This window comes from Alteromonas sp. S167 (genome assembly GCF_036864375.1).
In the GTDB taxonomy this organism is placed as follows: domain Bacteria; phylum Pseudomonadota; class Gammaproteobacteria; order Enterobacterales; family Alteromonadaceae; genus Alteromonas.
The window spans coordinates 173,015-403,700 of the sequence record NZ_JAZETR010000002.1 but is presented as its reverse complement, the minus strand read 5'-3'; the positions used below and the strand labels follow the sequence as shown (position 1 = coordinate 403,700).

Genomic DNA, 230,686 nt, shown 5'->3' with positions numbered 1-230,686 from the left:
GTAGAGCTGGCGGTAAGTGTTCCCGTTCGCGCTATCTATGCCGACCCCAAAATTATTCACGACAACGACGGTTTTAAAGAGGCTCGCCGTTGGGAAGCGCTGGCCGATGTACTGCGCCAAGACGTGAACGAACTAAAAGACAAAGTGGCAAACCCTAAGCGTCGCTTTGTTTATTTGCAGCGCCAAGTGTCGCCTGCCATGGCTGAATACGTAGACAAGTTAGACATTCCAGGCATTTATCTTCGCCGTGAAAGTCGTCGTTACTACCCAACGGGCGAAGTCTCTGCCCAGCTTATTGGCGTTACAGACGTTGACGACACTGGTGTTGAAGGACTAGAGCGCTTGTATGACGAGTGGCTTACCGGCACACCGGGGTCGCGAAAAATACGCCGCGATGCAAAAGGCCGTCAGGTAGAAATTCTAGAAATGAAATCGGGTGAAAAAGCCGGTGATCTTCAGTTAACTATCGATCAGCGCATTCAAGCGTTGGCCTACAAAGAAATTAAAGAAGCCATGCTGTACTACCAGTCTAGTTCAGCTTCGGCCATCGTTATTGATGTGAAAACCGGTGACGTTCTGGCCATGGTGAATGCGCCTTCGTTTAATCCAAACGATCGCAGCGATATTTCTCCGCATAGAATGCGTAACCGAGTTATTACCGATGCGTTCGAGCCAGGCTCGTCATTAAAGCCCCTTGCTGTATTGTCGGCCCTTGAGTTTGGCGACGTAGAGCCAGGAGATACCGTAAATACCTACCCAGGTTGGATGCGTCTAGGCGGAAGCTTGGTAAAAGACACCCGTAACTACGGTGAGCTTACTCTCGAGGAAATCATTCAACACTCGTCGAACATGGGTACCTCTAAATTGGCGCTATCTGTACCTAAGCAATTCTTGTTAGATACCTATTACAACATGGGGTTAATGAGCGACACAGGCTTAAATATGGCAGGTGAGAGTAGCGGTATTTTTCACGAGCGTAGCCGTTGGTCTGAATTTGAGTTAGCGACACTATCTTTCGGTTACGGTATTTCTGTCACTACAGCGCAGCTTGGTCGTTTGTACGCCACGCTGGCTAACGGTGGCGTTAAAACACCACTTAACATTATCAAATCTCCAGAGCAGCCGTCGTGGCAGGCACAAGCCGAAAGGGTTATTAGTGAAGAAAACGCGAACGCTATTGTTCACATGATGGAAAGCGTAACTCAGCGCGGCGGTACAGCAACAAAAGCTGCTGTACCGGGTTATCGCGTGGCAGGAAAAACAGGAACTAGTCGTAAGGCCGTCGCCGGCGGTTATGGCGAAGAGTACGTGAACATTTTTGCTGGCATAGCGCCGGTTTCAAACCCTCGGTTAGTCACTATTGTGTTAATCAACGAACCGGGCGGCGACTTGTATCACGCGGGCGACACGGCTGCACCTGTATTTTCATCTATCATGGGAGGCGCACTACACATGCTGAATGTTGCTCCTGATGATAAGCAGGTGACGTCTAGCCGCTTATTGAAAGGAGGTCAAAGTGGTAGTTAGTGCCTTTATTCAAAGTATTCGTGCTTTATTGGCTAAGTTTGGTGTAGATGCTCCAGATATTCGTATTGAAGGGCTTACACTGGATAGCCGAGAAGTAAACACGCGTTTGGCATTTATCGCCATTAAAGGGCATGAGCTTGATGGCCGAGATTTTATTCCGCAGGCCATAAGTTTAGGTGCACGTGTAATTTTGGCGCAAACTGACGACAGTGCTTCTCATGGGCAAATGGAGATGCGTGACCATAGTGTCATCATTTCACTTTACGATTTACCGCAAATGTTGTCTGGCTTAGCAGCAGCGTTTTATGACTACCCTGCACAGAAAATGACAACGGTAGCGGTAACCGGTACAAATGGAAAAACATCTACAGTTCAATTACTTACGCAGCTGAAAGATACGTTGGGTACGCGCAGCGCAAGCATAGGTACACTCGGAAGCAGTGTGTTTGAAGGCGATAATACACAGTGGAAAACCACGCCTGCGGCAAACACCACACCCGATGCTATTCGCATGCAGTACTTATTGGCAGAGTTTGTGCAAAGCGAAGTGCAGCACACCGCTTTTGAAGCGAGCTCTCATGCACTGGTTCAAGGGCGACTTGGCACTGTAAAAACTGACGTTGCCGTATTTACTAATTTAACGCGTGACCATTTAGACTACCACGGCACCATGGAAGAATATGGTCGAGCTAAGCGTTTGCTGTTAAATCAGCCAGGGCTTAAAGCTGTGGTACTGAATGCAAACGACGCGGAAAGTGAAAAATGGAATGGCTATGCCGCGGCACACATGCAAAGGGTGTGGACCGGTATCGATGATGGGAGTTTAAGCGACACGTATAAAACGTCTCAACATCGCCATTGTTTCGCCACAAATGCCACTTATCATGCGTCAGGTTGTAGCTTTGAGCTTACCTCATCGTGGGGTAGTGCAGCAGTTACTCTGCCATTATTTGGCAAGTTTAATATTAGCAATGTACTGAGTGCCGTTGGTACCTTGCTGGCCGAAGGTGAACGCTTTGACGAAGTGGTAAAAGCCGTTAATGCAATTACCCCTGTTCCAGGTCGTATGGAAGTCTTTCCTGTTAGCGGTAATGCTAGCATTGTAGTGGACTACGCGCATACTCCCGATGCCTTAGAGAAAGTATTGCTTAGTGCCAAGTTTCATACTGAAGGAAAAGTGTGGTGTGTGTTTGGCTGCGGTGGTGACCGAGATAAAGGTAAACGACCGCTTATGGGGCAAGCCGCTGAAGCAGGTGCAGACAATATTGTTATTACTACCGACAACAGTCGAAGTGAAGCACCTGAAGCCATCGCAAATGATATTAAAGCTGGCTTAAAACACCAAGAAAAAGCAGTGAGTATTGCCGATCGCGAAGCTGCTATTCGCTACTGTTTAGACAATGCGGATAACGGCGACATTATTGTGGTAGCGGGCAAAGGTCACGAAGACTACCAAATAATTGGCAACAAAAAGACAAATTATAATGAACGTGCAGTTGTGGCGCGACTGCAACAGGAGTACAGCAAATGATAACAACAACGCTGTCGTGGATAGCCGAGAAGGTTAACGGTAAGGTTGAACAAACGCATGCAGATATTACCGTATCTGCGGTAAGTACAGATACACGCACCATTGAAGACGGTGCAGTATATCTTGCGCTTAAAGGGCCGAATTTTAACGGTCACGATTTTGTCGCACAGGCACAGCAAGCGGGCGCAAGCGCGGTTATTGCAAGTGAAAGTGTTGAAACCTCGCTTCCTGTAATCATGGTAGAAGACACCAAAGAAGCGCTGGGCTTGTTAGGTGCCGCGGTTAAAGCGCATGTGGCACCGAAAACCATTGCGATTACCGGCAGTAGCGGTAAAACTACAGTAAAAGAAATGTGCGCGTCTATACTAGAGCGCCGTGGAAATGTGTTAGCCACCAAAGGCAATTTTAACAACGACATTGGTGTACCGCTTACTCTCCTTCGCCTTGAGCCTCAACACGAATATGCCGTAATGGAACTTGGTGCAAACCACTTAGGCGAAATTGCTTACACCACAAATCTAGTAAAGCCTGATGTTGCCACCATTGTAAATGCAGCGGCATCACACCTTGAAGGTTTCGGTAGTTTGCTAGGCGTGGCTCGTGCAAAAAGCGAAATTTTTAAAGGGTTAGGTGAAGATGGCGTAGCCATTGTCAACGTCGATAGCCAGTTTGCAGAGTTCTGGAAGGGCAAGCTTCGCTATACTAAAACGCTTACTTTTGCCCCAGATCAGAAAAACGATGCAGACTTTCGTGCCGAAGATATCACTATAGGCTTAGACGGTTGCGCTGCTTTCCACTTAGTATGTCCTCAGGGAGATATTGCTATTCAGCTTACTATTCCTGGTGTGCACAATGTGGGTAATGCCCTTGTTGCTGCCGCGCTTACTTTGCAAGTTGGCGCAACCCTTGAGAATGTGCGAGATGGTCTACTGGCTATGAAGCAGGTAAGCGGTCGTTTGAATGTGAAGCAGCTTACTGAGCAAATGCGCTTACTCGACGATACCTACAATGCGAACGTAGCGTCGGTAAATGCCGCTATCGACACGCTTAGCAGTTTTTCAGGTATTACTGTGCTGGTACTTGGTGATATGAAGGAGCTGGGAGAAAAAGCACGTTTTTATCACGAACAGGTGGGGGAGTACGCAAAAAGTAAAGGTATTAATTATCTTTATACCATGGGCGTGCTAAGCCAATCGGCAAGTGCAGTGTTTGATGAAAATGGCGGACACTTTAGTGATGTCGAAAGCTTGTTGGCGGCTATGGAGCATGATCTTCTTTCTCAGCAGCGCGATATTTCAATTCTAGTGAAAGGTTCACGCAGCTCTAAAATGGAGCGCGTGGTAGAGGCGGTTGAGGCCTCTACGCTGGGAAAGCTTGATAGCCGTCGGGAGCGTATAGCATGTTAATTTGGCTCGCCGAATGGCTAACCCAATTTGAAACTGGGTTTAATGTATTCTCATACCTGACACTTCGCGCAATTCTTAGCACGTTAACAGCGTTGCTTATTGCTATTGTTATTGGCCCTAAAATGATTCGCTATTTGCAAAGAATGCAAATTGGCCAAACTGTGCGTGATGATGGCCCGCAAAGTCATTTATCTAAATCAGGTACTCCTACTATGGGCGGGTTATTAATTTTAGCCGCCATTGTAATTAGCGGTCTGCTATGGGCCGACCTAACAAACCGCTATGTATTGGTAACACTTACCGTAGTAGTTGCCTACGGTATCATTGGGTTTGTAGACGACTATCGCAAAGTTATTCGCAAAGACTCAAAAGGCTTAATTGCGCGCTGGAAGTATTTTTGGCAATCGGTAGTCGCCCTTGGCGTTGCGTTTTATCTTTACAGTAGCGCAACTTTGCCAGCTGAAACATCGCTGCTAGTACCGTTTTTCAAGGAAGTATTTCCTCAGTTAGGTGCGTTTTTTATTATCGTCACATACTTCGCCATTGTAGGTACAAGTAATGCGGTGAATCTGACTGACGGCTTAGACGGACTTGCTATTGTTCCCACTATTTTAGTAGCAGGTGCCTTTGCCATTTTTGCTTATGTTACGGGTAACGCTAACTTTGCCGAGTACCTCAATATTCCTCATATTCCTTTAACCAGTGAGCTGGTTATTGTGTGTACCGCCATGGTCGGGGCAGGTTTGGGCTTCTTGTGGTTCAACACCTATCCAGCACAGGTTTTCATGGGCGACGTGGGCTCGCTAGCATTAGGCGGCACACTGGGCGTGCTGGCTGTATTAGTGCGCCAAGAGTTAGTGCTTATCATAATGGGTGGCGTGTTCGTCATCGAGACGCTGTCGGTTATTTTGCAAGTGGGCTCTTATAAGCTTCGCGGGCAACGCATCTTTAGAATGGCACCTATCCATCATCACTATGAACTGAAAGGCTGGCCAGAGCCGCGCGTTATTGTGCGCTTTTGGATCATCTCTATCATTCTTGTGTTGGTTGGTCTTGCGACCTTGAAACTGAGATAAACATTGATGTCGTATAACGTACGTGAGCACAGTTATGTTGTCGGTGGCCTAGGTGTTACAGGTCAGGCTTGCGTGCGCTTTTTGCTAAAACACAATGCGAATGTGAAGGCCTTTGATACACGCCAAGCCGTAAATTTGCCTGACGATATTGAAAAGGCGTTAGCGGGTAAAGTGACCACGGATACACTTGACGCCACGTACTTTGAAGGCATCGATACACTTGTGTTAAGCCCTGGCTTATCGCTGAACCTTGCACAAGTGAAGCTTGCCAAACAATGTGGTGTTGAAGTGATTGGTGATGTTGAACTGTTTGCGCGCTTAAACCAAACGTTATCTACGCCAAAACGTGTCGTGGGCATTACAGGGTCAAATGGCAAAACCACGGTTACGCTGCTCGTTACGCATTTACTTACTGCCTGCGGTATAAAAAGTATTGAAGCCGGCAATGTAGGCCGTCCGGTTTTAGAAGCATTAGAAAGTGATGCTGATGTTGTTGTTCTTGAGCTCTCTAGCTTTCAATTGGAAACCACGTCATCACTTGTGCTTAATGCCGCCAGCATCCTAAATATTTCTGACGATCATTTAGACAGACACATCACGCTTGAAAACTACATCGATGCAAAGCACCGCATTTTTGATAATGCACTATCAGCTGTTGTGTGGCGCGACGGGGAGTTTGTTGCACCAGAAAACGATATAAACGCTATCACTGAGTATGGCTTGGGTGAGTCAGATGATGGCTTTGCAGTTTCTGTCATAGATAAGCAGCCCTACATAGTGTTTAACATTACACCTGTTATTGCACTAGCAGACATACAGCTTGCAGGCACGCACAACGTACTCAATGTAATGGCAGCACTAGGGCTTTGCGACACATTAGGCATTGCGCCAAAGCAAGCCGCTGTTCATCTTAAAAGCTTTAAAAGTGCGCCACACCGCTGTGTGGAAATAGCAAACGTTAATCAGGTTCGTTTTATTGACGATTCAAAGGCTACCAATGTTGGTGCTACTATTGCGGCGCTGGAAGGTCTGTCACCTATGCTAAACGGTAACATTATTTTGCTTGCCGGCGGTGATGCAAAAGGCGCAGATTTACAAGCGTTAGCGCCATATTTAGCGCGTTGTGTGCTCCATGTATTTGCCTTTGGTAAAGACGCTAGCGCCTTTAAGGATGTTTTCGCAGCTACGACCCTAGTGGAGTCCTTGGACAGCGCTGTTGAAAAAGCGTGTGACATGGCGAAGCAGGGCGACATCGTATTACTCTCACCAGCGTGCGCCAGTATTGATATGTTTAAAAACTATATGCATCGCGGTGAAGTTTTTCAGCAGGCCGTTTATAGGCAGAGTGCTGTGGAGGCTTCAATATGACCACAGCTACCACTAAGTTAAGCGCACTGTTTGCCGCTCGCCACGACGGTGCGGCACCGTCTACACACCCCTATGATGTAACACTTGTGCTTATTTCGTTGGCGCTAATGAGCATTGGCTTAGTCATTGTTACCTCAGCCTCTATGCCTGTAGCAGCGCGTATCTTTGATAATCAGTTTCACTTTGCCATTCGCCACGGTATTTACATTGCCTGCGCACTTACAGCTGCAATGATTGTGCTTCAGTTACCCATGCGTTTTTGGCGTACTACTAACCCATATTTATTGCTGGCCGCAATTGGACTGCTTGTTGCTGTGCTGTTAGTGGGAAGGACCGTTAATGGTAGTACCCGATGGTTAGTCATTGGGCCAATTACGGTGCAGGCGGCCGAGCCAGCCAAGTTATATTTCTTTGCTTATTTGGCTGGCTATTTGGTACGCCGGTATGAAGAAGTAACAGAAAACTTAAAAGGGTTTATTAAGCCGCTAGTTGTTTTCTTTGTGCTTGCTATGTTGTTGCTGCTTCAGCCCGACTTGGGCACCGTGGTAGTTATGTTTGCTACTACCATAGGCTTGCTGTTTTTGGCGGGCGCAAGACTGTGGCAATTCTTTGCGTTGGTATTTGTTGGCGTTTTAGCGGTGGTAGCCCTAATTGTTTTTGAAGAATACCGACTTAAGCGGGTTACGTCATTCCTAGATCCATGGGCCGACCCGTTCGGTGCAGGCTATCAGCTTACTCAATCACTTATGGCTTATGGTCGTGGTAATTGGTTTGGTCAAGGCCTTGGAAATAGTTTACAAAAACTAGAATTTTTACCCGAAGCACACACCGACTTTATTATGGCCATTCTGGCAGAAGAGTTTGGCTTTGTGGGTGTTCTAGCAGTACTTGCACTTATTTTGTGGATGGTACTAAAAGCGCTAAGCATTGGTAATCGAGCGTTAGAGAAAGGCCGCGCCTTCGACGGATACCTAGCATACAGCATTGGTATTTGGTTTAGTTTCCAAACCGCAGTAAATATTGGTGCAAGCGCAGGCATTCTTCCTACTAAGGGTCTTACCTTGCCTCTGGTCAGCTACGGTGGCTCTTCACTTATTGTTATGTCGGTTGCAGTAGCTATTTTGCTACGTATCGATTTTGAGCTGCGTGTAGATGGCGTTCAGGCACTTGATCGCGGTGATGGCAAAGGCGAGCGTCGAAAGTCAGCATCAGCTAAAAGTAAAAGTGCAGCTAAAACCGCAGCGTCTGCAAGTGCAAGTACAACTGCAGGTGAACACAGTTTTGAAGGATCACAGGTTTCTCCAGAAAATGCTGACAGCCAAGCGCCCAAGAAACCAAAAACACCAGAAGATGAAGGTAAAGCCGGTATAAAAGCAATTTTGGCACGGGTTGCCGCGGAGGCTGACAATGGCTAAGCGGTGTTTAATAATGGCAGGCGGTACTGGCGGGCACGTTTTTCCTGGCCTTGCAGTAGCTAATGCGCTTCGTGAACAGAACTGGGATGTGCAATGGTTAGGTACCGCCGAGCGAATGGAAGCCGATGTAGTGCCAAAGCACGATATCCCCATTCATTTTATTCCAGTTAAAGGGCTTCGAGGAAAGGGGCTTGTAACCCGTTTACAAGGCGCTTTTTCATTGGTGAAAAGCTTGTTTTCAGCTAGGCGTATTATCAAGCGCATCAAACCTGATATTGTTGTTGGGTTTGGCGGATATGCAAGCGGACCAGGTGGTGTAGCCGCCAAGTCATTAGGTATTCCAGTGATAGTGCATGAACAAAATGCAGCCGCAGGAATGACAAACAAGTTGCTTAGTAAAATAGCAAGCCGTGTACTTTTAGGCTTCGATAGTGCTCGTAGCGAGTTCTCATCAGTAAGCGAAAAAGTACATACGGTTGGCAACCCTGTTCGCGATGCCATTTGGGCGGTAAGCACTAAGCCTACAGAAACGGCGCGTGCAGACAATACACCGCTAAATATGTTAGTAGTGGGCGGAAGCTTGGGTGCCAAAGTACTTAATGATACCGTGCCGCAAACATGCGGTATGCTGAAAGGTCTATCGATAAAGCATCAGTGCGGAAAAGGCAACAGCGCTGCTGTTTCACGTGCATATGAACAGGCTGGTGCCGATATCTCTACCGTGCAAGTGAGCGATTTTATTGAGGATATGGCCGCCGCGTACGAATGGGCCGACTTTATAGTATGTCGCGCCGGAGCATTAACAGTAAGTGAAGTGGCTGCCGCAGGTAGAGCTGCTATCTTTGTTCCTCTACCACATGCGGTGGACGATCATCAGACCAAAAACGCACAGTCGCTGGTCGACAAACAAGCTGCGCTAATGATTGCGCAGCCAGTACTAAAAGAAAATTTAGGGCAAGCAGTACGACAATGGATCTCACATCCAGAAGACTGTTTGAATATGGGAGCTTTGGCAAGACAATGTGCCAGCCCCAATGCCACAGAACACGTAGTAAGCCACGTTAAAAGCGTGGTAGGAGTAGGGGAATAATGGTTTTTAAAACCCCATTTGAAAGCCCGCAAATGCGTAGGGTAAAAAATATCTTCTTTATCGGCATCGGCGGTGCGGGTATGGGCGGTATCGCAGAAGTATTGTTAAACGAAGGTTATGCAATTTCAGGTTCTGATATTCAAGAAGGACCAATGACGCAGCGACTCACCGAGCTAGGTGCAGACGTAAAAATTGGCCACCGTGCCGAAAATGTGGAAGGCATGGACGTCATCGTTGTGTCGAGCGCCATTAACGAACAAAACCCTGAGATAGTGGTTGCACGTGAGCAGCGTATTCCAATTATTCGCCGTGCCGAAATGCTGGCGGAGTTAATGCGTTTTCGTCATGGTATAGCGGTTGCCGGTACGCACGGTAAAACCACCACTACCAGCCTTATTTCAACTATTTTTGCAGAAGCGCAATACGACCCTACGTTTGTTATTGGTGGTTTGCTCAATAGTGCTGGCACTAATGCGCGCTTGGGTAAAAGTCGCTATTTAATCGCAGAAGCGGATGAGAGCGATGCGTCGTTTCTTCATCTACAGCCTATGGTGTCGGTGGTGACCAACATTGAAGCCGACCATATGGATACCTATGGCGGCGACTTTTCAAAGGTAAAAGACACCTTTGTAGATTTCTTATCTAATTTGCCATTTTACGGTCAAGCTATTGTCTGTGGCGACGATGCTAATATTCAGGAAATTCGCCCTAGAATAGGACGTAGCATTCTAACTTATGGTTTTGAAGCCCATAACGACTACCGTGCCGAGAACATTAGTTTGTCGTTCGGAAAAGCCAACTTTACGGTTATTCGCCCAGATCACGACCCGCTAGATATTACGCTGAACCTTACTGGTAACCACAATGTGCTAAACGCACTTGCAGCAATTGCTGTTGCTACCGATGAGGGTATTGACGATGAAGCTATTATTCGTGCACTAGCCATCTTCGGAGGTATAGGTCGTCGTTTTGAACAGCTCGGTACGTTTAATACCAGTAAAGGCGAAGTATGCTTGGTAGATGACTATGGTCACCACCCAACAGAGGTTAAAGCCACCATAGCGGCTGCGCGTGCCAATTGGCCTGATAAACGTTTAGTCATGGTGTATCAGCCACACCGCTTTACTCGTACCCGTGACTTGTATGAAGACTTTGTGGAAGTGCTTTCAAGTGTTGATGCACTTCTGCTACTTGATGTGTATGCCGCCAGTGAACAACCGATTGAAGGTGCAGACAGCAAAGCACTATGCCGCTCTATTCGCCAGCGCGGACAGCTAGAGCCTGTATATGTAGGCGATAAAGACGCGCTCCCCGGGATACTTGCTAACATTATGCAAGACGGCGATATCGTGATGACACAAGGCGCGGGAAATATCGGTCAAATTGCTAAGCTGCTTGCTAAACACGAGCTTGAACCTCAGCGTTTAGTAGAAGAAGGACAATAAGATGTATAAACCTTCTGTAAATACTCACACGCCAGACCAATACGGCAAAGTAGCCGTTCTGTTAGGAGGCGATTCTGCCGAGCGCGAAGTGTCGCTAAATTCGGGTAATGCAGTATTGAACGCGTTGCTTAGGCAAGGTGTTGATGCGTTTGCCTTCGACCCAGCCGAGCGTCCGTTAACCGATTTAATTACGCTAAATGTAGATAGAGCGTTGATAATGCTGCACGGGCGAGGCGGCGAAGACGGTTCAATGCAGGGGGCATTACAGCTACTGAAAATACCCTATACAGGCAGTCGTGTACTGGGTTCGGCCCTAGCAATGGATAAAATTCATACTAAGCAAGTGTGGCAAAGTTTGGGCTTACCAACAGCAAAATATGAAATTGCTGACAAAAGGCACTTTGAAGCTGGTAAGTGCAGCGCTATAATGGATAAATTGGGGAATGAAGTCATGGTAAAACCGGCCAGAGAAGGGTCGAGTATTGGCATGGCGAGAGTGACAAGTGCTAAACAACTTGAAGCTGCTATTCAAGACGCTTTTAAATACGATAATCAAGTCTTGTTAGAGCAGTATATCGACGGACCAGAGTTTACTGTTTCTGTGCTACAGGGGCAGGCTTTGCCGTCTATTCGCATGTCTACTCCACACACATTCTACGATTATGCTGCGAAGTATCAGGATAATACTACGGAATATTATTGCCCAAGCGGTTTGTCTGAAGAGCAAGAGGCCCAATTGGCTAAGCTTGCAGCACGTGCATTTGACGCAGTATCTGGCAGTGGCTGGGGGCGTGTTGATGTTATGCAAGACAACCAAAGACAGTTTTATTTGCTTGAAGCAAATACGGTACCCGGCATGACAGAGAAAAGCTTGGTGCCAAAAGCGGCGAAAGTAGCAGGGTTGAGCTTTGATGAACTTGTTTTGAGTATTCTATCGACGAGTTTTGATGTGCAACCTGAATTGGCCGTTGACGCGCGTTAAACCGCAATGAATAAGTGAAGCGGTAATGACTGAGCAAACGGATAAGCAAAAAAGGCGCGAATTATCGACGTCGGTGAAAGTTAAGCACACAAAGCGTGAAATGTGGGCTGGCGTTGCGTTTCTTTTTGTCGTTATTGTTGGCTTGGTAATTGGTGGTATTAAGGCGAACCAGTATTTGTATGATGAACAACAAATGCCGGTTCAGGTTATCGATTTTTCTGGTGACTATAAGCATATCGATATTACCAAGCTAGAGCGTCTAATTCGTCAAGCGCAACCGGGCAGTTTTTTTGCGCTGGACGTTAATGAAGTATTCGAGCTTGTTGAGTCTCAGTCGTGGGTTTACCGCGCTTCGGTTCGAAAGAAGTGGCCGAATACGTTGAAGATATATTTGGTTGAGCAGCAACCCGTCGCTAAATGGAACGAGGATTTACTGCTTAACCCTTACGGCGACACTTTCAATGACGAAGGCGTTACGCTGTCACTACCAAGGCTGTATGGCCCAGGTGGTAGTGAAAAAACAGCCCTTGAGGGCTACAACGCCATGCATGCATTAATTGGCACAACCGATATGGCCATTGATGAACTGAGCTTAAGCGAGCGGTTTGCATGGCAGGTGCAGTTGAAAAACGGCATTAAATTAAATTTAGGGCGTCAGGAGTTTATCGATAGGTTACAACGCTTTATCGATGTATACCCACTTCTGACGCAGCAAGAGAAGGCGGTGAAATACGTCGACCTTCGCTATGACACGGGTGTTGCCGTTGGCTGGGCCGACGACAGTACCACTAATGAAGAGAGTTAAGGAAACCATGTCAAAACCTGCTGAACGCAATTTGATTGTAGGACTAGATATCGGCACCAGCCAAGTGAAGGCCGTGGTGGGCGAACTGCTAGATGATGATCAAATCAGTATTGTTGGCGTGGGCACCCATGCATCGAAAGGCATGGATAAAGGCGGCGTGAACGACTTGAATTTGGTTGTAAAGTCGGTGCAGCGTGCGGTAAACGAGATGGAGTTAATGGCAGATTGCCGCGTTTCTTCAGTTTTCATGTCTATCTCGGGTCGACACGTAAAATGCCAAAACGAAAACGGCATGGTGCCAATTAACAATCAGGAAGTAACGCAAGAAGACGTTGATAACGTTATTCATGCAGCGCGCAGTGTGCCTATTGCGGCCGAGCGTCGTTTACTTCATGTGCTTCCACAAGAATTTACCATTGATGTACAAGAAGGTATTAAAAACCCAATTGGTATGTCGGGTGTAAGAATGGAAGCCGATGCGCACATCATTACCTGTGCCGATGATATGGCAAAGAATATGGTGAAGTGTGTGGAGCGCTGCGAGCTTAATGCTGACCAACTTATTTTCTCAGCACTCGCGTCTAGCTATGCAGTGCTTACCGACGACGAGCGTGAGCTTGGCGTATGTGTAGTTGATATTGGCGGCGGCACCATGGATATGGTGATATACACCGACGGCGCTATCCGTCATACTGCTGTGATCCCTGTTGCTGGTAATCAAATTACCAGCGATATTGCGAAGATTTTTAGAACACCAATCAGCAATGCAGAGGAAATAAAGGTAAATTATGCCTGTGCATTAAAAGATATGGTGAGTATGGAAGACAGCATTGAAGTACCTAGCGTAGGCGGACGCCCGGCGAGAGTCATGTCTAGACATACGTTAGCAGAGGTTATTGAGCCTCGCTATCAAGAACTGTTCGAGCTGGTACACGATGAAATACGTGCCAGCGGCCTGGAAGAGCAAATTGCTGCAGGTCTTGTACTTACCGGCGGTACTGCCAAAATGGAAGGTGCCGTTGAGTTTGCTGAAGAGCTTTTCCAGATGCCCGTGCGCGTGGGCAAACCCATCAATGTAAAAGGCTTATCTGAATATGTTGATGACGCAGGTTTTGCAACAGTTGTAGGACTGCTGCAATACGGCAAAGTACAATCTGATAATAAGAAGTCCAGTACGCAGAAACCCGGTGAAAGCTTATTTCAACGTGTGCAAAGCTGGTTTAAAGGTGAATTTTAATTTTATTTGGGGGCGCTACTGCTAGAGCATTAAGACTTGCAGGAAGCAATAAGTCTATATCAATGAAATAGCGTAGTGTTTGAAGACGTACAACCGGAGAGTAAGTATGTTCGAATTAATGGATAGTCACGGCGAAGAAGCCGTAATCAAAGTCATCGGTGTCGGTGGCGGCGGCGGTAATGCTGTTGAGCACATGGTGTCTCAAAGCATTGAAGGCGTAGAATTTATTGCGGTTAACACCGATGCACAGGTACTGCGTAGTTCAAGTGCAGACGTTACACTTCAAATTGGCTCTAGCGTAACGAAAGGTCTGGGTGCAGGTGCCGATCCAAACATTGGTCGCGATGCAGCACAAGAAGACAGAGAAACCATTCGTCAAGCGCTTGACGGTGCTGACATGGTTTTCATCACTGCCGGTATGGGCGGTGGTACAGGTACAGGCGCAGCGCCAGAAGTGGCAAAAATTGCACGTGAAATGGGTATTCTTACCGTTGCGGTTGTTACCAAGCCATTCCCGTTTGAAGGTAAAAAGCGTACTTCATTCGCAGAACAAGGCATTGTAGAACTAGCTAACAACGTAGACTCGTTAATTACTATTCCTAACGAAAAGCTGCTTAAAGTGATGGGCCCAGGCACACCACTTCTTCAAGCATTCAGTGCAGCTAATGACGTTCTACGCGGTGCGGTTCAGGGTATTGCAGAGCTAATTACTCGCCCTGGTCTAATTAACGTTGACTTTGCAGACGTGCGTACCGTTATGTCTGAAATGGGTAAAGCAATGATGGGTAGCGGCGCAGCAAGTGGTCCAGACCGTGCTGAAGAAGCTGCTGAATCTGCTATTGCCAGCCCATTACTTGAAGATATCGACTTGTCAGGTGCTCGCGGTATTCTTGTGAATATTACTGCTGGTCCAGATTTCGCTATCGACGAATTTGAAACAGTGGGTAACGCTGTTAAGGCTTTTGCATCTGAAAACGCAACAGTGGTTGTGGGTACTGTTATTGATATGGAAATGACAGATGAGCTTCGCGTAACGGTTGTAGCAACCGGTATTGGCGCAGAGCGCAAGCCTGACATTTCCCTGGTTAGCTCTGAAGGTTCTCGTTTAACCACGCCAGCGAAAGAATATGGTAGCTCACAAACCGCTGAGCCACGTTCTGCAGTGGGTGGCACTGAAGGTAACCAAGCGCTTAAAGCGGAAGACAGTGCTCAGCCTGATAACGACTTGGAGTACTTAGATATTCCAGCGTTCTTGCGTAAGCAAGCAGACTAATACCGCTGAATAAGGGAATTATTTTGGTTTTTAAATGTCTTACGATATAAGTAAGCAGCGTTTTATAACAAAATAATTAGCGAAAATTTGTCATTTTGGTGTCAGTCTTGCTGCTATGATTGGTGGTTTATTGCACTTTTTTGACATGTGAGTAATAACTCACTATAATTCGCGACCGCTTTTTTAATAGGTAAAAGCTTAAGCATATGATTAGACAACGTACAATCAAGCAATCGGTTCAGGAAACCGGAATTGGGCTTCATAAAGGGGAAAAGGTCACAATGACTCTCCGACCTGCGCCTGCAAACACGGGTATCGTGTTTAGGCGTGTTGACCTTGAACCTCATGTTGACATACCTTCGCGTGCAAACGCGGTAGGTAATACCATGCTGTGTACGTGTCTAAATAATGAAGACGGTGTCACTATCCAAACGGTAGAACATTTAGCGTCTGCATTAGCGGGTCTTGGAATCGACAATATCATTATTGAAGTAGACAGTAACGAGCTGCCTATTATGGACGGCAGTGCAAGCCCGTTCGTATTTTTACTTCAGTCTGCCGGTATCGAAGAGCTGAATGCGCCAAAGCAATTTATTCGTATTACTAAACCTGTACGTGTAGAAGACGGTGATAAGTGGGCAGAGCTTGTGCCTTACGATGGTTTTAGAGTTGATTTCCAAATCGACTTCGATCACCCCGTTATCAGCCAAACTCGTCAACATATGGTGATGGATTTTGATTCATGCTCATACGTTAACGAAGTTAGCCGCGCTCGCACGTTCGGTTTTATGAGCGACCTAGAATATATGAATGCCAACAACCTAGCGTTAGGTGGCAGCATGGAAAACGCAGTAGCGCTTGATGAGTTCCGCGTATTAAATCCTGAAGGCCTTCGTTACGATGACGAGTTCTTGAAGCACAAGATTCTTGATGCAATCGGCGATTTATACCTTGGCGGACATAGCTTAATTGGTGAATTAAAGGCGTATAAAACAGGCCACGGTCTTAACAATAAACTGCTTAATGCAGTACTCGAACAAAAAGACTGTTGGGAATACGTAACGTACGATTCGCAAGAAACAGCGCCCATTCGCTACGCGCAACCTGCTCTTGCATAAGCAATTTTGAAAAAGCCGCCTTTGGGGCGGCTTTTTTTCGTATGGCAATTACTGCATTTAATGTTACAGTAGCCGAATAATTATATAAATTTCACCCAAGCGTAGTGGCCTAAAACACAAAATAACGCAATTGGCGCTGGCGTGAAACAGCAAAACTTCTTCGTGGTATGAAACTAACTATAACACTCGCTGGAAAAAATAGACGTTACAGGCACAGTATCAGTGTCCGTACGCTTGTGAGCGCGACAGTGCTTTCATCTATTTTCATGCTAGTGTCGAGCCGTTCTACAGAGTCTGTATCTGAAGATGTCGCTCGCGTTCGTTTAGCGCAAACTGAAGTCAACGAAACGCAAAAAGACGTTGAAGCGCTAAAGCAACAAACCACAATAAAACTTCAAGCATTGCTTTCTCACGTTGCTGAGCTATCTGCTCAAGCGTCGTTGTTAGATGAAAAAGGAAAGCAAATAGCAACAGAATTAGGTATGTCAGCGGCTGACCTGGACGCTTTCGTACCGGTATCGATACCGGATAACCTCCAAGACGACCCCATCCTTAATGAAATAGGCAAGCTTGAACAATCGCTAGATTTAAAATCTCAGCAGTTATCTATGCTTGAAAGTTTGGTGCGGGGTCACCATATCCACGAACAGAGCCAATTATCTGGTCGTCCGATTGAGTCAGGGTGGTTGTCTTCTTATTATGGTATGCGTGCTGATCCATTTACCGGAAAACCCACAATGCACAAAGGGTTGGACTTTGCAGGTAAAGAGGGCGATAACGTTGTAGCTACTGCTGCAGGGATAGTTACCTGGGCGGGCGATCGTTATGGCTATGGGCAGCTAGTAGAAATTGATCACGGTGACGGGTTTATTACCCGCTACGGGCATAATGATGGCCTTACCGTATCAATAGGCGATGTGGTCACCAAAGGCCAACCAATCGCTAAAATGGGCAACACTGGGCGTTCAACCGGCGTCCATGTCCACTACGAAGTAATAAGAAACGGAAGACAAGTCGATCCTCTACCGTACGTTTACAAAAAGTAAATCGGTAGCAGCCAGGTAAGTATGTAGTCTATGGGCTACTGCGCATCAAAAACAATGTAAAAATATCGCAAAGTACAGCAGGTAGAGTGTTGTGCTTTATTGGTTTAATTAGCTGTGCACCGTGTGCGGCGTCTCGACAAGTAGTGGAATATAAAAGCTAATGTTTTCAAGCATCCTTCGAAAAGTATTCGGTAGTAGGAACGACCGACTATTAAAAAAATTACGCAAGAACGTTGATGCCATCAATGCACTGGAAGCAGAGTATGAAAAGCTTTCTGATGAGGCGCTTAAAGCGAAAACCGATGAGTTTAAAGCGCGCATTGAAAAGGGTGAAACCTTAGACAGCATTCTAAACGAAGCGTTTGCTACTGTTCGTGAAGCCAGTAAACGTGTTTACGGTATGCGTCACTTTGATGTGCAGATGCTAGGTGGCCAAGTACTGCACGAAGGTAAAATTTCTGAGATGCGTACAGGTGAAGGTAAAACCCTTACTGCAACGCTACCGACTTACCTTAACGCGCTATCGGGTAAAGGCGTACACGTAGTTACCGTGAACGATTACCTAGCTCGTCGTGATGCTGAATGGAGTAACCAACTGTTTACCTTCTTAGGTATGCGCGTTGGCTGTAACGTGCCGGGTATGTCTCCTGAGCAAAAGCGTGATGCTTATCAAGCTGACGTAACCTACGGTACTAACAACGAATTTGGTTTTGATTATCTTCGCGACAACATGGCGTTTAGCCCGCAAGACCGTGTACAGCGTCCACTAAACTATGCCGTAGTGGATGAAGTTGACTCAATTCTTATTGATGAAGCGCGTACTCCGCTAATTATTTCAGGTCAAGCCGAAGATAGCTCAGAGCTTTACCGCCGCATTAACACCATTATTCCTAAGCTTGTTCAGCAAGACAAAGAAGATGAAGAAGGCCAAGAAGGCGACGGCGACTACACTATTGACCTTAAAGCAAAGCAAATTCACTTAACCGAGCGCGGCCAAATTCACGTTGAAGAAATTCTTCAGCAAGAGGGCATGCTGCCAGAAGGCGAGTCTTTATTTGCTGCAGGCAATATATCATTACTTCACCACATCAACGCAGCGCTTCGCGCACACAAGTTGTTTGCAAAAGACGTTGATTACATCGTTAAAGACGACCAGATTGTCATCGTTGATGAGCACACGGGCCGTACGATGGAAGGCCGTCGTTGGTCTGAAGGTTTGCACCAAGCGGTTGAAGCAAAAGAAGGCGTTCGTATTCAAAACGAAAACCAAACCCTTGCTTCAATTACGTTCCAGAACTACTTCCGTTTGTACAACAAACTAGCAGGTATGACGGGTACTGCTGATACCGAAGCATTCGAATTTAATCATATTTACGGTTTAGAAACGGTGGTCATTCCAACTAACCGCCCGATGCAACGTAAAGATCATGCCGACCTTATTTATCTTACTGCTGAAGAGAAATACGAAGCCATTGTTGAAGACATTAAAGACTGCGTAAAACGTGGTCAGCCTACGCTTGTGGGTACAGTGTCTATCGAAAACTCAGAGCTTATCTCGCGCATTCTTAAGAAAGAAAAAATTGCGCATAAAGTACTTAACGCTAAATTCCACGAACAAGAAGCAGATATTGTTGCACAGGCAGGTAAGCCTGGAGCAGTTACCATTGCAACAAACATGGCAGGTCGTGGTACCGATATTGTGTTAGGTGGTAACTGGCAAGCCGAACTTGAGAAAATTGAAAACCCAACTGAAGCTCAAATTGAAAAAGTAAAAGCGGCGTGGAAAGAAAGCCACGATGCAGTACTTGCGTCTGGTGGTCTTCATATTATCGGTACAGAGCGTCATGAATCACGCCGTATTGATAACCAGTTACGTGGTCGTTCTGGTCGTCAGGGTGACCCAGGTTCAAGCCGTTTCTACTTGTCGTTAGACGATGCACTAATGCGTATTTTTGCCTCTGAAAAAATGGGCAATATGATGAAGCGATTGGGTATGGAGCGTGGCGAAGCTATCGAGCATCCATGGGTAACACGCGCTATCGAAAACGCACAGCGTAAAGTTGAAGGGCGTAACTTCGATGTTCGTAAGCAGTTGCTTGAGTATGATGACGTAGCTAACGATCAGCGTAAGGTTATTTACGAGCAGCGTAACGAGCTTCTTGATGAAGGCGATATTAGCGAAACTATTGCAGCTATTCGTGAAGACGTTATTAGCGGTGTGGTTGACGAATATATTCCACCACAGTCGCTAGAAGAAATGTGGGATGTTAAAGGCCTTGAAGAGCGCTTGAAAGCAGATTTTGCAACAGATTTGCCACTGCAAACATGGCTAGAAAACGACGACAAACTTTACGAAGAGAAGCTTCGTGAACGTATTCTTGACGAAGTAGTTAAAGCCTATAAAGCGAAAGAAGACGTAGTAGGTGCACAAGTTCTACGTCAGTTTGAAAAAGCCGTTATGCTTCAAAACCTAGACAGCCACTGGAAAGAGCATTTGGCAGCTATGGATCATCTTCGTCAAGGTATTCACCTTCGTGGTTATGCACAGAAGAACCCTAAACAAGAATATAAGCGTGAGTCTTTTGCTTTATTCTCACAAATGCTTGAAGCGCTTAAGGTTGAAGTTATTACTATTTTAGCCCGCGTGAAAGTACAAGCAGAAGAAGACGTTCAAAAGGTAGAAGAGCAACGTCGTCAAGCAGACGATGTGCCTAAGAACTTTGAACATGAAGAAGCGTCGGCAACGCCAGAACAAGCGAGCGACAAAGTGCGTACTCAAGTTCGTGAAGGCGCCAAAGTAGGTCGTAACGACCCATGTCCTTGTGGTTCAGGTAAGAAGTACAAGCAGTGCCACGGTAAGTTGAAATAATGAAAGTAGTACATGTTGCCGTGGGTGTTATCGCCCGTGGCAACGACATTTTCATTACGCTACGTCCCGACGATGTCCATCAAGGCGGAAAATGGGAGTTCCCCGGCGGTAAGGTTGAGCAGGGCGAAACAGTCCAAGACGCGCTAAAACGCGAACTAGCCGAAGAAGTCGGCATTGATGTGAGACACACTACGCCGCTTATCGTTATCTCACATGACTATGGTGATAAACTGGTGAAGCTAGATGTTCATATTGTCAATGACTTCGTTGGGGAGCCTTTCGGTAAAGAAGGGCAACAAAGCAAGTGGCTTGCTGTCTCTCAACTAAAAAGTGCAGACTTTCCCTCAGCAAACGCTGATATTATTTGCTCTGTACAAAAATCACTTAGCACTTAGGTTGCAAACATTACTACTTTGGTCTAACTTTAAACGGTGTTGTAAATTCGTTGTCGGAAAAAGTTGTGCCATGAATATTTACGTTAGACCTTTAGCCTTTGACTTCCAGTTAAACTCTGCTTTCTCTCCCCATCTTATAAAATTCTTTTAATATTCAATACTCAAAATTAAAAGTGTGTCACTTACGACATTAGTGACATGGCATGTAAAAAACCATAATTTTTAAACTATGGTATAGTTTCTTATACTATAGTATTTGGATTTATACGTAACCAATGCGTTTTGTTGACGATAGTGTTTAGGTGACAACTATACGTACAACGAGGAAACGCCATGGCGCTCAAAAAATCATCGGACCCAGTCGCAGCACCCACAGTTCACGTGGATGCGAAAATGAGAAAAGAAGCTGAAGAGCAGCGCCGAAAAGCTCGGACGCTGGCAAGGCAGCAACAAGCTGCTGAACGTGTAGCGTCAGCCACAACCGAGCTCGTAAGTGGAGTAAACCAAGCGTCGAGCGCGACTGACCAACTATCTACTGCGGTAAATGAAATTGCGGCAGGCGCAGAAGAGTCAAGCAGTGCAAGCCAAGAGAGTTTGGCTGCAGTCACTCAAATATCCGGTGGTCTCGTCGCACAGCTCGAGCTTGCTGGCGCTACCATGGATAAAACCAACGAGCTCCAAACATACCTCGAACGCGTGGTCGGAGACTTGGGCACTATGATGACAAGTGTCAAAACTGCCTCAGAACACCAATCACGCTCGGTAGTTATGATGAGTGAGCTCGAGCAACAGGCTTCTAATATTGGTGAGGCCGTTAAACAAGTAACGCGTATCGCTGACCAAACTAACCTACTTGCCCTAAACGCTGCGATTGAAGCTGGCCGTGCCGGTAAACATGGCAAGGGGTTTGCTGTGGTAGCTGACACGGTGCGTGCATTAGCCGAAGTGTCGGATAAGAGCGCTGCAGACATCGCCAAGCAAATAGAAAAAATCCAGGAACAATCAAATCAAGTATCAGATGCTGTTAAATCCTCATCAGAAGCGGCACTTGAAGAAGTAACGAAGGGTGAAGCAGTAACCGAACAGCTCGTTACCATCAAAGATGATATGAAGTCGATAGCAGATGGTGCTGATGAATTACAGGCACAAGTCAAATCGATGGACGGTGCAGCTAGAGAAATCCAACAAGGTTCAGAAGCAATTTCTTGCGCAGCAGACGAGCAGTCTACTGCCGCTCAAGAGGTGTCTTCAAACGTGTCTGAGCAGAGCGTTGCATTATCGCAAGCTGAACAAGCCGCGCAGTCGTTAGAACTTATCACTGAAGAGCTTAAAAACAGCACCGACATCAACAAAAGTGCTGAAGAAGTTGCGTCTTCGGCCGAGGAATTATCAGCAACACTGGAAGAGATTAATCGCTCATCTGGCGAAATTATGACTGCTCTTACCCAGGTTAACAATGGTTCACAACAAGCGGCGAGTTCGGTAGACCAAGCAGTTGGTAATATTGACCTATTGCGAGAGGGTGTTGATAGGGCGTCATCTCAGTGTGATTTAGCCCTAGAGAAAGGCAGTGCAATAACAGAACTTTTGACAGAAAACCGTGCACTTATTGAAGGAATGGTAAGTGGTATCAATTTAGCACTTGAAACAAGTAAAGAGAATGTTAGTGCAATCAATGAGATGGAGGCTATGACACGTCAAATAGACAAGGTCATAGACACCATCACAACCGTTTCAGTTAAAACCAGTATGCTGGCAGTAAATGGCGCTGTCGAAGCTGCTAGAGCAGGTGAGTATGGTAAAGGCTTTGCGGTTGTTTCAGCTGATATTCAAAGCTTAGCCGATGAGGCCGCTGAAAATGTGGAACAAATAAAAGACCTAATAAAGGCCATACAAGACCAAACAGTCAGTGTTAAAACCGACCTTACCAACGTAGCTGAAAGCGCATCGCGAGAAGTTATGAAGGCAGTACAAACAACCAAAGACGTAGAAAGGATAGCAGCCGATATCTCTGAGGTAGTGGATTACAACCAATCCATGAAAGACCGTGGTGAGGAAATTGCTGCCGGTGTAACGCAAGCGCAGAAAGGCCTTGAACAAATAGCCGCTGCTAATGAACAGGCAAGCAGCAACTGTCAGCAAGCACTTAATGCAGCTGATCAACAGAGCAAAGGCATGGAGATTCTTGCAAAATCTATCGAAGAAATTGCCTCAGTAGCAGATGAAATGCAAAACGGCTAACGGTTCACCTTGTCAGAGGAGTCTTTCTTATGACTGATGTTTCAAATGTAGAAAGTACTGAAAATCTTCAGGACGACACGAGCGACGGTGAACAGCAATTCGTTTCCTTTCTTGTTAATGAAGAGCGTTTTACCTTTCCGATGCACTCTGTAGGCGAAATAATACGTGTCCCTACCGTAGTGTCGGTACCGCTCGGACCCGCTCAAATGATTGGCTTAGCAAACCTAAGAGGTAATGTTTTACCCGTATATGACCTAAGCATGATTTTGCTGGGTGTAAGCGCACAAGTTACCGATGTGACCCGTGTCGTAGTGGTGGAATCGGAGCTAGGTAGCGTTGGTTTTATGGTAGATAGAGTGCTGAAAGTATTTGGCGTTCCCAACGATACAGTTATCGATAAAAAGTCGATGACAGAGTCGATAGCCTACGAATACATGCAAGGTATCATCAAACAGGATAGCCATCCTGTTGAGCAGATCCTCGACGTTTCATCGCTTGCAAGGGCTCAAGCGGTAACCAAACAAGACGGTAATACCATGCAGCTGTCGGGTATGCATCATATTGACAGTGACGAAGAGCCTATTGAATCAGATGACCGTAGCCTGCAGCAATTGGTTTGCTTCTCGCTTGAAGATCAAGAGTTCGCATTTCATCTGCAGGACGTAGAAGAAATAGTACGTGTGCCTTCTGAAATATCTCAGCTTCCAGAAAGTGCGCCATCTGTACTAGGACTAGTGAATTTGCGAGGCCGCATTATTCCTATCGTCGACTTGGCAAACTGCATAGGCATGATGCATACCGATATTAACGAAGCGTCTCGTATCGTCATTGCACAAAACAGCGAATTCGGCAGCGTAGGATTTGTGGTCGCTAAAGTAAGTAACGTTGTTTCAATCTCTGAAAGTGAACTGGAAGCAGTGCCATCGGTTTGTAACGACGGTGCGGAAACCGGGTTGCTAGAAGCGGTTTATAGAAGCGACGGCGGAAAGCGCCTTGTCTCGATTATTAACCTTAACAATGTTTATAGCCGAGCGCTTAAGACTGCATTGAGCTCTCTGGATGAAGACATAAAGCAGGAGTCGCAGATGAGCGAGAACAATGATGTCGCAATCAACGAAGATGATTGTGAACAATACGTCATCTTCTGGATTAATGGTCAGGAGTACGGCGTGAGTATAGATGACACGCAAGAAATAACCCGTGTGCCTGAAAAACTAGAGAGCATTCCAAGCACGCCGGATTATTTAAAAGGGATTGTCAATTTACGAGGAACTGTATTGCCTGTAATCGACTTGAGAAGCCGTCTTGGTATTCCAAGCAGTGAGACGTCTGAGCGTCAACGTATTGTTGTGTTAACTAAAGATAAGCAGCGTACAGGATTTATTGTTGATGGTGTGGCAGAGGTAAAAACCGTGGTGAAACAGACCATCGAAACAGCGCCCTCATTGTCAGAAATGCAGTCTGAATTCTTAAGTCGATTAATTAAATTGAACGATGAAAAACGCATAATTCAAATTATTGAACCTACTGTTTTGTTAAATGACAACGCCGTGGCGCAAGCGCAAGAGCAATGTTAATTGAATAGGTAATACACTAAGGTATTTGATGGGAGATGCTATGTCGGTAAAGGTACTAGCAGTGGATGATTCAGCGCTGATGCGCAAACTCTTTACTCAATTATTTGAAAAAGAGGGGTTCACTGTTCAGGTCGCCCGCAACGGTGAAGAAGCATTATCTAAAGCCGTTGAGTTTAGACCTGACTGTATAACACTCGATATCAATATGCCAGTGATGGACGGTATGACGTGCTTAGCTTTACTAAGGAAGCTATATCCATGCCCCACCATTATGGTGTCATCACTTACACAGAAAGGTGCTGCGATTACCTTAGAAGCACTTGCACTCGGTGCTAGTGACTTTGTTCTAAAAACAGGGGGCACTGTTGCAAGAGATATCTCAGATATCGAAACGCCGTTGATTAATAAAATAAACGCGTTAGCCAAGACGGGAAGGGCGCAGCGACCAACTATAAAAGAGCCCCCTGTAGTAAAGCAAAAGGTGGTTCGAAGCAGTAAAACTGCACCTTTTGAAGTTGTTTTAATAGGCGTGTCTACAGGCGGTCCGAGAAAGCTTGAACACTTAGTGACCAATATTTCACCGTCGTTTCCGGCGCCCATAGTGATTTCTCAGCACATGCCTGCGTCATTTACGCAAGCGTTGGCAAAACGGTTAGATGGGCTTTGCCCGTTGAGCGTTGTTGAAGTGGAATCAAGAATGAAACTTGAAACAGGAAAAATTTACTTAGCGAAGGGGGATGCAGACTTAGCGTTTTCTAAAACCGGCTCTGATATTCATGTGCGGCCTGTACCAGCGAGTCCCAGTTTCTTGTGGCATCCGAGCGTAGACCGTATGGTCGATAGTGCCCTTAATTGTTATCAGCCCGTTTCTATGTTGTGCATTCAGCTTACAGGCATGGGATGTGATGGTGTAGCCGCAATGAGTAAAGCCTTTAAAGGCGGGGCAACTACTATTGCTGAAAGCGAAGCGACATCAGTGGTATTTGGCATGCCAAAGGAATTGATTGAAGCAGGTTGTGCAAGTCACGTTTTAGATAGTCCGAAAATAGTGTCAAAGTTAAATGCACTTTGTCGATAACAGGAGCTAGCGTTATGGGTTTAAAAAAGAAAGCAGAAAGCAGTGTCGACACAGAAGCGCAAAACGAAGAAAAACGAAGCGCAGAGCGGACTCAGGAACAGCTGATCGCTGATTTGGCGTCAGCAGACAGCAGCACAAGACGATGGGCAATAAGAGACTTAGCTAATACCGAAAATGCGCACAAAGTATTTTTGGAGCGACTCCCCACGGAAAGCGACCCAACTGTTATAGAGGCATTGTTTAGTGCACTTGAGCACAATATGACTGATGCTGATGCTTCTCAATTGATTACGATGCTGAAGAGTGAGCAGGTGCAAATACGCAACGGTGCGATTGAGCTTATGCAGCAAAACCCGGATTTGTTTGCACATAATGTGCATAAACTTATGCAGGACGAGGACCCTGATACACGTATTTTCTGTGTTGATATCATCGGTGCAGTTGCTCACCCCGAAGCATTAAATTGGCTCCATCATATTGCACTAAATGATGATAATGAAAACGTTGTTGGAACAGCTTTAGATAAGCTTGCCGAAGTCTCAAACGCTTCCACTTACGACATTCTTCAAACAGTAGAAAGCCGCTTTCCAAACCACGCTTACATTTCCTTTGTTATTAGCCTAATACGAAATCAGTTAGGGAGTGCGTGATGAGTACAGCTACGTTAGAAAAGATCGCAGTGGCTGACTTTGAGCGATTTCGGTCTATGTTTTACAGAAAAACCGGGATCCACTTCGAAGATTCGAAGCGGTATTTTGTAGATAAGCGTTTACATGAGCGGATGAAAGCGACGGGGCACTCTAGTTTTAAAAGTTATTTCACGTTTATGCGCTTTCAGGCATCAGGCGAGGAGTTTCAAAATCTCGTAAATGCTATGACGGTAAACGAGACATACTTTTTCCGCGAGGAATACCAGTTTGACGCGATGACTCGTTTCATCATGGACGAGTTAGATAGTTATCGCCCACCGGGCGAGGATTTACGTATATGGTCAGTACCTTCAAGCACAGGCGAAGAGCCCTACTCTATAGCGATTCACCTTATTGAGAATTGGAAAGGGTTGGAACATAGGGATGTTGAAATTGCTTCTTCGGACATTGACAGTAGCGTACTAGCATCAGCCAAAAAGGGGCTCTATTCGAAGCGTTCGGTACAAAATATTCCCACAGCAATGATTAAGAAATATTTCATCGAAACCAATGGGCAGTTTCAGCTTTGTGAGGACATAAGAGAGTCGGTTTCGTTCTCGTTAGCGAATCTTTTATCAGGAACGAATATGAAGCAATTTCGCAATTTTGACTTAGTCTTTTGCCGAAACCTGCTTATTTATTTTGACGATGAGTCGCGCAAAAAAGCTGCACATGTATTGTTTGATTCAATGAAACCAGGTGGATACATCTTTTTAGGACACAGCGAGTCAATGAGCCGTATATCGTCTATGTTCAAGGTGCGTAAATTCGGTGATGTTATTGCCTACCAAAAGCCACTTGCAGGAGGGGCGTAACATGAAGACAGTAATGATAGTTGACGATGCGTCCACGATCAGAATGTTTCATAAAATGTTGGTATCTTCTGATGACCGCGTTGTAGAAGAAGCTGAAAACGGTGTTGAAGCATTAGAAAAGGCGATCGGTACTCCCGTTGATTTATTTTTGGTAGATGTAAATATGCCAAAAATGGATGGCTACCGGCTTTGTAAAGAGATACGACAAAACGAATTACTGCGTGCAGTTCCCATTATCATGATTAGCACAGAGTCTGCGAGCCAAGACGCGCAGCGAGCCTATCAATGTGGCGCCAACTTTTACATGACTAAGCCCGTAAATGCAGACGCATTAAAGTCAATTGTGAGCGCTGTTTTGGGGGGGAATCAATGAGTGAATTACTTGACGTCTTTATTGGCGAATCTCGAGAGAATCTTGAGTCAGCAAGCCAAGAGCTGATTGAAATTCAAGCCTCAGGCCCATCATCAGACAAAGTGGATAAAATCTTTAGAGATTTGCACACTATCAAGGGGTCATCAGATTTATTTGACATAAAGCCGCTAACACGTTTGGCACACGCCGCTGAGGACTTGCTAGACAGCGTGCGGGCACAAGATGTCGAGTACAGTGACGACATTGGTGACCTACTTCTTGAAGCGCTTGACCAGATATCAATGTGGTTTGATGAGCTTGAAAGCGGAACGCAAAATCTTGCAGAGTGGCAGCCAATATCAGCCGATCTAGGCGCCCAGCTACGCGCTTTTATTGATCCGTCTCAAGCGGGAGCGCAGGGCGATGACAAGCCAACAAATGAAAGCGTCGAGTCAAGTGATTCAACATCAATAACAAGTGCGGTATCTGATGTTCTTAACGCATTTGACGATGATGCCGACATAGCTCTTTTAGCGAAAAGTGGCTCACAAGACTTGTATGTTATCGAGTACAGTCCAGATGAAGGCTGTTTTTTCCGCGGTGAAGATCCGGTTAATGTGACGTTAGCGCTACCAGGGTTACACGCATTTGAAGTTAATGCGCCTAAGATGGCGGATGACGCGGACGTTTATCAATGTGTATTAAAAATCACTGCAATGGGCGAGGCTAGCGCAGACGCCATTGTGTCTCATATGGCATATTACGAAGGGCAATACACATTACATACGCTAACGCAGAAAGCGCTTAAACACCGTTGTAAAGAAAAAATCTTCGATAGTGTCGCGCAGCTCGATGACGAGGCATTGAACGATGCACTGAACGAAGCTCGTGAGTCAGGAAATTGCCAGATGCTGCAATCGACGGCGGGTTTATTGCTCACATCCCAAACACATGAAATGCCATTGAAAGCGGTGTTGTCGTTTTTATCATCCCATGACGATATGCGCTTTTTGAATGATACCGATACCGATGGCGATGTCACCGAAGAAGACGCAGCATGCGAGACGAGTTCAAATGCGTCAGTGTCTGGTAAGCAAGGGCTTCTGCCTCATGAGAGAGAACTTTTAGAGCAACAGCTTGCACTGCTTTATTCTGAAAACTATAACGCCGAGTTTATGTTTCCTTCAATCTCTATGGTTGTGGGTAATGTACTTAAACAAACCTTTAGCAACGATGCAGCGTTAGTTAGTGCTATTAATACCGCACTTGAGGAAAAACAAGATGATGAACCTGAAGCGGACAACATTGCTTTAGAGGACAGCAAGGCTGAGGCGCCAGCAGCGGAAGAAGAACCTACTCAACCGGCAAAAGCCGAGCGCCAGGCAGTGAAAATGCTTAAGGTCGACCAAAGTAAAATTGATTACTTGATGGACATTGTGGGTGAACTAACCGTCGCTAAGAACTCACTCCCTTATTTGGCAAAACAGGCCGAAGAAGAGGGGGGAAGTAAGAAGCTAAGCAAACAGATAAAAGCGCATTTCTCAATCGTTAATAGATTGACCGAGTCACTGCAAAGTGCAGTATTGCAAATACGCATGGTGCCGGTTTCTCATGTTTTTCAGCGCTATCCAAGATTAGTGAGAGATCTATCAAGAAAGCTCGATAAAAAGATCGAACTGTGTATGCAAGGTGAAGACACTGAGTTCGATAAAAATCTCATCGAATCTCTCTCGGAACCACTTATTCATCTGCTGCGAAATAGTATTGACCACGGTATTGAATCACCCGAAGACAGAATAGAAGCCGGTAAGTCTGAGACTGGGCGAATAGATCTAATTGCTACTCCTCTTGATGACAGTGTCATTATTGAAATTCGTGATGACGGTAAAGGTATCGATCCTAATAAAATTAAGTTACTGGCCTTTCAGAAAGGAATTATTACAGAAGCTCAGCTTGAGAGTATCGACGACAATGAAGCACTCCAGTTAATTTTTGCCGCCGGCTTTTCTACCAGTGAACAAGTCTCAGATTTATCGGGTCGTGGCGTAGGAATGGATGCGGTCAGAACGATGGTAAGTCAAGCGGGTGGTACTATCGAAATGCAGAGTGAAGTGGGTGTAGGCTCTACTTTCAAGCTGCTGTTACCTCAAACCATGTCTGTAAATCGCGTTATGATGTTCGAAGTCGATGACCAGATGTTTGGCGTAAGCATGGATGCAGTGGTAGAAACTGTGAAAGTACCTACACAAGATATCCAGCGCATACGTAATGAAAGTGTACTTGTGATACGCGATAAATTGGTGCCGCTTTGCAGTTTACGAGACGCACTAGGGTTTGAACAAAACGATGAAAAAGATGAACACTCGATATTGGTTGTGTCGACGCCACAGGGGGAGTTTGGGCTTATCATAGACAAATTTCATGAAGGTATCGACGTCATTCAAAAACCTCTGGAAGGGGTGCTTGCGGGGTATTCACACTTCTCTGGTACAGCTTTACTAGGTGATGGTCGAGTACTACTTATCATCAATGTACAGGAGGTATTATCTACATGCCTGTAACGTATAAGAAGAAGGTGGCTGTGCTCACCGGACACTGTGAAATTGAAGAAGCGGAAACCTTATTTTCCTGGCTCACTGAAGATGCTTCCAGACAGTTGAATTTAAAGGCATTAGCGACAGCTCACACCGCAGTTTTCCAAGTGCTGCTTTGCTTAAGACCAAAGGTTAGTGTACAGCCTGAATCATCAGAACTATATTGGTTAGTAGAGATGCTCCAAACTGACAACAACAAAGTGTGGTGTGAATGAGAGTAATAACGGTTGCAAATCGCAAAGGCGGTACAGCAAAAACCACGACAGTGGTGAATCTGGCTTTTGGTTTAGCGCAGCATGGCAACCGTGTTTTAGTACTCGACCTAGACAATCAAGGTCATGTAATGCAAGGATTAAGTGCGCTTGGTAACGAGTCACAAACGAGTATTACATCTATGCCTCTGAAAGGTTTTTTTACCTCAATAGTTAAGTGTTGCGACAAAATATACGCGACTAATGTAGACACCACGCGTGCCAATACTAATGAGGATATTGCGTTAGACGCTATTCGTCGTTGGTGTGACAGTGATGAAGTGTCACAGCAGTTTGATATGGTGATTATTGACACGCCACCCACATTAAGTCCGCAACTTATGGCTGCTTTGTCTGCCGCCACAGACATCATTATTCCAGCTACACCCATGCCGCTAGCGAGCGATGGCGTGCAGAAGTTACTCAATGCCTGCCGCAATGCAATGGTAGAGCGAAAGTTCAGAGCGACAAGTTTAACAATACTACCTGTAATGGTAGAGCAAAGCTTGAAACTACACCGACAAGAGATGAGTAATTGGTTTGGTCGCTATGGACGTAACAAAGTACTAAGACCAATACACAAAAACATAAAACTAGCCGAGGCATTTGCAGAAAATAAACCGATATTGGCGTATGCGCCGAATAGTCGTGGTGCGCATGACTATACTGAACTGTGTAAACAGCTAATCGGAATTAATGAAGAGGTAATGCAATGAGCGCAATACACTTAGTCGACGATTCAGCCACAATGCTGATGAGTATGGAGATGTTGTTAAAACGGGCGGGTTACACAGTAACCAAGTCGGAGAGTGCAGAGGCAGCCATGACGGCCCTTGAGTCAATTAGCCCTAAGTTGATTATTACAGATTTGAACATGCCTGGTATGAACGGCATAGAGCTAATACAAACGTTGAAAAGGCAGTCTAAATTCAGGTTTACACCGATGTTGATGTTGACGACAGAGTCTCAGCAAAGCCGACGTGAAGAAGCCAAATCTGCGGGTGCAACAGGATGGTTAGTAAAGCCTGTTGAGCCAGAGCAATTATTAGGTGTAGTAAAGCAGTTGGTGCCAACTGCATAAGGTTAGATTATGAAAGTACTTGAAAAAGCAAGGCAGTATTATGAAGTGGTATTCGCTGACAAGTTTAAAGTGCTTACGGATAAGTTTAATAGCGTTACGGACTCACTTTTGCTTTGGAGCGGTTTGGTAGGCGTGTCTGCTTTGGGTATGGCAATATCACTAAATGCACCACCAGAGTTTTTGGGAGGGCAGGCAGGTACCCTATTTACAATTTTGGGTTTTTTGAGTTTTGTTTCTTGGTATTCGTTTAGGCAAACGAATACATTCAAGACAAACATCAACAAACAAGAAGACTATTTACGAGAGACATCTGAGCAGCTAAACGAAACACATTCTCAAGTCAGTGAGTATGTGGCAATCCTCAAGGGCCAAATGGACGGTATCAGTGCTATTACTGAAGATGCATCGATGGAGCTGATGAAAGCGTTATACGAAATTGAAAGCAGTATTCAAGATAGTATGGATAACGTTGAGTTAGGTCAGAAAGATGCGCTTAGTTGCAAAGAAAAGAGCGCAGATGAATTTGTTATGGCTGCTGAGCGCTTAGCGAGTATCAAAGAGATGATTATTACACAGCGAAAGCAGCAAATAGCAGACACAGAGGCAATTCAAGGTGTTATGCGTGAGGTTGAAAACCTAAGAGAGCTGACCGAGCTGGTTAAAAATATAGCTTCACAAACCAACTTGTTAGCGCTAAACGCGGCTATCGAGGCAGCTAGAGCAGGCGAATACGGAAGGGGCTTTGCAGTAGTGGCCGAACAGGTGCGCATATTGTCCTCCCAGTCTTCAGAAGCAGCTGAAAAAATCGAATCAGGTATTAAGTCAGCGCTCGACGCGGCGCACAGTCAAGGTGAGAAGATGCTCAATTCAACGCGAGCAAACGATACTTGCGACCTTTTAACGGGCTTCTCTGATTCGCTAGAAAATATCACAAACCACTATCGTATATTAGAGGAGCTTAACCCTAAAATGTTGGCTTGCTTCTCAAAGAGTGCAACCGAAGTTGCTACGAAGGTAAGCGGAGCGATAGCCAAAATTCAGTTTCAAGATATTATTCGTCAGCGCACTGAGCACGTGAAGTTAGAACAAGATGCTATTGTTAGTTTGTTCGGGCAATTTTCCCGATACATCAATAACCGCGAACACTTTGATGACTCGTTCAATCTAAGTACGAAGGAAATGTTTGAAAAATACGTGATGGAAGACCAGCGTAAAATTCACTTTGACATAAATGAGCCATGTCCTGAAAAAGAGAAAAATGAGTTTGAAGAGGCGCGTGAGCCTAAAATAGAGCTCTTTTAGAAGATGGACCATGAGGGCCATTTGCATTTAATCTTGGTGCTTTTTTTTAACCGGTTTATTATTACTACAAGTGCTAGAGCGAGTTTAGATATCACAATATTATTCTGTCTGCTGTCGCAAAAGCAACGTTCAGCTTGAAGTAGGCGGCCTCGTTAATAAAATGCGGGTAGGTTTCAGAGTCAGACTCCCACACGATGTCTTTACCATCGAAAGTACGAAATACAGGTTGTTCAGGTAGTAAGGGTTTAAAGTCGGCATCTTGTAGCGAGTGGTGGACCATCGCCGTCCGATATCCCTCTTCATCTAACGGAAACGAAACGTTTTCGCCCAAACGAAAAACGTCGCATGGAGGTAAAGCATCTGTTGTTATGCTGCCTTCATTGTATGCCATGCAAAAATCTAGAGTAACTTCAGCCATCGTTTGGGTAAGCAAGTACACATCTTCTCGTAATACCCCCTGAGGCTGAGCGCCTACTTCAATCATTACGCCTTTTTTACCCGTTGTACACAGGTAACCGTGCTCTAAGTAGGGCTTCTCATCCTCAAGCAGAATGTTGGCTTCTGGCATATGATGTTTTACATAGCGTGCAAGCTGAATATGAAACTCGTCAGTTTCTAGAATAATGAGGGTAGCGCCCATAGCACTGGTGGTATTGTGTATATCAATGACGAGATCGGTTTTCGAATTTCCTTTCGGGCCAAGCTGCTCATTGAGCGTTTTTGCAAGCATCGCTTCTTTAGCAATATTGTTCTCAGCTAAAGCGTCAAAAGTAAACTGTCTATTTAAATCCTGCTCCAAGAACCGTACATTTGCTGCCAATGCCTCTTTGTTCGCTATGTTAAGCGATACATTCAGGTCACTAAATCGCTGGGGTAAGCCGTGTTGTCGCCAATTGCGGACAAGTTGTATGCCGCTTGTTTCGTTGCCATGGGTACCGCCTACCAGCGCAATAGAGTTAAGCATAGACCGATGTAATCCTTGTAGTTAATACCTGTAAGTTGTGTACTTACGTTGTAAATGCTTTTACATGCTAAAAGCGAGCTTTTGAGTGTATTGCAGTTTGTTGTGATAGTACACATTAGCGACATTCGTCAGAATACGTTTATGGAATAATTGAAAACAAAAACGCATTGGCAGGAGCGCTCAGCTTAAAAGAGCCCTCAGCGCGAGAGAGCCCTCAGCGCAAAAAGCCCTTAGCGTAAAAGGGCCATCAGCATACAAGAGCATTTAGCGCACTTCGTTTGCATATTGCTTTCTATAGCGTTTGGTCAGTTTAGCCGCTCGCAGCTGGTCTAAAATCAACGACACCAGTGCAATGGCATTATGAGTGGGCTTTTTACCGTCACCTAGTCGGCGAAGCTGTCTTTTTACCTGTGCCATTGTCGCAAGGCCTGCCAACGTTTTATCTTTCCAACCTACAACAGGAATTACACCTTCGATGTCTGGCGCTTCAAGCCATCGGTTGGGTAAATCTGGCGTTAGTGCTAATGCTGATGCTATGCCCACCATATCGACATTGCTTTCAATTACCTGCTGGGCAACAGAGAGTCGGCGTATGCCACCCGTGGTCATAATTGGCGTGCGAGTTGTATCAGCAATTTGCTTCGCAAAGCTTAAAAAATAGGCCTCGCGAGAAAGTGTACGTTCATCGGCAGTGCGACCTTGCATGGCTGGAGCCTCGTAGCTTCCGCCTGACAGCTCAACAAGATCGACGTTCAACTGACTAAGCATTTCAACAACTTGCTGTGCATCGTTTACGTCAAATCCGCCTCGTTGAAAATCAGCTGAATTTAGTTTCACAGCAATATCAAAAGCGTTGCCACATTTCTCTCTCACTTTTTTTGCGATAGTAATAAGTAAACGAGCCCTGTTTTCTAAACTGCCACCCCAGTTGTCTTTGCGCTTATTAGTAAGTGGCGATAAGAATTGAGATAACAAATATCCGTGTGCTGCATGAATTTGAACGCCGTCATAACCCGCTTGTTGCGCAAGGCTTGCGGTAGTAACAAAGCGTTCAATAAGGTCGTTAATGTCTTCTTCGGTCATGGCTTTTGGCTTTTCAAAAAGGCCTGAGTGCTTACCCATATCTAAAGCAATATCTGAAGGTGAGAGGACCTTACCGCCCATTTTCTTAAACACTTGGCGGCCTGGGTGATTAATTTGCATCCACAGGCGCGTGTTGTTTTGCTTTGCTTCAGCAGCCAGTTTTTTAAAGGGCTCAAGCGGTGTGTTGGCTTCTAAAACTAAGCCTCCGGGGCCTGTCATTGCCAAATGATCAACCATGACATTTCCAGTAATAATTAGCCCAACGCCGCCCTCGGCCCATTTGCGATACAAGGTAAACAAAGCGCCTCCTGGCAGCTGATTAGCATCCGCCATGTTCTCTTCCATGGCCGCTTTTGCAATTCGGTTTTTAACAACATTCCCATTGGGTAGCGTAAAAGGAGTAAATACCACAGATGCCATATCGTCTTCTCCAAAAGGCATTAATCAAGTTGTGTTTACTATAAGCTTTAAGTTAACTTTAAGGTCAAGGTTAATTTTAAAAAGAAAAGCATATGCGTATTGGGCAATTAGCAGAAACAGTTGGACTACCAACAAGCACCATTCGATTTTACGAACAAAAAGGGTTAATGCCTGCAGCCGATAGAACCGCGAAGGGCTACCGCAAATATACCGCAGAAGCGGTGGAACGCTTAAAGATGATTAAGTTTGCAACCAGTCTTGGTTTTGCACTGGATGATCTGCCTGGCTTATTTGCTAGCGGTGAGGGGCTTGATCACGAACAAGTGATGGCTCATTTGCAAGATCGTACCGCTGAAATCAATCACCTTCTTAACACGCTAACTCGTCAGAAAACGCAAATGGAATATTTGACGCAACGCCTTGGCGAACTATGGAGGGCAGGGCACTGCATGAGTGCCTGTGAGTTAGATGGTTTACTTTCAGAACTTTCTACCACTAAATAATCGAAGGTAATCTGATGTTACATCACAAATTAATGATGCAACGTGGTTTTTAACGTGCTGAAGAAAAACTTAATGCTTAAAAAAGTCTTCTTGCTGCTGGGCTAGCATCGCTTCTATTTCTTCAACGTCAATATGCTTTGGCGTGGCGTCTTCAGCTGGTTTTCCAGCTATTTTCCTGTCTTCTGCTGCCCACTCACCTAAATCAATTAGCTGGCATTTTTTACTACAAAAAGGGCGGAATTCACTTTCAGGCGCCCATACAACCGACTTTGCACAAATGGGGCATTTTACTTCCATTGGAAACTCCACGAATAAAGACTTAAAAACACGATATAAGGGTGTAGTTTAGCAGGCGGTTAGATGAAACTGAACATGGTCTTCAACTGCCGAGCTTCCATTGTCGTTCGATGTAAACAACATAAAGCGCAGGGCATAGCGATACTTGTTACCGCTAAGCGTAGGGTAATACCCTTCATCAACGCGACAGCGAACACGGATTAATTCGTTTTTGTCTTCTGCGACACCTTGGTAAAAGCCATTTTCGGCAGTGACCGCAGTAAACTGCCCTCGCTCACGAATGAACGACAAGCTTACTGCTATGGCATCGTCTAGCAACGCTAATGTCTCAAGCCATTTGGTTATATCAGACTGGCGCTGCGTAAGAGGTTGTTGTAACCAAAAATGAAGGTTTGGTAGGTCGAAACTGCACGCTCCGCCTGGGATAGCAAAACGTTGCCTAATTGCGCTTAGCAGCTTTTCTTCTTTTAGGGCACTGCCAAAGCGTCTATCGCTTTTCAGCTTGTCGCGCAGTGTGATAACTGTTTTAAGCGCTTGTTCTAGCGCCGTACTGTCAATTTTGGGATGCTTCGACCAATACACTAAATTTCTTTCATGTGCTTCTAGGTCTTTTGTTAAATCGGAGCGAAGATCTAACCGCTCTATTAAATCAAGAAGTTCAAAAAGTTGTTGAAAGAAAACAAGCTGTAGATGGGTATGTTCTGTCTTCGCTGTAATTTTAATTTGCCCAAGCAGCTGCTCAACACGTAAATAATTACGTACTTTTTCCTTTAATGGAAATTCAAACACAGCGTCGCTCATGGATACCCTTAAAACACAGTTACTTAGGGCTAAAGCCTAATGCATCATTACGATTAAGCCAAGTATACTTGTTAACCCGATAGGTTTTTTGACGTCATTTGGTCAAAAAAGTTTCAAAATCAGGCGGTTTACACTGGTTTTACTAGGTTTAAACCTTACCTTTGCGTATTACGCGTTTGAGAGGGCACTAAGTTTGGAATGAAGAGCATCAACCTGTTTAGCAAGATGCTGAAGACTATCGCTGTTATTTAACACATCATCAGCTGCTTTTAGACGAACTTCTCTTGTTGCCTGAGAGGCCATGATGCTTTTAATTGTTTGTTCTGAACTGCCATCGCGCTGCAAAGCCCGCTGTAGTTGCATTTCCTCCGGGCAATCAACCACTACCACGTGGTTACACATTGTTGTGAGGTTGTTTTCTACCAATAGCGGCACACTCAAAATACAGTAAGGGCCTTGAGATTCATTGATAAGCGCTATCATTCGTTCACGAATAAGCGGGTGCAATAGGTTATTTAGCCATACTTTTTCATCACTATTGCTAAACACTTTCTCTCTCAATAGGGGTCTGTTTAAGCTTCCATCTGAAAGTAGAATATCATCGCCAAAGTGTTCGCTTATGGCCTGTAACCCTTCTGAACCAATGGCAACGACGTCCCGAGCAACTTCATCGGCATCTATAATGTCTATGTTGTGTTTGGTAAATAATGCGGTGGCCGCCGATTTTCCGCTGCCAATGCCACCGGTTAGGCCTACTACAAATTGATTGCGCATTGCTGCCTCCGTTTAATGCCTAAAACACATTGGCTTATAGCACCATATCTAAATAGGCGCTTATGATTTCGCTCTTATAAAGCAGTGTAAGCCAGCCCGCAACAGCAAGGTAAGGACCAAAAGGTATTGCCAACGACTTTCCCTTATTTTGAATAACCATAATGGCAATACCAGCAATAGCGCCAACAAATGACGACAAAAGAATAATAACAGGAAGTCCTTGCCAGCCAGTAAAAGCGCCCAGCGCGGCAAGCAATTTAAAGTCGCCGTAGCCCATGCCTTCTTTGCCCGTAGCAAGTTTGAACAGCCAATATACCGACCATAAACTAAGGTAGCCCGCTGCCGCGCCAATAATAGCGTCTGTAGGGCTTACAAAAACATTAAACACGCTAAGCAATAACCCGGTCCATAACAGTGGCAGTGTTAGCTGGTCTGGAAGTAACATCGTATCAATGTCGATAAATAGCAGTGAAATCAACACAAAGGTAAAACCAACTGCCCACAATGCTTGTACAGATGGGCCGAAATGAAAGACGGCGAAGGTACAGGCAAGCGCCGTGAATAACTCTACTAATGGGTAGCGTATTGAAATTTTGGTTTCACAATTAGCGCAGCGGCCTTTAAGAAACAAATAGCTAAGCACGGGAATGTTTTCCCATGCTCGTATTTTATGACCACAAGACGGGCATGTGCTGTCGGGCTTAACGAGGTTGAAAGGCGCGGGTTGTTGGGAATCTTCGTGCGTCTTTGCATCAGTCGCATGTTCTGCATTGGGCGATTCGGCTGTTGCTGATTGCTCGCTAAAGTACTCTTGATATTCACGCTTCCAGGTGCGCTCCATCATAATAGGCAAACGATAGATAACTACATTAAGAAAGCTTCCTACCATCAAGCTAACAATGAAAACTAAAGCGTAAAAAAAGACAGGGTAAACCTGACTAAGTGTTATGAGTGACTCAGGGAATGACGCGTTCATGAAACCTTTCTTGTTATAAATATTTGGTGTGAAAGTTATCGAGCGCTAGTTATACCACGTTACCCATTTGGAAAATAGGTAAGTACATGGCAACAATAAGGCCACCAATAACCACGCCTAATACTGCCATTATCATGGGTTCTAGAAGGCTGGTTAGGCCGTCTACCATGTCGTCTACTTCGGCTTCGTAAATGGTAGCAATTTTACTAAGCATCTCATCTACCGAGCCCGATTCTTCACCAATGGCAATCATTTGTGTCACCATATCGGGAAATACTTGGGTTGCGCGCATGGCAACGTGCATAGGCATACCGCCGGCAACTTCTTTACGCATATACAAAATGGCGTCACGATAAACGGCATTGCCCGATGCGCCTGCAGCTGACTCAAGGGCGCCTATAAGCGGTACACCAGCGGCGAAGGTAGTGGCGAGCGTGCGCGTGAAGCGGGCAATACTGGCTTTCTTTAAAATTTCGCCTACAACTGGAATTTTTAAAATGTTCTTGTCTACGTTGTCACGTAGTTTTTGGCTATTTCGGTGAGCTCTTACAAATAAATAGCCTGCCACACCAAGGCCAATGGCGATAAAAATACCGTAATCTTGTACAAACCTAGAAATACCTAGCACGAACAAAGTGAAAGCAGGAAGTTCGGCGCCAAAACTACTGAATATTTCTTCAAACTGCGGCACCACAAAAATAAGAAGAATAGTGGTAACAATAAATGCAACAACCAAAACAGCAATAGGGTAAAACATTGCTTTTTTGATCTTCGATTTTAAGGCTTCGGCTTTTTCTTTATACGTTGCAATTCTATCGTAAATGGTTTCAAGCGCACCCGACTGTTCGCCTGTGTAAACCAAGTCGCAATATAGATCGTCAAAGTAAAGAGGGTGCTTTCGCAAAGCAGATGATAGCGGGTTACCCGATTTTACTTCATCGGTAATTTCGCCAAGGAGTTTACGCATGCTGGCCTTTGCATGGCCTTGAGCAATCATTTCTAAGCTTTGGATAAGTGTTACACCAGCGGCAAGCATGGTAGCAATCTGACGGGAGATAACAGAAATATCAGAAGGCGTTATTTTTTGGCCGCCTGCGCCAAACAATGGTTTCGCGAGTTTCTTAACTTTGTTTGCAGAAATGCCCTGACGGCGTAATAAGTTCTTTGCTTCGGCAATTGAGGCAGCAGTAATTTCACCTTTTCTAGATTGGCCATGTCGGTCTTTTCCTTGCCAAGTAAATGTAGTGACTGCTTTTGCCATAGTCGGTTCTCTTCTTACTGCTCAGATTTACATGTCTGTGATTCTACAAAGCTTTACTTCCAAGAATTTTCTTCACAACGCTTTGTTTTCACAACACTGTTAATAAAAATATAGCCTTTTTCAAACAAAAAAGGCCCAGAGAATTCCGGGCCTTTCTTTAAAGCTTGCTAAATTAGCATACAGTTGTTGGGTCGCACGATTTAGTCCACTTAACGTTGCCGTCAGTTACGTCAGGCGTAAGTGTGAACGTTGCTGCACCAGAGCCAGCTGCGTTTTGTAGGCCAGAGTTACCTGAAGCTGTCGCTGAGATAACGCCGTCAGCTGTTGTAACACCTACTGTGTCAGCGTCAGCAGTGATTGTTGCTGGGATGCCGTTAGCCGCTTGGTCACATGCAGTGATGTCTGCAGTTGACGCGAAGCAAATTTCTACCGCAGTTTTAGCTGCTGCTGTTGCGTTAGTTACTTCAGTAAACTTAGCTTTCTGCGTGTAGTTTTGGTAAGCAGGAAGTGCGATTGCAGCAAGAATACCGATGATTGCAACAACAATCATTAATTCGATTAGGGTGAAACCTTTTTGGTTTTTAGCGTTCATGTTCATCATGGCTTTTCTCCGGGACGTGTATAACACGTTAAGTTTAAATTTAATTCAAATTGACGTTTATACCCGGTTCGCTTTTTGAACGCCCCTGGTACTTGATATTCAGTATAGAATTTTTATTGTCTGTGACAAGTATAGCGAAATATACCTATGTCTTACTTTTTCAGTATGACACGTTCTGCTACGCGTTTGCATACGTGAAGCGTTAAACTTTCGGATAATACACAAATACTTACGAACGTATAGCTAACAATACACTGAGTGTGTTCTGGTCTTGATTACGGGCGGCGCTGCTGCGAGGATATGAGTTATGCAACTCATATCCTCGAGCTCCTAGGACGTATACTTGCCTGCATAAAAAAGAAAGCAAATTGGCGCTTCCTTTTTCATTGATATTGCATTGCTAGTCTAAATTTATCCTTAGCGACAAATCGACAGCTTGAAGATGCTTGGTCAATGCGCCAGAAGAAATATAGTCTACGCCCAACGTTGCCAGCGATGCCAAACGCTCGTTAGTAATATTTCCAGATACCTCGAGTTTACATTGCCCGTTGTTTATTGATACTGCCTGTTGGATCTGTTCATTAGTAAAATTATCCAGCATAACAATATCAGCACCTGCTTGCATGGCCTGTTGAAGTTCATCAATGTTCTCAACTTCCACTTCTACCAGTTTACCTGGCATCATTTCTTTTGCTCGCTGTACAGCCTTATTAATGCCGCCGCACGAGAAAATATGGTTCTCTTTAATTAGGAAGGCATCGAATAAACCCACACGGTGGTTTTGGCCGCCACCGCAGCGCACAGCGTACTTCTGTGCATAACGAAGCCCAGGTAATGTTTTGCGTGTATCGAGAATTTTTGTAGCGCTGTTCGAAAGTAGCTTGGCATAGAACGATGTAACGGTTGCTGTAGCTGACAGAGTCTGTAAGAAGTTAAGCGCAGTACGCTCGGCAGTTAATATAGCGCGCGCAGAGCCCTCTAAACTCACTAACACAGTATCTGCACTTACGTTGTCGCCGTCAGCAACGTGCCAAGTGAGTTCTACCGACTCATCGATAAGTGCAAACGCTTGGTTCACCCACGCTACACCGCAAACAACACAGTCTTCGCGAGTAATAATGGTGGCTTTGGCGCTAACATCTTCATTAATTAGATTAGCAGTAATGTCATTTGCGGCGTTTAGTTCGCCACCTAAATCTTCAATTAACGCGTTAGCGACTTGTTCGCGTATTGCTTGCATATCTGGTGATGTCATCTTCATCGCTGTTATCTACTTCAAAGGGTACGCAATATTAACCAATCTCCGCGCTGAGTAAACTCTAATTGGCGAAGAACGCTCATTCCAAGCAAAATATGGTCATCTTTCATGCCTGGATTTAAGTTGGCGTCTACATTACGCAGCACAATATCGCCAACGCGCAGTGTATCAATGGTAGATTCTGATATACGCACCGTACCATTGGCTGTGCTCGCTAATCCTTCTCTACCTGCTTTTAACTGCAACTTATTGGCAAGGTGAGCCGGTACAGCAACATCGGTTGCCCCTGTATCAACCAAAAAGATAACTTCTTCGCCATTAATAAAGCCGGTTGTAACGTAGTGACCTTGCCTATTTTGTTTAAGTCTTACTTCGGTTTGTGAACCAATGCGCTGAGACTCGGGCTTGCTGTTAGGGTTAACCTGCTTATCAAGTAAACCGGAAAACACAATAGCCAAAAGGCCCAGCCCGCAAATCCACGCTAAAGCCACCATCCACTTGGCGGCACTATTATTGTCGTGTTTTTCAGTCATTCATTGTGGCCTTTAGTGAAATTTCCACGTTGCTGGTACTCATAGGGATCGTCCTTGCTTGATTTTATTTGTCTTACAGTGTCACACTTTAAATCATGTAGTCGAATACACAACAATTCAAATAAGTATGGTTTTTTACCCTAGTGCGCAACGCACATTAAGCCCGTTTTACGATGAAAGACCCAGTGAAGACGATATTAGTCTGCTGGTTATTCACAATATCTCATTGCCACCTTCTGAATTTGGCACATCGGGCATAAGAGATTTGTTTACAGGAAATCTCGATGTAAACGCGCATCCTTTTTATAAAGAGATAGCAGGGCTTCGGGTTTCTGCTCACTGCGTTATTTATCGTACGGGTGAAATTGAACAATTCGTACCATTTAATGCGCGTGCATGGCACGCCGGTGTGTCAACGTTTCAAGGCACAGGGCGATGCAACGACTTTGCTATTGGTATTGAACTAGAAGGTACCGATACGCTGCCCTATACCGACGAGCAATATGCGTCGCTTCAACAAGTTAGTGAATTCATTATTAATCACTATCCTCGGATCACTTTAGGGCGTATTGTGGGTCATAATGATATTGCGCCAGGTCGAAAAACCGATCCGGGCGAAGCATTTGATTGGGCAAGATTTAGAACAAGCTTACGAAACACGTTCTTACATGAATAAGGAATTTTTCAAACCATGATGCTAATGAGCCTATTGTTGGTACTGAGTTTAGAAAGAATTATAAGCAAAGACACCAACTGGCATATAGAGACATACGCTGCTTCTTACAGACAGTTTATGGTCGAAAAAGGGTGGTTTTCTGAAAGTAGCAGCAACACGAATTTCTACCTTGTAATGTTACTGCCTGCATTGTTGCTAGCAGCAATAGAATACTGGCTGCTAGGTGCGTTTTTTACGTTTATAGAACAAAGCATTGTTTTGTTTATCTGCATAGGCTGTCCTGCGCTTAGGACCACCTACAAATGTTTTTTAAACGCAGCAGAACGTGGCGACTTGCAGGCATGTAGCATGTACACCGACCAGCTTGGTCATTGCTCATCAGGCCATGAAAGCGACGGAACGGCTAGTACTGAAGGCAAAAGCTTTGGCCAACACCTTACGTGGCTTAATTACCAGCACTATGCTGCGGTAATGCTTTGGTTTATTGCGTTTGGTGCGCCAGGCGCCCTGTTTTATTGTTTAACTAGAAGTACTACAGACGCACTTTGTAGCAGTGAACACCCACTTCGCGAAGCGTCGGCCCGCTTAATGTTTGCATTAGACTATGTACCTGTTCGAATAACAGCATTTGGTATGTTAATCATGGGACACTTCTCTCGTGCACTTCCTGAATGGCTTAATTATGCACTTCAATTTGATGTGCCAGCTTACGATGTGCTTACCTCAATATCATCAAAAGCAGAAATGCTTACACCAGAAGAGCACAAGCAACAGGCTGAAAATGCAGCAGTAGAACCGAAAGTATTAGTAAAATTAGCTAAACGTAATGTTATTTTTTTACTAGTGATTACTTCAGCACTTACCCTTGTGGGCAGCTTGGCATAGTGAACATTTTTTACATTTAACATTACCTTTCATTTTAAAGTGCGCTTGGTCTAAAAATAATTTGTATGTAGATCAAGCGCTTTTCACCTCTTTAAAGTAATCGTTGCTCTCGTCAGACCAGTTCAAGGTTTTCGACTTTTCTTAGTAAATTCAACAATAAAGCTTTACAGCGAGCAAACTGCTCATGCTTTGCTATGCTCTAGAGTATTTACCTCAAAATAGATCTGCCTTAAACTGTATAGGTAAAATGGTATTACCAATTGTGTTAATGAATAAATTTTCTCCGATTATTTTTTACATTCACACGTGTTATGCCGATTTGTTACGGCGAATTGTTACGCCATTATGCATTTTAAGGAAAAGGACAGATAACGCGCATGCGCCAGCAGCGAAAAAAACTCTCTGATGTAATCACCGAGCAACTCGAGTCAATGATTCTCGACGGTACGTTATTGGCTGGTCAAAAGTTACCGCCAGAAAGAGAGCTTGCGCTTGAATTTGACGTGTCTCGTCCATCTTTAAGAGAAGCCATAGGTAATTTGCAGGCTCGCGGGTTAGTTGAGCGCAAACAAGGGGGCGGTACGTTTGTAAGCCGCAACCTAAATGCAGCAATGAAAGACCCGCTTATGGATTTAGTTAGCCAGCGTCCAGAAACACAGTTCGACTTGCTTGAATTTCGTCATGCGTTAGAAGGTATGTCTGCCTATTACGCGGCGCTTCGTGGACAGCCTGAAGATTATGAAGCGCTAAAACAAGCGTTAAACGAGCTACCCACGCCTGGCGCCAAAGACAGTAAACGCGCACAAGCTGAAGCGCTTGGCCAGTTTTACATCACCATGGCGCGAGCTTCTCATAACATGGTGCTTCTACATGTAATGAGCACTATGCAAAGTATGTTGGTTGACAATATAGAACGAAATTTAGACATGCTGGCTTCGCACACTGAAGCGGTTGAAGACATTGCTAAGCAGCGTCGAGAAATTGTAGATGCCATTGCCTCACGCGACCCTGAAGCAGCACGTCAGGCATGTAATACGCATCTAGCGTTTATTGAAAAAACGCTACTAACAATAAACCAACGTGACACGCGAGTTCAGCGCGCGTTGCGTAGATTAGAAATTTAGTTAATTAACCCGTTAGTTAACTATTCATTCGCAGAGGCCGGTCGGGTTTTTACCTGTGCCACTGCAAAAGCAGGTGAGCCAGATAGGGTCACTGTGAGTACAACGTAATTTAGTTTTCCTTCTTTTGGCGTTTCTTTTTAAGAAACAAAGCCTAAGGAGGATTTTCTATATAAGCAAAAAATAGGATGGCACCATGACTGATATGATGCACCAAGATGTTGATCCACAAGAAACTAAAGAGTGGATTGATGCGCTTGAGTCGGTTTTAGAAGAGGAAGGCGTAGAGCGCGCACATTACTTGCTCGAAAAGCTTATTGATAAAGCACGTCGCAGCGGCGCTCACTTGCCTTACGACGCAACAACCGCCTACATCAACACCATTCCTGCGGCACAAGAGCCTAAGATGCCTGGCGATTTAACGATTGAAGCGCGTATCCGTGCGGCAATTCGTTGGAACGCATTGATGATTGTATTGCGTGCATCGAAAAAAGAACTAGAGCTTGGTGGCCATATTGGTAGCTTCGCGTCATCTGCAATGCTTTACGATGTGGGCTTTAACCATTTCTTCAAAGCGCCAAACGAGAATCAAGGTGGTGACTTTATTTTTGCTCAAGGTCACATTGCACCGGGTATCTACGCGCGCTCGTACATGGAAGGTAACTTAACTGAAGAGCAGTTAAATAACTTCCGTCAAGAGTGTGCTGGTGATGGTCTGTCATCTTATCCACACCCACACTTAATGAAAGACTACTGGCAGTTCCCAACGGTATCGATGGGTCTTGGCCCACTTCAAGCTATCTACACTGCGCGCTTCCTTAAATACCTAACAAACCGTGGTATTAAAGACTGTTCTGACCAACGCGTATATTGCTACATGGGTGACGGTGAGTGTGATGAGCCAGAAAGCTTGGGTGCAATTGGCCTGGCGTCTCGCGAAGGTCTTGATAACCTTACATTTGTTATTAACTGTAACCTTCAGCGTCTAGACGGCCCGGTACGTGGTAACGGCAAAATTATCCAAGAACTTGAAGGTACGTTCCGCGGCGCTGGCTGGGAAGTAGTGAAAGTTATTTGGGGTAGCTACTGGGATGAGCTACTGGCTCGCGATAAATCTGGCAAGCTTATCCAGCTTATGGGTGAAACGGTAGATGGCGAATACCAGAACTGTAAAGCCAAAGGCGGCAAGTACACCCGTGAGAACTTCTTTAACAAGTATCCTGAAACAGCGGCACTTGTAGCGAACATGTCTGACGACGACATCTGGCGCTTGAACCGTGGTGGTCATGACCCAGTAAAAGTATTCGCGGCATACCAAAAAGCGATTGATACGAAAGGTCGTCCAACGGTAATCCTTGCTAAAACGGTTAAAGGCTTCGGTCTTGGTCGTTCAGGTGAAGCACAAAACGTTGCGCACAACGTGAAGAAAATGGATGTGGATTCAATCAAACAGTTCCGCGACCGTTTCAACATTCCAGTAGCTGACGACAAGATTGCTGACCTACCGTACTTCAAGTTTGACGAAGACAGTGAAGAAATGAAGTATCTTCGTGAGCGCCGCGAAGCGTTAGGTGGTTACCTGCCAGCACGTCGCGAGCAAGCAGAAGAGCAACTTGAAATTCCAGAACTAAGCGCATTCGACGCTATCCTTAAAGGTTCGGGCGACCGTCAAGTGTCTTCAACCATGACGTTCGTACGTGTACTTAACGCATTGTTAAAAGACAAGAAAATTGGTAAGCGTATTGTGCCAATTATTCCTGATGAAGCGCGTACATTCGGTATGGAAGGCTTGTTCCGTCAGGTAGGTATTTACGCTAACGAAGGCCAAAAATACGTACCGCAAGATGCCGACCAGGTAGCTTACTACCGCGAAGATAAGAAAGGTCAGGTACTGCAAGAAGGTATCAATGAACTAGGTGCAATGGCATCGTGGGTAGCGTCTGGTACGTCTTACTCAACGTGTAACGCAACTACTATTCCTTTCTACATCTACTATTCGATGTTCGGTTTCCAACGTGTTGGCGACTTGGCATGGGCAGCAGGCGATAGCCAAGCACGTGGTTTCCTATTAGGTGCAACAGCGGGTAGAACTACGCTTAACGGTGAAGGTCTGCAGCACCAAGACGGTCACTCTCACGTTCAAGCGAACCTAATTCCTAACTGTGTTACTTACGACCCAACGTACGGTTATGAAGTAGCCGTTATTATTCAAGACGGCTTGCGTCGTATGTACGGTAATAACGAGAACATCTTCTATTACCTAACGTTGATGAACGAAAACTATCACCACCCAGAAATGCCTGAAGGTGATGATATTGCTGAGCAAATCATTAAGGGTATTTATAAGCTAGAGCGTGTTGAAAACGATAAGTCTAAACTCAACGTTCAGCTAATGGGTTCAGGTACTATCTTGAACGAAGTACGCAAAGCGGCGCAGATTCTATGTGACGACTATAACGTATCTTCTGACGTTTATTCAGTGACCTCGTTCAACGAGTTAGCGCGTGAAGGTCAAGACGTAGCGCGCTGGAACATGCTAAACCCAGAAGCTGAGCAAAAAGTACCTTACATTGGTCAGGTAATTACGAAAGATGCAGGCCCTGCAATTTCTGCCACTGACTATGTGAAGAACTACTCAGACCAAGTACGCGCGTTCATTGATACAGAGTATCGCTGTCTAGGTACTGACGGTTTCGGTCGAAGCGACAGCCGTGAAAACCTTCGTACACACTTTGAAGTAAATGCGTCGTACATTGTGGTTGCATCACTTTATGAATTGGCTCAGCGCGGCGACGTTGAGAAGAAAGTGGTAGCAGAAGCCATTAAGCGTTTCGATATTAACGCTGAAAAACTTAACCCGCTTTACGCGTAAGCCAGATAAGGTATTTTACATATGTCAGATATTCAAAAGATTATCGTACCCGACGTAGGCGGTGACGAAGTTGAAGTTATCGAGCTATGTGTTGCCGTAGGCGACAACATTGAGGCAGATGAAGGCGTTGTTACTGTTGAAAGTGACAAGGCGTCAATGGACATCCCTGCACCATTTGAGGGTGAGATTGTAAGCTTATCAGTATCGGTGGGCGATAAAATTAAAGAGGGCGATGTAATTGGTGAAATGAAAGCTGCCGGTGGTTCTGAAGCATCTGAAGAGGCATCTTCAGACGATTCACAAGAAGAAGCGCCAAAGCAAGAAGAAGCACCAAAAGAAGAAAGCAAATCAGAGGCAGCGCCAGCTGCTTCTGGTGGCAGTGACGTAATTGAAGTAGCCGTGCCTGATATTGGCGAAGACGGTGAAGTAGACGTTATTGACGTGTTGGTTTCAGTAGGCGACACCATCGAAAAAGAAGATGGATTAATTACGCTTGAAACCGACAAAGCCACTATGGATGTGCCATCAACACACGCAGGTACGGTGAAAGAAGTATTCATCAGCACCGGCGATAAAGTGAAAGAAGGTACAGTAGTGATTAAGCTTGAGGTTGCGGGCTCTGGTTCAAGTGCCGACTCATCAAGCTCAAGCGAGTCTGCACCGGCGCAGCAAGAGTCAGCTCCTGCAGCTGCAAGCAGCGAAACTATTGAAGTTGCTGTACCTGATATTGGCGAAGATGGCGAAGTAGACGTTATCGATGTACTGGTATCTGCTGGCGACACCGTTGAAAAAGAAGACGGCCTTATCACGCTTGAAACTGATAAAGCCACCATGGATGTGCCATCAACGCATGCAGGTACTATCAAAGAAGTCTTTATTAAAACAGGCGATAAAGTTAAGCAAGGCACGGTAGTGGTTAAGCTTGAAACTAGCGGCGGTGCAGCTTCACAAGAACCTTCACAAGCACCAGCTCAAACATCTGAGCCAGTAGCGAAGAAAGAAGAGCCGAAGAAAGAAGCACCTAAACCGGAATCGGCTAACCGTTCTCCTGTGCCAGAAGCGCCTGCACCGAAAGGTAACGGTAAAGCACACGCATCGCCTTCGGTTCGTCGTGTTGCTCGTGAATTTGGTGTCGACCTAACACTGGTTACCGGTACTGGCCCTAAAAACCGTATCTTGAAAGAAGACGTTCAGGCGTATGTAAAAGCTGAGCTTGCAAAGCCTCGCACAGCAGCAGCTTCTGGCAGTGCGCCAGTAGGTGACAACGTACTTCAAATTGTACCGGTGAAACCTGTTGATCACAGCAAGTTCGGTGAAATTGAACAACAGCCATTATCACGTATTCAAAAGATTTCTGGTCCGTTCCTACACCGTAACTGGGCAACTATTCCGCACGTTACACAGTTCGACGAAGCAGATATCACTGAAGTTGAAGAATTCCGTAAAGAGCAAAACGCCTATCACGCGAAAATTAAGTCTGGTCTAAAGATCACGCCACTAGTATTCGTGATGAAAGCGGTAGCGAAAGCCCTTGAGAAATACGAAGTATTCAACTCATCACTGTCTGATGATGGCGAGAGCTTAATCATTAAGAAGTTTATCAACATTGGTATTGCGGTTGAAACACCGGGAGGCCTTGTTGTTCCTGTTATTCGTGACGTGAACAAAAAAGGCATCGAGCAGTTATCTCGCGAGCTTATCGAAACATCTGCGAAGGCCCGTGAAGGTAAACTTAAAGCGGCTGATATGCAGGGTGGTACATTTACCATCTCTAGCCTTGGCGGAATCGGCGGTACAGCGTTTACACCTATTGTAAATGCGCCAGAAGTCGCCATATTAGGTGTATCGAAGTCTGAGATGAAGCCTAAGTGGAATGGTAAAGAGTTCGAACCACGCTTGATGGTGCCGTTAAGCTTGTCTTACGACCACCGTGTAATTGATGGTGCAGTAGGTGCGCGATTCTCTACTGAGGTTGCGGCAAACCTAACTGACTTACGCAGAATCATACTTTAAATAAAAGGTCGAAAAAGTTTACAATATCAGTAACATTTTCGACGATTTTATACGCCCCTTGATGGCATTTAGGTTATGCTATTACACAAAAGTAATAGCATGACCCTACAAGAACAGGATTGAGGTTCACAATGAGCGAAATTAAAACGCAATTGGTGGTACTGGGCGGCGGCCCTGGCGGTTATTCAGCAGCTTTCCGTGCAGCTGATTTAGGTATTGAAACAGTTATCGTAGATTCACGCGACTCGCTTGGTGGTGTGTGTCTGAACGTTGGCTGTATTCCTTCAAAAGCCCTTCTTCACGTAGCAAAAGTGATGAAAGAAGCGAAGCACCTTGCAAGCCACGGTGTTACGTTTGGCGAGCCGACCATCGATTTAGATAAAATCCGTGCATACAAAGACGGCGTTGTTAAGCAATTAACAAACGGTCTTGGCGGTATGTCTAAAATGCGTAAAACCAAGCACGTACAAGGCTATGGTAAATTTACTGGCGCAAACACCCTTGAAGTAAAAAATGGTGACGACGTTACTACTATTACTTTTGAGAAAGCGATTATTGCAGCGGGTTCAGAGCCTGTTAGCCTACCGTTCATCCCTGAAGATGACCGTGTAATCGACTCAACTGGCGCACTGGAAATGAAAGACATTCCAGAAAAAATGCTAGTACTAGGCGGTGGTATCATCGGTCTAGAAATGGGTACTGTGTACGAAGCACTTGGCTCAAAAATTGACGTAGTTGAATTCTTAGACCAGCTTATTCCTGCGGCTGACAAAGACATCATGAAAGTATTCATGAAAGACTACAAAGAAAAATTCAACATCATGCTTGAAACCAAAGTTACTGCGGTTGAAGCGAAAGATGACGGCCTATACGTAACGTTTGAAGGCAAAAACGCACCTTCAGAACAAGTACGTTACGACAAGGTACTTGTTGCTGTAGGTCGTAAGCCTAACGGCAAACTAGTGGGCGCAGAAACTGCGGGTGTTAACGTTGACGAGCGTGGCTTCATTAACGTTGATAAGCAAATGCGTACTAACGTTGACCATATCTTTGCTATTGGTGACCTTGTTGGTCAGCCAATGCTTGCTCACAAAGCAGTTCACGAAGGTCACGTAGCGGCAGAAGTGATTGCTGGACAGAAGCACTACTTCGATCCACGCGGTATTCCTTCAGTTGCATACACTGAGCCAGAAGTTGCTTGGGTTGGTGTTACTGAGAAAGAAGCAAAAGAGCAGGGCTTAAGCTACGAAACAGCCGTGTTCCCATGGGCAGCTTCAGGCCGTGCAATTGCATCTGATGCAACAAACGGTATGACCAAGATGATCTTCGATAAAGAGTCTGGCCGTGTTATCGGTGGTGCTATGGTTGGTACCAACGCGGGTGAGATGCTAGGTGAAATTGGCTTGGCACTAGAAATGGGTGCTGACGCAGAAGACGTAGCACTAACTATTCACGCTCACCCAACGCTAAACGAGTCAATTGGTCTTGCGTCTGAAATCTTCGAAGGAAGCATTACTGACCTACCAAATCCGAAAGCGAAGAAAAAGAAGTAAATCTACTTCGTTGAATCTTGATGAAAGCCCGCTTATTTAAGCGGGCTTTTTTGTGGTTAAATTAAAGAGTGTTACCACCTTCTTATGGTGGAAGCGCTTGTCGTTGCTGCTATGCTGGCGTTTTCTCAGTGTCCACATTAGGCATATTCAAATGAGCAGGCGTAAATTCGTCACAGTTCATGTTTCTCTGCTCCATAAATCGCTTCACCGTTTTTTCGCAATAGGCTTTACGGCAACACTGAGATAGCAGCATTTCATGGCGTTGCACACGCTCGCGGATGAATTTCACTACAAGCTGTCTCAGCCATTGTAGCCCTGCGTCTTGGTCTTGACGTTTATGCCACATCACCGACAGCGGTGTGCTCACTATTTCTATAGGCGTTTCAAACACAGCTAGTTCACCAGAGAAGATTTCTCTTTCCATCACTAACGACGGCGCTACGCAAATAAGGTTGCTTTCTTTTAATAACGGTGATGCGTTGTAGAACTGATTTACCGACATTGCCACGCGGCGTTTCAGTCCAAGGTTAGCCAAAACCTGATCGGTAGGGCCGGTAACATCGCCTGTTACCGACACTAATAGGTGATCGGCTGCTACAAAGTCTTCTAACGTCATTTGCGTTTTTGCCAGCGGGTGGTCTGGGCGCATGAGTACTACCCAGCTAGGATCTAGCACATGTTCGGCGCGGATCACCGAGTCTGGCTCTTGTAGCTTTGAAAACGTAAGTTCAGCCTCGGCGTCTTTCAATATTTTATTGGTTTCCATATCGTAGTTTGGAATAGCATGAATATTGATACCTGGCGCTTCGTTTTCTATTACCTTACGAAGCGGCCCCCACACCATAGATACAATGCTGTCGGTAGCGGCGATACGAAACGTGCGTTTGGCCGTGGCAGGGTTAAAGTCCGTGGGGTTAACGGCTACTTCCAGCTCACCTAATGGCCCTTGAATTTGGCTCCACAAATTTTTGGCAAAAGAAGTAGGTTGAATACCGCGTCCATCTTTCACAAATAACTCGTCTTTCCATGCAGTACGCATACGCGAAAGCGCATTCGATACAGCAGGCTGCGTCATTGATAACCTGTCGGCAGCACGCGTAATTGCGCCTTCCGTCATAATGGCATCAAAAATCATCAGTAAGTTTAAATCATGTGGACGCATAATCGTCTCCGGTGTTTTGTGTATTTGCGAGTCTCATACATCGTCGAATAGCTAGAAGCGCTCCATAAACACGTCGTGAACCCATCCATGGGGACTCCGCTACCGCATCCTGCGGTAGAGGGTTTATTACACGCTTCTACCTATTCGACTATCGCAACAATCTGCTGTTCGTTTGGCCGCATAGCGCGTGCTGACAATACTACGTAAACACGCCGTAAACCCATCCATGGAGGCTCCGCTACCGCATCCCTGCGGTAGAGGGTTTACTTTGTATTACCAGCACGCGCCATTTCGTTTCTTTAAACAAGTATTTCCAATACTAGGTGAACATGTCGCAAACCCATCTATGGGGACTCCGCTACCGCATCCTGCGGTAGAGGGTTTATTACACGCTTCTACCTATTAGACTATCGCAATAATCTGCTGTTCGTTTGGCCGCAAGGCACGTGCTGCCAATACTACGTAAACACGCCGTAAACCCATCCATGGGGGCTCCGCTACCGCATCCCTGCGGTAGAGGGTTTACTCCGTATTACCAGCACGCGCCATTTCAATTCATGGCCGCATGGTTTCGCTCGGTTCGTTTGGCTAAACCATAGTCACGCGTTTGATTACTACATAGCTTCGAAAAGCAAATATGCGTGATGTGATTTTTCACAACGCAATTCCCTTTTTTGCTTTTTTTCGCTCGTGTCAACGTAATGACATACTTTTTTTATAGGTTAACTCCAAATATATTCACATACAAAATGAATGCGATGAATAACTGTACTTTGTTTCTGTAATGAAACGTGGCTGTAGCCCACGTTTTATCTAAGTTGTTGGGTTTGTTGAGTTATTTCATTACAAAAAGCACATCCGCCTCACAAAAAGAGCGTCGGCTTTTGTCACTCATCGTGTGTATTTTATCAATACATCAAAAAATATGATGCATTGCATATAAAAAGATAATTATTTTTATTGTTTTGTGTGGTCCATAATGCACCACATCAAACTTTAGTCGAACTTTTAGAGAGTATCTTGCAATGAAAACTTTTACCCGATTAATGGCAATCGTAAGCTTAGCAGTGCTAGTCGCCGCCTGTGGTAGTGACGAGCAGGATCCTGGTCAAATGGCCCAAGCAAACACAGGCGTGCCTGTTGATGTTGCTTCAGTGGTTTCTCAACGTATAACCGAGTGGGACAACTTCACAGGTCGTTTAGAATCGCCACAAATTGTTGCGCTTCGTCCACGCGTTTCTGGCTACATCGATTTTGTTGCTTTTAAAGAAGGCGAATATGTTGAGCAGGGGCAAACATTGTTCCTTATCGATAACCGCACTTTTAAAGCAGAAGTATCGCGCCTAACCGCGCAGCTTGATGAAGCAAAAAGTAGACTAGAGCTTGCAGAACAAAATTATAAGCGTGCATACAAACTTCGCAAAACCCAAGCGGTTTCTGAAGAAGTACTTGACGCGCGTTTAGCGGAAAAGAACCAAGCGCTTGCTAGCCTAAATCAAACGCAGGCTGCGCTTGAAGTTGCAAGACTAAATCGTGGCTTTGCCCGCGTAGAAGCCCCAATTTCTGGTCGAATTTCTCGCGCAAACATTACGGAAGGTAACTTTGTTACTGCGGGTCAAACAGAGTTAACGCGCATCGTTTCTACAGAACGCTTATATGCATACTTCGATATTGACGAGCAAACCTACCTTAATTATGTATCAAGCAGCAATGCAACGTCTGTTAACGAAAAGCCTGTTGCGCTGCGCTTAGCCAACGAGTCTGACTATCAGCACTGGGGCCAAATTGATTTTATCGACAATCAAGTAAACGGTAGCACAGGTACATTGCGTGTTCGTGCGGTGTTTAAAAATGAGGACGGTCGCTTAATTCCAGGTTTGTTCGCTCACCTTAAGCTAGCGGGTGGTACTAATGAACAAGGCATCCTTATTAAAGAAAAAGCAATTGGCACAGACCTTAACAACAAGTATGTGCTGGTTGTTAACGATGAAAACAAAGTGGAATACCGCGCCGTTACGCTTGGCGACAAAGTTGGCAGCATGCGAATCATTAAAAGTGGTCTCGCAGCGAACGACACAATTGTAGTAGATGGTTTACAACGCCTACGTCCTGGCGCACCAGTATTAGCAAACGAAGTGCCTATGGGTGACCAAGACGCACTAGCTAGCTTAGAAAACTGGCAGTCACAGGTAGACAGCGTAACTGAAATAACAAACATGGCGCATATTGAAGATGTTCTTTTTAGTGGAGACACATCTGGTGGTTCATTAACAAGTGGCGCTGTAACAGCAGGTCTTAAATAATGAACATTTCACAATTCTTTATTAGCCGCCCCATTTTTGCAGGCGTGCTATCACTCTTAATCTTTATCGGAGGCGCCATAGCAGTATGGCAGCTTCCAATTACTGAATATCCAGAAGTTGTGCCGCCAACAGTAGTGGTAACAGCTAACTACCCAGGCGCAAACCCAGAAGTTATTGCTGAAACAGTGGCAACACCGCTGGAGCAAGAGATTAACGGCGTAGAAAATATGCTGTATATGTCTTCTCAAGCAACCAGCGATGGCCGTATGACGCTTACCATTACGTTTGCCATTGGGACCGACCCAGACGAAGCGACAACCCTTGTACAAAACCGTGTTAATCGCGCAACGCCGCGTTTACCACAAGAAGTACAACGTTTAGGTGTAGTTACCGAGAAGTCGTCTCCAGACTTAACCATGGTGGTGCACCTAACGTCACCTGATAACCGTTACGACATGCTATATTTGTCTAACTATGCCGACCAGTTTGTGAAAGATGAACTTGCGCGTATTGATGGTGTTGGGCAAGTGCGTTTGTTCGGCGCAGGCGAATTTAGTATGCGCGTATGGCTAGACCCAAATAAGTTAGCCGTACTACAAATGAACCCGGGTGATGTGGTTGCAGCTATTGCCGATCAAAACCAGCAGGCCGCAGCAGGTAGCCTTGGTGCACAGCCTACGGGCACTAGCGAATTTCAGTTGCTTATTAATGTTCGTGGTCGTTTAAAAGACGAGTCTGAGTTTGAGAACATTATTGTAAAAACTGGCGAAAATGGTGAGATAACCCGTCTTAAAGATGTTGCGCGCATCGAGCTTGGTTCAGAGTTCTATGCACTTCGTTCGCTTATTAACAATAACCCAGCGGCTGCTTTACCTATTTTCCAAGCGCCAGGTTCAAACGCTATTCAAATATCTGACGATGTACGTTCACGTATGTCAGAGCTTTCTCAGCTATTTCCAGACGGCTTAGAGTATGAAATTGCCTACGACCCAACGGTTTTCGTTCGCGGGTCGATTGAAGCGGTAATTAGCACATTGCTTGAAGCAGTACTGTTAGTAGTATTGGTGGTCGTGCTTTTCCTTCAAACGTGGCGTGCTTCTATTATTCCATTAGTAGCAGTGCCAATCTCGTTGGTAGGTACCTTTGCATTTATGCAGTTAATGGGCTTCTCGTTAAATGCACTGTCTTTGTTCGGCCTGGTACTCGCCATAGGTATTGTTGTTGATGACGCCATTGTTGTTGTTGAAAACGTAGAGCGAAACATTTCTGAAGGTAAAACACCGTTCGATGCAACCGTGCAGGCGATGAAAGAAGTAACAGGGCCTATTATTGCTACAACGCTTGTGCTGGCAGCGGTATTCGTACCTACCGCCTTTATGAGTGGCTTAACCGGTCAATTCTATAAGCAGTTTGCACTTACTATCACTATCTCTACGGTTATCTCTGCAATTAACTCGTTAACGCTTAGCCCTGCGCTGTCGGCACTATTGCTTAAGCCACATGGAAAAGCGAACGACTGGTTAACCCGTTTAATGGATAAGGTTTTCGGGCGCTTTGTATTTGCACCGTTTAACCGTTTCTTCGACCGTGGCTCTAAAAAGTACACAGGTGCTGTAGGCGGTCTTATTCGTAAAAGCAGTATTATTATGGTGCTTTACGCGGGGCTACTAGGTTTAACGTACTTCCAATTTGCCAACACACCAACTGGCTACGTACCTCCACAAGATAAACAGTACTTGGTTGCGTTTGCTCAGCTTCCTAATGCGGCAAGCTTAGATAGAACCGAAGAAGTGGTTCGCGAAATGTCGCGCATTGCTATGGAACACCCAGGTGTTGAAGATGCTATCGCATTCCCTGGCCTTAACATAAACGGTTTTACCAATAGCCCTAGTTCAGGCGTTCTGTTTGCAACACTTACCGACTTCGAAAAGCGTAACAGCCCAGAGCTATCGGGCGGCGCAATTGCGGCGCAGTTAAACCAAAACTTTGGCTCTATTAAAGGTGCGTTTGTTGCCATTTTCCCACCACCACCGGTAATGGGGCTAGGCACTATAGGTGGTTTCCGTTTACAAATTGAAGACAGAGGCAACCTAGGTTTTGAAGAGCTAGAGCGTGTAACGCAAGAGGTGATAGGTAAAGCATGGGTACATCCAGCGCTTACCGATGCATTTACCAGCTTTACTGTTGCTGTACCGCAGTTAGACGTTGATGTAGATCGCGAAAAAGCAGTGAGCCAAGGTGTAAACATAGATACCTTGTTTACCACAATGCAGGCTTACTTAGGCTCGCTCTATGTGAATGACTTCAATCTATTCGGTCGAACTTATCAGGTAAATGTGCAGGCCGATGCGCAGTATCGTCAAGATATTGAAGACATCACGCAGTTTAAAATTCGTAATGCACAAGGCGAGATGATTCCACTAGGTTCTTTCCTAAATATCGAGCACAGTGCTGGCCCAGATCGCGTAATGCACTACAACGGCTATATCACCGCTGAAGTAAATGGTGCGCCTGCGCCGGGTTATTCATCTGACCAAGCTAAAGCCGCTATTGAAGAGATATTAGCGGAAACACTACCGCTAGGTATGACATATGAATGGACAGAGCTAACCTATCAGCAAATTCTTGCTGGGAATGCTTCAGCATTCGTATTCCCACTGGTTGTGTTGTTGGTGTTCTTAGTGCTTGCGGCGCAATACGAGAGCTTACGCTTGCCATTGGCCATCATTCTAATAGTGCCAATGACCCTGCTAAGTGCGCTTATTGGTGTGCAAATTTACGGTGGTGACAACAATATCTTCACCCAAATTGGTTTGATTGTACTAGTAGGCCTTGCGACGAAGAACGCCATTCTTATTGTTGAGTTTGCTAAAGACTTACAAGACAAAGGAATGGATGCGTTGTCTGCCATTAAAGAAGCCAGCCGTTTACGTCTTCGCCCAATACTGATGACGTCAATTGCCTTTATCATGGGTGTATTGCCAATGGTTATCTCAAGTGGTGCTGGTGCTGAAATGCGTCAAGCCATGGGGGTAGCAGTATTCTCAGGCATGATTGGCGTTACCTTTTTCGGGCTTATTCTTACGCCAGTATTTTACTATTTGCTAAAGCGCAACGGTTAACTCTCCCGTCTACCCAAGCGTTGCCCCCTTAAGGGGCTCCTTTTGGCCACTCACTTTGAGTGGCCTTTTTTATCTATCTCTGTCACATCTCTTTTTCTCGCTGCCTCATTTCGCCATATTTGGCCTCAACTCGTCTTAATTGAATACAAAAGTAAACGGTATTGTGCGCTACCTTTAACAATCTGGTTATTAAACTGTTTATCTTAAGGAGTGAATTGTGAAAACAGGCGCAGCAAGCATTATTGCAATTGGCATGGTGGTGGCACTTGGCGTATTAGGGCTTCAGGTTTCTGGTGCTATGAATGATATGCAAACGTGGGACAGGGTAGTGACCGTTAAGGGGCTATCTGAAAGGGAATATATTGCAGACCAAGTAATTTGGCCTATTCAGTTTGTTGATGCAGGTAACGACCTACCGGCGCTCTACGATCAAATTGAGAAAAACAGTGCCAAGGTTCAGCAGTTCTTGGAAGGCAAAGGTATAGCCTCTAAAAGTATTACCATTGGAAAGCCAGAGATAACAGACAAGCTAGCGCAACAATACGGCGGCTCAGACCGAGCGCCATTTCGTTATAGTGCTATTCAAACAGTTACCGTATTTTCAGAAGATGTGCAGAATGTAAGGCTACTAATGCAACAAATTGGTGAGCTTATTAAAACAGGTATTGTGCTGTCAGACCAAAGCTACAGAGCACAGCCTGACTATGTATTTACCCGGTTAAATGATGTAAAGCCTGAAATGATTGAAGAGGCGACGATAAATGCGAGGGAAGTGGCGGCTAAGTTTGCCAAAGACTCGAACAGTACGCTTGGAAAAATAAAGCGTGCCAACCAAGGCCGCTTTTCAATTAGCAGCCGCGACAGCCATCATCCTCACATCAAAAGAGTAAGGGTGGTTTCTACTATCGATTACACGTTGGTTGATTAATCGGTAGATACCTAGCTTCGCATTGCACAACGTGTTGTGTGCGTTGTTTGTGCGCTTAGTTTACATGCATTTTTTTAGTTCACAGTAGCGAACTGCAGTTGAGAAAGCAGAGAAATACTCAACATTAGATATACTTAAAGGTATACTTTACTGCTAATGTCTACTAGTCATTAAAGCAAGTAAACAACTATAGTAAAGCGTGTAGTACATAAGTACGTAGCGCTTTGTTATTGTATCGGGTCGAGCATTTAGCATGGCAGAACAAAACACGCAGTCGGAACAACTAGAGTTTTTCGAAATTCCCAGCCCATGTGTTGGTGTGTGTCAGTCTGGCCCTCGAGGATTTTGCAAAGGCTGCTATCGCAGCCGTGACGAACGCTTGTATTGGCTTAAAGTAGACGACGCAACAAAAAGAAAGATCATAAGTGCTTGCGTTCGACGCAAGAAAGCAGTGCTAGCGAAAGCACGTAGATCTCAAATGCAAGATGAAGCGCAAAGCAGTGAACAATTTTCTTTATTTGGTGATGTACCTGAATAGACATTGCCTTCTTAAAGAATGTGTTGACCCAAGCACATGAAAAAACAGTCACAAAAAGAAATGAGAGTGAGTAGATGTCGTTAGAGAAGTTCGTTTCATTTGCCGTAAAGTCGTTTACTTTACCTGATGTTTGCGTTCGTATACGTACAGTATTAGATGACCCTCGTTCAAGTGCCGAAGATATTGGTCAATTAATTAGTATTGACCCTTCATTAACTGCGAAGGTGTTACGCTTAGCTAACAGCTCTTTATTTCGCTTTCCCTCTCAAATTGATTCTGTCGCCAAAGCCGTTAACGTTATCGGTGGAGAAGCATTGTATAACTTAGTGATAGCTGAAACTGCAAGCACTGCGTTCAAATCGTTTGATAATGAGCTTATTGAATTAGACAAACACTGGCATGCATCTGTTTACTGCGGCATGGTGGCAAAGAGTGTTGCAAAGCGTTTGAACATCAGAGGGGCAGAGCGTTTTTTTGTTATGGGTATTTTGCAAAATTTAAGCGAACTGGTTGTAGCCAAACGAGCGCCTAACTGCTACGAGAAGTATGTTTCCTCAGACAAGACAGAACTGCCGCCTGCAAGGCAGTTAGAACATTTCGGTTTTACGTTTTCTCAATGCAGCGGTATGATATTGCAAGATTGGAAATTGCCGGTAGGGTTATTTTACCCCGTCATTTATATCAACGACGAATCAAAGCAAACGGTTGATGTTGATGTATGTGTGTTAGCACTCGCTAGCCGAATAACCCTTTCTCAACATGACAAGGAGAGCTACGGGGACATGGAACTTTTCACTCCCGACATGGCCAATACTTTACATTTTGATATGGAAATCATTGGTAATTCAATTGAATATGCCGAGCTGGAAACCGCAAAAATTGTGGCTCTTATAAAATAGCAACGCACAAGACGTTGCCAAAACACAATATAGTAAATGCGCTCCCACGGAATGGACGTAAGCAAACGTCACTTATAGACGTACTCTTATAACGATAACGCTGAACGTAATTCTTAATATGTGCTATACAAAACTTAGGGTATGTGCGCTTTCATGCCTTTCTATCTGCGCTACTTTTTGCGCCTCCGTACTTATACCTGCCAGTTTGTTTTTCGGCAGTATTTGTACCAGTGTTGAAGCAAGAGATCTCATCCAAACGCTTTACCACGCCGATTACACTCCAGATGCAGATGATGAAATTCCACGTTTCACACTCGATGGAGAGCTAGGTGTACTTCTGAATACAGGCAATACGTCTGCCAGTACAATAAAAGCGGCGGTGAATGCCGACCACGAAACCGAAAACTGGAGCAGCCTGTATTTTGCCGAGCTGCTATATAAAGAAAGCGGCACGCCAACTACTGAACGCGATGTTAGTGCACAACGTTTCTTCGCCAGTGCACAGTTTGATTATAAACTTCTTTCGCCTGGCCGCCGTTTATTCATGTATAGCGACATTGAAGACGATAGGTTTACTGGTTATGACCATCGAGCTTCACTGGCAGCGGGTTATTCACAACGTGTTTGGCGAAATGAGGACAGTGAGTTCAGGTACAGTATAGGACCTGGTTACACCTTCGTTGAAGCTGAAGAAGAAAATGATTTATTGATTAACGACGGCATTATTGTGCGAGCTTCGGCTGAATATAAATACTTTTGGCGCTCTGGTGCGCGTTTACGACAATTCCTAAGTACTGAAGCGGGTGATGAAAATACGCGATCTCGCTCTGAAACATCGCTGTCGGCTAATGTATTTGGCTCGTTAGCCATGAAGCTCTCTTTCATTTTAAACCATGAAACCGCTACAGCAGAGGATGTTGATGCGTTAAGTACTGAAACGTCTGTGGCCTTGGTATACCAATTCTTTTAATTGGCTACTGTTTGACATGATTTTGGCTATTTGTAGCTGAATCACGCTAAATATAAGGCTTTGCATTGACTGGACTAATGAAGTCGGTACACTGCGCAACATTCGATAGAACACTTTGTATACGCAGTTTTTGGTGTTGTACTCACGTTTCTTTTAATCGCGCTGTGCCCCTTACTTAGAGGTGCTTTGCACAGCTAATGGAAAGTTAATCAATAGGATTGTTCAATGAAAAAGCAAATGCTTGCATCACTTATTGCCTTATCACTGTCTAACGTTGCTTTTGCACAAGACGATGAAGTAAAACCGTTTACTATGGAAGGTGAGCTAGGCTTTATCTCGACAACGGGTAACACCGATACCACGTCTATTAACGCAGGTATTACAGCGCATCAAGAACTTGAAAACTGGAGTAATGACTATTTAGTTGAAGGCCTGTATCGTCAAGAGACCACAGAAGATGAAAACGGCGACGAAGAAGATGTTACATCTGCTCAAAAGTTCTTCGCGTCAGCGCAGGGTAACTATAAGCTAGATAACCCTGATTATCGTTTGTTTGGCTTTACCTCGTACGAAGATGACCGTTTCAGTAACTTTAACTACCAAGCAACAGTTGCGGCTGGTTGGAACCAAAAAGTACTTAAAAATAAGCGTCATACCCTAGAGTACTCAATTGGTCCGGGTTATGCGTTTGTTGAAACACAAGAAGGTGAAAGCCAAAACAGCATGATTATCCGTGCTTCAACAGTTTATTCTTGGAAAATTTCAGACACAGCTAAGTTTTCACAAACAGCTAGTACCGAGATAGGTGACGAGAACACTAAATCACGTGCTGAAAGTGCGCTAACAGCAACAATTAGCGGTAACCTGTCAATGCGTCTTTCATTTAAGCTAGACCACAACTCGCAGGTGGCTGAAGGCGTAGAAAAGCTTGATACTGAAACCGCAGTAAGCTTAGTTTATAACTTCTTCTAAAAGCTCACCGCGAGATATACACTTTAAACAAAAAACGCTGCAAATGCAGCGTTTTTTTATAAGTAGCAATTACCATTGGTATCGTAATCTTTAGAAGCGTAGTCTTTGTCAATATGCTTCCACTCACCAAGTAAAGTGCTTAGCCAAGTAAAGTGCTTAGTGAAGAATACGGGTTTTAATTGTGCCGTCTATCTGTTGTAACTCGGCTAGCGCTTCGTAACCGCGGTCTTCTTTTACATCTACCACTACATAACCAATTTCTGCGTTGGTTTGTAGGTACTGTGCTTCAATGTTGATGCCTTTCTCGGCAAACGCTTGGTTAATTTGAGTAAGAATACCAGGCTTATTCTTGTGAATATGAAGCAAGCGTGAGCGGTTAGTGTGCTCAGGAAGCGATACTTCTGGGAAGTTAACAGCAGATAGAGTTGAGCCATTATCACTGTATTTTGCAAGCTTACCCGCCACCTCAATACCAATGTTTTCTTGTGCTTCTTGTGTGCTACCGCCCACATGAGGTGTAAGAATAACGTTGTCGAACTTGCGTAGCGGCGACTGAAATTCTTCAGTGTTTGATTTTGGCTCTACCGGGAATACGTCAATTGCTGCACCGTTTAAGTGGCCACTTTCAAGTGCATCTGCCAATGCGTCAATTTCAACTACCGTACCACGCGACGCATTAATAAGAATGCTGCCAGGCTTCATTTGAGCAAGCTGTTCCGCGCCAATCATATTCTGTGTTTGTTGCGTTTCAGGCACGTGAAGCGATACAACGTCAGAGGTGTTTAATAGTTTCTCAAGCGACTTAACTTGGGCTGAGTTACCTAATACCAATTTATCTTCAATATCGAAAAACTGAACGCGCATGCCAAGGTGCTCGGCAAGAATGCTTAACTGTGTACCAATGTGACCGTAACCAATAATACCGAGCGTTTTGCCACGTGCTTCGTATGAACCTACAGCAGTTTTTTCCCATTCGCCTCGGTGCGCTTTAGCGTTTTTGCTAGGCACTTGGCGAAGCAGCAAAATAATTTGACCAAGCACTAGCTCAGCCACCGAGCGTGTGTTCGAGAATGGTGCGTTAAATACAGGGATACCACGGCGCTGCGTAGCGTTCAAATCAACCTGATTGGTACCAATACAAAAACAGCCAATAGCCACTAGCTTTTGTGCAGCATCAACCACTTTTTCAGTTATTTGTGTGCGCGAACGAATGCCAATAAAGTGGGCATCTTTAACTTTCTCGATCAACTCATCTTCTGGAAGCGAGGTTTTAAGAAACTCAATGTTGCTATAACCATTGTTCTTTAAGGTTTCCAATGCACTTTGATGGACACCCTCTAACAATACAATTCGGATTTTATCCTTCTCTAGTGAAACTTTGCTCATGAACTCGCTATCTCTCGCTGATGTATGGTGGATTGCTTATGCAGCGTTAACTCACTTTATAGTAAACGTCCAAATAAGACATCTAGACGTCTAAATGAAAGCTACCAGAAAACAGTAACACTTAAAAGTAGTATTTAGTAGAGGTGGCCATAAAGCACATGAATATATGTGCTTTATTTTTCAAGCCACATTTCAAGCCTTTGGCTTAGCCACTGGTAAAGCTACTTGAATGTGTCTACACCATTGTCTGTGGCCGACAACACTACGTCTGCGCCACGCAGCGCAAAAATGCCGTTGGTAACCACACCTGGAATGTTATTTATCTTTTGCTCAAGTTCTCTTGGGTTCACTATTTCTAAATTGTGCACATCAAGAATAACGTTACCGTTATCGGTAACAACGCTTTGTCGGTATTCTGGGTCTCCGCCAAGTTTTACTAACTCTCTAGCCACAAAAGACCTGGCCATAGGAATCACCTCAACCGGAAGAGGGAATTTGCCTAGCACAGGCACGCGTTTGCTCTCATCAACAATACACACGAACGTAGTTGCTGCACCGGCTACAATTTTTTCGCGAGTTAGCGCAGCACCGCCGCCCTTAATCATGTGCATGTGCTCGGTTACTTCGTCTGCACCATCGATATAGACAGATAAATTGCTTACATCGTTAAGTTCGAACACTTCAATACCTAGCGCTTTTAAGCGCTCAGTAGACGCTTCTGAACTAGAAACAGCACCTTCGATTTTGTGTTTTATTTTACCTAACTCTTCAATAAAAAAATTCACGGTTGAGCCTGTTCCAACACCAACAATGCTGTCGGCTTCAACGTAATCAATGGCAGCTTTCGCTACGGCTTGTTTTTTTGCGTTCTGATCCATGTTCACTCTCGAGGGCTAATTTTTGTGTGAAGTGTAACCGAATTAAAGCCACGAACCTACAGAAAGCTGACCATATTCTTTAGTGCGAAAAAGCATAAGGATACGCTGTCAATGATGAGATCAAAAAAACGCGGCCAAAGCCGCGTTTTGAAAGTGTGAATGCTAATTTATGCTTTGGCTTCTGGAAGCTTTAGCTGAATTTGTTGAGGTACTAGCTTCAGAACCCAGCGACGGCAGCCGTGCCAAAAAGCTGATAGCAGTAGTAGAGTAGAACCTATACATAGCCCGGTAACGGCGAAGCTTGAGGTTACCATTCCGAAGTTTTCCATGAGTGCCGAGAACGTGTAAATAACATAAACCAGCGCACTAACCATAATGGCTCTGCGATCTACTGCAATAGAGATGAGTGCCAACAGAACATAAAGTGCAAGTACAACAAGCGATACTAACAAACTGCCGCTTCCCTCTAGTACGCCTAAACCTTGGAAAATAGGATGCACAATCATAGGCGCTGAAATAAGGTGAAGCCAAAACGCCACGTCAGAAGCACGGGTTTGTCTGGCGGTATCTTTGCTGTCCCAGTACATTGCTAGGCCAAAAATAAGCAATCCACACACTAAAACAATGTTGTTCACGTAAAGGGTGGTAATAGGGAACAAATAAGCAATTGAGCCCACAATACCTGCGGTAAACGTAGCAGCGCCTGCGGCAACGGTAATGGGTACACGGAAACGAACCCAATGCACAATTGCGCCTAAAGAGGTAATAAGCCCAGATACTAGTAATGTCAGTTCCTTAGACTCTGGCTGGAATAAAATTGGGGTTGCAAATAAACCAACTAAAAATGACAGCAGCAGTGCAATAGCAGGTAGCGCCATTCTGCGCTTATTAACGAAATACTCAGCTAAGCCCCACGAGCCCGCTGCCACGGCAACGCCACCTAAAGGTGGTGCAATGTTATAGCCAATCCAAGCTAAAGACGCCAGAAGTAAAGCACTAGCGATAACCACAAAAATATCGTTAAAGCCGCTTAAAAGACGAAAGTTTTCCTCGTCTACTGTATAACTGTTTCTGGTTTCATTAATAAACTGGCGAAATTGCGTTACGTCGTTTTGCTTAAGCACGTTGTGCTTTACGGCAAGTGTTAAGTCTTCATCAGTGTACATAGGCTATTTTCCTTTATTGTTATGCCGCAGCTAAATACTAAACGTGTTTTAGTAATGCCTTTAATAGCAATGGCAATATCAGTGCCAAAATAAATTTAGCCATTAAAACAGGGGTTTAAGTTCTAAGCGGTAGGGGGTGTAACAATTTTAACCATGTGGTTTTAAGAAAAATGACGAAGATGTTGTTGTTTTAACCACTTGAACTGCAAAAGGCGTGTAGGGGTAATAATGGCATTAAGCGGTATATCCCAAGGTGCAATTGGCAAACGTTCCACCTCTTGAACGTCGTGGGCGACGCCGATTAAGAGTGGCTTGTGCGTAGTTCGCTTCGTAAACGCTAACGTGCGATCATAATAACCGCCGCCCATTCCTAAGCGATTTCCCTTCGTATCAAACCCTACTAAGGGCATTAAAATTACATCAAGCTGTGATGAAGGTATAACACTAGGGCAGGCCAGTACTGGCTCTTCAATGTTGTATTTGTTTTTTACCAACGCCGTGTTTTCGTCAAATTTAAGAAACAACAGGTACCCCTTACAAACGGGGTGCAGCACAGGCAAAGAAAAGCGAACGTTGGGTAACGTATTTCGGGCTTGTTGCATAAATGGCGATAAGTTTACTTCGCCATCGTTCACTAAATATGATGCTGTATTTATCGTTGTTTGTTGTGAACACTCATTGCTGTGATTCGAAAAAAACGAAGCAAAAAATTCATTCAACTGTGTTGTTATTGCGTTAGCTGCTTCTATTTGTGCGCTATCCGCTAGCGACTTGCGTGCAGTGCGCAAGCTTTTACGCAGTGTCCTTCTTGCGGATTCCGTGTGATGCGAAATACTGGCTGTGCTATTCGATGAGTAATCAGTTGAATTAGTCATAGCGGCTATTAGCGTGCGCTTAAAAATAGGTTAAGCACGTTGACGAGCTCCGTGCTGTCTATTGGCTTTGTTAGCACAGCATTAAGCCCTTTTTCTTTCAGCGCGGCTTCTTGAGTTATCACGTCAGCCGTAAGGGCTACTACTGGCAGGTCGGGCATTATCGCTTTAATCTGTGACGTAGCTTCATCGCCTTGTATACCGGGCAAATTCAAATCCATAAACACTAAATCGACAGGGTTAGACCTCACGTATTCCACACCTTCTTCCCCAGTGCCTACGATCGCAAGCGGTACGCCAAGCTTCTCGAATAAGGTTTGAATAACCACTTGGTTTATATGATGGTCTTCAACTACCAACACGTTCACAGAGGTGGATACATTTAATTGCGCCACATAGCTTTTTGGCTGCGCCTCAATAAATGTGTTGTCGCTCACTTCATCTGCAGGCAGCGAGACTAAAATGCGGGTGCCTTCGTTTAGCTTACTACTTACTTTTATGGTGCCATCCATTAGCTCAATAAGACGTTTCGAAATATTAAGCCCTAAGCCTGTTCCTCTTATTTGATGCGCATTTTGCATTCGCTCAAACGGCGTGAAAAGGCGCTTCTTATCCTCTTCACTCATGCCAATGCCTTCATCAACCACGCTAAATAGTAGTTTACCTGCTTTGTATTTAACCTGAACATTTACCGATTTGTTTACTGGTGTAAATTTAATGGCGTTCGACAATATATTAAGCGCTACTTGCCCCAACTTTGTATCGTCAAAAAACAGCGCGCTTGGTACCGAACCGTCTACGCGGGTGGAAAATTTAATGTTGCTGTCTTCTGCACGAATACTCGTTAATGAAAACAAATGGGTGAAAAAGTCTTTGGTGTTTACCGTTCGCGGCAAAACGCGCATTTTACCCGCTTCAATTTGCTTGATGTCTAACACAGAGTTTACGATTTCAAGCAAACGTTCACCGCTTTTGCTCACATGCGATAACGGCGTAGAAAAACTATCTGGTAGCGATAGCTTTTGCGCTTCTGCTTCAAGTAAATGGCTGAAGGTATTAATGGCATTTAACGGCGTTCTAATTTCATGACTAACATACGACAAAAAATCAGACTTAAACTGACTGGTGCGCTCTAATTCTCTGTTTTTTCTTTTTAATTCTAAATGCGCTACTACGGCCTTACTTAACGTTTTTAACGATGCTCGTTGTTCGTTAGTAATTTGCCGAGGCTTTTTATCAATGGCACATAGTGTGCCAATAGCGTGGCCACTTGGTGTAATTAATGGCGCGCCCGCGTAAAAACGGATATCCGGCGAACCTGTTACTAGCGGATTGTCATGAAATCTAGGGTCTTCTGCAGCGTCCGGTACTTCAAAAATTTCATCTTGTAAAATAGCGTGCGAACAAAAAGCGATGTCTCTTGAAGTTTCTTGTGCATCAAGGCCTACTCGTGACTTAAACCATTGGCGGTCTGGGTCTATAAGACTAATAAGTGCAATGGGCGTTTCACAGATTTGAGAAGCCAATGAAGTGAGATCGTCAAACAGCTGCTCGGCTTCAGTATCAAGCACATCGTAGCTGAGCAGTTCAGCTAAGCGTTCGTCTTCGTTCTCTGGAATAGGGGCTGATTTCATAAAAACTTCGTATCACTGCACAAATAAAAAAGGGCCGTATTTCTACAGCCCTTTTACATTAACACACTGCTTTTACAGTGCGTAGGTATCTATGAATAATTGTTCCAGTTTGGCGTGGTCTACCTTAGTAGCCACTTTTATGGTTTTCGCCTCGTTCCACAGTGGGCTAGGTGTTGTACCTTTTGGCGCAACTACCGTCTGACCTCTGTCTAACTCGCTGGTGCCAACGCGAGCGTGGCCTTCTGTGAGTTCAAATAACTCTGGGTGACGTAAATGCGCAAGCGGGAATGCATCATGGAAGAAGCATACGCGGTCTTCACGGTTCTGAGAGTAGAAGTCCATGTAGAACTGTGCGCTCTCTTTAACGAAGCCACCTAGTGTTTTGTTCTTCTCTTCAAGCTTCTCTACAAAAACAGGAGAGAAAGGCGTGAAGTTCGTAACGTCTAGACCAAACATGGTTAGGTCCCAGTCGGCTGCAAATACAATTTCTGCCGCGTGAGCGTCGTTCCAAATATTGGCTTCAGCAACAGGTGTAACATTGCCCGGTACAAAAGCTGCACCGCCCATAATGCTTACGCCTTTAACCAATTTTGGAAGGTCTGGTTCTAAACGTAGCGCAAGTGCTAAGTTACCCAGTGGACCAATAGCCACGATAGTAATTTCGCCTGGATATTTACGCGCCATATCAACAATGAATTGTGCAGAGCTACGCGGATCTAGTTCAGTCTTAGGAGCTTCAGGTTTAATGTCGCCGAAACCGTAGTCACCGTGTACAAAGTGCGCATAAGTCGACTCTGGACCAACCCAAGGCATACCAACGCCTTTAGTAACTGGTATATCTTTGCCTGCCATTTCACACAGCGTAAGCGCGTTTTGCGCTGCCATGGTAACCGGCACGTTACCAAACACTGTAGTAAGACCTAGAACTTCGATATCTGGTGATTGAAAGGCGAAGAAGATCGCCATCGCATCATCAATCCCCGGATCTGTGTCTAAAATAATTTTATGTGCCATTAATTTTTCTCAGTGCGTTCTGCTAGTTGGTATGTTTCGCTAGGAAACGATCCACTTCTTTTTCTGATGGAATGCTTTGTGCTGCACCTTCACGCGTTACCGCGATAGCCGATGCACCACAGCCACGACGCAATGCTTGTTTTGCGTCTGCGTGATTACTGTATGCTGACAGGAAGTAGCCAATAAACGTGTCGCCCGCTGCTGTTGTGTCAACCGCATCTACAGAAAACGCTTTAACTTCTACTACTTCATTTTTACGCAGCATCATTACACCCGCTTTACCAAGTGTAATTATGACTTCGCAATGCGACCAGTTTTCTTTAAAAACAGTCACGATATCTTCTAGCGATTCTTTTTCGGTTATGGCGGCCGCTTCGGTTTCGTTTACGATAAGTAAATCAACACACTCGAGCGGAAGCTGTTTAACCGACTCGCTCATAGGCGCAGGGTTAAACGCTACTTTAAGGTGCTTTTCTTTTGCTTGGCGAAGTACTTCTTCAATGCTGCTGGTTTCGTTTTGTGTTAATACCCAGTCAGAAGGCTTCGCACCGTCAAGCGCCTGCATCACTGTTTTTGCAGTAATGGTTTGGTTTGCACCACCAAACAGCACAATGGCATTTTCGCCACTAGGAGTAACTTGAATGATTGCATGACCTGAAGGAGTTTCTGAACATTTTACGCCGCGACAATCTACACCTTTTTTAATAAGTGCTTGTTTGAATGCTGCGTCATTTTCATGAATGCTGCCAACATGGAGAACGTCTGCGCCGGCTTGTGCTAGGGCAATGGATTGGTTTGCGCCTTTACCGCCTAACAGCGTTTGATAATGTGTAGAGGCCAGCGTTTCGCCAGGTTGTACAAAATGTTCTACCTGATAAACGTGGTCGATGTTTATAGAGCCAAAATTAATTATTGCCATTTCTTCTTCCGTCGAAAGAGGGCGCTTCCCAGAATGCCGCTGTCCATGTTTCGCCCGTGAACCGAAAAGTTCAGGGCGGAAGCATCACAGTTGCCGTAGGCTTCTCGATACTAGTCGAGCTTGCACAATAGCATCCGTTTCAACTTCCTAGGTTTAAAGCATCGGCCAGGGACATGAATGAACTAGCAAACATCCCAGGAAACATTGTAGTTGTATAAAACGCAACAGGGTATCTCAAACGCGCAGTTCAGTGAAGAGGATCACTTGTTGCGCTTAGTAACAAATTTGCGTACGTGATTATTACTGCTGAAAAGAATTTAACATTTTCTTGACCAGTTGGTCAGCAATTATACACGCATCTTCAAGAAGCTCAAATGTATAACAAACACCGTTGTAGCCGAAAGCGTTGTTACCCAGCTTACTACTGGTAGCGTTGCGAGTGGAATTCCATATCCAAGGTTTGTGATCTTAGATGAAAGATTGCGATGTTGCCAGTGAATCTACGGGAATTTCGTTAATTGTGCTTCTAACTGCACAGCGAGTAATCAACCGGTTTTTAATTTCAGCACATTTCATTGTTTTTACAATTTGCGCAAGGGGACTAACTAGCAAGAATAGGCTTTCTACGTTGAATTTTGCTAGTATAAACGCCATACCTAAATTGTTGTGAAGCGGCCTAGTAGGTAGATAACGCCGTATTATTGTCACAGCTTTTATTAGCTTAATGAATAAAGAGAACTCTTCGTGGAAAAACAGCTCGATTACGACAGCGTAAGTAACAAACTTTCTCAGCACGGTATTATTGTAGATGGCGCAGAAGTGCAGGGCATTCTATGCGGTATGTTGTGTGGCGGCATGTCACTTATCGACCAGAAATGGCTAGAGGCATTAAGTGAAACCATTAATAACGGTGAGAGTTTTAACGACCAAACCACGTTTTTACTGAACTCTCTGTTTAACCAAACCTGTCAGCAACTGCTTGAGCCAGAGTTTGCCCTAAATTTACTGCTGCCCGACGACCAAGCGCCTATTAACGATAGAGGGGCTGCACTTATCAATTGGGTTCAAGGCTTTATGCTTGGCTTTGGCTTGCATCAGCAAGATTTAATGCAGTGTTCTGATGATGTAAAAGAAGCACTTGAAGATTTCTCTGATATTTCGCGTATGGAAGAGCCGATGGACGCCGATGAGGAATCTGAAAAAGCCTTATTCGAAGTAATAGAATATGTGAAAATTTCAGCAATTCTGTGTTTCAGTGAATTAGGCCAGTCGCTTCTTGATGACCAACAAGAAACGCCCTCAGTACATTAAGGTGCATTAGGTAAAGGAGAAGGCTACCTAGAATGATAAGTGCGCAAGAGTTTATCGCCCGTCAAGACCGGCTGCTGGCACAATGCCAACCAAACAGCGTTTGTATAATTCCAGCTGCCTCTACGGTTACACGCAGCAGAGACACCGAATACACCTTTAGACAAAATAGCGACTTTTGGTATTTAACCGGTTTTGAAGAGCCTAATGCATGGCTTATTTTGTCGAATCACCCGCGCTATGGTGAAAGTTATCGTGCAATGGTGGTTCAGCCCAAAGATAAAAGTGCTGAAATTTGGCATGGTAAACGTTTGGGGGCAGAGGCCGCGTTATCACGTTTTAGTTTAGACGAAGCTTTCGAACTACAAGAGCTTGAAGAGGCATTGCTTGAATCGCTGCAGGGGCAGGATAATGTGTATTTTGCTCTGGGACAGGTAGACGCGCACGATAAATTATTTACGCAAGCTATCACCACATTGCGCGAGGCCCCCAAAGAGTCACTGGCTCCAAAGGCCATTCATGACGTAAGCCCGCTATTACATGAAATGCGTTTGTTTAAGTCGGCCTGTGAGATAGCCACCATGAAGGCTGCAGCTGAAATTAGTGCACGTGCCCACGCTCGCGCTATGCATTTTGCCAAACCTGGCTGCTATGAGTATCAGCTAGAAGCTGAAATTCACCATGAATTTGCCATGGCCGGCGCACGTTCTCCAGCTTATAGCAGCATTGTAGGTAGCGGTAATAACGCGTGTATTTTGCATTACACCGAAAATAACGCACAAGTGAGCGACGGTGACCTAGTGCTCATTGATGCTGGCGCAGAATACCAAGGCTATGCAGCAGACATTACTCGCACCTTTCCCGTAAACGGGAAATTTAGAAAAGCACAGCGCGATATATACAGCGTTGTGCTTAAAGCGCAGAAAGCGGTATTAGATGCATTAGCACCTGGCGTTACGTTAAGTGAAATGATGGTGCTAAGTACCGAGATTATCAATGAGGGGCTTGTAGAATTAGGTATTCTTGAAGGCAGCGTAGCTAATAACCTAGAGCAGGAAAACTGGCGTCATTTCTACATGCACGGGCTGGGGCATTTTATTGGCTTAGACGTTCACGATGTGGGTAATTACAAAATTGACGGTGAAGATCGCCCACTTAAACCAGGTATGGTGATTACCGTTGAACCCGGTATTTACATCAGTGACGACAGTGACGTGCCCGATATGTATAAAGGTATTGGCGTTCGTATAGAAGATGACGTGGTCATTACAGCCACCGGCGTTGATGTACTTACTGCTGATGTGCCAAAAGAGATAGATGAAATTGAAACGCTTATGCGTAAATGATCGCTTGAGTGAAAATGAAATGTCTTTAAATTGAAACGTTTGCGGCGCTTGCGCATAATCTGCGAAGGCGCGAATGCTCTAAGCGTGATTAACAATAAAAAAGAGAGAAACGATTGGTGAAGTCGGTAGACGTAGCAATAGTTGGGGGTGGTATTGTAGGTACTGTACTAGCCAAAGGGCTTTCTGAGCACGCGCATTTAAATGTGGCGCTTATCGATGCTGCAGACCCTACATTACAAACCAGCGAAAACCAAAACTTTAACCCCTTCACCGACACTCGCGTTATCGCATTGGCAAGACGTACTATTAATGAGCTTACTCACTTGGGCATTGAAGTTGACGAGCTTGCCAAGCATTTTCAGGGCGAAATGCCGCCTCTTATTAAACACATTGAAGTTAGCGACAAAGGCCACCTTGGGCTGGTAGAGCTAAACCATCAAGACTACAACATTTCAGCCTTCGGGCGAGTAGTGGCGTTAAGTGCATTAACACGACTGGTACTTGATGCCGGTAAAGGCTTTACGCATATTGCACCTGCCCGCGTATCGCGCGTTATGCAACATCAAGAATTCTGTGAAGTTGTGTTAGATAACGGTGAAAGCATATCGGCCAAGTTGTTGGTGTTAGCTGATGGCGGGCGTTCTGGTCTTGCTCAACAATTGGGTATTGATAAAACTACTACAGATTACAAGCAAACCGCGCTGGTATTTAATGTTCACACACAGCTTCCCCATGAAAACAAAGCCTACGAGCGTTTTACGGCATCAGGCCCTTTGGCCTTTTTACCATTTGATAGCGAAATAAACGGCGAAAAGGCATCGGGTAACGGCTTCTCTGTAGTGTGGACAGTAGACAGTGATGAAGCCGAAAGCATAAAAGCGCTAAGCACTGATGCATTTATGCTTAAACTGCAAGACGCGTTTGGTTATCGCCAAGGTAAAATAGTACGCGTAAGTAACGTTGCTAGTTACCCGCTAGCGCTTACTATGGCCAATAGAGTGGCATGCCATCGCACCGTATTGGTAGGTAATGCAGCACAATCGCTACATCCCATAGCAGGGCAGGGCTTTAATTTAGGTCTTCGTGATATTAGTGCACTTATTGATGTGGTAACAAAAACACGCTCAACGGATGCAAACAGCACCAACTTTGATGCCGGCAGTTTTTATGTAACGAATACATACGCTAAGCGCCGTAAAAGTGATAGAAGTAACACCGTAACGCTTACCGATACCTTGGTAAGAACGTTTTCGAATCACTATTTTCCAACAGTAGTGGGGCGCAATATTTCACTGTTAGCGTTCAGTGCAGTGCCAATGGCAAAACGCGCGTTTGTAAAGCAAACTACAGGCTATGCAGATAGCACGTTAGGGCAATAATAAGAAGGTTGAACAAAGAAAATCATGCAGCACGTTGATATAGCTATTGTTGGTGGTGGTATTGTGGGTTTAACCCTTGCCGCTGCATTAAAGAAAAGCGAGTTAAGCATCGCTGTTATCGATAAAAAAGCAAGCCAACAGCCTCTTGCAGAAAAACCTACCGCCCGCGTAAGCGCCATCAATCAGGCTAACATTGCAGCACTACAGCAGCTTGATGTTTGGGAACACGTTCAACAAGATAGAGCAAGTGCTTACACCCATATGCATGTATGGGACAAAGACAGCTTTGGCGATATCCATTTTGCCTGTGATGAAATGGGAAGTGAAGCACTTGGCGTTATTATGGAAAATCAGGCGTTGGTAAACGGGTTGTCTGATGCGGTGACGGCACAACCCAACGTGCAGATAGTTACAGCGGGAATAGAGCGCGTGCTAGCGGGTCCAAACCAAACCATGTTAATGCTAGAAAATAACGACGCAATAAGCTGTCGTTTGCTAGTAGGCGCAGACGGCGGCAACTCGTATGTTCGTAAGCAGGCTGGTTTTCCGATAACGTTTAAAGACTACGAACACACCGCGATTGTTGCCAATATTCGCACCAAAGAGCCGCATAATAAAGTTGCACGCCAGGCGTTTACGCCGACTGGGCCCCTTGCGCTACTTCCCATGGCAGACCCACACGTTTGTTCTATCGTGTGGTCGCAAAGCCCCGAAGCCGCTGGGGCATTGATGAACATGGATGATACCGATTTTTGCAACGCGCTAAGCGCCGCCAGTAACAGCGTATTGGGTACGGCATCGCTTGAAACACAGCGTGTCAACTTTCCTTTAACCATGCGCTATGCAAGAGAGTGGGCAAAAAATGGCGTAGTGCTAGTAGGCGATGCAGCGCACACCATTCACCCGTTGGCAGGGCAGGGCGCTAATTTGGGTATGCAAGATGCCCTTGCGCTGGCTGAATTGCTAATGCAATTAGAAGCACAAAACAAAGATATTGGGCTGCATAAGCATTTGCGCCCCTACGAGCGCAGCCGTAAAACTGAAGCAATGAAAATGATAGCGGCGATGGATGGGTTTAAATTCTTATTTGACGGCGACGACCCTATTAAAAAGCTTATTCGCGGTATAGGTTTAACTGCGACTAACAAACTTGATGTGGTAAAGAATGCGTTTGTAAGCCACGCTATGGGTTTGTGATATTAACTCTTTACCGCACTTACGTTTTATATGAAAAATCATCGCGAATAGCTTTGAAAGTCACACTACAAGAAGGGAATTAGGGTATGGATAAACGACACTTTTTAAAGTTTTTCGGTGCAGCTGCTGCAGCTGCTCCTATGGCATCGCTAGCCAAATTAAGCGATGTCGACACCTCAAGCAGCCCAGATCCCAGCACCCTTAATAACATTACAGGAAGTAGCACCCCTATTTCACTTGCCGAGCGTCGCTCACGTATTGAAAAAGCACAAGCGTTAATGAAGCAGCACGATATGGCGGCAATTCTTGTAGAGCCTGGTGCCGCAATGGATTATTTCTCTGGTGTACAGTGGTGGAGAAGCGAGCGTTTAACCGCACTTATTATCCCTCAGAAAGGCGAAGTAGCTGTGGTTACGCCTTTCTTTGAAAAGCCAAGCGTTATGGAGTCGCTAAAAGTAGGCGACGATGTTCGCGTGTGGCAAGAGCATGAAAGTCCGTTCGACGTAGTAGCAGATATATTAAAAGCACGTGGAATAACATCAGGTAACTTAGGCTTTGAAAGCAGCGTGCGCTATTTCGTTGTTTCGGGTATGTCGAAGGCTATGCCTGCAATGAATATTGTGCCCGCGGAGCCCGTGACCCTTGGCTGCAGAATGTATAAAAGCGCAGCAGAGCTTACGCTTATGCATAAAGCCAACGAAGTTACGTTGCGCGCTTACGCGTTTGTATTTAACAACTTGAAAATAGGCATGAGTCAGCAAGATGTGAAAGTGCTTATGAATAGTGCTCAGCAACAGTTAGGTGGCAGCAATACGTGGTGTTTGGCGCTGTTTAACGACGCCAGTGCGTATCCTCATGGCACCAATGCAAAGCAAGTTATTCGCGAAGGCTCTGTGGTACTGCTTGATAGTGGCTGTAGCGTTAATGGCTATCAAAGTGATATTAGCCGAACGTTAGTGTTTGGAAAGGCATCACAAAAAGTTGAAGACGTATGGAACACCGTACGAGAAGGGCAGAATGTTGCTTTCGCAGCGGCCAAAGTAGGCGAGCCTGCTGGCGCTGTTGATGATGCGGTTCGTGCTTATTACGCAAGCAAAGGTTACAGCAAAGATTACGCGTTACCGGGGCTTAGTCACAGAACCGGCCATGGCATCGGTATGGAAGGCCATGAGAGCGTGAATTTTGTTAGAGGTGAAAAAACTGTGCTTGAAAAAGGTATGTGCTTTTCAAACGAACCTGGCTTGTACGTTCCGGGAGAATTCGGCGTGAGGCTAGAAGACTGCCTGTATATGACAAACTCAGGCCCCACATACTTCACAGAACCACCAAGTTCATTAATACGCCCCTTGGGTAAGCTTGTACCTTTAAGCGTGTAGCGTAGATGGGTTGGCTTAGTCGTTCAGTTTGTCTGAGCGCTTTGCCACGTTTTCCTGCGTAAGTGAATCTATAAACACGGGCGTTTTACTAAGTTGCTCCAAGCGCTTTGTTTCTTCCTTGAAAAAGTACATTACCGCAAGAACAACAACGAAAGTGATCAATACTGCTGCGATCATCGATTGGCTCCAATACTCTTTCTGGTTAATAGGGTAGATCGCTTGATGCGACTAGAATTTGTACGGAAGATACCAGAAAACGATTAAAACAATAGTTACGTTCTTGTAATCTTAAACTTCAGTCTATGCGTGCTTAGATTTCTTTATGTTTTCCAATAATTTAAGTTTCATTTAAGCGCTAGATGTAAGAGCATGTCTCAAAATTTCAAAAAAACATTACACTTAGTTACTACAATACTGACATTGTTACGTTGAAACGGAGAAAACATGGCTGATAACAAATTCAGATTGGTCACGCGCAGTGACTTTGATGGCCTTGTGTGTGCTGTACTGCTGAAAGATTTAGATATGATTGATGACATCTTGTTTGTACATCCTAAAGACATGCAAGACGGCAAAATTGAAATTACGTCTAACGATATTACCACTAACCTGCCGTACGTTGCTGGTTGTCACATTGCTTTCGACCATCACTTAAGCGAAACCATGCGTAACGACAGCAACATCGATAATCATGTTATCGATCCAAAAGCGCCTTCGGCAGCTCGCGTTGTATACGATTACTATGGCGGCGCAGAGAAGTTTCCCAACATATCTGTGGAAATGATGGACGCGGTTGATAAAGGCGATTCCGCACAGTTTTCAGAAGAAGAAATTCTTGAGCCAGAAGGCTGGGTGCTAATGAACTTCCTAATGGATGCCAGAACGGGCCTTGGTCGCTTCCGCGAGTTCAGAATATCAAACTACCAATTAATGATGAAACTTATTGATGCATGTCGAGAGCACAGCATTGAAGAGATTCTTAAAATGGAAGATGTGGCAGAGCGCGTAGAGCTGTACAACGAGCATAACGAGCTAGCAAAAGCCCAGATTGCAAAATGTAGCACCGTTCACAAAAACTTGGTGATTCTAGATTTAACTGAAGAAGAAACGATATACGCTACCAACCGTTTCGTAATTTACGCTATGTACCCTGATTGCAATATCTCAATACACAAAATGTGGGGCCTAAAAAAGCAAAACGTGGTGTTCGCTATTGGGAAATCTATTACCAACCGCAGTTCAAATACTAACGTTGGCGAGCTTTGTTTGCAGTACGGTGGCGGTGGCCATTTGAATGCCGGTACATGTCAGGTAGAAACCAGTACTGCTGAAGATGTACTTAAAGAAATTATCGAGAAGATTAACGCCGACGGTTAATGGCCAAAGGTAGCACTTTTTCTATAGCGCTGCTGTTTAAATAAACCTGCTGCAAAAGGTCAGTGATAAAAGAGGAAACCCCTCTGGCACTGACCTTTTTTGCTGGCTCTTTTGTTGCTGGCTTTGCTAGTAATTAAGTGACTTAGTTAGTCAGCCTTACCTTAAAAAACTCGGCCAATGTTTTACTAATAACTGGGTGCTGGGTGTCTTGATTAAACAAACAAATATTCACCTTACCCAATTTAGGCAAATGCGGGTGACTAAGTGGTGTTAAATGCGCAGGCAAACTGGATTTTGCTAATGCCGTTACACCAAGCCCTTGTTGAATAGCAGCTACTAGCCCCCCTAAATCAGCGTTGGTGTAGGTAATTTTCCAAGCAAAGGTTTGTTGTTTAAGCTGTTCTATTACGCGGCTTCTGTACATGCAGCCATCGGGGGCTAATACCAAGGGTATGTTGTTACCCACAAGCGGGTGCGCGTTATCACCCACCCACACCACATCATCTTCTAGTACTACTTCACCTTCGGTTTGTTCGCCTGGGTTTACTAGCGCCAGAATTAAATCGAAATGATCACGTTGGCTTGGGTGTAGTAAGTCTCTGCTAAGTGCCGATGTTACTTCAAGCGATACATCTGGATAGCGTTTAGAAAACTCACCAATAAGCCCTGGCAATAGCGTTGAGGCAAACTCGTTGGGAATGCCCAAACGCAAGCGACCGCTAAGCGGTGCAGGGGTAAGGCTTCTAAAAATGTTGTCGTTAAGCTCTAGCAGTTCTTTGGCTTTAGGGTATAGCCAGTTGCCATCGGCGCTAGGTACGTGACGTTGCCCCACTTTGGTAAACAGCTTCCTGTCTAACTGGGTTTCTAGTTTCTTTATTTGCAAACTAATGGCTGGCTGGGAGCGACCAAGAAAATCGCCTGCTTTGGCATAACCACCAAGTTCAATAACGCTTACAAAGGTGCGTAACGTATCAAGGGAAAGCTGCTTCATATTGATAAGGCTTATTAATGAACGAGCGTGCCTACATTATATTTGCAAATGTGTTGGGGTGAAAGTGTGTCGAGCAACTTGGATTTTCTAGGGCTTCTGGAATAACCCTATCTAAGGGCTAAAACAAAGGCGCTAGCAACACTAGCGCCTTTTTTTACTTCTTTAACGCTTCACCCTATTAGTAAGGGTTTAGCGGAGAATAGAAGTTGTTATTGTTGCCATTAATAGAAATATCTATGGCACTTCCATTATGACTAAACGTACTTAAGTTAACGGTGTTTCCTGCATTTAGTCGAATGCGCTGTACGTTGTTGTATTGCACCGGCGAGCCACAGGCAAGCACTTGTCGTTGGGTAGAACTAGTTTCTCTAAATACATAAATGCTGCCAGAACCATCTACTACACCGCTGTTATTGCTAGTGACAAACAGTGATGTGTTTTCATCAGCCGCAATGGCAAAGTGAGTCGTTGAATGCTGTGCTAAAGACACAACCGTTCGGCCCATGCGATCACGCTCAGCAAAGTGCGTGTCGGTAAGCCCGTTGTTTAGCATTGGAATAGATAAAATGCCGTTACTAAAATTCAACGTTTCGTGGCAGTAGTCGGTAACCACTTCCTCTGAAATTGCGCCAAGAATGCCGTCTGGGTCGTACACGCTGTCAGCCATTAATGCCATACCAGCTGAAGTGCCGCCAATAACGCCACCTTTATCGAACACATGCTGCAGTGCGCTTGGCACTTTTGTGCCGCTCCACTGGTTCAAATAATCAGACTGATCGCCGCCAGCAACAAACACAAACTCAGCGCTGCGGATAACCCAATCAACGTAGTCTTCGTTGGCTTTGTTACGGGTATCAACAATTAGTGTTATTACCGAGTCGGCCGCCATTAGCCCTTGCAAATAACTGTTATAGCCGTCGCTGCCTGACGTTCTAAGCACTACCACATCTGCGTTACTGCCAACGTGACCAACAACGCGGTTACTGAATGCGCTATCCACGTCTGAGCCGCCACCCATTAACAGCACCGCGCCATCGCTTTGCGTTAAATTAGTGCAGCTGTCGCTTTCACTGCCGGTCACGTAGCTTGTTAGATTATTAGGCTTAGAGGGGCGAGTACCATAGTTGCAGTCGCCGCCGTTATCACCACCGCCAGTGCTGGTGGGGAACGATACATTTAAGTCGTACCAGCCACGCCCAGAATAACGAGTTAGTTTCAAGAAGTAGGTTTCTGCCGCGCTTGCTTGGTAGCTACCGGTTTCTGGCGTGTTGCCAGTTTCACCCGTGGCAACTGCGTCGCCAGAGGTTTTGTAAAGCGCCCAATCAAAGTCGTCTCGCGAATTGTGATTAAGACTTATATCAATACTGCCTGCCTGTGCGACATCGAATTCAAACCAATCGACGTCGCCTCGGCTAAGGTTTCCTTCTACGGTTGTACCGCTGCAAATGCCAGTATTCGCCTGCGATTCAGTATCGTTAGATTCTGATTCACTGGTAATACATGCGTGCGTGTTTGTTGTTAAAAAAAGGGTTGTTGCTAGTGTTGCCACCATGTTCATTATTATTTTTTTCATTAGATAGTTCCTGAATAACAAATACATACAGCCAGCGCTAAGCACTGGAAAACATTAAACGTAGGTTATTCAGGTGTGACTATTCGTCGAACCACTCACTTAAGTGATAGTCGGTAGAACATGAATGCAGGCCACTAGGAGTAAAAATACAAATGCGCTGTGTCATTGCTTTCTCCTGATTGTGTGGATCTTATTTTATGAAGGTTAGTGCTGCTAACGAAACATTAACAACAGTTCAAAAATACACCAGTGAGGCAAATAGTCAAATAGCAATATTCAGGTGTGTATTACCCACGTTTAAAAGAATGCATTTAAAACGCGGCGGTTCAAGGCAATGAGTAGGCAGATATGCTGCTCAATATTTGATTTTCTGATGTTACCGCGGTAATACATTTGCTTTTTAAATGTATTGATTAAAAATTCCAATTTGTTACCAAAACGTTGCCTCACTATACTCAACCACGTTTTCTACCTTTCAATTAAAAAGAGTAAGTGGAATGTCTAATACCACCGCCCTACACGCAAAGCACCTAGAAGCAGGTGCGAAAATGGTCGATTTCTTCGGCTGGGATATGCCAATTAACTACGGTTCGCAAATTGAAGAGCACCATGCTGTTCGTCAAGACGCGGGTATGTTTGATGTGTCTCACATGACAATTGTTGATGTAAAAGGCGCACAAGCGAAAGCGTATCTTCAGTACCTTCTTGCAAACGACGTTGCCAAGCTAAAAGACAAAGGCAAAGCGCTATACAGCGGCATGCTTAATGAAGAAGGCGGTGTAGTAGACGACCTTATTGTTTATCACTTCGACGAAACTAACTACCGTTTAGTGGTTAACTCGGCAACGCGCGAAAAAGACATGAACTGGCTAATGGGCAAAGCAGAAGGCTTTGACGTAACCATCACCGAGCGCCCTGAGTTCGCCATGATTGCCGTACAAGGCCCTAACGCAAAAGAAAAAGCTGCTACTTTGTTCAGCGCAGCGCAAAAAGAAGCGGTAGCTGGCATGAAGCCATTCTTCGGCGTTCAAGCAGAAGACTTATTCATTGCTACCACGGGTTATACCGGTGAAGCAGGTTATGAAATTATGGTGCCTGCAGAGCAAGCTGAAAGCTTCTGGCAAGCACTACTAGACGCGGGCGTTAAGCCATGTGGCCTAGGTGCACGTGACACACTACGCCTTGAAGCGGGTATGAACCTATACGGCCAAGATATGGACGAAACCGTATCACCACTAGCGGCTAACATGGGCTGGACAATTACATGGGAACCGGCAGAGCGTGACTTCGTAGGGCGTAAAGCGCTAGAAGCTCAGCGTGAAGCGGGTACCGACAAGCTTGTGGGCTTGGTTATGACCGAAAAAGGCGTGCTACGTCATGGTCTTAAAGTGAAAGCAGAAAGCGGCGAAGGTGTTATCACTTCAGGTACTTTCTCTCCAACGCTGGGCCACTCAATTGCAATGGCGCGTGTACCAAGTAACGTTGGTGAGACAGTTGAAGTGGAAATGCGCAAAAAGTGGGTTACAGTAAAAGTGGTTAAGCCCTCCTTTGTACGCAACGGAAAAAGTGTTTTATAAGTTAACAAAGAATAACAGGAACGATTATGAGCAACATCCCAACTGATTTACGCTATGCCGCTACTCACGAATGGGTTCGCCCTGAAGGTGACGGTGTTTTCACTGTAGGTATTTCTGAGCACGCTCAAGGTCTACTAGGTGACATGGTTTTCGTTGAACTACCAGATGTTGGTGACGCAGTTACCACTGGCGACGACATTTGTGTTGCTGAGTCTGTAAAAGCAGCGTCTGACGTATACGCACCAATTTCAGGTGAAATTGTTGCGGTTAACGAAGACCTAGAAGACTCGCCAGAGCTTGTAAACACCGACCCATACGGCGACGGCTGGATGTTCAAAATTAAAGCTGACGACGCGGCAGAAGTAGAAGGTCTACTTGACGCTGAAGGCTACGAAAACAGCATTGACGAAGAGTAATTCGCCACGCAGTTTTAAAGATACACAGTTTAAAAAAGGGGCCTAGTTTTAGCGCCCCTTTTTAACTTAAAGATTTAACGCGCCCTTGCGGCAACCATTACGAGTGCTTAACAACGTTATGTCGAATACTTCCCCTACATTGGCTCAACTAGAGCAAAAAGATACATTTATCCGCCGTCACATTGGCCCGGGTAAAGGTGAAATTGAAGAAATGCTGTCTGCCATTGGTGCAAGCTCATTAGACGATTTAATCGAGCAAACTGTACCGGCAGGTATTGCGCTACCAGAGCCATTGAAATGTGGTGAAGGTGCGACAGAAGTGGAAGCATTAAGTGAATTAAAAGCGGTTGCGCAAAAGAACAAAATTAACCGTTCTTTCATTGGTATGGGTTACTACGATACTCACGTACCAAATGTAATTCTGCGCAACGTGCTAGAAAACCCAGGTTGGTATACTGCGTACACGCCGTATCAGCCAGAGATTGCACAAGGTCGCCTAGAAGCTATTCTTAACTTCCAGCAAGTTACTATCGACCTTACTGGGCTTGAGCTAGCGTCTGCTTCACTACTAGACGAAGCCACTGCAGCGGCAGAGGCAATGGGCCTTGCAAAGCGCGTATCAAAAAACAAAAAGGCGAACGCGTTCTTCGTAGCTAACGACGTTCACCCACAAACATTAGACGTAGTACAAACACGTGCTGAAATGTTTGGCTTTGAAATTATCACAGGTGCAGCGGAAGAAGCGGCAGAGCACGACGTATTTGGTGCGTTACTTCAGTACCCAACGACTACCGGTGAAATTAAAGACATCAGCGACATTATTGCTGCGGTACAAGCGAAGAAAGGTATTGTTGCAGTAGCGGCAGACCTAATGAGCTTAGTAATGCTTAAGTCGCCGGGCGAACTAGGTGCAGACGTAGCACTTGGTAGTGCACAGCGCTTTGGTGTACCTATGGGGTACGGTGGCCCGCACGCGGCATTCTTTGCAACGCGCGACAGCTACAAGCGCTCACTACCAGGGCGTATTATTGGTGTAAGTAAAGACACTCGTGGTCGCCAAGCACTGCGTATGGCGCTACAAACACGTGAACAGCACATCCGCCGTGAAAAAGCGAACTCGAACATTTGTACGGCGCAGGTACTACTTGCCAACATGGCAAGCTTCTACGCGGTGTACCACGGCCCACAAGGCCTTAAAACCATTGCTGAGCGCATTCACCGCTTTGCTGACATTTTTGCCACTGGTTTGAACCAGAAAGGTGTAGCTCTAAAGCACAGCACGTACTTCGACACGCTAACCGTAATGGTAGACAACAAAGAAGACGTACTAGCAAAAGCCTATGCGAAAGGCATGAACCTACGTGCTGACTTAGAAGGCGCGGTAGGTGTAGCACTAGATGAAACCACAACGCGTGAAGACATTGTTGCACTATTCGACGTTATCTTAGGTGATGATCACGGTTTAACGGTTGAAGGCCTAGACGCTGAAGTAACCACGCAAGACGTAAAATCTATTCCTGATGCGCTAGTGCGTACAAGCGACATTCTTACACACGAAGTATTTAACAAGTATCACTCTGAAACAGAGATGCTGCGTTACATCAAGAGCCTTGAAAACAAAGACTTGGCGCTTAACCACTCAATGATTTCATTGGGTTCGTGCACCATGAAACTAAACGCGACTGCTGAAATGATCCCTGTAACATGGGCTGAGTTTGGTCAGCTTCACCCGTTTGCACCGCTAGACCAAGCAACAGGCTATCAAGAAATGATTGCCGAGCTTGCTGAGTGGCTAATTAACGTAACGGGTTACGACGCACTTTCAATGCAGCCTAACTCGGGTGCACAGGGTGAATACGCAGGCCTATTGGCTATTCAGCGTTACCACGAAAGCCGCGGCGAAGGTCACAGAAACGTGTGCCTAATTCCAAGCTCTGCACACGGTACTAACCCTGCGTCTGCACAAATGGTTAGTCTAAAAGTTGTGGTTGTTGCCTGTGATTCAAACGGTAACGTAGACCTTAACGACCTTCGCAAGAAAGCCGAAGAAGTGGGTGAGAACCTGTCTTGCGCCATGATCACATACCCGTCTACCCACGGTGTATACGAAGAAACCGTACGCGAGATTTGTGACATCGTTCACGAGCACGGCGGTCAGGTTTACATGGATGGCGCGAACATGAACGCGCAGGTGGGCATTACATCACCTGGTTTCATTGGTTCAGACGTGTCGCACCTTAACCTACACAAAACCTTCTGTATTCCACACGGTGGTGGCGGCCCAGGTATGGGGCCAATTGGTGTTAAGTCGCACCTTGCACCATTCCTTCCAAACCACACAGTGGTAGACGTAGCAACAGCAGGTAAAGACTGTGGTGCAGTTTCGGCAGCGCCATGGGGCAGTGCGTCTATTCTGCCTATTAGCTACATGTACATTAAAATGATGGGTAGCGAAGGCCTACGCCGTGCAACCGAAGTAGCTATTCTTAATGCTAACTACGTAGCGAAGAAGCTAGAAGGGCACTACAAGGTACTTTACAAAGGTAACAACGGCCGTGTTGCACACGAATGTATTGTTGACCTGCGCCCGCTTAAAGAAGCAAGCGGTGTTACCGAAGTAGACATTGCGAAGCGCCTAAACGACTACGGCTTCCACGCGCCAACTATGAGCTTCCCAGTAGCGGGTACGCTTATGATTGAGCCAACAGAGTCGGAAGCGAAGTACGAGCTAGACCGTTTCATTAATGCCATGATTAGCATTCGTGAAGAAGTAGCGAAAGTAGAAAGCGGCGAGTGGGATGCCACTGATAACCCACTACACAATGCACCGCACACGCTAGCAGATATCTGTGACAGCGACTGGAACCGCAGCTACGACCGCATGCTAGCGGCGTACCCAGCACCAGAAGTACACAGAAACAAATTCTGGCCAACGGTTAACCGTATTGATGACGTATTCGGCGACCGTAACCTAATTTGTTCTTGCCCTAGTATTGAGAGCTATTCTGAGGAATAGGGTGTTTTAGCAGCGATGCTGCTAGAGATTGATTTATTTGAAAGGCGAACCTTGTGGTTCGCCTTTTTTGTTGTTCAGGTAAAGTAGAATTAGTAGAGTAGAAAAAGATAATTTTATTACATGGAAAGTAGTTGAAGCACATGACAAAAAGATGCCATATATTTCTACTATTGATTCTTTTTTCACTGTTTTTCATTCAAGTTGGTGCTGAAGAACTTAATATTGAACCAATAGACATAACAAATAGTGCTGCAGGAGAAGATGTTTTTGAAAGAGCACAATTTTTTGAAGACGAAAAAGCTATTTTTCAGCACCCGAAACAAATTCCTATAAACACAGACTGGAAATTATTAACTCAGAAAAATTCAAAAGCAGGGCTTTCTAAGAAACCTTTTTGGATTAAGTTTACTTTAACAAATTCAGGCCCTCTTACAGAAAGTACATTTGTACAAACTGATATTGCGTTTCTGGATAAGTTCGAGGTTTTTGCATTTGAAGGCGCAAAGGAAACTCATAAAATAGTTGATGGAAGTCTACCTTTTAAGTCTAGAGAAATTCTTAGCCCTTTGCCCGCAATTGAAATCAGTGTTGAACCTAAGTCTTCAGTTGAAGTTTACATAAAGTTATCTAATTCACATGTTGAGTTTACGAGTCTTCACCTTAGCCTTTGGCGTGAAGATAACTTCGTCCAGCATAATACTACCTACATAGCTAAAATAGCCTTCTTCTCGGCTGTAGCCCTCACACTTGGTGGTATTTGGCTGATTTTTTCCATTGTTCTAAAGCAGCCAAGATTCTTCGTTTATTCTCTAATGATGTCTTTTGCTGGTGCTTATTATTTGTCTTACTCAGGCGTATCATTCCAATTCATTTATCCAGAGTACCCTGAGATACACAATAGACTCTTTGTATTTGCATTACAGTCATCACTTACTCTAAGTTTTTTGTTTTTCATTCTTCATTTATCACCTAGCAAAAATGGTTTTCCTTATATTAACAAGGTGATGTGGACATTATTTTTTACAGGTTCTTTTCTAGCTCTCAACGCTCTCTTTAGAGTTTCAGATACGCTTGCTGTGGTGGGTGTAATGGGGTTTTCAGGGTTGGCTTTTCTCAATTCAATCTTCGGCATTAGAGTTTGGTTGAAAACTAGAGAATCTTTTGCCTTTTGGTTCATGCTTGGATGGAGCATGTTTGGCATATCTATGTTTGCTTTTATGCTTTTCTTTTCGATGGGTATTGGTACTAAATATCTATCGAATGACATTGCTCACGAAGTTGCTCAACTCTTGATCTTAATTGAAGGAACGACTCTTTCAATTTCTCTTGCCAGGTGGTTTTTATTTCAGCAGTCGCAAAAGAAGCAAGCAGAAATAGCATCACTCACCGATCCGCTAACGGGTTTATTCAACAGGCGCGCATTGGACGAGGAGCTTGAAAGTCGCAAGCTGCTAATGGCGAACGAGGGCGCATACACTTTGGCAGTCGTTGATATCGATCATTTCAAAGCAATTAACGATAACTTCGGTCACGCTACAGGGGATGAAGTATTAAAGAATGTATCTTTCATAATAAAGTCATGCATAAGAGGAAACGATGCAGCTTTTCGGATCGGTGGAGAAGAGTTTCTTCTTTTACTGGATAACTGTAAAAGATCAGAAGCTTTCCTAATTATCGAAAGAATTAGACAAGCTTTCGAGAACAACCCGACACTAGTTGATGGCAGAACAATCAGTCACACACTTAGTGCTGGTTTAGCGCAAAGTAACGAGCAACCTTTTGAGCAAGTTTTAAAAGAGGCTGACGATGCACTTTACAGTGCTAAAAGAAGCGGGCGTAATAGAGTTTCTTTTGAAACGGATCAAAGTGAGTCTAGCGTCGCTATATGTTGAGTGTGGTGAAGTTTTGTGGCCTGTATTTGGTCTGATAGCTTTACTTTGGTGTTTAGACTTTAAACGCCCTGTTTGTGCCAGAAGCTGACGGTGGTAACGGTCCGCATAACGGGCGAAAATACGTAGGCTATAATAACCAAGCGAAGCGCAGGGAGCCTACGTGTTTTTGTCCCCAGCGAGCGCATCAGTGTTAATGCGTTTGTTAGGTGCGTGCCTCAAAGACATTCCACCCTATCAAATCCATTGAAGCAACCATGTTTATCTCTTCCGCCAAATGTATTGCCAATCATTTCAAAGGACTCAGGATCTGCACCTTCGACTATTTTCCAAGCGTAATATACGTTGATTTTATCTTTCGTATAGCCACCAGTTAGAATTTTAAATGAGCCTCTATCTTCCAATGGAATTCTATTTTTCTGAAAATAGGCACATTCATCATCGTACGACAGCCAGTTGCCGTACTCCCCATTAAAATCGTGTATTAAGAAGCTCTCGTAGTCACACACATTTAATGGCTTCTCATTAAAAAAGTAGTCTTTCCCATCTCTACTAAAGTTTCCATCTATCACTTCAAAAGAAGAGCCTATCGAGTTGAGTATGAGTTTTTCCCCGTAAAATGCATGACTCTTGTCAACACCATAAAACTCCCATACGCTTTTAAACGATTCTGCATCTGCGCCTTTAACTTCTGAACCTTGATAAAATACTCTGAACTCGTCTTTCGCGTATCTATTATGCTCTAGAATTTTGAATGTTTTGTGGTCTGCATTTAACTCTCGCTCTCCATTACCTGTTCCCTCGTTCCAATAGGTCCAATAAACCTGCTCGTCTCTGACTTCGTAGCCAGAGCAACCTGTCAGGAGAAGTAATAGCAAAAAATAGGTAGTAATTCGCATAAGCACCTAACACCTAAATATGGGGCACAAACAGGCAGGCTATAATGGCGAAGCCGCCCGCGGGCGACATGATGTTTTGTTAGGCACCAACGGCCTCCAATGTCACCATGCGCAAAGTTGAGTCTTGAAACTCATAGTGTATTGAGCAATTGAAATTATACAATTTTATCCACTCACGGAAAACTCCTAGAAATTTAGAAGTTCTTTTTTCAAAAATCAAAGCATTCTCGTGGCAATAGTTCTCGACTTCCCTGATACTTCTAAACCAATTAATTTTCTCGAAAGAATTTTCACTCGTTATAAATATCGTTTGTAAAACTTGTTCGGTGTTAAACGAAAACTCTAAGCCAAGTTCGCCAATCGAAGCTGAGTAGTTATCAGCTACATTTTCCTCTAGTCGATCATATTGGTAAGACACATCAACGTTATACATTTCAAAGAGGTCATTAATAGTGACTGATTTAAGCTTTTTACCTAAAAGGCTGATGATGTCCATTTGGTGCCTAACACCCAAATAAGGGGCGCGAACATGGCGGCTATAATCGGAGCGAAGCGACACAGCCGCCATGTTTGTGTCCCAGCGAGCCCGCGAGCGACTTTATTTTTGTTATGTGCCTAATGTTTGATTAGGGCTGCATCAATACGAGCTTTGACTTCACAGGCGCTCATTGATTTCTCAAGAGACTCTATTTCTTTTAGGGAAAGCCCATTTTTACTTTTATTTGCTGCGCTAGGAAACTGTTTAACCTGTTTAGCTGCTAATTCCAACCCTAGCTTATATGCATCATTCATTTTCTTGCATTTTGTTTCATCGTTTTCTGCGAATGATTGTGATGACACAGCCAGTAAAGCAATTAATATAATATTTTTAAAGCTCATAAAATTCCCTTTTAAGTAACCTATGACGATGTTGATATATTGACTATTAATGCAAAGTGTAAATTTACAGCTTCGCACATAACGTTCGCATAAACGGCACAAACACTGCGCTACAATCGCGAAGCGGCGCTGTGTTTGTGTCCGCAGCGCGCCCTGCGCGCGTTTAATGCGCTTGTTATGTGCCACTTTTAATAATACCTACAATTTGATTTGGGTAAACTCTTTACTGCTTGCATAGTTTGAACGAAGTTTACAAAACGGGATTGCTCGTTAGACAACAGAGAAAAGCAGGTAGTTGAAGCCTCTGATCCTTCGTTACTTACCATTACTTCGAATGGGTAACTACTGACGCAAATCGGTTCCAATTCATCTGAATCTACATCTAAACTTCCTTCTGATATATCCGCTTTGGCCAATTCCAACATCTTCACTTTATCAACTTGATCAAAATGAATTTTGACTTGAACAGCATCTTGTTCAGCGAGACAGAGTCTCCTCTCAAAAATACCATTTGAGGTGTCAAAGCTATCAGAGCCAGCTCGAAATGAGGCATGCTCATTCGTAATTGCGCACGCACTGATCAATAATAAAATAAAAAAGATAATGAACTTCATAAAGGTGACCGTGGCACATAACATCTTATTATGGAGACTTCACTGTAACACGCAGTAGGTTTTACGCAAAAACTCCACAAATGGTCTGGATATCATACTCTTACAAGACTGATAACGAGAAAATTAAACACCTTTTATGCATATTACTAAGAATTCTCTTTAATAACGGGCTCATTTTGTAAGCTAATAATTCGAAATCAATGATTTATAAGTTTTAAACGCTTGGATTTGCTGATTACTAAGACCTTTCATTAAATACAAATCTAAACTGTGCTCTATTATCGCTAGAACTGAGGCTTACAGCGTATTTTTGAGAGAATCTTTTGTGTGGTTACTGAGACTTCTCAGTAATTACACAACATCATTTACTGGAGGATTGTCATGGGTCAAAGCCTTTTTATAGAAAAAATTCGTGCTATCTTGCGAGCCACGCAAATCTATACGCATGTCATTGGTCAGCATTCCTCGAGCACAATAAGTCCATTAGATAGAAGGAACTAAAATGTCACTAAAGCGGTTGCTACAAGTAGCTTTGAGCAACCGCTTTCCATCTAAATAAATCTGCATTGCATTTGTTAGCGAATGTCCGCTTAACGCTCATAGCTGCCTGTCAGGTAGAGTCTAAACCTATTCATCGAAACTGTCAGATCAGATAAGAGCTATTACAACTAAAAACACAAAAAATGCCACCACACCTAATATGAATCGAATCTTGTCACACTTTTCTTTGAATTTTCTTAACGGCTCTACATCACCTTTTAAGAATGCATACTTGCTATTTAGTTCTTCATTTTCTGCAACGAGTGATGCCTGACTTTTAAGTAGATGTTTAATCATGTCTTCAACAGACATTTGTGCAATTTTGTCTTCGTTATACTTAGAAGGAATTTGATCAATCGGTAAAACCGCACGACCATCCTCTAGTGTCTCCCAATTACCCAGCTCAAGCTCAGTTGTTTGCTCATTAAAGACGTAAGGTATGCAACCAATTGTGCGATAAAATTGGTTCCTCAAGGTCATTTCTTCTTTGGTCTTTGCCTGCGCATCAGTTAATTTAAAGCTGATTTCATCCAAATCGTCAAAATCCACCAGCTCTTTAAGGGTATTGAATAGTGAAACCATGACCCATTTCCCAACACCTCTGTTTTTAGCAAAATAAATATTTAAAAAAAGCCCGCTCGTCGAGAGACGCCACTTTGATTCACTTATAAACCTTTCACATTTGAACTCAAATGATGTTCTTTGTTCTTCGCACCTATAACGAGAGTTTTGATAGGCTGTAACGTCTACCTTGTACTTAATCGACGTTAAGGTTTGTTCGAATGAAGTGCAGGTCAAGATGCCATTGGCTAGGACGTATAAGGTCTCTTCATTTTCCTTAGTCGGTTTTAAGACAAGTCCGTAAAACTTAGATGTTTGTATTTTTTCGACCGACATCTCGCATGTTCCGTTATGTGATTTTCGCCCAGTGTGTTACCTATGGTAAAGAAATGGAAGCGTTAGCTTCACGCTCATATTTCCGACTGGCTTCTAATAAATTAATGGCGCTAACTTGCACAAAACAAGCCTAGAGCCATGTACCGGTCCACGCCCAATCCACTATTCCTTCCTAACACCCCGAATACCACCATCCATCACCAGCGCTTCAACCAACCCACTTTCTTCATCCATCTCAAACCGAATACTACTGCCGTTCTTAGCAAAAAATAGCCCCTCACCTTCATAAAAATACTCTTCATTTTCAACATAAGGTAATGCGTTGAGCATAAAACCATTGGATGTTTTTTCTAAAACTACATCAACAACAACTGGTTTAGTTACCGCATAGGTGCCAATGTATTGGCCTAGTTCGTCTTGGCTAATAGGTACTAGTGTTTTTATTTCAGGCTCAGAGTAACCAACGTCCATTGCTTCTTTTAAGCGTATTTCTAGTTCAGTTATTAACTGCCTGCCGTTGTTGCTGTTTGTCATAATGGCGTAGCCGTTGCCTGTATCTAGTTCTATGTATAGCTGCGACATAAAACCAGCATCTGCGCCGCCGTGGCCAAAGCCTAGAATTTCACCGTTGTCATCCATGTTGATGAAAAAGCCTATTCCTACATTAGGTTGCTGAATACTTGGGGTATTGTTGGTTAACATTTCTTGTGCGGTTGCTTGCGATATCCAGTCTGTTCTTTGCCCCAAATACGCACTGCGTACACTGCTTGCAAACTTCAACATGTCAGATGGCGTACTCCACATGCCAGCAGCTGCTAGTGTGGCGTAGGTATGTGCACCACCTTTAATTGGTGAACCGTCACCGTCGTACGGGGTAGCCATATTGTTCGACAGGTTTGTTGTTATAGGTTGTTCGTATCCTGAACGAGTCATACCTAAAGGTTTGAATAAAAGCCGTTGCGACATAGTCGGTAAAGGTTCGTTAGCTACATCTTGCAAGGCAAGCTGCGCCAGCGTGGTGCCGCCACCTGAATAGCGCATTTGCGTGCCTGGCTTAATATCAACTATTACTGCGCTGGTGTTTGCAGGCTCGGTTCCCTCCAGCACTTGCTGTAATGTAGGCACTGGCTCACCCGCCGCGTAACCAGGGAAGCCGTGCACTGTAGTGCCTGCTGTGTGGCTTAACAGACGGCGTAACGACACCGCTTCTTGGCCAGTCCACTCATGTTCGGGTAATTGCCAGCTGGTAAGCAAGTTATTTACGTCGGTATCTAAATCAATGGGGTTATCTTGGCGGTATTTCATCAGTACTGCCGCAAATGCAGGTTTTGAAATACTGCCCGCTTGGAATACTGTGTTTTCATCAACAGCCAGCTTGGTAGTGATATCTTTAACGCCGCTTTGCATGGTCCAAGCCAGTTGCCCATTTCGCATAAACGCTACCGACACACCAGGCACTTTGTAGTGGGCCTGTCGTTGCTCTAAAGATTGGTAATCAACTTCTTGGCCTTCAATGCGAATGCGCTCACTTAATCTTGTTTTTAAGACGCGAGCATCTTGTGTTTTTAACAGGCTGGCTTCTTGTGTTTTTTCTTGAGCGAGCGAGGGTTGCGCGGTTTGCGTTTCGGGTTCTGTACAACCCAATAGTGAAACTAGGCAAATAGACAGTGTACTAGCAATAAGTGTTTTGGCTGGCTTCATGTTAGGTATTCCGTTACGCATTTTTTACCAAGTGATACCAGAGTACTTGGCTAAAATTACGCCGTCAATCAATCTATTACACAGCATTAAGTACTAAATACGTGCATTGTTTGCTAGCTGTATTGGAGCTAGCACAAATAAGTTTTTATTGCGCTAAATGAAAACAACGCAAACTTTTTTATGCGCTTACCGTAACCATTTATCAAACGATAAAAGCAATCAACAAGGGTTTACAATGATTAATTACATTACGCTAGGCACAAAAGACATTGAAGCATCTGCGCAGTTCTACGAGAAACTGTTAGAAGACTTTGGCGTTAAACGTTTGGTAAATATGGACAGAATTAAGTACATCGGCAAAAACATGAAAGAGCCGATGGTGGCAGTGTGTATTCCATACGACGAGCAAGACCCACACCCAGGTAACGGCAATATGTTTGCTATTGCGCCAGGCAGTAAAGAAAAAGTAGACGCTATGTATAAGAAAGCCATATCGCTAGGCGCCACGTGCGACGGCGAACCGGGCCAGCGTGTGCCTAAACTGTTTTACGGTGCCTACGTGCGCGATTTAGACGGCAATAAGATTTGTTTTAACTTCTTTGGCTAAGTGCTGGCTAAAGGCTAGTCGAAGTGAGGAGAGCAGTATTCACGTTTTGCTTACCGAACACGAATACTGCTTATACTTACTGAGAATTTAAAGACTAAATTCCAGTAAACACATTATTCATTAAGTAAACGCCAATTGATAAACACACTAGGCCTAGCGCTACCATTGGCACCATCATAGTGGCTACCACTTTAGCGGTTTCTTTACTTACTTGTTCTCTGTTTTTACTCATGTCTTATACCTCTTAAACTACTAGCGAAATTATACTGTTACTAAGACAACGATTTTTAGAGGTATGTGCCTAATTTTAAGACAATTTTATGTAACCTTTGTTGAGAATTTGTTAAACGCAAAAAACATGCGCAGAGGCTCAACCAACTCCTAGTTCAGTAGGTTAATTTACGCCTAAACTGAAATGGCAGCTCCAACTACAGGCAGTAGCTTCCGTCCCCATAAAAAAAGCCGCGTGCAGCAACGTGACGCGGCTTTCCGAGCTGGGCTGAATAGACAGCCTTCTAGAGCAATTGCGTTAAAGGGGTTAGCTAGAACGACCCTCACTCATAGCTGCCTGTCCAAATACCTTAACTCTCGACATATGATCACCTCCTTACTTACGTTGCTAAAACTAACTGAAAAGTATCACATAAGTATTTGGTGTAAAGACTATTCAGATTACAAACACGTTACTTTTGTAATAACGTTGTCTGTCACTCGTCGTCTATTCTTCATTTGCCTTTTATCTGCCCTTCACTTGCTCTTCATGCCCAGCAACAATACCCGCCACTTTTTGATGCATTATTACAAGCTTAGCATGCAGTAAAAATAGGGCTTCTATAAACGATTCTTGGTTTTGAAGAGAGCTGTAATCTTGATGTTTTATTGTTTTTTCTAAACGCGTTACGTAGTTAGCTAATGCAAACGCGCCAATGTAACGCAGCGACGTGGTGTATATGTGAAGTATGCGCAATATGGTTGCAATGTCGTTTGCATCAATAGCATTTTTCAGTTCATTGAGCTCATGTTCAAGCGCCACAAAGTCATGCAATAAAGAGCGATACAGTGCTTCATCGTCTAGCAATGGTTTCATCGCCTGTGCTTTATCAATAATGCCAAGCGCGTTCTCGTCTGCAGCTAGGAGGTTAGTTGAACCGTTATCAGCGTGCTGTGATGTGCTGTTAATTGTGACTGCAGCTTCATTGCTATCAGTATTGTTATCTAACATGCTTGAAAGCGTATTGAAAAAGTAAGCGGGGTCGATGGGCTTACTAATGTGCCCATTCATACCCGCAGCAAGGCTCTTTTTGATGTCTTGCTGCATTGCATGTGCGGTCATGGCAATAATGGGAATGTCTAATACAAGTTCGTTGCGAATGGCCTTAGTTGCAGCAAGGCCGTCCATAATAGGCATTTGAATATCCATTAATACTATGTCGAAGGCACTATTTTCACGTAGCACCTCAAGGGCCTCGCGCCCGTTGGAAACCACCTTTATAGTGGCATGAGTATCGTTTAGCAGCCCCAGTGCAACTTTCTGGTTAAGCGTATTATCTTCGGCTAATAAAATATTCTTGCGACTGAAATTGGGGATGTGCGTTGCGTTAGTAGACGATGAATTATACGGCGCGCTGTCACGCTTAACCTCTACCGTAAAGAAAAAGCTAGCGCCTTTTCCTAATTCACTCTCGGCCCACACACGGCCGCCCATCAAAGTAGCAAGCTGTTGGCATATCGCTAATCCTAACCCAGTGCCACCGTATTTACGGGATATAGATTCGTCACCCTGATTGAACGGCTGAAACAATTCAGCAATTTGGCTGCTACTTAAACCAATGCCGGTGTCTTTTACTTCAAACTGAAGTACAACGTTATCGTTATCTTCTTTACTCTTTATGCTTACCGAAATTAATCCATCTTCGGTGAATTTAATGGCGTTACTAATTAGGTTACTTAATACCTGTTGAATGCGCAGCGAATCACCTTTCACGTTAAGAGGTACGTTTTTGGAAATGTGCACTACGGTTTCAATGTGTTTTTCATTAGCTTTGGCCCCGAAAAGGTGAACGGTTTTGTTCACTAGTTCCTCAAGGTTAAAAGGGGCGCACTCAATAGTAAGTTTGTTGGCCTCAATTTTAGAGAAGTCTAGAATGTCATTAATGATGCTCAACAGGCTTTGCGACGCACTTTCTATTTGCTCAAGGTTGGTGCGTTGTTCTGTATTTTCAGCGTCGCGCTTCGACAGTTTTGTTAGCCCTATAACGGCATTTAACGGAGTGCGAATTTCATGGCTCATTCGAGCGAGAAAGTCAGATTTAGCTGCAGTGGCTTTTTGTAAATCTTGAGTTAGTGCGTTTAGCGCCTGATGCTGACGGTGTGTACGAATTAAAAGCCCTACTACTAAAAACAAAAACGCGATAACCACACTTATAAAGTACAGCTGCATGGTATTTTGCTTTTTCTGAATGCGGTTGCGCTGTTCTTTCAACTCATTGTCTTTTTCTAACAGCTTTATGGTTTCTTCTTTTTCTGAAACCGACAGCCTTACCCGATTTAACGCTAATAACCTAGACTGTTGCTCGTTGAAACTTTGTTCAAAAGCTTTTTGATATTGCTTTGAGTAGGTAAGGGCATCTTCATAGTTTTGCGTTTGTTCAGACAGCGCAACCAATTCACGTAGCAGCTGTAACAGCAGTAGCTTGTCTTGCTGAATTTCGTCTAGCAATAAGCCTGCTTTTAGTTCGCTAATGGCTAACGCGGTGTTGCCTCTCTGCTTGTAAATTTCGACAAGCTTTAACAGCTGTCCACCTTGGTTATATTTAAAGCCTACTTTACGGTCGGCCTCGGTAGCCATGTTCAGTCGCTTAAGTGCTTCGTTAAAATTACCTTGCGCCAAATGCAAGTCAGCGATTGCGTTATGAACAATACCGATAAAAGGGTAGTTAAGTGATTTCAGTATATTTTCCGATAAAAGAAGACTTACTGTTGCATCTTGATAAGTAGCGCGCTTGATCTGTGCGAACCCTTGGAAAAAGTAAGCAATACCTTCATCTTTTTTACTTCTTAAGCGCTGAGCAGAAGACAAGTACTGCTTTGAAAGTAACAACATTTGCTCATAGTCTTTTAGCGACATGTAAACGTTGCCCATTGCGCTATACACCAGTAGAACAAGGTCACTGTTTGATGACGTATATAAATTCAGTGCGTTATTTAATGCCTCTAGTGCGCTTGCATGCTCACCAGCAAAGTCGAGGATCATACCTTCTAAACGATAAGACTCGGCCAACGCCAACATGTTATTGCTGCTATTGGCTAATTCTCGCGCCTTTAGCAACACTTCATAACTTTTCAGGTTTTCTTGCTGAAGGATCAGCGCATACGCTTTTATATTAAGGTAACGACTGTGCTGTTCATGATTAGGGTTTGCGGCAAAAAAACGGTCTAGTTCTTCAAATTCTTGTGTTACCGAATCGCTATTGTTTTGAACACGTTTTTTCAAGCCATCGAGCTTAGGAGGGCTTACTGCTTCAACGTTTTCTGGTACCTGTAGCGCATGCACCGTTTGAGAGAGCAGTGGTACAGCGAAGACAATAACAGAAGTAAGCAGTACGCGCTTAAAAAAGGTTGGAAGCATAGCCTTATGCAATGCCACTTTCAGTGAATTTCAAAGTATATTGTCTTCCTTTGGCAGTGTTCATTATTCCATTTTCACGCGTCATGTTTTTCGTTAAAAATTATAAGGTAGGAACAACGCTTTTTCCATGTAATGTATTTGCTTACTACAACGCACTATGCTTTTTCTATAAGTTGTAGGAAAGCTTATCTATTAGCAATATAAATAACACTGATAGTGCGGGCATGTTAGTTTTGTATCACACAAAGAAACACTCCAATACGGCGAGACAAATTTTATGAACAAATCTAAACAACTCTTTACGCTTATTACTTCTGAAGGCGAGTTAGAAGTTTCATTAAAAGAGGTAGATGTACCCCAGCCAAAACCTCATGAGGTTGTTGTGCGTATGGAGGCATCGCCGATAAATCCGTCTGATATGTGGCCTATGTTTGGCCCTGCGAGTTTAGATAAGGCAACTTTTGATGCTGATAAAAACGCATTAGTAGCACCAGTACACAAGCCTTTACTTGGCAGAATTAAATCTCGATTAGATCAAACGCTGCCTATCGGTAATGAAGGTGCAGGCACCGTAGTTGCAGCGGGTGATAGCCCTGAAGCGCAAGCGTTAATGGGTAAAACAGTTTCAATTCTTACCGGTGCTGCTTATACCGAATTTGCGTGTGTGCCTGTACAAGCTTGTTTGCCGCATCTTGATGGCACCACGCCACAGCAAGCTGCGTCGTCTTTTGTTAACCCGCTTACTGCATTAGGTATGGTCGAAACCATGAAAATGGAAGGCCACAAAGCGCTAGTACACACTGCCGCAGCATCGAATTTAGGGCAAATGTTGAACAAAATTTGTTTAGAGCAAGGCATTGAGCTTGTAAACATTGTTCGCAGCCAAAAGCAGGTAGACTTATTAAAAGGTATAGGTGCCAAAATTGTACTTGATTCTTCAAGCGAGAATTTTAAGGCTGAACTGTATCAAGCTATTGATAGCACAGGCGCGACATTGGCCTTTGACGCAATTGGTGGTGGCGAATTGGTAAGCGACATTTTAACCATGATGGAAGCGTCGGGCAGCAAAGATGCGAAGGGCTTTAACACGTATGGTTCGGATACCAACAAGCAAGTATATATCTACGGTGGCCTAGACTTTTCACCATCAATCTTAAATCGCGCTTACGGCATGACATGGAGTATTGGCGGTTGGTTGCTTATGCGCTTCTTAGGCAAACTAGACAGAAAGCGTGTGGGTGAGTTGTATCAGAAAGTGGCTACTGAAATTAACACTACATTTGCATCATCGTACACCAAAGGGCTTACGCTTGAAGAAGCTCTGCAACCTGAAAACGTGGCGCAGTACAATGCTAAGCGTACGGGTGAAAAGTATTTGATTGTGCCTAACTCTTAAAAGGCACTTCAAATAAAGCCAACAGTAATTCGACCAACATTTCGAACTACCAAATTATCAAAACGCGCCTTTCGTTGAGAATAAAACGATAGGCGCGTTTTCTCTCACTAATGGACAATTTCATAACAGGGGAAGTTGTGTTTTACTGCTTTATGTACGATAAACCTAATGTCTATAATAAAAATAAAGATACGCCCAAGTACACGTTGCAACGTCAAGCATAGTTGATAAAAAGCCGATTCTTCTTCAAACAGTCGGTCCTGCTTTTAGAAAGACATCCTTGATACTGCATTGCAGCGTACGTCTACGTATCGGAGAACGTATGCTGAAAAGGCCTTTTAATCTTTTCTTTCTACTTGTTTTTTGCCTGGCTGCTCATGCTTTCGCCGAAGTGCCTTTATCTTCTGTTTCTATTTCTAAGCAAACCGAACAAGTTAATGTAGCGTCAGCTATGCTTTTCTACGAAGATACGACATCTAATCAAAGTATTGATGAAATACGCGCTTTAGCGGGCAACAAGTGGACTGCCATTCCCGACAGTAATCCCAACTTTGGATTTACTGACAGCACTATCTGGCTTTATTTTTCCGTAACAAACGAAGGCGACCAGCCGTTGCCGCTTGTTGCTCACATTGACTACGCGCTTTTAGACAATGTTGAGTTTTTCAGCGTTTCACCTACAGGTAACGGCACAAGCTCTAAGGGCGCTGACACCAGCACTGATGATGAAACTGCAATACATGACTATTACACGGTCGGTGATAAAAAGCCTTACAACAGCCGTCCTATAGATTTTCCCACCTTTGCTATTCCTTTTAGTCTTAATGCGTATGAACAAAAAGAGATTTTTATAAGCATTAAAACTCAAGGTGCGCTGCAAGTGCCAATTTCGCTTTGGCAACAAGCAGCGTTTCAACAAAAGGCACAAGATACCTCTTTTCTATACGGCTTTTTCCTAGGCGCACTATTGATAATGAGCGCATACTATTTGTGCTTATCAATAATAGTTCGGCAAAAGACCTACCTTCTTTACAGCGTTTATATTATTTGTATGGTGGGAGTACACTCTTCACTAGATGGTTATGCTTATAAGTGGCTATGGCCCTATGCAACGTCGTGGAATCAAATATCTGCAATCACTTTTATTTCCATTGGTATCGTTTCTGCAATTTACTTCACCCGAGCACTATTACCGCTACCTTCAAATGGGCCGCTTAATAATTTCACGCGCATTGTTGGCTTAATTGCCATTGCATCGGCAACGCTTACGTTTTTCTTACCTTATCAATTTGCAGCGCAGTTAAACGCATTAATGACTGTGGTAGTAATGTCGAGTGTTTTTGTAACGTGTTTGGCTATGCTTAAGCGAAGCCCTCGAATAGCGCAACTATTTTGTTGGTCTTGGGGGGCTTATTTTGCAGGCATTATTGTTAAATCGCTTACAAAAGTAGGTGTGTTGCCTTCAACCCTAGCTACTGAGTACGGTGGCAATATTGGCGCGATGATAGGTGTGGTAATTATAGCACTAGCCCTCGCAGAGCAAATTAACACTGAGCGACGAAAACGAGAAGCAGCGAAACAGGAAGCAATAAACAACCTTAAACGCTTCGAAGCACTTTATGAAAATGCATTAGAGGGTATTTTTAGTCTGTCTGATGAAGGGCAGTTACTTGAAGCAAATCCTGCGTTATTAAAAATTATTGGTCTTGAAAGCGTTGAGCAGTTTAATGGCAACTGGTTGATGTTTGAGGGGTATCGTTTTTCCCAGCCCGTTCTTCGCTGTTTGCTGCAAGCTTTAGCGTCTAATAAATACATAAGAGACCAGGAATACCAAATGACCAATTCTGCGGGTGAGTCTATTTGGGTAAGCATATCTGCAAGGGCTGTGCATGAACAAAATGGCAAAAGAATAGAAGGTACGCTAATTGATATTAGTGAGCGAAAAGCTATCGAGCAAAAGCTACAACATATGGCAGAACATGATCCTTTGACAGGATTCTTCAATCGCAGAGCCTTTGAACAGCGCACCAGCGAGCTACTCTCAAAAGTACAAAGCAATGAAGAAACAGGCTGCATTTTATATTTGGATCTTGATCAATTTAAAATTGTGAATGATTTATGTGGTCATTCTGCGGGCGACCTTTTACTGCAAAACTTGAGCAAGCGACTTCAGGAAGAAGTGGATAACTTAGGAGAGCATTTCTTTCTTGCACGTTTAGGCGGTGATGAGTTTGGTATTTTGCTAAGCAAGACTCAATTATCTAATGGACTCAACGTAGCAGAGCGAGTTAGAGAAACTGTTGAGCAGTTTTTGTTTCTGTGGGAAGGGAAGCGCTACAGCGTAGGCGTAAGTGTTGGGTTAGTAGAGCTGTTACCTTATCATCACTCGGTTGAGCAAGTGCTGGTAATGGCCGATACGGCTTGCTATATGGCAAAAGATTTAGGGCGAAATCGCGTTCATGTGTTCATAGAAAGCGATCAGGATATGCAATTCCGTCAGCTAGAGATGCAGTGGGTTAACACCATAAAAGAAGCACTTGAGAAAGATAGGTTTTTTCTTGTTAAGCAAAATATAGCCGCACGTAACAATACCCACAATAAGACCGAGGTTGTTGAGGAAAAGTACCATTACGAAATTCTCATACGCCTTATGAATGGCAATGGTAATTTGTGTTCTCCTGGGCAATTTCTTCCAGCCGCCGAGCGCTACAACTTAATGCCAAATATAGACCGGTGGGTAATTAATGCTTACTTTGCATGGTTACAAGCCCACCCTGAGCATATGGAAAACCTAGACTGTGCCAGCATTAATTTAAGTACCGACAGTATTGGCGATGTGTTTTTTGCTCAATTCCTTATAGATGCCTTTAGCAAGTACCAGATCCCAGCAGAAAAGATTTGTTTTGAAATTACCGAAGGCATGGCCATTGTGCATTTAGACAATACGCAGGCGTTTATAAAGCGTTTTCGAGACTTGGGCTGCAGGTTTGCGCTTGATGATTTTGGTACAGGCTTTTCTTCATACGCCTATCTAAAAGACTTAAACGTAGATTATTTAAAAATAGATGGTGTGTTTGTTAATAACATTTGCAATGACAATGTAAGTGCAGCAATGGTTAAGTCGATTCATGAGGTAGCCAAGGCTATCGGTATAGAAACCATAGCGGAGTTTGTAGAAGACCAATCAACGCTAGACAAATTAACCCACATTGGAATTGATCATTTTCAGGGATATTACGTTCATAAGCCAGTTAGCTTAGAAAGTAACGCAGAAAATCTTAAAAGCAATTCACCCTAAAAATAATTAAAACTCAATAAGTGGTAAGAGACATAACATGCCTGAAGGCCCAGAAATACGACGCGCTGCAGATAAAGTACAGCAGGTACTTATAGATAAGCCCCTTGAACGTGTAGAGTTTGGTTTGCCACAGCTAAAAAACTATGAAAAACAGTTGGAAAATGAGCATGTTCTGCGCGTAGAAACACGTGGCAAAGCGCTGATAACTCATTTTAGTAATGGTTTGTCTATGTACTCGCACAACCAGCTTTATGGTGTATGGCATACGTGTAAAAAAGGTGATGAACCAAAAACTACTCGTCAGCTGCGGGTAGGGCTTTATACAGAGGCCCACAGCGCCATTTTATACAGCGCGTCTGATATAAGCATTTACCCTACAGAGTTAATTCACGAACACCCCTTTTTACAGCGGGTTGGTCCAGATGTTTTGAACCCCACTGTAACCCGTGATGTTGTTGAGGTACGGTTAACCGAAAAAGCTTTTCGCAACAGAGCATTAAGCGCGTTATATCTTGATCAGCGCTTTATGGCTGGACTTGGGAATTACTTGCGAAGTGAAATATTGTTTGCAGCGGGCGTGCACCCCGCGCTTAAACCTTCTGAGTTGAATGAAGAGCAATTAAAAAGCTTGGCATATCATACGCTAGACATTTGTAAGCGCAGTTATGAAACCGGCGGGTACACCGTTTATACCGAACTGAGAGAAGTGTTACAGCAGCAAGATGATGACTTTGAGCGGACACGATTTATGGTGTTTGATCGTGAAGAAATGCCGTGCAGAGTGTGTGCAACGCCAATTACGCGCCAGACATATAATGGGCGAAGGTTATACTGGTGTAGGCAATGTCAGCCAGAGCGCAGCAAGTGAGAAAATAACTAGGAAATGGGCTTAGCTTTAAGCTAAGCCACAGTACAGATAAGCAAAACGCAGATTGTTATTGCGTGATGATTAATGATTAGTGATTAATGGTGACGCTTGAACGGTGGGCGCGTGCCTTTCTTTGAAGTGCTTGAAGTGTCATCAATAACTTCGAGCTGTGCTACGTCATACACTGGCATCATTTTGGTTACTCTGCGATAAGGTGGTTTACCACGCATAACCACTTCTCTCACCTCTACGTATTCAACAGCTTCTTGCCCCGCTGTTTCTAGCTGCGCCACATCGTTAACTGAAAGCTCAACAACGCGACGCTTAAAAGGTGGTTTGCCTGAATAATCTACCACTTGCACATTTACGGTTTCATCAGATGCAGAAGGCGCCGCTTGAAGCGACGTTGAAAGTAATGCACCAGCAACTAAAGAGCCTAAAACATAACGTAATTTCATATCAAATCCTCAAAATACCTTGCTTACTTATACTATTGTATGAACGATTGCTTTTTAAACAATGGTTGTTGGCGATAGTTAACTGCTATCAGATAGCTTTTTTGATGATAATTTTTTAATCAGTAACGTAAAAGTTGCACCTTTTTGTACTTTCTTGCTCGTTTGTTGTGCGTCATTTGTTGTCTTTTTGCTCTAAGGTGGTGCGTGCGCCTTTTTCAAACTTGGAAATATTATTGATTATCAACGCATTAACGTACTGGTCTTTATCTTGCTGAGCAAGCATTACTATTTCATTTAGAGCGCGGCGGTTTCGACATGAAATCTAAGCTTTTGGCGTCATTCATAGCAGTAATCTGCGGTGTACTTTCTATTTGCACATCGGCGCTTGCTGTCGAGCAGAATATCCCTTTATTACAAAGTAAAGGCGGAACGCTTTATTTAGAAGCTACGCTAGAGTCCTCAGTAAAAGCTTCATTTTTACTTGATACTGGGTCTAGCTTGCTAACACTAAACGAAGCCACATTTAAAGCGCTCACAAAAAATCAAAAGTTAGCCGCTACGCGCACGTCGGCCGCACGTATGGCGAATGGGAAAATTTTGAAAGTGTCGCAGTATCAACTTAGTTCGGTACGTATTGGTGATACTTGTGAAGTAGGGCCAGTAGAAGTTGCCGTGTTACCTAAAGGTAATAATATTTTAGGAATTAATACGCTACTTCGTGTGGCCCCAATGACGATTACTTCTTCGTCGGTGTTGTTGGCAGGGTGCTAGCCTTTTGTTACAAAAGTTAGTCCTCAGGGCTTTCAACAGTAAAAATCAAATGCTGGCGGCCTTGCTTTAAGATAACGCCTTTCTTCAAAAGCGCCGCACTTAACTTTCTTTGCCATACCTTTAACTGCGGCGCAGCCTCATTAAGGCTTTCCTCATTTTCAAACTGAAAGCGCAAAAGTAAAGAACCTGGAAAGTCGTGATATTGCACGTCAAACCAACACTGAACCATACCGCCTAGTTCTTTAAGCGCTTCTGCTTCTAATGTATCGGCAACGCTAAATACTAGCGTTTGTTGCTTTTGTTGCACGGCTGACAGTTTTTTCATTACATATGCTTCTGTATAGCTACTTCAACACTTTCGGTTACTTCAGCACCTTCTATCGTAAGCCACATTTGTCCGTCTTGAATGGTTACCTGTATTTGCATAGAGCGCTGAACAGCATTGGCCAAAGTAGGTGCAAGCGAGTCGGGTAACGAAAATACACTTAAATTCTTTCGTAACTGAAGCTTGCTTTGCTCCTTCTTCCACCATACGTCAAAACTGTTGTCGGCATAGGCGTAAATCATCATTTGTTGGCTTTGATTACAGCCTTTTTTAATACGTTGTTCAGACGGTTGACCAAGTTCAATCCATAGCTCAATTTCGTCGCTAAAGCTCTTTTGCCATAAATCGGGTACGTCGTCGTCAGATAACCCTTTGGTGAATTGAATGCGCTCATGCGCATTCACAATAAAAGCAATGATGCGAAGCATCATGCGTTCATCGTTTTCAGAAGGGTGACGTGCAATAGTTAAATTGTGGTCGTTGTAATAGTTGCGGTCCATATCGGTAATAGATATGTCTGCTTTAAATATTGTTGCTTTTAGTGCCATCGCTCGTGGTAACCATGTCGACCAAGGCGCTTTTTTCTAATTAAAGCGGCTTGCGGGTGGGTTATTTTATGAGGCGCATAATAACAGCTATTTATTATTTGAGCGTGCACGGCGCTAATTTTTTTGTATCGGCCTGTTTATCTTCAAAAATCTAACGGCGAAATAAGCCCATCCGCTTAGCTAAAAGCGTAAAAGTTAGCGTAGAACAAAATACGATTAATGTGCACGCGGTGATGTCTTGCCATTCATTTAGTGTTAAGAAATGCTGCGTAGTATTGATAAGTACGATGGCTGTAATGGTTATGCAAAGCACAAAAAGCATATAGCCTGTTATTTTTTTTATATCGTTAAACATAGTTTGTTCCCCGGGAAAAGGGGGCGTTAGCCCCTAGAAGTTATTCGTCAGTTTCGCTGGTAGTGCGTTGACCAAGTTTATCGCCTACTTTGCCACCCGAGTAGCCTAAACCGCCCGAAAGTGCTCCAAGTGCTGCGCCAAACCAGCCGCCAGCAGCGCCACCTATTGCGCCTGCTGCCATTGAAGCAAACAAACCTTCTGCGCTGAAGTCTCCCCAGCAATGTTCAGCGCAACCAGCAGAAACCATATCTAATTCATTGAATGTAAGTTCTTTCATAATAAATTCCTTTTATTAAGTTTTATTCCCATTATTGGGCTTAAGAACACTATCTAATCGTTGGTATTTTTAAAACTGTACTTGCGTTTGTTTTTACATCGAATGCCTGACTATTTTTGTGAAATAGTCGTTGGATTTTTTTACCCCGGTCCGATACGATATAGGCACAAATAACTAGAAAAATGAATAAGATGTCAAATAAGGGATTTACGCTAATCGAGCTTATCATTGTTATTGTTTTGCTCGGCATTTTAGCAGTTACCGCTGCACCAAAGTTTCTATCACTATCTTCAGACGCACGCATTGCATCACTTGAATCAGTAAAAGCTAGCATGCAAACCAGTATCGATTTGGTAAAGGTGAAAGGGCGAATTGCTGGGTTAACACCCCTCGCAGATAATCCTGGCAACGCTGGGCAGGCGAATTTTGTTATCAATTTCGGCATAGGTTCAGCAGAAGTAGACTTCCGCAATCTTTGCCCAGAAAGCCAAGGCGAATTGGGTGATGCGCTTGATATGGAAGACTTCCTAGATTTAGGAGACGACCTTGACGTTCGTTCAACCAACCAGTACACGCTTGTGGGCTTCGACGTTCCTTCATCTGGCACACCCACAAACCAAGGTTGTTACATACTGTACGATTCGTTTGGCTTCCCTGACTGCACGTTAACTATTGTGTCTGACGACTGCTAATTAATTTTTAGTCCAATATCATCAAGGCTAGCCGTTGCTAGCCTTTTTTTATCAATGTCGTAGTCTTGATCTAAACGCCACGGCGCTATTTGCCCTTGTTTGGGAATGATGCTTTGCGCTCGTTGAATATATCCCGACGATAAATTTAAGAATGGCTCGGGCATAATGTTACTTGGGGCTTCAGGTACAAAATAATTAGCCTGCTTCTCATCAACATGGTTTATCAACCTGCAAATGTACTTCGATACTAATTCAACTTTTAACGTCCACGATGCATTGGTGTAACCAAACACCATTGCAAAATTAGGTATATCTTGAAGCAGTGCGCCTTGGTAAAACATTTTCTGGCCTGTGTTCTGTACCACGCTGTCTACACATACGTCTATCCCAGACAGAAATTGTAGCTTCAACCCTGTCGCAGTAACCACAATATCTGCATCAATGTGCTTTCCGCTAACGGTAGAAATGCCGGTTTCAGTAAAGTGGCTTATTCCATCGGTTATAATAGATGCCTGTTTACGGTTAAGCGCATTGAATAAATCAGCATCTGGTACTAAACACAGCCTTTGCTCCCACGGGTTATAGCTAGGCGAAAAGTGAGCTGCATCGATGTTCTCCGTTAGCAGTTTACTTCTTTTCTTTGTAATAATTTTTTTAGCAAGCTCAGGGTATTTGGTCATAAATTTGAAGTAGAAATTACCTAACCAAATATTGCGCTTTCTGATGATTTTTGATGCGGTTGAAGCGGAAAAAATTGATTGTGTGACGCGGGTGAAAAGGTCGCGCTGTGGGCGAGAAAGAATATACGAAGGCGAACGTTGAAGCATGGTGACATGAGCCGCCCTTTTGGCAAGGCTAGGCACAAGGGTAACGGCAGTTGCGCCACTACCAATAACAACTACTTTTTTGTCGCTATAGTCTAAACTTTCAGGCCAAAATTGAGGGTGTACTATGGTGCCTTTAAAGTTATCGCCTCCCTCAAATTCAGGGGCATGACCCTCTTTGTAGTTGTAATAGCCGCTACATGAAAACACATAGTTGGCGTGAATCACGTTATTACCTTGTGGTGTGCTAACGTGCACTTCCCAGCGCTTTATGTCGCTGTTCCAATTTAAGTGGGTAACCTTGTGCTGGTAATGAATGTGTTTGTCTATATCAAACTTATTAGCTGTGCTTTTTAGGTAATCACAAATACGATCGCCGGTGGCAAGAGAGTCTTGCTCTGTCCATGGGTTGAACTGGTAGCCATAGGTGTACATATCGCTGTCAGAGCGCACGCCAGGATATTTGAACAAGCTCCAAGTACCACCTAATTGTTCCCGACCTTCTAAAATCATTAGAGATTTTTGTGGGCAAAGCTGTTTTATGTAGTAGCTAAGCCCAATGCCCGAGATACCAGCGCCAATTACCAATATGTCGACTTCACTGTTCATATCGCACTCTTTTTTGTTTTTTATAAGCATGCACTAAAAAAGGTCAAAATATCACTAGTTTGTGATTAATTTGTCGACAGGGTTACGAATAGCGTTTTAATGTTTATATACGGCGAAGCATGCTTTTGCCGCCAAGCTTACAAAAGATGTAGTGCAGAGAGGAGATATTTGAAATGGAAAAAAATCAGCTAGTCGATATATGGAAACAACAACTTCACGATGTGTTTTCGCTAGTAAAAGCCGGGCGTGCTGACGATAAAAAGAAATATCGAGCAGAGGGCTTTTTACACGCGCTGAGGTTAAGTGGTGTAGTTTCTGATAGGGAAGTAAACGACATAATTGAACAAACTCACCAAGACGTATTTGGCGAGTCTGTTGCTGAGAGACAGGCGCGTAAAGCTACGTTGAATGCGCTTAAAGAAAACGATCCTGACGCCTATTTTAATATTCCTGCTGTAGAGAGGCGTGGCTAGTTAGTTATCTGATTTGGCAGCTAGTAAGTGCCCGGTGTGTTGTCAGCTACTACGGCTCCACGCTGCCCTATAGGCTTGTCCTCACCCACGGTACTATCTTTCACAGTTTGTAACTCAATAGCAGCATTTAACTCAGCACCTATAAGAATGATGTTGGCACTGAAGTACAGCCAAATAAGTAAAATAATTACGCCACCTACTGAACCGTAAGTAGACCCGTAATCTGCAAATTCGCTAAGATAAATATTAAATGCGTAGGAAGCGACTAGCCACAAAGACGTTGCCAGCACTGAGCCTGGTGTAACCCATCGCCACTTTGGCGATTTCCGATGAGGGCCGTATCGATAAAGCGCAGCTAAACATGTATTGAAGAAAACAAATAACATGCACCATGTTAACCACGAAGCGAGTGTTTGGTTGATTGCTGTGCTTGTGACTTCTTGAAGCACTAGAGGAAGAAATGAGATGGTTAGAAGTGCGAATATAATGGCGGCTATCATGAAGACTGTGCAAACTATTCGAACACAAATTCCCATTATAAAGCTTCTGTTTTCGGGTTCGCTATAAGTGATATTACATGCTTGTATTAAGGCATTAGCACCTTTACTGCTTCCCCAAATAGCAACCACAAGCGTAACGGCAAAACTCCAGCCCAATGTAGAGTCTGAGCGTTTCAAGAAGTTAGCTAAATGCTCCTCAACAATGTAATGGCTTTGCTGTGGGAACAAATTTATAAATTGGGCAAAGTGCTGCTGAATTTCTTGTTGAGAAACAACAATGCCGTACAACGAAATTATGGCGGCGAGCAAAGGGAAAACAGCTAACAAACAATAAAAAGCAACGCCTGCTGAAATGAGCGAAAGATTATGTTTTTGAATATTAGCGAACAGCCTTTTTAGCACTGCCCACCAATCATTAGCGCGAAAATCAAGCAATAAATTGGCGCGCACACCGTGCTGTTTTGTCATCGTCTTCAAATCCTTACATTTTGTATTTACTACTAATGCAATGATTGAACGGATTAACAAAGTTAAATCAACGCTGTGGGTTCACGCTATTACTTCTGCTTAAATCCAAAGCCAGGTTTTTCCTCGCGCTCAAGCATTTCAAAGAATTTTTTAAACCTGCGCTCGCGAGTTTCTGCTTTTTTCGCAGTGCTTAAGCCATAAGCAATAGAATATAGGCTACTTTTGTTGAGCGTGTTGTAAAACCCGCTAACTTTGGGGTTTTGTTGTACCGCTTTTAAAAAATCATCGGGAATTTTCATTTCACTAGCAGGCGCATAAGCGTTTTCCCATCTACCGTCTGCTTTCGCCGCGTTTACTTCAGCAAGTCCTGCGGGATGCATTTTTCCTTGTGAAATAAGCTTTGCAACATGTTCTGTATTTCTTTTCGACCATCCGCTTCTGGCTTTTCTTGGTGTGATTCTTTGCAAGTATGCTTTGTCATCAAGCGATTTTTTTACCCCGTCTATCCAGCCGTAACACAGTGTTTCGAGTACTACGTCGTTCCACGTAACGCTTGGTACTTTAGAGGCTTTTTTATAAATTTTTACAAACAGCTCATCTTCACTTTTATGGTTTTTTTGCAACCATGCATTTAATGCCTCAGGCGTTTCAAATGCTTGAATTTTATCTGGGTTGGGCAAGCTCATTTTAATAACCCCAAGGTGCATCAGGTGCGGCAATAGGCGCAGAGAGATCAAAGTCTACCTGCACCTCTCTAGCTGGGCGTATTAAACGGTAGCTAAAGCGGTTCGGGTAAATCATTATTTGCCACACGTTATCGATTGATGCCGTTATGCCAGAGGAAACAAATAATTGCTTTGAATAAGCGTCTGCGGGAAACGACTGAAGCTCAGCATAGCCCGCATCAATTGTATGACCGCCATACATGGTTGATTTGTGATAACTACCATCTTCATGTCGATGATCGTGCTTTAGCATAAGTCCTGCGCCTGTTTTGGTGATTATCCACGTACGCGAGGCGTCGTCGCCTACATGAAACGGAATAAATAACTGTGTATCCGTACATTCGCGTACATGCATGACAAGTTTGGCCCCACCAAAAGTGCCTGATTGGTTTTGTGCAGCTAAATTATCTTTTGAAACTTTTCCTTCAAAGGCTTTCCCGCAGTGCGCCGCAATAGCGTTAAAAAAGGCATCGTGAGTGGGAATGGAAACCAAGGGGGCAGAGCTTTTTGTTGAAACTGATTTTTGTGATGCTGCTGGCGCCGAACCGGCGTGAAGCTTTGCGACAACCATACAAAGTAAGAAAAATAATATGTTTTTCATTAATGAAATCTTCTGCGAGTTAACTATTTAATACGTGTTCTACACTAAAACTATGAATGTTCATATTACTGATTGGCAAATTGCATGTGCTCCAAACTTACCATTAGTTTTATGAAGTGAGTGCAATTAGCCAAATAAAGTATGTCGCTTGGCTTATGCGTTTTAGTCTATCAAGAAGAAACTGTGAACCTATAATGCTCACGTTTTAATGCTTCGGTATTACATTGAATTGCGTAAACACCAGAGCAGCCTGAGCGTATTAAGAAAAGCGCAGTAAACATCACGCAAGCAGGTAAGCACAACTGACGCGGCACAATAAATAAGACGCAATCAATCTAGCACATAAAAAGTCACAATAATTGGGTGGGAATACAAAATGTCTAACGAATTTTCAGGTAAAACAGCCATCATTTCAGGTGCAGCAGGTGGAATAGGTTTGGCGCTAGCCGAAGCACTAGCTCAGCAAGGAATGAACATTGTGATGGGCGATATTGATGCGGCCGCACTTGCTGAATCAGGTGATGCGTTACGTGCAAAGGGGTACAAAGTACTTACATGTGCGCTAGATGTTACCAACTACGCACAATGGGAAGATGTGGTATCCAGCGCTACTGCTGAATTCGGCAAGGTTCACATGGTGGTTAACAACGCTGGTGTAGGCGGAACCCCCGGCAAAATTGAAGATACCGAGCATGAAACGTGGCAATGGGTAATGGATGTCAACGTTATGGGTGTACTTTACGGCGCACAAGCATGTGTGCCGGCAATTAAGGCTCATGGCGAAGGTGGCTGGGTGCTTAATGTCGCGTCTATGGCCGGCATGATGGGAATGCCATATGCTGGTGCATACTGTGCTTCTAAAGCGGCAGTAGTGTCGATGACAGAAAGCTGGTTTGCAGAGCTACAGCCACATAATATTCATGCGTCGGTACTGTGCCCGGCGTTTGTGAAAACACGTATTCATGAGTCTTACCGTAATCGCCAACAAAAGTATGCCGTGGCTGCCGAAAAGCGTATTGATAAGGAAAAGCTGCAGGCGGGAGCGAAAGCGGCAAGTATGGCTGTAGAGTCTGGCATTCCTGCATCAATGCTAGCTGAACGTGTGGTAGAGGCGCTTGTTTCGAAGCAAATGTATATTTACACGCACCCCAATTATCGCAAAGTCACCGCTGGCCGATTTAAAGCTATCGATAAAGCATTTGTTGATTCAGAACAAAGCCCAACGGTAGGACATTTAATTAACGACGATATTGTTACTTTTTAAATAACCTTTAAACAGTGCATGTGGTCGTCATTCACTTCGGCCATATGCTTTTTTCTGTTTTTTGACCTTCTGCTTGTAAGCATTTCTCACACTTATTGTTTGTCACATTTCATTCACATTAAACCGCAATTTTCGTTCACTGGTCGTGTGAACAATTGAATATTTACGCTATTTTCAGTATTGCTATAAAGTAACAAATATAAAAACACCAAACTCACTTGGACAAGAATAATGAAAAAGCTCCTTAAAGCGGCAGTAGCTGTGTCGGTTGCGCTTGCGTGCGTGCCAGCATTTGCACAAGAAACTGATAAAAAAGAAGAAGAGGCTATTTTTAGTAGCGCAACGTTTAAAGCCATGGAATTAAGAAGTATTGGTCCGGCTTATATGTCAGGTCGAATTGCTGATATTGCCATTGACCAAAACAATCCTTCTACATGGTATACCGCTGTGGGTTCAGGTGGAGTTTGGAAAACCACCAATGCAGGTACTACATGGGAACCTATTTTTGACCAGCAGGCCGTTTATTCTATTGGCGACGTAACTATTGCGCCAAGTAACTCAAATATTATTTGGGTAGGTACAGGCGAAAATAACGGTGGTCGTCACATCAGTTTTGGTGATGGTGTTTATAAATCTCTAGATGGCGGTAAAACGTGGAAAAACATGGGGCTTGAAAAGTCTGAGCACGTTTCTGACATTATCATTCACCCCACAAATCCTGACATTGTTTGGGTATCGGCTCAGGGCCCACTGTGGACTGGTGGCGGCGAGCGCGGCTTGTATAAAACTGTGGATGGCGGTGAAACTTGGAAGCAAGTGTTAACGCCAGCTGATGAATGGACCGGTGTTACATCACTGCTTATCGACCCTAGAAACCCAGATAAACTGTACGCAGCAACATGGGCACGTCAGCGTACTATTGCTGCCTATGTAGGTACTAACGAAGGTGCTGGTATTCACACGTCGAACGACGGTGGTGAAACCTGGACCGAGCTTAAGACCGGCCTTCCAACAGGCAATATGGGTAAAATTGGTATGGCTATTTCACCAATGAACCCAGACGTACTTTACGCCACTATTGAAACCGACAACCGCAAAGGCGGTTTTTATCGTTCGGAAAACCAAGGCGCTAGCTGGACTAAAATGTCTGACGAAGTGGGCGGAGGAACTGGCCCTCACTACTACCAAGAAATCTTTGCAGACCAACACCAGTTCGACCGTGTTTATATTGCGAGTAACTACAGCAAAGTAAGTGATGATGGCGGTAAAACATGGACGCCAATTAATACCAAGCGCAAGCACGTTGACGACCATGCAATGGCATTTCACCCAACCGATCCAGATTTTGTATTGATGGGCAGTGATGGTGGCATTTATATGTCGCACGACCGTATGGCAAATTGGCGCTTTATGGCAAACCTACCGCTAACCCAGTTCTACAAAGTAGCACCCGATGACGCTACACCGTTCTACAACGTGTATGCCGGTGCGCAGGATAACTCTACTCAAGGCGGCCCTTCACGCACGAATCGCAAAGAAGGTATTAAGAACAAAGACTGGTTCTTAACGCTAGGTGGTGATGGACACCAGCCTGCAGTAGAGCCTGGCAACCCAGATATTATGTATTCACAGTGGCAGCAAGGTAACTTGGTGCGTGTTGACCGCACTACCAAAGAAGGCGTTTACATTAAGCCTCAACCGTTACCGGGCGACCCTGCAGAGCGCTTCAATTGGGATGCGCCAATTAATGTATCTGCACACGATCCTGCGCGTATTTACTTTGCGTCGCAGCGCGTATGGCGCTCAGATAATCGCGGTGACAGCTGGACAGCTATTTCAGGCGATTTAACTAAGAACGAAAACCGTATGCACATGCCTATGATGGGGCGCACTTGGTCGGTAGAAGCTGGCTGGGATTTATACGCCATGTCAGAGTTCCACACCATTGCTAACTTCGCTGAAAGCCCAGTGAACGAAGACGTACTGTGGGCGGGTACTGATGACGGTATTATTCAGGTAACAAACAACGGCGGTAAGTCGTGGAAAAAAATTGAGCTAAGTACTATTGAAGGTATTCCTTCAACGTCTTACGTTAATGACATTCGTGCTGACCTATTTGATGAAAACACGGTTTACGTAGCACTAGATAACCACAAGTACGGCGACTACAAACCTTATTTAATTAAGTCTACCGACTTAGGTGCCACTTGGACGTCACTTGCAGACAAGCTTCCAGAGAAGCACTTGGTATGGCGTATTGTGCAAGACCATGTAAACAAAGACCTTATGTTCGTAGGTACTGAGTTTGGCATTTTCTTTACCGTAGACGGCGGTAAAGCGTGGGTTGAACTTGAAGGTGGTATGCCTACCATTTCAACGCGCGATGTTAAAATTCAGCGCAGAGAAAATGACCTAGTTGCAGGCACATTCGGTCGCGGTATTTACATTCTTGATGACTATGCGCCACTGCGTGAGCTAAACGAAGAAGCGCTAGAGCAAGATGCCTTGCTATTTGCCCCTAGCCGCCCCGTTAAGTGGTTTAATTTAGACGACAATCACACTGACTCAGATGGTGATGACCGCTACGTTGCTGAAAACCCAGAGCACGGTGCAACGCTTACTTACTACCTGAAAGACAGCATTTTAACAGCGAAAGAAAAACGTCAGGAAGCCGAGAAAAAGCTGATTGAAGACAAGCAATATCCTAAGTATCCAAGCTGGGACGCGGTTGAAGCTGAGCTTGAAGAGGCTGCACCTGCTGTATATCTTGAAATAAAAGATAGCAGTGGTGATGTGGTTAATCGTGTAGCGGGTAGCGTGAAAAAAGGTCTACACCGTGTAACGTGGGATATGAAGTATGCGTCTTCAATTCCTCTTACCAGCAAAGATGCGAAAAACAATGGCCTAATGGCATTGCCAGGTACGTATAGCGCAACCTTGTTTAAGCGTGAAGATGGTAAAGTGTCGCAGCTTGCCGAGCCTGTAAGCTTTGAATTGACCTCTATTTACAAAGGTGCACTTGAAGGGCCTTCTGCTCGCGACATTAAAGCGTACAGAGCATCGCTAACTGCTGCACAAAAACGCGCTATGTCGTCGTCTGCTGTACTTAAAGATGTTAAAGCAACAATGGAACTGCTGCGGGTTGCGATTGACCGTACGCCATCTAATGTTCAAAAGCTTGAGTCGACCTATTCGAGTTTGCAACGCGAACTAAACAGCATTAATAACGTGCTATACGGGCTTGAAGCAAGAAACCGTAAAGGCATTAAACCTGCTAACGTTATGAGCCGTTTAGGCTATGCAACTTCAGCGCTTTGGTCGTCTTATGGTCCAACGCAGCAGCATAAAGACCAGCTTGGCTATGCTAACGATGGCTTAGATGATGTGGTTAAACGCATTAAAACACTTCAAGAGAAATCGTTACCTGCGTTACAAGAGCGTATTGTGAAAGACGGTGGCCCTTGGACATCGGGTCTAACAGTAATTACCAAGTAGTTAACGCTCCAAAACAATAGTGTAATTACAAAGTACAAACGGCAGCCTTAGCGCTGCCGTTGTTTTTACTCGTATCATCTGTTTTTAGTTAAGTTCGTTTTTGTGAAAATTATTCAAAGGCAAAGCACTATTCTTAGGCACCTAGTTTATCTATTGGCATGGTGCGCGATAATGCACAGTACAGGCGCTTATGCCACACTGAACCTTGATAATATTGAGCGTTTTACAGTGGTAGCCACACCAACGCTTGTAAACGATAACCTTGCTTCAATTGCGCCACAATACCGCTACGATGCCTCAAATATTGCTTTGCCGCTGCACGTAAACGATATTCTTGTTCAATCTCCTTCTGTGACACTAAATGGGCAAGGCGGACAGATTCAAAACATCAATATTCGCGGCTTTTCACGCTGGCGAATTCAGTCATTAATTGATGGCGTACCGATTATAAGTGACAGGCGAGCAGGCAGTAGTGCGGGCTTTGTTCCACCATCACTCATTGATAGCGTGCAAGTAAGTACAGGCGGTACTTCAACCTATTTAGGTTCTGGTGCCATTGGCGGTGCCGTAAACCTGATATTTGCTGATAGGCTTAGACCCACACTTCGCATAGGCTACGATACAAACCAGTCGATGCAGGAATATCAATTTGCAGGTGGCGGAGATACTACAGACTTTATGGTATCTCGTCGCACTGCCAACAATGGCAGCGACGCCAAAGGTAATTCGCTGTTCGATCAGTTTACTCAATCTACGTTGTTCTTGCGGTATAACCCAAAATACTCTGCAAACTTCGAACACAGCATAGGTACAAACAAAAAGGCGAGTAAAAGCCCCGTTACATCGGCATGGACGCTTTTTAGCAATAATAGCGACATAGGAAAATCGAGCAGTGATTTTCCACAGCGAAGAATTACCGAGTACCCTACGAATAAGCACTGGATAGGTAAAGTTCAGTTCGAATTTAATACCACTAATACTGATATTGATGCTGATATATGGTGGCATACCTCAAATTTAGATACTGAAACGCTTCGTCCTGCCCAGCGTATTAACGAAAGCAACAGTGACGCTTCTGACTTCGGGGGCAACATACGCGGAAATACGTTAGGAAGTTATACGCCATCGTTTTTAAATGAATGGAATGTTGATTGGCAAATACAGGTGCGCGGACGTGAAAATGTTGCCATTAATGAATCTGAATTCGCTATTGATCAACTGTACTTTCGATCTAATTCACAACCTGATTCGCAGCTGGATTCGCAAAAGCAAAGAGGCAACCACGGGACTTTGGTGTTTAAGCGACAAACCTTAAACGCAAGTGAATACAACATAGCAGGCTTGCTAGATGCCTCGCGCACGTTAGATAACACCACATACGCTTTTGGGGCTAGAGTAGACTGGCAGCATCAACGCAACCAAAACCACAATCAACCTGATAACCAAATTAGTAGTCAAAGTACTGCTCAAGTTAACAATAGCCTCTCTTCGGATGAAATAAGCATTCAAAACACACAAACTAGTAATGCTTTTGCTACCAATTTAAGCGGTTTTGTGGGTATAAAGCATGCGGTAAATCGTCACCTTTATTCCAGCCTTAATCTTTCAACTGCATTTAGAAACCCATCTCTTGTTGAGCGATTTTTTAGCGGTGAAACGCCTCGTGGTTCTGTTTTAGGAAATAGCGGTTTGCGCACCGAACAGGCCACAAACATTCAAGGAGGTTTGTACTTTAAAAAGAAAGCGAAAGCTAACGCGGTAAGTGCTGCAGTAGAAGTGTTTCATCAACGTATCACCAATTATATTGAACGACGTAGCATTGATGAAAATACGCTAACGTATCGCAACCTTAATAGTGCGGTTATTCGCGGTATTACTTATGCGTTATCGTGGGAGCCCTTGAATACATCTTGGCGCTTTAACACAGCCGGCGCATTCATAAGTGGTAAAGATGCAAGCGGAGTGCGTATTGCCGATATTCCGCCTCGTCATGCTGAGGTTTCTGCGCAATACACTTATAACGATGCTACGCTGTTTGGCACACTACGCTATCGTGCCAGCAAGACAGATATTGGTGATGGCGAACGCACATTGCCTGATGTATATACGCTTGATGTGGGCGCCACCTTCTCGCTTAGTAACAATTTGTCGCTTAACCTTAGCGTGCGCAATGCAACTAACCAACACTATTACACAACAGCTGATGATCGTGCGGCTTTTGCGCAAGGAAAAAGTATTCAAGGGGCGTTAACGCTGCTGCTCTAACGCCAAGCTTGTTCACACATTCCCGTCAATACATGCATATCGATACATGAATTGAAACCAGTTAGCTATTTAAGCGGTCGCGTTGCGTTCGATAGTGGCGTTTAAGGTACTTACTTTTTAACGTTGTAATAAGCATAACCATACCGGTTATCCACAAAACGAAAAGAAGCACAGCAGCAGGTAAGAAAAGCCACAACTTAGCGCCTTCAAAAAACCAACTGCCATCGTGAATAGCTTCAATGGTGTCGGTGCGGCGATAGGCAACCTGCAATACTTCAGCAGTTTGCGCGTTAAGCTGCACTTCCCAGTGGTTCTTGCCGCGTACTTTTATAATGCCTTTACTAGGACGAACGTCTAGGCGATCAATGTCATCCCAGCTTTTTAAGCCAGCTTCTGGCACGGTTTGCAGTGCCTGGATTATGGCTTCAAATTCGATAGATGGCGCGCTTTGCCCGATTTTTTGTGTGGGCGGCTGTAGCCAGTCGAATTCTTTCTTCACCTGCAAAAGCAAGCCACTTCCAATAACGATGACCACTGGAATGAATATAGAAAGAGAAATCCACAAATGTAAGCTTCGGCTATGCTTGCGCAGGTTTGTCGACATATTAATACTTCATAGGGATGAACAATTTTAGCTCACCAAACTATACGTTATGTTGTTGTTTGAAAGAAATGAATAGCGCTAAATTGCTAATTATTAGCGTTAGTAATTAGCGTTAGCTATTGCAATTGCAGGGTGGGCAAAATGCAGCTTAGTGTCGCAGGTTAACGAGGTAACAGATTCATTCACCGTTATTTTCCCTATACGCTGCCAATTAGCGTGGTCGATACCTTTCTTATTGAATGGTGCTGCATCGATATGCCATTGAAAAGCCTGTTGTGGATAGTACTTCAAAGAAAGCTCCTCTCTAAAGTCATCTTTGTTTATCAACGGGGTTTCACTTGCTATAGATACTTTTAACCAATGGGGAGCGACTACCTTACTTTCAGATACAGTAACTGAACCGTAGGTTGGGTTTGCGAGAATGTGGGCCAAATGTGCGACCGGCCTGAATCGCGCATTCGCATTTTTACCACTTACCATTTCGTCTGCTTTGGTTAAATCGCTTTCTAAACGGTAAGCCGTTAACAATTGGCTGAAAGGGGGAAGGCTGCCTAAAACGGGTTCATTAGTAAGCGGCAATGGGAGTAAATGAGGCGTGGTTGTTCCACCCAATGAGTGCATTAAAAATAGGTTTTGTGTTTTTGCCCCTGTTTTTCTCTTAGCGAGTGCGTCAGCATCATTAGCGTTTGAATGCTCTATGCTGTTTGAAATACTCGTTTGAGGTAAATGTGGAAACACTTTTACTGCAATGCCAAAGGCGCGTTTATTGTCTTGTTTAGTTCCGCTTAAACTCACTGATGCGCGCACAATAACCGGCAGGTAGGTGTTTTCTTGATAAAGGCCAGAGTATGGACTTTCGCTATTTATCTGCCAAGTGCCAGCGAAGCAAATACCGTTGGCCTGCAACAGTTTGTGGGGCGTTTCTAACGTTACAAAATCACTGTTATCAACCAGTGTTCGCTTGGCGTGTTTCAACAGTACGTTTTCGCCGCCATTGTCGAAAAACTTTTTTGATACCGTGTATTGAGGCAAAAATGGGTAAGGATCTGAAAACACACGTTGCTTCACTTTATGGAAGTAAGCATGAGTAGGAAAGAGGTGCTTTTTATCTTTCTGTTCGTTGCCTTCAATGCTTAAACCGTACACTGCGCTGTTGTTATCGCTGTTACTTTGGTCATCGCTATTGCTTGTTTTATAAAAACTACCGCTATTAGCGAGTGCGCTTGGGGCAGCGGTTAACAAAAAAAGTATAAATAACGTGTTGGCGGTGAAAGTATTTTGCATAACGTAAGGTCTTTTTTTATATGAGGTAACAAGAAAAAGGCGCTTCACAATGGCGTGTTCACCTGCAACAACTAGACAAAAGCAGCTAGCACATACTCGAGAGCGGATGGGCGAACATTTTACGCCAAATCAGCTTTTAGGGCGCACGCACACCATTGGATGTGTTGCGCTAGAAATTACGCAAAAATGTAATTTAGACTGTACCTTATGCTATTTGTCTGAGCATTCGCAAGCGGTTCGCGACATTCCTATTCAAGAGTTATACAAACGCCTCGATGCCATATTGGCGCACTACGGACCGGGTACTAGCGTGCAAATTACTGGCGGCGATCCAACCCTTCGCAAACACAGCGAGCTTATTGATATTGTGGCTTACGCAAATAAGCTTGGCTTACACACAGCGTTGTTTACCAATGGTATTGCGGCGACTAGGCCGCTACTAGCGCAATTAGCGAAAGCAGGGCTAAACGATGTTGCGTTTCATGTTGATACTACGCAAGAGCGCGAAGGGTATGAGTCTGAGCAGTCGCTGAATATTATTCGTGAACATTATATAAAACGTGCAGAAGGCTTGGGGTTGATGGTGATATTCAATACCACAGTACACAACGGTAATTTTCACGAACTGCCCTTGTTAGTAAACTTTTTTGTAGAAACCGCAAATGCCGTTAGCTTTGCCTCTTTTCAGCTACAGGCTGAAACCGGCCGAGGAGAGTGGGGCGCTCGCAATGATATTGTTGACCCGTTAACGGTGAAATCGTCGATAGAAAAAGCCATAAGTAAAACCTTGCCGTGGGAAAAAGTGCGTATTGGTCATAGCGACTGCCATAGCTATATGCCTACACTGATTGCGGGTGGAAACGTGCATGCAGTGGTAGATGATGAAACGTTGTTTGCACAATTTATTGAAGACTTTAAGCATATTCAAACCACGCGGCAGCATGGCAAAGGGCGTATTGTTTTAGATTATACAAAGGCGCTTGCCACAAAGCCTAAATGGGTTTGGCGGCTAACAAAAGCCTGTGCCAAAAAGCTTTATGAGATGCGCAACAGCCTTTGGCGAGGTAAAGGCAAAGTGCATAAGCTTTCCTTTTTTATCCAAAACTTTATGGATGCGTCTGCGCTACAGGAAGACCGTGTGCATGCTTGTTCGTTTATGGTAATGACTGCCGACGGGCCAGTATCAATGTGCCAGCATAATGCACATCGCGACGACTATATTTTAAAGCCAATTACGTATACCAATAAGCATGGTCGAGTAGCGCAATACGAGCCGTTGGGCGAACGTTACAAACAAGAGAATATGATTCCTATTACGGAGATATCGACTTATGCACCAGCTAATGCACCCGCTAATGAATTGCGATAGCGAAGTAATGAATAGGAGCACTGTTAACAATATGAGTTATGAGAAAGAGAGTGTTATAAGCAAGCTGCTTTTTACACAAGCAATATACGTAAAGTTATTCGCCGTTGTAATGTTTCTTTGCTCTTTTGCTTTTGTAAGTAATGTACATGCCCAAGCAAATGATACTGAAACGTTGCAGCAAGCTTATGATAATGCAATGAAAGACTGGGCATATGTATTGAAAACGTACGTTGATGAGCAGGGTAGAACTAACTTTAAGGGTGTGGCACAAGACATTAAGCCGCTTGAAAATGTAGTGGCCTTTATTGGTGAGGTGAGCCCTGCAAACACGCCTTCGCTGTTCCCTAATGCTGATGCAGTAATGGCATTTCATATTAATAGCTACAATGCGCTGGCCATGTACGGCGTGATTGAACGTGATATTCCAGAAGGCTTCACCAATTTTTTCTCGCGCGCTAGTTTCTTTAAATTTCGCGACGTTACTATTGGTGGGCAAACCACCAATTTGTACGACTACGAAAATGACGTAATACGACCGCTTAACGAACCTCGTGCCCACTTTGCACTAAACTGTATGGTGAAAGACTGTCCACGTCTGCCAATGGAACCTTTTGAAGCTAACAGCTTAAACGCTACGTTAGACGAGCTTACAAACGAGTTTTTCGCCAAGGACAAGCACTTATATTTTAATCACGATAAAAAGCGTGTGTATGTATCGGAAATACTTGATTTCTATACCGAAGATTTTGTTGCGTCGGGCAAAGCGAAAGACTTACCTGAATATATCAATCAGTATCTAAATACGCCCATTCCAAGTGACTATAAACTTCGTTTTATCGATTATGACTGGCGCATAAACGCCCAGCCATAACCACGTTGTTGTAGATATAATCACGTTGTTATAAACAGAGTGACGTAGCGATAAACAAATGAGCCACAAAGGCACCGCTTTAAGGCCGAAGCTTTAGGCCGTTAGCAATAGCGGCTTCTGTAAAACCATATCAGTGAAGCTTTAATTGCGATAAACTATACTTGATGTTAACCCCTCTTTTTTATCGCTTTTAAGGCTCACCATGATCCACAATGACGTTCTTCGTCGCCTGCGTTACGCACTTGCTATAAACGACACCGCAGCTATTAGTATTTTCAAACTTGTCGATTACGACATGGAAATTGGCTACTTACACTCCATTATGAAAAAAGAAGACGAAGAGGGATATTTGCCTTGTCGCGACAAGTTGATTGCGCTTTTTCTTGATGGATTAATAATAAAAAACAGAGGCAAGCAAGAAGGAAGTACACCTCAAGTTTTAGCCGCTGGCGAGCGTTTAAGTAATAATGAAGTGCTGCGCAAAATTCGTATTGCCATGAGCTTTAAAGATGACGACATGATTGAAGTGTTAAAGCTTGCCAACTTCAGAATGAGTAAAGGCGAACTTTCGGCATTTTTTAGAAAACCCGATCATCGAAACTATAAACCTGCCGGTGATCAGGTTGTACGCAACTTTCTACAAGGCATGGTGAAAAAGTACCGCCCCGAGTCAACGCGACAGGCGCCTAATACGGCTAAAAATAAGCCGGGCCAATCTCGCGCTAATACAAAGCCAGTTCAAAGTAAAAAGTCGACACCTACTAATTCGGTGTGGGGAAAAATTGAAAAGCCAAAGCGCTGATTCAAGGCGTTAGTTGAGAGCTTAAGCTAACAAGTTCGAATACTTGGCAAAGTACTTTAAAAAAAATAAAACCAGACAAAACACTAAAAGGAGCAAGTGCTCCTTCTTTGTTTGTTTATGTTGTTTAAAATCAATGGTTTACAGGTTTTTGTGGCGTGGTGTGTAGCGTAGAATGTAGCGTGGTTTTTGAATCAAACTCCCCAAAAGCGCAATATCAAAACATCCGATAGTACTGCTTGTACTGCTGAACCAAGTCTTGAGACAACGTGAAGTCACCAGTAAGCGCACCTGTTACGGCTTGCTGATACAACTGCTTAGTCTTCAGGTCTTGGTTCACTGCATACGCTACCCATTCATGGAAGTGTTCAGAGTCAGTAATGCCTAGTTCACTCTCTGCATAGTCAGCAAAGTCGTTGTAAAGTTGCTCCGTTGCTTTGTGTATCTCTCGTTCTGCTTGTTCAGGCGATACACCGTAAGATTCGCTAAGGCCAACTAGCACTTCCTCAGATAAGTCTTCACCAGCTAACACAGCAGTCAACGTATCAATGGTATTAGCTGAACCAATGACATCCTCAATCTGATTAGCAGTGCTTAATGCTTCAGTGTTTATATGCTCAAGTGTTCCTTGTGTACCTTCTGATTCTTCAGATACCTCAAAGAAGTCTTCAGCATCGTCGAGATAGTCGTCGTAGTTGCCAGCGTAGATTGACTTGCTAAGTAGTCCAGCTTCAATCAAGTGGTCTACTTGTCCTGAGATACCGTTGACAGTAACCACAGTGTGAGGCTGGATGAATTTTAGTTGGACTGGACGACCCTCAACTGTCCTAATGTCTGTTATCACTAAGTCTTCTGTAGCTTGCTCTAGGTGTTCTTCTTGCTCTAACAGTTCGTTAAGTTGTTGCTGAGTGGTCTCACATAGGTCTCCTGTTGAATAGTCAGGGAAGTCTATTGATTCATTGTTAGCAGTATTCATGAGTTTGTACCTCCGATAAGTGTGTTAATGGATAAAGGAAACGACCTCCTGAGAGGCGATATAAGATCGAGTTAGATGTTGGTAATGGGATTGCCTAGGGATAGGCTTAAAGTCTTCTCAGAAGATCGTTTAGGTCGTTTATAAGTACTTTTGAGCGATAGATGACGCCATGTAGATTTCTATTGCCTTATCAACTGGAGCCATATCGCCCTCGAAGGCACCCAATACTGCATCATGCATCTCTGGCGTCATATCTTCGTATGCACCAGTAACCCAACAAGTAAATTCGCTTGTCAAAGAGTCAGACCTTTCTAGGGTTTGTTCTGCTCGCTCCTCAAGAATTCCTAATATTTCTCCCGCGAAGTTCATTTCAATATCGATGATTCCGTATTCATCGACTCCGTATTTACCTGTTAAGTAGGCTTTCACAATAGGGCATAGGCTTTCGCGAGCAGCATACTCAGTCACTGGCTTGCTTGTTCCTGCTTGACGGTAAGCATCTACAACGACCAATACATCTTTATTGTTAGCAATTTCAGGATTAATGGTAAGTGTGTTCATATTCAATACCTCCAATAAGTGTTTATGTGTAAGTCAGGGAGTGGTTAAGGAAAGTGTTAGGCAGCAGCTTCAGTCGCTAAGTTATCTGCAAGTTCATTACCGTAGACACCGCTATGACCTCGAACCCACTTAACTACAACCGTAGGCTTCTCTTGCTTCAGCTTGTCGATACGTTGCCATAGGTCTTGATTGGCTACGGGCTTCTTACTGGCATTCTTCCAGCCTTTCAGCTTCCACCCTTTAAGCCACTCGTTGTAGCCTCTAGCAATCATTTCGTTGTCTGTGTGAATAATGTCTTCAGGCTCTGCCAGTTCGAGAGCCTTGATGACTGCTAACATTTCACAGCGAACATTCGTGGTTGTCTCTTTACCTTCTACTGGCTCAACTCGTGCCTTGTAGGTCTCTAAGACTTCCTCTTGTTCATTCAACACGACAACGCCTAAACCACCGTATTTACATCCGTTCTGGTTATTAGGCGCTGCACCGTCAGTGAAGATAAGTCGTGGTGTTTGTTTACTCATGTGTATATCCCTCCTATTAATGGGTTAACTGTTTAGCTAGGGCTTTCTCAACCTTGGCTAGTTCTGCTTTGTGGTCGTCAAGACGTTTCAGGCTTACCTCTGCTGAACTGATTTGACGTTTCATTTCGAGCAAGTGTTTCTTAATCTCACGGCCAAAGTGAGCTTGTGTCTCACTGACTTGCTGTTGTCGTTCAGTCTCTGAGAGTCCATCCTTTCGATTTAGCTCAGCAATCTGCTTGTCTCTTTCGTGTTTCATGCGCTTCGTGAAGTCAATCATCGACTTGTTGCAATGCTCAATCGTGTCCTTGCACTGAGTCGTGTTAGTTCTAGTGATTGAATCAAGTAACTCAGAGCGACGACTGATAAGCTGGTCTACAGTAAGTTCAGGCACAATGTGTTGAGGACGTTGAGCATCTTCAGGCAACGCTATGTCACTCGTGATAGTGCTCCAGATGTCGTCTAGTTTCTCTTGTCGCTGCTTCTCGTTCAGGAACACAAGAGTCCAGTAGTTAGCCTCAGCTATGTCTTTGAAATCAGCCTTAGCCGTGTTGCAGTTTTCTCGAAGTTGTTTAGCTCTTGCTTCAGCTTCTCGACGTTCAATAGCTTCTTGTGTGTACTTGATGCGGTAGTCGTCGAACTTGATGCGACCTTGTGCTTCGCTGTTATACGAGTGACTCAGTAAGTCCTTGCAGATAGCCTCAGTAGCGTTAATGCGGTCTTGTAGCTCTGTTAGACGGTGTTGTAGTTCTTTAATGGTCTCAGTTTGTTTGGTCATGGATTTATCCTCCTAAGTATTTTCGTTCAATGGATTTAAGTGATTTGATTTGGTTGAGTGAAATAGCATGATTAGGGTTTCTCTCGTGCTTCTCTCTCATAACGCGCTTCTGGATGTTGGAAAGGTTTAACTTGTATGAGTAATGTCTAAACCAGAGAGCTACGTTATTGATTGGTGCATTCGATAACTCGAAGATAGGCTCAAGAATGTCTAGCATCTTTGAGGCTCTGTTTGCGTTAAGTCGATAGCGTTTCGTTTTGCCTGAGCTTGTTATGTGTTTAGGCATGTTAATCATCCTGATAAGGCTCTTACGGCACACAAAGATTGCTAAGGTCTTCCTGTTAGGGAATAAGGCTTTCTTGAAGTTGGCTGCAAGGTAGATACACAACCACTGCTTCATTGTCTCGTGCCTACCTACGGCCTCTACTGATGCCTTCAGCAGATACAACAACTGAATGCGTACAGGAAGGTCTCCAAGCCTTCTGTAAGGTGATAGTGCCCTGAGATTTTCAGCTTCATCTAACAGACGACCAAAAGCATTCTCGAAGTGCGTAAGGTCAGCCTCTGAGTACCACTTCTTACCACCTTGATAAGCCTTGGTTAGCTCTTGGTTGTATGAAGCATGGTGTTTAGATAGTGCTGGTGGCTTAAAGGTTGGATGACCGTTGTGCAGATTAGCTTCACGGTGTTGTTTACAGTGCTTGCCATACTTAGCGTTATCGATAGGACGAGAACAACCCCACACCTTGCATGTGGAAGTTGTCATTGTGTTACTCCTTGTTAGTCAGATAATTGTGGATACATTCATTCACGATACTACTAGCGCTTACCTTAACGCCTCTAGTGTCCTGAAGTCGTGCTTGGTACTTCTTGACGGTCTCGAAGTTCTTGCTAGTTAAGTACACGTTGATGCAAGGCTGAGACACAACTTTATGTGGTTTACCTAGTGCATTCATAGTGAGCCTCCAGTAGCTACAACGAGTGATAGTAAGTGGTATTGGTTGGTCATAATGTTTCTCCTAATGTTGAAGTTTTGATAAAAAATAACTGAACACAGCCACAAGAAGGCTCACAGTGTGCTTGTAGGTATCTTAGGACGTACCCTCTTGTCGATGTATTCAAAGCGTAAAGGGGAGCCTAGAGCGAGTGTTGGAGGTGAGCACAAGCCCTAGGCAAAGGAGATAATGAGTAAACAAACCTAGTTAGACCATATACACATGAATCAATACACATGAGTAAGGCTTAACTCAGAGAGTCTTAAAGACTGTCATCTAGTCCATTAACTAATTGGATTAATCATTGATATATCCAGTAACGGACTGTCTTTAAGTTTGACTAGAAGATACTGGTGTTGGTCTTAGATTTGATGACTTAGAGTTGCCCCCTTACCCCCATAAATATGCTGGTGGTAAAGGAGTAACAATCATCATCGCAACGGTATCAATTAGTCAGTGTGTTGGTCTTGAGTTTGATTGACTGGTCACTTGCCCCTGAGCCAAAGCTCACCACCGTAAAGTTAGTGACCGAGTGTTTGTCTTTACGATGTCTTATTGAGAATTCACTTCCCTTCTTTCTTACGTCAGGGAGTCATCTGTTCAGATTTTTTCTTCCATATGTCAGGGAGTCATTAACTGAACATTTCTTTCATAGGTCAGGGAGTCGTCTAAGCCTTGTTTTTACTGGCCTAACTCAACATTAGATAAACCTTATAAATCTAAAGGGATTTTATGGTCATTAGGTCTAACGAACAAGTAAGCGACAAGTACTTATACAAGCCATCATTACAGATCGACAATGGCTCTCTACGGGCTTTTCTAGGCGTGACTAGTATGATTGTATTAGCTGAGACAACTCGATCTGAGAGAGCCTTACAGAGCCTCGTTCAGTAAAGCGTGAGACTCTGCTGTGATAGTGCTGAAGATGTCTTTGTGAGGAACTACAGGCCACATGGAACTATAAGTTTTAGTGATTAAATTAGCCAGATTAATTACTCTGGTTTATGAAGCCGTTTCCTTTTTGACTGCCTGAACCGTAGAAGGAGAGATGCTCAACTGAGTGGCTATCTTTCTGATGCTGATACCATCATCTAGCATCTGCTTTACACGCTCACGGTCAATGCTCTTTGGTCTGCCCTTATACTTACCCTCAGCCTTAGCTATGGCGATACCTTCACGCTGCCTCTCAAGTATCATTGAGCGCTCAAACTGATAAATACCGCCAAGCATTGTAAGCATTAACTCTTGCATAGGGTCATTCTTATCTGGTGTGAACGTCATGTTTTCTTTGTGGAACTTTAAGGTAACGCCACGATTCCGCAAAGATTCAACAAGGTCTAACAAGTTTCCAACGTTTCTAGCCATTCTTGAAATGTCATGTACATGCACAGTGTCACCTTCTCGCAAATGCTCCAGCATAACTTTCAATTCTGGTCTGTCTGTATCCTTACCAGAACATTTGTCTGTGTACACCTTATCCAATGTAAGGCCGTCAAGCTGTCTCGCTGTATTCTGCTCAACAGTGCTCACTCGAATATAACCAATTTCCATTACTGAATACCTCAAGGTGTGTGGTTTTAAATCTAAGATGTTTAAATGTTAATCGTAACAAAAAATAAAAGTCAACTTAAAACCACACAAAAAGTGATAAAAAAGTGTACCAGTTGAATGTAACAGTTAGGATATACCCGACTAGTACAGTGAATTGGTAGTAAGAGCCACTAGCAGAGCCTGTGCGTTGTCTTCGTGTTTGGTCAAGATGAACGTTGCGACTGGCTTGAAGATTGTCTTAGCGGTGTTCCTGTGGTGCGTAGAGGCACCCTATGGGGGGGCGTTGAGGCTTCATCATTATCGATTTGGCCTCTCAGATTTTTTTAGTGAAACTTTTCTTAGTACAACCACTTTGTGCCAGAAGCTGCCCTTCGAATATTTGTAATTAAACGACAGAAAAGTACGTGAAGCCGTCGGTGGAGAATTGACAACCTAACGACAACAATGAGTTATTTTATACACGCAAGCACCGCAGACCTTGATATTCCTCACAAAAAAAGGAGCCCCACTGAGGACTCCTTTTGGATATTTGTTGAGACTGTTTAGCCTCTTCGAAATCTACTCATACTTAATAGAGCGAGAACGAAAAGGCCTAATGTGGCAGGTTCAGGAATTTCATCTGAGTTATTGTCATTAGGTTGCTGCGCAGCGGTCCAGTCAACGATTAGTTGAGCCGCAGGCGAAGCTAAGCTACCAGCCCAAAATCCTTGGACGCGTTCTGAACTAATAGTAAGAAGGGCAGCACCGAGACTAAAAGTATTATCGTTTAATATATCCGCGAAGCTATTTGCCGTTAACGTTACCGTAAAATCTGGCATAGTGCTTCCGCTAGCGAGGGTAAGACCTCTCGACCCGTATGTATTACCAGTCCCCAAGTCATTGAATATTGCCACAGAATTTCCAGTGCCTGGTAACGTGGTCACATTAAAAATACCGATTTGTTCAAAGCCTGTATCGGTCTCGATACGACCCGTTGAAAAGAACCTTATCGAAGCAGCTGTTATGGTGCCACCAACAAGTGAAGAAACGTCAAAATTGTAAAAGCTACGATATTCTGAACCGCTGAACAAACCTGTGAATGTATTAGTGTTTGTTGTGGTGTGAATACCATCGCTCTTATACCAGCCATTGTCTGTGGAATTCAAAGTTATCAGAGCGGCATTTGACGACCAGCAGACAACTGACAAGATTATACCCGTGATTAGTTTTTTCATATACCTATCTCCATTATTTTGAAAACTCTATAGCATTTTTCATGCCATATTGTATGCGAATGAAAATAAGGTTTTTTTTTTGCCCCGTTCCTGTAAAAAAAAAGAGAGTGTAAAAAATCCCGACGCAAAAGATCACCTTAGTGTCCGTCGTCGGCTATTAATGTACGCCAGACTAGAAAAATATATTCTAAATGACTGGTAAAGACACCCAAAACGAAACATGCTAACTGCCAATTCAACTTTGGTGGAGAGTCTGCTCATTTTCTAATGCTGCCTATTATGAGTGAGCGGCTCAATGTCCGCTTCACGCTTTTTACGGTAACACAGTATCAACCAACCTGATGTAATAATTCAATTGAATCTGCAATCAACTTCAAGCAGTCAGCCTCGTGAATCCTCTCGACATACTGCCAAAGTTCGTCCTTACCTTAGCAGGTCTGACGGATACTCTGGCTGCATCAGTGCTGTGTCTATTTGTTTCGCCACTTCTTGCACCGGAAGCCCTTTACTATATGTTCCAGTGCTCATATCGCTAGTCTTGTGACCTAAAATACGATTCATCTGGTATTGAGGGACGTTAACTCTCTCAAGTGCAGTGGCGATATTGTGCCTGAGCGAATGGAATACATAACCTTTTCCATCAACGCCTACTGCCCGTTTCAGTCTAGCAAACTGGTTACTTACTGAACTCACAGTTTTACCGACGAGGTGAGGGAAAAGATAGCTTCCTGCGCTTTCACTGAGTTTCTTAATAGCATCGCCGACACCAGCCCTAAGCGGAACAATGCGTTCACTGTTAATTGTCTTACCTTCACGCACGTTCATACAGATAACGTTATCAATCTCAACGATGTCAGACTTTTTAAGTGACACTATCTCAGCAAGCCTAGCACCAGTGACTATACCGATTCTAAGTACGTGGTGAAACGCATGGTCTGGGCTAGTAGTTTCCTCAAGTAATGCCTCTAACTGTTCACGGGTAAAAGGTTCGTAGCTATTGGCACCTGTCTCTATAACGGCTATTCCATCAAATGGGTTCAGGTGTGACTCTACATGCTCAAACCTTGAAGCGGCTTCCCAACAGGCTTTGAGTCCAGCCATATAGTTCCTTACGGTCTTATGAGACTTTTCTGCGTCAACCATTGAATCGACGAAGCCGTTAGCGTCTTTACGCGATATATCAACGAGCCTTATGTCTTCTGTGCCGAGGTACTCAAGAAACATCTTTACAGCTGTAACTCTTTTCTTGTAAAGCCCTGTATCTTTATTCCTGCGATTAATGCGCTTTTCTTCGAGCGCTAGCGCCTCTTTCAAGCTAATAGCGTACGTGTCATTGTAGTGCTGTGCATTTTTCAGAGAACCATCGGAGAGGTATTTGTTTGCATCCGCAATCGCTTTAGCTATAGGCTCAGGTGTTGACTCATCACCATCTAGCTCAGGTGCATTGATAACATCTTCGTTACCATCCCGCTTGGCCTCATCAATCATGTTCATGAGGTAAGCCAAATGTTGCTCGTATTGCTCTTTTCCGTTACCTGTTACCTTAGCCCTTGCTAAGTCAAACTCATAAAGCTGGGCTTGAAGTTGCTTTTCAGCTTCTTTAAAAGAGTCAGTCCGAGTAGATTTATTAATAGTTTTCTTGCCGTAGTACTCAACTAGGTCACTAGGTATTCTCATTTTGATATACCAAGTTTTCCCACTGAAAACTAGATGCTTACTTTGTGTGTTTGCCATATTTTGTAGCGTGGTTTGTAGCGTTGTTTGTAGTGTTTATTGTAGCTGCGCGCCTTTATTTTTCAATCTTCTCTTGATTTTAAAGGGTTTTGGCAAAACACTAAAAGGAGCAAGCGCTCCTTTTAGTATTCTATTGGTTCACAGCTGTTATGCTACATGCTTGATGAACTTAGTTTTTCTTTTGCTTTCACCTTCGTTTTTGCATTAAGCGGTTCAGGTGCTAATTTAAAATCTAGCTGCACAAGCAGACCTTTCTGTCTTACCGATGCGCCGCCTTTGATGGCTGGTTTATATTGCCATTGTTTAAATGCAATCATTGCGGTTTTATCAAACACCCCCTCAGGCGATGACTTCACTACTTCAATATTATCGGTTGCGCCAGTTTCCGTAATATCAAACTTGAATACTACGTATCCTTCCAAGTTTTCTTTTATAGCCTTTGTAGGGTAGGCGGGTTCAACGCGCTTTACTGGCATGGCTTCGTTAATTTTAGCGTCAGCACCTTTAAGTGGTGGAGGCGGAACATTAGCTAGCGTTGTGTTAGCAGTAAGAAGGGCGGCAATAGTTAATGCAGCTGCGCCCAGCATTTTGCTTCCCGTTTTAGGTTTTTGAATTAAATTTAAGCGTTTTATCATGGTGCTTTTTTCTCCAAACGTAGGGTAAAGGTTAATGGTGCTTGAGCAATGCTCGGCACACTGCACAAGTGCCTTTGCATAATTAAGTTTGTCGGCTTGCGTTTTGTTTTGTAGTACAACATGGTCGCACGCTAATTCTTGATTCACGCGAAACGAACGTAGTGCAAGCCACACCAACGGGTTAAACCAAAACGCAATAGCAATGCAAAGTGCTAAGGTGTTCCACCAGTGATCTTTGTGGGTTCTATGTACTTGTTCATGCTCTAACACTAACGCTTGCTGCGACAGTGAGAATGTGGATTTAAAGGTGTAAGGCAGCAGCACTTTAGGCGCGATAAAACCAAACAGCATTGGCGTAATGGCTTTACTGGAATAATACGCATTGGTTTGTACTGCTTTTTGCTTACTAATAGAACGCCACGTTGAGAAGTGATGTACCAATACGTAGGCTGAAATAGCGCTTACGCCTATAGCCCACAGTGAAAACAGTACGTTTAGTTCCATGTGCTCAACACTTGGTTTTACACCCACAACGAAGCGCGTGAAATTATTCGATGGAATAGCCATCATGTTGAAGGGAAGGTTATTTAAAACCAGTAGCACCGGAACAAAGAACCAAAGCTTATAGGTAAAAAGCACGCCCATTTTGCGCGTGTAAAAATGCTCTGCACCAATCAACAATAACAGCGCTACACACAACACACCTTGCTGCGCAATAATCCAATCAATCATTGTCTTCTTCCCATTTCTGAATAAGCGCTTTTAACTCGTCTACATCCTGTTTCGACAGTGAATTGTTGTTTGCAAAACCCGCCACCATCGGCGCAATTTTGCCTTTAAATAAACGGCTTACAAAGTTAGTGGTTTCTTTTTTTGTATAGTCTTCACGTGCAATTAAAGGGTAGTACAAATACTGACGCTGCTGCTTTTCAAAACCTAATACCCCTTTTTTTACGAGTCGCCCCAATAAGGTTTTCACCGTTTTATCGTGCCAGCTTTTTCGTGAGTTCAACCTTGCTACTACTTCACTTGAAGTGGCGGGGCTGCCTTCCCAAAGCGCATCTAGCACGTCAAACTCGGCATTTGAGATATCAGGTTTTTCTGAAGCATCGGTCATAGTATTGGCTATTTCTCTTACGATTACATTTGTAGTCTTTAAGTTAAGATTACACTTGTAATTTTTAAAAGCAAGAAAATAATTGAATAAATTTTCAGCGTTAGTTTTATAAGCTTGTTTTAGGTTGTAAGCGATGCCGTGAACAGTGGGCAAATAAAAGCGTTAAAACAAAACGCTGTCGCACTGACGTAAAAACATCATTGTAGAGATAGGAAACGTTAGGTGAGCCGGTTAGTAAACAGGGCTAAGGCGCTGAGCGTTGGTAAGCGTTAATACAACACGTTGAACGAAATATCAGACGATTCCATAAACTGACCAATAATCCGTGCTTGTTGATTACCTCTGGGTACCATTACGTGGCATGCTGGCTGAGGCGTTACCTCTCTTAGTTCATACCAAAGGTTGTCTAGTACTTCTTCTCCGTGCTTGAGGAAGGTTTCACCCCACGTTGTGGTGTAAAGCACTGCGACGTCTTCTACCACCGCTTTTTGCCTAAGCGTAGGGAAGTTAACAATAGCCAAGCACGTTTTTATACGTTCGGGTGCAAGTAAGTCGCTACGAGGCAACGTTGAAACTTTTACCGCAGGTAAATACTTACATAGATGTCTTACAAGGTCGTTAAGGTCGAGCTCACTTATCTCGCCATAATTGTAATCTAAGTAAACAGTACTTTTAGCATCAATAACTTTACTTGATACACACCACATCATTAACCCAATGGCACTGGATGCTTGCGCCATTTTTTGTGATTCGTCAATTATTCCAGACTTGCTAAGTAGGTCTCCAGCATAAACCGACCATACTTCTCCACCGTTTTTAAGTTGCTTAAGCGCAACGGTGACTTTTTCACAGTAAAGGCTCACGTCGAACGCGCTGCGCAAAAACTCGATTTTGTCGGTCTTCTTTCCGTAAAACGTACTTAGTCGTCTGCCGAGTACGGTCATATCTTTCTGATCTAGCGATTGCTGCTGATTACTAAGTTCTTTTGAAATTCTGCGGTAACACTTTATAAGAAAGCGGTGGATATGTGTGCTCAATTGCACTCGTTGCTTAAAACTCCACTCTTGCTGGTTATCAAGGTGGTACAGCGTTTTTCTGCTCCAGCTCCATCGCTTAGCATAACTAGCAAGTATCTTTCGTTTGAAATTAGCTTCTTGACCCTCATTCAGTGGTTCGCTTAACTTGCAGGCACATTTCAAGTACAAACACTGCTGTAGAATTAATATATCTTCGGGTTGTCCGTTTGTTTTGTAATGCGCTATTAGTTCGTCGAACATCAACGCGTAGGGGTCTATATCTGATACATGCCCCGGTGCCTCGGCGCCACGATGTACTTGCTTTTTAAGTACGTTACACAAAGGTTGCCCGTGCTCGATATTGGCAAGATAAACCTCTAGTTTGGCCATTTTCAGCAGCGACTTAAAAGGCGAATCCATGGCTTTACCCAACTGCCAAATGGCGGCGCCAAACAATTCACTGGCATCAAGACGTTCCAAGTTGCCCAAATCCATAAACCAATCAACGTCTGGTGAGCCGCCTTTTTCCAAACTGTTGTGAAGCGCTGTGTATTGTCTGTTGTTTGTTTTTTCAGGCGTTAACCACCAAAAAGGGGCTTTACCTGCTACCACAATGTTGGTGTTGTAAAACTCTGCCTTTAGAAAGAGCGCCTGTGCTGAGCCTGCACTTTCACCTTCAGCTACGCCAAAATCGTTTTGTTTTACTTTGTCTATTTCCGAAAGAAAGAAGTGTATCTCGATACCGTGATGTTCTTCAGCCCACTTTTCAATGGCGGTTAGCTTTTGCTGAAGCAATGCTAACGCGGCTTCTGAAAAGCGGTTACCATCAACACAAACCCAGTAGTCGAAGTCTGAGTCGTCAGTTTGGGCAATAGTGCCAACACTACCCATTAGTACCAGTGCATCTACGGCGCGCTGCCGCGGCCATATGGTTTTTATGTCTTCAAACAATGCTTGTTGCTCGGGAAAGCAATGATTAAGTGCCTGTTCAACATCGGGTCGAAACGAGTAGTTGTTTATCCCAAAGGGCACGTCTTCTTCGCCTGTTCTTTCTACAAAGCCAGGTAAAGATTCATGATTAACATGCACTAAAAACGGTAAAACATGAAACAGCGGTTTGTGCTTGGCAGGCATAAGTGTTAGAGCACGCTCAATCCTTGCTTTGTTGTATCGTAAAACACGCAATAAACGGATAGTAAGGTTTTGATGAATTGAAAGCGGTTGGTGCGCGCTCATCTCGTACTTCTGTGCAATTTCATGCTGCCAAGCATAGCTTTATTTCCTGTTCAGTGCTTTAAGTTTACGTCAAATTAGTGAAATTAACGTGAAGATAGCATCATATTTGGCGTTATTTACTTGGATATTGCGCTAATAACGTATTCACTAGCTCATCTAATTTCTGCTGCACGCTAATGCTATCTTTTTTCTCTAGTTCAACACTGCCAGAGGCGCTATAAATAAACTGTCCATTTCTAACAACATCTATCTGTAGGGTTTGATGAAGCGACACTTGCTCGCCCACAGGAATATTAAAAATACTGCCCAGTGAAATTCCACCAGAACGACCATAGCTGCCAGTACCCAAGCCCAGGCTTAGCGTAGTGCCGTCTTCTTTTGATGACGTTGAGGGTAAGTAGCCCACAATAACATCGGCGTTTTCTTCAGATTCACTCGTTAAACCTTTTGCGCTAAGCACATCACTTATCGTTGTTTCAAGGTGTGCTTTTAATGTGTCGTTTATTTGCGTGGCTGGCGCTTGTACATAAAACGTATTTATCTGGGTGAAATTCTGCGTTTCATCAACATTAATCTGAGGCTTGTTCGATGCGCAGGCTGTTAATAACAGAGCGCTTATAAACATAAGCCACACCGCCTTCGCTTTCGACAAAATAGTATCGGGGTTGTTCTTTTTACACATGAGGCTTATTGGCTCCTCGGCATTTTGTAAACTATTCATTTAGTGTATCTGGCGTATTAAATTTGCAAAATTAGACCAAGCTATTTTCTACATTCATCTGCATATTTCACACCATTACCTTGTTTGTTACCTATTTTTAGCTAGGTTTAGATTACACCTTTTAGAAATTTAGTGAATAAATGAAGTCATTGAGTATGCAAATTCTCGTTGTATTGTTGTTACTCAGTATTAACGGCAACGCGAGAGGAAACACTACACAACCGTTTACGATAACGTGGGCCATTAATGACGCTCCACCATTTCATATCATGGACGGTGAGTTTCAAGGCGACGGTATGTGTGACGTACTTATTGATGCATTTAGCACGCAGATGAAGGAAACACGTTTCGACACATTGGTTATGCCCCAAAACCGAATTAACATGCTGACCGAGCAGAAGCGGAATTTGTGTTTTCCTTGCCTCATTAAACGCGCCGACAACGACGTGTGGTTGTATTCAGATATCACCGTTTATCATGCGCCGCTGGGCATTATTGGTAAACCAGAGGTACTAGAGCCATACGTTGACAGCCAAGGCCGCATTTCGCTACGGCGCCTAACAGAGGCCAAATTACTACGCATGGGTAAGCCTATCGCTCGGCGATATCCAGAGATGCTGCAGCTCTATGTAGACAGTGTACAAAAAACGCCATTGCTCGCCGAGTTAAGTGGTGAGAATGCAACAACCCGCGTGCTTGAGCAGATAGAGTTTGGGCGTATTGATTTTACGTTGGAGTACCCCTCAATTTTGAAATACTACGCAGCAACAAGCGGCAGTGAGGAGCTTGTGTACTATGAAACTGCGGAACTAGCTACACAAACAGTGGCGGGAGCGGTAGGCTGTACAAATAATGAGTGGGGGAGAAATGCGGTAGAAAAGATGAACAAAGTTATTCCTCACATTATCACTAACCCCATGTATAAAAAGCAGCAGGCCTTTTGGTACGGCACGCTTCTTCCATCTTTATAGCATCATGTCGTTAACCCTGCGGTTTACTTTTGCATTGTTGTAATTACACCTTGCTTTACCTTACACCAAAGAAAGAATGTCGTTAAAGGGCGTATCTGCAGGTAAGCTACCAAAGCAATACCCATGTTCACCACCAAGCCTTGTGCGGCAAAACAGCGTGGCAAGTGCAACATTGTCGCTTTGAAGCAACACAGAGGCTTGTAATGCCAGCGCTGTTTGCTCGGTAATATATCGGCTACGAATTTCCAAATTGCTGGTGTCTTCAAATTCTGTTTTAAGCTTTTCGATGTGAAGCTTGTAATGCGAGTTCTTGTCAATATGCTGTATAAGCTCTTTAAATAATGCTTGCTGTATATCTGGCTCTTTAGCTAAAGCTCGCAATACGTCTAGGCACTGCACGTTACCACTGCCTTCCCAAATTGAGTTAAGCGGAGCCTGTCGGTAATAGCGCGGCATTGGGTTTTCTTCAACGTAGCCAATGCCACCCATACACTCTTGCGCTTCATTAACAAAAGGCACCGTACGTTTACACACCCAATATTTTCCAATTGCTGTAGCTATGCGTGCAAGCGCAGCTTCATGTTCACACGTTGACGCTTTGTCTACTGCTTTGGCCACACGCATGGTGAAGGCTGTTGCAGCTGCACTTTCTAGCGTAAGGTCGGTAAGTACATTTTGCATTAGCGGTTGGTTGATAAGTGCATTACCAAACGCATCGCGATGTTTAACGTGGTGTAGCGCTTCCGCTAGTGCTTGTCGCATTAACGCAGAAGACCCAATCATACAATCGAGCCTTGTTAACGACACCATGTCGATAATTACGCGTACGCCGCGACCTTCTTCACCTAACAGGTATGCTGTCGCTTCTTGAAATTCAACTTCAGACGACGCGTTACTCCAATCGCCTAATTTGTCTTTCAACCGCTGAATACGAACTTTATTTAACTCACCGTTTTCAAGCCGCCTAGGTAATAAAAAACAGCTTAAGCCACCTTCTGCTTGAGCCAATATTAAGTGCCCGTCACACATAGGCGCAGAGAAGAAAAATTTGTGACCAACAATTACGTAGCTGCCATCGGTCTGTTTTGTTGCGGTAGTCGTATTTCGCCGAACATCGGAACCACCAGACTTCTCGGTCATGCCCATTCCAATGGTGAGTCCATTCTTTTCTTTCGCTGGAATATCTCTGTTGTCGTATGTGCCGTTTACAAGTTTGTCTAACCAATAAGATGGAATGTTTGTTCCATAACGAAGCGCCGGAACTGCTGCGTGGGTCATTGTTAAGGGGCATGATGTTCCAGACTCTGCCTGGTAGTGCATATACATTAATGCTGCACGAATAACATGGGCGCCAGTTTGTGGAGCATGTCGTTGTGAAGCATGTCGCCAGGAATAATTGTGCACATTGTGCGCCATGGCACTGTCCATAAGCACATGATAGCTGGGATGAAACTCTACGTGGTCGATGCGTCTTCCGTAACGATCAAACGCATGTAAAACAGGCTTGTTCTTGTTTGCGATATCACCATGGTGCATAAGTGAATCGCCAGCTATCGCACCAAACTCAGATAAAAGCGATTCTGGAACATAAGCTTGGTCATCAACATGCTGTAATACATATTGCTTTAACAGTTCGTCGTCCTGCCACAAGTTATAACTAGGCATAGGAAACGGCTGGTTTTCAACTGTGTGTGTTTCAAAACGTGGCAAATCGGACATGCTGATGCTCAAGTAAAAAAGTGTTTCTTAGAACATTACGCTGATAGTGTATTTTGATCAAACCGTGTAATGTTGTTTAATGAATAGATACAAAGCAGTACGTAATGGGTATTCCGTTACTAGCCGAAGTGTAGAAAAGAGCTTGAAAAACAATGACCCAACGACGCCCGCTATTTAAACATATCCGAAATCACGCCACGTTATTTGATGAACTCTCTCGGTATCGCGATGCAGCAGTTAAAAACCTAGGGTACGCTGACTATGAGTTTCACAAAACCCCTATGTTTGTTACGCCTGAGGGGGCTAGGTTAACCATTGAACCTGAACGAAGCATTGTTGTGCCATCAGTTACTACTTTTTCAGGTTTAAAGACAAAACTTTCTTCCGCTATTCCTACTCTTACCATGGTGCCAAAAAGTGAGATTGGTTACCGATATCCCACAGCAGCATTGGCGGGTAAAGATGCGCCATTTATTAAACGTATGCGCTCTGAGTATTTTCACCGTGTAGATGAAGATAGAAGCATCTGTCGTCCGGTAAACCTTTCTTACGGTATCAAGAGTAGGGGAAAGGCAGATAACCGATTGGAATATGAAGTATGGATGCCTGACGAGGCACCCGATCAAAACCCATTGCCGCTGCTTATCGACAGATATGGCGAAGACTTGCCTGCAGATATTCGACACTTTGTTGAGCAGTCGTCAAAGGTTCACGGTTGGATGGGAGTGAAGCGTGCGGCATTTGAAGCCTTGTACACGAACACACAAGAATGTGGCAATTTGATAATGTGCATATCAATGAGTGTGGATGCATACAATATAGGCGCAAAGCCCGACTTGTCGTATTCGCCAGAAGCCGAAAGCTCAATTGCCCTAAGCAATGCCGAGTTTGAATGGGAAATAGAAGGGTATTATGCGCCAAGGAACTGGAAATTCGAGCACGACATGGTGTGGCACGCAATAAATCACACGCTTGCAAGCTTAAGCACGCCGCTTGACGATATGTATGCTAACCATATTTTACCCATTGCAGAAAGTAAAACAGAGCGCATTTTATCTACGCTAGCTTCGCTTGGTGTACAGCAGCAAGAAATAGACGCGTTGAACCTTCAGCCCTGGGAGTTCTTATCAAGCCATAGCGAGCACAGAGTTAAAGCTCACGATCCTAGCCGTTCGGTAAATTTGTTAGGCCGCCTTAATCGTCTGTTCTACCAACCTGAACAAAAGCTTCCCTCACTCAACTGGCTGCACGATCTTACTGCTTAGCTTAACCACCTTTTCACAAACTCCCTCATTTTTAGCGTAACAAATCCGTCTTATTTGTTAATTTTTGTATAAAATTACCATTATTTTGTAAATAACTTTCATTTTTGTGGTGATCTGTTTGTTTTTATCGTTATTTTCGTAATTAAATTACATAAAATGCTTTATTTATTGAAAGTTTTGTTCATTATGTACTCATCGCTTAGGTGATATCTAATTTAGTTACAAAATAGGAACACATTATGAAACTGTCTACTTTCGCTATTGCTTTTACTTTATCTGTTGCAGCTGCACAGTCTTTTGCTAAAGACGTACGCTTGCAACCTGTAAACAACAACGTTGAAACTCAAGCTTGCCTAACGGCGGCAAAAGAAGGTTTTGGCCCTGCGTTACGCTTCATTCGTAACAGCGGCTACAATGTAGAAGAATTTAACGCGTCATTACGTTGTAACGGTGAGTCACTTCGTACTTTCGCTTACATGTACAAAAACAACAAAGAGACTAATGCAGCAAAAACAATTGCATTAGTTGCACGAAACAAAGATGTTGCGTCTCAAGCTTGCCTTGAAGCACTAACAATTGGTAAAGATGCTGCACTAGCAAAGTATGGCCTTGAAGGTGAAAATATCATCTGCAACCACAAAAATATTAACGACTTCGTTCGTCAATACAGTGTGGAAAATGTGGTTGTTCGCGCTAACGTAGAAGCGGAATAATACACTAACGCCTAACGGCGATTAGAAGAACAGTTTCATGGCCTTTTCCCCAGCTTTTAATACAGCGAAGGGAAAAGGTCTGACACTTACTACGTTATAAAATTCTATTCAGAGCGAATAAGATGGAACGCTGTTTGCCTGCCATCTAAAAACGTTACGTTTTTACCATCAAAAAACGCGTCTTCTTCAAGCATAATTCTAATTTCTTTACCCCACTCGGGAACGTTACTTGCTGCGTTTAATTCAATAGAATACGCCGTGTCTGGGTACATTGGGTAATCTCCTTTGGTTGGAACGCCTTCTTGGGCATCCCACATACCAATAGTTGGTCCGGCAGCATGACCATGTAAACCCAATGGATGTGTGTAAATAGCAGGTGTAATACCTTCTTCAATGGCTTGCTCTCGCGACATTTTCAATATGGTGTTACCGGTACGACCTCGCTTGAAATTACTCATCAGAATGTCTTGCAGTCTATTACCAGCAGCTAATGCCGCTTTTAATCCTTCAGGAGCGTCGGTTTCACCTGGCTTCAAAATGTAAGCATGTTGTTGTTGGTCGGTGTTGAGTCGCAAGTAGGTAATCCCAAAATCAACATGAATAAGGTCCCCCGGTCTTATAACATTTTCACCAGGGCGTTTACTGAATGCTTTTATTTGATCGAAGGCTTCATTGTCTGCGCGTTGAATAGATACCGTAGGATGAAACCAATTGGTTAAACCTAGTGCACGGGTTTGATCGCGAAGCCACCATACCACGTCATCGGTAGTGGTTTTGTTGGGGGTAATAACGTCATTGGAAAACGCTTTGGCAATTAAATCATGGCCAATTTGAGTAAGGATAGGGTAGTGCTCCATCTCCAGTGCACTGCGGGTTTCTAACCACCCAACAGCTAGCTTTTCACCTGAAACAACACGTTTTTTTAGCCTTGGCGTTAAAATAGACATAAAATCGTTGTGCTCCGACGAGGTCATGCCATCAGCCAGCGCAAAGGCATAAGACTTGTTGATAGCAATCTTCTTTGGGTCGCGTTGTTCAATAATATCGCGCAATGCTTGCCATTGGTCGGGCTGTGCCTCTTTGTCCCAGGCTTTCTCGAACAGTTCGCCAACAGCATAGCGAGCAACGGCAAGTCGCTCTAGTGGTTTGCCGTCACCTGGGTTGTAGATAACAAGCATGGTGTGACGTCTAGCCGAAATCCATGTCGAGGGCAGCATGGTTTTTAATACGGGGTCTTCATTGTATTCACGCGACATAATGACCCACATATCAATACCTGTACGGTTCATAATATCTGGCAGTACGGTTTCGAATCGCTCGACTAATATGGCGTCAATTAATTCACTGCGCGCTTTCATGTTCATTATTGTATTGGCATGAGCAGTAATGCTTAGCAGTGAAAGTGCGAAAATCAGTGTGCGTAGCATAGTAGTTCCTTTTTTATTGCAATGACTCGCCTAAGACGCTTGTATTGAAAGGTTGGTTATCGATGCGATTACCTTTGATAGCTTTGCTTCGACAATCATTGCCCTAATACCTTTGCGTTTATTTCCTCTTTTGTAACATTTGTTATTACTGAATGGGAAGTGCTGTTGGGTGTTTTGTGTACAGTGATGTGGCTGTGTTGAAGTGTATACAATGAAGGAACGAGTGTGTATGCCAAAGCTCGTATGACGTAGCTTGTATTCTATTGCGCGCCTGTCTTTAGTGTGACCTAACAGTTACAATACCCTACATTGTTATCGTAGGTTAAAAACCAAAACGCAAAGGTCAGTAAAAAAGCCTTTGATAGAAGGTCAATAAATCTGAATGCACCCAAAAAATATTCATAAAGACGGCTATCCCATTGAGTTATTGTGTCGGTCTTATCCACCTTTGAAATCATTCGTTATCAATGCCAAAAGCGGTAAAAAAAGTATCGACTTTTCTAACCCTCAGGCTGTTGTAGCGTTAAACAGAGCACTGTTGAAGCACTATTACAATGTGGACTATTGGCAACTGCCAAGAGGTTATTTGTGCCCGCCAGTGCCTGGCCGTGCAGACTACATTCATGGTATTGCTGATTTATTGACTTCTGCTACATATGAAAATAACCAGCAAGAAGGCGTGACGGGTTTAGATATTGGTGTTGGTGCAAATGCCATTTACCCCATTATTGGTAACAGTATTTACGGGTGGTATTTTGTTGGCAGCGATATTGATGATGGTGCTTTGCAGAATGCACGGGATATTGCCAAGAATAATGCCCATTTAGCTTCACATTTTTCGTTGCGTAAACAAAGTAATGCGCAGGCAATTTTTAGTGGTGTTATCAAGCCTGACGACTTTTTTACGTTCACTATGTGTAACCCTCCTTTTCACAAGTCAGCCAAAGAAGCATTAGCGGGAACGCAAAGGAAAACCAGTAATCTGGCGAGGAATAAACAAAAGCGAGGAAGTAAGCCTGCGCGTTTACCTAAAGACAGTGCGAACCTTAATTTCGCTGGCAATAGTAACGAGTTGTGGTGTGAAGGTGGCGAGCTGGCGTTTATCCAAAAAATGATAAAAGAAAGCACGTTGTTTAAAAGTAATGTGGGTTGGTTTACTTGTTTAGTGTCTAAAAGCGCCCACTTAAAGCCCCTTGAAACAAGTATTCGTTATTACAACGCCACCAAGTTTAAAGTGGTTGAAATGGGGCAAGGTAATAAAATAAGTCGCTTTATTGCATGGTCGTTCCAATAACCTAGAAAAAACTACGGTTGTGAATTTGTTGTAATTGTCGGCTTTGCGACAGTTTGAGGCCCGCGGTAGCAATACACTGCAAAAAAAGCCATAAAGTGGAAAGCGACCAATGAAAAATGTAGAGCAATATCTTAGCGAATACGCCGATTATCATCGCGACCAACGCAACATTTACACACATTACATAGGCATTCCTCTTATTGTTTTCTCTGTGTTTTGCTTACTGAGTAAACCTGCTTTTGCGGTAACCTTACCACTTTTGGGAAGCACGATTATTAGCCCTGCTGTAGTGGTATGGTTAATCGGTAACCTGTTTTACTTAAAGCTAGATGTAAAACTTGGCGTGGTCATGGCGGCGGTTACTGCTGCTATGGTGTACTTCGCCATGCCTATTGCAGCTAATAGCGTTTCGGTTTGGCTAGCAATATCGGTAGGTATTTTTGTAGGTGGTTGGGCATTACAATTTGTCGGTCACCATTTTGAGGGCAAAAAGCCTGCGTTTGTTGACGATATTATGGGGTTGGCAATTGGGCCACTTTTCGTACTAGCTGAACTAAGCTTTGAGCTAGGCTTGCGAAATGATCTTAAACAAGAGATAGAAAAAAGAAGCGGGCCTGTTCGCTCTTGATTCGCTTAATATTCGGCGAAGTACGTCATTCAATTATGAGAAAAGCAGGCTGTAACTAACAACCTGCTTTTTTTGTCATCTTTTTTTACTTTTTTATGCCTGCATCTTTTCGATAGTATCGCCTCGAAGCTTAAGCTTCGACGTGGCAAATGCATCTCGAGGAAGCATTTTCAATTTCTCGGCATAAGACATTGCAGTAGGTAATACCGCTTCTTGTGCAACCGCAGCATCAATAAAGCCAGCTTTAACTGCTTCTTTACCTTCAAATATCCGTGAAAACAGCAATGCTTCTGTTTGGCTTGTATTGACAAGTCGCGCTTTTGCTAATTCCATACCAAAAGGTGGAAGCACCATTCCAATGGCTGTTTCGTTTAGGCCGTACTTGGTGTCGGCATCTTTACCTATGCGTAAGTCTGACGCCATTAGTAAAATGGCACCCATTGCGATGCTATGTCCCTCGGCAGCCGCAATGACTGGAAGCGGGTAACTATATAAGCGAACAATAAGTTCAGCGCCCGCTTGCACTAGCGCGTGTTGCTTATCGGCATCACCCGACTTCATTACGCTTAAGTCAAAACCGCCACAAAACTTGCCTTCGCCGCCGTGTAGTACAACAGCTTTCGCATTTTCTTGTGCATCATCAAGTGCGTTATTAATTTGCTCAATAAGCGTAAAGCCCACAGCATTCACTTTGCCGTCGTCGAAGGTAATAACAGCAATATCATTTTCTATTTTGTAATCGAAAGCCATGTATCGTCCTGCTTAAATTATGTTTAGGGTAATTCGATAGCGATAATGATACACCAGCGCTGTTATTACTCAATTTCTTGTATGTATTGCTGCGTAAGCGCTTGGGTTAATTTATTTTTGTACCGTCTCTGGCGGCGTCTTGCTTTGGCATTGTTTGCCCGCCACTGCTGTCGCTTGTCTTTTACAACAGTTTCCAAATCATCAGCGTCATTGATGTGTACTATGTCGGTTAAAGACGTTCGTTTGGTCATGAAACTCTCCCGAGACTAGAAAGAAAATGCTTGCTGCTTGTCTCGCCATTTAAGCGATGCGTTATTTAATGTGTGTATACAAACCTGCTGCGTCGCTATTTCAACGCTGAGCTTCGCTGCAGACCTTGCTTGCTCTAATGTCATATTCTTATAGGCTGGCGTTGGAATTGCCTCGTACCACGCGCGTCCACATACGTTGTCTAAAATTACGCGTTGGAAGCAGTGGTCGTGCTGAATAGGCCACCTTGAGGGATGTTGTGCCGCAAGTTTTGGAAGAACTATTTTGCTGTAATGTAAGTAGGTTGCTATTGCCGTGTCTTTGTCAGTTTTCGAAACTTTGGTCATTAACTTAATACACACTTTCTAACTATTCATAACACTGCTTTATTACTGGTAAGAGTTTACACGACAACGCATGAATTCGGCGTTACACTAAATTCATATTTAGTTGCGCTATGCGCTTTTATTTCACGGATGTCTAATGCGCCCTCATTTAAAAATACTTGTTATTGAAGACGCCGCCGATTTACTTGAACAAATAACTTCAAGTATTGGCAATACGATAAGCTACTTTGACCGCAGTGATGTAGAGATAAGCTTGATTGAAGCAAGTTCGGTATCTACTGCCTTGCAATACATTAGAGATGATGGTGATATTCAAGCGGTAGTTTTCAGCTGGGATGTAGCCGCAAAAGAAAGCGAGCTGGTCAGCGCTTCGGCAGATAGCAGCACGTTAAACGACATCACGTTAACCGACAACGCGTTAAGTAGTGAGCTTGCATCTGAAAGTGCTCCTGTTGAAAACAATGCTAGGGTTATTGATGCGATAAAAAGCATTCGTCCAGAGCTTCCCGTTTACGTACTAGGCGATGCAGTGAAAGGGTTAGACATTGTTAATCAGGCAAAAGGCATAGAGTCGTTTTTCTATCGCAACGATATTATTAGCGATCCTGAGTCAATTCTTGGTTACATCATCAACGATTTCGACGATAGAAACGAGACGCCGTTTTGGACTGAATATAAAGACTATGTGGTAGAAGCAAACGACTCGTGGCACACGCCAGGCCACAGTGGTGGGGCTAGCTTCAGGAATTCACCTTACATCAGTGATTTTTATCGCTTCTTTGGCCGCAACGTGTTTGTCAGTGATTTATCGGTAAGCGTAGACTCTTTAGGCAGTTTGTCGGATGGCACTTATGCTATTGGTAGAGCGCAGTCTGCTGTGGCCAATACGTTTGAAGTACGACACTCGTATTTTGTGACTAACGGCTCTTCAACATCGAATAAAATAATTCTGCAAACGTTACTGCGTGAAGGGGATAAGGTAATTGCCGATCGCAATTGTCATAAATCGGTGCACTACGGCATTATTCAAGCTCGCGCTATGCCGGTGTATTTAGACAGCGTGTTTAATCCGCAGTACGGTATATTTTCGCCGCCTAGATTAAGCCAAATTAAAACACTGATTGAAGAGAACAAAGACGCTAAGCTCGTTGTTTTAACTGGGTGTACGTACGATGGTTTGCTTACCGATTTAAAGCAAGTGGTAACCTTAGCGCACAAATACGGCATTAAAGTATTTATTGATGAAGCGTGGTTTGCGTACTCACTGTTTCACCCTGCATTACGTGACTATTCGGCCATCGCCGCTGGCGCAGACTACATTACGCATTCAGCGCACAAAGTAGTTTCTGCTTTTTCTCAAGCCTCTTTTATACATGTTAACGACCCTGACTTTGATAAAGACTTTTTTAAAGAAGTTTTTGCTATTCACACCAGCACGTCGCCTAAATACCAGCTTATTGCTTCGTTAGATGTGTGCCGTCAACAGCTTGAGATGGAAGGCTACAAAATTCTGAACGAGCTGCTAAGTAATGTGGCTGAGCTAAAGTCGCAAATGGCGAAGTTTAAGCGTCTTAAAATATTGTCAAAAGACGACTTTACGCAAATGTTCGAGCATTTTGAAAGCGACAACATAGGTCACGACCCGCTTAAAATTCTTATTGATGTGTCGGCCTTGGAGTATTCGAATCAGGAAATTCATCGCTTTTTAATGGATGAGGTTGGACTTGAGATAGAGAAATTCACGCATAGTACAATTTTAGTATTGCTAACGTTAGGCGGCATGCGCTCTAAAATTGTGCGCTTATATAATGCCCTTAAGCGTTTAGATGACGGCGCGGTGAATTTAAGCAAACGGAAAAACAAAAGCCCGCTTCCTGCTGATATACCGGCCATTAAATTGGACGACTTACCTTCTAAAGCGTTTTTTAGTAAGCGCGAGCCCATTGCTTGGCAAAACAGTGTTGGCCGAATTGCGGCAGGCTTAATTACGCCATACCCTCCGGGAATTCCACTTATTGTGCCCGGACAAAAAGTAGAGCAAAAACACTTAGACTATTTGCACGCGTTAGCAAGTCAGAAACTCACCGTACAAGGAATTTACGACGGTGATATTTATGTGGTTTGCGAAGATTAGCGACGCAGTTAAAAACTAAGGTAGTCATTCAAAATTACAAGGCGGTGATATTTGTTACAAAACCGCCTTGGGGACAGTTTACGGAAATACCGCTTTCATTAAGATGAGGTTGCCTCGTGTTGAGGCTAACCGGTCTTAGCTTAGCTGGCGCTGGTGGCTATATTTCTGGAAGCTCTTTTTCTCAAGGCAATTCTAGTAACGTTGCTTTACAAGTTGTAACTACTATTGGTGAGTAAATTATGGTTGATGTGAAGGTGTATGGAGACAACATTACCTCAGTAAAGGTACTACGTGTTTTGCGCACAGTATTACCGGTTGATTTAAAGCAAGTGACAGCAATTGCCAATGATATTGAAACGGCACAAGTATTTACCCTGTTACAAGGTGTAAGCGAAGCATACGCCACCGCTTTTATTAACGAGCTTGAGGAAGCCGGTGGGAAAGCCAAGCTATGCTCAAGTGTTTGTGAGGAGGCAAGCGTATGTATGCCTCTTTCCGAGAGCCGACGCCGCTGGAATAAGCTGGGTATGTTGGTAGATGCCTAATTCATCTTCATATCAGTATAGGAAGTGCTAGTTTTTCTATGTGCTGTAGCCATTAAGCTAAAACACGGACGCGTGTTTTAGCTGTTTATTTTTTTGCCCTCAATAGTCATGTTTTAACACCCTCAATTTACTGGGTATGCTTGAGTTTTACGTCAGTTGGCTTAAACTTGCGGCGAATTTCTTGAAAGGTTGGCATAAATGAAACTAAGTGATGTGAAAAAACTCCATCAAAAAAAATATAGAGCGCAGTTTGGGTTCTATTTGGTGGAAGGTGAGCACTTAGTTTTAGAGTTATTAAACGTGCTAAAACAAGCATCTGCTGAAGCACCAAATGCCAGCGGTATTACGCTTTACGCCACTGAAAGTTATCGTGAGTGGGTTACCTCGCATTTTGGTACTGTTGATAAACACTATAAACTAGAAGTAGTGACTGAGCAGCAAATGCAGCAGCTTAGCGATACGCCATCGCCGCAGGGAATTATTGCTAGAGTACCTTTAGCTTTTGCAGGAAATCCACTGGCAAGAGAGGCAAAAAAAAGCACAAGATACGTGTACTTATATGAAGTACAAGATCCGGGCAATTTAGGTACTATCTTAAGAACGCTAGCGTGGTTTGGCAACTTCACACTTCTGCTAAGCCCTAACAGCGTAGACCCATTTAATTCGAAAGTGGTTCGCGCCAGTATGGGCGCTATTTTCCATGTAAACATGGAATTAAATGTACCGCTTGAAACGCTTAATACCCGATTTAGCAAATTTGCGTATTTAGACATGCAAGGCACGCGAATTGGTGACAGTAAGTTTGCTGATTATGAGTGTTATTTGTTTGGCAACGAAGCTCGGGGTGTACCATCAAATACAATTAGTACACTAAACGCCGACGCATTCACCATAAACGGAAGTGGTAAAATAGACTCGTTGAATCTAGCCAGTGCAGTGAATATTTGCGCTTATGAGTTATCTCGCTAGAAACCTTTAACGCTTTCACTTTCATTCAATCTACCCATTAATTACGCAATAACAGGAAGCAACCATGGCATTACAATGGTTTCCAGGGCACATGCACAAAGCCCTGAAAGAGATTAAAGAGTCGCTTAGTCAGGTAGATATTCTTATTGAAGTGCTGGATGCGCGTATTCCTTATTCAAGTGAAAACCCAGAAATTGCGAAAATTCGTGGCGATAAGCCCTGCATTAAAATTCTTAATAAATACGACCTTGCCGACCCTGAGATAACGGCAAGATGGCAAGAGAGTTTAGAAAAAGAACGTGGCGTAAAAACCATCACAACGTCTAGCGATAACCCGGGTAACAGCAAGCAAATAATGCAGCTAATTCGTTCGATTTGCTCAACGAAAGACGCCCAGCCTAAGGCCATAAAGGCCATGATTACAGGTATTCCTAATGTGGGTAAGTCAACGCTTATTAATATACTAGCCGAGCGTACCATCGCCAAAACTGGTAATGAGCCCGCGGTAACAAAAAGCCAGCAGCGTATAAACCTGGGCAGCGGTATTATTTTGTTCGATACGCCGGGAGTACTGTGGCCGAAGCTGGAAAACCCTCACTCTATTTACCGTTTAGCATCATCAGGCGCGGTGAAAAACACGGCTATGGAATACGATGATGTTGGCTTTTTCGCTGCTGATTACCTAATAAAAGCCTACCCAGAAGTGATGCAAGAGCGTTATAAGCTTGAGCACCTTCCTGATACTGAGATTGAGTTCTTAGAAGCTGCGGCTAAACAGCGCGGTGCTATTCAAGCCGGTGGCCGTGTAAATCTACACAAAATTTGCGAGATTTTGTTAAAGGAGTTGCAGTCGGGTAAGTTGGGGCGAATTACGCTTGAAACGCCTGAAATGCTGGAAAAAGAAAAAGAAGAAATGGTGTTAGCGGCCGCCAAAAAAGCAGAAGCAAAGGCTAAGCGTAAAGCAAAGTTTAAAACTGGCTCATTAACACCCGACAAAAAAGATCGTAAAGAAAAACGAGAAGAAAAGCGCCAAGAGCAAAGTCGCCGGATGAAAAAAAATCGTAGATAGTTTTCGAAATATTGATAAATCTATGATTTTAAAAGTATTAAAAAAATATAAAAAAGTTGCATCCAATTACATCTAACGATCGTTAGGTTTACATGCTGTTTGTGAACTCATGTGACGCTGAAGGAAACTTGGTACCGTCTGTATCAAAGGCCATTAAGGTTACCGGTGAAATGTCGAACATGTGTATGTAGGTGAAGTATGAGAGTAATGTCGTGGAGTACATCACTCAACAATTACTTTGGCTCGTTTAAATCGTTAACGCCACCGAAGAAAAGAACATTGGTGACGGTGGATAATAAAACGGCACCTATAGCTGACATGAGAGCGCTTGTGAAACCCGGCGTGGAAAGTGCCATTCACATGAAATACGCGGGCGATCATTACATGGTTATTTTGGATGATGAAGATGCCCCCATGTTTCGATTTAGTCCTAATGGCGTAGAGGTAAACACAGAAAGTAAAGGCTGGAAGGAATTAGCAAGAAAACCCTACACCTCAGACCGTAAGTGGGTGAAGCTATCCTCACAGCCTTCATATACGTGGCCAGACAGTCGTCTTCAACAAGAAAATGACGCAACGTGGAAAATCCCCGTGTTCTGCCATCAAGACAAGAAGGTCAAATTTATACAAGGCAGTTGGCAAAGCGTCGCTTCTTTGTAGTAAAGGCTTAGGCACTGGACATGCCTGAGGAAACAATTCCTGTTTCTTTTGTCCCGTTCCCGCAGAGGTTGAGTGCAACATAGTATTCCCTCTGCGTTTTTTTACACTTTTTCTTAATCGATTTAGAAAGTGCTTGCAATTAAACGATGTTCATTGATACTTACATTTTGTTTACATTTGTAAGGTTTACTATGCGCTTTTTTGTGTTTGTTATTTTTTGGTTTTCTTTAACCGTTTCAGCCGCTGAAGTGAGTGTACTTTCACCAAATAAAAAACTAAAACTGGTATTTAGCGACAGTGGAAACATTGCTCAATACCGCGTTGAGTACAATGAAAAAGTGGTTTTGGGGAGCAGCAAGTTAGGCTTTACATTTGCTACCGCAGCACCAATGTATCGAGATTTTACGTTAACTGAAAAAAGTCGTAATTCTGTCGATGTTGTGTGGGCTCAACCATGGGGTGAACAAACCAACATCAGAGATCACCATAACGAGCTGATAGTTGCTTTTTCGCACCTGCACAACAAAGAAAATATGTTTTCAGTTCAGGCACGCGTATTCGATGATGGCATCGGTTTTCGCTATATCGTCCACGGTAATAATGAACGCACAATTACAAGAGAACTTACGGAGTTCAATTTTGTTGACTCGCACAAAGCGACAGCTTACTGGATACCCGCCCACGGCAGAGAACGTTACGAATACCTTTATCGCACAACACCGCTACAAGAAGTATACAAAGCGCATACGCCATTTACTGTAAAATATGATGGTGGGCTGCACGTTGCCATTCACGAAGCCGCATTGGTGGATTTTGCTGGTATGAGTTTAGATAAACAAGAACTCGGACGATTCAGTGCTTCTCTTGCGCCAAGTCACGACGGTGCTTTAGTAAGGAAGGTTGGCCCATTCAAAACGCCATGGCGAACCATAACCATTGGTGAAGAAGCGGTAGATTTAGTGAACTCTTACATTGCGTTGAACCTAAACGAGCCGAATAAGCTGGGAGATGTGAGTTGGGTAGAGCCTGGTAAATACATTGGTATTTGGTGGGGCATGCATATCGATAAATTTACCTGGGGTTCTGGAGAAAAGCACGGTGCTACTACAGAGCGCACAATGGCCTACATGGATTTTGCTGCTGAGCATGGGTTTGATGGTGTGTTGGTCGAGGGGTGGAATAAAGGATGGGATGGCGATTGGATTGCCAATTCGGAACTTTTTTCTTTCACTCAAAGTTACCCAGACTTTGACCTAAAAAAAGTGACTGATTATGGCAAAGAAAAAGGCGTTAAGCTTATAGGTCATCACGAGACCTCGGGTGGTATCACTAATTATGAAGCGCAAATGGGGGATGGATTTGCGCTGTATGAAAGTCTAGGTGTATCGCAAATTAAAACAGGCTATGTTGCCCACGGGCAAAATCTTAAAGTAAAAGATAATAATGGTAATATGCGCTATGAGTTTACCGACAGCCAACGCGTTGTAAATCACTTCATCCATAACGTAGCCACCGCTGCTAAATATAAGTTATCTATTAACACCCATGAGTCGGTTAAAGACACTGGTTTACGCAGAACCTATCCAAACTGGATTTCAAGAGAAAGTGCCAGAGGGCAAGAATATAATTCAGGCTGGGCAGCGCCTAATCCGCCTGAGCATATTCCAATGCTAGCTTTTACACGAATGTTGGCAGGTCCAATGGACTTCACCCCTGGTATTTTTAATTTCGACTATGTTCGCATTAATGATGGTGGAAAAGAGTGGGGCAAGGGAGACAACATGAGGCCAAGAACCACGTTGGCTAAACAGCTCGCCCAGTACGTTGTGCTGTATAGCCCAATACAAATGGCTGCTGATCTTCCCGAAAACTACCTTGCGAAACCCGATGCCTTTCAGTTTATCAAGGACGTGCCTACAGACTGGTCAGAAACGAAAGCACTTCAGGGCGAAGTTGGCGATTTTATTGCGATAGCGAGAAAATCGCGAAAACACAAAGACTATAGCGGTGATGATTGGTTCTTTGGTGCAGTAACAGATGAAAAAGCTCGAACGCTGAACGTGTCTCTCGACTTCCTTGATAGTGATGAAGAGTACGAGGCACAGGTTTATGTCGATGCGAAAGACGCTCATTGGGAAAACAACCCTTACGCCATTGAGATCACGAGAAAAACAGTGAGTTCAATAGATGTGATAAAGCTAGACTTGGCACCTTCCGGCGGCGCAGCTATTAGATTTAAAAAGCTATAAAAATGCTACTTTCCGTTTTGGAAAGTGATTGCTATTGCCAATTGTGGTGGTATGGTAAAGGATAAGAATTCAGCGCTAAGTGCTTTTTCATCCTCACATTTGGCGAAAAAACTGTTTAACACATCATTGTAAAAAAGAGAATTATCATGCGAAACGTTTCAACTTATTGGTACTTTAATAAATTTAATTACTGATTGCGCCTGACCACGAGTGTTCAGGAGCAAATAGTCGCTTCTGGGCATCACGGTAATAACGTTTTGCAAAAGCCCAGAAGGTTTACACCATCTGGGCTTTTTTATGCCCGAATTCTTCGGAAAAGAAACAATGAAAGAATTAACGTTAGGCGACATTAGAAAACAACACAGAGTTAAACAGGAAGTAGTGGCAATGGCACTTTCGGTAACGGCATCGGGCGTCAGTAAGCTAGAGTCGAAACGTATTCAAGATGTATCTCTGCAGCGTGCTGCCGCATACTTAAGTGCAGTAGGTGGTAACATGAAAATTGAAGTAACCATGCCAGACGGGGCTACTCTTCAGGTTGGGTAACAAAGCGCGGGGCTTAGCTATAAGTTGTCAAATCAGCAGCGGTTAGCGTTTTTTGAAAGGCGTTTGTGCGCTAGACTATGCTGATTCTTTGCCAATACTTTGCACAGACACTGTGCCTGAACCACTGTTTAGGAGCTTAACATGGCCGTTCACGAAATTACTCATCCGTTAATTGCACACAAAATTGGTTTGATGCGATACGCGAAAATTAGCAGCAAAGACTTTCGCGAGTTGGCCTCTGAAGTGGGTAATTTGCTAACTTACGAGGCCACGCGTACGCTCCCAACTGAACGCGCTACGATAAAAAGCTGGTCTGGTGAAAACGTTGAAGTTAAACAAATTAAAGGTAAGAAAATAACCATAGTGCCAATTCTTCGGGCTGGCTTAGGTATGCTCGACGGTGTGTTGAACTTGATTCCCAATGCAAAGATAAGCGTAGTAGGGTTGTATCGTGACGAAGAAACACTTCAACCGGTTGCCTATTTCGACAAGGTGGTTAAGAACATAGACGAGCGTACGGCCCTTATCGTCGACCCGATGTTAGCCACTGGGGGCACGTTAATTGCCACCATCGACCTTCTTAAAAAGAAAGGCTGTACCAAAATTATGGGGCTTTTTCTTGTAGCTGCACCAGAGGGAATTGACGCCGTTGTGGAAGCGCATCCCGATGTGGATATATTCACGGCTGCTATTGATGAGCGTTTAAACGATAAAGGTTATATCTTGCCTGGGCTAGGCGATGCGGGTGATAAAATCTTCGGCACGCGATAACTAACCCAACTTGTCCAAAAAAATAAAATACTTAAATTTTAATTCTTATACTTATGTACACTAAAAAGCATGAGTTAAACGTTTAAGTTAATGTTATTATAATCGAGCTTGTTTTATCTAGCACGTAAACCCAGCAAACGCTGAATTTACGTGCTCTAGGTAATTACTGTCTAGTGAACAAGAAGCCTGCTTCACGCAAAGAGCTCATAATAATGAAAAAAACAAAATTAACCCTTAAAGATGTCGCTCTGCAATTGGGCGTTTCAACAGCCACTATATCAAACGCCTTCAACCGTCCTGATCAGCTATCTGCTTCAAAGCGCGAAGAAATATTGTCGCAGTGTAAGAAAATTGGCTACAGCGGGCCTAACAAAGCGGCACAGATTTTACGAAAAGGTAAATCAAACATTGTGGCGCTAGTACTCGCTGACAGTATTTCGTATATGGTAAGCGACCCCGTCGCCAGCACATTTATTAAAGGCGTGTCTGGAGCGCTGCAAAAAGAAGGGAAGCACCTACTATTATACCCGGGCGATTCAAAAAGCATTTTAGATGTTGTTGATTTCGTTGATGGGTTTATATGTTACGGTGCGCCGCGAAATGCAATGCTGGTAGACGAGCTTGCCGTAACACCAAAGCCTATAGTTACCGTTGATTTTGATATTGATGACAAGCCCTCAATTAATATTGATAATGAGGAAGCAGCCTTTGAGGTGGCCGATCACGCGTTAAATGAAGGCGATAATTTGGCTATTTTTGGTCTGCGCCTTATCGACTCACCTTCGACATGTCGAATTTATGATAACCCTTTAATTGGTGTTGAAAGCTCTATTTCGCATCGTCGTCTTGACGGCTACCTTCGTGCCGCCAAAGCGAAAAATGTGAATGTGAGTCGAGAGCGTATTTGGCACTTACCTGAAAGTGAGCGTAGCTTTGCGCGTCAAGCAGCAAAAGAACTACTGACTAGCTCGCCTCGCCCTAATGTCGTGCTGTGCATGAGTGACATTATTGCTTTAGAGCTGCTCCATCTTGCGTTAGACATGGGCATAAAAGTACCTGAAGAGCTCCGTATTACAGGATTTGATGGTATTGAAGAATCGCAGAGAACTCGCCCTACTTTAACAACTGTTTGTCAGTCGAGTGCTGCGAAAGGAGAGAATGCTGCTCTGGTACTACTTCAAGCGGTAAGTGGGAAAACAATATTACCGTTTGAAATGCGTAGAGGTGAAACGGTATAGCGCCAGCTATACCGCGGAAGTAAACAATGTTTTTTGTTTCTCAAAGTTTAATGAGCATCGATTAAAAAAGGTGCTCAGCTTGTTTTCTTCAAACAAGTCTCCTTGCTCTTCCAGTGAAGCGGGTTGATGTTGGGCGATTTCTGGAAACACACGATAACCAGCTAATAAGCAGTGCCAAGAGGCTGCACTAAAGTGTTTACCGATGTCTTGCCGCTTAATCTCTTGAACAATATCACCCTTGCGATACCACACATCAAGCAGGCTTAATAATGACTCTGATAGCTGCATGTTTTCTCTGTTATCCGTCCAATACTGACTGTCAGTTCTGCCATTAAGCTTGTAGTGGCACACAATGTAATCGCGTATGCGCTCAAAGCGCTCGGTCATAGCGCTATTAAAGTGTTGCTGATACTTCTCTGTATAATTGCCTTTCGCGTAATACGTAGCAAATTGTTCAATGGTAATTTGTACAAGGTGTAAAGCAGTAGCTTCAAGGGGCTCAATAAAACCCTGAGATAAACCAACGGCAAGGCAGTTTTTCACCCAGTGTTGTTCGCATTGCCCAACACGCATAGTTAGGTGACGCGCTTCAACATCGCTATCTAATAAGTTTAACTTATTGCGCAGCTCGTATTCTGCTTTGTCTTTATCTTGATATTGTTGGCTATATACATAGCCATTACCGGTGCGATTACGAAGCGGAATTTGCCAACACCAGCCATTCGACATGGTGCTAGATTCAGTCTCAACAGGCATGTGATCGATAGCGGGTGTAGCAAGCACAACAGCTGAGTCGTTGAAAAGGTTATTGCTGAAAGACGTGAACGGTACGTTCAACGTTTTTTGTAAAAGCAAGCTGCTAAAGCCAGTGCAGTCGATGAAAAAATCGCCTTTCAATACTTGGCCGTCTTTACATGTTAGGTGGCTTATTGCGCCTGATACAGAGGTGCCTACTGAAGCAATGTCGCCTTCGATATGCTCTACGCCTAGTCGCTTGGCGTGCTGTTTTAAAAATTCGCTGAGTTTGTGCGAGTCAAAGTGATATCCATATTCAATAGCAAAAGGGAAGTTATGCGATGGAATTGGCGCCAAGTTCTTTTTGGCTAAATATCCTCCCATAAAGAACCTGTCAGGCGTTGTTTCAACATCAAGGCCTAACCGTCTTGTCAGCGCATTAACATAGAATGAGCGCTCACTGTGTACGTCTAGCTGACTAAAAAACGGATGTGAATACGATGCATTGTCATCGCCACTCCATCCATTGAATTTAATGTTCACTTTATAGGTTGCGTGGCATGCTGGCATCCACTGATGCTCAGCTATATCCAGAGTTTGAAAAAAGCGTTTAAGCGTTGGAGTAGAACCCTCGCCAACACCTATAGTGCCAATATCTTTTGATTCAATTAACGTTATATCAATAGGTATTGTAGCGAAACGATGCGCAAGTAAGTTTGCAGCCATCCATCCGGCAGTACCGCCACCGGCAATTACAATTCTAAGCGGTTGATTCATGTCGCACTCTGCTTGTTATAAAATTTACATGTGGACGTAGGTCGTTGAATGCCTTGCGGCAAAACAGAAGCTGTAGAAGTAAGGCTGCTCTGATGAGCAGCCTTGTTTTTGGGTTTTTAGTAGAATGAGTAGTTAAGGTTTAGCATGTAAGACGGGCCAAACTCGCGACGAAGCGTCACAATGCCGTTGCCATCAATTGTCTCTTCCTTCTCGTCAGTTAAGTTTTGACCTTGTAGCGCAATACGAAGACCTTCTAAGTATTCAATGCCGCTTTCTGCAAAGTCGTAACTGATTTGCGCGTCAACCTGTGTAACTGCACTACGTGTCGCTGCGTCGATTTTATTCGAGCCACCACGCTGATAAGTCAAGAATTCAGAGCGGTCTGTTGCTGCAACCCTAATTTCAAAACCATTCATTTCGTAGTAAGCCGTTACGCTATACGTATTGTCTGACTGACCCGGTATTTTTGTACCGTCTTCTAGTTCGGCATCAAGAATTGTGGCAGACGCCGCAATACCGAAACCGTCTAGCATATCAGATGCCATGCGAAGAGGGATGTTCGCAGTAAGCTCAATACCCTTCATACTACCTTCAAGGCCATCTTCGAAGAACGAGTAGAAGCCAAAATCAGGTGGTGTTACTAAGTCGCCTGCTTGATAAGGTGTATCTGCAGGGCCATAGTTTCCGTCAACATCAATTACACGGTCGTGGAACCCAGGGATGAAATAATTCGCACCGCCATTCGTTGGGTCATTAGTGAAGTCGATTAGCTGGTTGCCGTCACGGGTCCAGTTAACAAGGTCTTTATAGAACAATGCCACCGACACATAACCTTCGTCTTCAAAGTAGTTTTCGAACGAGATATCAAAGTTATTCGCTTCAAGTGGACGAAGAGTAGGGTTACCTGTGAACTTAGACCATGGTGAACCAAAATTACGCACAGCTTCTTGCGTATTTGGTGTTGCAATTAGCTCAATGTTTTGGTCGAACTTAACAAAACCAGAAGCCTTCATTTGGTCAATTCGAGCGCGGCTAATAGTCTTAGACGCAGCAACGCGCAAATAGCGATTCTCATCAAGTTCCATGCTTACGTTTAAACTTGGTAAGAAGTGTGAGTAAGAGTCGCCCTCAGTAATGATACAATCGGCATCAACAACTTGGTTACCGTCATCATCACATACAGCGAAGTTGTCACCCACGATACCAATAAAACCAGAAGAACTTTGGTCTGTGTCTACGTATTGAGCACCAACATTACCTTTTACTGGAAAGCCACCTACTTCAGTTTCAAAGTCAAGCTGAGCGTAAAGCGTAATAACTTCTTCGTCTATTGTGTAAGTGTCACCTAGACGATCAGGCTCAAGAAGGCCGGCATCGTTTAGCGTGTATTCACCGTCGTTGTATGGAGCAAAACCATCATAAGCCACAACGCGACCGAGGCCTGCCCATGTAAGGTCAGCCAAACCGTTGTATAAATACTGCGTCGGGATTGATTCAGAGAAAGGGTAAGACGAAGCGGTAGCAAAGAAGCCTTTATTGTCTTTAGCTTTGAATCGGTCACTGTAGTTTACACCTGCTGTGAAGGTGTTAAAGATACTCCAGTCAACAAAACCTTTTACTTCGAATCGTGCTGTAGTTAGCTCTTCCTCGAAGTCTGCAAAGTTCAAGAAACCGTCCTGCGCGTTGAAGTAGCTGTATGGTTCGCCGTTTGCCTGTAGTTCGTTAGTAGCAAACTGATCGGCAATATTCGCCATACCGCCACCCCACACTTGAGGTCCAGCAAGTTGTAGTAGTGCAGGGTCAGAGAACGCGTCTAAGCCAGTGCTATCGGTGAAGAAAATTCCATCCTCGCTCATTTGGAATTCGCGTGAACCAAGTTCATCAGCACCTAGCGCACCAGAACGAGCTAGGCCAGCATATGATTCACCGCGCAAGTCACGCTTTTTCGACTCGCTGTTTGCTACATCCACCATTACAGACCAGTTGTCGTTCACATCGTATTTAATGTTTAGACCGAATGTTTGTAGTTCACCGTCTTTTTGTGCAGGGTCAGTACGAAGCACTGGGTTAGCGTTAATTTGCGTCCCCGAGTTGTTAACTCCGGTACCAGTAACGTTTGCGGCTGCAAAGGGTTCGATGAATCCACGGATTACGCCTGAATCAGAGTAATCAATATCAAGCACGTCGACGACAATGTCTAAATTGTCAGTAGGACGCCACTGGAAAATAGCAGAAACTGTATCGCGTTCTAGAACACGGCTGATAGCTTGTGTATCAAGACCGAACGGCAAAATTTGACCATCATCGTTTTCGCCGTAGCCCCATACACCATATTTTCTTTCGTTACGCGGTGATTCTGTTGATGCTAATGCCACAGCAAGACCGATTGTATCGTCGGCAAATTTTTCAACGAAAGAAAGCGCGAATCGGTTACCAGTGTTGTCGAATTCAGGGTTATCTGAATCGTTACCACCCATCTCGTAAACGCCGGTAAATGTGAGCGTTTCTTGTGCCGCCAACGGACGCACAGTTTGTAAATCAACCGTACCACCTAAGCCTTGTACCACAAGTGATGCGTCAGCCGTTTTATAAATAGTTGCACCCGTCATAATTTCTGCTGGATACAAATCGTATTCTACGCCACGGTTGTCACCAATACCGATAAGCTCACGACCGTTTAATGAAGTACCAGTAAAGTCTTCTTTAAAGCCACGTACAGAGATACCTGATGTACGGCCACCTACGCGTTCGCCCGACAGACCAGGTAGGCGCGCTAACGATTCTGCAATAGATGCATCGGGTAGTTTACCAATGTCTTCAGCAGAAAGTGCTTCTACAATTGAGTCATTGTCCATTTTAACGGCTTGAGCTCTCATTAAAGAGCCGCGAATACCAGAGACCTGAATAACTTCAAGTTCTTCGTTGTCTGGTGTCTCTTGTGCTAATGCCATTTGTCCGTGAAGAGCGGTGGTAATAGATAGCGCTATTAAAGCGGGTTTAAATGTTCCAGTATGCTTCATTATGTGTACCTTGCCGAATGTGTGTTAAACAAAGTTTGTTTTTTTACATCAGGTTAACAATAGAGTGGATTTTACAATTTGGCAAGCACTTTCTTAATTGTTTAAGTTTATCTTTAGTATAACCTGTAAGGTGTTTGTTTTGGTTGTTGGCTGCCTTGCTTAATCAATTTAATTTGGGTGAAAGAGTAGTATGCACCTGGAGGGAAGGTTGTTAAGAGTTGTAAGGTAAAACAAATGAAGAATGGTGATTTTAAAGAAAAAGGAGATGGTGTGATGCACGAAGAGAGAAGACGGACCGTGCATCACGCAGGATGTTTATATTTATCTATCCCAAACCAATTCTTTGAAGTGTTTTCGGCACAATGACTCGTAGGTATCATTCCCACCGATTTGAACTTGATCGCCATTAGTCACCGCATTGCTATTTTCATCTCGCCTAACAACAAAGCTCGCTTTACGACCACAATGGCATACTGTTTTTAATTCAGACAGTTTATCGGCCCAAGCTAACAAATAGTGACTGCCCTCAAAGGTTTCACCAAGAAAGTCAGTCCGCAATCCGTAGGCAAGCACCGGAATTCGTAACTCGTCTACAACATCAACTAACTGACGCACCTGCTCTTTAGTTAAAAATTGTGCCTCGTCAATAAAAACACAGTCTAGCTTTTTGTCTTTGCAATCGCTGCTAATCGATTCAAACAAGTCGTCGCCTTTTGCATAAAGCTTTGCGTCGGCCTGTAATCCAATCCTCGATGTCACTTTGCCTACGCCATACCTGTCATCGAGTGCCGCGGTGTAAATAATCGAATGCATACCGCGTTCGCGATAGTTATAAGCTGATTGAAGTAAAGACGTCGATTTTCCCGCATTCATTGCGGAATAGTAGAAATATAGTTGAGCCATGGCGATTAATAGTTTTCGTTATACCAAGTGATAAAGTTACTGGCACTCATGGGTTTGGCGTAGTAAAAACCTTGCAGGTAGTCAGTTCCAAGCGCTGCAAGATGCTCACGTTGGGCTTCTGTCTCTATACCCTCAGCAATAGTTTTGCAGCCAAATTCACGGGCCATCAAAAGCGTAGCGCGTATAATAGTATCACTCTCTTCCGAGGTATTCTGTACAAAAGATCGATCTATTTTTATAAAATCGAATGGCACTGATTGCAGTCTATGAAGAGATGAGTAACCAGTTCCAAAGTCGTCTATCGACACTTTGATATTACGGTCTTTAAGCTGGCTGAGGCGATTGGTGACGAGTTCTGCATTGTTTGCAAACACACTTTCAGTAATCTCGAGACATAAACGCCTAACATCTAATTGGCATCCTTCAAGTGCGCTATCGAGGATTTTTAAAAAGTTGTCATCGATTAATTGTGCAATCGAAACGTTGACAGATAAACGAAGGTGAGACGTAAAGTGCCAATGCGACAAGTCAATTAATGCACGGTTTAACACCCAGGCGCCAATTTCAGGCATCAAACCGCTTTTTTCGGCAAGAGGTATAAAAATAACAGGCGAAACTAACTCATCATCACATTGCCATCGCAATAATGCTTCTACCGACGCTACTTTATCTGAATTTACGTCTATAATTGGTTGATAATAAACCGTTAACTCACCGTTACTAATCGCACTTCTCAAGCGTTCACATAGATGTTGCTCACGTTTAATCTCTTCGTGAAGGGCCCCGCTAAACACGCCCACCGAACCTCGCTGCTTTCGCTTTTGCTCGTACATGGTCAAGTCGGCCTGTTGAATGAGGTCAACCGCTGTTTCACCGTGTTCTGGATACATTGCAATGCCTATGGTGGCATCTAGCGTTATCTGATTGTCGCTGGCAATAATAGGCACGGTCACGCTGCTACGCATAGCATGTGCTACTGCTTTAGCGGTATCTACAGTTGCATAGGGTATTACCGCAAGAAACTCATCGCCTCCCCAGCGCGCTAGGTGGTTTTTTTCGCTGTATTTTTGAAGTCTGGCTGCAATTTCAGCCAAAACAATATCTCCTACCTTATGGCCTAAACTATCGTTTACTTGTTTAAATCCATCTAAATCTATGAACACTATGGCAAGTGAGTTGTGAACAGTGTTTGAAGTATCGAGCAGGCTATTTAAATGTTCTAAAAAACCATTGCGGTTTAATAAATTTGTAAGCGCATCTCGATTGGATAATCTGAATATATCTGCAGTACGTTTTTTAACTTCATTCTCAAGGTTAGCATTGGAAGCATCAAGTTTTTCGTTGGTTTCAATAAGCAGCCTATTTACTTTTTCTGTAGCTATTCGTTCGTGCTCTATTTGTTCTCGCAACTTAGAATACTTAGCTTTGACTTGCACTGTCTGCAGAAAAAAGCGGTTATAACGAAATGCGCTGATGAAAATTCCAGCCCAGAAAACAAAACCTAGCACGCCTAAAATGAAAAACTGCTTGTTGTCGTCAATTAACGCACAAATAGACATAGGCAGTAATAAGGCTGTGCTGTAAAAAGACACCAAAACTATACTGGGGGATAAAACGGTACCGGCACCGCCTGACATTGCAGCTAGTACAACCATTGACGCCGCTAGTTCCACCGTTCCCATAGTGGGGTGAAGCGTGATTGCATAAAGCGCCCAAATGGTCCCTGTTACGTAAAGGCCCAATGAAAAACGTATAAAGACAGGTGAAGGGTTATAAGTAGTATGAGACAGGGAATACTTCCAATAAAAGGAATCGGTAAAGCGCAAACTGCAAACCACGACCATTGCAAGCCAGAATTGACGTTTGAGCGTGTTGACTTGTTCGAACTGGTTATCAAAGAAGAACACTAGGCCACTGAATGCAAGCAATGTCATAATAAGGCCCACAAAACTGTTGCCTACTAACATTCCTACTGTGGCACGTTTTACATCTTCCGCAGAGACTGCGTGCTCATCGAGTTTCAAGTGTTTAACTAACCTTTTTCTTATCGTCTCTGTTCAGTGATATAAAGCATATTTAAGCTTGTTTATTAAGGGTTTAAGTGTAGCTGGTTTTTAAGCATAGCAGACGTTTTATAAGAAAGTGTATATATTTTGTGCTTGTCGATATTAATTTGTATACAGCCAGCTGAAATGAAAGTGTCGAGTGCAGCAACTTCATTACAAACAAAAAAGCCCCAGCATTTGCTGGGGCTTTTGGATAGTGTTTCGCGATTATGCCGCGCTTTGACCACCGTCAACCGCTTTAAGCGTTTGTGAAGCAGGAACAAGTTCTAAGTCGAACGTGTACTCGTCTACACGTACCGCAAGCTTACGCTTCTCGTTGTAGTCGTGCAGCTGTGCAGCTTCATCAGCAGTAACCACGCCTTTTTCTTGCAGCTTGTTAAGAGCGTGCTCGAAAGAGATAAATGGTACTACAGGCTCTTTGCGAAGTGCTTTTTGCACTTTGCCTAATAGGTGCGCAACAGCGTGCTTCGCTTTAAACGCTTGCTCGTTGATGTCGTTACCATCGCCCGGGCTTACCTTAACAAGGTGAGTAAGCTGCGCCTTAACGCTGTTGTCCTGCATTGATGCAAGAGACAACTCACGCACTAAGTCATCGCTAATGCCAGCAACACTATTAGTGTAAGTGTTGGTTAGCACACGCATTAGGCCACGCGTAGCTGTATTCGGGAAATTGTTGATAAAGTTAACAATTGCCTGGTCAGCTTGTTGTAAAGACCACTGCATTGCGTATTCGAAGTACGGTAGTGCAAGTTTTCTGTCTTCAATGCGCTGCTCGTAGAAACGAATTGCAGCCATTGCACCATATAGGTAGCTCATTACGTCACCTAAACGTGCAGATAGAAGCTCAGCTTTCTTCAAGTCACCACCAAGTACAGCTAGTGACAAGTCAGCAAGAGGTGCTAGTTTCGCAGAGATGCTGTTCACACGCTTCTCGTACTTACGTACCTCTGGAAGTGCAGACTCGCTACCACGTAGGAATGGAAGGTATGCCTTTCCGAAACTACGGAATGCATTCTTCACGCTGAAGCCTACAGTTTTGCGAAGTACTTTGTTGAATTCTTTGTCCGCAGAACTTTCGTTGCTGTGAATTAAGTCAACCATATCTTTTAGGTATGGGTGACAACGCATTGCACCTTGACCGAAGATCATAAGGTTACGCGTTAGGATGTTTGCACCTTCTACGGTAATCGCAATTGGTAGTGCCGCGTAGCCGCCAGCCAGCGTGTTTTGTGGACCGCGCTGAATTGCTTTACCCGCTTGGATATCCATAGCAGAGTTCATTACATCACGACCAAGCTCAGTCATGTGATATTTTGCAATTGCAGTAACAACAGACGGCTTAACACCAAGACCTAGACCCTCTGTAGTAAGAACACGCATTGCTTCTAAAAGGAACGTTTTACCAGCGATATCAGCAATGTTTTCTTGAATACCTTCGAAACGACCAATTGGAAGACCAAACTGTTCACGTACGAAAGAGTACTCAACTGTACCTTTAAACGCTGATTGCGCTGTAGCAACGCCCATTGCTGGTAGTGAAATACCACGACCTGCACCTAGACAGCTTACAAGCATCTGCCAACCACGACCGATGTTCTTCTGACCACCAATGATGAAATCCATTGGGATAAATACGTCTTGACCGCGTGTTGTACCGTTGTAAAAACGCACGCCCATTGGGTCGTGACGATTACCTAGCTCAACACCAGGGTGTGACTTAGGTAGAAGGGCACAAGTGATACCCAGCTCTAGCTTGTCACCAAGTAATTGGTCTGGATCGAACACTTTAAATGCAAGGCCAAGTACAGTAGCAATTGGAGCGAGTGTAATGTAACGCTTGTCCCAGCTTACGCGTAGACCAAGAACTTCTTCACCGTTGAATTCGCCTTTAGTTACAATCGCTGCATCTGGAATAGCGCCTGCGTCTGAACCCGCTTCTGGACTAGTAAGTGCGAAACATGGAATGTCACGACCGTCTGCAAGGCGTGGTAGCCAATAGTCTTGTTGGTCGGTAGTACCGTAGTGCATTAATAGCTCGCCCGGACCTAACGAGTTAGGAACCATTACGGTTACCGCAATCGCGCCACTTTTCGCTGCAATAGTTGCAACGATCGTTGAGTTTGCATAAGGGCTAAACTCTAGACCACCGAATTTTTTTGGAATGATCATAGAGAAGAAACGGTTCTTACCTAGGAAATCAAGAATTTCCTGAGGAATGTGTTTACCATTTCCTAATTCAAAATCGTCAACCATGTTCAGTAGCTCAGCTACTGGGCCGTCCATAAATGCTTGTTCTTCTGCGCTCAGCTTCGCCTGAGGGATATCGCGTAGCGCCTGCATGTCAGGCTTACCCTGATAAATCGAAGATTCAATCCATACGTCGCCCGCATCTAGGGCTTCTTGTTCTGTGACTGAAATTGGGGGTAATACTTTCTTTAAGCTAGTTCTTAAACTCATAATAACTCATCCGCTCATCTGACCAGTTGTGATAATTAATACTACAACATATTCACAAAAGATCAAAAAAATTCGCTCAAAATTACGTTAACAACCGTTAATGTTTCGTTAAAACAGCTATTTAGCTCGGTAATTTTGAACCCCAATACGTTAATTCATACGGTTGTATTGGGTTTTATGATGATTAAATTTCTGTGTGAGTTATGTTAATTGCTGATTTGCATGTAGAATTTCGGTAATGACTAACAAAGGATAGTGTGATGAGTCACAGCCCTAGTGCCGCACCATTTAGTATAAAGTTTCCACTTGTATCTCTTGTTTTAGTGCTATTGCTTACCTGTATTGCGATGATTGGCGCGCAAAACCTCTATTTTAGGGGCGACTATAAGGTGTTTTTCGAGCCTGATAACCCACAGCGCATGGCATTTGAAGAGATGCAAAACATCTTTAATAAAAGTGAAAACGTGTCTTTTATGGTGGTGCCAGATGATGCCAATGTAATGAAGCCCACAACGTTGCAGCTTGTGGTTGAATTAACGGAAAAGGCGTGGCAGCTTCCACTATCGACTCGCGTTGAGTCAATTTCAAATTACCAACACACCTATGATGAAGACGGCGATTTGGTTGTTGAAGACTTGATAACAAAAGACTCAGCAACTCTGGATAACATACCGTTTATTCAGCAAGCATTGATAAATACGCCAGAAGTGTACGGCAGACTGTTATCTCGCAGCGAAGATGTTACGGTTATCGATACAACGATTCAGCTTCCAGACGGTGACCAAACTCAGGAAGTCATACAAATTGCCACTGCAGCAAAAGAAATCAAGCGCGAGATAGAACAAGCGTATCCGCAGCACAAAATATACCTTAACGGTATGGTCATTATGAATGATGCTTTCGCAGTGGCGGCACAAGAAGACGCGCAAACATTAATCCCTGCTATGTTTGGGTTAATTTTTGTTGCTATTGCATTCATAGTGCGTTCGCTATGGGCAGCGGTATTTACCATGGTTGTGGTAATGGTTTCTGTGGCAATCACCATTGGCATAACAGGCTGGTTAGGTGTGTACCTTAGTACGGCAACGGTTAATGCGCCCACAATGATTACAACGCTAGCGGTTGCTGACTGTATCCATATTATTGTGGGGGTGAGGTATTTCCTTTCTCAGGGCAACACCAATCAACAGGCCATTGAAAACAGCGTAAAAGCAAACAGAAAACCTATTTTTATTACTAGTGTCACCACTGCTATTGGTTTTTTGATGCTTAACTTTTCTGCGGTTCCTGTGTTATCGCACCTAGGCAACATGACCGCGTTGGGTGTCATGCTGGCGTGCGTGTTCTCCCTTACCATTTTGCCATCGCTTCTTATGTTGAGACCGCTATCAACGAAAAATGCTACGCAATACGTCATCTTCAATCAGTGGGCGCAATTCGTTTACACGAAGCACAGGCAATTACTTCTAATCTCTATTTTAGTAATTGCAGCAATAAGTGCATTCGCCTCCACCAATGTGCTAAACGACGTTGCGGTTAAATACTTTGATGAACGTAGTACTTTTAGACAGGCTGTAGATATAAACGAACAAAAGCTTGGCGGTATGTCGACAATAGACTTTGTGGTTTACACCGACGAACCGTATGGAATAACAGCCCCCAATTTTTTAAACGAAATTGATTCATTCGCTGAGTGGTTAAGAGCGCGAGATGAGGTAAATCATGTGCTTACGTTTACCGACACACTGAAGCGGCTTAACAAAAATATGAATTTTGACGACGAGGCGTTCGCCAAAATTCCTCAAGATGGCGACCTTGCCTCTCAATATGTTTTGCTTTACGAAATGTCGCTACCTTTTGGTCTAGACTTAGGCAACCAAATGGATATTGATAAGTCTGCACTACGTATCATCGCACTTATAGAAAACTTAGGCAGTAACGACATTACTGCACTTGAGAGAGAGGCAAAAGCTTATTTTAACGGGCGTGATACTGGGTATCGTGTAGAGGCGGCTAGCCCTCCATTGATGTTCGCGCACATTGGCGAAAGAAATATGAAAAGTATGGTGTGGGGAAGCATAGTTGCCCTTGTTCTTATTTCTTTCCTTATATTATTTGCACTTAGGTCGATAAAGCTTGGTGCAATAAGTTTGGTGACAAACTTATTGCCGGCTGCCGTAGGTTTCGGTGTATGGGGCATGATTTCTGGTGAGATCAATATGGCATTGTCGGTGGTTATAAGCATGACAATGGGCATTATTGTAGATGACACAGTACACTTTTTAACGAAGTACCAGGCTGCACAAGCTAATAACAAGTCGACTAGGGAAAGCATTATTTACGCTTTTGATACGGTAGGCATGGCCTTGACCACAACAACCGTTGTGTTGGCGCTTGGTTTTGCTGTTTTAGCATCATCGAGTTTTGTGCTTAACGCACATATGGGCATGTTGACTATTATCATCATTGTGGCAGCACTTATTATCGATTTTATATTCCTTCCAGCGCTGTTAGCGTGGGTTGGCAGCAATAAGACAATCCCAAAGGAGTCTTAAAATGAAAGTAATGACTTTATCTGCCGTGTTACTTGCAGGGCAATTATTGATAGGCAATTTGGCTAGCGCAGATGTGATGGGCGACCCAAAAGCCATTGAAGTAGCAAAAGAACGAAAAGCGAGAGACTTGGGGTGGGGGACAACAGAAGCCACCGTGACGATGGAGCTAAAAAATGCGCAGGGCCAGAAAGCAACAAGGGCTCTTCGCGTTAAATCGCTTGAGGTACAGGGTGATGGTGACAAAGCGCTAACGGTATTTGATTCACCAAGAGACGTTAAAGGCACTGCCTTTTTGAGCTTTTCACACGCATTAGAGGCAGATGAGCAATGGATTTATCTGCCTGCATTGAAACGGGTGAAGCGTATCGCGTCTAAAAACAAAAGCGGACCGTTTGTAGGAAGTGAATTTGCGTTTGAAGATATGACGTCTTTCGAAGTCGAAAAGTTTTCTTACGAATACGTGGGTGAAGAAACGGTTAACGATGAAATATGCTTTGTTTTGAAGCAAACGCCGGAGTACGATTTTTCAGGTTACTCTTTTATGAAAGTATGGGTGGACCAGTCGCACTATCGCGTCCAAAAAGTAGAGTTTTACGACCAAAAAGGCGCCTTGTTGAAAATACTTCTGTTAAGCGACTACAAGCTGTTTAAAGACAAGTATTGGCGCCCAATGAAAAACCTAATGAGAAACGTACAAACTCGCAAAAGTACAACGTTAGTTACAGAAGAAATGACGTTTGATACAGATTTAAGCGACGACGATTTTGATAAGAACAGCCTTAAGAGAGTGAGATGATAAAAAAAGTCGCATCCTTTGTGTCGCTTGGCACAATCGCGTTTTCAAGCGTTGCAGTAGAGATAACCGGTTCTTCTGGAGTAGAAATGCGTTATTACCTTCAAGACGCGCTATACCCAGAACAAGAACGTACCTATGGGTCTTTCTTTGTCTCTCCAGAAGTGTACACCGAGTTTAATGACGGTAACGATTCACTGCTGTTTAAGCCTTTTTATCGAGTAGATGAACACGATGACGAACGTACTCATGGCGATATTCGAGAACTCCAATGGGCGCATTATGCCGATAGTTGGGAAACCAAAGTTGGAATTGGCAAAGTTTTTTGGGGCCAAACAGAGTCTATCCACCTTGTAGATATTATTAACCAAACCGATGCCGTTGAGCAGGTGGATGGCGAAGCAAAACTTGGGCAGCCAATGGTGAACGCGTCTTATTATTCTGACATAGGCACGTTTTCAGTTTTTGTTTTACCGTATTTTCGTGAAAGAACATTTCAAAGCACTGAAGGTCGTTTAAGACCACCTATTGCTATTGGTGATGCGATATATGAGTCATCAAATGAGCAGCGCAATATAGATTTAGCAGTGCGCTGGCAATCTTCTATTGATGACTGGGAAGTAGGGCTGTCTTACTTTACTGGAACAACTCGGGAACCAGAGCTTGTTGCCGGCATAGATGAGAATGGCAACGTTGCGATTAACCCTTTCTACGCACAAGTTAATCAAGCCGGTGTTGATTTACTAAAGGTAAGTGGTGCGTGGCTTTTAAAATTAGAGAGTATTTATAGAACAGGGCAAAGTGAAGATTTTGCAGCGTTAGTAACCGGTTTTGAGTATACCCAGCAAGGCGTATTTGACTCGCAGTATGGATTAGGGTATTTACTTGAATATCAATACGATGAGCGCGATGACAACTTCTTTGCTGTAGGGCAAAACGACCTTATGATGGGGTTGCGCGTTATTGTTAATGATATTGCAGGCACTGAAATGTTGTTTGGATATGTGCAGGACTTAGACGAAAGCGCAACTTACTCTGCTTTTATTGAAGCTAGTAGTCGCCTGTCTTCGAACTGGCGTTGGAAATTAGACGGCTATTTCTTTTCATCGGACGATGTAGAGGACACGTTCTTTTTCCTTCGAAGAGACGATCATATTCAGTTGTCTTTGGAGTACTTTTTTTAAGGTTGAAGTTTAAATGAAGCAGTTGTTTTGGATGTTAGGTGCGCTAGTGGTTGGGCTTTCACAGGCTAACGCTGCACCTAAAAACTATGGAGTGGTGACGGCCGGCTATAACGATTTTGATTTTGCGCAAGCAAGTGATAGTGAGTTGGCCTTTGGAGCTGCATTTGGTAAACAAGTTCATCAGCAGTGGTATGCAGAGCTTGGGTATTTAAACCTTTTCGATTATTCCGACGATACAGTGAACGCCGAAGGTGAGGCGCTCTACTTAGCTATGTTAGGCAAGGCGTCGGGAGGAACTGGCGAACTTTTCTATAAAGTGGGTGTGGCAAGAGTAGATATTGCAACCGATTTTGCCTGTGACGATTCTGGCGTTGCGCAACGCTGTGCAAGCGATAACGGTATCGCTGCAGGTTTAGTTGGATTAGGGTTCGACTACTTTGTTTCGCTAAAGTCTATGGTTCGCGTGGAATATGTACATTTGTCTGGCGAAGACAGTTTCTCTACCCATATGCTAAATGTTGGGTTTAGATACAATTTCAATTAATTCATAGTGGGGGCGCAAATCCAAATTGTATTGTGAAAAGTAAAAAACAGTACATGGATTACAAAAGGTGCCCCTATGAAAAACGAACTTGATAGTAAATTTTTACTTCGAGTGTTTGATAAAATTCGTCAACACGGCGAAAAAGAAAACGAGCAATATAAACTGCTTGGGATCACCGCATATACTGACCACGATGGCTACACCTTGTTTATTGAAGATGTGCACGTGAAGCTGCGTTTCGGATTTCACAATAAATACCATTTCGATTACGAGTCGAACAGTCATCTTGAAGGCTTTGAGAAAAAGCTGAAGAAAATCGAAAAAGAATACTAATCACTATAAGTTTTGCGGGTGGCGTGCGCCCGCGTAAGCACTTCTCTCAATAGCCGATCAAAGTACCTTCTGATACAATGCCGCCATATTAATTTGAAGTGTCAATTTAAAAGGAACGCTACATTGGCAGCGGCAATAAAAGCTCCCACATTCAGACTAGCTTTTCTAGGGCCGAAGTTTTGGCCCGTATGGCTTGGTGTAATTATTCTTTACCTTATTACTTGGCTGCCATTGCCAGTAATCCGTGCCATTGGTGCAGGCACAGGTAAATTAATCGCTAAAATAGTGCCCAAAAGAGCCAAAGTTGCCAAACGAAATATCACGCTATGGAACCCAGAATTAAGTGAGGCGCAAGTTGAAGCGCTTTACAAAGAAAATATTCGCAGAACGGGTATGGCATTGTTTGAAACCGCAATGGGGTGGTGGTGGCCAAACTGGCGTATTCAACGCGCTTTTGAGATTGAAGGAACAGAGCATATAGAAGCTGCGTTTGCAAAAGGCAAAGGCGTGTTTGGTATGGCGTTGCACAATATGAACTTAGAGTTCGCTTGTCGAGGCATTGGTTATTACCATCCAAGCATTGCTTTTTATCGCAAGCACAACAACCCGCTAGTCGATTATCTTCAGTATCATGGCCGTAATCGTTCTAATAAATATATGATTGATAAGCGCAATGCAAAAGCGTTGCTGCAGGCCCTTGATGAGAAAGAGCTGTGTTTGTATTTACCCGATCAAGACTACGGCCCTAAGCAAAGTATTTTCGTACCTTTTGGCGGCGTGAAAGACACGGCAACCACCACAGCAACATTGATGTTTATAAGACGCAGTGACTGCGAACCCATGTTAATTTCATCGCAGTACACCAAACGTGGCTATAAGATAAAAGTCTTCCCTGCACTTCATGGTTTAGGTGAGATGGAAGACACAGAAGCGTTAACGTTGTTAAATCAACATATTGATAAAGCCATTAAAGAGCAGCCGGAAAGCTACCTTTGGATGCACAAGCGGTTTAAAACAAGACCAGCTGACAACCCATCGTCACTTTATTCGTAAACACAACTCGGTTGAACAGCGCTCAGTCAAACAAAAAATATTGATAAATAGTTTAATAGGTTTTACCTCACGCAGTGCACTACAATAAAAGGGTGCTTACATGTAATAGCGCGGAGCGCATAGGTTTTGGTAAAAGGTTATAAGTAGGTATACAAAGGAAATGGGACAAACAACGTATTCGAGCTCATCGTTTTGGGCAAAGCAAGTCGCTTTGGCAGTGGCGCTAATTGTGGCGGCCTCGGTGCTTATTTATATGCTTTCTCTTAATGATGACAATCCCGTACCTGACTCAGAGACCGAGAAAAAATCGGTAAGTCGTGGTTTAAGTGAGTTTTATCGCGACATTCGTATGTCTGCGACCAATCCAGAAAAAGAAGAAACAAGTGATTTCGTGCTTGATATTGCTGGTGTTGACCCAGACCTGGATGGCAAGCTTGCACAGATGTCTAGCCAAACTAGACCCGTTGAAAAGAACTGGACTGGCGAGCATAAATACAGAACTTTTAAAGAAGGTAACACCCTACGCGAGGCGATATCGCAATACGCACAAGCCGAAGGCATGCAGCTAATTTGGAACTTGCCGCAAGATTTCGTCATAAAGCATCAGTTTCAGTTAGACAATACCGTCGCAGGATCACTTGCCAGTATTGCTAGTTCAATAAACAGTAGCTTTGAAGGTGAAGTTATGGCCTACCTATGTGCAGGCCAGCGTTCATTGGTAGTCACTGCGCAGCGCTCAGAATTTCTTGATAACGAATGCGCAGTAGTTAGGGGTTAACCTACTTCTTCTTTGAATAAAGTAGCCCATTGTTTTGTAACTGTTTCACGGATTGCGTCGAGCTCATCACTTTCGTCAGCGTATTTGGTATCGGCCAGCGTGAGGTGGTGGTACTGCTCGCGAAGTGCTAGATACTCATTTTGCAGTGTAGACGCCGTTTCTTTGCTGAGTAAATTGCTTTGCGCTGCTGCTTCGAATATCCGCAAGTTATCAGGGTATTCAGTAAGAGTTCTTTGTTGGTTCGCATGGGCAAGTACCCAAAATTGCGCCATAAATTCGATGTCTGTTATGCCGCCTACACATTGTTTTAAATCCACTTTATCGTTAGTGTTTGAAAGCAGGTGCTCGCGCATTTTTATGCGCATACTACGCACATCATTGGCAAGGGCGTCTATGTCTCGATGTTGGCATAATACGCGTTCCCTCACTTCACAGAACTGCGTTAATAATTCACCGTCACCACAAATTCCACGTGCCCGTACGAGGGCTTGATGTTCCCACGTCCACGCTTCTTCATGCTGATATTTTTCGAAACCGTCTATATGACAGCAAAGTAAGCCGGCGTTTCCAGATGGGCGAAGCCGTAGATCGGTTTCGAAAAGCTGTCCAAACAAGGTTTTAGTGTTAAGCAGATGCATAATGCGCTGAGCTAATTTTATATAAAACTGTTGGGCCTCTATTGCTTTTTTACCGTTCGTAGTACTTGTTCTAGGCGCATTATGTAAAAAAACTAAATCGAGATCTGAACCATAGCCCAATTCATAGCCGCCAAGTTTGCCATAGCCAATAACGGCAAACCCCTTGTTTTGCCCTTCAAGGTGTTTGGGAACGCCAAATCGCTCACTAATTTGCATCCAGGCAGCGTTCACAACATTTTCCAGAATTACCTCAGCAAGGACCGTTAATTTATCGCTAACATGGTTTATTGGAAGTGAACCACTAATATCACTTGCTGCAATGCGAAGCTGTTGGCATAGCTTAAACTGTCTCCATGCATCCATTAGCATTTCAACATCATCTTGCTCAATGCGTAGCATATTTTCACGAAGCTCTTGTTCGTATTCTCTTTTACTTGTAACAATGTCAGTGTTTTGTTGCCCCAAATACAATGGTGTTAGCAGCTCGTCTAGCAACAATGGGAAACGCTTAATTTCTTGTGCAATCCAATCACTACGTTCACATAAACGCACTAGCTGCTTTAATACATCGGGGTTTTCTAATAGCAAATCCAAATAAGTGGTGCGCCCTGTAATGGCTTCAATTACCCCTAACAAGCGCGACAGCACATTAACAGCATGGTGAGGGTGCTGCTGCACTAACACATACAAAATTTCGGGCAGAAGCTTATTAAGCGTATCTTCACCTTTTTGGCCAATACGGTAATTGCGCTGCTTTTCTTTGAATGACAATACTTGAGGGTAAATACCTTCTATTTCATCTACTGACAAATGGTCGCTAAATGCGTCGCTAAACTCCTCTTGATTTAACGACAGTTGCCACGCATCTTGGCAAGCAGTGAACAAAGTATCTTCTTGTGAGTGAGTTTCACTTTGTTCTTCAACCAAATCATTAAAGTGTGCGTGTATACGTGCCATAGCATTCACTAACGCGGCATTAAACTCATCATAATTCTCATAGCCCATCACTTTTGCTAGCGCGTGTTTACGCCATGCTTCATTGGGAAGTGTTTGTGTTTGTTCGTCGTTGTTTTGCTGAAGCGTATGCTCTACTTTTCGCAAAAACAGATAGTCTTCGACAAGCACATCCGTGGTTTCTTGTTCTACAATATCAAGATTACTGAGTGCTTTTAGGGTAGTAAGTAATGACTTACTTTGAAGTAAGGGCTCGCGTCCGCCGTGAATAAGTTGAAAACTTTGGGCAAAGAATTCAACTTCCCGAATGCCGCCCGCACCTAATTTAATGTTGTTACTTAATCTTCGCCGTCTTATTTCTGTGGCGATGAGCTTTTTCATATTTCGCAACGCATCTAGCGTAGTGAAATCTAAATATCGACGGTACGTAAAAGGATGGAGAATACTGGTCAACCAAGCGACTGACTCTTCGTCTTTGCAATGCGGATTATGTGTATTGATTATACGCGCTTTCACCATTGCAAAGCGTTCCCAATGACGCCCTTGGTCTTGGTAGTAGTCTTCAAGTGCAGCAAAGTGCATTACCAGAGGACCAGAATCACCAAACGGGCGAAGGCGCATATCAACGCGGTACACTTGACCATCGTTGGTAATTTTATTCAGTGCTTGAATAAGCTTCTGCGCAACCTTAATAAAGAATTGCTGGTGTTCTATGGATTTTCGACCACCTTGGGTTTCGCCTTTCTCTGGGTAGCAAAATATAAGGTCTATATCTGAAGAGAAGTTAAGCTCTTTACCGCCCAGTTTGCCCATGCCCAAGATGTACATGTGCATATCACCGTGTTCATCATGCGGTTTTCCGTAGCGCGTAGCTAAGAAATCGTATAGCCAGTGGTATGCTTTTGTAATCAATACATCAGCTAACGCCGATACCTGCTTTAGCGACTGGGTGATAGTTTGTTTGTTCAGTACGTCACTAAACGCTATGCACGCCATTTCTTGGTTTCTGAACTGCCTTAGTACCCGTGATAATTCATCTTCCGAGCTAATGTGCTGTAGCTGCTCTGTCAAAGCAACTTCATAGAAAGAGATCTCTTGGTTTTTTGGCGGCGTACCGATAATGCGTGAAATAGCTTTGGGGTTATTAGCAAGTGTATTAGCTATAAATAGAGAGCGAGAGAATGCCAGAAGCAATTCGTCTTTATGTATTTCAATTTGTTGTTTAGCACTGTCGGTTAAATGCGGTGATGCCAATACTTGATGCCAAGCATTTTGGGCGTGTTCAAGGTTTGTCATGCTATTTTCGTTTTCTGTTGGCATAATACTGGCACATAATATTGGATATATTTCTTTAACTAATCAAAGTATTGACGACTGCGCTTCAAACTAAAAGCAAATGCTCGTCTTTGGAGCAACGATAACGTGGAAGCCTTAGTAAAACTAGTACCTCTTACGCAAGAATTAGCAATTTACCTTGCCATGGATGTGGCCATTGCGTTGGTACTGTTGATGATAATGAAGTGGCTTACTGGTGCATTTCGAAAGCACTCTGTTACCGAAGAGCTGGGTGTGAAAGATAACTTTGCTTTTGGTATTAGCATTGCTGGCGGCATGCTGTCGCTGTGTATTGTATTGAGTTCTGTAGTAGGAAGGCACGTAGGGCAGGGGTATCAAGACGCTGCTTTAGGAATGATTGTTTTTGGTGCCGTAGGTATTTTATTGGTAAAGCTAGGACGGTTTGCGCACGACAAACTGGTACTGAATGAAGTAGATACCCATGAAATGATTGCCGAGCGCAGTGTAAGCGTTGCACTGGTTGATGCAGCAAGTTTGGTAGCAAGCGCTATTGTACTTCGCAACATCATGTTGTGGGTGGATGGGAGCGACATGAATGCCCTTATTGCTATAGTAACGGGGTTCTCAGTGGTTCTTACTATGCTGTTAATAATGACGCGTATTTTTGAGTATAGATATGCCAAAGACAACCAAAATGACTCTTTCCAAGGCGCGCTTGAAAAAGGGCAACTGGCGTTAGCCATTGAGCATTCTGGTAACTTGTTAGGTACAGCCATGATTGTATCGGCTGCAAACAATTTATTGGTTTATTCACCATCGGGTTATGTAAGTAATGTAACGGGGTGGCTGTTTGTAAGCGTATGTTTAACTATAGCGCTTCACTTGCTGGTACTGGTAAGCAAGAAAATAATCTTATTTGGCATGCACTTTAGGCAGGAAGTGGATCAACAGCATAACGTTGGCGTGGCGGCAGTCGGATTTACTTTGAGCATAGGGAACGCCATGATTATCAACGCTGTTTTGGGTGGGTAGTAGGTGGCTAATTGAGTTGATAATTGTGGTGAAAAGTTGGCTGAACTGCTAAGTGGCTAGTTGGGTTAGCAGCTGGCTTGAAAGTAGGGTGACTAGCTATTCTTTTTTCTGTTTATGTGAATATGAATAGTTCTTGTAAACACAGGGCTACTCAAACCCTTTTGACTCCATAACACAGTGTGAATCATGTAGCTTGCGCTGCGCAATTATACGGTCTTTCTTCTGACGGCTCATTTGTTTCACTTCATATTCTAGCTTTGCCGCGTGTGACTTGTCTTGCACTTCAAAAACAGCGCGAAAACATAGCGGCGTTTTACCTTTTAAGGCTTTAGCACCGCCTTTTAATTCGCCCCTATGCTGCGCGATGCGACGCGTAGGGTTATTAGTAATTCCCGTATAAAGCTGCCCCAGCTTATTTTCAATAAGATAAAGATACCAAGCCGTGTTTGTGTCTTGTTGATGGGTATTACTGATGTTGGCTGGTCTGCTCATTACCGTGTTTTTTGTTTCATAAATTATAGTTCAAGGATAATACCAGAGCTTGACCGGTCATAGCAGGGCAAGCAGTTAAATCGACAAGTCGTAAAAGTACTAAGTCGTTAAAATGCTAAGTTGTTAAAATACCAGTGGTCAAAATTTGAGAAGTGTCGAATTAGCACTACGATAACTAAGCGATGTTAGGTAATATAGCAGCGCGCTATTAAATCGAATTCATTCAACGGTAATATTCATGTACGAAAGTTATTACGGACTTAACTCGAAACCGTTTCAGTTAACGCCAGACCCCGCATTTTTCTTCGCCAGTAAATGGCATAAACGAGCCATGTCTTACCTTCAGTATGGTTTGTCACAAGCGGAAGGCTTTATTGTTATCACTGGTGGCATAGGTACAGGTAAAACTACCATTGCAAATAGCCTGCTAGAAGAAATTGAAGACGATATTGCAGCAGCGCAAATTGTTACGCCAAAGCTATCGCCAGATGAACTAGTAAAAATGGTGGCCGCGAAATTTGATATTCCTACCGAAGGCCGTTCGAAAGCAGACATTCTAAAAGCCCTTGAAATATTTCTATTCGATTTAAACAGGGCGGGGCGCCGAGCACTTCTTTTGGTAGATGAGGCGCAAAACCTGCCGCTAGAAACCATTGAAGAGTTACGTATGCTAAGTAACTTTCAATTAAACGGAAAGCCGCTCATTCAAAGCTTCTTGTTAGGCCAAGAAGAGCTGCAGCCAATTTTGCGCGCGCCAAACATGGAACAGTTTAGGCAGCGTATTGTGGCGTCGTGCCATTTAGCGCCGCTGTCGCACGACGAGTGCAAGGAATATATAGAATATCGTTTACGCAATGCAGGTTGGAACGGCTCGCAGCTGTTTAGTGAAGAAGCGTACGAGCGAATTCATCTGTTTACACGCGGTGTACCTCGTAAAATAAACACCTTGATGGACCGCATTATGTTGTACGGGTTTCTTGAAGAGCTAGATAACATCTCTGCAGATGCCGTAAATGAAGTTATTGACGAAGTTAAAGCCGAGATGTTTGAGCCTGATAAAACGGGTGCAGAAGTAACCGAGCATATGGGCTTTGCTGATAGCCCAGAAAGTAAAACGGTGATGACGCCAGAAGGGAATGTTATTCGCGATACTAAGTACTACTTAGACATGCTAGCTGAGCTAGTAGATGCACTGGATGACGCGATTTCCCAAAAGGTGAAAATGACCCAGTACGTCGATAAGCTTATGAAGAAGAAGTTTAAGACTTACGTGCGGCTTAAAGAAGATGGCAAAAACGATCGTTAATCAACGTTTGGCGGATTTAACAATTAGGTGGAATTACCTATCGAAAATTTAAAAAAATTGTCGACCTCTTTTACATCATTTAATGATAAATTTCCAAGGTGCTTTTAAATTATTGATAATATAGTGATTTTTATTCTTGGTCTTTTTTTTGCATTGTTGCGCAGAATCAACTCATTTAAAATTAGCTACCAATGCAAATATATAAGTCACTATTGTTATTTTTTGTTATCTCTCTCACTACTTTTCCTTCTTATGCTACAAAAATATCTGTTATTAGCGCGCTGTCGTGCAATACAGGAAATGTCTTACTTACCTCTATAAGAAACTCTAATGAGCTTGGAACGGAGCTTATTTCAAATGTATATAGTGCGACTGGATGTGCTGCTTTTTCTGGCAACGATGATGGAAATTTGAAACCATCAGCAAATTTTGGTGCCTTTGGTGACGGTCTTTTGAACGGTAATAACAACTTTTTCCAAGAGGGAGCTTTTGTTGAAACTAAGGACTTACTTGATTTAGACGGTGTTGGCGGCGTTAATGATCCTGGCTGGATAAGACTAGGCACTTTAAATGATTTATTAGACGTATCTTATGAAAACGTAACGGCACCATTTTCTAACGCTGAATTAAATATTGAGGATGTTCTTACCATTGACTTTTCATGCACTGATGGCAAAACAAGCGAATGCCTTGCGGGTACTTGGTCACTTAAAACTGATTTATCCATAATTGAAGAGGTTCAGAGCGTTTTAGGAAGGTCAACATTTGATCGACTCGCTATTTCTCTTAAAGTGGGGAATCGTTTTTCAGTATATGACTTCGACTTTAAAGATATATTTTCAAAAGAGCCTCCCGGCAAATTCGATTTCTTTACCCCATATACGCTGAGTGGCACTTTTAGTACGGCAGACTTTTTGAATAAAAATGGAAAAGCTCAATCTATCTCGCATGTAAGCGTGTGGGCTAGAGACCCTCTAGCTGTAGATGTAGCAGAACCGGATATACTAACTTTGTTTATATTTATGTCAGCTTTCTATTTGCGCAAAAAGATAAAGGTTGTATTTGATTTCATAAGACTTGAGACTTAACTTATTCTTTGCTGCTAGGAAGGCTATAGCTTTGCTTTTTTGCGCTGCATAGCCTGTTGAGCCTTCAACTAATAATTAAAAGCTCTTTTTGATAGTAGGGTCTAGTTAGTTAAAAGAATAGTTTAAACTTATCGATATCCTTCTACTTTCAAAATTTGCGCCAAACAGCCCATTTTGTGATCCGATGGCGTTAATGTTATCGCCTTTTCTATCAACGAAATCTATACCAGTTTTAAACAATAGGTTTTTGGTTATGGAGTGCTCGACGTTGAAGCTTAAATTAAAATTATCGCTCTCACCGTTTGAAAATGTTTCTGAGCGTTGTGTTATTGAAGCTGCTTCGATTTCCGCCCCGAAGCGGGTTTTGGTACCGACGCGATAATAGACACTACTTTCAAAGGAGTATGTGCGTATAAGTCTATCTTGCTCTAATGCGTCATCCTCCGAATATCTGAAAGAGCCTCCCACAGTTACTCTGGAAAAATCATAGCTTAATTGTAAATTGCTCGATTTTCTAATTATAACATTATCATTAATATCAATATTTTGATTTGAAAACTGTACTAGTTGTTCATCAGCATTGGGTGAGTAGTTTAAACTGTTAGGTTGAAAGCAGTTTGAAATTGATATTGAGTTTACAGGGCAAACGAAAACACCAAGATTTTCCGGGTTAGACAAAAGCCTAGAAGCGTTGGTTACATCCTCTGTGTATGTAAAAGCTGTTCTAAGCGCCCTAGAGTTGAATTTTAAGCTTGCGCTCGCCGTTTCACCAAAAAAGCGTCTACCATATTTGATAGATAATCCCGTTCTTTCTGTTAGAGCCCATTGAACATCAAGACCAATAAAAGATATGTTGTTATTTTCAACAGCATCTGACTTCGAGATATTTGTTGTTATCGAGGCAAACCTGTTTTCTGATTGACGATAAGTTAACCCTGCGCCATATGAATCAAAGGTACGTACGATGCTCGATGCATTATCGGCACTTGATATTTGATTGCCCTCATGATTTCCATTTATTCGTACTGCCCAATTTCCTAATAAGTGCACGTCTACGAACGCCGACGACGTCCTGGTAACGAAGTTTCCTTGGTTACGATCCAATCTATCGGTGCTTTGAAATGTACCTGTAATCTGCCATAGAACATATTTAGCGTCTTTCCCGCTAGACAGTTCACCCGACGCAAAATACGTATCGTTGTTTAAAGCGGGAAAAGCAGCGATTATGTTTGGTTCTGATGCAACATCAGAGTAGGAAAGTGTAGCGTCGCCTCTAATCCAGCTTCCTCTTTCTAATTTACCAGTAATAGCAAAACGATTGGAACGCGACTTTGTTAGTGCTTCTGCATTTGTAAAAAAATCAGATACTAAAAAATTTCCTGATTGAGCATTTTGATACTTTAACGCGCCGCTCGCTGAAACAAGAAATACGTCTCCTAAGGGGGACCATATCGCCTTATAGTTGTATTCTCCATATGTGTCATCAATTATATCTTCATTCCGGCCACGTTTTAAATATGTTACCTTTCCCTGCCAAAGGCTATTTATCGTTTTAGATTGATAGCTGGCATTTAAAGTAGGATTCACTGAGAAGGTAGTAAAAGAGTCGTTCCCGTTCTCCTCAGAACTGATATCTTGATAAACACTTGTAAGCGATGAGTTTGCTGATAGCTTTAAATCGGCGACAGCGTTGTTACACACAACGAAAGAAGAACAGGTTGCAATGAAAATCTTGTCCGATAGTCCTTTCATAAAGCGATTCTTATTTTTATTAATGTTCACAGCTTAGACTTCCATTCTGATCAGGTAACAAAACGACGATATGCTTAAAGATTAATAGAGCCTTAGGCGGTCTAGCGCCTAAGACTTGGTGTGATAATAACCATAATAGCCAGTATCGTCATCAACTGAAACAATAGCTTTATTCACAACGAAACCGATCGCCATTTCAGGGTTTAAAAGCGATACTGCTCTATTTATGTCTGTTAGGCGTGCTTTACCTTCTTCGCAAACAACAACCGCCTGTCCCGCAAAGTTTGTAAGGATAGCTGTTTCATTTATGCCTATAAGTGGCGGTGTGTCAATTATCACAACCCTATCAGGATATCTTGTAGCTATTTCATCAATGGTTCGCTGCATTTTTTCGCTAGCTAGTAATTCTGTCGAGAGGTGATGGCTTTTACCCGCAGGAATTATTCTTAATTTATCTACGTTTGTCTTGTACATAACATCTGCGATGTCGAGTTTTTCATCCAAAAGGTAGTCAATTAGCCCTGTCTCAAAATTAATACCTAAAGTTTTTGCTACGTTTGGGCGAAGAACATCTGCATCTACTAACAAAACCGTCTTGTCTTTTTCTGCTGCAATGCTCAAAGCTAAGTTTACCGCGGTAAATGTTTTTCCCTCATTTGGCCTTGCGCTACTGACCATAATGATGTTAGCGTTATTAAGCGTTTTCGAAATCGAACCGAAGGCGTTTTGCAGTAGTTTTCGTTTTATTGCTCTATATTCCTCATTAATAAGCCTTCTAGTCGAGTCAACAGAAACAAAGCCGCTCCTTTCTAGCATATCAGTGTCGATTGCTACGTCAAAAGGTGAGCCCAAAGAAGTAGAAGAGAGCTCTTTTTCATTTTCATTCTGTGAAACTGCAGAGGCGCCATGTTCGTTGGCCTTTGAGTTGCTAGTCTCTGCAGGCTCTGTCCGTTTTTTGTTCAGTGCCTTTTCAATTGTATTCATGGTAAGACTCTCTCAATTAAATCTATGTGCAAAATTTCAGCGGCCATAAGTGTCAAATAAAGCATTAATAATACGCTTGATGACAGAAGAAATATCAAAAGTCGTGCTCTATTGGTTTTTGACAGTGAGGGTTTATCCAAGTGGCTCACGCATCCTAAAACAGGATACTCAGAAAATCGGTTTATTTGAGATGCTCGGAAAAGAAGCGGGTTAAATTGACTTACTATGAATGCAACTGCTACACCAGCGCCAAAACCCAAAAATACAACTGCGGTATAGAAAATAAGACGCTGTGGTCCGCTGGGCTTGACGGGCACCATTGGTGGTTCTATTACTCGGAATTCAAAGTCTTTAGAACTGATATCTGCTCGTTGAGAGAGTTCCGCAGACTCTCTTCTTGATAATAGTTCTAGGTAATTTTGCTTAAGAATTTCATAATCACGATTCAGTGCAGTTTGCTCGGCTTCAATCTGAGGTATTAAATCTATTTTTGCTCTGAGCTCGCTAATCTTTGATAACAGGCTGTCCTCTTTCACCGCTAGCGCAGCAACTTCTCCAGCTAACCTGTTTATCTCTACCTTGATTTCAAAACTAACTGGACTCGTGCTTACTAGCTCTTCGTCTGTTTTGTCTCGCTCTAGATAAGAAGCGATTTCTTCTTCCCTTGTATTAACAAGGCTCTCCAGTAGTCTAGATGTCTCAGTCACTTCTGGGTGTAAGTCGGTAAACCTTATTTTTAGCTGATCAAGTCTGGCCTCTAACTCTAAGATCCTAGCATCATATCGAGTTCTTATAACCGGCTCACCATCTGTAATATTTGAGTTAGTAAAGTTCTCTCGTTCAATGCTTAATTGAGAAGTGAATGATTCTTTTTGTTTTGTAAGCTGGCTAATTTGTAGTCTGGTTTCTTCAAGCTCTTCTTTAAGTATATTGAGTCGTGAATAGAAAGAGCCTGATGAAGGTAGCAAGTCAGTATACTTTCTTTGAAAGTCGGCCATCTTTTGTTCTGCTAATGACAATCGATTTTCATAGTCAGATATTTGCTCGTCTAAAAACCGGTTGGCTGTTGTTGCACTTTCTCTAGATTCACCCAATGTTCCTTCGATGAAGAGGTCTAAGGTCTCTTGCACTACGTTTTTGGCTGTAGTTGCATTAGTGTGTTGATAAGATATGGTGAAGATTTGTTCTTTCGACCTCGTTTCTGGAACTATTAATTTAATATCTCCATTTAATTCCCTTATCAACTCGTTATACTCTTGCATGTTAGAGGTCGTGATGTCCAAATCAGCACCTCGTGCAATCTTTTCGATATTCTCTCTGCTTTTGAGAGTCTGTATCATCATTAATATTTTTTGATTGGGGTTGTCTTCAAACGTTAACCCGCGAAGCGCCATATCGAGTTCAGAACCGATGTCTATGTATATTCTGGCTTTTGAACTGTAAACATCCGGCATTGTGGCTACGTAAATAAGTCCAGGAGGTATTACCAGCCAGCTAAACAGCATTACATAGCGCTTTTTTATCCATATACCACGTACATGGTCGAGAATTTCTTCTAATGTGCCTCTTAAATCTTGCATAGAGCGTTTCCGTTACTACTGATTGGGTCTAAAACCATGCCTCTGGGATTATGACAATGTCGCCAGGTAAGATATCGATATTTTTAGATATGTCGCCTTTTTTAATTAGGTCAGAGATATCCACATCGAATGATTTCTGTTGGCCATTTATTACTCGCACAAGTTTTGCTCTATTTCCGTCTGCAAACTCAGTAAGACCGCCAACTTGAATCATTAGATCGAGTAGAGTCATGTGTTGTGTATAGTTTATCGCTCTTGGGTTAGTTGCCTCTCCTATTACTCGAACCTGCTCGCTGAACGGCCCCTGAAAATTATTTACACTGACCGTTACTCTAGGAGAGTTTATAAAGGTCGCAAGCTGCTCTTCAATTTCTCTGGCAAGATCAGTTGGGGTTTTGCCTGCAACCACGATATCTTCTACTAGCGAGGTAGTTACTTTTCCGTCAGGCCGTACAATAAAAGAACCTGATATTTCAGGGTTACGCCATACAAAAATAGTGAGGTTATCGCCGGGCCCTATAAGATACTGATAGTTATTAACATCAGTGGTCAATGATGCGCGAGGTTCGGATTCTGGAAGTGAGCGAGAGCTGCATGCAGAGAGTGACACAATGAAAAAAAGCAATATAAGTTTTCTAGCGTGGGTGACATGTTTCATAATTTCTTCCAAGATGTGATAATCACAAAGTTCTTTTCGTAATCGTTACACAGGCAAATGTGTTAATATTTGGCTTTGTATTAATAGTTTATATCAATTAGTTTGTTTATCATACGGTTAATGTTTTAAGTTTTACAGGGAATTGACAGTGCCTGCACAGAAAAATAAGCAAAACAAGCGTTCTAACATCTTGGTTGCGACAGAGGCGTTGCTAATAGGGTACATGAGTTATATCTCTCATTTCATCCTAGTACAAATTGGTATTTCGTCGTCCGTACCAGTAGAAAAGCTTATAGTAAATGTTGCCTTATTAGCAGTGTTTATACTGCTTTGCTCGTTATCCGTTGGCCTTTATGAAGCTAAGCTTAGGGAGACGTTTAGAGGGATAATTAGACGTATTTTTGTAAGTGTTGGTTTGAGCTACTTTCTTGTTGAAGTAGTGAGTAGAGCTTTTTTCGATAGCTTAATTATGGACTCCTACTTTTTGCCTACATCAGTCTCATCAATAATAGTTACGTTAGTTGTATTTAGATATTTTACTAATCGACTTGGTCTTCTTGGGTTGGGAAAAGTTCGTATTTTGGTACTCGGGGCTGGTGAGAGAGCATCAATTATTGAAAAGCGAATGAGGAGAGATGTCGATAGGATTGGCTTCGACTTAATAGGGTTTATTCCAATACCAGGTGATAATAGAGAAGAGGGTATTAAAAAAGAAAAGATCATACATCTTAAGATCGACGAAGGTTTCCAGCAATTTGTAATTGATAATGACATTGAAGAAATCGTAATAGCTTGCGATCAAAGACGGGGCACCTTACCTGTCGAAGTACTCTTTGATTGCCGTTTGAGAGGGATTGAAGTTACGGAGCTGCTAGATTTTATGGAGCGCGAGACGGGGCAGATTGTCGTGAACCTCATGTATCCAAGTTGGGTGATATATTCCAACGGATTCCACAGTCAGAACTATCTTCGGGATGCTTTAGATTACTCATTGAATGCGTTATTAGCGTGTTTCGTGCTGTTTTTTGTTTGGCCTATAATGCTTTTCACTGCGTTATTTATATATGTAGACGACGGGAAAAGAACGGGCGTTTCAGTTTTTTATAAACAGGAAAGAGTAGGGCAGAATGGTAAGTTATTTAACATAATAAAATTCAGAAGTATGAGACCCGATGCTGAAAAAGACGGTGCAAAGTGGGCTAGTAAAAACGACGATAGGGTAACTAGAATTGGTCACTTTATTCGAAAGTATCGGATAGATGAGTTACCGCAGTTACTAAACGTGTTTAAAGGTGAAATGGCTTTTATTGGTCCGCGCCCTGAACGACCAGAGTTTGTAGAACAATTGGTGAGAGAAGTGCCTTACTACAACCAGAGGCACAACGTTAAGCCTGGTTTAGCCGGCTGGGCACAATTAAACTATCCCTACGGCGCTAGTGTAGAGGATTCTATGGAAAAGCTTAAGTTTGATTTGTATTATGTGAAACATCAAAGCTTGTTGCTTGATTTGCTCATACTTATTAGAACAGTTGAAGTTGTTTTGTTTGGGAAAGGGCGGTAGCCCTTTTCCAATTTATCATTGAAGCTTCAATAATAACTTCTCTTTTTTACGCTTCAACGTAGTCTCAATACCGTCAGGTATTTGTTCAAGTAGTATTCTTGCTTGCTTCTCTTGTTTAGTTTCAATTAAAGCTGAGGCAAGGTTGATAATAATGCTTGGTGATGGTGAGGTGTTGTAGGCTCTTTCAAATAACTCAACAGCCTTTTGATTATTCCCTTTCGCTAGTTCGATTGTACCTGCGGTGTCCAATATGAAAGGGACGTCGTCCCGTATAGCAAGCCCATCGTTTATAATCGCACTCGCAGCAACCAAGTCATGCTTCTCGTAAAGCAGCCAAGCAAGGTTATTGATAACTAGTAAGTCGTAAGGATCAACTTTATTAAGTAGTGTGTAGTGCTCAATTGCTTTGTCGGGAAACTGAGTGAACAATGCGTCAGCCAACATTTTTCTGCTAAAAAAATCTCTTGGGAAATCATTTATTCGCTTTTGAAGGAATGAAAGTAATTTCTCTTTGTCACGTAGTTGCTTGTAACTCGTGATAATTGCTTTTACAGCAAATTTCGTCGGGTAAGTTTCATAAAATGACAACAATCTATTTTCACTCGTTGCATCTGACTCATTACTCAACACTTCAAAGAATGCTTCAATTCCGTCATAGGCAGTTTTTGTGGAAGAGGTTCTTTCTACTTCTTTCAATGAAGATCGTGCTTTTGCAAAATTACCAGCCTCAATATCTAATTGGACTTTAAGAAGTTTCAACGTATTTGAGCGCGGTAACGCAGCAAGTGCTTCTGCAAGTGCTACACGTACGGTATCTGTTTGTGCCGTTTGTTGAAGCAAAGCAACCCTATAAACATGAGCATATTCATTGAACGGGTCCATGGTAATCCAGGTTTTTAAGGCACCTGCAGCTTTGGCCCAATTTGGCTCAAAAAGATAAGTTTCGACTAACAACAACCAATAGTTGTTCGGCAATGATTTTCTTTGTGGAATATTCAACAGCTGCTCTTGTGATTTTTGTATCATTTCTCTGGCAAAATATACAGTTGCGAGTAGAAACTTATGTTCATCGGAGTCAGGCGCAGCGTCTGCTGCATTCTCTAAAGCTCTTAATGCTTTTTCTGACTCACCAGCATCTGAAAGAAATTGGTAATATAGTTTTAGGCCATATATGTAACTCGGACGGTTGAGTACTAAGGGCTCAATTGTACTGGCGGCTCCAACAAAGTCCCCTTTTTTAGAAAGTTCGGAAGCTTTAAAAATAAGTGACGGGGGGTTAATAGGATCAATTTCTAAAGCTTTGTCGAATGCTTTCCGCGCTTTGTTTTCCAAACCTTTTGCAACAAGTCCTCTTGCTAGCATGTTATAACCAGTAACTGACTGTGGGTTATCATTAACGAGATTCTGAGCGTACTCAATAAGACTATCGTAGTCCTCAACTTTTAAATAGGCATCAAAAAGAGCTACTTGCGCTCCCTCAAGCTGTGGGGCTGTTACTAGAGCTGCCTTTAAATCTTCAATTCCGCTAAGGTCTTTAAGTTGGAGGCGAAGCATACCTCTTCGCGCAAGACTTTTCTCCGACAGCCCGTCAAATCCCATCAATAATTGTAGTGCATCTTCTGCCACCTCAGTATTGCCAGATCTTGCTAGGGACAAACCCGTAATGGAAACGATATCTGCATCGGATGTTTCAAACTTTGTCCCACTAAAAGTCTCAGAGGCCTCTTCGTTGAACCCAAGTTGTGTTTGCGTTATAAATAATAGCTTTTTCGCAGGGTGGTCCTCGGGCAGGTTAGGAGCAGCAGCTCGCAATGAGCGATACGCTTGCTCATAAAGCCCTAACTCGTGGGCACTTATTCCATTGATACTTAGTGAAACGGGCGTTTGTAATCCCCCAGCTATGGCTTCATCAGTATGTATCTTGGCGTTTTGAAAGTCATTTTTTACAAAAGCCAGCACGCCTTTAAGCTGACTTATAACTGGATGCTTGCCGAAGTTGTCAGATAATTGTGCTACCAGTGGGGTTGCTGTATCAAATCTGTTGTTTTGTATTAAGCTATTTACATAGATAAGTTTAGCTTCGTGAGATTGCGGGCGAGATTCGAAGTACTTTTTATATGCATACATGGATTCCTCAAAGCGCTCTAAATTACTTAGAACTTGTCCCTTCATTAAGTAAGCCTCATTCAAATTTGAATCAACATTGATGGCTTCATTAATAGCTAGCAGAGCGTTTTCCCAATTCTCCTCGCTAGAAGCGAGGTATGCTCTACTCATATAAGAAAACTGCGAGTCTGATGCTGTTTCGATTGCATTGTTAAAATAAGTGTACGCATCTTCAATAGCATCAACTCGCACCGCAGCTATTCCTTTCAATACATAGACCTCAGCCAGAGAGGCGGCAGAAAGTTCGTAAATTCTGTGGTTGAATGACAATACTTCGTCATAGTTTGATGCTCTAAGGTTAGCTTTCAATTGTGAGACCCGAGTATCAACATCGTCTATACCGAGAGATATAGCATAAGAAAACTCTTTGACAGAAGCTGAATAGTTTCCTCTTTCATACAATACTTCTGCGAGCAGCTTTCTCATTTCTGCATCGTCTTGATTTTCTGTAAGAAGAGACTTAATTTTTATTTCCGCTTTGTTGAAATTTTTATTCTCTATTTCTCGTGCTATTTCGTGACGTACTCTTTCATCGTCTACAACTGGTTGACATGCGAAAAGAAGTGGTATGATGGAAACTAGAATGATAGGAAATTTACTGCTGGACATAAAGCTGTTCTTCCTTCGCTTAATTATATTAGGGGCTTGGCTATAAGTTGCTTCCGTGCAATACTACTCGCATTATTTACCTATTTAAAAGGTTTTTTTAGCTTTGGAATCTTTACACGCTATGACAGTGGACGTTGAGGAATATTTCCAAGTTGAAGCTTTTGCAAACCAAGTTTCTGTATCTTCATGGGGAAGCTTTAAGTCTCGTCTAGAAGGTCAGATAGATATTTTGTTAGAAGTTTTTGAGCATCATGATGTCAAAGCAACATTTTTTACATTGGGTTGGGTTGCTAAATCGTGTCCCAACGTTATAAAAAAGATAGTTAATCAAGGGCATGAGTTAGCTAGCCATGGGTTTATGCATCAGCATATTACGCGTCAGTCACAAGAAGAGTTTCGTCAAGATATTCAAAGCGCTAAAAAAATTTTAGAGGACGTGAGCGGCAGTGCTGTATTGGGTTTCCGCGCACCATGCTTCTCAATTAGGCATGACAATGATTGGGCTCATGAAGAGATTGCGCTTGCGGGCTATCACTACAGCTCCAGTTCATACCCAATTAATCACGATTTATATGGAGTTCCTAATGCTCCTTCAACTCCTTACCGACTAGGTAATGGGCTCTTGGAAATCCCTGTCACTACATGTAAATTGATGGGCAAAACACTTCCTGCGGGCGGCGGTGGATATTTTAGGCTTTTGCCATATGCTTTTTTCAAGTTCCTTTTAAACAAGAGCTTGCTTTCAGGTGGTCCCGCGAATTTTTATACGCATCCCTGGGAATTTGACCCAGAGCAACCGAGACTTCCTGGCGATTTCAAATCTCAATTTAGACATAATGTAAATCAAAAGCATGCCGCAAATAAGTTACGCAGATTGTGCAATGATTTCTCGTGGGGAACAATGCAGGAGTGTTATTTAGGCGGTGATGAGTACCCTTTATTCGATACGTGGTTAAAGGCGGCAAATGCAAAGTCCACAAATTAGTCAATGAAATTCTTAGTCATTTCAAATCCAGACCAGTTGAATGAATGGCGTGAGCAATGGTACTCACTGTATCAGGTCGAAGTGAATTCTATATTTATCTCATTGGAATGGATAAATCACCATATGCAACGAGCGAAATCACCTTTAGTGATATTGGGCGTTGATGATGGTAATGTGCGTTGTGTAATTCCGTTACAAAAATCTGAATTTTCCTCAAAGATACCTCATGTCAAATGTTTGGAACACATAGCAAAATCGTTCACAGACTACCATGAGTTCTTGTTTGATGAACAAGAAGATCTCGAAAAGCTGGCCGACCAATTTGGTCGCTTTTTGGAGTCTTATTTCAAAGATTACGTACTAAAAATAGAATTTCCTCCACCCAAGTCAAGAACAGAACATTTTTTGTCACTTCAAAATGAAAACTTTGAGCGACTTTCTTACGGTACGAACTATGTCTTTCAAAATTTAGGAAATGAGCAACATATCGACCCAAGGTTAGCATCGGATATTGAAAGACGAATGAGAAAAGCTCAGGCGTCTCATAAAATATCTTACGACTTGAATGCTCAAATCACCGAGGATTTATTAGAGAAGATTTTAAATCTTCACGAGTCACACCATGGCATAACTTCTTTTAACGCAGCTTCCAGTCGAGCGGATATTATTGAATTATTGATGTCATTAAAGTCACAGCTGATTTGTTCGGTACTATACTTGGACAATCATTTTGCCGCATGTGTATTAAGCTTTAAGACAGGTGAGCAATTGCAGTATTATGCTCCAGCGTTTGATGACAACTATCGCAATCTCGGTTTGGGGATGATTTTGTTTCGTTATTTGCAACTGAACTTGAATGAGATTGGCGTCAACAGTATTTGTCTACTTCGAGGAGAGGAACCATATAAAGTTAGGGTTAGTAACACTAGTACTTCTGTTGAGAGCGTATTATGGATTTCGAGAAATACTTTTGGTGCGACCAAATTTGTTATACGTATGCTCTGTGGTCGGCGAAACAAAGAGATTCAACAGCGCAGAGCGTTTGTGAATCGACAGTTAAGACGCTCATGTGCAGGTAGATATGCAGTAGTGTTAGCCAACGGATTGAACGGTTTAGGGGTCGTTAGAGCACTAAATGAAGCCGAGATTCAAGTAGTCGTTATTTGCCCTAACACGAGAGATTTAGCTGCTTTAAGTAATGCCTCTTTCAGACTTATCATTGAAGAACTAGATTCATCATGGGAACAGCGAATTCTAGGGCACTTGCAAACGTTAGCGAGTGAGATTGATGATAATATTCCGCTTTATAGTTGTTCGGATAGAGCTGCAAATTTTGTGGAAAGTTATAATGAACAGTTTCCTGATAAAATTAAAGTTATATTCCCATCTGGTGAGTTGATTCATATTCTTAATGATAAACAGCGAGAACTAGCATTCGCTGATAAACATAATATACCAATCCCTTCGTCCGTTTGGGACACGACAAGTGAACGTCCATTTGATGACCTCGATTTACCAATCATTATTAAGCCTAAAGACTTTAAAGGGTATGCTGTAATAAAAGCGAAAAATATAATTGTTGAGAAACAACAACAACTAGAAAGCTTTTATGAATTGTTTGGAAATCAATTAGAATTGTTTGTCGCACAAGAACTAATTGACGGTCCAGATGAGAATCTATGGGTCTGTAATGCGACTTTTGATACCAATAACAAGCTTGTATGTGCTTTTACGTTTAGAAGATTAGGTACAACTCCATCTCATTTTGGCGTAACGTCAATGGCGTATAGTGAACATAATCCGCACATAAAAGCGATCGTAGCGGAGATGGGAGCGGCTATTGGTTATCAAGGCCCTGGCATGTGGGAGTTCAAGTTTTGCTCTAAAAAAAATCAATACCTTTATATAGAAACGAATCCGAGATTGGGAATGTGTAATTGGTTTGATAGTCAGTGTAATGTCAGCAACGTATTAGTAACATACTATTTGAGTCACGGGATAGCAGTCAATCCACGTGCATGGGAACAATCTACAGGTATTTATTTTGTAAATGGATTGGGCGACACTATATCTAGATTAGAAGACAAAGAACCAATACGCTCAATAACGCATCGCTTAATCTATGTACTTACCGGACCTGTGGTATGGGCTACGTGGTGGAACAAGGATAAGATACCCACTATCGTTACATCCTACAATCAATTACGATCGATTTTTAGAAGAGCGATAAGAAGAGTATCGACTCGCCAGCGCTGAGTGCTAGTAGCTTCTCAAGAAATCCTTTGTAGCTTCAATTGGCCCTGCATATTGCAAAAAATCGAAAAAAGAAGATGGCATAGAGTAGCGTGGCATCATAAAGAGGTGTGAGTCTTGTGTCCATGGCCTCGGTGTGGTTGTTACAGCAGCCTTGAAGCCTAGATCTTCACAAATTTTTGCCGTTCTCAAGTTATAGTCGGCTTCTCTACCAGTTGGATAGGCAAATACTTTACTCACCGAAGAGAAGGTTTGCTCCAGATAAAGCAAAGAGTTTCTTAGTTCTTCTCTGATTTCTGTGTCTTTTAACTGAGACAAAATGCGATGAGTTTGTGTATGAGGGGCGATTTGGTGACCTTGTCTTATAAATCGTTTTATTTCTTCTTTATTTGCGGGTAAAAATGCCTTTGGGGGGTGACTCGGTACATTCATTTCAAATGCTGGATACAACTTTTCTTTCATCCAAAAGTATAAATTGGATTGAGGAATTGTCTTTAAATGATTTCTAAACTCGCTCACTGATACACGGCTTCCATCTTTTTTATAGAGGCTAAACTTATCACCATTTGGTAAGGAAATTGATTTTGGCACGAATTTGCTTGTGCCGAAAACGAATTCAAGCTGGTCGTCCCAGGGCCACAAACTGCCGTCTACAAAGCCAGATATTACGAAACAAGTTAGCGGAATTTCAAACTCAGAAAAAATGTCGCCAGCGTCAACAATGTTGTCTTTAAAACCGTCATCTATAGTAAAAACGACCGTCCTAGGAGGTATATTTTCCTGCTCTATTATTAGATTAGCTAAGTCTTCTAGACTAATTGGGTTGTAATTTTTCTTCCTGATATAAGCTAAACATTTCCTTAAAAAAAGTGGGTCATGTCCTGCCTTCGGCGATGCAGAACTCTTGACCCGATGCAACATAAAAATAGGGACATAACTACCAATAAAGTACCTGAACAAACTAGGAGGTACTGCGTTTATACTTTTTGCTAATAAATTTTTCATCACACCAAATCCTTTGCCACCATAGGTCCAATGAAATTTGTCACATCAACGGGTAGATGCTTCCAAATAGAAATTGGCAGTTTGAACTTGGGATTATCGGGATTTAAGCCTTCTTTCAGTTCGAAGCCATTGCGAGTGGCGTTGTACCAATAGTGTTGAAATTCTCTAGCCCCCCATTGGCGTTTGAACTTGAAGGTCCCTGCCTCCCGGGTTGAACGGCCAAAATCAAACCATTGGAACTTTCTGTCAATACAGCGTATCAGGATTTGATAGTACATCCACATGTTCATGTCATATCGGTTCGCTTTTCGAAGCGTCGATGCCCAAGGGATCTCTGCTACATTGTTGTGATAGGTAAGAAAGCCACAAGACACTGGCGTGCCTTTAATACAACCAACACAAATTTCTGACGCTTCGGGAAACATTTCTAGATAGTTCTCAAACCATGTCTTAGCATAAACCGGCGTGCCCAAATCTCGCATGTTTTGACTAAATACTTTGTAAAAATCATTTAATAGTTCAGTAGAGCCAAATTTTATAGATGGGCCTGATTTTTCCGCTTTTTTGGCTTGTGCTCTCACTTTTGCACCAATAGATGCATCAAACGATTGCTTGTCGCCTTGAAGCGCTCGAAGCATGGATACTTTTTTTGTTGACACTGGCCAGTCGCCCAGTTTTTGTAAACTGCGAACTTGAATATTCTTAACATTAAGTTGTGAACATAAAGCTGGTAATTGCTCCATAAGCCCTGTACACACGTTAATTTTAGGAGATATTGGGCCACCGTAATTGACATGGGGAATTGACGTTGCAAATGTTCCAAACAGGGCACTCTTGGTAACGAACAGTGGTAGACCGCCTATAATCTCATTGTATTTGTTGAACGCTATGAGTGTGTGAGCAGTTAGAGAGAAGCTTTTCTCAAGCAACGACATAAACAATTTTGAGTGATAAAAGCTCGCTGAGTTTCTCTCTAAAAACGTCCACCAAGCGTCAGGCACATTATCAGGCTGGTAAGTTTCGTATTGTATGTCACCTGTAAACACCTCAGTGGTTTTCTCAAAAAAAGGAGGCTTTACTGGTTCTAAGAGCTCTTTCTTATCTATTTTCGCTTGCTTGCGTAGCTCTTTCAGCTTTAACACTGTTTGCTTTAGGTTTTCACTATTCACTTGCATTTCTTTTTTTAACTCAAAAAATGCATCTGTATCACGACTCAAATACTTGAATTGGCTTCCGATAGCCCCTTTTTCAGCTTTAAGACGTTTTTCTTCCGCTTCTAAATATTCAATTTTTGCTGCTATCTTACTGTTCACTTTACGTCACGCTTTCTAGTATTTGTAATTCGTTTTTAATAGTCATGACCATTAAATCTACACAGGCAGGGCTCATCCCTTGGTGAATGGGTAGGGTTAACATATTTTCAGAAAGTACTTTAGCATGTGAGACTGTGGAATATTGTTTCAATTTTGTATCAACTCCCTCAATGTCTGTCAAAAGTGCATTATAGAAAGGTGAAGCTCCAATTCCAGAGCGGTTTAATTTTTTGATCAGTAAGTCACGTTCACTTTTTGAGCGACACAATAAGGGGTACCTCAGAAGCCGATTATTAGTTTGCGCTGCTATTTTATTTTGAGGTAGCGATCGCCTTAATTTATGTTCTGCCATTGGAAAAAAATCCAAATATCTATCAACTGCGCTGGAAAGCAATAGCCGCTGGTCATCACCCATTGGTTCAATTTTGATAAGTGGGTGGAATGCTGTTTTTCCAACCGATAAGAAAGGAAGTTTAGTTGCTAGTCTATAAAAGATAGGGGTGCACAATAGATTGAATAATCGAGCATTTAACTGGTATTTAATACTTGTTGTGAATTCATCATCTCCCACTAGCGATGGTACTGTGTTGATATTGTAATGTATCGCTTGTTTGAAAAAATCGGAAAGAGCTTTGTTGTGTAAAAACAATGCCCCTCCTCCTAACAGATTGACAGGCTTACCTCTACCAAAGGAGACAATTGACATATCTGCATTTTCAAAACTGCTATCAAATAGCTCAATTGGCTTCTTTGCGGGGGCCTCTGTACGTGAATTGGAGGAAGGTAACCACTGAGCGTTGTCTTCGATTATCAAAATATTCTTGCCTAATCTGTTCCTAAGGTAGGCAAGTGGCATGCGTATTCCCAATAAGGTGGGGCATATAACTGCCAGAGTTCTTTTATTAACACTTTTTGTAAGTGATTCATTACAATAGGAATAAGGCAGAGCGGTAATGTCAACAATAACCGGAATTAAATCTGCATACTCGATGGCGGCAACCAAATCAGGACAGCCATAAGCAGGTAATATCACTTCGTTTTTTTCTGGGTTAGTGGTTTTAGCAATAATTAATGACAGCGCGAGAGCAGCTGTTCCAGAATTGACCAAAACATAATCTTCCACATTGGCTAACTTGTCAAACGAGCGACACTGTTTGGCAGTAAATATTGCTTTTGTACCTACAGGGGGAGTTAGGGACCACATTATCTTGCAGATGGTTGCCAGACAGTCATTCTTTTACCTCTAAAAAATTTAATGCTGGCATCAAAGAGAGCAATATTCACTTGAGTAAAAAAGTAGATTAATTTTATTGGACCACTTTTACAAAGTGTTGGGACAAAATGAGCGGCGAGAGCTACACCGTAAAAAACAACCTGCCCACTAAGCGCTAGTGTGTATATACTGTAAAATTGAGCAATACAAAACGGTGTTACAAGTAAAAGGGCTAGCAATGTCCAAGGTACAGTCCATCGAAGCACCTTGTGCCCCCAAACTTGAAAGCTGAATAAGCCGAATTTAAACGGGTTCAATACGTCTGGATGTCTTTCTAGCGCTGTCATACCACGTATAACTGTACGCACCTTACGCGCATACTCTTTCGCCGGGTCAGAGAGATCTGTATAGAAACCCAATACGTTATCTGCTGTAACAGCTTTTAACCCCAGGCGTTTACAATTTAGAGCCGTGTTAAAATCACTTGGGGAATGTATATCCCATTCTTGACAAACTTCTTTACGAGCCGCAAAAAATGAGCCGCTTAAACCCACCAGACCAGCAAGTTGTGACTCAGCCCTTCTCAGCCACATTTCGTATTTTACGTAAGCTCCCTCGCCAGCTATATTACCGGTTTTACTGATAAAGCGATCTTCGCTGGATATTGCCCCTATATTAGGTTCGTTAAAATAAGACGCAAGCTTCAATAGACCATCTTGCTCGATTTGTGTTGCCGTATCTGAAAATACAATAATGCCTTGCTCAACAGTTTTTAGTGCCGTTAATTGGGCATTTTCCTTCCCTAACCGCTCCTTTGCTCTTACCAAGGTTACGTTTTGGCTGCTGTATCCATTCACGATATCGTCGGTTCTGTCTGTTGAACAGTCTGATGCGACTATCAAACGCAACTTGCCAGAGGGGTATTCTAGTTTCAGCGTATTGGCTATTTTGTCTTCTATTCTATTTTCTTCGTTATATGCTGTGACGATTAAAGTTATAAAGGGAAGGTTTTCCATCCTTGTTGTTTGGGGGGGGCAAATACTTTTTGTTTTTGCTACTAATATGCATCTAAGGATTAAAGGGTATAAAAAATAACTGAAGATGGATAATACCAACAGTATCCAAAACAAACTTTTCATTTTTATCCTTGGGGTTAACGCAACCAACATTCGTTAATGTATCTTGTTAGATGGCAAAAAGAAATCCTTTTGCCTCGTTTTAGCAATCTGTTATGTTAAAAAAGTAATCAATTTGCTTGTGTCTTTTTCAAACGAGCCTAGAACGAGTTGTAATAAGAATAAATGAAAGTTTCTCACAATAGCAAAGTGCTAATAAGTATTATTGGTACACTTTTAATCTCGTTAGCACCGATCATGTGGGCATTCGAGTCAACACTCGCTTCCCTACACGATTTGTGGACAAAGAATAATGAAACTTACTCGCATGGCTACATACTGATTTTGTTCGTTTGTTACGCGCTACACGCCGAAAGGCACTGGGCTAGCCTTTCTCCCTCTAAAATGGCGATACCAATAGGTTTTCTTATGGGGGGAGCATGGGTAGCTGGCAATGCCGTGCAAATTTTACTGCTTCAACAAATGGTAGTACCACTCATTGTAGCGACGTTAATGTTGGCTTTTGTTGGGCTCAAGAACGTATTTAAGGTTTGGCTTCCTTTGTTAGGACTGTATCTTGCAATACCAGTGATGGATGTTTTCATTTCGCCGCTCCAAAACCTCACTACCTATGCGGTTTCAATCGCTGTCAGGGGGGCAGGAATAACCGCGTATATCGAAAATTTCGATATACAGCTACCCTTCGGAACGTTGCGTGTGGCAGGCGGCTGTGCCGGACTTAATTACATACTCGCAGGTTTGAGTATTGGACTATTTTATTCTTACCTCAACCTAGTTCGAGCAAGAGATAAACTACTAGCAGTATTCTTAATAATTTTTTTGGCCTTGGTGGGTAATTGGATCCGAGTGTTTGCGTTGGTGATGATCGCATACAATTCAGAAATGCAAAGTAGCCTAGTTAACGATCATGGATTTTTTGGTTGGGTGATTTTTGCAGTTCTGGTTGTTAGTTACTTCATTTTTATGGAGTGGTATGTTAAGCGCTCGCCTGTGCGCCATAACCTAGCTCTTCAGGCAGAAACAAGTAAACTAGGTGTATATACACAAGCGAGCAAATTAAGCATAGGCATACAATCGTGTATCATCGCTTTACTTACCGCAATTGCTTTGGTTGCAGCGCCTTTGCTTTCTAATGTTCATAAAGAACGCAATATCGATGTAGCTTCACAATTTTATTTCCCAACCGCATTCAAAGGTTATACAGAAGATAATAGCGTTTCTTTTGAACAATGGGGAGGGCAATATACTGGCTACGATAGCATTCGAGGTTTTAAATATGAGTCGATGAACGACGTGACACATTTATTTGTTGTGTCATATTTTAAACAAGAACAGGGCAAAGAATTAATCTACTATGCTAATCGTCCCGCAAAGCTAACATCCAAAGTTCAGTTATTAGGCACTGGTGACGTCGCAGTGAATAGTGCTGAAATCCTGCAAGGACGCGGGCGTGTTTTTTGGTTTTATAAGATAGGAAGCGATATAGCAACTTCGGATTTCGGCACCAAGCTTTTACAGCTGAAATATGCCTTTAACCCTGAACCTGCTCACGCTCTAGTAATGATTGTGACTTGCAAGCAACAGTGTAAATCGCTTGATGAGTGGAAAACTAGCCCGCAACTTCAACAGTTCATCAAATTAGCTAATAACCCATGAAAATACTACATATTATATCTGGCGACTTATGGGCGGGGGCCGAAGTTCAGGTGGCAACTTTATTAAAGGAATTAGTTCGCCGTCACGATGTGTTTGCAGTGGTGTTAAATGCTGGCCGCCTTGAATCTGAGCTAAATTCTGTTGGTGTTAAGGTAACCGTGTTACCAGAATCATCTCGCAGTTTTTTGCACCTGTTACGAGGTATTAAGGGCATAATTAAACAAATAAATCCTGACGTGGTGCATACCCACCGACAAAAAGAAAACATATTGGGCGGGTTAGCATGCGCGCTTTCAACTAAAATAGTTTGTGTAAAAACCGTGCATGGCAGTTCTGAATTCAGTTTAAATTGGAAGCAGAGATTTCAGCGTTTTGTCGACGAGTGTATAGGACGTTGTTTACAAAAGGGTATTATCTCTGTTTCGCAGACACTGGCCGCCGAACTCGCACTGATTTACGGTAAGGACAAAATTCACACAATTTCGAACGGTATTGACGTTGATGAAGTGGTGAAAGATAGCCAACAAAAAGTTGAGCAGCGGCTCTCAGACCGTATACATATTTGTCTTATCGGTAGGATGGTACAGGTTAAGCGCGTTGATTTGTTTTTACTTGCTGCTAAGTTACTTTTAGAGGACAAACGCTACAGACAAGTCGTAGACTTTCACGTATTTGGCGATGGTCCAATGCTCGAGAAGTACAAAGAGGAGGCCGTGTCATATGAAATTCAAAAGTTTGTAACTTTCCATGGACACTGTAGTGACATTAGGTCCAGGCTTCAAACTATGGATATTGTAGTTATGACGTCGGACCATGAAGGCTTGCCCATGACAGCGTTGGAGGCACTAGCTCTAGGTAAACCGCTGGTTGCTCATGCTGTTGGCGGTTTAGTTCCTTTGCTAACAAGTGCTTTTCCACAGGGCCTAGTTGAGCAGCACTCTGCAAAGGGGTATTTTGAAGCGCTTTCCAATATGTTGGATAGATTAGAAAGCTTACATTCGCCGACGCTGCCACAAGAGTTCTATGCTTCTCACAATGCCGAGCAGGTTGAACTCCTTTATTTAAAGCTCTCAACAGAGCTAGTTGGAAAATTTGAATAACACTTTGTGTTATGTTAATCCTCGGTTTCGGATAAAAAACTCTAGAAAGTAAGGTTTAAACATACCTGCACTAGCGGTGCTAACGTTCTTATCTGAACTTAAAATATATCAGAAATATCATAGCTAAATTTGTCTATGATGAATCTCTCTCTATCAAAAATTAAGTTTGCAGTTTCTTCGTCATAATACTCTTTAGATGGCTTTCTTGACGATGTATTGGTTTTATTCTCTCTGGCTTTTCTTATCTCTGTTTGCTGCGTATCACTCAGAGTAACTCCAGCTAGCATGAGAGCGTTTATGAAGTCCTCTTCTAGCGATTCTTGTTTTACGAAAGCATTAATAAATCCATAGTTTTCCCACACGCGAGTCAATCCATCCATTGTGGTATTAAAATTCTTAGCATAGATTTGCCTGTCGATTCCTGTGAAAAGTTTGAAAAAACGGTAGCTCAAAAGGCCGTGGCGACTGCTTAATGGTGAGTTACCAAACCCTTCACCGATATCAAATCGACGCTCCTCTGAGAACATTAACCTGATCCAGCGCCTAAATCCCTCTACATCGTCTACGTCTTTATACACAGATTGCCAAATTTCTGTTGGCTTTGTTTGTTCGTGTCTCCATTGTCTACAAATAAGCATTGGGGTTAGAGAAGAACCGAACATTTCTCTCACGAGCGCATTGCTTGAATCTAGCGCATTATTCTTCCGGGTAGTGTTGAAGAATACACTTCCTTTACCATCACAACCGTATCCCCAAAGAGATACGTACCAGTCCCAGGGGTTTCTAATAGAACCGAGTACAAACTTACTTCTTAGCTCTACAGGTATACGATTGTGTTTGCCTATTTGTTCCCCGCCCAGAGTGTTAGCCAGTAACATCCCAATATGGCTTCCGGCTGTCTTGTGTAGTTCGGTAAATACCAGTTCTTTTGCAACAAACATATTGAATTTTTTAATCCTTGTTTTTTTATAGAATAACTAAAATTGCTGTTGTAACATAGCTAAAATATTTTTTTTAAGTAAAGACGTGATTACCAAATTGTATAGAAAATATGTGCCAGAGGAATGGCGGCTGTGGTTGTATAAGCTCCGACATTCGGATGAAATTATGCAACTTCGTTCTAATGTGTACCCGTCTGACAAAGGAAATTTTTCATTAGCTCCATTTGATAAGAACAAATGCATCTTTGTTCACATAACAAAGACGGCTGGAACATCTGTAGCGCTTGCTCTTTTTGACGCACTTCCGTATCACTATCAAGCATGGCAATACAAAGTATTTTATGGTGCCGAGACATTCGAACAGTACTACAAATTTGCTTTTGTAAGAAACCCTTGGGACAGAGTTTATTCAGCATTTTGCTATTTGAAAGGTGGTGGCTGGAATGTTGATGACAAACGTTGGGCGGAAGAAAATCTTGGAGACATAAATGACTTCAATCAATTTATAATGGAGTGGCTTATACCAGAACGATTACAATCTCATATTCATTTCTGGCCTCAATATCGTTTTATTTGCGACAAACGAGGGAAGCCAATGATTGATTATTTAGCGTACTTCGAAACAATAAACGAAGATTATGACATCATCTCTCGGAATATAGCTGGCAGTGAAGAGCTAGCGCACAAGAATTCCTCAAACAGAACCGGATATAAAGAAGTTTACAGTGAGGAAGCAAAACAGAAAGTGGCGAAGCTTTATGCTGATGATATTTCTTATTTTGGCTATAGATTCGATGGTTTTAATAGAAAGTCGGTAATGAACGGGCGATTTGTTAATGTCAGCTAAATCAAAAACGTTAGAGGGAAATGTTCTTCTCGTCGCTAATTGGCCCTCGGATGTAGGCTATGCATGGTGGCTTATGGAAAGCTATTGGGTTGCCATTTCTAAACATCTATCTTCTAACAAAGTTCTTCTAGCATATCCGCAAATTAATAAAGTTCCGTCTGAAATACAATCGAGCGCCATAGATTGTTTACCGCATAATTTCAAAAGGGGGGGAGTGATTGGTCTGATACGTAATTGTAGATTGATTCGGCGGCATCACATAAAACTTATTTATTTAACTGACTATCCACTCTCATCCATTAGTTACTTTTTTTACCGTATTAGTGGGGTTAAATTTATCATCACTCATGACCATACACCTGGAATTAGATGCGTACCCCAAGGATTAAAGAAGGCTGTAAAAACGCTTTTTGCTAATTTACCGCTTATGTCTGTTGACGGGGCTTTCGGTGCAACGCTATTTGTTACAGAAAGATTACAGAATACCGGATGTTTGAAAAAAGATAAGTGTTTTACCGTACAGAACGGCATTGAAATCAAGGGAGATGAATCAATTAACAAAGCTGCGGCGTGGCTTCCCAAAGAGGGAGACTTTGCAATCGTTACGGCCGCTAGGGCAAATAGATACAAAGGAGGATTGTTCGCACTGCGTGTAATTAAATGCCTAAAAGATAGAGGCATGTCAAACGTTAAATATGTGTTTTGTGGAGATGGGCCGCACCTTGATGATTTTAAGAATTTTGCTGCTGAATTAGGTCTACAAGAACATTGCTTTTTCCCCGGGAGGGTAGAGGACGTTAGTTCATACTTCTCACACTTCTCTATTGGATTTCAGCCTAGCAACGGGGAGGTTGGGTATTCACTTTCAATCTTGGAATACATGGCAGCGGGGTTACCAGTCATCGTTCCAAATAATCCATCTGTTTGCGGTGCTACTAAACACAATTGCAGTGGACGAATTTACAAGGATCGTGACGTTGAAAGTGCGGCAAACCAGATAGAGTTTTACGCAAAAGATACAGCTGCATGTAATAAACATGGTCAGTTTGCGAGGGAAGAAATATTTAAACGATATGCTTTGGTAAAAACACACGAAGCTCTCATTAAAAGTTTGAACGCTGTTATTTCAAGCAAGTAAGGGATTAGTTTTATGAATACTCTGTACTTCAAACCAATGGCTGAAAAAGCTCAAGCAAATGCTGTTAATGTATTAACTCTTACAGAGGTTTTTCCAAGCCTTATTCAGCCATGGTTGATAAATCATTTAGTTCAAATACACAAACATGGAGGTGATAATAGAATTTTGTGCCTCCAATCTGAGCTTAACAATTTTTCAGAGGCGATTGCGGAAAATGACCTGCTTGAGCGCTACATAAAAGTTCCTACATCGAAAATTGAGTTGTTTAAATTTTTCATTAAACATAGAGAAAGAGGCGTTAAAGGCTCTTCTTTCAAACGACTTTCGGATGTTTGGCAGCGAGAAGAAACTAGCATAAAGCACAAAGCAGTAGATTTACTAGTAAGCCCTGCCATTAACCTAGATGTTGACATCGTGCATTCCCACATCGAGTCAGTAAGCGCACGTTGTTACCGACTAATAAAGGCTAAAGATTCGCCGTTTGTCATGACTTTTCACGGTTTAACGCCTGTGGGAGTACCTCACATAAGAGACATTGAGCGAAAACGAATTACGCAACTCGCTAGTATCATCTTTGCCAACACCAACTTTGCTAAAAAACAATATGTTGCTTTGGGTGCTCCGGAAGAAAAATTTGAGCTTATTCCTCAAGGTATTGATCTATCAAAGTGGCATTTCAGTGATAAAGAGTTTAACTCAGAGCATGTGTTAAACGTTATAACAGTTGGAAGATTTCATCCTGATAAGGGACATAAATATGCACTTCGTGCTATCAAAAACCTTAAAAATAAAGGGGTTAAGCTACATTACACGATTGCTGGAAACGGACCATACAAGCAAGATATTATCAATGAGATAATGACGTTGAGGCTAGAAAATGAAGTTACAGTATTGGAGAGACTTTCTGATGCAGAGCTCAGACAGCTTTACAGTAAAACCCATATTTTTATACTTCCCAGCCTAAAAGCTAAAGACGGTTTTCATGAGGAGACTCAAGCTGTTGTTATTCAAGAGGCTCAGGCTTCTGGGGTTATCGTTATAGCAACAAATGCAGGAGGAATACCTGAATGTGTAGATGATGGCAAAAGTGCATTTTTAGTGAATGATCGAAGTGCCGACGAAATAACAGAGCAAATGCTTGCATTACTTAGTGAGTCTGAAGATTGGGGGCGTGTTCGCAGGAGGGCAAGAGAGTGGGTAGAGGAGAACTTTTGTAGTAATGTTATTGGAAAAAGAATTAATGATGCGTATATGCGTGCGTTAAATTAGTTTTGGGGGATTCTGGTCACAACTTATATACACAGTTAATATCTGATTGTGATAGTTAACTGTTACTCTGTCCGACTGAATCTGTTTAGCCAAGTGCAGGTTAATTCAACTTTTGTAAAAAATTTGTGAAAGGCTAAGTGACTCAGTAAGTTGCTAATGCAAAGTATTTAATTCCAATTAAATTGATCGGTATTTCGAGTCAATCAGAAGGGCAAATCAAAAAATATTATTTCTCTAAAGGTAATACAAAATGTTTAGCTCATTTCAATTACGACTGCTTTCCCTATTTAATTGATATATTGGCGGGAAAAGTCATTTATGATGACAGAGCCAGTCGTCGCATTTTGTCGCGGCTATGAACTCCTCGGCTGTGAAACTATATTAAAATAACATACCCCTAAATTATTCACTCGAGGTAAATTTTAGAAATGGAAGTAAAGCTCACAAAAAATTGGAACTTCTTGGTCGCAGGGAAACATTGGCTAATAACTGCCACAGTAAGCAGTGGTCAAAGTGACAATGTTGCCATATCGTAACACTTTCTTATCTAGCAAGCTTTTTAGTTTCAATTACTTGTCACAATTTATTCAAGATATAGAAAATTGTAAGGCGCGTTGCCTAGCTTCAAATGTTAAACTTATGCTCTATGACGATACTGAAAACCTGAAGTTTAATTCTCCAATGATGCTTTTCTTAATTCCACTGCTATTTAGTAGTGAATCGAGAAAGGGTGGCTCAAATATGCTGTTTATTTTTATAGGAAAGCAATTTCGAAATGCAGTTATCTTCTTTAAATTCAAGGCCTATCGTATGGTACACATCCGGAACAATCATCAGGCAAGTGGCATCACTTATCATGCTCCCAGTTTATACATCATACCTAAAGCCGGAAGAATATGGTGTGATAGCGCTATTATCTATTATTTTAGGCGTTTATGAATTGTTTTTAGGTGCAAGGTTTGGTGCAGCTTTACCTAAATTTTACTATGATTTGAAGACTTTCGAAGAACGAGCCTCTCTGGTTTCGACTGCACTCTTATTTACTGCAAGTTTCAGCGTTTTAGGCTCAATTGGCTTTGCGAGCAGCTCACAAATAATATCCATTTATCTTTTTGAACGCAGCGAATTAACAACACTAGTAGCGTTTTTTAGCGTTACGCTAACCACTAGCTCCATTGAAGAGTATTCTCTAATCTATTTGAGGTTAAGAGAGAAGCCTTTTTACTTTTTTATTTCCTCGATATTTAAGTTACTACTTCAGTTATCTTCGAATATATACTTGATTGTTTATTTGGAAGAGGGATTAGCTGGTTTTATATATGCATCGATTATTTCTTCTTCGATAATGTCATTACTTTTAGGTGCGTATACTTTGTGTAATACAGGTCTATATTTTGTCATAGGAACTATATCATCCCTCTGGAGGTATTGTTGGCCGCTTTGGACTGCAGGCTTTTTTTCTATATACATAACGCTTGCGACTAACTTTATAATAAAATTTTTTTGTTCTTTGGAGGAGCTGGGCTTATACCATTTTGCTTTAAAATTTAGCTCTTTACTCACGGTACTTGTATGGCAACCGTTCAACCAATGGTGGCAGGTTGAAAGATTTAAAGTGTACGATACATCAACAACGCCTAGCGCTGAGTTTGGAACAGCGTTTACCATCATTTTTTGTATCATGTTAACCGGAGTTGTTTGTATATCCCTATCTTCTCCCACATTAATTTCTTTAATGGCAGACCCATCTTACTTTGATGCGCTGTATCTAATACCCTATTTGTGTGTTTTGTCTTTGTTCGCTGCTCTTGGTCTTTTTGTGCGGTTTCCGTTACTAAAATTCGGAGCCACAAAATTAATTCCTAAAATCGTCTTGCTTAACGCTTCACTGGTGACATTATTTGTACCCGCATCCGCATACTTTTTTGGAATAAAGGGCGTTGTTATTTCTCTTATGTTAATTAGAGCGGCTGACTTTTTGATTACTTATTTTTGTGGCCAGAAATTTTTTTCTCAGGACATCTCTTTAACTATAGTTTTATTAGGAGTGTTTTTAACTCTTATCTATCTAATTTTAATTTTAGAGTGGTCAATTACATATAAACTTCAATTAAATCAGTTGTATATACAGTTATCTTGTGTTTTGATTTTTGCCGTTGCAGTTATCGTATCGTTGTTCAGTAAGAAAAATGTTAGATTTAGTATAGTGAAGTTTTTTAGAGAACGTGTCCTGAGTGATTGAAGAAAATGAACTATCTTCGAAAGGAGAACCAATCACTCGATCAAGTTCTCTATGTTATACAGCCTGTTCTACAAACTCAACAGTCGACAAAGATTCTAGTGTGACAACGAGAATATAGTGTTCGATAACGTACTCAACCGTGAGTTTCACGTCAACTCACCGGACCATGAGTCTTTATCCCAATAGGGTATTTTGACCTTATCGCGCTTTTTGTTGCTTAAACGAACAACACGTAGCGAAACGGATTCAGGTTCATGTCATTCTCAACGAACATTTTCACTAGCCCAATACCTTCATCATAATAGCAACCCAATGAGGGCTCATATTGTTTGGCACTTGATGTGGTCAATTCAACTAGACCACATCTAATCAACTACGCGGAGCAGCTGTATTTTGCAAGTGTTACACTTCGGACTTGAATTCGTGGTTTGTTTCATTAAGTTCGACGTTTAGCATCACCCTTGCGAAATATAAGCTTTTTGAATCAGGACTTAAATTCGAGGGCGATTCAAGCAAAATTCTATGTTGGGTGTTCTTTTTTACGCAACTCGCGCCAACGTCCATCAGCAGCCAAAAAATCAGGTGATTTTTTATTATAATTAAAATGTCCCATCACGGTATTGGTAGTGAATCATTTTATGAACTGCGGATGTGATATCCATAAAAAGCTGAAATATGGATAATGTATAAACTTTACGTAAATACCGAACCTTGTCACCGTGTTGACATTTCGAGTAACAAAAAGAGTCTTGCGATATATAGAACTCCTCGCTTTCGTGAAAATTGGTCGACTAGTCCCGGTTGCCTTAGTTTTGGTTCATGGCTTATTCGAAATAGTTCAGAGTAGACAACTAACTGATCCAACTACGGTAGTGATAAAAATTTGCTGATCACCGATAATCATTACAACTGAGTTTAAATTGTTGCTTATATTGAGATGTTTACACTAGCAGCATCGAATGATGCTGAGAAGCAAATATGGAAGGATGAAAAAATCATTGCTAATATGAAAAATTAAACTGAGTCTTAACTATTAACATAGGCTTGCTTAGGTTATACGGAGTAAACGCTTTTTATACAGACACTATATATATTAGTTACGATCTATTCAAAATTTCCAATAAACCTGTCGATGCTGTTCTAAAATAGATAACGCTAGACTTATGTAATTAAACTACAAACCCTTTGTAATTAGTACAGAGGTTTTTTTAGGGGTCTTATGCACGCCAATCCTGTTATTAGCTTCATTATTCCTGCATTTAATGAACAAAAACATTTATCGCTCTGTTTAAACAGTATTAAGCACTTTTTTAAAGAACAAGAACGCGAAATCATTGTTATTGATAATGGCTCCACCGATGATACAGTAATAATAGCGGAGGAGTTAGGTGCTCAAGTTATCATTAACCGTGAAGCATCTATCGCTCGTATGCGCAATTTAGGCGCAGAACAAGCAGTAGGAGATATATTTATATTTTTAGATGCCGATATAGAGTTAACTGAACAGTGGTTTTTAGCTTTTAACCCTATAAAGCAAAGAGTGTTGACAGAGTCTTTATTAACTGGCTCACAAGCCGCGGTCCCATCACCTGCCAAATTTATTGAAAAATATTGGTTTGAGGAATTTTATAAGAAGCGAGAAGTGTCACATTTAGGCAGCGCGCACTTGATTACCAGCAAAAATACATTTAACAAGATTAATGGCTTTAATGAAGCTTTGGAGACAGGTGAAGATTATGATTTTTGTCAACGTGCAAAAAGTCTGAACATTATCATTGAAAACAATATTGAGCTAAAAGTTATCCACTATGGATTCCCGAATACCTTAAGAGATTTTATAAAGCGAGAAAGTTGGCATGGTAAAGGTGATTTGATAGACATAAACACTTTTTTACAATCCAAAGTTGCGATAACAAGTGTGTGCTTTTTACTTGCCCATTTAGGCGTTATCTTCGGAGTGTTAGCTAATTTAAAATGGTTAATTGGCGCATCTATTGTAAGTCTGGTAACACTTCTAGCATTATCTACATGGCATAAGTATGCACATTCAAAATTACTACCACTAAGCATAAACTTCTTCATCTATTACTTTTATTTTTCAGGGAGAGTTTTGTCAATCTTCATAGTATTATTTGACAAAGTATCTAAACAAAAAACTAGCTAAGTAATAGAGGATATAAGGATTCGTATTCCAATGTGATTAGCTCAATGAATTGGCAGTCAAAGTTAACTAACCCAGTTAAGGGTTTTTCCTTTTATTGCTGCCAACTTATACCGACTCCAACTCATATAGCCGAAGTATGTATGAAACCGTATCGGGGTGTAAAAATTCTCGATGTTCTGCTAAAAAAGTTGATGTGCATTTAGGTGTACCAGTGTGATTACCAAGGGATACTGACGGTATAAGTACCAAGCGATTTTGACGTAATCACACCACCAATGTTGCCGCGCTTCGGTAAGCTTTGCTAGCCGTAACGCAGTGGTACTCATGTTTTCCCTTAGCCAAATATTTCGAACGCCGCTAGCGTGTATGTCGACATTTCTTTCAGATTTGAGCAGCCGTGACACCTTGGATTGTCCTAGATGTGGGTTAGCCAGTGAGAATTCGATTCCACCTTGTTTTATCAGTTTACGATGGCGGTAAATCGTATCGCGGGAGACGCCACTAAGCCGAGATGCTTCTGCCACATTTCCAAGCCTGTCAGCCAACGCTAAAACCTCAAGCTTCTTCTGGATCTCATTGTCATCCGACGACAATTTTTCAGGCTCAGTAACTTCTGTTACCTGTAGCTTGCGTCCGGCGAAGTAAGCTTCAAACCGCTTATATTTACTGACCTTTCCCCTGAACTAGCGCCACTCTTTCGATGAGATTTTTCATATTATGCTGCCTGTTTCGCATACTCAACAGGCGGCAGGTAATTTAGTGAGCTATGTGGCCGAACATGGTTGTAACGCTCACGCCATAAATCTACTTCGTATCTTGCCGCGTCCATTGTTCTAATCCAATGCTGATTCATGTCGCACTGGTAAGTGGGAATAACGGCTCATTGGATATTGGATATCAAGTTTAAAGGGGATGACTGCCGCATTCGCAAATGTGATGGTGCAGAAGATGCATTGATAATACGCAGATTCTATTTGAAATTAGCACGTTGACATCTTAACAAAAGCCAGAACGTGAAGCGAACTGACAGGGTTGGTTGGGAGATGACTTTGGGACGGAGCTAATTTTTGGTTAAAAGTGAGTGGTTGTCTTGGTGTCAAACCAAAAAAACGTACAACAGTGCATGCCGGCTGCGCCAAGTGTTCCGATAAAATCTAATCAAATGTAGTCAATCTACCTTCGATGCTAAGTGCTTACGTTATCCAGTCGTTGGAGAGGAAAATCTAATAGTAACGGAACCCTGCAGCGATGAGATAATGGTCCAGAATACATTTCAAATCAATTGGTGGGATGGTCGAGTAAGCGACAAATCAAGTTGTTTTATATTCAACCGTTTATACCTACTGTCTACTTCCTTTCAACTTAAACCCTTGCGTAAGAGAGCCTCTATCTAGTATTGCTGTCCTTCTAACAACTACTTGTAACTCATAGTAATTACTCTTGTATTTGGCGATTATAGAGTAAAACCAACAGGCCTTGTTCTCATCTCACCATCTTACCAAGAATGGCGCACTTATTATCTGCATTCGGGGCCGGTTGATTTGAAGACTCTTTTTATAAATCAACGCGAACTCATGTTTCTTTTATAATCGGTCAAAACAATTGGGTTGTTGCACAATAGAGTGATTGTCAAGGCCCAAATACAAATATATACTCATTCCCAGCTTTGATAATCTTAATGCAGGGAAGAGAATAATTAAATGCCGATCTCATTTACAGTAATTATCCCGGTTTTCAATTCTGAAAAAACTCTTGAACGAGCATTAAAATCGGTCTTATTGCAAACATATTCACCATCGCAAATCATTGTAGTAGATGATCACTCTACAGATACTAGCCCTGCAATTCTTCAAGAGTTTAGAGAGCAAGTTGAGATTATAACTAGTAACGAAAATAAAGGGCCGGCTTCCGCTAGAAACATTGGTATTGAGAACGCGACAGGGAGCCATATTGCGTTTTTAGATGCCGACGATTTTTGGTATCCAGAAAAGCTTGAAGTTGTCAGACAAGCGATAGAAGAACATACGGATGTGCAGGTGTTTTCTCATAAGCTCAAAAAGGTCAATGAAGAGTTTTGTTCAGAATTTCAAAGAGATAAACCTGCAGGACAAACGATATTTGACCCCCGAACTCATGTAGAGTTAATGTCTAAGGATGACATCATCGCAATGCCATGGCTTGGTACTCCAGGTGTAGTTGTTGATAGAATGTTACTCGATAAAGTCGGTTTTTTTTCGACTTCTCTAGATACAGGGGAAGATATTGATCTTTGGATTAGGCTTAGTCAACATTCGCAAGTCTGTCGAATTGAACAAACACTAGGAATTGTGTTTATTCAAAAAGAGAGTGCTCGAACAAGAGGCACAAATACGTACAAAAATCATATTAAAATCTTGGAGCAGGCAAATCAAGAATTTGAAATCAACCCTCTTGTATTAGCCAACGCGCAAAGCTTCATTTATGAAAATTGGGGGTCGGAGATCCTAGCATTGAAGGAGTATGATTTGGCATACCGAATGCTTTGGAAATCCATTAGGTGCAGAATCACTAAAAGAAACATTTTCTTATTTTTAAAAGCAGGTGTTTTGTCAACAACGTCAAAGCTTTTTTTGACAAAATAAATTGATCTCGACTTGTTGCCTATAGGTTCAAGAAAGATTGTCATATACCAATAATTTTACTGTTACATTGAAATAGGGTGGTTTACTGTAAGTGTTGTACTTCCTGAGAAATGAATGCAGTGTCGAAAGGCTCTCAGCCCAAAAGCTTGAGTTCATGATTACGTCCAGCCGGTTAGTCTCGATTTAAATTTAATTTCTGAATCACAAACATGTTCATGTATACCAATCCGATATAAAGAATGATTGTTGTCTTGCGAGGAATTTACCCCTTTAGAAGTTGTAACTGAGTACTTATAATGCTCTTCTACTAGTGACATAGCTTCGTTACAGAAGTCGCCGTTAGGAAAACAAAATCCATCGGTAGACTTGCCAACAAGACCTTCAAGTGTAGCTTTTGATGCCACTATCTCTTCATAAAGCTCACTCTTCTTTAGGTTACCCTTTAGCCTAAAATGATTCTTCGTATGGCTACCAATTTCGATTCGATAGTTATTTTGTGAATCAATAATTTGTTCCACGTTCATCATTTCAATTTGAGTGCGTTCGTCTTTAATCGGAGCTAAGGCGGAGTATATCTGTTCATCGGTGTATTGTTTAAAATACGCAACTATCGTTGCTGCTTGCTCTTTATTTAATTTGTTGCTTAGAGGGGCAGGTAATAATTCACATAGCTGTTTATATTGTGGGTCGCTAAAATTGGTGTCGCTCATTAATAGGCGCATTAACCTGTTTGGCCAGAATGGTGATGGTTTGCCAATAAAATTGGTTACACAATACAGGGTCGCTGGAAAATCAAACTTTTTCAATAAAGGAAAAGCATATTCATAATTATCTAGCCAACCATCATCAAAAGTAAGCGCGAATGCGAGCTTTGGTCGTTTGTGGCATGGCAAGGAAACCCAATCCTCAACAGTCATTACAGGTGCATTCGTGCTTTTTAATACACCTAGGTGCATCTCGAAGGTAACCGGTGTAACAATCATTCCTGGTTCTTCGTTATCAAACCTTGGATCATACTCAGGTAAGACTCGATGGTACATTAAGATTACAAGCGTGTTTTCTTTCTTCTGCAAACGCTTCCAGCCAATGGTGCCAGCGAAAAGTTCCAGTGGAGCTTTTACTAGTCTTTTAATCTCACTCAGCATTTTACGAAATTCCTACGTACTTTTTGAGTTCATAAAGAAATGGTTTTAGGTCGCTAAGCCTGTTTACTTCATGCTTCCTATTAAATATTTTAGGAGTGAAGAATTGCAACACACGTTTTAACTTTTCATTGGGACTAAAAACAGGGTCTTTCAAGGTTAGATATAAGTTGTCAAGGTCGCCCAAAAGCCAGCGCAACTGAATACGTTTTTTGTAATTTGTGATTGGGGTTAACTCCTTGCCGTCCTCGCCATCGAGTAATAAAGACGGAAAGTCGACACCAGCGTCTATTGCTAGCTGTAAAGACCCCCAAAGCCTAGTATTAATTTCCATTAAGTGGGGCGTACCGTCTCGCGCCACTCTATATTCTATCATTGCTGCACCATGCCAATTAACGCTGTTTAATATCCTGGACGCAAAATCACGCATCTTTTCATCCACTTCAGTACTCTCACTCAGCACGCTAACACCACCGCGTGGCGGCTTTTCTCGTAGCCTTTTGTGCGCAAAAAATGCTTTTACGCTGCCGTGTTGATAATAAGTAAAAATACCAGCACCGTGGCCTTCGATGAACTCTTGCGTCATAAAAGGGCTCGTAAACAAGTAATGACTATGAGAAAGCACGTGGCTAAGTTGGGCACTATTTTGAACAACATGCACCTTTGTTTCTATCCACTTATTCTCAACGTAAACGCGCGAAAGGCTCGGTTTAATAACAATAGGGTATTCAAGTGTATTGATGTCGAGTGAATGTGCATTGTCGTAGTAACTTGTTGCTGGAATAGGAACGTTATTTAACTCTGCCAATTTCATAAGTTCATTTTTATTACTAATTGAAACGACGGTCTCTAGTGAAGCAAATGGTAACTGACATTTAATTTTTTCTCGATGTGCTAGTAACGTTCTGCTACTTATTTCGGTCACTGGGAATAAGCAAGTGATGTTGTATTTCTCTATTGTTTCGATAATCCACAATACGAAATCATCAACATCGTGTTTTGGATCAGGGCAACTCAGATAAAAGCTGCTATATGTCGAATTGCCAGCTAATGCTTCCGACGTGCAGTCGCATGTGATTACAGTAGTATCAGGGCGACTCCCCAAAGACCTTGTAGAAGCTAAGGCGCTTCTTTGATTCGCATCCAAAACTAAAACAACTTTTTTTTCCATGATCTTTATAATATGTTTAGTATGCATCAAGGATATTACTTGTTATGCTCTTCTACAAGGGAATTTACGAATACACATCAGCTTAGAGATAGCGCGATTTCATGGCATACACAATTCTTCACCTAATCGATACAACCGGCCCTGGCGGTGCGGAAGATGTCTTCATTAAATTGGCTTCAAGGCTCCGAAATAACGAATTAAACAGCATAGCTGTGGTGCGAGGGGAAGGTTATGTTGCTTCGTCACTCCGAAAACACGGTATAGAGCCAGTAATAATAGATTCTAAAGGGAGCTTTAATCTCAGATTCATTCTAAAAATGATTTCAATCATTCGACAATATAGAGTGAATATTATCCAATCCCATCTGTTGGGAGCGAATGTTTATGCTTCTATTGTAGGGTTGTTAAGTGGAGTTCCTGTTGTCGCCACCTATCACGGTATGGTTGATGTATCTCCCAATGAACGTTTCAAAAAAGTAAAGCTCTGGTTTATGAAACACGGGATCTCACATTTTGTGACTGTAAGCGAGTCTTTGAAAAAAGCGATTAGTAAACAAAATCTACTTGTGCCAAGCAGAACGAGTGTTATCTACAATGGCGTTGATCCAGAGATTTATTGCACAGAAAAAACCTTGCGTTTAAAAAAGCATTTTAATATTTCAATATCTACACCTCTTTTTGGTGCTTTGGGTAATGTAAGACCATCTAAACGTTACGATTTACTCCTAAAAGCGGCCTGCATTCTGAAGAAACAAGGGGTCGAAGTGGCGTTTTGTATAGCTGGGGATCCAAAAGCAACGTTAAAAACTCAGCTTGACAAAATGATTGTAGAGTATGATCTGGACAATATATATTTCATAGGTTTCGTAGAAAATACTCCTGAATATTTAAGTAATTTAGATGCGTTCGTGCTGACATCAGATAATGAGGGGTTCTCAATAAGTACTATAGAAGCAATGGCAACAGGACTTCCGGTTATTGCTACCAGATGTGGGGGGCCGGAAGAAATTATCAACCAACCCTCGCAAGGGCATTTAGTAGAAGTATCAGCAAGTGCAATTGCTACCGCCATTGCCAGAGTCGCTGAACAGTTAAAAACCAACGAAAAGGCAAATTATTACAATAAAAATGCGAGTATGCGTATCAAAGAATCATTTTCAGTAAACGCTATGCTGTCAGCTTACGTCAAAGTTTACAAAGCGATTGATGTATCATTTCCTGGTCAAGGCAAGATCTAGTCATGTTTTTTTTAAATTTAAATTTTTTGGCAGATAAATTTGGGTCGAAAAAAGGTTTTTGTCGATTCTTATTGTTTGGCGGTCTCCAATTTTTTGGCGCTTTTAATAAGTTTAAACCAAAAAATATAGAAAAAACTAAACGGTTGATTTTTGTATGCAGCGGCAATATCTGCAGAAGTGCTTTAGGCCATCTAATAGCCGAAAAAGAAAAGTTTCCCTCAGATTCTTTCGGCTTACACTGTCGAGGTAACGACCCTGCTTTTGATAAAACGGTGGCATATGGATTAGAACGCAATTTAGAAGTAACCGAACATCGCTCAAAAAATATAAGAGAATACAAGCCAATGGCTGGTGATTTGTTAATTGTTATGGAGCCAAAGCATTTAGTAGAGCTTCGTGAACTTTTTCCAGAAGTCAAGCTTTTGTTGCTCGGATTTTTAACTGATTACAATAACGTATATATACACGACCCCTACAATACGAATAATGCTTTTTTTTATTTGTGTATGGAGCAGATTAGTGTTGCAACCAAAAGGCTGGTGAGGCTGATAAATGCGCAGTAAGCAGTCGAAAGGGTATATGGTTGAAAACTTTTGGTTTTTAAAGCTCAAGCCACTGTGGGCGTATTTCAAGTCTGAATCACTTGCGTTTAAAGCTATCAGTGCATACATGTTTGTAGAATACTTCAGACCGCAATCTATCTTCCCAATTATTGACTTTTTGCCATGGGCCCAGCTCTTTCTGTGCGTTGCTCTTGTCTCCGTGTTTTCAGACAAGAAGGCGGATATGAATTGGACACGGCTCCATACAGTTATATTACTGTTTGCCGTAAGTATTCATCTGTCTTTTTTGGTTGCGTTTGACATCGACTCTAGTAAAAGGAATTACAAATTTTTTATTCAGTGGATCATCGTTTTTTTCTTAGTATCTTCGATAGTGACCAACAGAGAGCGTTTTTACAGTTTCTTTTTAGTTATATTTTTATGTTCACTAAAAATTGCTTTCGGTACAACGAGAATATGGGTGTCTCGTGGTTTTTCTTTTACCACCTGGGGCTTGACTGGGCCCCCGGGCTATTTCCAAAACTCAGGAGAGCTAGCAATACTTATGCTTACGCTATTCCCTTTAGGCTATTACTTATTTAGATATCACGCTAAAGACCTCAACAAGCTGGAAAAAATAGTTCTATTCTTAGCCACAATTTGCCCTGCATTAACCATTTTAGGAGCGAGTAGTAGAGGAGCGCAAATAGCTTTGGGAGTACAACTTGTTATCATTTTTTGGAAAAAGCTTTACAAGCCTAAGTCTCTGCTCTTACTCGCGATAGTAATTTGGCTGGGCTTTAATTTTCTACCCGATGAACAGAAACAAAGATTTTCTGAGATAGGGGAAGATAAGACCTCAATTCAAAGGCAGTTGTACTGGAAAAACGGGTGGGAGATGATGAAGGACCACCCTGTTCTTGGTGTTGGCTTCTACAACTTTGTTCCCTACTACAACACATATTATCGGCATGATATCCTTTATTCATCAGCTCAATTACCTCACAATATTTTTGTTCAAATTGGAACTGATGGTGGGTTTCTATCTCTCTTTTTCTATGTTGGAATTCTACTTTTGAGCGTCACCTATCGGTTCCCGTTAAAGCAGATCAATTCTGTGTCAGATAAAATTTTATATGCAATTTGGAAAGGAAATCGGCTATCCATAATTGGATTTATTATTGCTGGTCAATTTGTATCGGTAGGATATTATCCGTTCCTATGGATTTGTCTTGGCATCCAAGTAGGTATTACAAATTCAATAAAATCACGTCAATAATCATTTAGTTGACGATTAAAAAAACAAAAGGAAGCAACTCTAGATAGCAGTATCGCGGAAAGCTTCACTCAATAGCTTATGCAAGAGCATTTAGTCGGCACTAAAATAGTGGCACGCGAAGAGTCTTTTGTCAGGTTTAATAATGACTTATATAGAAATATTCGACTTGCTTACGCAGGGGGATATTGGATATTAGTTATCAAAAATAATAGATGTTGGATTTATATGAAAAAAGTTTTTCTAGCTTTAATTTTCCTGACCTCGTTGAATGCTTGCTTTGAAGAAGCGGACACGGAAAGTTATAGTGCAGGTACAGTTAGTTCGAGCCCAATACAGGTAACTCACGAGCCTATAGATAAGCCTTTCAAGATAGAGGAACCATACCCCAGTCAGATGCCTATGCATCTTGTTTATCCAAGGCCTGATAACGAAACACAGAAACATGCGCGTCATCGTTGGGCACACCCAGAAATGAAATATCGAATCCCAATCGGTATACAAGGAGGTTCATGGCCATTTAAATACGAATTGATAACCAGCCCAGAGGGTTCCAGTATAGGCAATATTAAAGGAGAACGCTCCTACGGTATAATTGAATGGCAACCAACGACACAAGGAGGCGTTGCGCATTTTCATGTTAAGGTCACTGATCAAGAAGATAATACATTAGATATTTTTTGGTCAGTAAATATTGCCACTGACCGCTTTGTATTTATCCAAGATGGATGGAATGGAGAGAAAAAAGGAACAATTAGTGCACCTTTAGAAGACGTTGTTGATTGGTACAAAAATAGCCGAAGTGATAATACGTTTCACAATAAAATAGTGGTTTTTCGCAAAGGAAACTATGAGCTTAAAGGGTCAAAAGAAACAAATGGCAATTTGAGACTGGACTCTTCGTCAAAAACACCAAGCCTGATAGGCTTTCCCGGAGAAAAAGCCTATATTGATGCGTCAAAAGCGAAAGTAATCACTGACGTTGGGCAGTTACAAGATATGTTCATAGCGAATTTAAATTGGCACAACTCTAGACAAGACGTTAAAAATGCTCACTTTTTCTGGGCTATTGGTGATGTAAGCAGAGCAACATGGTGGAACAACAGTTTTCACCATCACGGGCCGGGAATTATTGGAAATGATAATCCAGCTGGGGTGTTTATTTCAGGAAAAGGCTCGAAAAAACAGCACATACTCTACAAAGGAAACAGACATCAGCACTTTTATGATGGTAGACTTAATGGCTCTCTTATTGATATTTATTACTCAAGTTATGTTTTGATTGAAGATAACTTAGCTTCTAACATCGATGTTTATTGTGGATTCCTTGCCAAAGGTACAACAGGTTACGTAACAATAAGAAACAACCACGCATTTGAAAATATTGAAGGTGGAGGTATATGCGTGGGTTATGGTAAAGAGTCTCCTGAAATTTCTAACAATCACGAAGTAGCTTGGAACAGAATAGTGCTCGCTTCTCCAAAAACCAATAGCCCTTCATTGCTTTGGGCAATTCAAAATACGTGGGGAGGCGAAACTTACAACTCGTTTATTTACAGGAATACATTTGTCAATGGTTCTGCTTGGATAAGATTTCCTGGAATTAATAAGTATCAGGTTGACTCTAATGTAGTGGTAACAAACAATCTGCGTCGTTGGGAGCTAAGCAATATGACAACAACCCGGGACAATGTTGTGTCTAGTATAGATGACCTTATAATTGTTGAAAATGATGGCTCGATTAAGAAAGTTTTTAAAGAGGAATATTTTGGTAAAGTTGGGTTTGAAGTAGGGAATTAGAAAAATATGCAAAACAAAAACAATAGGTTGATTGAGATTGTGACTAATTGTTGATTAACAACCTATATCAATTTAGGAAACAGAGATTCAACGAATAGTATCATTATCGAGTCCGAGGAATGTCTGAAAAGACGCATTAACGAAATGCGTGCTAGTTCAAGTTTGATTCGAGCTCGATCTTAGTTTTGAACGCCAATCAATTTTAAAATACTTTAATAACTGCGCGCTTCTGTCGTAGTCGCTCATAATAAGGGAATTGAACGGTTATTTTAACCGTGTCTTTTAGGTGTTTTTTGTGCAGTTGAGGAGCGATAAGAATGATTGTGTTGAATTCCAATGCTCAATTGACAGTTTGTGTAATCGCGAAAGTCGCTGGGCGTAAAATTACGAACGCCAATGCCATTAAGCTGCACGATAAGTTCAAACGCAATGTTGAACTTTGTTTAAATCGTTACTGAAGCCAGGGAACATAGTTTGTTGTTTATGGTAATTCAGGTAGCGAGTCAGTCAACTAAACACCTGGAAGCTTTAAGAAGCAAGTTCAGTGTCTCTTTCTTATAGCTCTAGGTGGTCTATATTTAATTTTACCCAGCGATGAAAAACAAACACCGCCCACAGCTTTAATTCCCTTTTGTGGTCACTATCGTCTTCCAAAAGTAGTTTGTTGACTACCTCGCTTGATATAACATCGACATAATTAACAAAATCATCGCAAAGAGTTTCTCTTATTATTTTATTAAGTGGTCCGTTAACCCAACTAGCAATTGGCACCGAAAAGCCCATTTTAGGACGTTCGATAAGCTCACTAGGAACTAATTCGTACAACATTCTTCTTAATGGTGCTTTTGCTAAGCTATTTCCTATCCGATATTCCAAGGGAGCTTTGTTTGCAATATTCATAACCTCTCGTGCTAAAAGGGGGACTCTTACCTCTAATGATGACGCCATTGACATTCTATCTGACTTGAAAAGACAGTCGTCTACCAAATAATACATCTGGTCCCAAAGTGAAGATGCTTTGAGGTAAGAGGTCTCGAATCCAAAAGCTCTACCGTTGTACAATTCACCTTGGATATCTTCATTATATTGGTCGTCAAAAATAGAAATAAGCCGCAGATAAAAGTCTTGTGAGTTTTTGGCCAATAATGCGCAATTTAATTTTTGTATTTTATCGTTATAGTTTGCACCGAATTTTTTGCCCGAAAGCTTCTCTATATATCCCACCAGTGAGTCTACATCTAAGTGTTTCGCTGTAGAAATCAGATGAACTAAAATACTACTTAAGGGCACTGGTAGCGATTTTAGCTTGTTGTATATTTTATAGGCAGGGTAATATCTGTTATATCCAAGAAACAACTCATCTCCTCCATCACCAGAAAGGCAAACTTTGACTTTTTGCCTTGCTGTTCTGGCTAGTATGAAGTTTGGAACCGCAGATGGGTTCGCAAAAGGCTCACCAAAGGCATCAATAGAAGGGAAAAGATTATCAAGTAGGTCTGACTCACTAAGTTTTATTACGTTACTTTTTGCCCCTACGTGAGCCGCTATTTTCTCGGCAAATGGCGATTCGTCAAAATTTCGCTGTTCAAAGCCAATAGTAAAGGTTTCAAGTGGTTGGGATGAGTGTTTTTGGGCAACTGCAGTAACCAAGCTACTATCAATGCCACCGGATAGAAAAGTCCCAAGAGGAACATCCGAAACCATTTGTGCTTTTATGCTATTATGGATTGCCGCTTTAAGATGCTGATCTAATGGCTTAACTATTCTTCCCTCCTCTTCATTTTCTCGATTTATGTACTCTAACAGTTCAACACGATGAGGAATTTCAAGGGTAATTTTGACAATGTTCCCTTTTTTAATTTTTTTTATTGTCTCTAACGGGGTTTGATCATCAATAAAATAACCATATCGCCAATAGTTTCCTAAATTCAGTCTATTCAATCTGAATTTTCTACCCGCACCAGTTAATACCCCCTTAAGTTCCGAAGAAAAAATAAGTTCTCTATGGTCAAAAGTGTAGTAAAGAGGCTTTTCACCTGCCTGATCTCTGGCTAAAAAGACCGCATTGTCTTTCTGGGAGTAGATAACTAGTGCAAACATTCCTTCAAGTCTGTTGATTGCTTTTAGGACACCAAACTCCTCGCAAAGCGCTAAAATAACTTCTGTATCCGTGTTTGTGCGAAAAGGATATTCACTAACTAGCTCTTTTAATTTCTTGAAATTGTAGATTTCACCATTAAAAGCAATAGTGAATTGACTTGATCGGCTTTCCATTGGTTGATTGCCAATATCTCTGGTATCGAGTATTGCTAACCGTCGATGCCCTAAAAAGACTTTCCCAGCCTTAACCAATATACTTGAATCATCTGGACCGCGGTGAGCAATCGAGGAGTTCATATCTTCCAAGCGACTAATGTTACGGTTGAAATCTTTTGGTTTTCCGAAAGAAACGATTCCATTAACTCCACACACACTTATTTTCCTTTAATTTACTATTTACTATTTACTAAGACGTGCTAAACAGCAGACTATTGAATTAAAATTGCATATACACACAAAGCTATGTTTACTCTTCGGCCATTCATTTAAAATAGTAACCGATCATGTATTAATAGCTAAGCTCTAAATTCATTCAAAAAAACCAACAACATGGGTCCAAGCGCATTGCGGGTTTAACTATCAGTCGACCAGACTTTACTAGACAGATTTTCTTTTGAATTCTTCTAGCTTTTCACTATCCATTAGGGGGATATTATAAGCTTCGCCATGCTCGAATCTAAAGTTATAAAAAAAATTCATTGAGAGACATATGAGCCAACCTACAAACGCAACATCAATTATTGGATGTCTTTTTCAACTAAATAGTAAAGATTGATTATTGACCATTTGGTCTCAATGTTCTCAACAGAAGTAACCTTCTCTTTTAATTCTCCAGTTAAGGTTTTTTCAAAGCTTTTGACCCAAACGTGAAAAGGCGTTGGAAAGCCTAGCTTTCTAAGGTATATCGCATCTCTATCGATGTACTCGCTAGCTAGCTGCTTCAACAGAGGTTTAACTTCTATCCGAGTTTCTTGTTTGAAGTTTTTGCTTATTCGAAGGCCACTTTTACCAAACATTTGATATTCATCTAGCCTGTTTGAGATGTTTAGCATTCTCTGGTTGTAGAATGGGGTAATTATTACTTTCTCTTTTAGCTGGGCACTAGCTTCAATTTCCTGCATATGCTGCGCACAGCTGTTATGAAGCGCTTGCGAAATACCGTTTATTCTGGAAAATTCTTCGTTTGAAACTTTTATAGTGGGCATTAAGTCAACTTGTATTTTATTCTCTACGGTCCATTGTTTAATGGGGCTATCATCTACTTCTTCAATTTGATATAAGGTATTTGGAGAGTTTCTTTCTATCTTTTTAAGCATTTTTTGAAACTCATACGGAAATAGAAATTTAGGAATAAGTTTAGAGAGCCTAGCGTACTTCGAGTCTAGTATCCCACCTTTTATTAAAGAGCTTCCAAAGAGACTATCTGCATATTCGCCGTATAGTATGTGAACTTCTTCAATACTATCGAATAATCTATGTAAAACTAAGGAGCTGTAGTTACGGTTCGGTACTTTTGTTACGCTTATTGTTTCCTTGAAAGCATCGATAAAATCTGAAGACGTTACTTTAATAATGCGATGCTTTATTCCAAGCTGCTCAGAAAATCGAATTGCTCTTGCTAGTTCGGGGTTTTTACCATCATCCCAAGTTGGAGTATAAGCGCATATGTTGCGGAAATATTGTTGGGCAGTCGCCGCTAGAATAAATGAATCTACACCACCACTGAGAAGCACGGCTATAGGTGTATCAACGTCTAGTGCTCGGTACGTTTGGTTTAGGCTTCTTTTAATCAGAGCCAACGCTTCTTCGTTGCTTAGGGCTTTAGTTGATTCTAAAACCTTTAATTCACATTTTAAAACTTCAATCAAATCTAGTTGTTTTCCGTCATAATAAAGACCATGGTTTAATGGAACAACATTCACGTCCTTTTGAAGCGCATGCTCTGTCAAAATTCTTGATGTAAATGCTTGATAAAGCGCTGTATAGTTGATCTCACTTTTCTTTACAGGAAATACGCTCGATGAATTACTGATGAGCAGTCTGTTTCCGCGTTGTACGTAGAGAACTCTTTGGCTATTGAAGCGATCTTTTATCAGTGTGACTGCTTCGCCAGATGATGTTGTATGTACCAGTGCAATAATAAAATTTCCTTCACACTGAGCTATGAATGAATAATCTTTATTCATCATATTCAACAACACTTGTTCAGCGGAATACTTTAAAGGCAAACGTGTATAAAAGAGTTTTGCGCCTTTGACTAGAGAAGAAGTGTAGTTAAAAGGGGCCGTCACGTTGACTGTTCTCTTTTCTGAAGTAGCTGAGGTATTGATTTCGATCGTAATACACATAATAGGTTTTGAAAAACAAAAAAGTCTACATAGACATAGTTAGAATATATCATGACCTTGCTTAAATAGCGTTGATACTTTTCAAACTTCTTGGAGAGTGAAAAGCAATCAAAAACTAAGCGTAATCAAGGAAATAATTCGCTTGCATTTAAATTAGCAGTTGTAAATTAGTTAGAAAAAGAGCAAATGACTTACGAACAGATTCAGAAACACTGTGGTGACCTTTCCCCCAAAAATAACACCATGACATTGATGAGATTTCGAATAAACTGGAGACAATGGAGATCTCAAAATGAAGAAACGTTACAGCGAAGAACAAATCATCAAGGCCATCAAGCAGCATGAGGCTGGCGCAAAGGTGGACGACATCTGCCGAGAGATGGGTATCTCATCAGGCACATTTTATAATTGGCGCAGTAAATATGCGGGTCTCGAAGTTAACGAAGCCAAGCGCTTAAAAGAGCTTGAGTCTGCGAGCAACAAGCTGAAAAAGATGCTTGCTGACAAGCTCTTAGAAGTGGAAGTGATGAAGGGAGTGCTTTCAAAAAAGTGGTAACGCCAGCAGGAGCTATTTAGCATACTACTATGTTAGCAATACAGGCTCTTGGGAAGTCCGATTATCTTTAGTAAGTATCGTAAGCTGTATTTTGCCTTGAGCTCCTTCGACAACTAACGTTTGTCTTTGCTTTTTTCTTTCTGGCTTGAGCCAAGGCTTCTAACTGTTTTCAAGAAGCGCTCTCTGCATGTAAATATTCGAGCACTTCTCTAAGCTCTTTTTCGGTCATCTCTGATGATGTTTTAAGAGTTGAAGAGTTATCATTGACGCGAGGTCTCCGTTTTCTCTGCGGTTTTAGACGGGATATACCCTCAAAAGCATACGGCTTTTGTCATTGGAATAACATGCCTGGTGAGGATAAACCGAAAGACGCATTAGTGTAACCGTTCGGCCATTTGTTACGCCTCATAGTATTTAACTCGTTGGGTTTAAACTTACATTTGTAGGGAGGTGGCTGGTGAGTAAAACGTTCTTCACAATTGAGTCAACATACTGGGATACAATAACCGATCTGGTTGGAATGTACTTCAAATTCTGGCTTTAAATTCCTTGAATTAATCTCTTTCGCAAGTCGCGCTGATGTTAATCTAAATGCTCTGTTGTATTTAGACATAAAACCCCCTTTAATTGGTGAATCCAACTATTGGGGGCCGTTTCAGAAGTTCGTCTGGCTTTTTGACTAAATAAAGTACTAACCCTTTTTAGCACTTGTAATCATTAGCTAAGACTTTTTACGTCTGCCAGCCAATGTTAGGCCTATTAATCCGAGAGCAAGTACTCCAACGGTTGAAGGTTCCGGAATAGCTCGAACGGCAAGCTGTGCACTCAACACATTCACTTGATTTTCTTCCGTAGCAAAACCGAAGGTTCCCGCTATTGTTTGTAATCCACTCAAGCGCGTGATGAGTTCGTAACGTTTGTGAATGTCTGGAGCCAACCCATTAACGACAAAATCTACCGAGAAATCAATAAAATCACTGCCCTGGGCAAGAATATTTCCGCCTTGAAAACCTAGTACTGTGAAGATGTCTGCGCACCCGTTTTCGTTTATGCTGCCTGCGGTTCCGGAGTTAGGACCAAATGGGCACGCCCCTGTGCTATCCCCACTATTTCTAGTTTCATTGAAGTTTATACTAAATTCAAGTTCAGGAGCGAGTACAGAGCCCGTGGTTTCGTTTGTATTGTAGAACCCTTGCAACTGCAATCCATCAACTAACGTTACATTCTCAAGGGAGTCACCGGTTATTATAAAGTTTCTATGGCGTATAGATGTTCCGTCCTTAAACCCTGATTCATAAGAGGTGTTCGCCGCTACAGTTTGCACTCTCCCTTGAGCAGAGCCACCGTTAATATCTTGGAAGATGCCATTTTCGTCCCAAGACTGTGTAGAATTCTGTGTTTTCGGCGAGTCTATGTCAAGACAGCTCTGTCCACTACTCGTTGACGGACTACCCCAACACAAATCTGTTGATAGAGGACCCGTGGACAGAATAGAACCAAGTCCATCATCAGACTGTCCAGAGGCAGTAATGGCCGTCGACGGTTGCCAATTTATCCAACCAGCCTCATTAAAAAAATCCCACTCTGTTATCAGAGTTGGCATTGCAAATGATGCTGAGCTCGCGCTTACTGCTGCTGCAGCAACTAAAATCTTAAATGTTTTCATATTCGTCCCTATTTGATAGGCATTATGTGGTGTCTACTATTTGAAAGCATTTTTCGGGCCGTTTTTATAATTCTTTGTTTTTTTAAGGTTTTTGCTCTTTAAGGAAGGCAAAGAAAGTGTAGGTGTAAAAAAAATCGACGCTTGGTGTTAAGCTTTAGGCCTACTGCACAGCCTTTTTCGCAATATTAAACATTAACCGCGATGTTAAACCTCTATTCCCAAATGGGCGCCAGGTTTTTTTTAGAACATTTCTGTATGCGTCGAAATGTATACCATATGGTGCTGCAAGAATGTTGCCTCTGTTAAGTAATATTTTCAAAACATATGTTTCGGCCATGCCTGCGCATAGGTTTACCGCCATGACAGTAGAGGGGCCTTTTTGTTTCTTAAAGTTTACAGTACTAGTGTCAACAAGGTAGTTGCGTTGTAGCATCGCTGGCGATAACCCGATTAAAAACTGTATGAGTTGGTCTTCTTCCGTTGCCTTATCGTTGAAGCGGAAGTATTGCTCAAATGTCATTCTACCAGGCAAAAAGCATAGCAAGGCGCACCCCATACCTAGAGGTGCGGCGGTGACGACAGGGATATTTTTTTCGTAACATTTGGAGAACAGTAGCTTTCTGGCATGTAGAGCAAAAAAATCTAGGCTATCTACATAAATATCTACGCCTTCCAGAAATGCATCGACATTACCTTCATCAACACCACCATCAAATTCTTTTACTGCGGCGTCTGGATTAATGTCTCGTATCATTGTATTCATTGTCGACACTTTTGCTTTACCCACTGTCGACATTAGTGCGCCAAACTGTCGATTGAAGTTGTGTACCTCATACTCGTCAAAGTCAGAAATATGCATGTGCTGTATACCTAAGCGAGCTAGAGTCAACATGTGAAGGCTGCCAACTCCACCAGCCCCAGCAACTGCCACCTTTTTGGTTCTTAGTAGTGCTTGTTCTTCTTCTGTAACCCAACCAATGTTTCGTGAAAAAGCGTCTTCGTATTTAAACATTTTATGAACTCTTATTTCCGAATAAGTGCTTTTGTGCTTCGATCGACACCTGAATATCATTTAGCATTTTACGGAAAGCTGGTGTTAAACTTTCCATTAGAAGCGATGGGTTGATGTAATAGGGGGCTCGTAAACCGTGATACTCGACAGTAGGTCCAATTTTTTGAAATTTAATACCTAAGAACCCCATACTGCGAGCAAGCCTTGGCTCCATCATCACATAAGTATGAGGAATTTTTTTTGATATCACTATTGACGCTGCAGACATATAGAGACCAACAGCGATAAAGGGAAAGCATCTAAGTTCTGTATCTGAATATGTTTCGGTATCAATCGCACCAGTTGCGGCCCCTGCAAACTTATCTGAATTTCTTCGTCTAAACCTTTCGGGAACCGCTAACCTACTTATTTCGCAAACCTCTGCTCGTTGGAAGTTTGCAGGATTAAGCGTTTTATGTGTAATTGAATGTAGGCAATATTTCTCGATTGGCAATTGCTGATAGTCTTCTAATGGACGAACTACCCGAACAGTTCCGGCGAAACCTCCTGTTTGGAGATGTTGAATCATCGCGTGTGTTGAAAATGTATCGAATTCGTCGAATTCCTGCTCGTTTTCTCTAACAGGTTCGAACCCGAGTTCCTGGCAGTAGACTTGATGACGAATATTAAAAACTTGTTCTTTTTTTTCAACAGTATCGGCAACAACCGGTCTTAAATAGTCTGAAAAGTGCTTAGATATCTGTTTTGCTTCTTGAAGCTTTATGTATCCAGTCATTACTTTTTTCATTTTGCTGGCAACAATACTTAGGGGATTGTTCATCAAAACAGGTCCTAAGAATTGGTTATTTGGTTTCAGAAGCTCCAACGTACGCACCTTATACATTAGTATCGCGAAATATATGTTAATATAGCACAGCTTTTTGTGTTAATTGCAATCTATCAGAGAACGGAAATGTGGTATTGAGCGGTTTTTTGTTATTAACTATGTTTTTCTTAATCAGAAAAGACCTCAGACTATGTTTTATCGCTTGCAACCTTTCTTATTTTTTTTCGTTCTTGCCCCCTATGGATTTGCGAAGCCATTAGTTGATGTAGTCAGGGAACTGAAGCCGTCAATAGTTGGAGTAGGTTTCAAAGTTCCACTCGCTACTGTAGAAAACCAGCTTGTTGGAACTGGTTTTGTTGTTGGAAATGGTAAGTATATCGTAACAAATGAGCATGTAATAAACGCAGAGCATCCGCATGAGGAGAAGTTTCATCGAGTGATTTTTGTCCGCGATGGTAATGTTTATACTACGATCCCAATTCGTGATGTTTTTGTGCATGATAAGTATGATATTGCAATCGCGAGAATAGACGCTGAATTACCTGCAGTAGATCTGTATACATCAATGGAAAGCGTTGATGACGGTACTACAATAGCGATAACGGGTTATCCAATAGGGGCAGTATTGGGCCTCTACCCAGCGACTCATAAGGGGATAGTGGCGGCACGGACGCCAAATATTAAACCTGCTCAACATAGTTCTGAAATGTCCTCAACCTTTCTCGCGCGACTTAATGATCCACTCATGGTATATCAGCTAGATATAGTGGCTTACCCTGGAAACTCGGGGAGCCCGGTATATGTAGCGGACTCAGGAGAAGTTTTTGGTGTCGTTAATAAAGTTTTCGTTAAAGAAACAAAAGAGGCGGTTCTCTCAAATCCTAGTGGTATCACTTATGCAATCCCAATTGTGGAAGTGTTGAATTTGGCGCGACAACATGGAATAGAACTCCAATAATAAAATACGCTTCCAGCAATTAAGTGTTTTGTTTGTAAAGGATTATGTGACAATATTCTAGGATAGCTTCAGTAATAAGCGAGTAGGGTTTAAAAAGTATGGATAGTAGAATAAAAGTAGCAATTGTTGGTTTAGGTTATGTTGGGTTACCTTTGGCTGTCGCTTTTGGTCGAAAATACAAAACGATTGGGTTGGACATAAACACGGACAGAGTAAGGGAGCTACAGGAAGGCTTTGATAATACGCGAGAGATAACCCCGCAAGAGTTGTCTAGTGCACGCTCACTTCAGTTCACTTCAGACCCACAATCAATCAAAGCATGTGATTTTGTCATTGTTACAGTTCCTACTCCAATCGACAGTAATAAGCAACCAGATTTGACTCCTCTAAAAAAAGCCAGTGAGATGATTGGCACCGTGCTCGAAGCAGGCATGACTATCATATATGAGTCTACGGTGTATCCAGGTGCAACCGAAGAGGTATGTATCCCAATTCTTGAGCAATATTCCGGTCTTCTGCTGAATAAAGATTTTTTTGCAGGGTATTCACCGGAACGCATTAACCCAGGTGATAAGAAACATCGTCTCGAATCTATTGTTAAAGTGACTTCAGGTAGCAATGATGAGACAGCTGACCGTGTTGATAGTCTTTACCGCTCAATAATAACGGTTGGAACACACAAAGCATCGTCTATCAAAGTTGCAGAAGCCTCTAAAGTAATCGAAAACGCGCAAAGAGACCTAAACATAGCTTTAATAAATGAACTCGCCATGATTTTTGCTAGAGTTGGTATTGACACTGAGGAAGTATTACAAGCGGCTGGAAGTAAATGGAACTTTTTGCCCTTTAGACCAGGACTCGTTGGAGGGCATTGCATCGGAGTTGACCCATATTATCTTACTCACAAAGCTGAAGCACTTGGTCATCATCCAGATATAATACTTGCAGGTAGACGTGTTAATGACCGTATGGGTGAATACGTGGTCTCACGGCTAGTAAAGGCTATGCTAAACCGCAAAATTATGGTCAATGGCGCTAATGTCCTGCTTCTCGGCGTAACATTCAAAGAGGATTGTCCGGACATTCGCAATACAAAAGTAGTAGATATTGCTGAGGATTTAAAAAATTATCATGTTAACCTCGACATTTATGACCCTTGGGCAAATGCAATAGAATTGGAAAAAGAGTATGGACTAAAGCTCAAAGACACCATTGAAGAAGGAAAGTATGATGCAATTATTGCTGCTGTCGCACACAGTGAGTTCAAGGCTTTTTCCGATAAAAAACTGCGTTCTTTTTGCAAGCAAAACTCTATTATTTTTGACATTAAATATATGTTCGATAAAACAATCACTGATATGCGATTGTAGTTTTAAACTATGAAAATTTTAGTCACCGGCGCAGGTGGTTTTATCGGGGCAGCTGTATCGCAATACCTTATCAACCGCGGTGATGAGGTTGTTGGTATCGATAATTTAAACGATTACTATGATGTTAACTTGAAGTACGCCCGTTTAGCCTCTTTGCAAGGTTCAAACGCAGCTAGTCTATTTTCGTTTACTGAAATGGGCGTAGAAGAGCGTGATAAAATGGCATCGCTTTTTAAAGAGCATAAGTTCGACCGCGTTGTGCACTTAGCTGCACAAGCAGGTGTGCGCTATTCTCTTGAAAATCCCAGTGCTTATATTGATTCAAATGTCGTTGGGTTTGGAAATATTCTAGAGGGCTGTCGCTATAATAATGTTGAACACTTGGTGTATGCGTCTTCAAGTTCGGTTTATGGTGCCAATGAAAAGATGCCCTTCTCGGAAAACGACAATGTCGACTTACCTGTGTCACTCTACGCGGCTACTAAAAAGGCAAACGAATTGATGGCTCATACTTACAGCTATCTCTATAATTTGCCTACAACAGGCCTGCTTTTTTTTACGGTATACGGCCCGTGGGGACGCCCAGATATGGCGCTGTTTAAGTTCACTAAGGCAATACTGGAAGGCGAAACAATTAAGGTATTTAATTACGGTAATCACCGTAGAGATTTCACTTACATCGATGACATTGTAGAAGGAGTTGTGCGTTCACTTGATAAAGTCGCGACTGCCAATGAAAATTGGGATGGTGCAAATCCAGACCCTAGCAGCAGTAAAGCGCCTTACAAGGTTTACAACATTGGTGCACAAACACCTGTACATCTTCTTAAGTTTATTGAGACGCTTGAGGACGCGCTTGGCGTAGAAGCCAAGAAAGAACTGTTGCCAATGCAGCCAGGCGATGTGCCAGATACTTATGCTGATGTGTCATCTCTTGTGAAAGATACAGGCTACAAGCCAAGCACTGACGTTAAAACCGGCGTTAAAGCTTTCGTAGATTGGTATAGGGGTTTTTACGATATAAAGGCGTAAAGGACAACGCTGCTTATCTGCTCAGGTTCATATTTTAAAAGGTGCTACTAAGCACCTTTTTTAGTTTTAAGGTATTTATAAAAGCGTGGTCGAGGTAAAACCCGCATATTTCTTGGGCAAGAACTCTTTTGTGGTGGTATAGCCAAGTTCAAACAGCGAGTTTTTAATTTCTGGCGAAAGCGTAAAGTCTACCGCCGAAATATCACCCGTATTTACCACTACGGTGTTATGCCAATATTTGGCGTTTACGTACTCCCTCGAAATAGCCGTCATAAAAGTGCGAATAAGCATGCTGATATACTGAGGTAGTTGTAACAAGTTTTTCTTGATAGCTTTACGCTTTTGCATTGTGCTTTGGAGCCTAAAGCATACTGACGGTGTGCCGTCGCCTCGCCAGTCTTCAAACAATGCATCTTCTGATAGGATCGCACCGTCCACTAAAAGGTGTTCTTTAAACGGCTTGAAAGAGAAAATCAGCGGTATAGACATTGAATAGCGTACTGCCTCTGACACTTTCATTTGAGGCGATGTCTTCTTGTTAAACAAAACAGGCCCGCCGCCGTTTACATCTGTGGCAAGGATATTAAGGTCTAAAGGTAATTCGTCGAATACCGCTCCATTTAGCTGCATGTCTATCCACCTTTGGAAAACATCGCCAGATGAAAGCCCACCTTCGCGTAATAAACGCACCAATGAGAATTCGGTAAATTGTTTGAAATCGGTAGCGAGTGCTAGTTCACGCATGTCTTCAACAGTTCGTCCTGATGCGTATAAAGATGCGACTATCGAACCCCCTGATACACCTACTAACGTGTCGAATGAAAAGTCCATGTCGTGTAAGGCTTTTATGATTCCAATGTGTGCACTTAGCCGCGTGCCGCCTCCAGAGAAGATAGGCACGATGGACGTGGTTACTTTGCTTAAAGCAGGGCTAATTAGCTGCATCGAAAGGCTCCATATTCATATTTAGAGCATAGTAGATAGCCATTCTTACGGCAAAAAAGTAACAATGGTCTTTAGTCTAAAGTTTGAATTTAATAACTATGAATCAAAAAGGGTTAGCAAACAGGAACGATTTTTAAACAAGGCCGATTAATGTAACAAAAAGCCCACGTAACGTATTACGCGGGCTTTTGAGGTTAAAACGTTATTGCAGACGCAACTAGTCAGCTAAATTACATAACTAGCTAGCCAGCTTGGCCTTCATCTCGCGACGTCGTGCATGAAGCAATGGCTCTGTATAACCGCTTGGCTGCTCTTTACCTTTGAAGATAAGATCGCTTGCCGCCAAGAAACCAATTGAGTTATCAAGATTGGGGCCCATAGGAATGTATTCAGGGTCGCCAGCGTTTTGCTCGTCAACTAAAACCGCCATACGCGCCAGAGACTCTTTTACTTGGTCAACACTTACGATGCCATGCTCGAGCCAGTTAGCGATATGCTGTGACGATATACGTAGCGTAGCGCGGTCTTCCATTAAACCTACGTTGTTGATGTCTGGTACTTTAGAGCATCCAACACCTTGGTGAACCCAGCGCACAACATAACCAAGAATACCTTGAACATTGTTGTCAATTTCTCGCTTAATGC

At 42.9% G+C, this 230,686-nt stretch carries 190 protein-coding genes, 1 other RNA gene and 2 pseudogenes (2 of these 193 cut by a window edge); 107 read left to right on the top strand and 86 right to left on the bottom strand.

Annotation, left to right across the window (positions count from 1 at the left end):
- The 27 genes from V7R35_RS04995 to V7R35_RS04865 all read left to right on the top strand — a co-directional run.
- On the top strand, nucleotides 1-1,527 hold the 3' portion of the coding sequence (locus V7R35_RS04995) for a penicillin-binding transpeptidase domain-containing protein (protein WP_334013809.1). Its footprint begins 258 nt before the window's first position; the window shows 1,527 of its 1,785 coding nt (coding positions 259-1,785); the start codon falls outside the window, past its left edge; its stop codon occupies nucleotides 1,525-1,527.
- On the top strand, nucleotides 1,517-3,058 hold the full coding sequence (locus V7R35_RS04990) for a UDP-N-acetylmuramoyl-L-alanyl-D-glutamate--2,6-diaminopimelate ligase (RefSeq protein WP_334013609.1): 1,542 nt from the start codon (nucleotides 1,517-1,519) through the stop codon (nucleotides 3,056-3,058). Before V7R35_RS04995 ends, V7R35_RS04990 begins: the two co-directional genes overlap by 11 nt.
- On the top strand, nucleotides 3,055-4,464 hold the full coding sequence (locus tag V7R35_RS04985; RefSeq protein WP_334013608.1) for a UDP-N-acetylmuramoyl-tripeptide--D-alanyl-D-alanine ligase: 1,410 nt from the start codon (nucleotides 3,055-3,057) through the stop codon (nucleotides 4,462-4,464). Before V7R35_RS04990 ends, V7R35_RS04985 begins: the two co-directional genes overlap by 4 nt.
- Nucleotides 4,458-5,540, top strand: coding sequence for a phospho-N-acetylmuramoyl-pentapeptide-transferase (gene mraY / locus V7R35_RS04980; protein ID WP_334013607.1), 1,083 nt, complete (start codon nucleotides 4,458-4,460; stop codon nucleotides 5,538-5,540). Before V7R35_RS04985 ends, mraY begins: the two co-directional genes overlap by 7 nt.
- Nucleotides 5,541-5,546: 6 nt before the next feature.
- Nucleotides 5,547-6,908 carry a UDP-N-acetylmuramoyl-L-alanine--D-glutamate ligase gene (murD, locus tag V7R35_RS04975; RefSeq protein WP_334013606.1) on the top strand — a complete coding sequence of 454 codons (1,362 nt, stop codon included), beginning with the start codon at nucleotides 5,547-5,549 and terminating at the stop codon, nucleotides 6,906-6,908.
- Entirely contained in the window at nucleotides 6,905-8,323 is a 1,419-nt protein-coding gene (gene ftsW / locus V7R35_RS04970) for a cell division protein FtsW (protein ID WP_334013605.1), read from the top strand. Before murD ends, ftsW begins: the two co-directional genes overlap by 4 nt.
- On the top strand, nucleotides 8,316-9,413 hold the full coding sequence (gene murG / locus V7R35_RS04965) for an undecaprenyldiphospho-muramoylpentapeptide beta-N-acetylglucosaminyltransferase (protein WP_334013604.1): 1,098 nt from the start codon (nucleotides 8,316-8,318) through the stop codon (nucleotides 9,411-9,413). Before ftsW ends, murG begins: the two co-directional genes overlap by 8 nt.
- Entirely contained in the window at nucleotides 9,413-10,858 is a 1,446-nt protein-coding gene (murC, locus tag V7R35_RS04960) for a UDP-N-acetylmuramate--L-alanine ligase (protein ID WP_334013603.1), read from the top strand. Before murG ends, murC begins: the two co-directional genes overlap by 1 nt.
- A gap of 1 nt (nucleotide 10,859) precedes the next feature.
- Entirely contained in the window at nucleotides 10,860-11,840 is a 981-nt protein-coding gene (locus V7R35_RS04955; protein ID WP_334013602.1) for a D-alanine--D-alanine ligase, read from the top strand.
- A 100-nt stretch (nucleotides 11,841-11,940) separates the two neighbouring features.
- Nucleotides 11,941-12,645, top strand: coding sequence for a cell division protein FtsQ/DivIB (locus V7R35_RS04950; protein ID WP_334013808.1), 705 nt, complete (start codon nucleotides 11,941-11,943; stop codon nucleotides 12,643-12,645).
- Between the two features lie 7 nt (nucleotides 12,646-12,652).
- Nucleotides 12,653-13,882 carry a cell division protein FtsA gene (ftsA, locus tag V7R35_RS04945; RefSeq protein ID WP_334013601.1) on the top strand — a complete coding sequence of 410 codons (1,230 nt, stop codon included), beginning with the start codon at nucleotides 12,653-12,655 and terminating at the stop codon, nucleotides 13,880-13,882.
- Nucleotides 13,883-13,988: 106 nt separating this feature from the next.
- Complete coding sequence (gene ftsZ, locus V7R35_RS04940; protein ID WP_334013600.1) at nucleotides 13,989-15,155, top strand: cell division protein FtsZ; 1,167 nt, start codon at nucleotides 13,989-13,991, stop codon at nucleotides 15,153-15,155.
- A gap of 206 nt (nucleotides 15,156-15,361) precedes the next feature.
- Complete coding sequence (gene lpxC, locus V7R35_RS04935) at nucleotides 15,362-16,273, top strand: UDP-3-O-acyl-N-acetylglucosamine deacetylase (protein WP_334013599.1); 912 nt, start codon at nucleotides 15,362-15,364, stop codon at nucleotides 16,271-16,273.
- A gap of 167 nt (nucleotides 16,274-16,440) precedes the next feature.
- On the top strand, nucleotides 16,441-17,319 hold the full coding sequence (locus V7R35_RS04930; RefSeq protein WP_334013598.1) for a peptidoglycan DD-metalloendopeptidase family protein: 879 nt from the start codon (nucleotides 16,441-16,443) through the stop codon (nucleotides 17,317-17,319).
- 160 nt (nucleotides 17,320-17,479) lie between these two features.
- Complete coding sequence (gene secA, locus V7R35_RS04925; protein WP_334013597.1) at nucleotides 17,480-20,188, top strand: preprotein translocase subunit SecA; 2,709 nt, start codon at nucleotides 17,480-17,482, stop codon at nucleotides 20,186-20,188.
- Nucleotides 20,188-20,583, top strand: a complete 396-nt coding sequence (mutT, locus tag V7R35_RS04920) for an 8-oxo-dGTP diphosphatase MutT (RefSeq protein ID WP_334013596.1) — start codon at nucleotides 20,188-20,190, stop codon at nucleotides 20,581-20,583. The genes secA and mutT overlap by 1 nt, the downstream gene beginning before the upstream one ends.
- A 333-nt stretch (nucleotides 20,584-20,916) precedes the next feature.
- Nucleotides 20,917-22,824, top strand: coding sequence for a methyl-accepting chemotaxis protein (locus tag V7R35_RS04915; RefSeq protein WP_334013595.1), 1,908 nt, complete (start codon nucleotides 20,917-20,919; stop codon nucleotides 22,822-22,824).
- Between the two features lie 29 nt (nucleotides 22,825-22,853).
- On the top strand, nucleotides 22,854-24,401 hold the full coding sequence (locus tag V7R35_RS04910; protein ID WP_334013594.1) for a chemotaxis protein CheW: 1,548 nt from the start codon (nucleotides 22,854-22,856) through the stop codon (nucleotides 24,399-24,401).
- Nucleotides 24,402-24,441: 40 nt separating this feature from the next.
- A complete protein-coding gene (cheB, locus tag V7R35_RS04905) occupies nucleotides 24,442-25,479 on the top strand; it encodes a chemotaxis-specific protein-glutamate methyltransferase CheB (RefSeq protein WP_334013593.1) in 1,038 nt (345 codons plus the stop codon).
- 14 nt (nucleotides 25,480-25,493) lie between these two features.
- Nucleotides 25,494-26,129 carry a HEAT repeat domain-containing protein gene (locus V7R35_RS04900; protein ID WP_334013592.1) on the top strand — a complete coding sequence of 212 codons (636 nt, stop codon included), beginning with the start codon at nucleotides 25,494-25,496 and terminating at the stop codon, nucleotides 26,127-26,129.
- Nucleotides 26,129-26,983, top strand: coding sequence for a CheR family methyltransferase (locus tag V7R35_RS04895; protein WP_334013591.1), 855 nt, complete (start codon nucleotides 26,129-26,131; stop codon nucleotides 26,981-26,983). Before V7R35_RS04900 ends, V7R35_RS04895 begins: the two co-directional genes overlap by 1 nt.
- Before the next feature lies 1 nt (nucleotide 26,984).
- Nucleotides 26,985-27,356, top strand: coding sequence for a response regulator (locus V7R35_RS04890; RefSeq protein ID WP_334013590.1), 372 nt, complete (start codon nucleotides 26,985-26,987; stop codon nucleotides 27,354-27,356).
- On the top strand, nucleotides 27,353-29,896 hold the full coding sequence (locus tag V7R35_RS04885) for a chemotaxis protein CheA (protein WP_334013589.1): 2,544 nt from the start codon (nucleotides 27,353-27,355) through the stop codon (nucleotides 29,894-29,896). The genes V7R35_RS04890 and V7R35_RS04885 overlap by 4 nt, the downstream gene beginning before the upstream one ends.
- Entirely contained in the window at nucleotides 29,887-30,144 is a 258-nt protein-coding gene (locus V7R35_RS04880) for a hypothetical protein (protein ID WP_334013588.1), read from the top strand. Before V7R35_RS04885 ends, V7R35_RS04880 begins: the two co-directional genes overlap by 10 nt.
- Nucleotides 30,141-30,896 (top strand): ParA family protein, encoded by a 756-nt coding sequence (locus tag V7R35_RS04875; protein ID WP_334013587.1) that lies wholly within the window; start codon nucleotides 30,141-30,143, stop codon nucleotides 30,894-30,896. Before V7R35_RS04880 ends, V7R35_RS04875 begins: the two co-directional genes overlap by 4 nt.
- Nucleotides 30,893-31,261 (top strand): response regulator, encoded by a 369-nt coding sequence (locus tag V7R35_RS04870; RefSeq protein ID WP_334013586.1) that lies wholly within the window; start codon nucleotides 30,893-30,895, stop codon nucleotides 31,259-31,261. Before V7R35_RS04875 ends, V7R35_RS04870 begins: the two co-directional genes overlap by 4 nt.
- Nucleotides 31,262-31,270: 9 nt before the next feature.
- The gene (locus V7R35_RS04865) at nucleotides 31,271-32,563 is read left to right on the top strand and encodes a methyl-accepting chemotaxis protein (RefSeq protein ID WP_334013585.1); all 1,293 of its coding nucleotides are present in this window, start codon (nucleotides 31,271-31,273) and stop codon (nucleotides 32,561-32,563) included.
- A 91-nt stretch (nucleotides 32,564-32,654) separates the two neighbouring features.
- Here V7R35_RS04865 and V7R35_RS04860 read toward each other — a convergent pair whose 3' ends face one another.
- Both V7R35_RS04860 and V7R35_RS04855 read right to left on the bottom strand, forming a co-directional pair.
- Nucleotides 32,655-33,527, bottom strand: coding sequence for an aspartoacylase (locus V7R35_RS04860; RefSeq protein WP_334013584.1), 873 nt, complete (start codon nucleotides 33,525-33,527; stop codon nucleotides 32,655-32,657).
- 264 nt (nucleotides 33,528-33,791) lie between these two features.
- Nucleotides 33,792-35,030 carry an NADH:flavin oxidoreductase/NADH oxidase family protein gene (locus V7R35_RS04855; RefSeq protein ID WP_334013583.1) on the bottom strand — a complete coding sequence of 413 codons (1,239 nt, stop codon included), beginning with the start codon at nucleotides 35,028-35,030 and terminating at the stop codon, nucleotides 33,792-33,794.
- A gap of 92 nt (nucleotides 35,031-35,122) precedes the next feature.
- Between V7R35_RS04855 and V7R35_RS04850 the strand changes: the two genes are divergently transcribed.
- A complete protein-coding gene (locus V7R35_RS04850; protein WP_334013582.1) occupies nucleotides 35,123-35,533 on the top strand; it encodes a MerR family transcriptional regulator in 411 nt (136 codons plus the stop codon).
- A 69-nt stretch (nucleotides 35,534-35,602) separates the two neighbouring features.
- Here V7R35_RS04850 and yacG read toward each other — a convergent pair whose 3' ends face one another.
- From yacG to V7R35_RS04810, 8 genes are all read right to left on the bottom strand, one after another.
- Nucleotides 35,603-35,830, bottom strand: coding sequence for a DNA gyrase inhibitor YacG (gene yacG / locus V7R35_RS04845; protein WP_334013581.1), 228 nt, complete (start codon nucleotides 35,828-35,830; stop codon nucleotides 35,603-35,605).
- A gap of 48 nt (nucleotides 35,831-35,878) precedes the next feature.
- Nucleotides 35,879-36,631: a cell division protein ZapD gene (gene zapD / locus V7R35_RS04840; RefSeq protein WP_334013580.1), complete on the bottom strand. Its 753-nt coding sequence runs from the start codon at nucleotides 36,629-36,631 to the stop codon at nucleotides 35,879-35,881.
- A gap of 168 nt (nucleotides 36,632-36,799) precedes the next feature.
- On the bottom strand, nucleotides 36,800-37,405 hold the full coding sequence (gene coaE, locus V7R35_RS04835; RefSeq protein WP_334013579.1) for a dephospho-CoA kinase: 606 nt from the start codon (nucleotides 37,403-37,405) through the stop codon (nucleotides 36,800-36,802).
- Between the two features lie 34 nt (nucleotides 37,406-37,439).
- A complete protein-coding gene (locus tag V7R35_RS04830) occupies nucleotides 37,440-38,381 on the bottom strand; it encodes a prepilin peptidase (RefSeq protein ID WP_334013578.1) in 942 nt (313 codons plus the stop codon).
- 49 nt (nucleotides 38,382-38,430) lie between these two features.
- Nucleotides 38,431-39,642: a type II secretion system F family protein gene (locus V7R35_RS04825; protein ID WP_334013577.1), complete on the bottom strand. Its 1,212-nt coding sequence runs from the start codon at nucleotides 39,640-39,642 to the stop codon at nucleotides 38,431-38,433.
- Between the two features lie 172 nt (nucleotides 39,643-39,814).
- The gene (locus tag V7R35_RS04820) at nucleotides 39,815-40,243 is read right to left on the bottom strand and encodes a pilin (RefSeq protein ID WP_334013576.1); all 429 of its coding nucleotides are present in this window, start codon (nucleotides 40,241-40,243) and stop codon (nucleotides 39,815-39,817) included.
- A gap of 400 nt (nucleotides 40,244-40,643) precedes the next feature.
- The gene (gene nadC, locus V7R35_RS04815) at nucleotides 40,644-41,498 is read right to left on the bottom strand and encodes a carboxylating nicotinate-nucleotide diphosphorylase (RefSeq protein WP_334013575.1); all 855 of its coding nucleotides are present in this window, start codon (nucleotides 41,496-41,498) and stop codon (nucleotides 40,644-40,646) included.
- 20 nt (nucleotides 41,499-41,518) lie between these two features.
- The gene (locus tag V7R35_RS04810) at nucleotides 41,519-42,034 is read right to left on the bottom strand and encodes a retropepsin-like aspartic protease family protein (RefSeq protein ID WP_334013574.1); all 516 of its coding nucleotides are present in this window, start codon (nucleotides 42,032-42,034) and stop codon (nucleotides 41,519-41,521) included.
- A 127-nt stretch (nucleotides 42,035-42,161) separates the two neighbouring features.
- On the opposite strand from V7R35_RS04810, the gene ampD reads away from it, so the two are divergent.
- The 6 genes from ampD (at nucleotide 42,162) to lpdA (ending at nucleotide 51,154) form a co-directional block, all read left to right on the top strand.
- Nucleotides 42,162-42,710, top strand: coding sequence for a 1,6-anhydro-N-acetylmuramyl-L-alanine amidase AmpD (gene ampD / locus V7R35_RS04805; RefSeq protein WP_334013573.1), 549 nt, complete (start codon nucleotides 42,162-42,164; stop codon nucleotides 42,708-42,710).
- Between the two features lie 15 nt (nucleotides 42,711-42,725).
- A complete protein-coding gene (ampE, locus tag V7R35_RS04800; RefSeq protein WP_334013572.1) occupies nucleotides 42,726-43,595 on the top strand; it encodes a beta-lactamase regulator AmpE in 870 nt (289 codons plus the stop codon).
- Between the two features lie 377 nt (nucleotides 43,596-43,972).
- Nucleotides 43,973-44,719, top strand: coding sequence for a GntR family transcriptional regulator (locus V7R35_RS04795; RefSeq protein WP_334013571.1), 747 nt, complete (start codon nucleotides 43,973-43,975; stop codon nucleotides 44,717-44,719).
- A 193-nt stretch (nucleotides 44,720-44,912) separates the two neighbouring features.
- Complete coding sequence (aceE, locus tag V7R35_RS04790; RefSeq protein WP_334013570.1) at nucleotides 44,913-47,588, top strand: pyruvate dehydrogenase (acetyl-transferring), homodimeric type; 2,676 nt, start codon at nucleotides 44,913-44,915, stop codon at nucleotides 47,586-47,588.
- A gap of 21 nt (nucleotides 47,589-47,609) precedes the next feature.
- A complete protein-coding gene (gene aceF, locus V7R35_RS04785) occupies nucleotides 47,610-49,601 on the top strand; it encodes a pyruvate dehydrogenase complex dihydrolipoyllysine-residue acetyltransferase (RefSeq protein ID WP_334013569.1) in 1,992 nt (663 codons plus the stop codon).
- A 131-nt stretch (nucleotides 49,602-49,732) separates the two neighbouring features.
- Complete coding sequence (gene lpdA / locus V7R35_RS04780; protein ID WP_334013568.1) at nucleotides 49,733-51,154, top strand: dihydrolipoyl dehydrogenase; 1,422 nt, start codon at nucleotides 49,733-49,735, stop codon at nucleotides 51,152-51,154.
- 109 nt (nucleotides 51,155-51,263) lie between these two features.
- Here lpdA and V7R35_RS04775 read toward each other — a convergent pair whose 3' ends face one another.
- Nucleotides 51,264-52,316 (bottom strand): LysR family transcriptional regulator, encoded by a 1,053-nt coding sequence (locus tag V7R35_RS04775; protein WP_334013567.1) that lies wholly within the window; start codon nucleotides 52,314-52,316, stop codon nucleotides 51,264-51,266.
- A gap of 1,025 nt (nucleotides 52,317-53,341) precedes the next feature.
- Between V7R35_RS04775 and V7R35_RS04770 the strand changes: the two genes are divergently transcribed.
- The 7 genes from V7R35_RS04770 (at nucleotide 53,342) to V7R35_RS04740 (ending at nucleotide 62,048) form a co-directional block, all read left to right on the top strand.
- A complete protein-coding gene (locus tag V7R35_RS04770; protein ID WP_334013566.1) occupies nucleotides 53,342-54,619 on the top strand; it encodes an efflux RND transporter periplasmic adaptor subunit in 1,278 nt (425 codons plus the stop codon).
- Nucleotides 54,619-57,741, top strand: coding sequence for an efflux RND transporter permease subunit (locus V7R35_RS04765; protein ID WP_334013565.1), 3,123 nt, complete (start codon nucleotides 54,619-54,621; stop codon nucleotides 57,739-57,741). Before V7R35_RS04770 ends, V7R35_RS04765 begins: the two co-directional genes overlap by 1 nt.
- A 217-nt stretch (nucleotides 57,742-57,958) precedes the next feature.
- Nucleotides 57,959-58,669 carry an SIMPL domain-containing protein gene (locus V7R35_RS04760; RefSeq protein ID WP_334013564.1) on the top strand — a complete coding sequence of 237 codons (711 nt, stop codon included), beginning with the start codon at nucleotides 57,959-57,961 and terminating at the stop codon, nucleotides 58,667-58,669.
- A 253-nt stretch (nucleotides 58,670-58,922) separates the two neighbouring features.
- Nucleotides 58,923-59,207, top strand: coding sequence for a DUF1289 domain-containing protein (locus V7R35_RS04755; protein ID WP_334013563.1), 285 nt, complete (start codon nucleotides 58,923-58,925; stop codon nucleotides 59,205-59,207).
- A 74-nt stretch (nucleotides 59,208-59,281) separates the two neighbouring features.
- Nucleotides 59,282-60,106, top strand: a complete 825-nt coding sequence (locus V7R35_RS04750) for an HDOD domain-containing protein (RefSeq protein ID WP_334013562.1) — start codon at nucleotides 59,282-59,284, stop codon at nucleotides 60,104-60,106.
- Nucleotides 60,107-60,311: 205 nt separating this feature from the next.
- On the top strand, nucleotides 60,312-61,076 hold the full coding sequence (locus V7R35_RS04745; protein WP_334013561.1) for a DUF481 domain-containing protein: 765 nt from the start codon (nucleotides 60,312-60,314) through the stop codon (nucleotides 61,074-61,076).
- A 225-nt stretch (nucleotides 61,077-61,301) separates the two neighbouring features.
- The gene (locus tag V7R35_RS04740) at nucleotides 61,302-62,048 is read left to right on the top strand and encodes a DUF481 domain-containing protein (protein WP_334013560.1); all 747 of its coding nucleotides are present in this window, start codon (nucleotides 61,302-61,304) and stop codon (nucleotides 62,046-62,048) included.
- A 156-nt stretch (nucleotides 62,049-62,204) separates the two neighbouring features.
- Here V7R35_RS04740 and serA read toward each other — a convergent pair whose 3' ends face one another.
- The 8 genes from serA to ssrS all read right to left on the bottom strand — a co-directional run bounded on the left by serA (nucleotide 62,205) and on the right by ssrS (nucleotide 70,121).
- Nucleotides 62,205-63,434 (bottom strand): phosphoglycerate dehydrogenase, encoded by a 1,230-nt coding sequence (gene serA, locus V7R35_RS04735; protein ID WP_334013559.1) that lies wholly within the window; start codon nucleotides 63,432-63,434, stop codon nucleotides 62,205-62,207.
- Between the two features lie 221 nt (nucleotides 63,435-63,655).
- Nucleotides 63,656-64,312 (bottom strand): ribose-5-phosphate isomerase RpiA, encoded by a 657-nt coding sequence (gene rpiA, locus V7R35_RS04730; RefSeq protein ID WP_334013558.1) that lies wholly within the window; start codon nucleotides 64,310-64,312, stop codon nucleotides 63,656-63,658.
- Nucleotides 64,313-64,479: 167 nt separating this feature from the next.
- Complete coding sequence (locus V7R35_RS04725; protein WP_334013557.1) at nucleotides 64,480-65,478, bottom strand: hypothetical protein; 999 nt, start codon at nucleotides 65,476-65,478, stop codon at nucleotides 64,480-64,482.
- Nucleotides 65,479-65,639: 161 nt separating this feature from the next.
- Complete coding sequence (locus tag V7R35_RS04720) at nucleotides 65,640-66,353, bottom strand: 5-formyltetrahydrofolate cyclo-ligase (protein ID WP_334013556.1); 714 nt, start codon at nucleotides 66,351-66,353, stop codon at nucleotides 65,640-65,642.
- A gap of 8 nt (nucleotides 66,354-66,361) precedes the next feature.
- On the bottom strand, nucleotides 66,362-67,984 hold the full coding sequence (locus V7R35_RS04715; protein ID WP_334013555.1) for a hybrid sensor histidine kinase/response regulator: 1,623 nt from the start codon (nucleotides 67,982-67,984) through the stop codon (nucleotides 66,362-66,364).
- 72 nt (nucleotides 67,985-68,056) lie between these two features.
- The gene (locus tag V7R35_RS04710) at nucleotides 68,057-68,998 is read right to left on the bottom strand and encodes a nucleoside hydrolase (RefSeq protein ID WP_334013554.1); all 942 of its coding nucleotides are present in this window, start codon (nucleotides 68,996-68,998) and stop codon (nucleotides 68,057-68,059) included.
- Nucleotides 68,999-69,020: 22 nt separating this feature from the next.
- Nucleotides 69,021-69,917: a ribokinase gene (locus V7R35_RS04705; protein WP_334013553.1), complete on the bottom strand. Its 897-nt coding sequence runs from the start codon at nucleotides 69,915-69,917 to the stop codon at nucleotides 69,021-69,023.
- 21 nt (nucleotides 69,918-69,938) lie between these two features.
- A non-coding RNA gene (ssrS, locus tag V7R35_RS04700) (6S RNA) lies at nucleotides 69,939-70,121 on the bottom strand.
- A gap of 540 nt (nucleotides 70,122-70,661) precedes the next feature.
- Between ssrS and V7R35_RS04695 the strand changes: the two genes are divergently transcribed.
- The 5 genes from V7R35_RS04695 (at nucleotide 70,662) to V7R35_RS04675 (ending at nucleotide 76,523) form a co-directional block, all read left to right on the top strand.
- Nucleotides 70,662-71,228, top strand: a complete 567-nt coding sequence (locus V7R35_RS04695) for a UPF0149 family protein (RefSeq protein ID WP_334013552.1) — start codon at nucleotides 70,662-70,664, stop codon at nucleotides 71,226-71,228.
- A gap of 32 nt (nucleotides 71,229-71,260) precedes the next feature.
- Entirely contained in the window at nucleotides 71,261-72,571 is a 1,311-nt protein-coding gene (gene pepP, locus V7R35_RS04690) for a Xaa-Pro aminopeptidase (protein WP_334013551.1), read from the top strand.
- A gap of 116 nt (nucleotides 72,572-72,687) precedes the next feature.
- Nucleotides 72,688-73,950, top strand: coding sequence for a 2-octaprenyl-6-methoxyphenyl hydroxylase (gene ubiH, locus V7R35_RS04685; RefSeq protein ID WP_334013550.1), 1,263 nt, complete (start codon nucleotides 72,688-72,690; stop codon nucleotides 73,948-73,950).
- 24 nt (nucleotides 73,951-73,974) lie between these two features.
- Nucleotides 73,975-75,147 carry an FAD-dependent monooxygenase gene (locus V7R35_RS04680; RefSeq protein ID WP_334013549.1) on the top strand — a complete coding sequence of 391 codons (1,173 nt, stop codon included), beginning with the start codon at nucleotides 73,975-73,977 and terminating at the stop codon, nucleotides 75,145-75,147.
- Between the two features lie 86 nt (nucleotides 75,148-75,233).
- Complete coding sequence (locus V7R35_RS04675; protein WP_334013548.1) at nucleotides 75,234-76,523, top strand: M24 family metallopeptidase; 1,290 nt, start codon at nucleotides 75,234-75,236, stop codon at nucleotides 76,521-76,523.
- 15 nt (nucleotides 76,524-76,538) lie between these two features.
- On the opposite strand, the gene V7R35_RS04670 is transcribed toward V7R35_RS04675, so the two are convergent.
- On the bottom strand, nucleotides 76,539-76,700 hold the full coding sequence (locus tag V7R35_RS04670; RefSeq protein ID WP_334013547.1) for a hypothetical protein: 162 nt from the start codon (nucleotides 76,698-76,700) through the stop codon (nucleotides 76,539-76,541).
- A 267-nt stretch (nucleotides 76,701-76,967) separates the two neighbouring features.
- Here V7R35_RS04670 and V7R35_RS04665 point away from each other — a divergent pair, with 267 nt between their 5' ends.
- Nucleotides 76,968-77,900, top strand: a complete 933-nt coding sequence (locus tag V7R35_RS04665; RefSeq protein ID WP_334013546.1) for an exopolyphosphatase — start codon at nucleotides 76,968-76,970, stop codon at nucleotides 77,898-77,900.
- Nucleotides 77,901-78,042: 142 nt separating this feature from the next.
- Here the strand turns inward: V7R35_RS04665 and V7R35_RS04660 are convergent, their stop codons facing one another.
- Complete coding sequence (locus tag V7R35_RS04660; RefSeq protein WP_334013545.1) at nucleotides 78,043-78,891, bottom strand: LysR family transcriptional regulator; 849 nt, start codon at nucleotides 78,889-78,891, stop codon at nucleotides 78,043-78,045.
- A 178-nt stretch (nucleotides 78,892-79,069) separates the two neighbouring features.
- The gene (locus V7R35_RS04655) at nucleotides 79,070-80,464 is read right to left on the bottom strand and encodes a Type 1 glutamine amidotransferase-like domain-containing protein (protein ID WP_334013544.1); all 1,395 of its coding nucleotides are present in this window, start codon (nucleotides 80,462-80,464) and stop codon (nucleotides 79,070-79,072) included.
- 497 nt (nucleotides 80,465-80,961) lie between these two features.
- Here V7R35_RS04655 and gcvT point away from each other — a divergent pair, with 497 nt between their 5' ends.
- The 4 genes from gcvT (at nucleotide 80,962) to V7R35_RS04635 (ending at nucleotide 87,365) form a co-directional block, all read left to right on the top strand.
- A complete protein-coding gene (gene gcvT, locus V7R35_RS04650; protein WP_334013543.1) occupies nucleotides 80,962-82,041 on the top strand; it encodes a glycine cleavage system aminomethyltransferase GcvT in 1,080 nt (359 codons plus the stop codon).
- 26 nt (nucleotides 82,042-82,067) lie between these two features.
- Nucleotides 82,068-82,457 (top strand): glycine cleavage system protein GcvH, encoded by a 390-nt coding sequence (gene gcvH / locus V7R35_RS04645; protein ID WP_334013542.1) that lies wholly within the window; start codon nucleotides 82,068-82,070, stop codon nucleotides 82,455-82,457.
- Nucleotides 82,458-82,575: 118 nt separating this feature from the next.
- On the top strand, nucleotides 82,576-85,473 hold the full coding sequence (gene gcvP / locus V7R35_RS04640; RefSeq protein ID WP_334013541.1) for an aminomethyl-transferring glycine dehydrogenase: 2,898 nt from the start codon (nucleotides 82,576-82,578) through the stop codon (nucleotides 85,471-85,473).
- Between the two features lie 140 nt (nucleotides 85,474-85,613).
- A complete protein-coding gene (locus V7R35_RS04635; RefSeq protein ID WP_334013540.1) occupies nucleotides 85,614-87,365 on the top strand; it encodes a sensor domain-containing diguanylate cyclase in 1,752 nt (583 codons plus the stop codon).
- 215 nt (nucleotides 87,366-87,580) lie between these two features.
- On the opposite strand, the gene V7R35_RS04630 is transcribed toward V7R35_RS04635, so the two are convergent.
- From V7R35_RS04630 to V7R35_RS04600, 6 genes are all read right to left on the bottom strand, one after another.
- The gene (locus V7R35_RS04630) at nucleotides 87,581-88,261 is read right to left on the bottom strand and encodes a DKNYY domain-containing protein (protein WP_318488337.1); all 681 of its coding nucleotides are present in this window, start codon (nucleotides 88,259-88,261) and stop codon (nucleotides 87,581-87,583) included.
- Between the two features lie 79 nt (nucleotides 88,262-88,340).
- On the bottom strand, nucleotides 88,341-88,829 hold the full coding sequence (locus tag V7R35_RS04625; protein WP_334013538.1) for a hypothetical protein: 489 nt from the start codon (nucleotides 88,827-88,829) through the stop codon (nucleotides 88,341-88,343).
- 47 nt (nucleotides 88,830-88,876) lie between these two features.
- A complete protein-coding gene (locus tag V7R35_RS04620) occupies nucleotides 88,877-89,140 on the bottom strand; it encodes a hypothetical protein (protein ID WP_334013537.1) in 264 nt (87 codons plus the stop codon).
- Between the two features lie 188 nt (nucleotides 89,141-89,328).
- Complete coding sequence (locus tag V7R35_RS04615) at nucleotides 89,329-89,754, bottom strand: hypothetical protein (RefSeq protein WP_334013536.1); 426 nt, start codon at nucleotides 89,752-89,754, stop codon at nucleotides 89,329-89,331.
- A 648-nt stretch (nucleotides 89,755-90,402) separates the two neighbouring features.
- Nucleotides 90,403-91,191 (bottom strand): hypothetical protein, encoded by a 789-nt coding sequence (locus V7R35_RS04605; RefSeq protein WP_334013535.1) that lies wholly within the window; start codon nucleotides 91,189-91,191, stop codon nucleotides 90,403-90,405.
- Nucleotides 91,192-91,353: 162 nt separating this feature from the next.
- A complete protein-coding gene (locus tag V7R35_RS04600) occupies nucleotides 91,354-92,892 on the bottom strand; it encodes a serine hydrolase domain-containing protein (protein WP_334013534.1) in 1,539 nt (512 codons plus the stop codon).
- Nucleotides 92,893-93,127: 235 nt separating this feature from the next.
- Between V7R35_RS04600 and V7R35_RS04595 the strand changes: the two genes are divergently transcribed.
- A complete protein-coding gene (locus V7R35_RS04595; RefSeq protein ID WP_334013533.1) occupies nucleotides 93,128-93,499 on the top strand; it encodes a VOC family protein in 372 nt (123 codons plus the stop codon).
- Nucleotides 93,500-93,593: 94 nt separating this feature from the next.
- Here V7R35_RS04595 and V7R35_RS04590 read toward each other — a convergent pair whose 3' ends face one another.
- Nucleotides 93,594-93,731, bottom strand: coding sequence for a hypothetical protein (locus tag V7R35_RS04590; RefSeq protein WP_334013532.1), 138 nt, complete (start codon nucleotides 93,729-93,731; stop codon nucleotides 93,594-93,596).
- Between the two features lie 504 nt (nucleotides 93,732-94,235).
- Nucleotides 94,236-97,127 carry a tetratricopeptide repeat-containing hybrid sensor histidine kinase/response regulator gene (locus V7R35_RS04585; protein ID WP_334013531.1) on the bottom strand — a complete coding sequence of 964 codons (2,892 nt, stop codon included), beginning with the start codon at nucleotides 97,125-97,127 and terminating at the stop codon, nucleotides 94,236-94,238.
- A 277-nt stretch (nucleotides 97,128-97,404) separates the two neighbouring features.
- Here V7R35_RS04585 and V7R35_RS04580 point away from each other — a divergent pair, with 277 nt between their 5' ends.
- From V7R35_RS04580 to nei, 3 genes are all read left to right on the top strand, one after another.
- Nucleotides 97,405-98,523, top strand: coding sequence for a zinc-binding dehydrogenase (locus V7R35_RS04580; protein WP_334013530.1), 1,119 nt, complete (start codon nucleotides 97,405-97,407; stop codon nucleotides 98,521-98,523).
- Nucleotides 98,524-98,845: 322 nt separating this feature from the next.
- Nucleotides 98,846-101,821, top strand: a complete 2,976-nt coding sequence (locus V7R35_RS04575) for an EAL domain-containing protein (protein ID WP_334013529.1) — start codon at nucleotides 98,846-98,848, stop codon at nucleotides 101,819-101,821.
- A gap of 37 nt (nucleotides 101,822-101,858) precedes the next feature.
- Nucleotides 101,859-102,689, top strand: a complete 831-nt coding sequence (gene nei, locus V7R35_RS04570; RefSeq protein ID WP_334013528.1) for an endonuclease VIII — start codon at nucleotides 101,859-101,861, stop codon at nucleotides 102,687-102,689.
- A gap of 95 nt (nucleotides 102,690-102,784) precedes the next feature.
- On the opposite strand, the gene V7R35_RS04565 is transcribed toward nei, so the two are convergent.
- Nucleotides 102,785-103,147, bottom strand: coding sequence for a hypothetical protein (locus V7R35_RS04565; protein ID WP_334013527.1), 363 nt, complete (start codon nucleotides 103,145-103,147; stop codon nucleotides 102,785-102,787).
- 315 nt (nucleotides 103,148-103,462) lie between these two features.
- Between V7R35_RS04565 and V7R35_RS04560 the strand changes: the two genes are divergently transcribed.
- Nucleotides 103,463-103,918, top strand: coding sequence for a retropepsin-like aspartic protease (locus tag V7R35_RS04560; protein WP_334013526.1), 456 nt, complete (start codon nucleotides 103,463-103,465; stop codon nucleotides 103,916-103,918).
- Nucleotides 103,919-103,934: 16 nt separating this feature from the next.
- Here V7R35_RS04560 and V7R35_RS04555 read toward each other — a convergent pair whose 3' ends face one another.
- The 4 genes from V7R35_RS04555 to V7R35_RS04540 form a co-directional block, all read right to left on the bottom strand.
- Nucleotides 103,935-104,243, bottom strand: a complete 309-nt coding sequence (locus tag V7R35_RS04555; RefSeq protein WP_334013525.1) for a hypothetical protein — start codon at nucleotides 104,241-104,243, stop codon at nucleotides 103,935-103,937.
- Nucleotides 104,243-104,791 carry a YaeQ family protein gene (locus V7R35_RS04550; RefSeq protein ID WP_334013524.1) on the bottom strand — a complete coding sequence of 183 codons (549 nt, stop codon included), beginning with the start codon at nucleotides 104,789-104,791 and terminating at the stop codon, nucleotides 104,243-104,245. Before V7R35_RS04550 ends, V7R35_RS04555 begins: the two co-directional genes overlap by 1 nt.
- Before the next feature lie 151 nt (nucleotides 104,792-104,942).
- Nucleotides 104,943-105,146 carry a hypothetical protein gene (locus V7R35_RS04545; protein ID WP_334013523.1) on the bottom strand — a complete coding sequence of 68 codons (204 nt, stop codon included), beginning with the start codon at nucleotides 105,144-105,146 and terminating at the stop codon, nucleotides 104,943-104,945.
- Between the two features lie 40 nt (nucleotides 105,147-105,186).
- On the bottom strand, nucleotides 105,187-105,423 hold the full coding sequence (locus V7R35_RS04540) for a hypothetical protein (RefSeq protein WP_334013522.1): 237 nt from the start codon (nucleotides 105,421-105,423) through the stop codon (nucleotides 105,187-105,189).
- A 191-nt stretch (nucleotides 105,424-105,614) separates the two neighbouring features.
- Here V7R35_RS04540 and V7R35_RS04535 point away from each other — a divergent pair, with 191 nt between their 5' ends.
- Complete coding sequence (locus tag V7R35_RS04535) at nucleotides 105,615-106,115, top strand: type II secretion system protein (RefSeq protein WP_334013521.1); 501 nt, start codon at nucleotides 105,615-105,617, stop codon at nucleotides 106,113-106,115.
- Here V7R35_RS04535 and V7R35_RS04530 read toward each other — a convergent pair.
- The gene (locus V7R35_RS04530; RefSeq protein ID WP_334013520.1) at nucleotides 106,112-107,548 is read right to left on the bottom strand and encodes a flavin-containing monooxygenase; all 1,437 of its coding nucleotides are present in this window, start codon (nucleotides 107,546-107,548) and stop codon (nucleotides 106,112-106,114) included. The genes V7R35_RS04535 and V7R35_RS04530 overlap by 4 nt on opposite strands.
- Nucleotides 107,549-107,721: 173 nt before the next feature.
- Here V7R35_RS04530 and V7R35_RS04525 point away from each other — a divergent pair, with 173 nt between their 5' ends.
- Nucleotides 107,722-108,021 (top strand): hypothetical protein, encoded by a 300-nt coding sequence (locus tag V7R35_RS04525; protein WP_334013519.1) that lies wholly within the window; start codon nucleotides 107,722-107,724, stop codon nucleotides 108,019-108,021.
- Between the two features lie 20 nt (nucleotides 108,022-108,041).
- Here the strand turns inward: V7R35_RS04525 and V7R35_RS04520 are convergent, their stop codons facing one another.
- The 3 genes from V7R35_RS04520 to V7R35_RS04510 form a co-directional block, all read right to left on the bottom strand.
- Nucleotides 108,042-108,989, bottom strand: a complete 948-nt coding sequence (locus V7R35_RS04520; protein ID WP_334013518.1) for a YihY/virulence factor BrkB family protein — start codon at nucleotides 108,987-108,989, stop codon at nucleotides 108,042-108,044.
- Between the two features lie 89 nt (nucleotides 108,990-109,078).
- Entirely contained in the window at nucleotides 109,079-109,675 is a 597-nt protein-coding gene (locus tag V7R35_RS04515; RefSeq protein ID WP_334013517.1) for a YdeI/OmpD-associated family protein, read from the bottom strand.
- Between the two features lies 1 nt (nucleotide 109,676).
- Nucleotides 109,677-110,315: a hypothetical protein gene (locus V7R35_RS04510; protein WP_334013516.1), complete on the bottom strand. Its 639-nt coding sequence runs from the start codon at nucleotides 110,313-110,315 to the stop codon at nucleotides 109,677-109,679.
- Between the two features lie 376 nt (nucleotides 110,316-110,691).
- Here V7R35_RS04510 and V7R35_RS04505 point away from each other — a divergent pair, with 376 nt between their 5' ends.
- The 3 genes from V7R35_RS04505 (at nucleotide 110,692) to V7R35_RS04495 (ending at nucleotide 117,339) form a co-directional block, all read left to right on the top strand.
- Entirely contained in the window at nucleotides 110,692-111,579 is an 888-nt protein-coding gene (locus tag V7R35_RS04505; RefSeq protein WP_334013515.1) for an SDR family NAD(P)-dependent oxidoreductase, read from the top strand.
- A gap of 231 nt (nucleotides 111,580-111,810) precedes the next feature.
- Complete coding sequence (locus tag V7R35_RS04500; RefSeq protein WP_334013514.1) at nucleotides 111,811-115,074, top strand: WD40/YVTN/BNR-like repeat-containing protein; 3,264 nt, start codon at nucleotides 111,811-111,813, stop codon at nucleotides 115,072-115,074.
- A 171-nt stretch (nucleotides 115,075-115,245) separates the two neighbouring features.
- Entirely contained in the window at nucleotides 115,246-117,339 is a 2,094-nt protein-coding gene (locus tag V7R35_RS04495) for a TonB-dependent receptor (protein WP_334013513.1), read from the top strand.
- 61 nt (nucleotides 117,340-117,400) lie between these two features.
- Here the strand turns inward: V7R35_RS04495 and V7R35_RS04490 are convergent, their stop codons facing one another.
- Together V7R35_RS04490 and V7R35_RS04485 are read right to left on the bottom strand one after the other, a co-directional pair.
- On the bottom strand, nucleotides 117,401-117,943 hold the full coding sequence (locus V7R35_RS04490; protein ID WP_334013512.1) for a PepSY-associated TM helix domain-containing protein: 543 nt from the start codon (nucleotides 117,941-117,943) through the stop codon (nucleotides 117,401-117,403).
- A 99-nt stretch (nucleotides 117,944-118,042) separates the two neighbouring features.
- Nucleotides 118,043-119,227: a hypothetical protein gene (locus V7R35_RS04485; RefSeq protein WP_334013511.1), complete on the bottom strand. Its 1,185-nt coding sequence runs from the start codon at nucleotides 119,225-119,227 to the stop codon at nucleotides 118,043-118,045.
- A gap of 49 nt (nucleotides 119,228-119,276) precedes the next feature.
- Here V7R35_RS04485 and V7R35_RS04480 point away from each other — a divergent pair, with 49 nt between their 5' ends.
- The 3 genes from V7R35_RS04480 (at nucleotide 119,277) to V7R35_RS04470 (ending at nucleotide 122,269) form a co-directional block, all read left to right on the top strand.
- Entirely contained in the window at nucleotides 119,277-120,596 is a 1,320-nt protein-coding gene (locus V7R35_RS04480; RefSeq protein ID WP_334013510.1) for a radical SAM protein, read from the top strand.
- Nucleotides 120,597-120,627: 31 nt separating this feature from the next.
- Nucleotides 120,628-121,467, top strand: a complete 840-nt coding sequence (locus tag V7R35_RS04475) for a DUF547 domain-containing protein (RefSeq protein WP_334013509.1) — start codon at nucleotides 120,628-120,630, stop codon at nucleotides 121,465-121,467.
- Between the two features lie 202 nt (nucleotides 121,468-121,669).
- The gene (locus V7R35_RS04470; RefSeq protein WP_334013508.1) at nucleotides 121,670-122,269 is read left to right on the top strand and encodes a DUF1456 family protein; all 600 of its coding nucleotides are present in this window, start codon (nucleotides 121,670-121,672) and stop codon (nucleotides 122,267-122,269) included.
- A gap of 214 nt (nucleotides 122,270-122,483) precedes the next feature.
- On the opposite strand, the gene V7R35_RS04465 is transcribed toward V7R35_RS04470, so the two are convergent.
- The 12 genes from V7R35_RS04465 to V7R35_RS04410 form a co-directional block, all read right to left on the bottom strand.
- Nucleotides 122,484-123,242 carry a hypothetical protein gene (locus V7R35_RS04465; RefSeq protein WP_334013507.1) on the bottom strand — a complete coding sequence of 253 codons (759 nt, stop codon included), beginning with the start codon at nucleotides 123,240-123,242 and terminating at the stop codon, nucleotides 122,484-122,486.
- Nucleotides 123,243-123,380: 138 nt separating this feature from the next.
- On the bottom strand, nucleotides 123,381-123,803 hold the full coding sequence (locus tag V7R35_RS04460; protein WP_334013506.1) for a hypothetical protein: 423 nt from the start codon (nucleotides 123,801-123,803) through the stop codon (nucleotides 123,381-123,383).
- A gap of 56 nt (nucleotides 123,804-123,859) precedes the next feature.
- On the bottom strand, nucleotides 123,860-124,324 hold the full coding sequence (locus tag V7R35_RS04455) for an RNase H family protein (RefSeq protein ID WP_334013505.1): 465 nt from the start codon (nucleotides 124,322-124,324) through the stop codon (nucleotides 123,860-123,862).
- Nucleotides 124,325-124,340: 16 nt separating this feature from the next.
- A complete protein-coding gene (locus V7R35_RS04450; protein ID WP_334013504.1) occupies nucleotides 124,341-125,099 on the bottom strand; it encodes a hypothetical protein in 759 nt (252 codons plus the stop codon).
- 4 nt (nucleotides 125,100-125,103) lie between these two features.
- A complete protein-coding gene (locus V7R35_RS04445) occupies nucleotides 125,104-125,865 on the bottom strand; it encodes a hypothetical protein (RefSeq protein ID WP_334013503.1) in 762 nt (253 codons plus the stop codon).
- Between the two features lie 1,231 nt (nucleotides 125,866-127,096).
- Entirely contained in the window at nucleotides 127,097-127,645 is a 549-nt protein-coding gene (locus tag V7R35_RS04440; RefSeq protein ID WP_334013502.1) for a recombinase family protein, read from the bottom strand.
- A gap of 542 nt (nucleotides 127,646-128,187) precedes the next feature.
- Complete coding sequence (locus V7R35_RS04435) at nucleotides 128,188-128,859, bottom strand: PEP-CTERM sorting domain-containing protein (protein WP_334013501.1); 672 nt, start codon at nucleotides 128,857-128,859, stop codon at nucleotides 128,188-128,190.
- Between the two features lie 423 nt (nucleotides 128,860-129,282).
- Nucleotides 129,283-130,593, bottom strand: coding sequence for a tyrosine-type recombinase/integrase (locus V7R35_RS04430; protein WP_334013500.1), 1,311 nt, complete (start codon nucleotides 130,591-130,593; stop codon nucleotides 129,283-129,285).
- A 152-nt stretch (nucleotides 130,594-130,745) separates the two neighbouring features.
- Nucleotides 130,746-131,960 (bottom strand): M56 family metallopeptidase, encoded by a 1,215-nt coding sequence (locus V7R35_RS04425; RefSeq protein ID WP_334013499.1) that lies wholly within the window; start codon nucleotides 131,958-131,960, stop codon nucleotides 130,746-130,748.
- Nucleotides 131,953-132,345, bottom strand: a complete 393-nt coding sequence (locus V7R35_RS04420) for a BlaI/MecI/CopY family transcriptional regulator (protein WP_334013498.1) — start codon at nucleotides 132,343-132,345, stop codon at nucleotides 131,953-131,955. The genes V7R35_RS04425 and V7R35_RS04420 overlap by 8 nt, the downstream gene beginning before the upstream one ends.
- Nucleotides 132,346-132,614: 269 nt before the next feature.
- Nucleotides 132,615-134,597: a class I adenylate cyclase gene (locus tag V7R35_RS04415; RefSeq protein ID WP_334013497.1), complete on the bottom strand. Its 1,983-nt coding sequence runs from the start codon at nucleotides 134,595-134,597 to the stop codon at nucleotides 132,615-132,617.
- A 112-nt stretch (nucleotides 134,598-134,709) separates the two neighbouring features.
- On the bottom strand, nucleotides 134,710-135,279 hold the full coding sequence (locus V7R35_RS04410) for a DUF4136 domain-containing protein (RefSeq protein ID WP_334013496.1): 570 nt from the start codon (nucleotides 135,277-135,279) through the stop codon (nucleotides 134,710-134,712).
- Between the two features lie 179 nt (nucleotides 135,280-135,458).
- On the opposite strand from V7R35_RS04410, the gene V7R35_RS04405 reads away from it, so the two are divergent.
- Nucleotides 135,459-136,289, top strand: a complete 831-nt coding sequence (locus V7R35_RS04405) for a hypothetical protein (protein WP_334013495.1) — start codon at nucleotides 135,459-135,461, stop codon at nucleotides 136,287-136,289.
- A gap of 60 nt (nucleotides 136,290-136,349) precedes the next feature.
- On the opposite strand, the gene V7R35_RS04400 is transcribed toward V7R35_RS04405, so the two are convergent.
- Nucleotides 136,350-138,008 (bottom strand): acyl-CoA dehydrogenase family protein, encoded by a 1,659-nt coding sequence (locus V7R35_RS04400; RefSeq protein WP_334013494.1) that lies wholly within the window; start codon nucleotides 138,006-138,008, stop codon nucleotides 136,350-136,352.
- A gap of 152 nt (nucleotides 138,009-138,160) precedes the next feature.
- Between V7R35_RS04400 and V7R35_RS04395 the strand changes: the two genes are divergently transcribed.
- Together V7R35_RS04395 and V7R35_RS04390 are read left to right on the top strand one after the other, a co-directional pair.
- Nucleotides 138,161-139,273, top strand: a complete 1,113-nt coding sequence (locus V7R35_RS04395; RefSeq protein WP_334013493.1) for a hypothetical protein — start codon at nucleotides 138,161-138,163, stop codon at nucleotides 139,271-139,273.
- Between the two features lie 239 nt (nucleotides 139,274-139,512).
- Nucleotides 139,513-139,986, top strand: a complete 474-nt coding sequence (locus tag V7R35_RS04390; protein ID WP_334013492.1) for a DUF3718 domain-containing protein — start codon at nucleotides 139,513-139,515, stop codon at nucleotides 139,984-139,986.
- A 104-nt stretch (nucleotides 139,987-140,090) separates the two neighbouring features.
- Here the strand turns inward: V7R35_RS04390 and V7R35_RS04385 are convergent, their stop codons facing one another.
- Entirely contained in the window at nucleotides 140,091-141,413 is a 1,323-nt protein-coding gene (locus V7R35_RS04385) for a M24 family metallopeptidase (protein WP_334013491.1), read from the bottom strand.
- A gap of 382 nt (nucleotides 141,414-141,795) precedes the next feature.
- Here V7R35_RS04385 and rlmF point away from each other — a divergent pair, with 382 nt between their 5' ends.
- Both rlmF and V7R35_RS04375 read left to right on the top strand, forming a co-directional pair.
- Nucleotides 141,796-142,707 (top strand): 23S rRNA (adenine(1618)-N(6))-methyltransferase RlmF, encoded by a 912-nt coding sequence (gene rlmF, locus V7R35_RS04380; RefSeq protein WP_334013490.1) that lies wholly within the window; start codon nucleotides 141,796-141,798, stop codon nucleotides 142,705-142,707.
- A gap of 109 nt (nucleotides 142,708-142,816) precedes the next feature.
- The gene (locus V7R35_RS04375; RefSeq protein ID WP_334013489.1) at nucleotides 142,817-143,335 is read left to right on the top strand and encodes an Mpo1 family 2-hydroxy fatty acid dioxygenase; all 519 of its coding nucleotides are present in this window, start codon (nucleotides 142,817-142,819) and stop codon (nucleotides 143,333-143,335) included.
- Between the two features lie 93 nt (nucleotides 143,336-143,428).
- Here the strand turns inward: V7R35_RS04375 and V7R35_RS04370 are convergent, their stop codons facing one another.
- From V7R35_RS04370 to V7R35_RS04360, 3 genes are all read right to left on the bottom strand, one after another.
- Nucleotides 143,429-144,085 carry a crotonase/enoyl-CoA hydratase family protein gene (locus V7R35_RS04370; RefSeq protein WP_334013488.1) on the bottom strand — a complete coding sequence of 219 codons (657 nt, stop codon included), beginning with the start codon at nucleotides 144,083-144,085 and terminating at the stop codon, nucleotides 143,429-143,431.
- Nucleotides 144,086-144,150: 65 nt separating this feature from the next.
- Complete coding sequence (locus V7R35_RS04365) at nucleotides 144,151-144,336, bottom strand: hypothetical protein (protein WP_334013487.1); 186 nt, start codon at nucleotides 144,334-144,336, stop codon at nucleotides 144,151-144,153.
- Nucleotides 144,337-144,351: 15 nt separating this feature from the next.
- Nucleotides 144,352-144,681: a hypothetical protein gene (locus V7R35_RS04360; RefSeq protein WP_334013486.1), complete on the bottom strand. Its 330-nt coding sequence runs from the start codon at nucleotides 144,679-144,681 to the stop codon at nucleotides 144,352-144,354.
- Nucleotides 144,682-144,817: 136 nt separating this feature from the next.
- Between V7R35_RS04360 and V7R35_RS04355 the strand changes: the two genes are divergently transcribed.
- From V7R35_RS04355 to V7R35_RS04315, 9 genes are all read left to right on the top strand, one after another.
- Entirely contained in the window at nucleotides 144,818-146,815 is a 1,998-nt protein-coding gene (locus V7R35_RS04355; RefSeq protein ID WP_334013485.1) for an aminotransferase class I/II-fold pyridoxal phosphate-dependent enzyme, read from the top strand.
- Between the two features lie 239 nt (nucleotides 146,816-147,054).
- On the top strand, nucleotides 147,055-147,360 hold the full coding sequence (locus tag V7R35_RS04350; protein WP_334013484.1) for a hypothetical protein: 306 nt from the start codon (nucleotides 147,055-147,057) through the stop codon (nucleotides 147,358-147,360).
- Nucleotides 147,361-147,558: 198 nt separating this feature from the next.
- A complete protein-coding gene (locus V7R35_RS04345; RefSeq protein ID WP_334013483.1) occupies nucleotides 147,559-148,329 on the top strand; it encodes a TrmH family RNA methyltransferase in 771 nt (256 codons plus the stop codon).
- 64 nt (nucleotides 148,330-148,393) lie between these two features.
- Complete coding sequence (gene ylqF, locus V7R35_RS04340; RefSeq protein WP_334013482.1) at nucleotides 148,394-149,398, top strand: ribosome biogenesis GTPase YlqF; 1,005 nt, start codon at nucleotides 148,394-148,396, stop codon at nucleotides 149,396-149,398.
- A 198-nt stretch (nucleotides 149,399-149,596) separates the two neighbouring features.
- Nucleotides 149,597-150,058 carry a hypothetical protein gene (locus V7R35_RS04335; protein ID WP_334013481.1) on the top strand — a complete coding sequence of 154 codons (462 nt, stop codon included), beginning with the start codon at nucleotides 149,597-149,599 and terminating at the stop codon, nucleotides 150,056-150,058.
- 191 nt (nucleotides 150,059-150,249) lie between these two features.
- Nucleotides 150,250-152,307, top strand: coding sequence for a glycoside hydrolase family 97 protein (locus V7R35_RS04330; RefSeq protein WP_334013480.1), 2,058 nt, complete (start codon nucleotides 150,250-150,252; stop codon nucleotides 152,305-152,307).
- 324 nt (nucleotides 152,308-152,631) lie between these two features.
- Nucleotides 152,632-152,853, top strand: a complete 222-nt coding sequence (locus tag V7R35_RS04325; protein ID WP_334013479.1) for a DNA-binding protein — start codon at nucleotides 152,632-152,634, stop codon at nucleotides 152,851-152,853.
- Nucleotides 152,854-152,994: 141 nt separating this feature from the next.
- Complete coding sequence (gene upp, locus V7R35_RS04320; protein ID WP_334013478.1) at nucleotides 152,995-153,624, top strand: uracil phosphoribosyltransferase; 630 nt, start codon at nucleotides 152,995-152,997, stop codon at nucleotides 153,622-153,624.
- A gap of 212 nt (nucleotides 153,625-153,836) precedes the next feature.
- Nucleotides 153,837-154,862 (top strand): LacI family DNA-binding transcriptional regulator, encoded by a 1,026-nt coding sequence (locus V7R35_RS04315; protein ID WP_334013477.1) that lies wholly within the window; start codon nucleotides 153,837-153,839, stop codon nucleotides 154,860-154,862.
- A gap of 6 nt (nucleotides 154,863-154,868) precedes the next feature.
- On the opposite strand, the gene V7R35_RS04310 is transcribed toward V7R35_RS04315, so the two are convergent.
- From V7R35_RS04310 to V7R35_RS04290, 5 genes are all read right to left on the bottom strand, one after another.
- Nucleotides 154,869-156,374: a tryptophan halogenase family protein gene (locus V7R35_RS04310; protein ID WP_334013476.1), complete on the bottom strand. Its 1,506-nt coding sequence runs from the start codon at nucleotides 156,372-156,374 to the stop codon at nucleotides 154,869-154,871.
- A 116-nt stretch (nucleotides 156,375-156,490) separates the two neighbouring features.
- Nucleotides 156,491-159,394, bottom strand: coding sequence for a TonB-dependent receptor (locus V7R35_RS04305; protein ID WP_334013475.1), 2,904 nt, complete (start codon nucleotides 159,392-159,394; stop codon nucleotides 156,491-156,493).
- 321 nt (nucleotides 159,395-159,715) lie between these two features.
- The gene (locus V7R35_RS04300; RefSeq protein ID WP_334013474.1) at nucleotides 159,716-160,297 is read right to left on the bottom strand and encodes a thymidine kinase; all 582 of its coding nucleotides are present in this window, start codon (nucleotides 160,295-160,297) and stop codon (nucleotides 159,716-159,718) included.
- Nucleotides 160,298-160,302: 5 nt separating this feature from the next.
- Nucleotides 160,303-162,321, bottom strand: a complete 2,019-nt coding sequence (locus tag V7R35_RS04295; protein WP_334013473.1) for a putative bifunctional diguanylate cyclase/phosphodiesterase — start codon at nucleotides 162,319-162,321, stop codon at nucleotides 160,303-160,305.
- Nucleotides 162,322-162,570: 249 nt separating this feature from the next.
- On the bottom strand, nucleotides 162,571-164,820 hold the full coding sequence (locus V7R35_RS04290) for an acyl-CoA dehydrogenase (RefSeq protein ID WP_334013472.1): 2,250 nt from the start codon (nucleotides 164,818-164,820) through the stop codon (nucleotides 162,571-162,573).
- Nucleotides 164,821-165,080: 260 nt separating this feature from the next.
- Here V7R35_RS04290 and V7R35_RS04285 point away from each other — a divergent pair, with 260 nt between their 5' ends.
- From V7R35_RS04285 to V7R35_RS04255, 7 genes are all read left to right on the top strand, one after another.
- On the top strand, nucleotides 165,081-167,375 hold the full coding sequence (locus V7R35_RS04285) for an efflux RND transporter permease subunit (RefSeq protein WP_334013471.1): 2,295 nt from the start codon (nucleotides 165,081-165,083) through the stop codon (nucleotides 167,373-167,375).
- A gap of 10 nt (nucleotides 167,376-167,385) precedes the next feature.
- Nucleotides 167,386-168,171: an outer membrane lipoprotein-sorting protein gene (locus V7R35_RS04280; RefSeq protein WP_334013807.1), complete on the top strand. Its 786-nt coding sequence runs from the start codon at nucleotides 167,386-167,388 to the stop codon at nucleotides 168,169-168,171.
- Nucleotides 168,168-169,352 carry a hypothetical protein gene (locus V7R35_RS04275; protein WP_334013470.1) on the top strand — a complete coding sequence of 395 codons (1,185 nt, stop codon included), beginning with the start codon at nucleotides 168,168-168,170 and terminating at the stop codon, nucleotides 169,350-169,352. The genes V7R35_RS04280 and V7R35_RS04275 overlap by 4 nt, the downstream gene beginning before the upstream one ends.
- Before the next feature lie 13 nt (nucleotides 169,353-169,365).
- Nucleotides 169,366-169,896: a hypothetical protein gene (locus V7R35_RS04270; RefSeq protein ID WP_334013469.1), complete on the top strand. Its 531-nt coding sequence runs from the start codon at nucleotides 169,366-169,368 to the stop codon at nucleotides 169,894-169,896.
- Between the two features lie 75 nt (nucleotides 169,897-169,971).
- Nucleotides 169,972-170,229 (top strand): DUF3081 family protein, encoded by a 258-nt coding sequence (locus V7R35_RS04265; RefSeq protein ID WP_334013468.1) that lies wholly within the window; start codon nucleotides 169,972-169,974, stop codon nucleotides 170,227-170,229.
- Nucleotides 170,230-170,352: 123 nt separating this feature from the next.
- Nucleotides 170,353-171,282 carry an LpxL/LpxP family Kdo(2)-lipid IV(A) lauroyl/palmitoleoyl acyltransferase gene (lpxL, locus tag V7R35_RS04260; RefSeq protein WP_334013467.1) on the top strand — a complete coding sequence of 310 codons (930 nt, stop codon included), beginning with the start codon at nucleotides 170,353-170,355 and terminating at the stop codon, nucleotides 171,280-171,282.
- 160 nt (nucleotides 171,283-171,442) lie between these two features.
- Nucleotides 171,443-172,060 carry a TcpQ domain-containing protein gene (locus tag V7R35_RS04255; RefSeq protein ID WP_334013466.1) on the top strand — a complete coding sequence of 206 codons (618 nt, stop codon included), beginning with the start codon at nucleotides 171,443-171,445 and terminating at the stop codon, nucleotides 172,058-172,060.
- Here the strand turns inward: V7R35_RS04255 and glnE are convergent.
- Nucleotides 172,057-174,972, bottom strand: a complete 2,916-nt coding sequence (gene glnE, locus V7R35_RS04250) for a bifunctional [glutamate--ammonia ligase]-adenylyl-L-tyrosine phosphorylase/[glutamate--ammonia-ligase] adenylyltransferase (protein ID WP_334013465.1) — start codon at nucleotides 174,970-174,972, stop codon at nucleotides 172,057-172,059. The genes V7R35_RS04255 and glnE overlap by 4 nt on opposite strands.
- A 102-nt stretch (nucleotides 174,973-175,074) precedes the next feature.
- On the opposite strand from glnE, the gene V7R35_RS04245 reads away from it, so the two are divergent.
- On the top strand, nucleotides 175,075-175,980 hold the full coding sequence (locus V7R35_RS04245) for a DUF350 domain-containing protein (protein ID WP_334013464.1): 906 nt from the start codon (nucleotides 175,075-175,077) through the stop codon (nucleotides 175,978-175,980).
- A 147-nt stretch (nucleotides 175,981-176,127) separates the two neighbouring features.
- On the opposite strand, the gene V7R35_RS04240 is transcribed toward V7R35_RS04245, so the two are convergent.
- Nucleotides 176,128-176,472: a GIY-YIG nuclease family protein gene (locus V7R35_RS04240; RefSeq protein WP_334013463.1), complete on the bottom strand. Its 345-nt coding sequence runs from the start codon at nucleotides 176,470-176,472 to the stop codon at nucleotides 176,128-176,130.
- A gap of 238 nt (nucleotides 176,473-176,710) precedes the next feature.
- Here V7R35_RS04240 and V7R35_RS04235 point away from each other — a divergent pair, with 238 nt between their 5' ends.
- Nucleotides 176,711-177,778 (top strand): XrtA/PEP-CTERM system-associated ATPase, encoded by a 1,068-nt coding sequence (locus tag V7R35_RS04235; protein WP_334013462.1) that lies wholly within the window; start codon nucleotides 176,711-176,713, stop codon nucleotides 177,776-177,778.
- A gap of 191 nt (nucleotides 177,779-177,969) precedes the next feature.
- Nucleotides 177,970-178,866: a hypothetical protein gene (locus tag V7R35_RS04230; RefSeq protein WP_334013461.1), complete on the top strand. Its 897-nt coding sequence runs from the start codon at nucleotides 177,970-177,972 to the stop codon at nucleotides 178,864-178,866.
- A 105-nt stretch (nucleotides 178,867-178,971) separates the two neighbouring features.
- On the opposite strand, the gene V7R35_RS04225 is transcribed toward V7R35_RS04230, so the two are convergent.
- The 4 genes from V7R35_RS04225 to V7R35_RS04210 all read right to left on the bottom strand — a co-directional run bounded on the left by V7R35_RS04225 (nucleotide 178,972) and on the right by V7R35_RS04210 (nucleotide 183,840).
- Nucleotides 178,972-180,648, bottom strand: coding sequence for a TIGR03016 family PEP-CTERM system-associated outer membrane protein (locus V7R35_RS04225; protein ID WP_334013460.1), 1,677 nt, complete (start codon nucleotides 180,646-180,648; stop codon nucleotides 178,972-178,974).
- A gap of 78 nt (nucleotides 180,649-180,726) precedes the next feature.
- Entirely contained in the window at nucleotides 180,727-181,602 is an 876-nt protein-coding gene (locus V7R35_RS04220) for an XrtA-associated tyrosine autokinase (RefSeq protein WP_334013459.1), read from the bottom strand.
- Nucleotides 181,599-183,182, bottom strand: coding sequence for an XrtA system polysaccharide chain length determinant (locus V7R35_RS04215; protein ID WP_334013458.1), 1,584 nt, complete (start codon nucleotides 183,180-183,182; stop codon nucleotides 181,599-181,601). Before V7R35_RS04215 ends, V7R35_RS04220 begins: the two co-directional genes overlap by 4 nt.
- Nucleotides 183,183-183,210: 28 nt before the next feature.
- Nucleotides 183,211-183,840: an XrtA/PEP-CTERM system exopolysaccharide export protein gene (locus V7R35_RS04210; RefSeq protein WP_334013457.1), complete on the bottom strand. Its 630-nt coding sequence runs from the start codon at nucleotides 183,838-183,840 to the stop codon at nucleotides 183,211-183,213.
- Between the two features lie 148 nt (nucleotides 183,841-183,988).
- Here V7R35_RS04210 and V7R35_RS04205 point away from each other — a divergent pair, with 148 nt between their 5' ends.
- The gene (locus V7R35_RS04205) at nucleotides 183,989-185,401 is read left to right on the top strand and encodes a TIGR03013 family XrtA/PEP-CTERM system glycosyltransferase (protein WP_334013456.1); all 1,413 of its coding nucleotides are present in this window, start codon (nucleotides 183,989-183,991) and stop codon (nucleotides 185,399-185,401) included.
- A gap of 15 nt (nucleotides 185,402-185,416) precedes the next feature.
- On the opposite strand, the gene prsT is transcribed toward V7R35_RS04205, so the two are convergent.
- Complete coding sequence (gene prsT, locus V7R35_RS04200) at nucleotides 185,417-188,176, bottom strand: XrtA/PEP-CTERM system TPR-repeat protein PrsT (RefSeq protein ID WP_334013455.1); 2,760 nt, start codon at nucleotides 188,174-188,176, stop codon at nucleotides 185,417-185,419.
- Between the two features lie 121 nt (nucleotides 188,177-188,297).
- Here prsT and V7R35_RS04195 point away from each other — a divergent pair, with 121 nt between their 5' ends.
- Together V7R35_RS04195 and V7R35_RS04190 are read left to right on the top strand one after the other, a co-directional pair.
- The gene (locus V7R35_RS04195) at nucleotides 188,298-189,161 is read left to right on the top strand and encodes an XrtA system polysaccharide deacetylase (protein WP_334013454.1); all 864 of its coding nucleotides are present in this window, start codon (nucleotides 188,298-188,300) and stop codon (nucleotides 189,159-189,161) included.
- Nucleotides 189,162-189,164: 3 nt separating this feature from the next.
- Entirely contained in the window at nucleotides 189,165-191,417 is a 2,253-nt protein-coding gene (locus tag V7R35_RS04190; protein ID WP_334013453.1) for a GNAT family N-acetyltransferase, read from the top strand.
- 3 nt (nucleotides 191,418-191,420) lie between these two features.
- Here V7R35_RS04190 and V7R35_RS04185 read toward each other — a convergent pair whose 3' ends face one another.
- Genes V7R35_RS04185 through V7R35_RS04170 form a run of 4 tightly spaced genes read right to left on the bottom strand, consistent with a single transcriptional unit; the run spans nucleotide 191,421 to nucleotide 196,084 of the window.
- Complete coding sequence (locus tag V7R35_RS04185) at nucleotides 191,421-192,419, bottom strand: polysaccharide deacetylase family protein (RefSeq protein ID WP_334013452.1); 999 nt, start codon at nucleotides 192,417-192,419, stop codon at nucleotides 191,421-191,423.
- Nucleotides 192,419-193,732, bottom strand: a complete 1,314-nt coding sequence (locus V7R35_RS04180) for a FemAB family XrtA/PEP-CTERM system-associated protein (protein ID WP_334013451.1) — start codon at nucleotides 193,730-193,732, stop codon at nucleotides 192,419-192,421. The genes V7R35_RS04185 and V7R35_RS04180 overlap by 1 nt, the downstream gene beginning before the upstream one ends.
- A gap of 1 nt (nucleotide 193,733) precedes the next feature.
- The gene (locus tag V7R35_RS04175; protein ID WP_334013450.1) at nucleotides 193,734-194,936 is read right to left on the bottom strand and encodes a DegT/DnrJ/EryC1/StrS family aminotransferase; all 1,203 of its coding nucleotides are present in this window, start codon (nucleotides 194,934-194,936) and stop codon (nucleotides 193,734-193,736) included.
- Nucleotides 194,936-196,084, bottom strand: coding sequence for a glycosyltransferase family 2 protein (locus V7R35_RS04170; RefSeq protein ID WP_334013449.1), 1,149 nt, complete (start codon nucleotides 196,082-196,084; stop codon nucleotides 194,936-194,938). Before V7R35_RS04170 ends, V7R35_RS04175 begins: the two co-directional genes overlap by 1 nt.
- 162 nt (nucleotides 196,085-196,246) lie before the next feature.
- Between V7R35_RS04170 and xrt the strand changes: the two genes are divergently transcribed.
- On the top strand, nucleotides 196,247-197,737 hold the full coding sequence (gene xrt / locus V7R35_RS04165) for an exosortase (protein WP_334013448.1): 1,491 nt from the start codon (nucleotides 196,247-196,249) through the stop codon (nucleotides 197,735-197,737).
- Nucleotides 197,734-198,837, top strand: coding sequence for a glycosyltransferase (locus V7R35_RS04160; protein WP_334013447.1), 1,104 nt, complete (start codon nucleotides 197,734-197,736; stop codon nucleotides 198,835-198,837). Before xrt ends, V7R35_RS04160 begins: the two co-directional genes overlap by 4 nt.
- Before the next feature lie 98 nt (nucleotides 198,838-198,935).
- Here the strand turns inward: V7R35_RS04160 and V7R35_RS04155 are convergent, their stop codons facing one another.
- Nucleotides 198,936-199,778 carry a hypothetical protein gene (locus V7R35_RS04155; RefSeq protein WP_334013445.1) on the bottom strand — a complete coding sequence of 281 codons (843 nt, stop codon included), beginning with the start codon at nucleotides 199,776-199,778 and terminating at the stop codon, nucleotides 198,936-198,938.
- 166 nt (nucleotides 199,779-199,944) lie between these two features.
- On the opposite strand from V7R35_RS04155, the gene V7R35_RS04150 reads away from it, so the two are divergent.
- From V7R35_RS04150 to V7R35_RS04130, 5 genes are all read left to right on the top strand, one after another.
- Nucleotides 199,945-200,625, top strand: a complete 681-nt coding sequence (locus V7R35_RS04150) for a sulfotransferase family 2 domain-containing protein (RefSeq protein ID WP_334013444.1) — start codon at nucleotides 199,945-199,947, stop codon at nucleotides 200,623-200,625.
- Nucleotides 200,615-201,763: a glycosyltransferase family 4 protein gene (locus tag V7R35_RS04145; RefSeq protein WP_334013443.1), complete on the top strand. Its 1,149-nt coding sequence runs from the start codon at nucleotides 200,615-200,617 to the stop codon at nucleotides 201,761-201,763. The genes V7R35_RS04150 and V7R35_RS04145 overlap by 11 nt, the downstream gene beginning before the upstream one ends.
- Before the next feature lie 12 nt (nucleotides 201,764-201,775).
- Nucleotides 201,776-203,032 (top strand): glycosyltransferase family 4 protein, encoded by a 1,257-nt coding sequence (locus tag V7R35_RS04140; protein WP_334013441.1) that lies wholly within the window; start codon nucleotides 201,776-201,778, stop codon nucleotides 203,030-203,032.
- Nucleotides 203,033-203,807: 775 nt separating this feature from the next.
- Nucleotides 203,808-205,274: a lipopolysaccharide biosynthesis protein gene (locus tag V7R35_RS04135; protein WP_334013440.1), complete on the top strand. Its 1,467-nt coding sequence runs from the start codon at nucleotides 203,808-203,810 to the stop codon at nucleotides 205,272-205,274.
- A gap of 1,219 nt (nucleotides 205,275-206,493) precedes the next feature.
- Nucleotides 206,494-207,438: a glycosyltransferase gene (locus tag V7R35_RS04130; RefSeq protein ID WP_334013439.1), complete on the top strand. Its 945-nt coding sequence runs from the start codon at nucleotides 206,494-206,496 to the stop codon at nucleotides 207,436-207,438.
- A gap of 179 nt (nucleotides 207,439-207,617) precedes the next feature.
- Here the strand turns inward: V7R35_RS04130 and V7R35_RS04125 are convergent, their stop codons facing one another.
- On the bottom strand, nucleotides 207,618-208,031 hold the full coding sequence (locus tag V7R35_RS04125) for a helix-turn-helix domain-containing protein (RefSeq protein WP_334013437.1): 414 nt from the start codon (nucleotides 208,029-208,031) through the stop codon (nucleotides 207,618-207,620).
- Between the two features lie 122 nt (nucleotides 208,032-208,153).
- A pseudogene (locus V7R35_RS04120) lies at nucleotides 208,154-208,291 on the bottom strand (integrase core domain-containing protein); the annotation flags it as partial.
- A gap of 847 nt (nucleotides 208,292-209,138) precedes the next feature.
- Between V7R35_RS04120 and V7R35_RS04110 the strand changes: the two are divergent.
- Nucleotides 209,139-210,059, top strand: coding sequence for a glycosyltransferase family 2 protein (locus tag V7R35_RS04110; protein WP_334013436.1), 921 nt, complete (start codon nucleotides 209,139-209,141; stop codon nucleotides 210,057-210,059).
- 158 nt (nucleotides 210,060-210,217) lie between these two features.
- Here V7R35_RS04110 and V7R35_RS04105 read toward each other — a convergent pair whose 3' ends face one another.
- Complete coding sequence (locus V7R35_RS04105) at nucleotides 210,218-211,204, bottom strand: polysaccharide deacetylase family protein (RefSeq protein WP_334013435.1); 987 nt, start codon at nucleotides 211,202-211,204, stop codon at nucleotides 210,218-210,220.
- A gap of 1 nt (nucleotide 211,205) precedes the next feature.
- On the bottom strand, nucleotides 211,206-212,372 hold the full coding sequence (locus V7R35_RS04100) for a carboxylate--amine ligase (RefSeq protein WP_334013434.1): 1,167 nt from the start codon (nucleotides 212,370-212,372) through the stop codon (nucleotides 211,206-211,208).
- Nucleotides 212,373-212,473: 101 nt separating this feature from the next.
- On the opposite strand from V7R35_RS04100, the gene V7R35_RS04095 reads away from it, so the two are divergent.
- The 4 genes from V7R35_RS04095 to V7R35_RS04080 all read left to right on the top strand — a co-directional run bounded on the left by V7R35_RS04095 (nucleotide 212,474) and on the right by V7R35_RS04080 (nucleotide 217,228).
- The gene (locus tag V7R35_RS04095; protein ID WP_334013433.1) at nucleotides 212,474-213,610 is read left to right on the top strand and encodes a glycosyltransferase; all 1,137 of its coding nucleotides are present in this window, start codon (nucleotides 212,474-212,476) and stop codon (nucleotides 213,608-213,610) included.
- Nucleotides 213,611-213,612: 2 nt separating this feature from the next.
- Nucleotides 213,613-214,173, top strand: coding sequence for an arsenate-mycothiol transferase ArsC (locus V7R35_RS04090; protein ID WP_334013432.1), 561 nt, complete (start codon nucleotides 213,613-213,615; stop codon nucleotides 214,171-214,173).
- Nucleotides 214,163-215,431: an O-antigen ligase family protein gene (locus V7R35_RS04085; RefSeq protein WP_334013431.1), complete on the top strand. Its 1,269-nt coding sequence runs from the start codon at nucleotides 214,163-214,165 to the stop codon at nucleotides 215,429-215,431. Before V7R35_RS04090 ends, V7R35_RS04085 begins: the two co-directional genes overlap by 11 nt.
- Nucleotides 215,432-215,509: 78 nt before the next feature.
- Nucleotides 215,510-217,228, top strand: coding sequence for a right-handed parallel beta-helix repeat-containing protein (locus V7R35_RS04080; protein WP_334013430.1), 1,719 nt, complete (start codon nucleotides 215,510-215,512; stop codon nucleotides 217,226-217,228).
- 555 nt (nucleotides 217,229-217,783) lie between these two features.
- Here the strand turns inward: V7R35_RS04080 and asnB are convergent.
- Both asnB and V7R35_RS04070 read right to left on the bottom strand, forming a co-directional pair.
- Entirely contained in the window at nucleotides 217,784-219,700 is a 1,917-nt protein-coding gene (gene asnB / locus V7R35_RS04075) for an asparagine synthase (glutamine-hydrolyzing) (RefSeq protein WP_334013429.1), read from the bottom strand.
- Nucleotides 219,701-220,065: 365 nt separating this feature from the next.
- Entirely contained in the window at nucleotides 220,066-221,619 is a 1,554-nt protein-coding gene (locus tag V7R35_RS04070; RefSeq protein ID WP_334013428.1) for an asparagine synthase-related protein, read from the bottom strand.
- Nucleotides 221,620-221,968: 349 nt separating this feature from the next.
- Here V7R35_RS04070 and V7R35_RS04065 point away from each other — a divergent pair.
- Nucleotides 221,969-222,226: pseudogene (locus V7R35_RS04065) on the top strand (transposase); the annotation flags it as partial.
- 727 nt (nucleotides 222,227-222,953) lie between these two features.
- Here the strand turns inward: V7R35_RS04065 and V7R35_RS04060 are convergent.
- The 3 genes from V7R35_RS04060 to V7R35_RS04050 all read right to left on the bottom strand — a co-directional run bounded on the left by V7R35_RS04060 (nucleotide 222,954) and on the right by V7R35_RS04050 (nucleotide 225,730).
- Nucleotides 222,954-223,898: a THxN family PEP-CTERM protein gene (locus V7R35_RS04060; RefSeq protein WP_334013427.1), complete on the bottom strand. Its 945-nt coding sequence runs from the start codon at nucleotides 223,896-223,898 to the stop codon at nucleotides 222,954-222,956.
- Nucleotides 223,899-224,058: 160 nt separating this feature from the next.
- A complete protein-coding gene (locus V7R35_RS04055) occupies nucleotides 224,059-224,910 on the bottom strand; it encodes a ThiF family adenylyltransferase (RefSeq protein ID WP_334013426.1) in 852 nt (283 codons plus the stop codon).
- A gap of 1 nt (nucleotide 224,911) precedes the next feature.
- On the bottom strand, nucleotides 224,912-225,730 hold the full coding sequence (locus V7R35_RS04050; protein WP_334013424.1) for a PEP-CTERM/exosortase system-associated acyltransferase: 819 nt from the start codon (nucleotides 225,728-225,730) through the stop codon (nucleotides 224,912-224,914).
- A 196-nt stretch (nucleotides 225,731-225,926) separates the two neighbouring features.
- On the opposite strand from V7R35_RS04050, the gene V7R35_RS04045 reads away from it, so the two are divergent.
- The 3 genes from V7R35_RS04045 to V7R35_RS04035 all read left to right on the top strand — a co-directional run bounded on the left by V7R35_RS04045 (nucleotide 225,927) and on the right by V7R35_RS04035 (nucleotide 229,096).
- Nucleotides 225,927-226,694, top strand: a complete 768-nt coding sequence (locus V7R35_RS04045) for a S1 family peptidase (protein WP_334013423.1) — start codon at nucleotides 225,927-225,929, stop codon at nucleotides 226,692-226,694.
- A 98-nt stretch (nucleotides 226,695-226,792) separates the two neighbouring features.
- Complete coding sequence (tviB, locus tag V7R35_RS04040) at nucleotides 226,793-228,064, top strand: Vi polysaccharide biosynthesis UDP-N-acetylglucosamine C-6 dehydrogenase TviB (protein ID WP_334013422.1); 1,272 nt, start codon at nucleotides 226,793-226,795, stop codon at nucleotides 228,062-228,064.
- A 9-nt stretch (nucleotides 228,065-228,073) separates the two neighbouring features.
- A complete protein-coding gene (locus V7R35_RS04035; protein WP_334013421.1) occupies nucleotides 228,074-229,096 on the top strand; it encodes an NAD-dependent epimerase in 1,023 nt (340 codons plus the stop codon).
- Between the two features lie 75 nt (nucleotides 229,097-229,171).
- Here the strand turns inward: V7R35_RS04035 and V7R35_RS04030 are convergent, their stop codons facing one another.
- Together V7R35_RS04030 and V7R35_RS04025 are read right to left on the bottom strand one after the other, a co-directional pair.
- Nucleotides 229,172-230,041 (bottom strand): patatin-like phospholipase family protein, encoded by an 870-nt coding sequence (locus V7R35_RS04030; protein ID WP_334013420.1) that lies wholly within the window; start codon nucleotides 230,039-230,041, stop codon nucleotides 229,172-229,174.
- A 238-nt stretch (nucleotides 230,042-230,279) separates the two neighbouring features.
- On the bottom strand, nucleotides 230,280-230,686 hold the 3' portion of the coding sequence (locus V7R35_RS04025; protein WP_334013419.1) for a malate synthase G. Its footprint extends 1,777 nt past the window's final position; 407 of the gene's 2,184 nt are visible here — the last part of the coding sequence; the start codon falls outside the window, past its right edge; the stop codon is at nucleotides 230,280-230,282.

Excerpts from the sequence above, each read along its gene's own strand:
- V7R35_RS04410 (WP_334013496.1), bottom strand. The coding sequence starts at position 135,279 with ATGTGTAAAAAGAACAACCCCGATACTATTTTGTCGAAAGCGAAGGCG.
- coaE (WP_334013579.1), bottom strand. The coding sequence starts at position 37,405 with ATGCGCAATCAATTTGTAGTAGGCCTAACCGGTGGCATTGGCAGCGGA.
- ftsA (WP_334013601.1), top strand. The coding sequence starts at position 12,653 with ATGTCAAAACCTGCTGAACGCAATTTGATTGTAGGACTAGATATCGGC.
- V7R35_RS04860 (WP_334013584.1), bottom strand. The coding sequence starts at position 33,527 with ATGCTTAACTCTATTGCGCTGGTAGGCGGTACCCATGGCAACGAAACA.
- V7R35_RS04475 (WP_334013509.1), top strand. The coding sequence starts at position 120,628 with ATGAGTTATGAGAAAGAGAGTGTTATAAGCAAGCTGCTTTTTACACAA.
- V7R35_RS04325 (WP_334013479.1), top strand. The coding sequence starts at position 152,632 with ATGAAAGAATTAACGTTAGGCGACATTAGAAAACAACACAGAGTTAAA.
- murD (WP_334013606.1), top strand. The coding sequence starts at position 5,547 with ATGTCGTATAACGTACGTGAGCACAGTTATGTTGTCGGTGGCCTAGGT.
- V7R35_RS04740 (WP_334013560.1), top strand. The coding sequence starts at position 61,302 with ATGAAAAAGCAAATGCTTGCATCACTTATTGCCTTATCACTGTCTAAC.
- V7R35_RS04595 (WP_334013533.1), top strand. The coding sequence starts at position 93,128 with ATGATTAATTACATTACGCTAGGCACAAAAGACATTGAAGCATCTGCG.
- V7R35_RS04135 (WP_334013440.1), top strand. The coding sequence starts at position 203,808 with ATGCAGTTATCTTCTTTAAATTCAAGGCCTATCGTATGGTACACATCC.
- V7R35_RS04105 (WP_334013435.1), bottom strand. The coding sequence starts at position 211,204 with ATGCTGAGTGAGATTAAAAGACTAGTAAAAGCTCCACTGGAACTTTTC.
- V7R35_RS04505 (WP_334013515.1), top strand. The coding sequence starts at position 110,692 with ATGTCTAACGAATTTTCAGGTAAAACAGCCATCATTTCAGGTGCAGCA.
- V7R35_RS04825 (WP_334013577.1), bottom strand. The coding sequence starts at position 39,642 with ATGGCAAAAGCAGTCACTACATTTACTTGGCAAGGAAAAGACCGACAT.
- V7R35_RS04375 (WP_334013489.1), top strand. The coding sequence starts at position 142,817 with ATGAAAAATGTAGAGCAATATCTTAGCGAATACGCCGATTATCATCGC.
- V7R35_RS04600 (WP_334013534.1), bottom strand. The coding sequence starts at position 92,892 with ATGAAGCCAGCCAAAACACTTATTGCTAGTACACTGTCTATTTGCCTA.
- V7R35_RS04795 (WP_334013571.1), top strand. The coding sequence starts at position 43,973 with ATGCGCCAGCAGCGAAAAAAACTCTCTGATGTAATCACCGAGCAACTC.
- V7R35_RS04855 (WP_334013583.1), bottom strand. The coding sequence starts at position 35,030 with ATGGCATCTGTGGTATTTACTCCTTTTACGCTACCCAATGGGAATGTT.
- V7R35_RS04770 (WP_334013566.1), top strand. The coding sequence starts at position 53,342 with ATGAAAACTTTTACCCGATTAATGGCAATCGTAAGCTTAGCAGTGCTA.
- V7R35_RS04155 (WP_334013445.1), bottom strand. The coding sequence starts at position 199,778 with ATGTTTGTTGCAAAAGAACTGGTATTTACCGAACTACACAAGACAGCC.
- V7R35_RS04085 (WP_334013431.1), top strand. The coding sequence starts at position 214,163 with ATGCGCAGTAAGCAGTCGAAAGGGTATATGGTTGAAAACTTTTGGTTT.
- V7R35_RS04195 (WP_334013454.1), top strand. The coding sequence starts at position 188,298 with ATGACAGTGGACGTTGAGGAATATTTCCAAGTTGAAGCTTTTGCAAAC.
- V7R35_RS04440 (WP_334013502.1), bottom strand. The coding sequence starts at position 127,645 with ATGGAAATTGGTTATATTCGAGTGAGCACTGTTGAGCAGAATACAGCG.
- V7R35_RS04500 (WP_334013514.1), top strand. The coding sequence starts at position 111,811 with ATGAAAAAGCTCCTTAAAGCGGCAGTAGCTGTGTCGGTTGCGCTTGCG.
- V7R35_RS04850 (WP_334013582.1), top strand. The coding sequence starts at position 35,123 with ATGCGTATTGGGCAATTAGCAGAAACAGTTGGACTACCAACAAGCACC.
- V7R35_RS04810 (WP_334013574.1), bottom strand. The coding sequence starts at position 42,034 with ATGACTGAAAAACACGACAATAATAGTGCCGCCAAGTGGATGGTGGCT.
- V7R35_RS04335 (WP_334013481.1), top strand. The coding sequence starts at position 149,597 with ATGAGAGTAATGTCGTGGAGTACATCACTCAACAATTACTTTGGCTCG.
- V7R35_RS04030 (WP_334013420.1), bottom strand. The coding sequence starts at position 230,041 with ATGCAGCTAATTAGCCCTGCTTTAAGCAAAGTAACCACGTCCATCGTG.
- V7R35_RS04655 (WP_334013544.1), bottom strand. The coding sequence starts at position 80,464 with ATGAAAAAAATAATAATGAACATGGTGGCAACACTAGCAACAACCCTT.
- V7R35_RS04580 (WP_334013530.1), top strand. The coding sequence starts at position 97,405 with ATGAACAAATCTAAACAACTCTTTACGCTTATTACTTCTGAAGGCGAG.
- V7R35_RS04045 (WP_334013423.1), top strand. The coding sequence starts at position 225,927 with ATGTTTTATCGCTTGCAACCTTTCTTATTTTTTTTCGTTCTTGCCCCC.
- V7R35_RS04170 (WP_334013449.1), bottom strand. The coding sequence starts at position 196,084 with ATGAAAAGTTTGTTTTGGATACTGTTGGTATTATCCATCTTCAGTTAT.
- V7R35_RS04130 (WP_334013439.1), top strand. The coding sequence starts at position 206,494 with ATGCACGCCAATCCTGTTATTAGCTTCATTATTCCTGCATTTAATGAA.
- V7R35_RS04575 (WP_334013529.1), top strand. The coding sequence starts at position 98,846 with ATGCTGAAAAGGCCTTTTAATCTTTTCTTTCTACTTGTTTTTTGCCTG.
- ftsZ (WP_334013600.1), top strand. The coding sequence starts at position 13,989 with ATGTTCGAATTAATGGATAGTCACGGCGAAGAAGCCGTAATCAAAGTC.
- V7R35_RS04460 (WP_334013506.1), bottom strand. The coding sequence starts at position 123,803 with ATGAACACACTTACCATTAATCCTGAAATTGCTAACAATAAAGATGTA.
- V7R35_RS04530 (WP_334013520.1), bottom strand. The coding sequence starts at position 107,548 with ATGAACAGTGAAGTCGACATATTGGTAATTGGCGCTGGTATCTCGGGC.
- V7R35_RS04895 (WP_334013591.1), top strand. The coding sequence starts at position 26,129 with ATGAGTACAGCTACGTTAGAAAAGATCGCAGTGGCTGACTTTGAGCGA.
- V7R35_RS04420 (WP_334013498.1), bottom strand. The coding sequence starts at position 132,345 with ATGACCGATGCTTCAGAAAAACCTGATATCTCAAATGCCGAGTTTGAC.
- V7R35_RS04665 (WP_334013546.1), top strand. The coding sequence starts at position 76,968 with ATGGCTGATAACAAATTCAGATTGGTCACGCGCAGTGACTTTGATGGC.
- nadC (WP_334013575.1), bottom strand. The coding sequence starts at position 41,498 with ATGACATCACCAGATATGCAAGCAATACGCGAACAAGTCGCTAACGCG.
- V7R35_RS04625 (WP_334013538.1), bottom strand. The coding sequence starts at position 88,829 with ATGGCGGCTGTGTCGCTTCGCTCCGATTATAGCCGCCATGTTCGCGCC.
- V7R35_RS04495 (WP_334013513.1), top strand. The coding sequence starts at position 115,246 with ATGCACAGTACAGGCGCTTATGCCACACTGAACCTTGATAATATTGAG.
- V7R35_RS04705 (WP_334013553.1), bottom strand. The coding sequence starts at position 69,917 with ATGGCAATAATTAATTTTGGCTCTATAAACATCGACCACGTTTATCAG.
- V7R35_RS04140 (WP_334013441.1), top strand. The coding sequence starts at position 201,776 with ATGAATACTCTGTACTTCAAACCAATGGCTGAAAAAGCTCAAGCAAAT.
- secA (WP_334013597.1), top strand. The coding sequence starts at position 17,480 with ATGTTTTCAAGCATCCTTCGAAAAGTATTCGGTAGTAGGAACGACCGA.
- V7R35_RS04445 (WP_334013503.1), bottom strand. The coding sequence starts at position 125,865 with ATGACAACTTCCACATGCAAGGTGTGGGGTTGTTCTCGTCCTATCGAT.
- V7R35_RS04900 (WP_334013592.1), top strand. The coding sequence starts at position 25,494 with ATGGGTTTAAAAAAGAAAGCAGAAAGCAGTGTCGACACAGAAGCGCAA.
- V7R35_RS04430 (WP_334013500.1), bottom strand. The coding sequence starts at position 130,593 with ATGGCAAACACACAAAGTAAGCATCTAGTTTTCAGTGGGAAAACTTGG.
- V7R35_RS04370 (WP_334013488.1), bottom strand. The coding sequence starts at position 144,085 with ATGGCTTTCGATTACAAAATAGAAAATGATATTGCTGTTATTACCTTC.
- gcvP (WP_334013541.1), top strand. The coding sequence starts at position 82,576 with ATGTCGAATACTTCCCCTACATTGGCTCAACTAGAGCAAAAAGATACA.
- V7R35_RS04555 (WP_334013525.1), bottom strand. The coding sequence starts at position 104,243 with ATGAAAAAACTGTCAGCCGTGCAACAAAAGCAACAAACGCTAGTATTT.
- V7R35_RS04365 (WP_334013487.1), bottom strand. The coding sequence starts at position 144,336 with ATGACCAAACGAACGTCTTTAACCGACATAGTACACATCAATGACGCT.
- V7R35_RS04985 (WP_334013608.1), top strand. The coding sequence starts at position 3,055 with ATGATAACAACAACGCTGTCGTGGATAGCCGAGAAGGTTAACGGTAAG.
- V7R35_RS04090 (WP_334013432.1), top strand. The coding sequence starts at position 213,613 with ATGTTTTTTTTAAATTTAAATTTTTTGGCAGATAAATTTGGGTCGAAA.
- V7R35_RS04330 (WP_334013480.1), top strand. The coding sequence starts at position 150,250 with ATGCGCTTTTTTGTGTTTGTTATTTTTTGGTTTTCTTTAACCGTTTCA.
- yacG (WP_334013581.1), bottom strand. The coding sequence starts at position 35,830 with ATGGAAGTAAAATGCCCCATTTGTGCAAAGTCGGTTGTATGGGCGCCT.
- rlmF (WP_334013490.1), top strand. The coding sequence starts at position 141,796 with ATGCACCCAAAAAATATTCATAAAGACGGCTATCCCATTGAGTTATTG.
- V7R35_RS04215 (WP_334013458.1), bottom strand. The coding sequence starts at position 183,182 with ATGCAAGATTTAAGAGGCACATTAGAAGAAATTCTCGACCATGTACGT.
- V7R35_RS04355 (WP_334013485.1), top strand. The coding sequence starts at position 144,818 with ATGCGCCCTCATTTAAAAATACTTGTTATTGAAGACGCCGCCGATTTA.
- V7R35_RS04915 (WP_334013595.1), top strand. The coding sequence starts at position 20,917 with ATGGCGCTCAAAAAATCATCGGACCCAGTCGCAGCACCCACAGTTCAC.
- V7R35_RS04415 (WP_334013497.1), bottom strand. The coding sequence starts at position 134,597 with ATGAGCGCGCACCAACCGCTTTCAATTCATCAAAACCTTACTATCCGT.
- V7R35_RS04510 (WP_334013516.1), bottom strand. The coding sequence starts at position 110,315 with ATGAAAAACATATTATTTTTCTTACTTTGTATGGTTGTCGCAAAGCTT.
- V7R35_RS04160 (WP_334013447.1), top strand. The coding sequence starts at position 197,734 with ATGAAAATACTACATATTATATCTGGCGACTTATGGGCGGGGGCCGAA.
- V7R35_RS04520 (WP_334013518.1), bottom strand. The coding sequence starts at position 108,989 with ATGACAAAACAGCACGGTGTGCGCGCCAATTTATTGCTTGATTTTCGC.
- V7R35_RS04255 (WP_334013466.1), top strand. The coding sequence starts at position 171,443 with ATGGGACAAACAACGTATTCGAGCTCATCGTTTTGGGCAAAGCAAGTC.
- zapD (WP_334013580.1), bottom strand. The coding sequence starts at position 36,631 with ATGAGCGACGCTGTGTTTGAATTTCCATTAAAGGAAAAAGTACGTAAT.
- V7R35_RS04890 (WP_334013590.1), top strand. The coding sequence starts at position 26,985 with ATGAAGACAGTAATGATAGTTGACGATGCGTCCACGATCAGAATGTTT.
- V7R35_RS04870 (WP_334013586.1), top strand. The coding sequence starts at position 30,893 with ATGAGCGCAATACACTTAGTCGACGATTCAGCCACAATGCTGATGAGT.
- V7R35_RS04515 (WP_334013517.1), bottom strand. The coding sequence starts at position 109,675 with ATGAGCTTGCCCAACCCAGATAAAATTCAAGCATTTGAAACGCCTGAG.
- murC (WP_334013603.1), top strand. The coding sequence starts at position 9,413 with ATGGTTTTTAAAACCCCATTTGAAAGCCCGCAAATGCGTAGGGTAAAA.
- cheB (WP_334013593.1), top strand. The coding sequence starts at position 24,442 with ATGTCGGTAAAGGTACTAGCAGTGGATGATTCAGCGCTGATGCGCAAA.
- V7R35_RS04350 (WP_334013484.1), top strand. The coding sequence starts at position 147,055 with ATGGTTGATGTGAAGGTGTATGGAGACAACATTACCTCAGTAAAGGTA.
- V7R35_RS04490 (WP_334013512.1), bottom strand. The coding sequence starts at position 117,943 with ATGTCGACAAACCTGCGCAAGCATAGCCGAAGCTTACATTTGTGGATT.
- V7R35_RS04270 (WP_334013469.1), top strand. The coding sequence starts at position 169,366 with ATGAAGCAGTTGTTTTGGATGTTAGGTGCGCTAGTGGTTGGGCTTTCA.
- V7R35_RS04470 (WP_334013508.1), top strand. The coding sequence starts at position 121,670 with ATGATCCACAATGACGTTCTTCGTCGCCTGCGTTACGCACTTGCTATA.
- V7R35_RS04185 (WP_334013452.1), bottom strand. The coding sequence starts at position 192,419 with ATGAAAAATTTATTAGCAAAAAGTATAAACGCAGTACCTCCTAGTTTG.
- V7R35_RS04465 (WP_334013507.1), bottom strand. The coding sequence starts at position 123,242 with ATGAATACTGCTAACAATGAATCAATAGACTTCCCTGACTATTCAACA.
- lpdA (WP_334013568.1), top strand. The coding sequence starts at position 49,733 with ATGAGCGAAATTAAAACGCAATTGGTGGTACTGGGCGGCGGCCCTGGC.
- V7R35_RS04240 (WP_334013463.1), bottom strand. The coding sequence starts at position 176,472 with ATGAGCAGACCAGCCAACATCAGTAATACCCATCAACAAGACACAAAC.
- V7R35_RS04875 (WP_334013587.1), top strand. The coding sequence starts at position 30,141 with ATGAGAGTAATAACGGTTGCAAATCGCAAAGGCGGTACAGCAAAAACC.
- V7R35_RS04865 (WP_334013585.1), top strand. The coding sequence starts at position 31,271 with ATGAAAGTACTTGAAAAAGCAAGGCAGTATTATGAAGTGGTATTCGCT.
- V7R35_RS04775 (WP_334013567.1), bottom strand. The coding sequence starts at position 52,316 with ATGCGTCCACATGATTTAAACTTACTGATGATTTTTGATGCCATTATG.
- V7R35_RS04630 (WP_318488337.1), bottom strand. The coding sequence starts at position 88,261 with ATGCGAATTACTACCTATTTTTTGCTATTACTTCTCCTGACAGGTTGC.
- ylqF (WP_334013482.1), top strand. The coding sequence starts at position 148,394 with ATGGCATTACAATGGTTTCCAGGGCACATGCACAAAGCCCTGAAAGAG.
- V7R35_RS04405 (WP_334013495.1), top strand. The coding sequence starts at position 135,459 with ATGAAGTCATTGAGTATGCAAATTCTCGTTGTATTGTTGTTACTCAGT.
- V7R35_RS04175 (WP_334013450.1), bottom strand. The coding sequence starts at position 194,936 with ATGTGGTCCCTAACTCCCCCTGTAGGTACAAAAGCAATATTTACTGCC.
- V7R35_RS04535 (WP_334013521.1), top strand. The coding sequence starts at position 105,615 with ATGTCAAATAAGGGATTTACGCTAATCGAGCTTATCATTGTTATTGTT.
- V7R35_RS04230 (WP_334013461.1), top strand. The coding sequence starts at position 177,970 with ATGCAAATATATAAGTCACTATTGTTATTTTTTGTTATCTCTCTCACT.
- V7R35_RS04565 (WP_334013527.1), bottom strand. The coding sequence starts at position 103,147 with ATGAAATTACGTTATGTTTTAGGCTCTTTAGTTGCTGGTGCATTACTT.
- V7R35_RS04360 (WP_334013486.1), bottom strand. The coding sequence starts at position 144,681 with ATGACCAAAGTTTCGAAAACTGACAAAGACACGGCAATAGCAACCTAC.
- V7R35_RS04620 (WP_334013537.1), bottom strand. The coding sequence starts at position 89,140 with ATGAGCTTTAAAAATATTATATTAATTGCTTTACTGGCTGTGTCATCA.
- V7R35_RS04715 (WP_334013555.1), bottom strand. The coding sequence starts at position 67,984 with ATGAAATCAGCCCCTATTCCAGAGAACGAAGACGAACGCTTAGCTGAA.
- V7R35_RS04400 (WP_334013494.1), bottom strand. The coding sequence starts at position 138,008 with ATGTCCGATTTGCCACGTTTTGAAACACACACAGTTGAAAACCAGCCG.
- V7R35_RS04560 (WP_334013526.1), top strand. The coding sequence starts at position 103,463 with ATGAAATCTAAGCTTTTGGCGTCATTCATAGCAGTAATCTGCGGTGTA.
- xrt (WP_334013448.1), top strand. The coding sequence starts at position 196,247 with ATGAAAGTTTCTCACAATAGCAAAGTGCTAATAAGTATTATTGGTACA.
- V7R35_RS04210 (WP_334013457.1), bottom strand. The coding sequence starts at position 183,840 with ATGAAACATGTCACCCACGCTAGAAAACTTATATTGCTTTTTTTCATT.
- V7R35_RS04390 (WP_334013492.1), top strand. The coding sequence starts at position 139,513 with ATGAAACTGTCTACTTTCGCTATTGCTTTTACTTTATCTGTTGCAGCT.
- V7R35_RS04190 (WP_334013453.1), top strand. The coding sequence starts at position 189,165 with ATGAAATTCTTAGTCATTTCAAATCCAGACCAGTTGAATGAATGGCGT.
- upp (WP_334013478.1), top strand. The coding sequence starts at position 152,995 with ATGGCCGTTCACGAAATTACTCATCCGTTAATTGCACACAAAATTGGT.
- murG (WP_334013604.1), top strand. The coding sequence starts at position 8,316 with ATGGCTAAGCGGTGTTTAATAATGGCAGGCGGTACTGGCGGGCACGTT.
- V7R35_RS04035 (WP_334013421.1), top strand. The coding sequence starts at position 228,074 with ATGAAAATTTTAGTCACCGGCGCAGGTGGTTTTATCGGGGCAGCTGTA.
- V7R35_RS04950 (WP_334013808.1), top strand. The coding sequence starts at position 11,941 with ATGTGGGCTGGCGTTGCGTTTCTTTTTGTCGTTATTGTTGGCTTGGTA.
- V7R35_RS04080 (WP_334013430.1), top strand. The coding sequence starts at position 215,510 with ATGCAAGAGCATTTAGTCGGCACTAAAATAGTGGCACGCGAAGAGTCT.
- V7R35_RS04280 (WP_334013807.1), top strand. The coding sequence starts at position 167,386 with ATGACTTTATCTGCCGTGTTACTTGCAGGGCAATTATTGATAGGCAAT.
- V7R35_RS04055 (WP_334013426.1), bottom strand. The coding sequence starts at position 224,910 with ATGTTTAAATACGAAGACGCTTTTTCACGAAACATTGGTTGGGTTACA.
- V7R35_RS04750 (WP_334013562.1), top strand. The coding sequence starts at position 59,282 with ATGTCGTTAGAGAAGTTCGTTTCATTTGCCGTAAAGTCGTTTACTTTA.
- V7R35_RS04605 (WP_334013535.1), bottom strand. The coding sequence starts at position 91,191 with ATGTCGGTCGAAAAAATACAAACATCTAAGTTTTACGGACTTGTCTTA.
- V7R35_RS04635 (WP_334013540.1), top strand. The coding sequence starts at position 85,614 with ATGACAAAAAGATGCCATATATTTCTACTATTGATTCTTTTTTCACTG.
- ampE (WP_334013572.1), top strand. The coding sequence starts at position 42,726 with ATGATGCTAATGAGCCTATTGTTGGTACTGAGTTTAGAAAGAATTATA.
- V7R35_RS04425 (WP_334013499.1), bottom strand. The coding sequence starts at position 131,960 with ATGATTGATTGGATTATTGCGCAGCAAGGTGTGTTGTGTGTAGCGCTG.
- V7R35_RS04235 (WP_334013462.1), top strand. The coding sequence starts at position 176,711 with ATGTACGAAAGTTATTACGGACTTAACTCGAAACCGTTTCAGTTAACG.
- V7R35_RS04100 (WP_334013434.1), bottom strand. The coding sequence starts at position 212,372 with ATGGAAAAAAAAGTTGTTTTAGTTTTGGATGCGAATCAAAGAAGCGCC.
- nei (WP_334013528.1), top strand. The coding sequence starts at position 101,859 with ATGCCTGAAGGCCCAGAAATACGACGCGCTGCAGATAAAGTACAGCAG.
- V7R35_RS04525 (WP_334013519.1), top strand. The coding sequence starts at position 107,722 with ATGGAAAAAAATCAGCTAGTCGATATATGGAAACAACAACTTCACGAT.
- V7R35_RS04545 (WP_334013523.1), bottom strand. The coding sequence starts at position 105,146 with ATGTTTAACGATATAAAAAAAATAACAGGCTATATGCTTTTTGTGCTT.
- V7R35_RS04290 (WP_334013472.1), bottom strand. The coding sequence starts at position 164,820 with ATGAGTTTAAGAACTAGCTTAAAGAAAGTATTACCCCCAATTTCAGTC.
- V7R35_RS04220 (WP_334013459.1), bottom strand. The coding sequence starts at position 181,602 with ATGAATACAATTGAAAAGGCACTGAACAAAAAACGGACAGAGCCTGCA.
- V7R35_RS04480 (WP_334013510.1), top strand. The coding sequence starts at position 119,277 with ATGGCGTGTTCACCTGCAACAACTAGACAAAAGCAGCTAGCACATACT.
- V7R35_RS04385 (WP_334013491.1), bottom strand. The coding sequence starts at position 141,413 with ATGCTACGCACACTGATTTTCGCACTTTCACTGCTAAGCATTACTGCT.
- prsT (WP_334013455.1), bottom strand. The coding sequence starts at position 188,176 with ATGTCCAGCAGTAAATTTCCTATCATTCTAGTTTCCATCATACCACTT.
- V7R35_RS04455 (WP_334013505.1), bottom strand. The coding sequence starts at position 124,324 with ATGAGTAAACAAACACCACGACTTATCTTCACTGACGGTGCAGCGCCT.
- V7R35_RS04880 (WP_334013588.1), top strand. The coding sequence starts at position 29,887 with ATGCCTGTAACGTATAAGAAGAAGGTGGCTGTGCTCACCGGACACTGT.
- V7R35_RS04050 (WP_334013424.1), bottom strand. The coding sequence starts at position 225,730 with ATGAACAATCCCCTAAGTATTGTTGCCAGCAAAATGAAAAAAGTAATG.
- V7R35_RS04060 (WP_334013427.1), bottom strand. The coding sequence starts at position 223,898 with ATGAAAACATTTAAGATTTTAGTTGCTGCAGCAGCAGTAAGCGCGAGC.
- V7R35_RS04345 (WP_334013483.1), top strand. The coding sequence starts at position 147,559 with ATGAAACTAAGTGATGTGAAAAAACTCCATCAAAAAAAATATAGAGCG.
- tviB (WP_334013422.1), top strand. The coding sequence starts at position 226,793 with ATGGATAGTAGAATAAAAGTAGCAATTGTTGGTTTAGGTTATGTTGGG.
- V7R35_RS04300 (WP_334013474.1), bottom strand. The coding sequence starts at position 160,297 with ATGGCTCAACTATATTTCTACTATTCCGCAATGAATGCGGGAAAATCG.
- V7R35_RS04720 (WP_334013556.1), bottom strand. The coding sequence starts at position 66,353 with ATGACTAATTCAACTGATTACTCATCGAATAGCACAGCCAGTATTTCG.
- V7R35_RS04150 (WP_334013444.1), top strand. The coding sequence starts at position 199,945 with ATGCAACTTCGTTCTAATGTGTACCCGTCTGACAAAGGAAATTTTTCA.
- mutT (WP_334013596.1), top strand. The coding sequence starts at position 20,188 with ATGAAAGTAGTACATGTTGCCGTGGGTGTTATCGCCCGTGGCAACGAC.
- V7R35_RS04830 (WP_334013578.1), bottom strand. The coding sequence starts at position 38,381 with ATGAACGCGTCATTCCCTGAGTCACTCATAACACTTAGTCAGGTTTAC.
- V7R35_RS04095 (WP_334013433.1), top strand. The coding sequence starts at position 212,474 with ATGGCATACACAATTCTTCACCTAATCGATACAACCGGCCCTGGCGGT.
- V7R35_RS04615 (WP_334013536.1), bottom strand. The coding sequence starts at position 89,754 with ATGAAGTTCATTATCTTTTTTATTTTATTATTGATCAGTGCGTGCGCA.
- ftsW (WP_334013605.1), top strand. The coding sequence starts at position 6,905 with ATGACCACAGCTACCACTAAGTTAAGCGCACTGTTTGCCGCTCGCCAC.
- V7R35_RS04590 (WP_334013532.1), bottom strand. The coding sequence starts at position 93,731 with ATGAGTAAAAACAGAGAACAAGTAAGTAAAGAAACCGCTAAAGTGGTA.
- pepP (WP_334013551.1), top strand. The coding sequence starts at position 71,261 with ATGATAAGTGCGCAAGAGTTTATCGCCCGTCAAGACCGGCTGCTGGCA.
- V7R35_RS04275 (WP_334013470.1), top strand. The coding sequence starts at position 168,168 with ATGATAAAAAAAGTCGCATCCTTTGTGTCGCTTGGCACAATCGCGTTT.
- V7R35_RS04820 (WP_334013576.1), bottom strand. The coding sequence starts at position 40,243 with ATGATGAACATGAACGCTAAAAACCAAAAAGGTTTCACCCTAATCGAA.
- V7R35_RS04955 (WP_334013602.1), top strand. The coding sequence starts at position 10,860 with ATGTATAAACCTTCTGTAAATACTCACACGCCAGACCAATACGGCAAA.
- V7R35_RS04145 (WP_334013443.1), top strand. The coding sequence starts at position 200,615 with ATGTCAGCTAAATCAAAAACGTTAGAGGGAAATGTTCTTCTCGTCGCT.
- rpiA (WP_334013558.1), bottom strand. The coding sequence starts at position 64,312 with ATGGATCAGAACGCAAAAAAACAAGCCGTAGCGAAAGCTGCCATTGAT.
- mraY (WP_334013607.1), top strand. The coding sequence starts at position 4,458 with ATGTTAATTTGGCTCGCCGAATGGCTAACCCAATTTGAAACTGGGTTT.
- V7R35_RS04910 (WP_334013594.1), top strand. The coding sequence starts at position 22,854 with ATGACTGATGTTTCAAATGTAGAAAGTACTGAAAATCTTCAGGACGAC.
- serA (WP_334013559.1), bottom strand. The coding sequence starts at position 63,434 with ATGAGCAAAGTTTCACTAGAGAAGGATAAAATCCGAATTGTATTGTTA.
- V7R35_RS04930 (WP_334013598.1), top strand. The coding sequence starts at position 16,441 with ATGAAACTAACTATAACACTCGCTGGAAAAAATAGACGTTACAGGCAC.
- gcvT (WP_334013543.1), top strand. The coding sequence starts at position 80,962 with ATGTCTAATACCACCGCCCTACACGCAAAGCACCTAGAAGCAGGTGCG.
- V7R35_RS04755 (WP_334013563.1), top strand. The coding sequence starts at position 58,923 with ATGGCAGAACAAAACACGCAGTCGGAACAACTAGAGTTTTTCGAAATT.
- V7R35_RS04450 (WP_334013504.1), bottom strand. The coding sequence starts at position 125,099 with ATGACCAAACAAACTGAGACCATTAAAGAACTACAACACCGTCTAACA.
- V7R35_RS04305 (WP_334013475.1), bottom strand. The coding sequence starts at position 159,394 with ATGAAGCATACTGGAACATTTAAACCCGCTTTAATAGCGCTATCTATT.
- V7R35_RS04395 (WP_334013493.1), top strand. The coding sequence starts at position 138,161 with ATGACCCAACGACGCCCGCTATTTAAACATATCCGAAATCACGCCACG.
- ampD (WP_334013573.1), top strand. The coding sequence starts at position 42,162 with ATGGTTTTTTACCCTAGTGCGCAACGCACATTAAGCCCGTTTTACGAT.
- V7R35_RS04670 (WP_334013547.1), bottom strand. The coding sequence starts at position 76,700 with ATGATCGCAGCAGTATTGATCACTTTCGTTGTTGTTCTTGCGGTAATG.
- V7R35_RS04435 (WP_334013501.1), bottom strand. The coding sequence starts at position 128,859 with ATGAAAAAACTAATCACGGGTATAATCTTGTCAGTTGTCTGCTGGTCG.
- V7R35_RS04765 (WP_334013565.1), top strand. The coding sequence starts at position 54,619 with ATGAACATTTCACAATTCTTTATTAGCCGCCCCATTTTTGCAGGCGTG.
- aceF (WP_334013569.1), top strand. The coding sequence starts at position 47,610 with ATGTCAGATATTCAAAAGATTATCGTACCCGACGTAGGCGGTGACGAA.
- V7R35_RS04725 (WP_334013557.1), bottom strand. The coding sequence starts at position 65,478 with ATGTACACTGATGAAGACTTAACACTTGCCGTAAAGCACAACGTGCTT.
- lpxC (WP_334013599.1), top strand. The coding sequence starts at position 15,362 with ATGATTAGACAACGTACAATCAAGCAATCGGTTCAGGAAACCGGAATT.
- aceE (WP_334013570.1), top strand. The coding sequence starts at position 44,913 with ATGACTGATATGATGCACCAAGATGTTGATCCACAAGAAACTAAAGAG.
- V7R35_RS04265 (WP_334013468.1), top strand. The coding sequence starts at position 169,972 with ATGAAAAACGAACTTGATAGTAAATTTTTACTTCGAGTGTTTGATAAA.
- V7R35_RS04710 (WP_334013554.1), bottom strand. The coding sequence starts at position 68,998 with ATGGCACATAAAATTATTTTAGACACAGATCCGGGGATTGATGATGCG.
- V7R35_RS04540 (WP_334013522.1), bottom strand. The coding sequence starts at position 105,423 with ATGAAAGAACTTACATTCAATGAATTAGATATGGTTTCTGCTGGTTGC.
- V7R35_RS04285 (WP_334013471.1), top strand. The coding sequence starts at position 165,081 with ATGAGTCACAGCCCTAGTGCCGCACCATTTAGTATAAAGTTTCCACTT.
- V7R35_RS04315 (WP_334013477.1), top strand. The coding sequence starts at position 153,837 with ATGAAAAAAACAAAATTAACCCTTAAAGATGTCGCTCTGCAATTGGGC.
- glnE (WP_334013465.1), bottom strand. The coding sequence starts at position 174,972 with ATGCCAACAGAAAACGAAAATAGCATGACAAACCTTGAACACGCCCAA.
- V7R35_RS04550 (WP_334013524.1), bottom strand. The coding sequence starts at position 104,791 with ATGGCACTAAAAGCAACAATATTTAAAGCAGACATATCTATTACCGAT.
- V7R35_RS04110 (WP_334013436.1), top strand. The coding sequence starts at position 209,139 with ATGCCGATCTCATTTACAGTAATTATCCCGGTTTTCAATTCTGAAAAA.
- V7R35_RS04675 (WP_334013548.1), top strand. The coding sequence starts at position 75,234 with ATGGATAAACGACACTTTTTAAAGTTTTTCGGTGCAGCTGCTGCAGCT.
- V7R35_RS04585 (WP_334013531.1), bottom strand. The coding sequence starts at position 97,127 with ATGCTTCCAACCTTTTTTAAGCGCGTACTGCTTACTTCTGTTATTGTC.
- gcvH (WP_334013542.1), top strand. The coding sequence starts at position 82,068 with ATGAGCAACATCCCAACTGATTTACGCTATGCCGCTACTCACGAATGG.
- V7R35_RS04310 (WP_334013476.1), bottom strand. The coding sequence starts at position 156,374 with ATGAATCAACCGCTTAGAATTGTAATTGCCGGTGGCGGTACTGCCGGA.
- V7R35_RS04485 (WP_334013511.1), bottom strand. The coding sequence starts at position 119,227 with ATGCAAAATACTTTCACCGCCAACACGTTATTTATACTTTTTTTGTTA.
- V7R35_RS04680 (WP_334013549.1), top strand. The coding sequence starts at position 73,975 with ATGCAGCACGTTGATATAGCTATTGTTGGTGGTGGTATTGTGGGTTTA.
- V7R35_RS04885 (WP_334013589.1), top strand. The coding sequence starts at position 27,353 with ATGAGTGAATTACTTGACGTCTTTATTGGCGAATCTCGAGAGAATCTT.
- V7R35_RS04660 (WP_334013545.1), bottom strand. The coding sequence starts at position 78,891 with ATGAAGCAGCTTTCCCTTGATACGTTACGCACCTTTGTAAGCGTTATT.